Annotated in this window: 207 protein-coding genes, 3 tRNA genes and 15 pseudogenes (2 of these 225 cut by a window edge); 126 read left to right on the top strand and 99 right to left on the bottom strand. The window is 58.0% G+C overall.

Features of this window, described 5'->3' with window-relative positions:
• The 4 genes from PVA48_RS02120 to PVA48_RS02105 form a co-directional block, all read left to right on the top strand.
• Window positions 1–208, top strand: the 3' portion of a protein-coding gene (locus tag PVA48_RS02120; protein WP_102722367.1) for a hypothetical protein. Its footprint begins 710 nt before the window's first position; only the last 208 of its 918 coding nucleotides appear in the window; its start codon lies off the left edge, out of view; its stop codon occupies window positions 206–208.
• A gap of 102 nt (window positions 209–310) precedes the next feature.
• On the top strand, window positions 311–1,177 hold the full coding sequence (locus PVA48_RS02115) for a hypothetical protein (RefSeq protein ID WP_102728912.1): 867 nt from the start codon (window positions 311–313) through the stop codon (window positions 1,175–1,177).
• Between the two features lies 1 nt (window position 1,178).
• Window positions 1,179–1,919 carry a hypothetical protein gene (locus PVA48_RS02110; RefSeq protein ID WP_423232171.1) on the top strand — a complete coding sequence of 247 codons (741 nt, stop codon included), beginning with the start codon at window positions 1,179–1,181 and terminating at the stop codon, window positions 1,917–1,919.
• The gene (locus tag PVA48_RS02105) at window positions 1,916–2,083 is read left to right on the top strand and encodes a hypothetical protein (RefSeq protein WP_423232170.1); all 168 of its coding nucleotides are present in this window, start codon (window positions 1,916–1,918) and stop codon (window positions 2,081–2,083) included. The genes PVA48_RS02110 and PVA48_RS02105 overlap by 4 nt, the downstream gene beginning before the upstream one ends.
• Window positions 2,084–2,165: 82 nt before the next feature.
• On the opposite strand, the gene PVA48_RS02100 is transcribed toward PVA48_RS02105, so the two are convergent.
• From PVA48_RS02100 to PVA48_RS02085, 4 genes and pseudogenes are all read right to left on the bottom strand, one after another.
• Window positions 2,166–2,915: an amino acid ABC transporter ATP-binding protein gene (locus tag PVA48_RS02100; RefSeq protein WP_022396195.1), complete on the bottom strand. Its 750-nt coding sequence runs from the start codon at window positions 2,913–2,915 to the stop codon at window positions 2,166–2,168.
• On the bottom strand, window positions 2,908–3,597 hold the full coding sequence (locus PVA48_RS02095; RefSeq protein WP_343123150.1) for an amino acid ABC transporter permease: 690 nt from the start codon (window positions 3,595–3,597) through the stop codon (window positions 2,908–2,910). Before PVA48_RS02095 ends, PVA48_RS02100 begins: the two co-directional genes overlap by 8 nt.
• Window positions 3,598–3,678: 81 nt before the next feature.
• Window positions 3,679–4,293, bottom strand: a pseudogene (locus PVA48_RS02090) (transporter substrate-binding domain-containing protein); the annotation flags it as partial.
• A gap of 259 nt (window positions 4,294–4,552) precedes the next feature.
• Window positions 4,553–5,623, bottom strand: a complete 1,071-nt coding sequence (locus PVA48_RS02085) for a glycosyltransferase family 2 protein (RefSeq protein ID WP_146021175.1) — start codon at window positions 5,621–5,623, stop codon at window positions 4,553–4,555.
• 461 nt (window positions 5,624–6,084) lie between these two features.
• Between PVA48_RS02085 and PVA48_RS02080 the strand changes: the two genes are divergently transcribed.
• From PVA48_RS02080 to PVA48_RS01960, 25 genes and pseudogenes are all read left to right on the top strand, one after another.
• Window positions 6,085–7,176 (top strand): EpsG family protein, encoded by a 1,092-nt coding sequence (locus PVA48_RS02080; protein ID WP_180975248.1) that lies wholly within the window; start codon window positions 6,085–6,087, stop codon window positions 7,174–7,176.
• A complete protein-coding gene (locus PVA48_RS02075; protein ID WP_423232169.1) occupies window positions 7,173–7,376 on the top strand; it encodes a hypothetical protein in 204 nt (67 codons plus the stop codon). Before PVA48_RS02080 ends, PVA48_RS02075 begins: the two co-directional genes overlap by 4 nt.
• Window positions 7,343–8,290 carry a glycosyltransferase family 4 protein gene (locus PVA48_RS02070; RefSeq protein ID WP_423232168.1) on the top strand — a complete coding sequence of 316 codons (948 nt, stop codon included), beginning with the start codon at window positions 7,343–7,345 and terminating at the stop codon, window positions 8,288–8,290. Before PVA48_RS02075 ends, PVA48_RS02070 begins: the two co-directional genes overlap by 34 nt.
• The gene (locus tag PVA48_RS02065; RefSeq protein ID WP_102728947.1) at window positions 8,290–8,898 is read left to right on the top strand and encodes a sugar transferase; all 609 of its coding nucleotides are present in this window, start codon (window positions 8,290–8,292) and stop codon (window positions 8,896–8,898) included. Before PVA48_RS02070 ends, PVA48_RS02065 begins: the two co-directional genes overlap by 1 nt.
• Window positions 8,895–9,125: pseudogene (locus tag PVA48_RS02060) on the top strand (serine acetyltransferase); the annotation flags it as partial. The gene PVA48_RS02065 and the pseudogene PVA48_RS02060, both read left to right, overlap by 4 nt.
• Window positions 9,126–9,524: 399 nt before the next feature.
• Window positions 9,525–10,682, top strand: a complete 1,158-nt coding sequence (locus PVA48_RS02055) for a DegT/DnrJ/EryC1/StrS family aminotransferase (RefSeq protein ID WP_343132764.1) — start codon at window positions 9,525–9,527, stop codon at window positions 10,680–10,682.
• A gap of 11 nt (window positions 10,683–10,693) precedes the next feature.
• On the top strand, window positions 10,694–12,676 hold the full coding sequence (locus PVA48_RS02050; RefSeq protein ID WP_423232167.1) for a UDP-N-acetylglucosamine 4,6-dehydratase family protein: 1,983 nt from the start codon (window positions 10,694–10,696) through the stop codon (window positions 12,674–12,676).
• A gap of 18 nt (window positions 12,677–12,694) precedes the next feature.
• Window positions 12,695–13,480, top strand: a complete 786-nt coding sequence (locus PVA48_RS02045) for a polysaccharide biosynthesis/export family protein (protein WP_022396187.1) — start codon at window positions 12,695–12,697, stop codon at window positions 13,478–13,480.
• A gap of 4 nt (window positions 13,481–13,484) precedes the next feature.
• Window positions 13,485–15,866: a GumC family protein gene (locus PVA48_RS02040; RefSeq protein ID WP_102728908.1), complete on the top strand. Its 2,382-nt coding sequence runs from the start codon at window positions 13,485–13,487 to the stop codon at window positions 15,864–15,866.
• Window positions 15,867–15,887: 21 nt separating this feature from the next.
• Window positions 15,888–16,550, top strand: coding sequence for a glycosyltransferase (locus PVA48_RS02035; RefSeq protein ID WP_423232166.1), 663 nt, complete (start codon window positions 15,888–15,890; stop codon window positions 16,548–16,550).
• Window positions 16,511–17,020, top strand: a complete 510-nt coding sequence (locus tag PVA48_RS02030) for a glycosyltransferase (protein ID WP_423232165.1) — start codon at window positions 16,511–16,513, stop codon at window positions 17,018–17,020. The genes PVA48_RS02035 and PVA48_RS02030 overlap by 40 nt, the downstream gene beginning before the upstream one ends.
• Before the next feature lie 52 nt (window positions 17,021–17,072).
• Window positions 17,073–18,128 carry a glycosyltransferase gene (locus tag PVA48_RS02025; protein ID WP_423232164.1) on the top strand — a complete coding sequence of 352 codons (1,056 nt, stop codon included), beginning with the start codon at window positions 17,073–17,075 and terminating at the stop codon, window positions 18,126–18,128.
• A gap of 41 nt (window positions 18,129–18,169) precedes the next feature.
• Window positions 18,170–19,195 (top strand): glycosyltransferase family 2 protein, encoded by a 1,026-nt coding sequence (locus PVA48_RS02020; RefSeq protein WP_022396183.1) that lies wholly within the window; start codon window positions 18,170–18,172, stop codon window positions 19,193–19,195.
• Window positions 19,188–20,351 carry a polysaccharide pyruvyl transferase family protein gene (locus tag PVA48_RS02015; protein ID WP_180975246.1) on the top strand — a complete coding sequence of 388 codons (1,164 nt, stop codon included), beginning with the start codon at window positions 19,188–19,190 and terminating at the stop codon, window positions 20,349–20,351. Before PVA48_RS02020 ends, PVA48_RS02015 begins: the two co-directional genes overlap by 8 nt.
• Window positions 20,348–21,538: a glycoside hydrolase family 88 protein gene (locus PVA48_RS02010; RefSeq protein WP_102728904.1), complete on the top strand. Its 1,191-nt coding sequence runs from the start codon at window positions 20,348–20,350 to the stop codon at window positions 21,536–21,538. The genes PVA48_RS02015 and PVA48_RS02010 overlap by 4 nt, the downstream gene beginning before the upstream one ends.
• Complete coding sequence (locus PVA48_RS02005; protein ID WP_423232163.1) at window positions 21,535–22,956, top strand: lipopolysaccharide biosynthesis protein; 1,422 nt, start codon at window positions 21,535–21,537, stop codon at window positions 22,954–22,956. Before PVA48_RS02010 ends, PVA48_RS02005 begins: the two co-directional genes overlap by 4 nt.
• An 88-nt stretch (window positions 22,957–23,044) precedes the next feature.
• Window positions 23,045–24,232 (top strand): glycosyltransferase, encoded by a 1,188-nt coding sequence (locus PVA48_RS02000; RefSeq protein WP_215451197.1) that lies wholly within the window; start codon window positions 23,045–23,047, stop codon window positions 24,230–24,232.
• A gap of 1 nt (window position 24,233) precedes the next feature.
• Window positions 24,234–24,932 (top strand): glycosyltransferase, encoded by a 699-nt coding sequence (locus tag PVA48_RS01995; protein WP_423232162.1) that lies wholly within the window; start codon window positions 24,234–24,236, stop codon window positions 24,930–24,932.
• Window positions 24,848–25,348 (top strand): glycosyltransferase, encoded by a 501-nt coding sequence (locus tag PVA48_RS01990; RefSeq protein WP_423232482.1) that lies wholly within the window; start codon window positions 24,848–24,850, stop codon window positions 25,346–25,348. The genes PVA48_RS01995 and PVA48_RS01990 overlap by 85 nt, the downstream gene beginning before the upstream one ends.
• Complete coding sequence (locus PVA48_RS01985; RefSeq protein ID WP_423232161.1) at window positions 25,345–26,313, top strand: glycosyltransferase family 2 protein; 969 nt, start codon at window positions 25,345–25,347, stop codon at window positions 26,311–26,313. Before PVA48_RS01990 ends, PVA48_RS01985 begins: the two co-directional genes overlap by 4 nt.
• 66 nt (window positions 26,314–26,379) lie before the next feature.
• Complete coding sequence (locus tag PVA48_RS01980; RefSeq protein ID WP_102728899.1) at window positions 26,380–27,498, top strand: glycosyltransferase; 1,119 nt, start codon at window positions 26,380–26,382, stop codon at window positions 27,496–27,498.
• Complete coding sequence (locus PVA48_RS01975; RefSeq protein WP_102728898.1) at window positions 27,495–28,385, top strand: glycosyltransferase family 2 protein; 891 nt, start codon at window positions 27,495–27,497, stop codon at window positions 28,383–28,385. The genes PVA48_RS01980 and PVA48_RS01975 overlap by 4 nt, the downstream gene beginning before the upstream one ends.
• Window positions 28,386–28,390: 5 nt before the next feature.
• Entirely contained in the window at window positions 28,391–28,834 is a 444-nt protein-coding gene (locus tag PVA48_RS01970; protein WP_423232160.1) for a hypothetical protein, read from the top strand.
• The gene (locus PVA48_RS01965; protein WP_423232159.1) at window positions 28,834–29,529 is read left to right on the top strand and encodes a glycosyltransferase; all 696 of its coding nucleotides are present in this window, start codon (window positions 28,834–28,836) and stop codon (window positions 29,527–29,529) included. The genes PVA48_RS01970 and PVA48_RS01965 overlap by 1 nt, the downstream gene beginning before the upstream one ends.
• A gap of 39 nt (window positions 29,530–29,568) precedes the next feature.
• Window positions 29,569–30,636, top strand: coding sequence for a glycosyltransferase family 2 protein (locus tag PVA48_RS01960; RefSeq protein ID WP_102728896.1), 1,068 nt, complete (start codon window positions 29,569–29,571; stop codon window positions 30,634–30,636).
• Between the two features lie 23 nt (window positions 30,637–30,659).
• Here PVA48_RS01960 and PVA48_RS01955 read toward each other — a convergent pair whose 3' ends face one another.
• The 3 genes from PVA48_RS01955 to PVA48_RS01945 all read right to left on the bottom strand — a co-directional run bounded on the left by PVA48_RS01955 (window position 30,660) and on the right by PVA48_RS01945 (window position 33,078).
• Entirely contained in the window at window positions 30,660–31,613 is a 954-nt protein-coding gene (locus PVA48_RS01955) for a retropepsin-like aspartic protease (protein WP_102728895.1), read from the bottom strand.
• 260 nt (window positions 31,614–31,873) lie between these two features.
• The gene (locus PVA48_RS01950; RefSeq protein WP_102728894.1) at window positions 31,874–32,644 is read right to left on the bottom strand and encodes a phage tail protein; all 771 of its coding nucleotides are present in this window, start codon (window positions 32,642–32,644) and stop codon (window positions 31,874–31,876) included.
• Between the two features lie 357 nt (window positions 32,645–33,001).
• A tRNA-Pro gene (locus tag PVA48_RS01945) sits at window positions 33,002–33,078 on the bottom strand.
• Between the two features lie 102 nt (window positions 33,079–33,180).
• Here PVA48_RS01945 and argC point away from each other — a divergent pair.
• From argC to PVA48_RS01930, 3 genes are all read left to right on the top strand, one after another.
• Window positions 33,181–34,224, top strand: a complete 1,044-nt coding sequence (gene argC / locus PVA48_RS01940; RefSeq protein ID WP_102728893.1) for an N-acetyl-gamma-glutamyl-phosphate reductase — start codon at window positions 33,181–33,183, stop codon at window positions 34,222–34,224.
• Between the two features lie 32 nt (window positions 34,225–34,256).
• On the top strand, window positions 34,257–35,510 hold the full coding sequence (gene argJ / locus PVA48_RS01935) for a bifunctional glutamate N-acetyltransferase/amino-acid acetyltransferase ArgJ (protein ID WP_022396168.1): 1,254 nt from the start codon (window positions 34,257–34,259) through the stop codon (window positions 35,508–35,510).
• Between the two features lie 67 nt (window positions 35,511–35,577).
• On the top strand, window positions 35,578–36,024 hold the full coding sequence (locus PVA48_RS01930) for a YkgJ family cysteine cluster protein (protein WP_418386117.1): 447 nt from the start codon (window positions 35,578–35,580) through the stop codon (window positions 36,022–36,024).
• 159 nt (window positions 36,025–36,183) lie between these two features.
• Here the strand turns inward: PVA48_RS01930 and PVA48_RS01925 are convergent, their stop codons facing one another.
• The 5 genes from PVA48_RS01925 to PVA48_RS01905 all read right to left on the bottom strand — a co-directional run bounded on the left by PVA48_RS01925 (window position 36,184) and on the right by PVA48_RS01905 (window position 42,335).
• Window positions 36,184–37,326: a tetratricopeptide repeat protein gene (locus PVA48_RS01925; RefSeq protein ID WP_180971835.1), complete on the bottom strand. Its 1,143-nt coding sequence runs from the start codon at window positions 37,324–37,326 to the stop codon at window positions 36,184–36,186.
• A 129-nt stretch (window positions 37,327–37,455) separates the two neighbouring features.
• On the bottom strand, window positions 37,456–38,451 hold the full coding sequence (locus PVA48_RS01920; RefSeq protein ID WP_102722591.1) for an IdeS/Mac family cysteine endopeptidase: 996 nt from the start codon (window positions 38,449–38,451) through the stop codon (window positions 37,456–37,458).
• A 76-nt stretch (window positions 38,452–38,527) separates the two neighbouring features.
• Window positions 38,528–40,147 (bottom strand): hypothetical protein, encoded by a 1,620-nt coding sequence (locus tag PVA48_RS01915; protein WP_423232158.1) that lies wholly within the window; start codon window positions 40,145–40,147, stop codon window positions 38,528–38,530.
• Between the two features lie 19 nt (window positions 40,148–40,166).
• On the bottom strand, window positions 40,167–41,666 hold the full coding sequence (locus PVA48_RS01910; RefSeq protein ID WP_423232157.1) for a polymer-forming cytoskeletal protein: 1,500 nt from the start codon (window positions 41,664–41,666) through the stop codon (window positions 40,167–40,169).
• A gap of 72 nt (window positions 41,667–41,738) precedes the next feature.
• Window positions 41,739–42,335, bottom strand: a complete 597-nt coding sequence (locus PVA48_RS01905) for a bactofilin family protein (RefSeq protein WP_022396162.1) — start codon at window positions 42,333–42,335, stop codon at window positions 41,739–41,741.
• A 211-nt stretch (window positions 42,336–42,546) separates the two neighbouring features.
• On the opposite strand from PVA48_RS01905, the gene PVA48_RS01900 reads away from it, so the two are divergent.
• Window positions 42,547–43,563, top strand: a complete 1,017-nt coding sequence (locus PVA48_RS01900; RefSeq protein WP_102722588.1) for a hypothetical protein — start codon at window positions 42,547–42,549, stop codon at window positions 43,561–43,563.
• A gap of 56 nt (window positions 43,564–43,619) precedes the next feature.
• On the opposite strand, the gene PVA48_RS01895 is transcribed toward PVA48_RS01900, so the two are convergent.
• From PVA48_RS01895 to PVA48_RS01870, 6 genes are all read right to left on the bottom strand, one after another.
• The gene (locus tag PVA48_RS01895) at window positions 43,620–44,015 is read right to left on the bottom strand and encodes a hypothetical protein (protein WP_146020139.1); all 396 of its coding nucleotides are present in this window, start codon (window positions 44,013–44,015) and stop codon (window positions 43,620–43,622) included.
• The gene (locus PVA48_RS01890) at window positions 44,005–44,199 is read right to left on the bottom strand and encodes a hypothetical protein (protein WP_423232156.1); all 195 of its coding nucleotides are present in this window, start codon (window positions 44,197–44,199) and stop codon (window positions 44,005–44,007) included. The genes PVA48_RS01895 and PVA48_RS01890 overlap by 11 nt, the downstream gene beginning before the upstream one ends.
• 23 nt (window positions 44,200–44,222) lie before the next feature.
• Entirely contained in the window at window positions 44,223–46,439 is a 2,217-nt protein-coding gene (locus PVA48_RS01885; RefSeq protein WP_423232155.1) for a ligand-binding sensor domain-containing protein, read from the bottom strand.
• Between the two features lie 50 nt (window positions 46,440–46,489).
• Window positions 46,490–47,866, bottom strand: coding sequence for a hypothetical protein (locus PVA48_RS01880; RefSeq protein ID WP_146021174.1), 1,377 nt, complete (start codon window positions 47,864–47,866; stop codon window positions 46,490–46,492).
• A 183-nt stretch (window positions 47,867–48,049) separates the two neighbouring features.
• A complete protein-coding gene (locus PVA48_RS01875) occupies window positions 48,050–48,286 on the bottom strand; it encodes a hypothetical protein (RefSeq protein ID WP_146021173.1) in 237 nt (78 codons plus the stop codon).
• 205 nt (window positions 48,287–48,491) lie between these two features.
• The gene (locus PVA48_RS01870; RefSeq protein ID WP_102722585.1) at window positions 48,492–48,944 is read right to left on the bottom strand and encodes a hypothetical protein; all 453 of its coding nucleotides are present in this window, start codon (window positions 48,942–48,944) and stop codon (window positions 48,492–48,494) included.
• Window positions 48,945–49,091: 147 nt separating this feature from the next.
• On the opposite strand from PVA48_RS01870, the gene hisA reads away from it, so the two are divergent.
• The 7 genes from hisA (at window position 49,092) to PVA48_RS01835 (ending at window position 53,815) form a co-directional block, all read left to right on the top strand.
• Complete coding sequence (gene hisA / locus PVA48_RS01865) at window positions 49,092–49,883, top strand: phosphoribosylformimino-5-aminoimidazole carboxamide ribotide isomerase (RefSeq protein ID WP_102728890.1); 792 nt, start codon at window positions 49,092–49,094, stop codon at window positions 49,881–49,883.
• The gene (locus PVA48_RS01860) at window positions 49,880–50,170 is read left to right on the top strand and encodes a DUF167 domain-containing protein (protein WP_102722583.1); all 291 of its coding nucleotides are present in this window, start codon (window positions 49,880–49,882) and stop codon (window positions 50,168–50,170) included. Before hisA ends, PVA48_RS01860 begins: the two co-directional genes overlap by 4 nt.
• Window positions 50,171–50,305: 135 nt before the next feature.
• On the top strand, window positions 50,306–50,860 hold the full coding sequence (locus tag PVA48_RS01855; RefSeq protein ID WP_022396157.1) for a nucleotide exchange factor GrpE: 555 nt from the start codon (window positions 50,306–50,308) through the stop codon (window positions 50,858–50,860).
• Between the two features lie 24 nt (window positions 50,861–50,884).
• Window positions 50,885–52,042 carry a molecular chaperone DnaJ gene (dnaJ, locus tag PVA48_RS01850; RefSeq protein ID WP_102728889.1) on the top strand — a complete coding sequence of 386 codons (1,158 nt, stop codon included), beginning with the start codon at window positions 50,885–50,887 and terminating at the stop codon, window positions 52,040–52,042.
• A gap of 51 nt (window positions 52,043–52,093) precedes the next feature.
• A complete protein-coding gene (locus PVA48_RS01845) occupies window positions 52,094–52,297 on the top strand; it encodes an RNA methyltransferase PUA domain-containing protein (RefSeq protein ID WP_423232154.1) in 204 nt (67 codons plus the stop codon).
• Window positions 52,298–52,329: 32 nt separating this feature from the next.
• Window positions 52,330–52,800, top strand: a complete 471-nt coding sequence (locus PVA48_RS01840; RefSeq protein WP_423232153.1) for an RsmE family RNA methyltransferase — start codon at window positions 52,330–52,332, stop codon at window positions 52,798–52,800.
• A gap of 22 nt (window positions 52,801–52,822) precedes the next feature.
• Window positions 52,823–53,815 carry an HAD hydrolase-like protein gene (locus tag PVA48_RS01835; RefSeq protein WP_102728887.1) on the top strand — a complete coding sequence of 331 codons (993 nt, stop codon included), beginning with the start codon at window positions 52,823–52,825 and terminating at the stop codon, window positions 53,813–53,815.
• Window positions 53,816–53,828: 13 nt separating this feature from the next.
• On the opposite strand, the gene PVA48_RS01830 is transcribed toward PVA48_RS01835, so the two are convergent.
• The gene (locus PVA48_RS01830) at window positions 53,829–54,410 is read right to left on the bottom strand and encodes an alpha-1,3-galactosidase-related protein (protein ID WP_423232152.1); all 582 of its coding nucleotides are present in this window, start codon (window positions 54,408–54,410) and stop codon (window positions 53,829–53,831) included.
• A complete protein-coding gene (locus PVA48_RS01825; RefSeq protein ID WP_423232151.1) occupies window positions 54,314–55,309 on the bottom strand; it encodes a hypothetical protein in 996 nt (331 codons plus the stop codon). The genes PVA48_RS01830 and PVA48_RS01825 overlap by 97 nt, the downstream gene beginning before the upstream one ends.
• Before the next feature lie 39 nt (window positions 55,310–55,348).
• Between PVA48_RS01825 and PVA48_RS01820 the strand changes: the two genes are divergently transcribed.
• Window positions 55,349–55,549 carry a hypothetical protein gene (locus tag PVA48_RS01820; protein ID WP_423232150.1) on the top strand — a complete coding sequence of 67 codons (201 nt, stop codon included), beginning with the start codon at window positions 55,349–55,351 and terminating at the stop codon, window positions 55,547–55,549.
• 170 nt (window positions 55,550–55,719) lie between these two features.
• Here the strand turns inward: PVA48_RS01820 and PVA48_RS01815 are convergent.
• The 4 genes and pseudogenes from PVA48_RS01815 to PVA48_RS01800 form a co-directional block, all read right to left on the bottom strand.
• A pseudogene (locus PVA48_RS01815) lies at window positions 55,720–56,552 on the bottom strand (phytoene/squalene synthase family protein).
• 126 nt (window positions 56,553–56,678) lie between these two features.
• A complete protein-coding gene (gene lepB, locus PVA48_RS01810; protein ID WP_102728885.1) occupies window positions 56,679–58,001 on the bottom strand; it encodes a signal peptidase I in 1,323 nt (440 codons plus the stop codon).
• Between the two features lie 42 nt (window positions 58,002–58,043).
• Window positions 58,044–59,393, bottom strand: coding sequence for an FAD-binding oxidoreductase (locus PVA48_RS01805; protein WP_423232149.1), 1,350 nt, complete (start codon window positions 59,391–59,393; stop codon window positions 58,044–58,046).
• 3 nt (window positions 59,394–59,396) lie between these two features.
• The gene (locus PVA48_RS01800) at window positions 59,397–59,981 is read right to left on the bottom strand and encodes a DOMON-like domain-containing protein (RefSeq protein WP_022396149.1); all 585 of its coding nucleotides are present in this window, start codon (window positions 59,979–59,981) and stop codon (window positions 59,397–59,399) included.
• A 92-nt stretch (window positions 59,982–60,073) separates the two neighbouring features.
• Here PVA48_RS01800 and PVA48_RS01795 point away from each other — a divergent pair, with 92 nt between their 5' ends.
• Window positions 60,074–60,727 carry an alpha/beta hydrolase gene (locus PVA48_RS01795; RefSeq protein ID WP_146021172.1) on the top strand — a complete coding sequence of 218 codons (654 nt, stop codon included), beginning with the start codon at window positions 60,074–60,076 and terminating at the stop codon, window positions 60,725–60,727.
• Between the two features lie 20 nt (window positions 60,728–60,747).
• Here PVA48_RS01795 and PVA48_RS01790 read toward each other — a convergent pair whose 3' ends face one another.
• From PVA48_RS01790 to PVA48_RS01780, 3 genes are read right to left on the bottom strand one after another with little or no spacing between them, the layout of a single operon-like run.
• Complete coding sequence (locus PVA48_RS01790) at window positions 60,748–61,470, bottom strand: EpsI family protein (protein WP_102728882.1); 723 nt, start codon at window positions 61,468–61,470, stop codon at window positions 60,748–60,750.
• A gap of 14 nt (window positions 61,471–61,484) precedes the next feature.
• Window positions 61,485–61,814: an exosortase/archaeosortase family protein gene (locus PVA48_RS01785; RefSeq protein ID WP_423232148.1), complete on the bottom strand. Its 330-nt coding sequence runs from the start codon at window positions 61,812–61,814 to the stop codon at window positions 61,485–61,487.
• Window positions 61,802–62,383, bottom strand: a complete 582-nt coding sequence (locus PVA48_RS01780) for an exosortase/archaeosortase family protein (RefSeq protein WP_423232147.1) — start codon at window positions 62,381–62,383, stop codon at window positions 61,802–61,804. Before PVA48_RS01780 ends, PVA48_RS01785 begins: the two co-directional genes overlap by 13 nt.
• Before the next feature lie 133 nt (window positions 62,384–62,516).
• Here PVA48_RS01780 and PVA48_RS01775 point away from each other — a divergent pair.
• The 6 genes and pseudogenes from PVA48_RS01775 to PVA48_RS01750 all read left to right on the top strand — a co-directional run bounded on the left by PVA48_RS01775 (window position 62,517) and on the right by PVA48_RS01750 (window position 68,840).
• Window positions 62,517–63,445, top strand: a pseudogene (locus tag PVA48_RS01775) (ribose-phosphate diphosphokinase).
• Between the two features lie 133 nt (window positions 63,446–63,578).
• Window positions 63,579–64,184 carry a 50S ribosomal protein L25 gene (locus tag PVA48_RS01770; protein WP_102727434.1) on the top strand — a complete coding sequence of 202 codons (606 nt, stop codon included), beginning with the start codon at window positions 63,579–63,581 and terminating at the stop codon, window positions 64,182–64,184.
• Window positions 64,185–64,326: 142 nt separating this feature from the next.
• Window positions 64,327–65,553, top strand: coding sequence for a hypothetical protein (locus tag PVA48_RS01765; protein WP_022396142.1), 1,227 nt, complete (start codon window positions 64,327–64,329; stop codon window positions 65,551–65,553).
• A gap of 290 nt (window positions 65,554–65,843) precedes the next feature.
• Window positions 65,844–66,434, top strand: a complete 591-nt coding sequence (gene hisB, locus PVA48_RS01760; RefSeq protein ID WP_102722573.1) for an imidazoleglycerol-phosphate dehydratase HisB — start codon at window positions 65,844–65,846, stop codon at window positions 66,432–66,434.
• 4 nt (window positions 66,435–66,438) lie between these two features.
• Window positions 66,439–67,047, top strand: a complete 609-nt coding sequence (gene hisH / locus PVA48_RS01755; protein ID WP_022396140.1) for an imidazole glycerol phosphate synthase subunit HisH — start codon at window positions 66,439–66,441, stop codon at window positions 67,045–67,047.
• Between the two features lie 246 nt (window positions 67,048–67,293).
• Window positions 67,294–68,840: pseudogene (locus PVA48_RS01750) on the top strand (serine hydrolase).
• A gap of 122 nt (window positions 68,841–68,962) precedes the next feature.
• On the opposite strand, the gene rpsF reads toward PVA48_RS01750, so the two are convergent.
• The gene (rpsF, locus tag PVA48_RS01745) at window positions 68,963–69,247 is read right to left on the bottom strand and encodes a 30S ribosomal protein S6 (RefSeq protein ID WP_022396138.1); all 285 of its coding nucleotides are present in this window, start codon (window positions 69,245–69,247) and stop codon (window positions 68,963–68,965) included.
• A 154-nt stretch (window positions 69,248–69,401) separates the two neighbouring features.
• Between rpsF and PVA48_RS01740 the strand changes: the two genes are divergently transcribed.
• A complete protein-coding gene (locus PVA48_RS01740) occupies window positions 69,402–70,424 on the top strand; it encodes a hypothetical protein (protein ID WP_146021171.1) in 1,023 nt (340 codons plus the stop codon).
• On the opposite strand, the gene PVA48_RS01735 is transcribed toward PVA48_RS01740, so the two are convergent.
• Both PVA48_RS01735 and PVA48_RS01730 read right to left on the bottom strand, forming a co-directional pair.
• Window positions 70,421–71,578 (bottom strand): PdxA family dehydrogenase, encoded by a 1,158-nt coding sequence (locus tag PVA48_RS01735; RefSeq protein ID WP_423232146.1) that lies wholly within the window; start codon window positions 71,576–71,578, stop codon window positions 70,421–70,423. The two genes, PVA48_RS01740 and PVA48_RS01735, sit on opposite strands and share 4 nt — an antisense overlap.
• Window positions 71,579–71,822: 244 nt before the next feature.
• Window positions 71,823–72,233 (bottom strand): hypothetical protein, encoded by a 411-nt coding sequence (locus tag PVA48_RS01730; RefSeq protein ID WP_102728878.1) that lies wholly within the window; start codon window positions 72,231–72,233, stop codon window positions 71,823–71,825.
• Between the two features lie 174 nt (window positions 72,234–72,407).
• On the opposite strand from PVA48_RS01730, the gene PVA48_RS01725 reads away from it, so the two are divergent.
• From PVA48_RS01725 to PVA48_RS01715, 3 genes are read left to right on the top strand one after another with little or no spacing between them, the layout of a single operon-like run.
• Complete coding sequence (locus tag PVA48_RS01725; RefSeq protein WP_102722569.1) at window positions 72,408–73,379, top strand: D-alanyl-D-alanine carboxypeptidase family protein; 972 nt, start codon at window positions 72,408–72,410, stop codon at window positions 73,377–73,379.
• Between the two features lie 44 nt (window positions 73,380–73,423).
• Window positions 73,424–74,212 (top strand): ATP-dependent 6-phosphofructokinase, encoded by a 789-nt coding sequence (locus PVA48_RS01720; protein ID WP_423232145.1) that lies wholly within the window; start codon window positions 73,424–73,426, stop codon window positions 74,210–74,212.
• The gene (locus PVA48_RS01715) at window positions 74,155–74,502 is read left to right on the top strand and encodes a 6-phosphofructokinase (protein WP_423232144.1); all 348 of its coding nucleotides are present in this window, start codon (window positions 74,155–74,157) and stop codon (window positions 74,500–74,502) included. The genes PVA48_RS01720 and PVA48_RS01715 overlap by 58 nt, the downstream gene beginning before the upstream one ends.
• 70 nt (window positions 74,503–74,572) lie before the next feature.
• On the opposite strand, the gene PVA48_RS01710 is transcribed toward PVA48_RS01715, so the two are convergent.
• The 6 genes from PVA48_RS01710 to PVA48_RS01685 all read right to left on the bottom strand — a co-directional run bounded on the left by PVA48_RS01710 (window position 74,573) and on the right by PVA48_RS01685 (window position 79,226).
• A complete protein-coding gene (locus PVA48_RS01710) occupies window positions 74,573–75,625 on the bottom strand; it encodes a DUF805 domain-containing protein (RefSeq protein ID WP_423232481.1) in 1,053 nt (350 codons plus the stop codon).
• 219 nt (window positions 75,626–75,844) lie between these two features.
• A complete protein-coding gene (gene zupT / locus PVA48_RS01705) occupies window positions 75,845–76,657 on the bottom strand; it encodes a zinc transporter ZupT (protein WP_102722568.1) in 813 nt (270 codons plus the stop codon).
• Between the two features lie 51 nt (window positions 76,658–76,708).
• Entirely contained in the window at window positions 76,709–78,115 is a 1,407-nt protein-coding gene (locus PVA48_RS01700; protein ID WP_423232143.1) for a thioredoxin family protein, read from the bottom strand.
• Between the two features lie 2 nt (window positions 78,116–78,117).
• Window positions 78,118–78,360 (bottom strand): hypothetical protein, encoded by a 243-nt coding sequence (locus tag PVA48_RS01695; protein WP_423232142.1) that lies wholly within the window; start codon window positions 78,358–78,360, stop codon window positions 78,118–78,120.
• A 17-nt stretch (window positions 78,361–78,377) separates the two neighbouring features.
• Window positions 78,378–78,746 (bottom strand): hypothetical protein, encoded by a 369-nt coding sequence (locus PVA48_RS01690; RefSeq protein ID WP_423232141.1) that lies wholly within the window; start codon window positions 78,744–78,746, stop codon window positions 78,378–78,380.
• An 18-nt stretch (window positions 78,747–78,764) separates the two neighbouring features.
• Entirely contained in the window at window positions 78,765–79,226 is a 462-nt protein-coding gene (locus PVA48_RS01685; RefSeq protein WP_146018153.1) for a hypothetical protein, read from the bottom strand.
• Window positions 79,227–79,333: 107 nt separating this feature from the next.
• On the opposite strand from PVA48_RS01685, the gene PVA48_RS01680 reads away from it, so the two are divergent.
• The 6 genes and pseudogenes from PVA48_RS01680 (at window position 79,334) to PVA48_RS01655 (ending at window position 84,703) form a co-directional block, all read left to right on the top strand.
• Window positions 79,334–80,584 carry a valine--pyruvate transaminase gene (locus PVA48_RS01680; protein WP_423232140.1) on the top strand — a complete coding sequence of 417 codons (1,251 nt, stop codon included), beginning with the start codon at window positions 79,334–79,336 and terminating at the stop codon, window positions 80,582–80,584.
• A 43-nt stretch (window positions 80,585–80,627) separates the two neighbouring features.
• Complete coding sequence (locus PVA48_RS01675) at window positions 80,628–81,503, top strand: YicC/YloC family endoribonuclease (RefSeq protein WP_022397289.1); 876 nt, start codon at window positions 80,628–80,630, stop codon at window positions 81,501–81,503.
• Between the two features lie 5 nt (window positions 81,504–81,508).
• A pseudogene (gmk, locus tag PVA48_RS01670) lies at window positions 81,509–82,104 on the top strand (guanylate kinase).
• A 103-nt stretch (window positions 82,105–82,207) separates the two neighbouring features.
• Window positions 82,208–82,687, top strand: a complete 480-nt coding sequence (locus PVA48_RS01665; RefSeq protein ID WP_423232139.1) for a hypothetical protein — start codon at window positions 82,208–82,210, stop codon at window positions 82,685–82,687.
• Window positions 82,688–82,716: 29 nt separating this feature from the next.
• Complete coding sequence (locus PVA48_RS01660) at window positions 82,717–83,622, top strand: hypothetical protein (RefSeq protein ID WP_423232138.1); 906 nt, start codon at window positions 82,717–82,719, stop codon at window positions 83,620–83,622.
• Window positions 83,615–84,703 carry a hypothetical protein gene (locus tag PVA48_RS01655; RefSeq protein WP_423232137.1) on the top strand — a complete coding sequence of 363 codons (1,089 nt, stop codon included), beginning with the start codon at window positions 83,615–83,617 and terminating at the stop codon, window positions 84,701–84,703. Before PVA48_RS01660 ends, PVA48_RS01655 begins: the two co-directional genes overlap by 8 nt.
• Window positions 84,704–84,762: 59 nt before the next feature.
• On the opposite strand, the gene PVA48_RS01650 is transcribed toward PVA48_RS01655, so the two are convergent.
• Window positions 84,763–86,637, bottom strand: a complete 1,875-nt coding sequence (locus tag PVA48_RS01650) for an SLC13 family permease (RefSeq protein WP_022397285.1) — start codon at window positions 86,635–86,637, stop codon at window positions 84,763–84,765.
• Window positions 86,638–86,768: 131 nt separating this feature from the next.
• Here PVA48_RS01650 and gluQRS point away from each other — a divergent pair, with 131 nt between their 5' ends.
• Window positions 86,769–87,614 (top strand): tRNA glutamyl-Q(34) synthetase GluQRS, encoded by an 846-nt coding sequence (gluQRS, locus tag PVA48_RS01645; protein ID WP_102728872.1) that lies wholly within the window; start codon window positions 86,769–86,771, stop codon window positions 87,612–87,614.
• Between the two features lie 56 nt (window positions 87,615–87,670).
• Here the strand turns inward: gluQRS and PVA48_RS01640 are convergent, their stop codons facing one another.
• The 4 genes from PVA48_RS01640 to PVA48_RS01625 all read right to left on the bottom strand — a co-directional run bounded on the left by PVA48_RS01640 (window position 87,671) and on the right by PVA48_RS01625 (window position 90,301).
• Window positions 87,671–87,997, bottom strand: coding sequence for a hypothetical protein (locus PVA48_RS01640; RefSeq protein WP_423232136.1), 327 nt, complete (start codon window positions 87,995–87,997; stop codon window positions 87,671–87,673).
• Window positions 87,998–88,168: 171 nt separating this feature from the next.
• Entirely contained in the window at window positions 88,169–88,600 is a 432-nt protein-coding gene (locus tag PVA48_RS01635) for a hypothetical protein (RefSeq protein WP_022397282.1), read from the bottom strand.
• A gap of 40 nt (window positions 88,601–88,640) precedes the next feature.
• On the bottom strand, window positions 88,641–89,567 hold the full coding sequence (gene menA / locus PVA48_RS01630) for a 1,4-dihydroxy-2-naphthoate octaprenyltransferase (RefSeq protein ID WP_022397281.1): 927 nt from the start codon (window positions 89,565–89,567) through the stop codon (window positions 88,641–88,643).
• Window positions 89,564–90,301 (bottom strand): type I 3-dehydroquinate dehydratase, encoded by a 738-nt coding sequence (locus PVA48_RS01625; RefSeq protein WP_423232135.1) that lies wholly within the window; start codon window positions 90,299–90,301, stop codon window positions 89,564–89,566. Before PVA48_RS01625 ends, menA begins: the two co-directional genes overlap by 4 nt.
• 399 nt (window positions 90,302–90,700) lie before the next feature.
• Here PVA48_RS01625 and PVA48_RS01620 point away from each other — a divergent pair, with 399 nt between their 5' ends.
• Complete coding sequence (locus PVA48_RS01620; protein ID WP_146021170.1) at window positions 90,701–91,459, top strand: hypothetical protein; 759 nt, start codon at window positions 90,701–90,703, stop codon at window positions 91,457–91,459.
• Window positions 91,460–91,627: 168 nt separating this feature from the next.
• Here the strand turns inward: PVA48_RS01620 and PVA48_RS01615 are convergent, their stop codons facing one another.
• Together PVA48_RS01615 and PVA48_RS01610 are read right to left on the bottom strand one after the other, a co-directional pair.
• Window positions 91,628–92,548, bottom strand: a complete 921-nt coding sequence (locus PVA48_RS01615; protein ID WP_102722555.1) for a phage capsid protein — start codon at window positions 92,546–92,548, stop codon at window positions 91,628–91,630.
• Between the two features lie 225 nt (window positions 92,549–92,773).
• Window positions 92,774–93,462: pseudogene (locus PVA48_RS01610) on the bottom strand (polyphenol oxidase family protein).
• Between the two features lie 146 nt (window positions 93,463–93,608).
• On the opposite strand from PVA48_RS01610, the gene PVA48_RS01605 reads away from it, so the two are divergent.
• The 6 genes from PVA48_RS01605 (at window position 93,609) to PVA48_RS01580 (ending at window position 98,419) form a co-directional block, all read left to right on the top strand.
• Complete coding sequence (locus PVA48_RS01605) at window positions 93,609–94,337, top strand: outer membrane lipoprotein-sorting protein (RefSeq protein WP_102728867.1); 729 nt, start codon at window positions 93,609–93,611, stop codon at window positions 94,335–94,337.
• A gap of 129 nt (window positions 94,338–94,466) precedes the next feature.
• The gene (locus PVA48_RS01600; RefSeq protein ID WP_423232134.1) at window positions 94,467–94,619 is read left to right on the top strand and encodes a hypothetical protein; all 153 of its coding nucleotides are present in this window, start codon (window positions 94,467–94,469) and stop codon (window positions 94,617–94,619) included.
• Complete coding sequence (locus PVA48_RS01595; protein ID WP_423232133.1) at window positions 94,616–95,428, top strand: polysaccharide deacetylase family protein; 813 nt, start codon at window positions 94,616–94,618, stop codon at window positions 95,426–95,428. The genes PVA48_RS01600 and PVA48_RS01595 overlap by 4 nt, the downstream gene beginning before the upstream one ends.
• 204 nt (window positions 95,429–95,632) lie before the next feature.
• Window positions 95,633–96,301, top strand: a complete 669-nt coding sequence (locus tag PVA48_RS01590; RefSeq protein WP_423232132.1) for a hypothetical protein — start codon at window positions 95,633–95,635, stop codon at window positions 96,299–96,301.
• Entirely contained in the window at window positions 96,187–98,064 is a 1,878-nt protein-coding gene (gene secF / locus PVA48_RS01585; protein ID WP_423232131.1) for a protein translocase subunit SecF, read from the top strand. The genes PVA48_RS01590 and secF overlap by 115 nt, the downstream gene beginning before the upstream one ends.
• A 109-nt stretch (window positions 98,065–98,173) precedes the next feature.
• Entirely contained in the window at window positions 98,174–98,419 is a 246-nt protein-coding gene (locus PVA48_RS01580) for a hypothetical protein (protein WP_423232130.1), read from the top strand.
• A 108-nt stretch (window positions 98,420–98,527) separates the two neighbouring features.
• On the opposite strand, the gene PVA48_RS01575 is transcribed toward PVA48_RS01580, so the two are convergent.
• From PVA48_RS01575 to PVA48_RS01560, 4 genes are all read right to left on the bottom strand, one after another.
• Window positions 98,528–99,709, bottom strand: a complete 1,182-nt coding sequence (locus PVA48_RS01575; RefSeq protein WP_423232129.1) for an EF-hand domain-containing protein — start codon at window positions 99,707–99,709, stop codon at window positions 98,528–98,530.
• Window positions 99,710–99,992: 283 nt separating this feature from the next.
• The gene (locus tag PVA48_RS01570) at window positions 99,993–100,271 is read right to left on the bottom strand and encodes a prepilin peptidase (RefSeq protein ID WP_423232128.1); all 279 of its coding nucleotides are present in this window, start codon (window positions 100,269–100,271) and stop codon (window positions 99,993–99,995) included.
• Between the two features lie 44 nt (window positions 100,272–100,315).
• Complete coding sequence (locus PVA48_RS01565) at window positions 100,316–101,107, bottom strand: prepilin peptidase (protein ID WP_423232127.1); 792 nt, start codon at window positions 101,105–101,107, stop codon at window positions 100,316–100,318.
• Between the two features lie 57 nt (window positions 101,108–101,164).
• A complete protein-coding gene (locus PVA48_RS01560) occupies window positions 101,165–102,223 on the bottom strand; it encodes a TIGR00730 family Rossman fold protein (RefSeq protein ID WP_423232126.1) in 1,059 nt (352 codons plus the stop codon).
• A gap of 208 nt (window positions 102,224–102,431) precedes the next feature.
• Here PVA48_RS01560 and PVA48_RS01555 point away from each other — a divergent pair, with 208 nt between their 5' ends.
• The 4 genes from PVA48_RS01555 (at window position 102,432) to PVA48_RS01540 (ending at window position 105,092) form a co-directional block, all read left to right on the top strand.
• Window positions 102,432–103,556 carry a DNA-directed RNA polymerase subunit alpha gene (locus tag PVA48_RS01555; protein ID WP_022397270.1) on the top strand — a complete coding sequence of 375 codons (1,125 nt, stop codon included), beginning with the start codon at window positions 102,432–102,434 and terminating at the stop codon, window positions 103,554–103,556.
• A 36-nt stretch (window positions 103,557–103,592) separates the two neighbouring features.
• Complete coding sequence (gene rplQ / locus PVA48_RS01550) at window positions 103,593–104,003, top strand: 50S ribosomal protein L17 (protein WP_102726858.1); 411 nt, start codon at window positions 103,593–103,595, stop codon at window positions 104,001–104,003.
• A 211-nt stretch (window positions 104,004–104,214) separates the two neighbouring features.
• A complete protein-coding gene (locus tag PVA48_RS01545) occupies window positions 104,215–104,766 on the top strand; it encodes an ACP S-malonyltransferase (protein WP_423232125.1) in 552 nt (183 codons plus the stop codon).
• Window positions 104,766–105,092 carry an ACP S-malonyltransferase gene (locus tag PVA48_RS01540; RefSeq protein ID WP_423232124.1) on the top strand — a complete coding sequence of 109 codons (327 nt, stop codon included), beginning with the start codon at window positions 104,766–104,768 and terminating at the stop codon, window positions 105,090–105,092. Before PVA48_RS01545 ends, PVA48_RS01540 begins: the two co-directional genes overlap by 1 nt.
• Before the next feature lie 127 nt (window positions 105,093–105,219).
• Here PVA48_RS01540 and PVA48_RS01535 read toward each other — a convergent pair whose 3' ends face one another.
• The 5 genes from PVA48_RS01535 to PVA48_RS01515 form a co-directional block, all read right to left on the bottom strand.
• Complete coding sequence (locus PVA48_RS01535; RefSeq protein WP_022397267.1) at window positions 105,220–105,645, bottom strand: DUF4339 domain-containing protein; 426 nt, start codon at window positions 105,643–105,645, stop codon at window positions 105,220–105,222.
• 46 nt (window positions 105,646–105,691) lie between these two features.
• Entirely contained in the window at window positions 105,692–106,123 is a 432-nt protein-coding gene (locus PVA48_RS01530) for a DUF4339 domain-containing protein (protein WP_102726859.1), read from the bottom strand.
• A 76-nt stretch (window positions 106,124–106,199) separates the two neighbouring features.
• The gene (locus PVA48_RS01525) at window positions 106,200–106,895 is read right to left on the bottom strand and encodes an HAD family hydrolase (RefSeq protein ID WP_102728863.1); all 696 of its coding nucleotides are present in this window, start codon (window positions 106,893–106,895) and stop codon (window positions 106,200–106,202) included.
• Window positions 106,882–107,880 carry an LptF/LptG family permease gene (locus tag PVA48_RS01520; protein ID WP_423232123.1) on the bottom strand — a complete coding sequence of 333 codons (999 nt, stop codon included), beginning with the start codon at window positions 107,878–107,880 and terminating at the stop codon, window positions 106,882–106,884. Before PVA48_RS01520 ends, PVA48_RS01525 begins: the two co-directional genes overlap by 14 nt.
• Window positions 107,881–107,891: 11 nt before the next feature.
• Complete coding sequence (locus PVA48_RS01515) at window positions 107,892–108,275, bottom strand: hypothetical protein (protein ID WP_423232122.1); 384 nt, start codon at window positions 108,273–108,275, stop codon at window positions 107,892–107,894.
• A 329-nt stretch (window positions 108,276–108,604) separates the two neighbouring features.
• On the opposite strand from PVA48_RS01515, the gene PVA48_RS01510 reads away from it, so the two are divergent.
• The 7 genes and pseudogenes from PVA48_RS01510 to PVA48_RS01480 all read left to right on the top strand — a co-directional run bounded on the left by PVA48_RS01510 (window position 108,605) and on the right by PVA48_RS01480 (window position 115,390).
• On the top strand, window positions 108,605–109,645 hold the full coding sequence (locus PVA48_RS01510; RefSeq protein WP_423232121.1) for an alpha/beta hydrolase family protein: 1,041 nt from the start codon (window positions 108,605–108,607) through the stop codon (window positions 109,643–109,645).
• A gap of 29 nt (window positions 109,646–109,674) precedes the next feature.
• Window positions 109,675–110,124 (top strand): hypothetical protein, encoded by a 450-nt coding sequence (locus tag PVA48_RS01505; protein ID WP_423232120.1) that lies wholly within the window; start codon window positions 109,675–109,677, stop codon window positions 110,122–110,124.
• Entirely contained in the window at window positions 110,106–111,092 is a 987-nt protein-coding gene (locus tag PVA48_RS01500; protein WP_423232119.1) for an OmpA family protein, read from the top strand. The genes PVA48_RS01505 and PVA48_RS01500 overlap by 19 nt, the downstream gene beginning before the upstream one ends.
• A gap of 139 nt (window positions 111,093–111,231) precedes the next feature.
• Complete coding sequence (locus PVA48_RS01495; RefSeq protein ID WP_180975242.1) at window positions 111,232–111,969, top strand: HAD family hydrolase; 738 nt, start codon at window positions 111,232–111,234, stop codon at window positions 111,967–111,969.
• Between the two features lie 142 nt (window positions 111,970–112,111).
• Window positions 112,112–113,002, top strand: coding sequence for a hypothetical protein (locus tag PVA48_RS01490; RefSeq protein ID WP_423232118.1), 891 nt, complete (start codon window positions 112,112–112,114; stop codon window positions 113,000–113,002).
• Window positions 112,993–114,056: pseudogene (locus PVA48_RS01485) on the top strand (M60 family metallopeptidase). Before PVA48_RS01490 ends, PVA48_RS01485 begins: the two are co-directional and overlap by 10 nt.
• Before the next feature lie 83 nt (window positions 114,057–114,139).
• Entirely contained in the window at window positions 114,140–115,390 is a 1,251-nt protein-coding gene (locus tag PVA48_RS01480) for an MFS transporter (protein ID WP_180973118.1), read from the top strand.
• Between the two features lie 438 nt (window positions 115,391–115,828).
• Here PVA48_RS01480 and PVA48_RS01475 read toward each other — a convergent pair whose 3' ends face one another.
• Complete coding sequence (locus PVA48_RS01475) at window positions 115,829–117,466, bottom strand: SpoIIE family protein phosphatase (RefSeq protein ID WP_022397258.1); 1,638 nt, start codon at window positions 117,464–117,466, stop codon at window positions 115,829–115,831.
• Between the two features lie 129 nt (window positions 117,467–117,595).
• Complete coding sequence (locus PVA48_RS01470) at window positions 117,596–118,282, bottom strand: RNA polymerase sigma factor (protein WP_022397257.1); 687 nt, start codon at window positions 118,280–118,282, stop codon at window positions 117,596–117,598.
• 123 nt (window positions 118,283–118,405) lie between these two features.
• Between PVA48_RS01470 and PVA48_RS01465 the strand changes: the two genes are divergently transcribed.
• Both PVA48_RS01465 and PVA48_RS01460 read left to right on the top strand, forming a co-directional pair.
• Window positions 118,406–119,419 carry an endonuclease/exonuclease/phosphatase family protein gene (locus tag PVA48_RS01465; protein WP_102728859.1) on the top strand — a complete coding sequence of 338 codons (1,014 nt, stop codon included), beginning with the start codon at window positions 118,406–118,408 and terminating at the stop codon, window positions 119,417–119,419.
• Between the two features lie 205 nt (window positions 119,420–119,624).
• On the top strand, window positions 119,625–120,896 hold the full coding sequence (locus tag PVA48_RS01460; protein ID WP_102728857.1) for a hydoxy methyltransferase: 1,272 nt from the start codon (window positions 119,625–119,627) through the stop codon (window positions 120,894–120,896).
• On the opposite strand, the gene PVA48_RS01455 is transcribed toward PVA48_RS01460, so the two are convergent.
• Both PVA48_RS01455 and PVA48_RS01450 read right to left on the bottom strand, forming a co-directional pair.
• Entirely contained in the window at window positions 120,882–123,029 is a 2,148-nt protein-coding gene (locus tag PVA48_RS01455; RefSeq protein ID WP_423232117.1) for an AAA family ATPase, read from the bottom strand. The two genes, PVA48_RS01460 and PVA48_RS01455, sit on opposite strands and share 15 nt — an antisense overlap.
• Before the next feature lie 290 nt (window positions 123,030–123,319).
• Window positions 123,320–124,288 (bottom strand): tyrosine-type recombinase/integrase, encoded by a 969-nt coding sequence (locus PVA48_RS01450; RefSeq protein ID WP_102728856.1) that lies wholly within the window; start codon window positions 124,286–124,288, stop codon window positions 123,320–123,322.
• A 640-nt stretch (window positions 124,289–124,928) separates the two neighbouring features.
• Here PVA48_RS01450 and PVA48_RS01445 point away from each other — a divergent pair.
• The 13 genes and pseudogenes from PVA48_RS01445 to trpA all read left to right on the top strand — a co-directional run bounded on the left by PVA48_RS01445 (window position 124,929) and on the right by trpA (window position 138,754).
• The gene (locus PVA48_RS01445) at window positions 124,929–125,636 is read left to right on the top strand and encodes a prepilin-type N-terminal cleavage/methylation domain-containing protein (protein WP_180970953.1); all 708 of its coding nucleotides are present in this window, start codon (window positions 124,929–124,931) and stop codon (window positions 125,634–125,636) included.
• Between the two features lie 42 nt (window positions 125,637–125,678).
• Window positions 125,679–126,092 carry a type IV pilus modification PilV family protein gene (locus tag PVA48_RS01440; RefSeq protein WP_423232116.1) on the top strand — a complete coding sequence of 138 codons (414 nt, stop codon included), beginning with the start codon at window positions 125,679–125,681 and terminating at the stop codon, window positions 126,090–126,092.
• Window positions 126,086–126,463 carry a hypothetical protein gene (locus PVA48_RS01435; RefSeq protein WP_423232115.1) on the top strand — a complete coding sequence of 126 codons (378 nt, stop codon included), beginning with the start codon at window positions 126,086–126,088 and terminating at the stop codon, window positions 126,461–126,463. The genes PVA48_RS01440 and PVA48_RS01435 overlap by 7 nt, the downstream gene beginning before the upstream one ends.
• A gap of 30 nt (window positions 126,464–126,493) precedes the next feature.
• A complete protein-coding gene (locus PVA48_RS01430; RefSeq protein ID WP_022397253.1) occupies window positions 126,494–127,564 on the top strand; it encodes a PulJ/GspJ family protein in 1,071 nt (356 codons plus the stop codon).
• A gap of 90 nt (window positions 127,565–127,654) precedes the next feature.
• Window positions 127,655–128,395, top strand: coding sequence for a lipoyl protein ligase domain-containing protein (locus tag PVA48_RS01425; protein WP_022397252.1), 741 nt, complete (start codon window positions 127,655–127,657; stop codon window positions 128,393–128,395).
• Between the two features lie 21 nt (window positions 128,396–128,416).
• Window positions 128,417–129,405 (top strand): annotated as a pseudogene (locus tag PVA48_RS01420) (aldo/keto reductase).
• A gap of 396 nt (window positions 129,406–129,801) precedes the next feature.
• Window positions 129,802–132,030 carry a sodium-translocating pyrophosphatase gene (locus PVA48_RS01415; RefSeq protein WP_022397250.1) on the top strand — a complete coding sequence of 743 codons (2,229 nt, stop codon included), beginning with the start codon at window positions 129,802–129,804 and terminating at the stop codon, window positions 132,028–132,030.
• A 351-nt stretch (window positions 132,031–132,381) separates the two neighbouring features.
• A complete protein-coding gene (locus PVA48_RS01410) occupies window positions 132,382–133,788 on the top strand; it encodes an anthranilate synthase component I family protein (RefSeq protein WP_180975240.1) in 1,407 nt (468 codons plus the stop codon).
• Entirely contained in the window at window positions 133,772–135,364 is a 1,593-nt protein-coding gene (trpD, locus tag PVA48_RS01405; RefSeq protein ID WP_102726867.1) for an anthranilate phosphoribosyltransferase, read from the top strand. Before PVA48_RS01410 ends, trpD begins: the two co-directional genes overlap by 17 nt.
• Complete coding sequence (locus PVA48_RS01400) at window positions 135,354–136,139, top strand: indole-3-glycerol phosphate synthase TrpC (protein ID WP_102728853.1); 786 nt, start codon at window positions 135,354–135,356, stop codon at window positions 136,137–136,139. Before trpD ends, PVA48_RS01400 begins: the two co-directional genes overlap by 11 nt.
• Window positions 136,136–136,783, top strand: coding sequence for a phosphoribosylanthranilate isomerase (locus PVA48_RS01395; protein ID WP_102728852.1), 648 nt, complete (start codon window positions 136,136–136,138; stop codon window positions 136,781–136,783). The genes PVA48_RS01400 and PVA48_RS01395 overlap by 4 nt, the downstream gene beginning before the upstream one ends.
• Window positions 136,780–137,952, top strand: coding sequence for a tryptophan synthase subunit beta (gene trpB, locus PVA48_RS01390; RefSeq protein WP_102728851.1), 1,173 nt, complete (start codon window positions 136,780–136,782; stop codon window positions 137,950–137,952). Before PVA48_RS01395 ends, trpB begins: the two co-directional genes overlap by 4 nt.
• 22 nt (window positions 137,953–137,974) lie before the next feature.
• On the top strand, window positions 137,975–138,754 hold the full coding sequence (gene trpA, locus PVA48_RS01385) for a tryptophan synthase subunit alpha (protein ID WP_180975239.1): 780 nt from the start codon (window positions 137,975–137,977) through the stop codon (window positions 138,752–138,754).
• Window positions 138,755–138,879: 125 nt separating this feature from the next.
• On the opposite strand, the gene PVA48_RS01380 is transcribed toward trpA, so the two are convergent.
• Window positions 138,880–142,008, bottom strand: coding sequence for an autotransporter domain-containing protein (locus tag PVA48_RS01380; RefSeq protein ID WP_215451252.1), 3,129 nt, complete (start codon window positions 142,006–142,008; stop codon window positions 138,880–138,882).
• Between the two features lie 1,051 nt (window positions 142,009–143,059).
• Between PVA48_RS01380 and PVA48_RS01375 the strand changes: the two genes are divergently transcribed.
• Genes PVA48_RS01375 through PVA48_RS01365 form a run of 3 tightly spaced genes read left to right on the top strand, consistent with a single transcriptional unit; the run spans window position 143,060 to window position 152,507 of the window.
• Window positions 143,060–146,440 carry a beta strand repeat-containing protein gene (locus tag PVA48_RS01375; RefSeq protein ID WP_423232114.1) on the top strand — a complete coding sequence of 1,127 codons (3,381 nt, stop codon included), beginning with the start codon at window positions 143,060–143,062 and terminating at the stop codon, window positions 146,438–146,440.
• Entirely contained in the window at window positions 146,389–148,464 is a 2,076-nt protein-coding gene (locus PVA48_RS01370; protein ID WP_423232113.1) for a beta strand repeat-containing protein, read from the top strand. The genes PVA48_RS01375 and PVA48_RS01370 overlap by 52 nt, the downstream gene beginning before the upstream one ends.
• Complete coding sequence (locus tag PVA48_RS01365; RefSeq protein WP_423232112.1) at window positions 148,461–152,507, top strand: autotransporter domain-containing protein; 4,047 nt, start codon at window positions 148,461–148,463, stop codon at window positions 152,505–152,507. The genes PVA48_RS01370 and PVA48_RS01365 overlap by 4 nt, the downstream gene beginning before the upstream one ends.
• 124 nt (window positions 152,508–152,631) lie before the next feature.
• Here the strand turns inward: PVA48_RS01365 and PVA48_RS01360 are convergent, their stop codons facing one another.
• From PVA48_RS01360 to ykgO, 4 genes are all read right to left on the bottom strand, one after another.
• The gene (locus PVA48_RS01360) at window positions 152,632–153,042 is read right to left on the bottom strand and encodes an OsmC family protein (protein WP_022397240.1); all 411 of its coding nucleotides are present in this window, start codon (window positions 153,040–153,042) and stop codon (window positions 152,632–152,634) included.
• 180 nt (window positions 153,043–153,222) lie between these two features.
• Entirely contained in the window at window positions 153,223–153,534 is a 312-nt protein-coding gene (locus PVA48_RS01355; RefSeq protein WP_102722751.1) for a DUF1330 domain-containing protein, read from the bottom strand.
• Between the two features lie 279 nt (window positions 153,535–153,813).
• Complete coding sequence (locus PVA48_RS01350) at window positions 153,814–154,977, bottom strand: homoserine O-acetyltransferase family protein (RefSeq protein ID WP_102729200.1); 1,164 nt, start codon at window positions 154,975–154,977, stop codon at window positions 153,814–153,816.
• An 86-nt stretch (window positions 154,978–155,063) separates the two neighbouring features.
• Window positions 155,064–155,228 carry a type B 50S ribosomal protein L36 gene (ykgO, locus tag PVA48_RS01345; protein WP_065529996.1) on the bottom strand — a complete coding sequence of 55 codons (165 nt, stop codon included), beginning with the start codon at window positions 155,226–155,228 and terminating at the stop codon, window positions 155,064–155,066.
• Between the two features lie 554 nt (window positions 155,229–155,782).
• Here ykgO and PVA48_RS01340 point away from each other — a divergent pair.
• The 5 genes from PVA48_RS01340 (at window position 155,783) to PVA48_RS01320 (ending at window position 159,248) form a co-directional block, all read left to right on the top strand.
• On the top strand, window positions 155,783–156,505 hold the full coding sequence (locus PVA48_RS01340; RefSeq protein WP_102729199.1) for a LamG-like jellyroll fold domain-containing protein: 723 nt from the start codon (window positions 155,783–155,785) through the stop codon (window positions 156,503–156,505).
• A gap of 590 nt (window positions 156,506–157,095) precedes the next feature.
• Complete coding sequence (locus PVA48_RS01335) at window positions 157,096–158,052, top strand: lysophospholipid acyltransferase family protein (protein WP_423232111.1); 957 nt, start codon at window positions 157,096–157,098, stop codon at window positions 158,050–158,052.
• Window positions 157,989–158,534 carry a hypothetical protein gene (locus PVA48_RS01330; protein ID WP_423232110.1) on the top strand — a complete coding sequence of 182 codons (546 nt, stop codon included), beginning with the start codon at window positions 157,989–157,991 and terminating at the stop codon, window positions 158,532–158,534. The genes PVA48_RS01335 and PVA48_RS01330 overlap by 64 nt, the downstream gene beginning before the upstream one ends.
• Window positions 158,518–158,955 (top strand): glycosyltransferase family 9 protein, encoded by a 438-nt coding sequence (locus PVA48_RS01325; protein WP_423232109.1) that lies wholly within the window; start codon window positions 158,518–158,520, stop codon window positions 158,953–158,955. The genes PVA48_RS01330 and PVA48_RS01325 overlap by 17 nt, the downstream gene beginning before the upstream one ends.
• Window positions 158,956–159,029: 74 nt before the next feature.
• The gene (locus tag PVA48_RS01320; protein ID WP_102729196.1) at window positions 159,030–159,248 is read left to right on the top strand and encodes a helix-turn-helix domain-containing protein; all 219 of its coding nucleotides are present in this window, start codon (window positions 159,030–159,032) and stop codon (window positions 159,246–159,248) included.
• A 95-nt stretch (window positions 159,249–159,343) separates the two neighbouring features.
• On the opposite strand, the pseudogene pflA reads toward PVA48_RS01320, so the two are convergent.
• Window positions 159,344–160,125 (bottom strand): annotated as a pseudogene (pflA, locus tag PVA48_RS01315) (pyruvate formate-lyase-activating protein).
• Window positions 160,126–160,141: 16 nt separating this feature from the next.
• A pseudogene (gene pflB / locus PVA48_RS01310) lies at window positions 160,142–162,408 on the bottom strand (formate C-acetyltransferase).
• A 376-nt stretch (window positions 162,409–162,784) separates the two neighbouring features.
• Between pflB and PVA48_RS01305 the strand changes: the two are divergent.
• From PVA48_RS01305 to PVA48_RS01290, 4 genes are all read left to right on the top strand, one after another.
• Window positions 162,785–163,462 carry a GDSL-type esterase/lipase family protein gene (locus tag PVA48_RS01305; protein ID WP_249852992.1) on the top strand — a complete coding sequence of 226 codons (678 nt, stop codon included), beginning with the start codon at window positions 162,785–162,787 and terminating at the stop codon, window positions 163,460–163,462.
• A 155-nt stretch (window positions 163,463–163,617) separates the two neighbouring features.
• Window positions 163,618–164,283: a GDSL-type esterase/lipase family protein gene (locus PVA48_RS01300; protein ID WP_423232108.1), complete on the top strand. Its 666-nt coding sequence runs from the start codon at window positions 163,618–163,620 to the stop codon at window positions 164,281–164,283.
• On the top strand, window positions 164,283–164,405 hold the full coding sequence (locus PVA48_RS01295) for a hypothetical protein (RefSeq protein WP_423232107.1): 123 nt from the start codon (window positions 164,283–164,285) through the stop codon (window positions 164,403–164,405). Before PVA48_RS01300 ends, PVA48_RS01295 begins: the two co-directional genes overlap by 1 nt.
• An 85-nt stretch (window positions 164,406–164,490) precedes the next feature.
• A complete protein-coding gene (locus PVA48_RS01290; RefSeq protein ID WP_102722748.1) occupies window positions 164,491–166,278 on the top strand; it encodes a sialidase family protein in 1,788 nt (595 codons plus the stop codon).
• 32 nt (window positions 166,279–166,310) lie between these two features.
• On the opposite strand, the gene PVA48_RS01285 is transcribed toward PVA48_RS01290, so the two are convergent.
• Together PVA48_RS01285 and PVA48_RS01280 are read right to left on the bottom strand one after the other, a co-directional pair.
• A complete protein-coding gene (locus PVA48_RS01285) occupies window positions 166,311–167,414 on the bottom strand; it encodes an ankyrin repeat domain-containing protein (RefSeq protein ID WP_423232106.1) in 1,104 nt (367 codons plus the stop codon).
• 417 nt (window positions 167,415–167,831) lie between these two features.
• Complete coding sequence (locus tag PVA48_RS01280) at window positions 167,832–168,179, bottom strand: hypothetical protein (protein ID WP_215451264.1); 348 nt, start codon at window positions 168,177–168,179, stop codon at window positions 167,832–167,834.
• Between the two features lie 18 nt (window positions 168,180–168,197).
• Between PVA48_RS01280 and PVA48_RS01275 the strand changes: the two genes are divergently transcribed.
• Window positions 168,198–169,022: a Cof-type HAD-IIB family hydrolase gene (locus tag PVA48_RS01275; RefSeq protein ID WP_102722938.1), complete on the top strand. Its 825-nt coding sequence runs from the start codon at window positions 168,198–168,200 to the stop codon at window positions 169,020–169,022.
• Between the two features lie 150 nt (window positions 169,023–169,172).
• On the opposite strand, the gene PVA48_RS01270 is transcribed toward PVA48_RS01275, so the two are convergent.
• On the bottom strand, window positions 169,173–170,264 hold the full coding sequence (locus PVA48_RS01270; protein ID WP_102722936.1) for an MBL fold metallo-hydrolase: 1,092 nt from the start codon (window positions 170,262–170,264) through the stop codon (window positions 169,173–169,175).
• A 127-nt stretch (window positions 170,265–170,391) separates the two neighbouring features.
• On the opposite strand from PVA48_RS01270, the gene PVA48_RS01265 reads away from it, so the two are divergent.
• Both PVA48_RS01265 and PVA48_RS01260 read left to right on the top strand, forming a co-directional pair.
• Window positions 170,392–170,772, top strand: a complete 381-nt coding sequence (locus PVA48_RS01265; protein ID WP_022397226.1) for an NADH-quinone oxidoreductase subunit A — start codon at window positions 170,392–170,394, stop codon at window positions 170,770–170,772.
• Between the two features lie 230 nt (window positions 170,773–171,002).
• Complete coding sequence (locus PVA48_RS01260; protein WP_102722937.1) at window positions 171,003–172,163, top strand: MFS transporter; 1,161 nt, start codon at window positions 171,003–171,005, stop codon at window positions 172,161–172,163.
• Window positions 172,164–172,205: 42 nt separating this feature from the next.
• Here PVA48_RS01260 and PVA48_RS01255 read toward each other — a convergent pair whose 3' ends face one another.
• Both PVA48_RS01255 and PVA48_RS01250 read right to left on the bottom strand, forming a co-directional pair.
• On the bottom strand, window positions 172,206–172,577 hold the full coding sequence (locus tag PVA48_RS01255) for a hypothetical protein (RefSeq protein WP_146021218.1): 372 nt from the start codon (window positions 172,575–172,577) through the stop codon (window positions 172,206–172,208).
• A gap of 575 nt (window positions 172,578–173,152) precedes the next feature.
• A tRNA-Leu gene (locus PVA48_RS01250) sits at window positions 173,153–173,237 on the bottom strand.
• A gap of 106 nt (window positions 173,238–173,343) precedes the next feature.
• On the opposite strand from PVA48_RS01250, the gene PVA48_RS01245 reads away from it, so the two are divergent.
• Window positions 173,344–173,796 (top strand): hypothetical protein, encoded by a 453-nt coding sequence (locus PVA48_RS01245; RefSeq protein ID WP_102726952.1) that lies wholly within the window; start codon window positions 173,344–173,346, stop codon window positions 173,794–173,796.
• A gap of 39 nt (window positions 173,797–173,835) precedes the next feature.
• On the opposite strand, the gene PVA48_RS01240 is transcribed toward PVA48_RS01245, so the two are convergent.
• Window positions 173,836–174,216, bottom strand: a complete 381-nt coding sequence (locus tag PVA48_RS01240; protein WP_022396598.1) for a hypothetical protein — start codon at window positions 174,214–174,216, stop codon at window positions 173,836–173,838.
• Between the two features lie 86 nt (window positions 174,217–174,302).
• Between PVA48_RS01240 and PVA48_RS01235 the strand changes: the two are divergent.
• The 4 genes and pseudogenes from PVA48_RS01235 (at window position 174,303) to rplT (ending at window position 179,466) form a co-directional block, all read left to right on the top strand.
• Window positions 174,303–176,455: pseudogene (locus tag PVA48_RS01235) on the top strand (excinuclease ABC subunit UvrB).
• 583 nt (window positions 176,456–177,038) lie between these two features.
• Entirely contained in the window at window positions 177,039–178,601 is a 1,563-nt protein-coding gene (locus PVA48_RS01230) for a hypothetical protein (RefSeq protein ID WP_146021217.1), read from the top strand.
• Window positions 178,602–178,725: 124 nt separating this feature from the next.
• Window positions 178,726–178,935 carry a 50S ribosomal protein L35 gene (gene rpmI, locus PVA48_RS01225; protein ID WP_012420592.1) on the top strand — a complete coding sequence of 70 codons (210 nt, stop codon included), beginning with the start codon at window positions 178,726–178,728 and terminating at the stop codon, window positions 178,933–178,935.
• Between the two features lie 147 nt (window positions 178,936–179,082).
• Window positions 179,083–179,466, top strand: a complete 384-nt coding sequence (gene rplT, locus PVA48_RS01220; protein WP_022396602.1) for a 50S ribosomal protein L20 — start codon at window positions 179,083–179,085, stop codon at window positions 179,464–179,466.
• Between the two features lie 129 nt (window positions 179,467–179,595).
• Here rplT and PVA48_RS01215 read toward each other — a convergent pair whose 3' ends face one another.
• Window positions 179,596–180,393, bottom strand: coding sequence for a thioredoxin-like domain-containing protein (locus PVA48_RS01215; RefSeq protein ID WP_022396603.1), 798 nt, complete (start codon window positions 180,391–180,393; stop codon window positions 179,596–179,598).
• Between the two features lie 123 nt (window positions 180,394–180,516).
• Between PVA48_RS01215 and rseP the strand changes: the two genes are divergently transcribed.
• From rseP to PVA48_RS01200, 3 genes are all read left to right on the top strand, one after another.
• A complete protein-coding gene (gene rseP / locus PVA48_RS01210) occupies window positions 180,517–181,962 on the top strand; it encodes an RIP metalloprotease RseP (protein WP_102729189.1) in 1,446 nt (481 codons plus the stop codon).
• A 34-nt stretch (window positions 181,963–181,996) separates the two neighbouring features.
• A complete protein-coding gene (locus PVA48_RS01205) occupies window positions 181,997–183,382 on the top strand; it encodes a DUF6056 family protein (RefSeq protein WP_146021216.1) in 1,386 nt (461 codons plus the stop codon).
• Between the two features lie 333 nt (window positions 183,383–183,715).
• On the top strand, window positions 183,716–184,507 hold the full coding sequence (locus PVA48_RS01200) for a PEP-CTERM sorting domain-containing protein (RefSeq protein ID WP_102728251.1): 792 nt from the start codon (window positions 183,716–183,718) through the stop codon (window positions 184,505–184,507).
• Window positions 184,508–184,735: 228 nt separating this feature from the next.
• Here the strand turns inward: PVA48_RS01200 and PVA48_RS01195 are convergent, their stop codons facing one another.
• From PVA48_RS01195 to PVA48_RS01150, 10 genes and pseudogenes are all read right to left on the bottom strand, one after another.
• Window positions 184,736–186,085: a PD-(D/E)XK nuclease family protein gene (locus PVA48_RS01195; protein ID WP_423232105.1), complete on the bottom strand. Its 1,350-nt coding sequence runs from the start codon at window positions 186,083–186,085 to the stop codon at window positions 184,736–184,738.
• Window positions 186,009–187,145 (bottom strand): UvrD-helicase domain-containing protein, encoded by a 1,137-nt coding sequence (locus PVA48_RS01190; protein ID WP_423232104.1) that lies wholly within the window; start codon window positions 187,143–187,145, stop codon window positions 186,009–186,011. Before PVA48_RS01190 ends, PVA48_RS01195 begins: the two co-directional genes overlap by 77 nt.
• Window positions 187,064–187,894, bottom strand: a complete 831-nt coding sequence (locus PVA48_RS01185; RefSeq protein ID WP_309557019.1) for a UvrD-helicase domain-containing protein — start codon at window positions 187,892–187,894, stop codon at window positions 187,064–187,066. The genes PVA48_RS01190 and PVA48_RS01185 overlap by 82 nt, the downstream gene beginning before the upstream one ends.
• A gap of 1 nt (window position 187,895) precedes the next feature.
• Complete coding sequence (locus PVA48_RS01180) at window positions 187,896–190,769, bottom strand: PD-(D/E)XK nuclease family protein (protein ID WP_102728253.1); 2,874 nt, start codon at window positions 190,767–190,769, stop codon at window positions 187,896–187,898.
• A 418-nt stretch (window positions 190,770–191,187) separates the two neighbouring features.
• Complete coding sequence (locus PVA48_RS01175) at window positions 191,188–192,105, bottom strand: DMT family transporter (protein WP_102728431.1); 918 nt, start codon at window positions 192,103–192,105, stop codon at window positions 191,188–191,190.
• Between the two features lie 410 nt (window positions 192,106–192,515).
• Window positions 192,516–195,812 (bottom strand): alpha-2-macroglobulin family protein, encoded by a 3,297-nt coding sequence (locus PVA48_RS01170; protein WP_423232103.1) that lies wholly within the window; start codon window positions 195,810–195,812, stop codon window positions 192,516–192,518.
• Window positions 195,813–196,582: 770 nt separating this feature from the next.
• Window positions 196,583–196,870: pseudogene (locus tag PVA48_RS01165) on the bottom strand (MG2 domain-containing protein); the annotation flags it as partial.
• A gap of 1,157 nt (window positions 196,871–198,027) precedes the next feature.
• Window positions 198,028–198,960 carry a hypothetical protein gene (locus PVA48_RS01160; protein WP_423232102.1) on the bottom strand — a complete coding sequence of 311 codons (933 nt, stop codon included), beginning with the start codon at window positions 198,958–198,960 and terminating at the stop codon, window positions 198,028–198,030.
• 430 nt (window positions 198,961–199,390) lie between these two features.
• Window positions 199,391–200,578: an iron-containing alcohol dehydrogenase gene (locus PVA48_RS01155; RefSeq protein ID WP_102722505.1), complete on the bottom strand. Its 1,188-nt coding sequence runs from the start codon at window positions 200,576–200,578 to the stop codon at window positions 199,391–199,393.
• 95 nt (window positions 200,579–200,673) lie between these two features.
• Window positions 200,674–202,182, bottom strand: a complete 1,509-nt coding sequence (locus tag PVA48_RS01150) for a hypothetical protein (protein ID WP_146021103.1) — start codon at window positions 202,180–202,182, stop codon at window positions 200,674–200,676.
• Window positions 202,183–202,404: 222 nt separating this feature from the next.
• Between PVA48_RS01150 and PVA48_RS01145 the strand changes: the two genes are divergently transcribed.
• Window positions 202,405–202,479: transfer RNA gene (locus PVA48_RS01145), tRNA-Arg, on the top strand.
• Window positions 202,480–202,852: 373 nt separating this feature from the next.
• Here the strand turns inward: PVA48_RS01145 and PVA48_RS01140 are convergent.
• The 3 genes from PVA48_RS01140 to PVA48_RS01130 all read right to left on the bottom strand — a co-directional run bounded on the left by PVA48_RS01140 (window position 202,853) and on the right by PVA48_RS01130 (window position 204,426).
• Window positions 202,853–203,095, bottom strand: a complete 243-nt coding sequence (locus PVA48_RS01140; RefSeq protein WP_423232101.1) for a hypothetical protein — start codon at window positions 203,093–203,095, stop codon at window positions 202,853–202,855.
• A gap of 17 nt (window positions 203,096–203,112) precedes the next feature.
• Entirely contained in the window at window positions 203,113–203,565 is a 453-nt protein-coding gene (locus PVA48_RS01135; protein ID WP_423232100.1) for a hypothetical protein, read from the bottom strand.
• A 207-nt stretch (window positions 203,566–203,772) separates the two neighbouring features.
• A complete protein-coding gene (locus PVA48_RS01130) occupies window positions 203,773–204,426 on the bottom strand; it encodes a hypothetical protein (protein ID WP_146018136.1) in 654 nt (217 codons plus the stop codon).
• 740 nt (window positions 204,427–205,166) lie between these two features.
• Here PVA48_RS01130 and PVA48_RS01125 point away from each other — a divergent pair.
• Together PVA48_RS01125 and PVA48_RS01120 are read left to right on the top strand one after the other, a co-directional pair.
• Entirely contained in the window at window positions 205,167–205,826 is a 660-nt protein-coding gene (locus PVA48_RS01125) for a hypothetical protein (RefSeq protein WP_146018135.1), read from the top strand.
• 13 nt (window positions 205,827–205,839) lie between these two features.
• Complete coding sequence (locus PVA48_RS01120; RefSeq protein WP_022396616.1) at window positions 205,840–206,766, top strand: hypothetical protein; 927 nt, start codon at window positions 205,840–205,842, stop codon at window positions 206,764–206,766.
• A gap of 26 nt (window positions 206,767–206,792) precedes the next feature.
• On the opposite strand, the gene PVA48_RS01115 is transcribed toward PVA48_RS01120, so the two are convergent.
• The 3 genes from PVA48_RS01115 to PVA48_RS01105 all read right to left on the bottom strand — a co-directional run bounded on the left by PVA48_RS01115 (window position 206,793) and on the right by PVA48_RS01105 (window position 208,867).
• Window positions 206,793–207,245: a hypothetical protein gene (locus PVA48_RS01115; protein ID WP_102726967.1), complete on the bottom strand. Its 453-nt coding sequence runs from the start codon at window positions 207,243–207,245 to the stop codon at window positions 206,793–206,795.
• 111 nt (window positions 207,246–207,356) lie between these two features.
• The gene (locus PVA48_RS01110; RefSeq protein ID WP_022396618.1) at window positions 207,357–207,878 is read right to left on the bottom strand and encodes a hypothetical protein; all 522 of its coding nucleotides are present in this window, start codon (window positions 207,876–207,878) and stop codon (window positions 207,357–207,359) included.
• 80 nt (window positions 207,879–207,958) lie between these two features.
• A complete protein-coding gene (locus PVA48_RS01105) occupies window positions 207,959–208,867 on the bottom strand; it encodes a hypothetical protein (protein ID WP_102736324.1) in 909 nt (302 codons plus the stop codon).
• A gap of 124 nt (window positions 208,868–208,991) precedes the next feature.
• Here PVA48_RS01105 and tsaB point away from each other — a divergent pair, with 124 nt between their 5' ends.
• The 3 genes and pseudogenes from tsaB to PVA48_RS01090 all read left to right on the top strand — a co-directional run bounded on the left by tsaB (window position 208,992) and on the right by PVA48_RS01090 (window position 211,580).
• Entirely contained in the window at window positions 208,992–209,660 is a 669-nt protein-coding gene (gene tsaB, locus PVA48_RS01100) for a tRNA (adenosine(37)-N6)-threonylcarbamoyltransferase complex dimerization subunit type 1 TsaB (RefSeq protein ID WP_022396620.1), read from the top strand.
• Between the two features lie 74 nt (window positions 209,661–209,734).
• Window positions 209,735–210,876, top strand: a pseudogene (locus PVA48_RS01095) (citrate/2-methylcitrate synthase).
• A gap of 89 nt (window positions 210,877–210,965) precedes the next feature.
• Window positions 210,966–211,580 (top strand): DUF2238 domain-containing protein, encoded by a 615-nt coding sequence (locus PVA48_RS01090; protein ID WP_102728256.1) that lies wholly within the window; start codon window positions 210,966–210,968, stop codon window positions 211,578–211,580.
• Window positions 211,581–211,687: 107 nt separating this feature from the next.
• On the opposite strand, the gene PVA48_RS01085 is transcribed toward PVA48_RS01090, so the two are convergent.
• A complete protein-coding gene (locus PVA48_RS01085; protein WP_102728257.1) occupies window positions 211,688–212,152 on the bottom strand; it encodes a tRNA (cytidine(34)-2'-O)-methyltransferase in 465 nt (154 codons plus the stop codon).
• A gap of 79 nt (window positions 212,153–212,231) precedes the next feature.
• Between PVA48_RS01085 and PVA48_RS01080 the strand changes: the two genes are divergently transcribed.
• Window positions 212,232–212,795 (top strand): ribonuclease H-like domain-containing protein, encoded by a 564-nt coding sequence (locus tag PVA48_RS01080; protein ID WP_022396624.1) that lies wholly within the window; start codon window positions 212,232–212,234, stop codon window positions 212,793–212,795.
• Window positions 212,796–212,910: 115 nt separating this feature from the next.
• Here PVA48_RS01080 and smpB read toward each other — a convergent pair whose 3' ends face one another.
• From smpB to PVA48_RS01065, 3 genes are all read right to left on the bottom strand, one after another.
• Window positions 212,911–213,369 (bottom strand): SsrA-binding protein SmpB, encoded by a 459-nt coding sequence (gene smpB / locus PVA48_RS01075; protein WP_022396625.1) that lies wholly within the window; start codon window positions 213,367–213,369, stop codon window positions 212,911–212,913.
• Between the two features lie 114 nt (window positions 213,370–213,483).
• A complete protein-coding gene (locus PVA48_RS01070; RefSeq protein ID WP_022396626.1) occupies window positions 213,484–213,705 on the bottom strand; it encodes a DNA-directed RNA polymerase subunit omega in 222 nt (73 codons plus the stop codon).
• A 75-nt stretch (window positions 213,706–213,780) separates the two neighbouring features.
• Window positions 213,781–214,347: a pseudouridine synthase gene (locus PVA48_RS01065; RefSeq protein WP_102728258.1), complete on the bottom strand. Its 567-nt coding sequence runs from the start codon at window positions 214,345–214,347 to the stop codon at window positions 213,781–213,783.
• A gap of 215 nt (window positions 214,348–214,562) precedes the next feature.
• On the opposite strand from PVA48_RS01065, the gene PVA48_RS01060 reads away from it, so the two are divergent.
• Window positions 214,563–215,228: a hypothetical protein gene (locus PVA48_RS01060; protein WP_423232099.1), complete on the top strand. Its 666-nt coding sequence runs from the start codon at window positions 214,563–214,565 to the stop codon at window positions 215,226–215,228.
• 103 nt (window positions 215,229–215,331) lie between these two features.
• On the top strand, window positions 215,332–215,787 hold the full coding sequence (locus PVA48_RS01055) for a nucleoside-diphosphate kinase (protein WP_022396629.1): 456 nt from the start codon (window positions 215,332–215,334) through the stop codon (window positions 215,785–215,787).
• A gap of 162 nt (window positions 215,788–215,949) precedes the next feature.
• Here PVA48_RS01055 and PVA48_RS01050 read toward each other — a convergent pair whose 3' ends face one another.
• The 9 genes and pseudogenes from PVA48_RS01050 to PVA48_RS01010 all read right to left on the bottom strand — a co-directional run bounded on the left by PVA48_RS01050 (window position 215,950) and on the right by PVA48_RS01010 (window position 225,335).
• A complete protein-coding gene (locus PVA48_RS01050; protein ID WP_022396630.1) occupies window positions 215,950–216,771 on the bottom strand; it encodes a glycosyltransferase family 2 protein in 822 nt (273 codons plus the stop codon).
• A gap of 8 nt (window positions 216,772–216,779) precedes the next feature.
• Window positions 216,780–217,723: pseudogene (locus PVA48_RS01045) on the bottom strand (glycosyltransferase family 2 protein).
• Between the two features lie 135 nt (window positions 217,724–217,858).
• Complete coding sequence (locus PVA48_RS01040) at window positions 217,859–218,527, bottom strand: prepilin-type N-terminal cleavage/methylation domain-containing protein (protein ID WP_022396632.1); 669 nt, start codon at window positions 218,525–218,527, stop codon at window positions 217,859–217,861.
• A 19-nt stretch (window positions 218,528–218,546) separates the two neighbouring features.
• On the bottom strand, window positions 218,547–219,815 hold the full coding sequence (locus tag PVA48_RS01035) for a type II secretion system F family protein (protein ID WP_022396633.1): 1,269 nt from the start codon (window positions 219,813–219,815) through the stop codon (window positions 218,547–218,549).
• A 66-nt stretch (window positions 219,816–219,881) separates the two neighbouring features.
• The gene (locus PVA48_RS01030) at window positions 219,882–220,613 is read right to left on the bottom strand and encodes a GspE/PulE family protein (RefSeq protein ID WP_423232480.1); all 732 of its coding nucleotides are present in this window, start codon (window positions 220,611–220,613) and stop codon (window positions 219,882–219,884) included.
• Window positions 220,526–221,539: a GspE/PulE family protein gene (locus PVA48_RS01025; RefSeq protein WP_423232098.1), complete on the bottom strand. Its 1,014-nt coding sequence runs from the start codon at window positions 221,537–221,539 to the stop codon at window positions 220,526–220,528. Before PVA48_RS01025 ends, PVA48_RS01030 begins: the two co-directional genes overlap by 88 nt.
• A gap of 28 nt (window positions 221,540–221,567) precedes the next feature.
• The gene (locus tag PVA48_RS01020) at window positions 221,568–223,214 is read right to left on the bottom strand and encodes a GspE/PulE family protein (RefSeq protein WP_022396635.1); all 1,647 of its coding nucleotides are present in this window, start codon (window positions 223,212–223,214) and stop codon (window positions 221,568–221,570) included.
• A gap of 211 nt (window positions 223,215–223,425) precedes the next feature.
• Window positions 223,426–224,436 carry a tRNA dihydrouridine synthase DusB gene (gene dusB, locus PVA48_RS01015; protein ID WP_102726974.1) on the bottom strand — a complete coding sequence of 337 codons (1,011 nt, stop codon included), beginning with the start codon at window positions 224,434–224,436 and terminating at the stop codon, window positions 223,426–223,428.
• Window positions 224,437–224,819: 383 nt separating this feature from the next.
• Window positions 224,820–225,335, bottom strand: a complete 516-nt coding sequence (locus PVA48_RS01010) for a YlbF family regulator (RefSeq protein WP_022396637.1) — start codon at window positions 225,333–225,335, stop codon at window positions 224,820–224,822.
• A 318-nt stretch (window positions 225,336–225,653) separates the two neighbouring features.
• Between PVA48_RS01010 and PVA48_RS01005 the strand changes: the two genes are divergently transcribed.
• Both PVA48_RS01005 and PVA48_RS01000 read left to right on the top strand, forming a co-directional pair.
• Entirely contained in the window at window positions 225,654–227,135 is a 1,482-nt protein-coding gene (locus PVA48_RS01005; protein WP_215709548.1) for a glycosyltransferase family 39 protein, read from the top strand.
• A gap of 984 nt (window positions 227,136–228,119) precedes the next feature.
• Window positions 228,120–228,445, top strand: partial view of a hypothetical protein gene (locus tag PVA48_RS01000; protein ID WP_423232097.1) — the 5' portion only. 898 nt of this gene lie beyond the right edge of the window; 326 of the gene's 1,224 nt are visible here — the first part of the coding sequence; its start codon is at window positions 228,120–228,122; its stop codon lies beyond the right edge, outside the window.

Here is a 228,445-nt window from a genome sequence, read left to right as displayed (position 1 = left end):
CAATTCGGAGATTGATGATGAGTCAACAACCTGGACGGCCGATTTTACGTTTTCCCCTCCGGAAAAAATGAATGCAGACAAATGCAGGGTCCGGCTGGTTTATAAAACTGCCCTGAAGTATGTTTCCGTTCCTGTAGATGCCAGGTTCGGCATAGGCGGGGAAATACGGGAGGAGGCGGAAAAGCGGGGAGGAAAGAAAGCAGGCTAGCGTTTTGCCGGAACCGGCGCTTCTTCCTTGGCGGCGGTCTCTTTTCATCTTGTGCCGTTCTGCGAACGTGTTATGCTGAAAAAGTACCCTTACCCCCTGCCTATGCTTCACTATTGCCTGCCCTGGCTGGCCGCGTTCTGCTGCGCGGCTGTTTCCGGCCCCGCTGCCGGAAAGGAAAGCCCTGAAGAACCTGCCGTAACCGTTTCCCTGGATGGTTGGAGAACGAACCTCCAGGAGGCCGGGCCGTTTTCAAAAGCCAGCCGGTCGTTTTCCATGGATTTGAAGGTCAGGGAAACGTCTTCTTCATGGAAGGTGGCTTATGGCGGGGAGTCCGGTTCCGAGCTGGCCCTGACGGATTCCGAAGGAAGTTCTCCTGCCAAAACGAATTGCCGTTACAGTGATTCCCGTTCCTACCAGCAGAGCAACATAGCCGGAACAATTTTTTTAAGTACGCCGTCCTGGCTGCCTTCGGAAAAAGCCAGGTGGGTGGAAGTCAAAGGGGAGGTTCCCTTGGTGATATATAGCAGCCCCGCCGTTTCGGAGAGCGTGACGCTCAAGATGACGGTCAAGGATTTCTCCGTTCCTCTGGTGCTCAAGAACGCCGGACTGGACGGCGGGGACGTGAAGGTCAAACTGAAAGGCCATTATGATGAGGGCGGAGACGACACGAAGGGGTATATGCTGAGGGTGGAAGTCCATTCTTCCACTCCGCTTGGCTTTCTGGATTTTGAACTGCATTCCCCGGATGGCGCTCCGCTGGTGACGGAAAATTACGGTTCCAGCTCCGGACGCTCCCTGAAGAGTTATGACTGGGGCCGGTACTTCCGGATGCAGGGGAAGAAGCAGGAGGAACTGAAGGTGGCCGTTCAATATGCGGAGGGATTAAGGAAAATCATGGTGCCCGTCCGTATCCGGTGCGGCCTGTCCGGCGCCGTGGAACAACAGGATACCCCGAACAAGGAGAACTAGGATGAACAGGCAGAGCATTATTGTTGCCCGGTTTTTGCTGTGCGCCGCTGCGGCTTTGGGAGCGGCGGCGTGGGGCGGCGGCAAGCCGGAGGAAAAAAATCCGGTGAAGGTCGTTTTTGTTTCCGTCGGCATGGAAAAAAACAGCATGTGGATTAACGGAGCGCCCCAGGAATCCCCTCTGCAGCTGAAGTTCGGAGTAAATTTCAGCGTCAAGTCCCCCTTGGGCTTTGGATCGCGATACAATGACGGTATCCAGTATCTGGAGGCGACCGATTCCACCGGCAGGAAGCTGGCCCCGGCAGAGTTTAGGATGGGCAGCATGTACCCGCGGAGTGAAGGCGGAATAGTACAGGCAACCGTCAATGGAGTTGCCGGAGAACTGCCTTCTCCGGACGCTTCCTGGGTACGGCTGAAAGGGGTGTTCCGCGTTCCCGTCTCCCGTTCCGTGGAGAGCCCTGTTTACGAATTTCCCCTGGCAGAAGAGGCGGAAGAGCATGTGCCGCTGCCGGGAGCCAATGACCGGGAGGAAGCGGGCGGCGGAGACATCGTCCTGTCTGAAAGCGTGCCTACAGGCAGGCTTTTCCTGAAAGAGTGCAGTACGTTTGAAAGGAACGGAAAAAAGATGAGGAAAATGATTCTGGGGCTGGGGGTGGAAAGCTCCTTCGACCTGGACCGTTTTGAAATTCTCAATGAGAAGGACGAAGTTCTGGAAACCGAATCCCGGGGCGGGGGAGCAGAATGAACTCCTCCTACCGTGAATGGACAAGGCGCCTGCAGTTTGAAGAGCCGGAGAATATGCAAAAACTCAGGTTCCGGATGATTTACAAGGTTCCTGTGGAGCCGGTCTCCGTCCCCGTGGACGTCAAGCTGGGCATGAGGGGGGAGATCAGGGAAAAGAAGAAGTAAGGCGGTCTTCGCTGCTTCCTGCTTCGGCGGCAGGAGGGCGCGGGGCAGGTCTCCTGCGGAGAATTTTCCGGGACTGGCCGCGTCAGAGCACCTTGGAGAAGAATTCCTTCAGCCTGGGGTTGGCGGGGTGGTCGATCACCTGGGCGGGAGGCCCTTCTTCCACAATTTTTCCCTTGTCCATGAACAGGACGCGGGAGGCCACCTCCCGCGCAAACCCTATTTCATGGGTGACCACCACCATGGTCAGCCCACCCTGCGCCAGGTCCTTCATCAGGGAGAGCACTTCCCCCACCATTTCCGGATCCAGGGCGGATGTGGGTTCGTCAAACAGGATCACGTCCGGATTCATGACCAGCGCGCGCACGATGGCGATGCGCTGCTTCTGTCCCCCGGAAAGCTGGAGGGGATAGGAGTTCCTCTTGTCGTACAGCCCGATGCGCCGGAGCAGGGTTTCCGCCTGGGCCACGGCCTCCTTCCTGGTGGAGCGTCCCGTTTTGACCGGGGCGATCGTGATGTTTTCCAGGATGGTCAGGTGCGGGAAAAGGTTGAAGTGCTGGAAGACCATGCCCACGTGCCGGCGGAACTGGTTGACGTCCGTGCGGGGGGAGGTGACCAGCTCCCCCTTGAAGAGGATTTCCCCGGAGGTGGGTTCCTCCAGCAGGTTCAGGCAGCGCAGGAAGGTGCTTTTCCCGGAGCCGGACGGCCCTACGATGAAGACCACTTCCCCCCGGTCAATCTGCGTGGTGACGTCATTGACCGCAGGCACGGAGTTGAATTCCTTCACCAGGCGGCTGATCTGGAACATGGGGGTGTTTCCGGGCTGTTCATTCATTGTTTTTCAGTCTCCTTTCCAGTTTGCCGAGCAGCCAGCTGAACAGCATGACCACGGAGAGGTAAATCAGGGCTACGGCCGTCAGGGGCATGAAGGCGGTGTAAGTCTGGCTCCGGATGATGTCGCCGCCCTTGGTCAGGTCCTGAAGGGCAATGTAGCCGGAGACGCTGGTCTCCTTCAGCAGCACGATGAATTCGTTCCCCAGCGCGGGCAGCACGTTTTTAAAGGCCTGGGGCAGGATGATGAAAATCATGGTCTGGGCGTATCCCAGGCCCAGGCTGCGGCCGGCTTCAAACTGCCCCTTGTCAATGGCCATGATGCCGCCGCGGATGATTTCCGCCACGTAGGCGCCGGAGTTGAAGCCGAAGGCCACCACGGCCACCAGCACCTTGCTGACGTCCACGGTACCGAAGATCACAAAGTAGATAATGAGCAGTTGCACGACCACGGGCGTGCCGCGGATCACCGTCAGGTACAGTTTGCAGAGGGCGTTCAGGAAGCGGAAATTGCCCGTCTTGTCATGCGTGGCGCGGATGACGGCTACCACAAAGCCCATCAGGATGCCCAGCAGGACGGAGAAAAAGGAGACCTCCACCGTGACCAGGAAGCCGTTGGCCAGGTATTTCCAGCGGCCTTCCTGCATGAAGTTGACGTCAAAGGAGTCCTTCAGGTCCAGCCACATGTTTTCCAGCCAGTTCCCCCCGGCGGCGTGTTTTCCGGCTCCCGCGGCGGACTTGACCTGCATGGCCGCGTACGCGGTCCTTATTTCCTCCAGCCTGCCGGAGGCTTTCAGGTCCGCAATGGCGCTGTTGATGTCCTGGAGAAGTTCCGGATTTCCCTTGCGGACGGCAATGGCATAGGATTCTGAAGTGAGGGGTTCCGGCAGGATTTCCAGCCGGTCATTGCCTGCCACGTACATTCTGGCCGGGTCCTGGTCAATTACGGCCGCATCCACCTTGCCCGCCGCCACGGCGGCTACGGCCAGCGCCCCGTTGGGGAAGCGTTCCGGCTGCTGGATGTTCCGGGTGACGTAGATGTCTCCCGTGGCTCCGTGCTGCACGCCGATTCTCCTGCCGCGGATGTCTTCCCGGCCCCGGATGGGGGAGCCTTTGGGGACGATGATGACCTGCGCGGCTTCCACGTAGGGGATGGAAAAGTCCACTTTTCCCCTGCGTTCCGGAGTGACCGTGATGCCGGAGGCGGCCACGTCCGCCTTTCCGGAGACCACCGCCGTAATCACGGAGTCAAAGCTCATGTCTTCAATGACCAGCTCCCTGCCGGTGCGCCGGGCCACCTCCCGCATGATTTCCGGGTCAATGCCCATGATGGCGTTCCCCTCCCGGAATTCGTAGGGCGGGAAGGTCGCTTCCGTCACCATCAGGATTCTGCCGTTTTCCGCCGCTCCCGCGCCGCAGCATAAGAGGAGCCAGCCCGTCAGCAGGACTCCGAGGTTTTTCAGGAAGGAAATGGAGGGCATGGAAGGTAGGAAAAAAACGGTGGAGGCTGAACCGCTGGGATATATGATTTACCCGCCCGGAACGCAATAAAAAACTGTTTCTTCCCGGCTCCGGCTTTTTCCGGCCCTGCGGCGGCTGTGCCGGGGAGCGTGGGGACGTTCCCACGGTGCGGGAATGGATTCAGCGGACCAGCCGCAGAAGGATCCGGCGCAGCCTGTAGGCGATTTTTTTCAGGAAGGTATGGCGGCTGAGTTCCGCGTAGGCCGCCGCGGCGTCATTCCGGCGCATGGCGGAAAGGAAGGCGTCGTCACGGGCGGGATGGGCTTCCAGCGCGTGGCGCCAGATGGAGCTGGCGTTCAATTTTTCAAGCGCCTGCGGCATGCCGTCCGCCTTCAGTTTTCCGGAGACGGCCAGGGTTGCCAGAAAGCTGCGCACGTTGTTCAGGAAGGCCCCCAGTTCGCTTTTTTTCCAGTCTTCCCGGTCCGTCAAGGTCAGCTTGAGGGAATGAAGGCGGAGCATGTCGTCAAAGAGGGAGAGGGACAGGTTCCCGGTCACCCCTCCGAATTTATAGATATACACCTCCTTTGCCAGCACGGCGATTCGTTCCGCCCTGGGGAATACCTGAAGGTTGAACAGCTGGTCTTCCGCGTACCTGAGCCCGCTGGGGGCGGGACGGCTGGACAGAAGGAATTCCCTTCTGTAAAGCTTGATGCACATTTTCCCGTAGGTGTAGAACAGGCCGTGCCTGTCCATGCCGAAGAAGCCGGAATGGTAGGAGGACAGGAATTCCTCCCTTTCCACCACCCGGCTGTGCGGGATATGGCCGTCCTTCCTGCGGAAGAGGCCGAAGCGGTCCAGATGGCGGACGTAGTCTCCGATGACGACGTCCGCCCGTTCCCGGACGGCCATTTGAGCCATGGCTTCCACGCTGTCCGGAAAAATGGCGTCGTCCCCGTCCACGAACATCACATACTCTCCCGCGGCCATGTCCATGCCGGCGTAGCGCGCGGCGTCCACCCCCGCGTTCTCCCGGGTGATGACCCGGATGTTCTGATGCCGCGCCGCATAGGCGTTCAGAATGTGCGCCGTGCGGTCCGTGGAACCGTCATTGACCAGGATGATTTCCAGCGGTGACCAGGTCTGGCGCAGCAGGCTGTCCAGGCAGGAGGAAACGCACGTTTCCAGGTTGTACACGGGAACGATGATGCTGACGAGGGGAGCCTCCGGAATGGTTTGAACAGGGTGGTGCATGGGCGCGGTCGTAAAGGCTCCGCCGCCATGAACAGGATGCCTGCCGGAACGGAAGCAGGGGACATGGCCCGGACCGGAGGAAACGATAGGGCATCCGGGCGCGTCAAACAATGCCGAAAAGCTGTTTTCTACATTATCGTATAGTTAGAGTCATTTGCTATTTTCTTCATATTCAATATATAATGATAAAGGGAAAGAAAAATCGTTTTTTGAGGGCCAAATATTAAACCGGATTACCAGTCCGCTGTCAATCGAAGATTCTGACAATATAAACTTTAAGGAGTTTCTGGATTTTTATCCCAACGGAAAAGCCGTTTTTCCTCCCCTGCCTAAGAGGCTGAATTTGCCAGCTTTTCCGGGCCTCTATTTTCAAACGGACTGGTAATCCGCTAATGTCCGGCCGCGCCCGTTTTTGCCTTGGCATGTGTTTCGATTTTATTCCCATTTCCTCATACACTGCATTGTTTAACTGGACCATTCTTTTTTTAATCCTTGGTGCGGTTTATCAGGCGGGAACGGGAGGAATCTTTTCCGCTTCCACCGCCAGGCTGGACAGCCTGGCCGGCTTTTTATTCGTCGTCGCCCTGATCATGTACATGGGCGCGCGTCCCGTCAGCGCAGAGTTTGGAGATACCATCAATTACGCCGCGGAATTCCAGACGCTTCAGCAGGGAGAGGCGGGCAACTGGAAAGCCCAGTTGACGGGCATGAAGGGGGAATGGCTGTTTGCCGTCATTCTGCATGCGTGGGCGCAGCACGGCAATGTGCACGATTATTTCCTGACCTGTTCCGCGGTATACGTGGGAGCGCTGGCCCTGGCCAGCTACAGGATTTTCGGAGCCCGGTGGTTCATTCCCTTCCTGATTACGTGCGCCATGTTCACCTTCTGGGTATACGGGGTCAACGGCGTCCGCAACGGCATGGCCGCCTCCGTGATGATTCTGGGCCTCACCTTCCGCAGCAACCTTAAAATGCTTCTCCTTTGCACCGTGCTCGCCGTCAGCCTGCACAAGTCCATGATGCTGCTGGCCGCCGCGGGAGCCTGCGCCTGGTTTATCACGGATACGCGGTATTACGTGGCGGCGTGGGTAGGGAGCATCCTGGCCGTCATTCTGGCCGGTCCCGCCATCGGGGAGATGATCGCCTCCTCCGGCTTTTTCGATGATCCGCGCCTGACCCTTTACATCAACCAGGCGGATGAATTGAAGGCTTCCTCCGCATTGTTCAGCAGCGTGGGTTTCCGCTGGGATTTCCTGATTTACAGCGCGCTCCCCATTGTGACGAGCTGTTACTTCCTGTTCCGGGAGGAATACCGGGACGTGATGTATACGTGGCTGCTGAACATCTACATTGCGGCCAATGCGTTCTGGATTCTCTGCATGTACGCGGCGTTCAGCAACAGGTTCGCCCAGCTTTCCTGGTTCCTGATGGGCTTTGTCTTCATCTATCCCTTTTTCAAGCAGAGGTTCTGGGCGGACCAGGAAAAGAAACTGGCCTGCTTTATCCCGGTGGTTTACGCCTTCACCTTTTACATGAATATTTACAACGCATGAAAAGGAAGCTCATCCGGGTTGCGGCGTCCCCTATCTCGCTGGACCTGCTGCTCAAGGGCCAGTTGAATTACCTGAACGGGTTTTTTGACGTTCTTGCCGTGGCTTCCCCGGAGCGGAGCATGCGCGCATCCGCCGCCGCGAAGGCGTGGAAACCGTGGAGCTGGAGATGGAACGGACCATTTCCCTGTGGAAGGATTTGAAAAGCCTGTGGCGCCTGTTCCTGCTGTTCCGCAGGGAACGCCCGTGGGGAGTGCATTCCGTGACCCCCAAGGCCGGACTGCTGAGCATGGCGGCGGCGGCTCTTGCCCGCGTTCCGGTCCGCGTCCATACCTTCACCGGCCTGATTTTTCCCTACCGGAAGGGGGCCTTCAAGTTCCTGCTCAAGCAGATGGACCGCCTGACCTGCCTGTTTGCCACCCACGTTATTCCGGAGGGGGAGGGCGTCCGGCAGCTCTTGATGGCGGAGAAGGTGACGGGCAAGCCTCTGGAAATCCTGGCCCACGGGAACGTCAACGGCGTTGATCCTGATTATTTCCGCCGTTCCGGCTGCCGGGAGGAAGTGAGGAAGCGTCTGGAACTGCCGGAAGATGCCGTGCTGTTTGTTTTTGTGGGGCGCATTACGGAAGACAAGGGCATCCGTGAGCTGCTTGCCGCGTTTTCCGCCCTGCGCGCAGAGACCGGGCGTCCTCCCGTTTTTCTGGCTCTGGTGGGATGGACGGAGGATTACGCCGGAGACAAGCTGGACGTGCCCGGCGTGTTCCGCCCCGGTTTTCAGGAGGATATCCGGTCCTGGCTGGAAGCCGCGGACGCGTTCGTGCTGCCCAGCTACCGGGAGGGATTTCCCAATTCGCTGCTGCAGGCGGGTGCCATGGAACTGCCCTCCATTGCCACGGATATATGCGGGTGCAATGAGATCGTGAAAGACGGCGTGAACGGCCTGCTGGTTCCGGCACGGGATGAAGAGGCTCTCCGGCAGGCCATGGCGGCCATGCGGGACGACCCGGAACGGCGCGGGAGGATGGGCGCGGAAGCGGCGGAACAGGTGAAAAGCCGTTTCAGCTGCCGGATGGTGTGGGAAGCATTGCTCCATTTTTACGGGAGGGCGTCGGCATGATTTACGGTAATTGCGTCAAGAGGGTGCTGGATTTTTCCGCCGCCCTGATTGTGCTGGCGGTGCTGCTGGTTCCGTTCCTGGCGCTGGCGGCGCTTCTGGCCGCCGCCAACCGCGGAACGCCGTTTTTCCGCCAGACGCGGCCCGGCCGCCACGGCAAGTTGTTCCGCATCGTCAAATTCAAGACGATGACGGATGAAAAGGATGACCGGGGAGAACTGCTGCCGGACGAACGGCGGCTGACGCGCGCGGGGCGGCTGGTGCGCTCCCTGTCCCTGGATGAACTGCCCCAGCTGTTCAATGTGCTGGCGGGGCAGATGAGCTTTATCGGTCCGCGCCCGCTGCTGCCGGAATACCTGCCCCTGTACAGTGCGGAGCAGGCGCGCCGCCATGACGTGAGGCCCGGCATTACGGGCTGGGCCCAGGTCAACGGGCGCAACTCCATCGGCTGGGACCGCAAATTTGAACTGGACGTCTGGTATGTGGACCATCTGAGCTTGTTGCTGGATGCGCGCATCATTCTGTTAACGCTGGCGAAGGTGGTCCAGCGCCAGGGCATCAGCGGTGAAGGCTGCGCCACCATGGAAAAATTCACGGGTTCCGGAAAATGAAGAAAAATATAGCAATCATCGGCGCCGGGGGATTCGGCAGGGAAACGGCCTGCTGCCTCCGCGCAATCAACGGGGAGTCCCCCTCCTGGAATTTGATAGGTTTCTTTGATGACGGGGTGGCCGCCGGAACGGAAAACGAGTACGGCCGCGTGCTGGGCACGGTGGAAGACCTGAATGCCTGGAAGGAGCCTCTTTCCGTTGTGATTGCGATTGCTTCGCCACGGGCTTTGGAACGCATTTCCGGCCTGTTGGATAATCCCCTGCTGGATTTTCCCAATATCATCGCCCCTGATGTGAAGTTTTATGACCGCGGCCGGGTGGCCATGGGGAAGGGGAATGTCATCAGCTTCGGCCACATCTTCAGCTGCCATGTGGACATGGGAGATTTCAACCTGTTCAGCTGCGGTTCCCTGATCGGCCATGACGTGACGCTGGGAAACTGGAACGTCGTGGCCAACGGCTGCAAGGTGTCCGGAGGCGTGACGCTGGGTAATGCCAATTTCCTGGGGGCCGCGTCCGTGGTGCTCCCGTGCCGCACGGTGAAGGAAAACGTCGTCCTGGGCGCCAATTCCACCCTGGTCCGGGATGCGCTGGTGGGAGGCACTTATGCGGGCTGTCCCGCCGTGCTGAAAAAGAAGCCGTCCCCTGCGCCGGAGAAGAAATCCACCGTCTGGCTGTCCCTGGCCTGCACGGGGGAGGCGGAGGAAAGGTTCGTGCATGAAGCCTTTGAATCAAAGTGGGTGACGACGGTGGGGCCGAACGTGGACGCTTTTGAACGGGAACTGGAGGAATACCTGGGGGAAACGCATGTGGTGGCCCTGGCGTCCGGCACTTCCGCCCTTCATTTGGGGCTGGTGATGCTGGGAGTGGGGCCGGGGGATGAAGTCCTCTGCCAGTCCATGACCTTTGCCGCTTCCGCCAATCCCATCATTTACCAGGGGGCTTCCCCGGTGTTTGTGGACAGTGAGGAAAAGACGTGGAACATGTCTCCGGAGATGCTGGAGGAAGCCATCCGGGACCGCATCAGGCAGACGGGCCGCACCCCCAAAGCCATCATTCCGGTGGACCTCTACGGCATGCCCGCCAGCATGGGGGAGATCATGGAGATTGCCGGGAAATACGGCATTCCCGTGCTGGAGGACGCCGCGGAAGCGCTGGGTTCCGAATACCGGGGGCGGAAGTGCGGGGTGTTCGGCACGTACGGGGCCTTTTCCTTTAACGGAAACAAGATCATCACCACCTCCGGCGGAGGCGCCCTGTGCTGCCCGGATGAGGAATCCCGGAACAGGGTCAAGTTTTACGCCACCCAGGCCAGGGACCAGGCGCCGCATTATGAACACACGCGCATAGGCTACAATTACCGCCTCAGCAACGTGTGCGCGGGCATAGGCCGCGGGCAGATGCTTTCCCTCCCCTCCTTCCTGGAAAAAAGGCGCGGCATCCATGAAGAATACCGCCGCCGGCTTTCCGGCGTGCCGGGGCTGTCCCTGCTGGAAAATCCGGATTCCCGCTACCATTCCAACCACTGGCTGACCTGCGTTCAGGTCAATCCGGAGGAGGCCCGGTTTGACCGGGAAACGCTGCGGCTGGCGCTCCAGAAGGCCGGGGTGGAAAGCCGCCCTCTCTGGAAGCCCATGCATTTGCAGCCCGTGTTCCGCTCCTGCCCGTTTTATGGCTCCGGCGTATCGGACCGCCTGTTTGAAGAGGGCCTGTGCCTGCCTTCGGGCGCTTCCCTGGCCGGGGAGGACATGGACCGCATCATTGACGTCTTGTTGAATCTTTAATGTTCGCTCTTATGACCGAGACTCATAGCCAGATTTCAAAATTCCTCTATTACGCCCGGCATTATCTGCTGAATGCCAGCGGGAAATTCATCTTCCTGCTGGATTTGGGGCTTTCCTCCCTGGTCACGCTGCTGGCCTGCTATTACGGGGAATGGATTTACAAGGGTGACTGGGTGGACAAGCACATGGGGGTAGCCCTCCTCTTCAATCTCGCTGTCACGGGCACCATGCTCTGGCGGTCCGGCGTTTACAAGACCCTGGTCCGGTTCACGACCATGAAGGACTTGCAGAAGCTGATGGCGGCCATCCTGCTGGCCAGCATGCTGCTGTGCCTCTTTAACATTCTTCTCTGGCCCGCGTATTACAAGGGGCATGTCGTTTGCGCCATTTTCAATTTCGTCATCACCTTCCTGGTCCTGATCGGGTGCCGCATGGCGTGCATCGGCGGAAGAAGATGGCTGGAACACCTCAATTCCAGCGAATCCGTTTCCTCTCTCACGACGACCGGGCGCAAGAGGATTGCGCTGGTGGGCAAGCTGGACGCCTGCCTCCTGAAAGCCTCCCTTATCAGAAGCCTGAAAAGTGAGGAATATGAAGTGGTGGGCATCCTGACTTCCGCTCCGGAGGCGGACGGCAAGGAAATCAAGGAGATTCCGATACGGTTGATCAAGGAGGCCGCGGAGGTGGAGACGGCCTTGAATGTGTTCCAGGCGTCGGGAGTCGTTTTTGTGGGGAAGGACGATTTGCTGGGAGATAAGAAGCTGGCGGACGTCTGCCTGGAAAAGGGGATTGAACTGATGATTTCCCACGACCTGTTCCAGTCGTTTCACGAATATTCCGGCGTGGCCGTGGATGAAGTGCAGATTGAAGACCTGATGGAGCGGGAGGAAATCAGCATCGACATGGAAAAAATCTCTGGCGGCATCAAGGGCAAGGTGGTGATGGTGACGGGCGCGGCCGGCTCCATAGGAAGCGAACTGGTCAGGCAGCTGTGCCGGTTTTCCCCGCGCCGGATCGTTCTGCTGGACCACGCGGAAACGCCGCTGTGGCTGGTGCGCCAGGAGGTGGAAAAATCATATCCCCACGTTCCCGTTGCCACTTCCATCACCAATGTCTGCCACCGCCGCCAGCTGGAGGAAAGCATGAAGCTGTACCGGCCGGATGTGATTTTCCATGCGGCCGCCTACAAGCATGTTCCGCTGATGGAGGAGAACCCGTGCACGGCCGTGGTCAATAACGTGAAGGGGGCCATGCATCTGGCCTCCCTGGCCGTCAAGTACGGGGTGCAGCGTTTCGTCATGGTCTCCACGGACAAGGCGGTGAACCCCACCAGCGTCATGGGCGCCACCAAGCGGCTGGCTGAAATGTACGTGCAGAGCCTGGGGGAAGCCCTGCTGAAAAAGAGCGGAAAAGGCGCCACCGTATTCATTACCACGAGGTTCGGCAATGTGCTGGGAAGCGCGGGCTCCGTTATTCCCCTGTTCAAGGAGCAGATCAGGAAGGGAGGGCCCGTTACGGTCACCCATCCTGAAATGATCCGCTATTTCATGACCATCCCGGAAGCCTGCCGCCTGATTCTGCAAGCGAACGCCATGGGGCAGGGCGGGGAGATTTTCGTCTTCGACATGGGGGAACAGGTCAGAATCGTGGAGCTGGCTAAAAAAATGATTCGCCTGGCAGGGCTCTCTCCGCTGAAGGATATCCGCATCGTCTTCACCGGACTGCGCCCCGGCGAAAAACTTTATGAAGAACTTCTGGCGGACTATGAACATACGCTGGAAACCTCCCACCAGCGCATCCGCATTTTCCAGACCCGGAAATATGACATGTCCGAGCTGAAGGAAGCCTTTGAAGAGCTGGTGCGGCATGCGGAAGCCCACCATCTGGAGGATACCATCCGCGCCATGAAGCAATTGATACCCGAATACAAGAGCAACAACTCTCCCTACGCTAAGTACGACTACCTGGACTTGAAGAAACCCCTTACCATCTAACCTCTGCTTAATCATCCAATGAAATACCTACATCTGTTCCGCCATCCCTCCCTGTGGAGCCGCCTGCTGGTGGCCGCCGCCCTGGCGTGCGCGCTTCCCGCCTGCGTCAAGCCTGAAGAAGTCAATTACGTCCAGAACCTGGTGCTGGACCAGAAAGCGTCCATCGGGAAGGAATATAAGATAGTCATCAAAAAGGATGACCGCCTGTTCATTTCCGTCAGCAGCAAGAATCCCACGCTCGCGCAGATGTTCAACAAGGACAGCGGCAGCGTTTCCAGCCCCAGGGATGACGAGCGCGGGTACTTCGTGAACACGGACGGCGACATCGTGTTCCCCGTTCTGGGGAGAATCAAGGCCGTGGGCAAAACCTGCACCCAGCTGGCGAACGACATTGAAAGTGAAATCATCAGGGAAGGGTACATCAAGGACCCCGCCGTCAGCGTGCGCCTGATGAACTTCAAATTCTCCGTGCTCGGGGAAGTGTCCAAGCCGGGCAATTATGAAATCAAGGGGGAACGCCTGACGCTGCTGGAAGCGCTGAGCAAGGCCGGAGACCTGAACATGGACGGCAACCGTGACATTTACGTTATCCGGGAATCACAGGGAGAGCGCATTGCGTCCAAGGTGGACCTGCGGAACAGCGACCTGTTCCATTCCCCCTACTACTACATCCAGCAGAATGACGTCATTTACGTCACTCCGTCGGACAGGAAGGTGAACACGCGTAGCGAACAGCTCCAGATTTATCCCTACCTGATTTCCGGCACCTCCATTGCCATGGTCATTCTGGCCTTCTGCATTTAATCCCATGAAAGACCTCTCCCCCAAGAAGGAATCCCTGGATGCCGGCGGCGCCGCGCCGGTATCCCTGCTTCCCAGCCCCAGGGCCATCATGGGCCGGATTGTCCGGAAATGGTACTGGTGCGTGCTTTCCCTTTGCATTTGCCTGCCCCTGGCCTATCTGTACGCGGCGCGGCAGCCCCAGGTGTACGGAAAGGCCACCACCATCCTCATCAAGGATGATTACCCCAGGGAATCCGTGGCCGCCACGGTGCTGGCCTCCACCAACGGAATAGTCAACACGGGCGCCACCAATCTGGACAATGAAATTTTCCTGCTTTCCTCCCATTCCCTGCTGAAAACGGTAGTCCGGAATTTGAAGCTGGACGTCACCTACTGGAAGAAGAACGGGTTCCGGAAGGTGGAAATTTATCAGGACTCCCCTATTGCGGCGCAGTTCACGCAGGAGGGAAAAACGGCTGACGCCCGGTTCCTGGTGATTCCCGTTTCCGGAACGGAATTCCGCCTGGAAAAGGATGAGAAGGATCATCACGGGCATGAGACGGGCGTCTTCGGCAAGGAAATCCGGTTTGACTCCCAGGCCTTCATCGTGGAGAAAACTCCCAAGTTTGACGAAAGCAGCCTGAACGTTCCCGTGATTGTCAGGAGAACTTCCGTGAAGAATGCGGCGATGGGGCTGGGAAGCGGCCTGACCGTCAGAAAGGCGAGCGGAAAGAATGATTTGATCAACATTTCCATGCGCTGCAATAATCCGGTGAAGGCGGAGGATATTCTGTACAGCATCGTCCATTTTTACAATGAGGCGTCCCTGGAGGAAAAGAACAAGCGCGGCACAAAGACGAACGAGTTCATCGGAGATCGCCTGGACGTCATCAGTGAGGAGATGAAGAAAAATGACCTCGCCATTGAAGATCTGAAAAAGGAGACGGACGTTCTGACGGACCTGTCCACGGCCCTCACGGAGGAATATGAGAACAGCCTCAATGACAAGAAGGATTTGAGAGAGCTGGAGCTTGAAATCAAGTCCATAGAATACCTGAAAGATTACCTGGAGCAGGAGGCCGAGCATGACGCCAGGCTGGTCCCCATCAATTCAAAGATAGCGGACATGGGCATCCGGGACCAGATCAGCGTTTTTAATGACACCCTGCTGAAAAGGACGAGCCTGAAGGTGAATGCCGGGGACAATAATCCGATTATCCGCGAATTGGAGGCCAATTTGAACTCCCTGAAGGATGCGTTGAAGCGTTCCGTGAATAACTACTATACGTCCCTGCTGGTCAAGAAGAAGAACGTGCAGGACCAGCATGAGCAGACGCGGGAGCATATCAGGAATGTTTCCAGCAGGGAAAGGGCCGTCAACCACATTGAACGCGAGCAGCGCGTCCGGGAATCCCTGTACGTTCTCCTGCTGAACAAGAGGGAGGAAAATTCCCTGGCCCTGGCCGCCACGGAAGACAACGCGCGGATGGTGGACGGCGTGCGGGGCGGCAACGGTCCGCTGGAGCCGAACGTTCCCAAGATTCTGATGGTGGGATTTCTGGCCGGGATGGCTATTCCCGTGTTCCTGTGCGTGGTCGCGGCCATGCTGGATTCCAGCGTGAAGCGCCGGAAGGAAATAGAAACCCTGACCTCCATTCCCGTGTACGGGGAACTGCCGCGCAAGCCGCGGAAGCTGAAGAACCAGGAAATCGTGGTGAATCTGGAAGAACCTTCCGAGCTGTCCGAATGCTTCCCCCTGCTGGCGGAACGCATGGTGGCCCTTTCCGACGGGAACGAGGGGAACCCCCTCAGCGTCCTGATTACGTCCACCTGTTCCGGGGAGGGGAAAACCTATCTTTCCGTGAACCTGGCCCTTTCCCTGGCCGTGGCCGGAAAGAAGGTGCTGCTGATGGATATGGATTTAAGAAAAGGGGCGCTCAGCGCCCTGCTGGGCGGAGCCGGAAAGCCGGGCCTGGGGGATCTGGAGCAGGCCGGGGAGGGCGGCTGGCGTTCCCTGGTGGAACAATCCCCCGTTTCCGACCACCTGGATTACCTGTTTGCGGGAACCGTGCCGGACCATCCCTCCCGGCTTTTGCTGCATGACCGCATCAGGAAGCTGATGGAGGAAGTAAAGGAGCAGTATGATTTCATCTTCATGGACTGCGTTCCCTACTCCTCCCTGGCGGATGCGCGCATCGTCGCCCGGCTGGCCGACGTTACGCTGTACGTCATGCGGGCCGGCTGCGTGAAGAAGCGTGATTTGGCCGGATTGCAGAAGATCTGGAAAAACGGAGAGCTGAAGCGCATGGGCATCGTCCTGTGCGACGTGGAGCCCCATGGCCGCTCTTCCCGCGGGTATGCCGTGTACAGAAGCCTGGACACCTCCTCCCCGTGCGCGGGAAAATAATTCGTTTCAGAAGCCCGTCTTATGCCGCGTTCCCGTCTGAAAGTCCTGTTCCTGGTGGAATCCCTGTCCGGGGGAGGGGCGGAGAAAGTTCTCTCCGGGCTGGTGCGCGGCCTGGACCGGGAGCGTTTTGACGTGACGGTGTGCACGGTGGTGGACTGCGGTCCGTACCGGGAGGAAGTAGGAAAATACGCGCATTACCGCACCATCGTGGGCGGCCGGGGCTGGCTCTACCGGCTCAAGTACGCTCTGGTGTACCGTTTTCTGCCTGCGGGCTGGATTTACAAGTGGTGCATTGCCGGGGATTACGATGTGGAGGCGGCTTTTACGGAAGGGTTTCCCACGCGCCTTCTTGCAGCCGCTCCGGAAGGGAAGGCCCGGAGGCTGGCGTGGGTCCATGTGGACCTGGAGGCCCGGCCCTGGACGCAGGGGCCGGTGTTCCGGTCGCTGGAGGAGGAAAGGAAGGCTTACGCCCGTTTTCAAACCGTGGCGCATGTGTCGCAAACCGTCAGGGAAGCGTTTGAACGGCGCTTTGGAGCGCATGCCGGGTCCGTCGTCCTGCACAATCCGGTGGACCGGGATGCCGTGCGTTCCGGAGCCTCCGCTGCGGAGGAAGTGCCAGAAAAAAGTGTTTCCGCTTTGTTTCCGTGGGGCGTCTGGAAGAACAGAAGGGCTTTGACCGGCTGATTGCCGCGCTGGCCCGCTTGAAGGAGCGCGGATGGCAGGCGGAACTGGTGATTCTGGGGGAAGGAAGCCGGAGGCGGGAGCTGGAAAGCCAGGCCGCCGCTCTGGGAGTGGCGGACTCCGTGCTGATGCCCGGCTTCCGGGAGAATCCCTACCCGTGGATGGCCACTGCCGATGTATTCGTATGCAGCTCCCGCAGCGAGGGAATGAGCACCGTGGTCACGGAGGCGCTGGCGCTGGGCCTGCCTGTTCTGGCCGTGGAGTGTTCCGGCGTGCGGGAACAGCTTGGCATGGGAAGGTTCGGGCGCATTGTGGAAAATCATGATGGGGCGCTGGCCGGCGGCATGGAGGATTTCCTTTCCGGCAGGGAATCCTGTGAAGATTGGAGGGAAAGGGCGGCCCGGGGCGGGGATGAGGTTGCTTATGAAAGCGCCGTGCGGAAGGTGGAGCATTTGCTGGAGGAAATGAAATGAAGAAGGTGGCGTTTTTTGTCAACAGCCTGTCCGGCGGCGGTGCGGAAAAAATTTGCAAACCCTGCTGAACCGCTGGAACGGAAACCGGTGGCAGGTGGTCGTTTATTCCATCAGGAAGGAGGACATCCCGTCCGGCTACCCCCGGAATGTGTCCGTCCGTTTCCTGTTTGACGCCCTCCGGGAGGAGGACGGCCCCTGGGCGCGCCTGCTCGTCAAAATCCGGAACGGTCTGAAATTGCTGGTTTACAGGCATTTCCCTTCTTCCGTTTTCTACCGCTTGTTCATTCGCGGAACCTATGACGTGGAGGCCGCCTTCATTGAAGGCTACGCCACGCGGATAGCCGCCGGCTCCCCCCATGCCGGAAGCCGGAAACTGGCCTGGGTCCACATTGACCTGGCCGCCAACCACTGGACGCTGCCGGCCTACCGGAACGCGGAAGAGGAAAAGGCCGTTTACCGCCGTTTTGACACGGTGGCCTGCGTCTCCCGGAATGTCCGGGACTCCCTGCTGGCCCTGGCTGGTCCGTTGCAGGATGCGCGGGTGGTTTACAACCCCGTGGACGTTCCGCGCGTCCGGGAAAAGGCGGGGAAATCCGTTCCGGAACGTCCGGAAGGGGCCGTCCTGTTCTGCGCTTCCGGCCGTCTCGTGCGCCAGAAGGGATTTGACCGGCTGGTGACGGCGTGCCGCTATCTGGCTCAGGAGGGCTTCTCCTTCCATCTCTGGATTCTGGGGGAGGGGCCTGAAAGGAAGACGCTGGAACGCATGATTGCGGAGGGGAACTTGCAGGGCAGGATATCCCTGCTGGGGCAACTGGAAAATCCGTATCCCTACGTGAAGGCGGCGGACTGGCTGGTCTGTTCCTCCCGCAGCGAGGGGTATTCCACCGTGATTTCCGAGAGCCTGATTCTCGGCACGCCCGTGGCGGCCACGTTGTGTTCCGGAGTCCGGGAGCAGCTTGGGGACGGGGAATTCGGGTTGATTGCGGAAAACCACCTGTTGGGGCTTTACCGCGCCCTGGAAGATATTCTGACGGGAAAGGCGGACCGCCGGGACTATTGCGGGCGGGCGCTCCGCGGGGGAGCCGGTTTGACCTGGATGGGCAGATGAATGCCGTGAAAGAACTTTTTGAAGAAACGCGCTGAACCGCCATGCCCTCCGTATCCGTCATTATTCCCGTGTTCAACGCCGCGCGTTTCCTTGAAAAATGCGTGGGGTCCGTGCTGGACCAGACCTTCACGGATTTTGACGTCTGCCTGGTGGATGACGGCTCCACGGACGGGAGCGGCCCGCTGTGCGACAGGCTGGCTTCCGGGGACGAGCGCGTCCGGGTCATCCATCTGGACAGGAACATGGGGGTTTCCGCCGCCAGGAACCGCGGCATGAAGGAAACGGACGGCCGCTGGCTGTGTTTCATTGACGGGGATGACTGGGTGACCCCCTCCTACCTTCAGGAACTGGTCTCCGCCGTGGAGGACGGCGCCTGCGACCTGGTGGTGGAAGGGCTGTGCTCCGTCCGCGCCGGGAAAAAGGATGAAGTGACGGTGCCGCAGCCCATGGAGCTGGACGCCAGGCCCGGAGAGGAGGAAGCCTGGGTACGGCTGTTCCGTTCCTTCCTGCTTTTTGGCCCGGTGGTGAAATTGTACCGCCGCACCCTGCTGTCCCGGCATTCCATACGCTTTCCGGAGGACGTTTCCTATGGAGAGGACCTGATGTTCAACATGGCGTACCTGAAATACATCAGGCGTTTGAGAACGGTGGACAAGGCCGGATACTTCTATCGCCGGGCGGAGGAAGGCACCCTGTCCACGCGTTTTGTCCCGGAAAAATTCATCTGGATTGTCAGGCAGTTCCGCCTGGAGCGGAAGTACTTCCATACCAGGGGGCTGGAAGGGGCGTCAATCGAGGAATACCTGGCCTTCCGCTGGTGGGGGCTGGTGTACAACGCCCTGTTTGAAATCTACCGTTTCAGGGACCGGTACGGCCTGGCGGAGCGCATGAAGGCGGTGAGAACCATTGTGGGAACGCCGGAAAACAACCTGCTGCGCGCTTATCCCGGGGTGTTCCACTGTCCCGGGTGGATGAGCATGTGTTTATTCAACCGCTGGCCCTTCTGCCTGTTCCTGCTGATGGAAGGCGCGCGCGCCGGAAAAAATAAATCGAATGGGCATGCATAAGATTCTTTTATATCCCCATGGAGGCAGCGGCAATCACGGCTGCGAGGCGATTGTCAGGTCCACGATGCTGCTGCTCCGTCCCGGACAGGGTGTTCTATTCTCCTCCGCGTGCGGGGAAGACAGGCGTTATGGGCTGGAACAAGTGGTGAGGGTGCTGCCGGAACAGCGGCCCATCCGGAGGTGCTCCTCCGGGTATGCGGGCGCGTGGCTGCGGCGGCGCGTGCTGGGCGTCCGTGACGCCTTTGACCGGCTCGCGTTCGGCGGCATCGTGAAGGAGGGTGCGGACCTGGCCCTGTGCAGCGGCGGGGACAATTACTGCTACGGGGAGCCCGTGCATATTTATTTGCAGAACGACCTGCTGCGCCGCGCCGGCGTGCCCGCCGTCCTGTGGGGGTGTTCCCTGGAACGGAAGGATATGAAGGGGCGGATGCTGGAGGACCTCCGGGCCTTTGACCTGATTGTGGCGAGGGAATCCCTGACCTGCGACGCCCTGTTGGAATGCGGGTGCCTCCGCACGGTGCTGTACCCGGACCCGGCGTTTGCCCTTCCGGTGAAGGAGGGGCCTTTGCCGGAGGGCTGGAAGGAAGGGAACATGGTCGGCATCAACGTCAGCCCCCTGATTATCGGCCATGAGGGAAGGGCCGGGGCCGTGATGGAAAACTATGTGCGGCTGGTGGAATACCTGCTGGAAGCTACGGATATGAATGTGGCCCTCATTCCCCATGTGGTGTGGCCCGGCAACGATGACCGGAAGCCGCTGGGCGCGTTGCGGGAGCGTTTCCGGCACACGGGGCGCGTCGTTATGGTTGGGGACGCCCCCTGTGAGGAATTGAAGGGCTGCATTTCCCGGTGCCGTTTCCTGGTGGCCGCCCGTACCCACGCCTCCATTGCCGCCTATTCCACGGGCGTTCCCACGCTGGTGGCGGGATATTCCGTGAAGGCCAGGGGGATTGCCCGCGATTTGTTCGGGACGGAAGACGGCCACGTGCTGCCCGTGCAGGCGATGGATGACCCTGGCGAGTTGAGGAAGGCGTTTATCCGGATGATGGAAAGGGAGGACGGCCTGAAGGCCGCCTATGCGGAAAAAATCCCCGCGTATCGGGAACGCCTGGCGCGTTTGCCGGAAGAACTTTCAACCCTGTTGAAGCGGTCATGATTGCGTACGTTTCCATCTTGTCCGTCCTGCTCCTGCTGGTTCTGGCCGTGGTTTGCGTGGATGCCTGGCGATTCCTGGGGACTCTGGCGGGGCGTTTCCATATCGGGCGCTGGCAGGACCGGCGCGCGTGGCAGGAGGCCCTGGCCCGGACGGCCGCGGCATGGACGCGGCGCATGCCGGCCGTTCCCAAAAGGGACCAGGGCAGGCGCATCCTGTGGGAGATGGCGCGGGGAACCTACGCGGACGCCGCCATTCAGGGGTGGCAGGCGGCTGGGTTGTTCCTGGGTCTGCACGTCTATGCCGCGGACAGGAAGGATGAGGCGTTGAAGGAAAGGCTGCGCCACAGTCTGGAGGAACATGAACTGGTTAGGAATTGCCTGGCCGTTCCGGAGCCGGAACGGTGGGAGGCGGACCGGCTGCTGCTGGATTATGCCGTGCTGGAGGCCGGATGCCGCGGGGCGGACCAGGTGGCGGAGGCTTCCGCCGCATTGCTGGAATCCCTGCGGACGGGGGCGGGAACGCTGGCCTACAGGCGCAGGCAGCCCGGCGTGCGTTACGTGGATGCGATCGGGCTGGCCTGCCCGCTGGCGGCCGCCTGCGCGGCACGTACGGGAAAAGGGGAATACTGGAACCTGGCGGTGAAGCAGGTGGAGGAATATGATATGGCCCTGCTGCCGGGTTCTTCCTTCCCCGCCCATGGCTTTGAAATGGAGCGCGGCTACCCGCTGGGGCTGTATGACTGGTCCCGGGGCCTGGGCTGGTACGCGCTGGGATTGTGTGAGCTTTACCGCCTGATGGCTCGGCACGGGAGGCCGGAGGCGGCTGGAATGGCCCGGCGCATTCTGGCGCTGGCGGAGGAACTGCTGCCCCTGCAAAAGAAAAACGGCGGCTTCGGCTGGATGGTCGCCAGGCCGGAATCCGTGTTTGAATCTTCCGGAACGGCCCTGCTGGGCCTTCTGCTGCTGGCCGCCTACCGTATTTCCGGAGAGGAGCGTTTTCTGAAAGCCGCCTTCCGTGCGGAAAAGGCGCTGATGGGGGTGACGCGCCGCAACGGCGTGCTGGACATGTGCCAGGGGGATACCAAGGGCATCGGCATGTATTCCGACGTGTGGAGCCTGATGCCGTTCGCCCAGGGAATGGCCCTGCGGCTGAGCGTGGAACTCAACGGGGAGGAGGGTAAGGCGTGAGAACGCTGAACTCCGGCAAGAACTTTCTGGTGACCATCAGCCTGATGGTCACGATGACCCTGCTGGGCTTTGTGACGCGCAAGCTGTTCGTCAATGAGATAGGGGTGGAGTACCTGGGCCTCAACGGCCTGCTGACCAACATCCTGGCCGCTGTCACGCTGCTGGAGTCCGGCTTTGGAACCAGCGTGGTTTTTCACCTCTACAAGCCTCTGGCGGAGAACGACCGGCCGCGGATTCTGGCCCTGCTGCAATTTTACCGCAAGGTGTACCGCATCATTGCCGCCGCCGTGCTCATCCTGTGCCTGTGCCTGTATCCGTTCCTTGGCTGTTTCATCAAGGACGAGGGGCATCTGGACTACCTGGCGCTGGTTTATTTCATCTTTGTCTTCAACTCCATCCTGCCGTACCTGACGGCGTACAAGAATTCCCTCATCAACGCGGACCAGAAAAATTACAGGCTGGGCGCCATTAACTTCATCTATCAGGTGGGGCTGAACCTGTCCAAGCTGGCCATCCTGTACTGGACGGGCAACTACGTCCTGTACCTGGTGGTGGAATCCCTGTTCCTGGCGGGGTTCAACGTGGCGATGGTGCGCAAGGTGGATGCCCTGTACCCCTACGTCAGGAGCAGGGTCTCCCATGCCCTGGACGCCGTGACGAAAAGCCAGATCGTCGTCAACGTCAAGGCCCTGTTCCTGCACAGCGTGGGCGGCTACTTCATGCATTCCACCAGCAACATCGTCATTTCCAGCTTCGTGGGGCTGGCGGCGGTGGGCTTCTATTCCAACTACATGCTGGTGGTGGGAACCATTTCCACCTTCATCATGCAGGTGATCAACAGCATGGCGGAAAGCGTGGGCAACCTGATCGCCAGTGAGGACAGAGGGCATGTGTACGAGATTTTCAAGAGGGTTTTCCTGATTAACTTTCTGATTTCAGGGGTGTCCTCCATCGTTCTGCTGAACACGCTGAATCCCTTCATCGTCTGGTGGCTGGGGCCTGAATACATGCTCTCCGGGGCCTGCTCGTTCGTCATCATCCTGAACTTCTTCGTGGTGGGCATGAGGCGTTCCGCCATGGTGTTCAAGACCAAGGCGGGCATCTTTCACCAGGACCGGTACTCCCCGCTTCTCCAGGGCGTGCTCAACGTCGCGCTTTCCGTCACGCTGGTGCAGTGGTGGGGGATTACGGGCGTGCTGCTGGCCGCGACGCTCAGCCTTCTTTCCATCGGCGTCTGGCAATTCCCCCGGCTGGTGTACAGGCATGTATTCCACCAGCCCCTGAGGCGGTACTTCATCACGTACGGATGGTACCTGCTGCTGGCGGCGGCGGGATATGCGCTGACGTATCCCCTCTGCGCCCGTTCCTATTTTTCCTCCCCCTGGCGGACCTGTTCATGTGGGGCATTATTTCCGTAGTCATTCCGCTGGGGCTGGACGTACTCGTGCTGTTCAGGACGTCCCCCTTCCGCGGGCTGATGGGCCACATGCGCACGCTGGCATGCAGATGAAACGTATATTCATAGCCATTCAATACATGGAGCTGGGGGGCGCGGAACGCGCTCTGCTGGGGCTGCTGGATGCGCTGGACGCCTCCCGCTTCCGCGTGGACCTGTTCGTTTACCGCCATTCCGGAGAGCTGATGCCGCTGATTCCGGATAAAGTGAACCTTCTGCCGGAACTTCCCTCCTACCGTGCGCTGTCCCGTCCGGTAAAGGACATCCTGAAGGAAGGGAGGCTGGGCATTGCCGCCGCGCGCCTGTGGGCCAAGCGGCGTTCCGCCCGTTTTGGAAAACGGCTGGAAGGCCGTGAAAACTACGCCGTCTTTGACGATGCCGCCGCCGCCGTCTCCCCGTTTCTTCCTTCCCTGAAAAAGCTGGGCGTGTATGACTTGGCCATCAGCTTCCTGACGCCCCACCGCATCGTCCGGGACAAGGTGCTGGCCCGCAGGAAAATAGCCTGGATTCATACGGACTACTCCTCCATCGGAATCAATGTGGAGCGTGAATTGCCGGTGTGGCGCAGCTATGACCGCATCATCTCCATTTCCCCGCAGGCAGGGAGGGGCTTCCTGTCCCGCTTTCCGGAACTGGAGGATAAGCTGGTGGAGATGCAGAACATCGTTTCCCCGGAAGCGGTGAGGGAACAGGCCGCTCTGGAAGACGTTTCCGCCGTGATGGAGGGGGCCCCGTCCCTGTGCACCGTGGGAAGGTTCTCCCATGCCAAAGGGATGGACCGCGCCGTCAGGCTGGCCGCGCGCCTGGTGGCAATGGGGATGGAAAAACTGCGCTGGTACCTCATCGGCTACGGGGATGAAATGTCCCTGCGCCGTGAAATTGCCGCCTGCGGCATGCGGGAACACGTGGTCATTCTGGGTAAAAAGGCCAATCCCTACCCGTACATGGCCGCCTGCGGGCTGTATGTGCAGCCGTCCCGGTATGAGGGAAGGGCCGTGGCGGTGAGGGAGGCGCAGATATTGGGACGGCCCGTAGCCATTACAAACTTTCCGACCTCCGCCGGGCATCTGGAAGACGGCGTGGACGGAATCATCATCCCGAATGACGAGGAAGGTGCCGCGCTGGCCCTGTTCCGGCTGCTGAAGGATGACGCGCGCCTGGAAAGCCTGTCTGCGGAATGCCGGAGGCGTGACTACGGCAACCGTAATGAAATCCTGAAACTGGAGGCATTGATCTGACATGGGAAGACGGCTTTTGTATATCACCAACGGCATCGCCGGAGCGGGAGGGCTGGAACGGGTGCTCTCCGTCCGGACGCGCCTGCTGGCGGAACGGTACGGGGATGAAATCCATATCCTGACGCTGAATGAAGAAGGAAAGGAGCCTTTTTATGACTTCTGGCCCGGCATTCACGTCCATGACGTGCGCATGCAGGGAAATCCCGCCGCGAGGCTGAAGGCCTGGGCAAGCGGCGTTCGGAAGGCGGTGCGCGCCGCCAAGCCTGCTGTCGTTTCCGTTTGCGACGACGGCTTCAAGGGGTTCTGGATTCCCTTCCTGCTGACGGGCTGCGGCTGCCCCGTGGTCTATGAACGCCACGTTTCCCGGCTGATTCAGGCGGACGGCCTGAAATCTTCCGCTCTCATGAAACTGGAATTCGCCCTGATGCGGTTCCTGGGAAAACGCTTCTCCCGTTTTGTGGTGCTGACGCCCGGCAACCGGGAGGAATGGCCCATGGCGAATGTGGAGGTGATTCCCAATCCCCTGCCGTTTTATCCGGAGGCACCCTCTTCCGGAAAAGAAAAAAGGGTGATTGCCGTCGGCAAGGTTTCCCCCAGAAAAACTACGGAGCGCTTCTGGCCGCCTGGAAAAAGGCGCACGGTAAATTTCCGGAATGGAAGGTGGAGCTGTTCGGAGCGGAAAAGGACGGAGGGATGCTGAGGAAAGAGATACGGGCCGCAGGGCTGGAGGAAAGCTTCCTGCTGCATCCCCCCACGCGGGAGATCATGCGGGAGTATCTGGCCTCTTCCATCTGTGCGATGTCTTCCCGCTATGAAGGATTCGGCATGATGCTGGCGGAGGCGATGGCGTGCGGCGTGCCGTGCGTGGCCTTTGACTGTCCCTGCGGTCCCGGCGACATCATCCGCCATGGGGAGGACGGCCTTCTGGCGCGGCCGGGAAAGGTGGCGGAACTGGCTTCCGCCCTGGAACTTCTGATGGGGAATGAAAAACTGCGCTCCTCCATGGCCGCGAAAGCGCGGGAAAATGTGAAGCGGTACGCGGCTGAAACGGTGGCGGCCCAATGGGACGGCCTGTTCCGCCGCATCCTTCAGGAAAGGAAAGGAGGCAAGCCGTGATTTCCGTCATCGTTCCCGTCTATAACGCGGAGGCTTATCTTTCCCGCTGCATGGAAAGCATTCTGAACCAGACGTACCGGGATATTCAGGTCATCTGCGTGAATGACGGTTCCACGGACTCCAGTGGGGACATGCTGGAAGAACTGCGCCGCCGGGATGGCCGGGTGCAGGTGGCTTGCCGGGAAAACTCCGGCTTGTCCGCCTCCCGGAATGCCGGGCTGGAGCTGGCGGAAGGGGAATGCGTGATGTTTGTGGACGCGGACGACTGGCTGGACGAACACGCCTGCGCGGACGCGATGAAAGCCATGCTGGGAAGGGACGCGGACATCGTGTTCTGGAGCTATGCCAGGGAATATGGAACGGCGTCCGCCCCGGTGCTGTTCTGGCGCGAGGAGCGGGTGTTTGAAGGGGAATCCATGGAATGGCTGAGGAACCGGCTCCTGGGGCCGTCCGGGGCTGAACTGGGGCGTCCGGAACGGCTGGACTCCTACGGTACGGCCTGGGGCAAGCTCTACAGGCGTTCCCTGTTCCGGGAAGGGGAAGCCTCCTTCGTGGACACGGCCCTGATCGGCTCCGCGGAAGACGTGCTCTGCAATCTTTCCCTGTTCCGGGCGGCCCGCAGGGCGGTGTACATCCCCACCACCTTCTACCATTACCGGAAGACGGCGGCGGGAGCCCTGACCAAGCGGTACAAGCCGGAGCTGGCGGACCAGTGGGAGGAACTCTTCCGCCGGATGGAGCGGCAGGTGCGGGAAAGCGGAGCTTATCCGGAAGCGGAGCAGGCCCTGCGGAACCGCATGGCGCTCTCCGTCATTTTCCTGGGCTTGAACGTCTGCGACGCTCCGGCCTCCTCCTTCCGGAAATGCCGTATTCTCCATGAACTGCTGAAACGGGACTGGTGCCGGACGGCGGTCAGGGAGCTGCCTCTGGCGCCTCTCCCCCGCATTGGAAAGCGTTTTTCCTGACCGTGAAACTGGGATGCGTGCCCGGTTTGTACCTGTTCCTTCTGACCATTAAAAGAATCTGGCAAAATGACCCCTCAACGAGTGCTCATGGTATTCACCATCATGAACCGCGGCGGAGCGGAAACGATGGTGATGAATTATTACCGCCACATGGACCGCAGCAGGCTCCAGTTTGACTTTCTGGTGCACCGGGAGACGCCCGGCATTTATGAAGAGGAAATCCGGAGGCTGGGAGGGCGGATTTACAGGCTGCCGCCCATCACCCTGCGCGGTCTGGCGGCGTATCAGGAAAAAATAGCGGCTTTTTTTGACGGACATCCGGAATACAGGATGGTTCACGGCCACTGTTCCGAGCTGGGCTACTGGGTATATCGTGAGGCGGCGGCGCGGAACATTCCTTTCATTGCGGCGCATGCCCACAGCTCTCCGGTAGGAATTGATAAAAACTCCCTGTTCCGCTTCGTGCTCAAGCACCTGATGCGTCCCTGCCTGACCCACCGGTTCACGTGCAACGAACTGTGCGGGCGCTGGCTTTTCGGCCGCAGGGGCGCGCGTGACGCCATCGTCGTCCGGAACGCCATTGACGCGGGGCGGTTCACCTATTCCCCGGAGGTCCGGGAGCGGGTGCGGAAGGAAATGGGCTGGGAAGGCAGGCTGGTAGTGGGCCACATCGGCAATTTTTCCTGGCCCAAAAACCACGAATTCCTGCTGCGCGTCTTCCGCGCCCTGCTGGCGGTAAGGCCGGACGCCCTGCTGGCGCTGGTGGGAAGCGGCGGGGAAGGAGAGGGCAGGATCCGGCAGGAGGCGGAGCGGCCTGAATGGGACGGAAGCATCCGCCTGCTGGGCGGCAGGGATGACGTTGCCGCCCTGGTGCAGGGGATGGATGTCTTTGTCTTCCCCTCCCGGTTTGAAGGCTTCGGCATTGCGATGCTGGAAGCGCAGGCGGCGGGGCTGCCCGTGGTGGCGTCCGACCGGGTGCCGGGGGATGGAGCGGTGGTCCCGGGCCATGTGAATTTTATGTCCCTGAAAAAATCCCCCGCCGCCTGGGCGCGGAAAATAGCGGAACTGGCGGACGGCTGGCAACGGACGGATGCGTCCGCCTTCATCCGTGAAGCGGGGCTGGACATCGTCCGCAATGCGGAAAAGCTTCAGGAACTCTATCTGTCACAGGGAGGTGAAGCATGAACCCCCTGCTCACCGTCTTCACGCCCTCCTTCAACAGGGCGGACTGCCTGCGCCACTGCTATGAAAGCCTGCGGCGGCAGACCTGCCGTGATTTTATCTGGCTGGTGGTGGACGACGGCTCCACCGACGGCACGAAGGAACTGGTGAAGGAATGGATGCGGGAAGGCGCGCTGGACATACGCTGCCACCATCAGGAAAACGGAGGCATGCATGCCGCCCACAATGCCGCGTATGAATTGATGGACACGGAACTCAATGTCTGCCTGGATTCCGACGACCTGATGCCGGAAGACGCCGTGGCCTCCATTCTGGAATTCTGGGAACGTCACGGAAGTGACCGTGTGGCCGGACTGGCAGGGCTGGATGCGGACGTGAAGACGGGGGAACTCATCGGCACGGCCTTTGCAGGGGATGTGCAGGAAACCACATTGACCGGGTTTTATGCGGCGGGAGGCCGCGGAGACAAGAAGCTGGTGTACCGCACCGCGCTGATGAAGCAATTGCCGCCGTATCCCGTCTTTCCCGGTGAAAAATACGTGGGGCTGGGCTACAAGTACATGCTGGCGGACCGCGTCGCCCCGCTGCTTACGATGAACAAGGTGCTTTGCCTGGTGGAATACCGGGAGGACGGCTCCTCCAGGAACATGTTCCGCCAATACGTGCTCAACCCGCGGGGATTCGCCTTTCTGCGGAAGGAGGGAATGAAATACCAGCCCTCCCGGCGTCGGCGGTTCATGGAGGCGGTTCATTACGTCTCCGCCTCCCTGCTGGCCCGCAATCCGGGTTTTTTGCGGGAATCACCGCGACCGTTGCTGACTCTGGCGGCCCTGCCGTTCGGAGTGGTCCTGACGGGCCTTATTCTGGCCAAAAACGGAAGAAAGGAATAACGGAAATGAAAATAGCCTATGTACTGGATGATCTGGACGCGGCGGGCGGCATTCAGGCCGTGACCCGCGCCAAGGCTGCCGCCCTGGCTGCCATCCCCGGCAATGAAATAATGCTGGTGACGGCCAATGATTCCCGGCGGACCGCTTCCTCCCTCCCTCCGGGCGTGAAGGTGGTTCACCTGGGTGTGAACTACTATGAGGACGACTGGAAGGGATTCCTGTATGTGCTGAAGGGCATTCTGGTCCGGCGCAGGAGGCATGCGAAAGCTCTGCGGAAGGCGCTGGATGAACTCCGTCCGGATATAGTCGTCTCCGTCGGGCAGTCGGAAAAATTCATGATACCGCGCCTGTCGCGCGACAAGCCGTGGAAAACCGTGCGCGAATTCCACTACTCCGGAACGTACCGGAAGGACTATGCGCGGCTTCAGGGGGAATCCGTGCGCGCGTAATGGCTGCTCTTTCCGACTTCTATGAATTCGGCCTCCGCAGGGGAACCTATGACGCTACCGTCGTTCTCACCCGGCAGGACCGGGAAGAAAACTGGAAGGGCAGGCGGGGAGTGCATGTCATCCCCAATCCGTGCGTATGGCGGCCGGAGCGGGTTGCTCCCCTGGAACGTCCGCGGGCTGTGGCCGTTGGGCGGCTGGTTCCGGTGAAGGGATTCGGCCTGCTGGTACGCGCGTGGGAAAAAGTGGCCGCCGTTCATCCGGACTGGAAACTGGAAATTTGGGGGGACGGTCCGGAGCGCGGTTCTCTTGAACGCCTGGTCCGGGGAAAAGGGCTGGAAAAAAACGTGCTGCTGCGCGGAGCCACAGGGGAGGTGCGGGAAAAACTGCTTCAATCCTCCATGCTGGTATTCCCCTCCCTCTTTGAAGGCTTCGGCATGGTGCTGGTGGAAGCCATGGCGTGCGGCGTGCCGTGCGTGGCTTTTGAATGCCCGTGCGGTCCGCGGGACGTCATTTCCCCGGAAGAAGACGGCCTGCTGGTTCCTCCCGGGGATACGGACGCCCTGGCCCGCGCCATCATCCGGCTGATGGAACAGCCGGAGCTAAGGAGCCGCATGGGGAAGCCGCCCGGAACAAGGCGGCCCGTTATGCGATGGATGCCGTCTGCGCCGCGTGGATGGACCTCTTCCGTCAATTAAACTCTTCTTCATCATGCTAACCTTTATTTTCATAAAAACATGCCGCTCGTTTCCATCATCATTCCCTGCTACAACGTAGCCCCCTTCATGAAAAAATGCCTGGATACCGTCTGTGCCCAGACGCTCCGGGACATTCAAATCATCTGCATCAACGACGGCTCCGGGGATGGAACCCTGGACATCCTGAGGGAATATGAAGCCGCGGATGAACGGTTCGTCGTCATCGACCAGCCGAATGCGGGCGTGGCGGCGGCGCGGAACGCCGGGCTGGATGCGGCTTCCGGGGAATACATCGGCTTTGTGGACCCGGACGACTACATTTCCCCCGTCATGTTCCAGCGCCTGTATCTGGCGGCGGAGGAATACCGGGCGGACGTGGCGTGCATGGGGGCGACGATTGCGGGGGACATGCCCCTCTCCGTCCGCTGGAGCATGCTCAACGGCCTGCAATGCCCGGAATGGCATTGCGGTAACTATGACTTCACGACGATGGGGCCGTTCAGCGAACTGTGCTGGGACAAGCTGTACCGGGCGGAATTCCTGAAAAAGACGGGTCTTCGCTTCCGGTCCGGAATGAAGCAGGGCAGTGACGCCCTCTTCAACAACCTGCTCCAGCCCTATGTGAAAAGAATCGTGAAAATACCGGACTGCCTGTACATCTACCGTCCTACCCGCCCGGACTCCCTGGTGAACGTGTACAAGGCCCCGGACAAAAAGGGTTCCGGCTTTTATCCGGCTCTGGAACGCATCGACCTGATTGCGGCGGCCTACCGGGAACAGGGCGTGCTGGAAAGAGCCGGGATTACGGTGCTGAACTGGCTGAACGGCAGTATCCAGCTCTTTTCCTCCAACCTGTTGAACCAGACGGCGGCAGAAAAAAAGGAGGCCCTGGACGCCGTCCGGGCGCTGCTGGACAAATATGAATGGCGTGAGTTCGTCAAATCCCCGGAATCCCCCTTCCGCCTGCTGAGACACATTGCCAAGGGGAACGATCTCCGCGTGCGGTGCGCCCTCTTCGGCATCTACCGGGTCCTGCATTCCCGCATGGGGAACAGGCTGGTGGACCTCTGCACCCGCATCATCAACCTGCGCGGAAGCGCCCGGTAGGGTAGGGGTGGTGCCGGAATGCCTTACTTTCTGGAAGAAAAGGCCGCGTCCGGCTGCGGGCGGAGCAGGCAATCATAAAACGGAGTGTAAAGCAGATTGTTGGGAATCAGGTAAATATACCCTTCCCGGGAATCATAGACCATGTTGAACCGTTTCAGCAGGTTGTTGCCCATGACGCCGTCCATTTCCGCGATGCTCTGAATACCGCTGGTGACGGTGGAGAAGGCGCCGGGGATGAGCGGAAGCTTGCAGCCGCCCAGTTGGATGCTGTCGAACATGACGTTTTCCAGAACCCCGGTATGGGAGTCCGAACTGGAAATGCGGGAAGTGGAAAAGGGCTTTTGGCTGCCCAGCAAATGATGTTTTTTGATGAAAGGCGTATTGAGGTCCAGAACGCGGTCGGAGCCGGTATCCACGGATAAACGGAGCTGGTGGGTTTTTCCGTTGACCGTCACTTGTGCGGGGACAATCGGAACGCCCATCACGTACTCAATCTTCAGGCGGATGGCATTCGCCGGCGGCGTATAGGAACCGTGCGGGTACAGGTAAATCTTCCGGTCCGTGTAATTCACTTCCGTTACCTGCCGTTGGATGAACCAGAGGCCCAGCACGCCGTCCCACTGGTCCGGTGAATAGGGAATGGCAATAAAGGGAACGTGCTCCAGGCTTCGTCCCCCGATGGTGAATTTGTTCTCCGTGCTTCCGCGTACTTCATCGGACCCCGTGGCGCCATGGTTGACGACGGTCTCGTTGAATTCCATTGGAACGCCTTTCAGGGAATTGGTGCTGATGACCATGGATGTGGCTCCGGTATCAAAAAGAAAACGCAGGGGACGGCTGCCATTGACGCTCCCCTTCACGTAAATACGGCTGGCAGTGCCCAGCTCAAAGGGAATGCTGCCGCTGGGGGTATTCGCTCCCTGGGCGGAGAGAAGGGAAACCAGTGAAATGGTGAGAAACGACAGGATTTTTTTCATATGAGTTACTCCCTGTGTCAATGAAGTTGTTTTTCCGGAACAGGCGGCTGGAGCATTTGGTGGTACTGGCTGGCCAACGGATGCCCGTTTCTATAGCAAAGGCTTCAAGAGCTAACAATATAAAAGAAGAATCCTTTATTTGGAGAATGGTTTTTATCGCATGGAGAGGCGGCCAGGATTTTCTTTGAAAAAGAAAAACCGCTGCAGGTTGGTACCTGCAGCGGTTGAAACGGTCCGTAGGACTGTCCTTGAAATTTGTCTTAGTATTTGATGACTGGCATGAAGGCTATATTGACGGGACGGTTTTCTTCAGCAGTGGGTACAGATTTGGATGCATCAAAAGTCCATTGTTTAGTAGTATTGTTTAACGTGCCAGTACTTGACATAGAAACTGTGTTTCGATTTGTCGTGTCTTGGATATACCCGAAGGCGCCTTCTAAATTAGTCGCCCAGCCTTGAGATTTACCAGTTCCCAAAAATCCAAAGGCTCCTTTAATGTTTCTGATGGCATCCCCTTGCACGCTGCCTACAGTTCTCTCTGTAGAAGTGGAACGGATGAACAACCCGCTGTCTCTTGTCAAGTCGGGAAGGGCGAAGGTAGTTACGCCATCGCCGCCATAGGTGGTGCTGATTGCCGCGTACAATTCCGGATACTGACTGATTTGGAGAGTCGTGCCATTGCATTCCAGCCAGCCGTTCGGGGCTGTGCTGCCGCAGAACCACATGAAGCAGCCAGGAGGCACGCTGGAACCTTGCGGACCTTCGGGACCTGCATCCCCTTTATCTCCCTTGTCCCCTTTGGGGCCCTGTGGACCGGCAGGGCCCTGGATGCCGGGTTCACCCTTGGGGCCTTGGGGGCCTTCCGGTCCCGGGGCTCCCGGATCGCCCTTGTCTCCTTTAGGTCCTTGACCGCCTGAGTTCCATTTTTCCTTTTCCTGTGCCGTGACGTGAATGCTTGCGTTTCCTGCATGAGCGGAAAATTCATTCTGCGTGGTCATCAGGATTCCGTTAATCGTGATAATCTCATTCATGATTGTTGTCTAATTGGTTCGGGATAACCCCGGCTGGTGAACATCCTGTTTTTCCTGGGATACATATCTCCTGATTATTCGGGAACCTGTTTCAGGACAGACACCTTGCGAAAGGAATTTGCATGTATTTCAAAAAGAAGTCATCCCGCATGCAACGTCAGGCGGAAACGCCAAATGGGCAGAATACAACGATTCCACGTGCTTTTCTCCTTTTCCTAATTTTTCCGCATTGACGCGGGCTCATGGATAGAAAGACCCACATCCCCATGATGTTGAGAGGCAGGTGGACGGCAATTATTTCAATATGCCTGAAAATGAAAAACCGCCGTAAGCTTTTCAACTTACAGCGGTTAAAAGTGGTCGGGTTGACAGGATTCGAACCTGCGACCCCCTGCACCCCATGCAGGTGCGCTACCAGACTGCGCTACAACCCGATAAAATCGGACCGACCGGGGCCGTGTCTTGCGACGGCGAGGTGTATATAGGAAAACTTTAGTGTTGGCAAGAGTCTTTTTTCATAGCATATCTTTTTTGTCATGAAGCAAGTTCAAGTTGCAGTCGTCGGGGCCAGTGGCTACACCGGACAGGAGTTGTTGCGCATCCTGTTGAATCACCGCGGAGTGAAGCTGGTGTGCGCTACCTCCCGCCAGTATGCCGGACAGCCGTTGTGGGAGGTGTTTCCCCGTTTCCGGCAGGTTCCGGGTTCCGACCTGAAGTTTACGGATTCCGATGTGGACGCGATTGCCGCCACGGGCGCGGAGGTGGCTTTCCTGGCGCTGCCGCATGGCGTGGCCGCTTCCTATGCCCGCGGCCTGGTGGACCGCGGCGTGCGCGTGATTGACCTGAGCGCGGATTTCCGCCTGGACAGCCCGGAAGTGTACGAGGAGTATTACGGCAACGCCCATCCGGATACGGCCCTGATGCAGGAGGCCGTGTATGGCCTTCCGGAGTGGCGCAGGGAGGAGATTGCCCGGGCGCGCATCGTAGCTTCCCCCGGCTGCTATCCCACCAGCATCCTTCTTCCCCTGATTCCCCTGTTCAAGGCCGGCATTCTGGAGCCGGAGGACGTCGTGGTCTGCTCCGGCAGCGGCGTGAGCGGCGCAGGGCGCAAGGCGTCCATTCCCCTGCTGTTCTGCGAGTGCAATGAGAGTTTCCATGCTTACGGCGTGCCGAAGCACCGCCATTTGAGCGAGATTGAGCAGGAGCTTTCCCATGCCGCCGGGAAGACGGTGGTGATGTCCTTTACCCCCCATTTGATTCCCGTGAATACGGGCATTTGCTCCACCATTACGGCCAGGGTGAAGAAGGGAGCGGATCCCGAGTCCGTCGGCCGCCTGTTGGAAGAAGCTTATGCGGCGGCTCCGTTCGTGCGCCTTCTGGGCCGCAACCAGCCTGCGGATACCAAGAATGTGACGCGGACGAATTGCGTGGACATCGGCTGGGCCCATGATCCCCGGACGAACCGCGTGATTCTGATGAGCGCGGAGGATAATGTGGTGAAAGGCGCGGGCGGCCAGGCCGTCCAGTCCTTCAATATCATGTGCGGGTTCGATGAAACGGAAGGCTTGTGGGTCCTGTAGTTTTTTGATACGCTGGAAGGCACTTCAAGACGATGAATGATTCATCCTATATTCCGGTTGACGGGGGCGTTTGCGCGCCTCAGGGCTTTGTGGGGAGCGCCGTAAGCTGCGGCATCAAGAAGCCTACGGCCACGCGCCTGGACCTGGCCCTGATTTATTCCACGGAACCCTGCGTTTCCGCAGGCACGTTCACGACCAACCGAGTGCAGGCCGCCTGCGTGAAGGTGAGCCGGGAGCACCTCCGGAAGGGGAATATCCGCGCCATCGTGGCGAACAGCGGGAATGCGAACGCGTGTACCGGAGCCCAGGGTGTGGAAGACGCCAGGGGCGAGTGCAGGAGCGTTGCGGAACTTCTTGGGCTGAAGCCTGCGGAAGTGGCCGTGTGCTCCACCGGCGTGATCGGCCTGCCGATGCCCATGATGCGCATTTACCCGAAGTTCCCGGAATTGGCGGAAGGCCTTTCCCGCGACAAGGGGCACGAGGTGGCCCAGGCCGTGATGACCAGCGATACGAAGGAGAAGATCATTGCCATTGAGTTCATGGTGCAGGGCAGGCCCGTGCGCATCGGCGCGTGCTGCAAGGGCGCGGGCATGATCAATCCCTGCATGGCTACCATGCTGTGCTTTATTACGACGGACGCGGGCATTTCCCGCGACGTGCTGGAGCTGTGCGTGCAGTCCGGCGTGAAAAGTTCCTTCAATTGCATCACCATCGACGGCGACATGAGCACGAACGACACGGTGCTGGTGATGGCGAACGGCGCTTCCGGCGTGAAGCTGGAATCCCCGGAAGATATTTACGCGTTCCAGCAGGCTCTGGCCCATGTGATGCTGGAGCTGGCCAAGCATATCGTGCAGGACGGCGAACGCGTGACCAAGTTTGTGACCGTGCATGTGACCGGAGGCCGTACGGAGGATGAAGCGAAGAAGGCGGCGGAAGCCGTCGCCAAGTCATCCCTGGTGAAGAGTTCCTGGAACGGGAACGATCCCAACTGGGGACGCATTATCCATGCCGTGGGCTATTGCGGTGCGAAGGTGGATGAAGAGAAGATCGACATCGACATCGCCGGATTGGCCGCCTGCCGCGGCGGCATGCAGGCGGATACTCCGTCGGACGATTTGCGGCAGGCCGTGCAGGTTTCCGCATTCCAGGTGGATATCAATTTGAACCGGGGCGAGTTTTCCCATACGGTGTACACCACGGATTTGTCTCCGGAGTATGTGGACTTCAACCGTTCCGAGTACGCGTATTGGAACCAGGCGAAGGCCGATGGCCTGACGCATTAACCGCCGCAGTCATGGCACCGGGAAAGTGCCGTCATGGAAGAGCGGAGGAGCTGTTCCCTCCGCTGAAATGCTGATGGAAGTGCGGCGCCTTCTGGATGAAGGCGCTCTCCGGGCTTCCCGGGCGCAGCGTTCCTGCACGGGCGTGGCGGACTGTTGCCGGTTCCGGCTGACAGGAGAGACGCCGCATGTGACGCTGGGGGAGGCGTGGATGGCCTGGAAGGCGTGGCGCGCCGCCGGACGCACGCGCGTGGAGCTGCCGCCGGACGGAAGCTGCCCATTTCTGAACGGGCAGGGGAAGTGCATGATTTACCAGGGAAGGCCGCTGGCGTGCCGCACTCATTTCTGCATGTCTGCGGGTGGGGCCTTGCCCCGGCGGGAAGTGATTGATCTGATTCGCGCTCTTGAGGATATTGACGTCGTGCTGGGCGGCGATGGCGCAACACGGCTACCGGAGGCGGTGGAAAGGTTGTCCCGGAAAGGCCCGGCGGACGGTGGGAGGAAGAGGCGGCGGTGATGGAATGCAACGGCTTCTTGATGAAGGCCGGGGGCCTTCAATCCCAGGCGGACGTTTTTTCTTTAAGCCATGGGGATATGTTTTTTCCCTGCGTTTTTTGATGGCTGCTGCGCTGCGAAAAGGGATTCTCCGATTCTTGTAAAAAGAAGAAGCGTTTTTTCAGGCCTCCGCATCCGGTTTTTTCTCTTTTTCCTGCTTGGAGGCCAGGTGGCGCAGGGCGCTGGCGGCCTTTTTGTTGCCGTGCCTGACGGCTTTCTGGTACCATTCCGCCGCCTGTTCGTCATCCTGCGGAATGCCGTAGCCGTGGGCGTAGCAGTTGCCCACATTGAACATGGCTGTGGCGTTGCCCTGTTCCGCCGCCTTGAGATACCATTTCAAGGCTTCCTCCCGGTTGACGGGCGTTCCCTTGCCGTTCAGGTGGCACCACCCCAGGTTGAGCTGGGCCGTTGTATGGCCCTGTTCGGCGGCCTTGGTGTACCAGTGGACGGCTTTGGCCATGTCCACTTCCATGCCCCGGCCGTTGCCGTAGCACCAGCCCAGCGTGTATTGGGCCGTGATCTGGCCCTGGAGGGCTGATTTGTGGTACCATACCAGCGCCTTGTCGATATTCGGCTGCACGCCGAAACCGTTTTCATAACACCAGCCCAGGTTATACTGGGCCGTAGCGTGGTTCTGCATGGCGGCCTCCTCATACCAGTAGGCGGCTTTTTGCGGATTCCGGGGAGTGCCGCTTCCATTGCCGTAGCACCAGGCCAGGTTGTACTGGGCACGGGGATCCCCCTGTTCCGCGGCCTGCTTGTACCAGTACACGGCCTGTTCCCAGTTTTTCTGGCTGGCGCTGTTGGCGTAAATCCAGCCGAGGTTGAGCTGGGCTACCGCGTGACCCTGTTCCGCCGCTTTTTTGTACCAGGTGATGGCCTGGTTTTCGTCTTTTTCCACGCCCAGCCCGTTGATATAGCAGAATCCGAGGTCGAATTGCGCGGTGGGATGGCCTTGCTCGGCGGCTTTCCGGTACCAGTAAAAGGCTTTGTCATTGTCCTGCGGGGCGCCTATGCCGTTGGAGTAGGCCCAGCCAAGGTTGAGCTGGGCTGTCACGTGGCCCAGTTCCGCCGCCTGCTGGTAGCAGTAGAAGGCTTCCTGCTGGTTTTCTGCTACCCCGCGCCCCTGTTCATAACTGATCGCCAGTTGAAACAGTGCCTGGGCGTCTCCTTTCAGGGCTATCTGCTGAAGGGTTTCTATGTCGACGGAATAGGTCGAGACGGTGCTTTCCAGCTCGCCGTGGTTGTTGGAAGCGTCATTCATTTCACAGGTAACCGCACTGGAGAACATTGGAACAATTCATGCTCTTCTGAACTTATGCGTTTCCCGATTCTGCACATTTCCCCGGCAAGAATCAAGACCCGTTTTTGAGAGAAAGGAGTTCGGATGGCCTTACCGCAGGATGCGCCTGCGGCGGGACACGGCAAGGAATACGCCGCAGAGGGAGAGAATTCCAGTGCCGGGTTCCGGAATCCTGAGGTCTCCCAGCGGGGCGGTGAAGCTTTGAAGTTCGCCCAGCCGCGTGCCGGTCAGGCCTGCTTCACCGTAATTATAGCCGTACACGTTGTTTTCACCGTCCACGCTGGTCAGATAGATGTGTTTCTCATCGTCCACGATAACTTTCTGCCGGAACATTCCCAATGCATAGTCATCGGAATCCGTCAGGTAGATAATCAGGTTCCCGTCCGCGTCCATATCATAGCCCCACATGGTGATGGCGTGGCCGGTTCCGTACTCGCCGATGCTGAGCGTGGTTCCCCAGTTGTTGTTGATGCTGTTTTTCAAAACGCTGTAGATTCCGTCCCTGGTATCGCCCTCCCAGAAGGTGTAGGAATTGAATAGCGGGGTGTTGTCCGGCGTTCCCCACTTGTCGTAGGTCACGGTCAGGTTCAGCTCTTTCCAGTAGCCTCCTTCGGAGGAGGGGTTGTCCCTGATTGTGGAGTCGGTCCCATAAAAGGCGGAGGGAAGCATTCCTCCGTTGAACCACCAGTTGTAAGCCTGTTCCACGGACCCTCCCTTGTCAGTCCAGCTCGTCGCCAGGGTTTGGTAAATGCGCAGCTGGCAGGCTTCCGGCATGTTGCCGTAAGTGGAGGATTTTCCGTTGGGGGTCGTAGGTGAGAGGTCGCTTCTGGTATTCTGCCACCATTGAAGAACGTTGGAGGCCGCCGCTGCCCAGCAGAGCTGGCTGTCTACGGGATTGTCCGGGCTGTAGTAGCCGGAAGGACGGTCTGTCATGGAACCGCTGCCCCACTTCCATTTGGTTTTCTTGTTGCAGTCATACCATCCGCCGGATTCGGAGACGTTTTCAAGGAATACGGGCGTGGCATGGAGTGTTTCAGGAAGAAGAAACAGCGCCAGCAGCGCTAGGGAAAAGGAACGGGGATTCATCGGAAAAGCAGAGAGGAATTCCCATATTGCTAGATAAAAGCCTGAAAAACGTCAAGATAATAATAATTATTCTTCCTTAACGGGCGAGAAGCCACGGCGCCGTGGGGGCTTCCGGCATGGCTGCTACGGCGGCGGGCGTTCCTTCCGCCACGATGTTTCCGCCATGTCTTCCGGCTCCGGGGCCCATGTCAACCAGGTAGTCCGCGGCGTTCAGCAGGTCCTTGTGGTGTTCCACGCAGAGGATGGTGTGCCCGGCGTCCCTCAGACGGAAAAGAGCCGTCAGAAGAAGGGCCACTTCATTGAAGTGGAGGCCGCTGGTAGGTTCGTCAAGAATGAAGAGGGCGCGCTTGCCGTCCTCCGCCAGTTTCCAGGCCGGGGCCTTGGCCAGCTCCGCGGCTATTTTGATGCGCTGGGATTCCCCGCCGGAGAGGGTGTCTGCCCGGCGGTTGAGGCTGAGGTATCCCAGGCCTACGTCCTGCATGCTTTTCAGGATAGCGGCGGCCCGGGGCAGGGAGGAGAAGAATTCCGCCGCTTCATCCACCGTCAGCGCCAGCGCCTGGGCGATGGATTTTCCCTTCCAGGTGACTTCCAGCGTTTCCCGGTTGTAGCACTGGCCCTGGCAGGCGTCGCAGGGCATCGTGACGTTGCCCAGAAAGTTCATGTCCACTTCAATCATGCCCGTGCCCAGGCACCGTTCGCAGCGCCCCCCGCGGATGTTGGGGGAAAAGCGCGCCGCCGTGTATCCCCTTTGCTTGGAAAGAGGGAGCTGGGCGTAAAGGGGGCGCAGAACCTGGAGCAGTCCGGTGGCTGTGGCCGGCGTGGAGCGCGGCGTCCTGCCGATGGGCGACTGGTCGATGACGACGAGGCGGTTGAAGTGTTCCGAGCCCTGCACGCGGCGCGGAACGCCCTTTTTCCCGGGGATGTCCTGCCTGACCGCGGGAATGAGGCAGTCCCGGACAAGAGTGGATTTTCCGGAACCGGAGGGCCCGGAGATGCAGGTCAGCGTGCCTACCGGGATGTTCAGGGTGACGTTGTTGAGGTTGTGCTTGTCCGCCCCGGCCAGGACCAGATGCCCGGTGGGAACCGTCCTGTGTCCGGAGGCGGGCATGCTCCGTTTGCCGGAGAGCCATGCTCCGGTAGGGCTCTCGGCGTTTTCCAGAATTTCCGGAAGGGGACCTTGCGCCAGAATACGGCCGCCGTGGGTGCCGGAGCCGGGGCCCATGTCCACCAGATGGTCCGCCGCGTTCAGAATTTGTTCGTCGTGCTCCACTACCAGGACCGTGTTGCCCTGGTCCCGGAGCGTCCGGAGCGCGCGGAGCAGGCGGTCCGTATCGGCGGGGTGAAGTCCGGCAGTAGGTTCGTCCAGGATGTAAAGGACCCCGGAAAGACCGCCGCCCAGCTGGGAGGCCAGGCGCGCCCTTTGCAGTTCCCCGCCGGAAAGAGTGTTTGCCTGCCGGTCCAGGGAGAGGTAGGAAAGGCCCAGTTCGTTCAGGAAGCGCACGCGCTTGTTGATCTCCTTCATGAGCGGGTCCAGCGCCGCCGCCAGGGAGGCGGGCGTCTTCAGCCGTTCCAGCTCTCCGGCCATGTCTTCCAGCGGTAGAGCCGTCAGTTCCGCCAGGTTATAGGCGCGGTCCGGCGTGTGCATGGTGACGGCCAGCGCCAGGGGGAGAGCCGCAGGCCGCCGCAGGCGGAGCATGGGCCTTTTTCCCGCTCATTCAGGCCGGAGCCCTGGCAGGAAGGGCACGCGCCCAGTGGAGAGTTGAAGGAGAAATGGCGGGGCGTAAGCTGGGGAAGCAGGAAGCCCGTTTCCGGGTTGCGGTAGCGGGTATGGAAGGCCTGGACGGTAGTTTCTTCCCCGGCCTGGTGATGATGGCCCGCACCTCGTCCGGATTGATCCGGAGGGCCGTTTGGAGGGAGTCCGCCAGGCGGGAGGCCGTGTTTTCCCCGCGGACGATGATGCGGTCGATGACCAGGGCGGCATCCGGCGGGGGAGGAGCCGGGGAGCCTATTTCCTCAATATCCTGCATTTCCCCGTTCCAATAGACCCGCAGAAAGCCCTGGCGCTGGAAGTCGCCCAGAGTCGCCGCAGGATCCTGGGCCAGCAGGGCTTCCGCCGGAGCGGCCAGGACCAGGCGCGTCTGTTCCGGCAGGGAGACGAGTTCCTCCGTAATCTGGTCCGGGCTTTTGCGCACCAGTTCCTTGCCCGTTTCCGGGTCATGGGGAGTGCCGGCAGCCGCATACAGGATGCGCAGGTAGTCCAGAATTTCCGTGATGCTCCCCAGCAGGGTGCGAGAACTCTGCTGCCTGGCGGATTGTTCCAGGCACAGGGCCGGGGGCAGTCCGGTGATGCTGTCCACCTCCGGCTTTTCCGGCTGTTCCATGCCCTGCCTGGCCCGTGCCGAAAGACAATCCAGGAAACGCCTGCGGGATTCGGAGAAAAGCGTGTCGAACGCCAGGGAGGATTTTCCGGAGCCGGAAGGGCCGCTGAACACGATCAGCTTGTTGGATGGAAGGTCCAGATCCAGGTTCCGGAGGTTGTGCTGGCGTGCGCCGCGGATGGAGATGGGAAGGTTCATGTCACGTAAGCCGGGTAAAGGAGCCCTGGTGCGCCCCCCTTCCTCAATGATGAGGCGGCGCGCCGTGATGTCCCCCAGGAATTTGGCATGCCGGTGGATGGTAACGGTTTCATCCGCCGTGAGCGTTCCTTCCAGGGAACCCTGTATCCAGATGTTTTCCACCTGGATGGCTCCTGTGACCAGCACCGTCGTCTTTTTTTCCACCACCAGCCTGCGGGCGGAGATGGAGCCGGAGATGTGCTGGTCCGTTTTGATCTTGCAGACGCCCCGGCACAGAAAATCGCCGGACGCCCTGCCGTATAAGACCAGGTCCCGGCATTCGATGTTCAGTCCCTTCAGGTCTGCATTGGCCTGCACGGTGACGCTTCCGCAGGTCTGCACCTTCGTTCTGTGCGTCCTGCTGTGCAGGATAACGTCGTCCAGCTTGATGTAGGCGGAGCAGTGCCCGCATCTGGCGGAAACGGCCGTGACGGGAACGGAAGTGTTTTTGCGGCAGGAAAAGCATTCCACCTCCCGGGTGGGCGCAGGCCTCCTTTCCGCGGCTGCCGGGAGCGTCCAGGGCGGGGCCGGAGCGGGACGCCTGATTTTCCCGGAAGGCGCGCTGCTGGTCCGTGGAACGGGATGGAAGGAGGGAGTCATGGAACAAAGAGGGCGGCAAAAGAACGATCCGTTCCTTTGACGCCCCTGAAAATGGCTGGTGGAAGGTTTTTCTTATTCCGCGTCAATGTCCAGCGTGCTCTGGCTGGTCGGGGCGGGGGCTTCCGGTTCCGGAGTGAAGGTATGAACGGGGGCCGCTTTCTTCGCGGCGGAGGCTCCGGCGGTGCCTACCGTGGGGGCGCCTACGGTGGAATGGCCGATGAAGATCGCGCCGCCTTCAATAGCCAGGGAGGCGGCCTGGATGTCGCCTACGAGTTCCGCGGTGCTTTTCAGTTCCACGCGGTCCGTAACCGTTACATTGCCGATGACCTTGCCGTGGATGATGACGGACTTGGTGTTGATTTCCGCGCGGATGACGGCATTCTGGCCTACGGAGAGCACCCCTTCGGAAGAAATGTCGCCTTCAACGGTGCCGTCAATCAGCAGGTCGTCGGAAAAACGCAGGGAGCCGACAACCTCCACGTCGGAGTTCAGCACGTTGCGGGTCAGTTGCTGGACGCGCGTAGTGGGGGCGTAGGAAGCGGGGGAGGGTACGGCTTCCGCAACCGGTTCGGGGGTGTCCTGGCTCTTGGCTACGTCCATCCAGCTGGGGGTGGATTCAGGATTCTTGTTGCCCTTGGGGGCGGGAACGGTGGTGAATGATCCAAACATGGCGTTAAAAAGAGGGAGGGGTGAAAGGTAAGGTGGGAGTTCTTGAAACTCGTCCGGTTTAATGTACATCACCCGCTTGTGGATGTGAAACAATTTTCTCCGGAAGGGATAAAAAAATGTGTCTGTTTTTTATCGTTGCGTTACCCTTGGCGTTCCGGTAGTGTTTGACCATCCTTCCGCAGTTGTTTTCTGTGGGTATTTCCGGTTTAAAATGAGTGATTTATCTGACAATAAACCGCCCCTTTCCCCTGCCGCGCGCAGGAGCGGCGGAAAAGCGGGCGGCGCGCTGGGGCGCATTCTTTCCGTCATCTTCTTCATGATGGCGCTGGGGCTGTTTTTCGGCGGCCTTTTTTTCTGGCTCCAGAAGCGCCAGGCATCTCGGGATTCAGGGGCCGCCGCGCGGATTTGCGCCACGCCGGAGATGCTGTCCGGGGAATTGCAGGCCACGCTGAAGGACAAGGTGGACTACAGTTTCTGGCCTCCCTGCCACATCCCCCCGATGGAGCGGCAGGACCTGCTGCGCAATTGCCTGGTGGAGGCGCAGAAATATTTGAGCGCTCCGGACGTGGTCCAGAAATCCTCCTTCGTGTGGAATTCCCTGCAATCGCTTCCTTTGATGGTCAGGCATTACGCCGTATCTCCGCCTGAGGTGATTGCCAGCAAGCCCGTGGGGCCTAAAAGTTTCGCCGTGCTTGAGGTGGAGGGGCATCCCTGCGCCCAGCTGCTGATAGGCTTTGAAAAGACGCCCGACATGGAATTCTGCTTTTTCAAGGATGGACAGGATGGCGCCTGGAAGCTGGACTGGCAGCAGTTCGCCCGCTACCAGCCGGTGAACTGGGAGGATTTTGTCCGTGGAAAAGGGGAGGACATCGCGGAATTCCGCGTGTGGATGATCCGGGACCGCATGTCGGAGAATAAGGACAACTACGCGTTCAAGCTGATCGCTCCCGGAATGAACGGGTCGGAGGAGCGCAGCATTGCGCGGCCCATGGTTTATGTTCCCAGAAAATCGGAAACGGGCAAGCGACTGTTTATGCTGTTTAAAATCAATGAGGAAATGGAGCATTCCCCATACCGGGTGCTGAACGCTAATGACGAACTTGACATGCTCCGCGTGCGCGTCCTGCTTTCCCGCAGCAAGGAGCCCAACCGCAAGGGGGAATATTCCTTCACCTTGGTGAAGCTGCTCGGGGAAGGGTGGTATGGCCTTTCCGTTGCAAATAAATAGTAACTTGCTTAGAATAGGGGACTGCCATAGGAATACGGCAAGTCCCCTGATATTATTTACCTTAGTTGTTGTGGAGATATTGTTACATCTATTCGGTTAGATGTTTTGACTTCTTGTACTGGTCTTCGCGACCAAATAGCTTTGCCATTACATGCTGCTGAGGCTTTGGGCCATTTTTTAGGATCGGGAGAAAATGCCTCAACTTTGGGGGTGCGCACTTTAGCTATTGGAGTCTTTTCATCTGCCTTCTCTGGAATAAATCCTGGAAGAAACCACTCATATTTTAGCTCTTTCAAATTCCCTTTTTTCTTATCGTCATTTTCGCGCTTCATGATAGCTTCATAAGGATATATTGTATCTTGTTTACAGATATTTGGCCCTGATAACCGCATTTCATATGCCATTACAGTTGGGATTGACAAGAATATGATACATAATAATTTAGTCTTCATTTTCTTTTGTATTTCTATTTTTGTATGATTTCGAGATTTCTTCTATAAGTTTTTTCTGGTATTGATTTTTTAATTTATCTAGTTCAGCTTGGCTCATAGAAGAAATTTTCTCTTGCAGTTCTACCAGTTCAATTTTTGGTTTAACTTTACTGTTTGGTAGATAACTTTTCCAATCGAGACCCATGTATTCAATTACTTCGCATTCATCTACAGTGAGAGGTAATGTTCTAGGACTAAATGGAAAGAATTCTTGTGACCTGTATATAGCATATTCATCTTGTTTGTGATACCACTCTTCCAGAATTTTTTTTGCACTGCTTCATGATCTTCCGATGTCCATATATTCAATATTTTTTTAAATTCTGTTTCTTTTTCTATTGCATTCAAGTGGCGGTATAAAGATAAGAGAAAACTTCTTTCTTGAGAAATTCCCTTTGGTGTAATCGGGATTTTTTTATTAAGAAGAAAAACATCTTTATTATTAAATATACTATTCATTTTTTCTTTTAAAAGATCCATGCGGCTAATGAAAAGCCCGTTTAGTATAGCATCGCTTGAATAATTATTAAGAATTCGTATGCTGTAAGTTTCGGGACCGGACAGAATGAATGTTTTGTAGACACCACTACCATGGAAATCCTTCACTCGGCTACGTGCAAGAATTGGAGCCATTTGAATTTTTTCTCCTTCATCAAGTTTTCCGGATCTAACTTCAATAATAAAATCCCTCCAAGTTCCTATATTATGATCTTTACCTTGATAATTATAAAAATACAGTGAACAAGAATGGTATCCTTCTGGTACTTGTATACTTGTCCAAATATCGGGCCCATCAAATTTAGATGCGTATTCTTCTCCATTATCGGACCATTCTGTTGCTATACGCGTACCTGTTTTCGGATTAAATAGTACATTAGGATTTAATGACGCATTATCATTATGGGGACGTACAGACAAAGAATCTTCTTTCTGCTTATGAAATCCTAATATTTGATTGCTATCAATTTTAACATCCAAATTGGCTATAATATCATTTCCCATATTGCAGGTCCCGCACAGGAGAGCATAATCTTTGCCGTAATATCCATACCAATCTCCTTTTGTCGCCCAGTCCTCTTTCCATGCGACAGCATAGGGGATTTTTTTTACCTTATGGTTGTTTTCCTCATCAACAACTTGGTTAAGTTTAACTGCTTCTTGATTCAGTTCATCACGAGTTTTAATAGAAGGAATAGGCGGGAAAGATGGAAAATCCTCTCTCTCAGCGACTTTTAATTGATTTCTTTTCTTCTCTTCGTGTATTTTGATAATGCCATGTCCATACGTTGCTGCATATACGCTTCCGTTTGGTAAAGTAAGCAACGATTTCACAAAGGGATTCTTAATATTTTTTGGGAATATACCTAATTTATTTTTTTTCAGATTGAGCGGATTAATTAAAACAGCTCCCTTTTGGCGGAATCCAATCCACCATCCTTCCTTGGTTTCCGCTAAACAAGTAACATAGTCCTCCGGTAGGAGCGACACTCCTGCTTTGGAAGAAATATCCCGGTCCACTTTGACATTCCATAATCCCTGGTTTTTGTCACGACAATCTTCTCCCCTTAGGTATTTCCAACTACTTGTACCTTTTTTGAAGGCCAAGCCACTGTTAGTTCCTAAAAGGATATCGCCCTTTTTTGTTGGCAATATTGTATTACATAAATTCGAAGGAAGACCTGAACCAAAACTTTCTATAGGTTGGCGTACCCGGTTCTCTTTGTCCCAGTACCACTTTGCCTGTTCAGTATTGATAATCTTATAATTCTGTTGTTCAGATAATTGAGAAACACCTCCACATGCATAACCCAGCCAAAGGTTTCCTTTATCATCATAGGCAAGAGTTTCTACTTGATCTTCCACCAAACCCTCTGCACGCGTTAGATTGAGCCATTGATTCGTTTGTGGTTTAAAGACATTCACTCCACCGGAGGTAGCAATAGCAACGTCTCCAGTTACAGGAGATACGGCTATGTCAAAAATACGTTCACCGAGCAAAGCATTTTCACGATTGTAGGTTTTCCATTTCTCTCCATTAAATACTGATACCCCTTCATTATCCGTGCCAACCCAGATGCGACCTTGTTTATCTTCAGCAATGGAATAATAATTGGTTTCTTTTTTAAGACCATGATAATAGGATATGTCCAACCAGCTTTCTTTTCCCGCTTGCGCTTTTTCCAAAGGTTTCAGACAGTAGATTCCCTGTCCTTCGCTCGTTATCCAGATTGAACCATCAGAAGCTAATAGGCAATCAGTAAGATATTCTGCGGGACACGGCGGCAGTTGGTCAGAAAATTCTATAGTCCGATCTTTTCCATAGACTGATGATAAAGAAATCAGACACGCGATTAAAATTCTTTGTATTCTCTGATGTAATTTCATAATTATCTAATTAAAAAGTTAATATTAATTGGCATGGCTATTTCTAATATTTATTTTTGCAGGGAATGGTAATATTCCAGATCATGTTTATTTTTTGAAAGAGTAGCTATATCAATTCCAACTTTGATCAATTCATTTCTTATCCCTGTGATATTATCGGTTTCCTCCTTGAGAAGTCTTTTTAAGAAGATATTTCCGAGTTCAATCAATCGTGGATCATTCCACAGTTTTTGACATTCAGCATAGAATTTGAGATGTTTGATTGACTCGGAGCTGTTGGGTAATAATCCTTCAATAGCTTGTTCCAAGATAATTAAGGTTTTCTTTTTGGTTGAAAATTTTATTTTATTGGTTTTGTAGTATAAAAGCCAGTCACTATAAAATATACGCCTTTTATGCACATTATATATTACTTTACCTTTTATTTCAGGAATATCATTTGCCAAACATTTTGAAAATGATTGCATGTACAACTGAATGGCGGAGTCTTCTACTCGTTCTTTTTGTATAATTTGAGAAATTATTTTATATTTATCTTGTTTTTTAAGATTCAATGGTATGAATTGATCAAGAAGATATTGTGCTGCTATAGGATCCTTACGGAATGAGTATACAATTTTTTGAGCTAACTGATATTTCTTTTCAGTGGATATCTGTCTGGATTGCATAGAAATAAAATCCTGCCATGCAGCAATATTTTTACCATATGCTTTTTCGATAGCTTTACGGGATAAAATATTTTTATTAATATTGTTTTTGCTTAAGCTGGAGTAAGCCCGGCATAATTCCGAATCTCTTGCTTCATTTAATTGCTCAAATCTCACAAAGGAAGAAATTATTGCCGGAGGTCCTTCCCATGGAGACATATTTGAACTCCCAGGAAGTTTCCAACCGGAGTGGCCCCCGGACCAAACCCAGCCATAAATATTATTTCCGATGACCCATTCACCAGATAGATTTTTGTATACAAAAGCACAGTGTCCTGGTTGTCCGATCGGATAAGCTGGAACGCCGCGGGACGCTAAAAAACCTGCAGCTCCTTTAGAAACTGCTCCACAAACACCTCCATATTCATTTAAAATAGCTAGTGTCGTTGGTTTGTAATCATAAAATGGAGCTCCGGCATGTATACTGACTCCGTTTTTATTTTTTTCTCTGTAGGGAATGAACTGAGTTGCGCTGCCTGCACTTTCTGATTTGAATTTATTTCTAGTTTTACTAAATCTCTGTCCCCATTCCAAATCTTCAACGTTATGATGGTGGTGGTAGAGAATTGCCATTTCCCAAGCGTTTAGATGATCATATTGCTTAAATAAATCTCCATTATTTCTTGATTTTTTATAAAATTCATATCTCTCCAGACTTTGTTCAAGTCCTTCTTTTAATTCTGGATGTGCTTCAAGTCCGCATCCTAAAGCAGAGACCAAATCAATTCCCTCAAGCTTTTTGTTTTCTCTTAGCCAAATTTCTCTAATGACATTAAGAGTACCGCTATTACCCCGGTTGGCTTTTGCGAGTTGCTGAAAGATAACTGGATTTTTTAATAAAAAATTACAAAATTCATTATCTTGAAGAGCTTCAATAAAACAATTGTTTTTCTTGGTTATATTTTAAAAAAATCTATTGATATAACAAACATGCTCAATATCTTTGTTTTCTAAAAGGGAGTTAAGAGATTCTTCATTTAGTGTTTTCGCATCAATTGTCTGAATAATTACCCGTTCTGTTACATTACTCACTAATCGCGCACTACCACTATGCAATGCACTTTTTACTTCTGCAGGAACTTCTGCAGATGAAATCTGTAGAGAAATAGAAAGTAAAATGTAGAGGAAGTTTTTTACCATATTTTTGATAAAATTTGGTATGAAAGATAGCGTTTAGATTAGTATCTGACTTTTTTAAAGCATCTATTTTTGTAATATGGGTGCCAACACACATCCTTATCCAAAGACTATCAATGAAAAAGAGAAATTGTCAAACATTTTTTTCTGATTGACAATCAATTTTTTTGTTTCAAAAGTGCAGAAGAGAATCAAGAAATAGATGGAATCATCGGCGGCGGAAATGGGACGGAAGTCCGCCGTAAGGGGGCCTGGGGCGGTAGGGACGGCAATGCGGACGGGGAGACGGGTACGCCATTCCATGCTGCGGATGCGCGGAGCGGCGTCCGCGGCAGACGCCCGCAGGCCAGAAGGGGCCGTGATAATGCGGCCTGGGATTCCAGGCGGGAACGTAGCAGCCGCGGTAGATGCCCCTGATGACGTAGATGGGCATGCCTGCGGGGGAATAGGCGTAAATGGGCCGGCCGCATGCGGAATAGCCCCAGATAGGGAATCCGGAGGAGTCATACAGGAGGCTGACTTGTCCTCCCGGGGCCATGCGGATTTCACCGTGCAGATGGATTCCGGCTTCCGCAACGGAAGGTGGGAAGGCCAGGAGGGCAAACAGGGCGCTCCCGGCGCAGTAGGAAAGGAGGTTGTTTTTGACGAGGTTGTTTTTCATCGGCTTCTTGAATGATGTTCAGGGGCGGTTATCCGGTAAAGCGGAGGCCCGGGACTGTTTTGTGTAATTTTCCGCGCCCGTTTTCCGGACGGCGCCGGAGGGTAATCCCTTCTTGACCTGCGGGGATAGGGCGGGCAAAGTGGCCGCGTGACGAGATTCAGACCATGCATTGATTTACATGACGGGCGCGTGAAGCAGATCGTGGGCGGTTCCCTGACGCAGGACGGCGCTTCCCTGCGCACCAATTTCGTCTCCGACCGCGGCGCGGCATGGTATGCGGATTTGTACCGCAGGGACGGCCTGCACGGCGGCCACGTGATCAAGCTGGGACCCGGCAACGACCTTGCGGCGCGGGAAGCCCTGGCGGCGTGGCCGGGCGGCCTCCAGGTAGGCGGCGGCATAACGCCGGGGAACGCGAAGGAATGGATTTCAGCCGGAGCCAGCCATGTGATCGTCACCTCCTGCCTGTTTGATGCGGAGGGGAAATTTCTGGAGGGGAAGCTTAAGGACCTTGTTTCCGCCGTGGGCGCGGAACGCCTGGTGCTGGATTTGAGCTGCCGCAGGGTTCCGGGCGGCTGGGCCGTGGCCATGAACCGGTGGCAGACCTTGACGGAGCTCCGGGTGACGGCGGAGACGCTGGACATGCTGGCGGAGCACTGCGCGGAGTTTCTTATCCATGCGGCGGACGTGGAAGGCCTCTGCACGGGCATTGACCGGGAACTGGTGGAGATGCTGGGAAGCTGGCGCCGCCTGCCCATGACCTATGCCGGCGGAATCAGCCGTATTCAGGATTTTGACGAGATAGACGCCCTGAGCGGCGGCGCGATGGACGCCACGGCGGGGAGCGCCCTGGACCTGTTCGGGGGCGGCCTTATCAGGTACGCGGACCTGGTGGCGAGGCAAAGCGGGAAATCCGGGACGGAAAGGCGCAAGGCATGAAGCTGGCCCTGAAAGTCATTCCCAACGCGAAGAAGAGCGAAGCCGCGGGCTGGGAGGACGATCCCCGTGCCGGACGCGTGCTGAAGCTGCGCATTGCCGCGCCTCCCGTGGAGGGGAAGGCGAACAGGGCCGTCATCCTGTTCCTGTCCGCCTGGCTGGACGTTCCCCGGTCCGCCGTCAGCCTGCTGCGCGGAGAGTCAGCCCGGCTGAAAGTGGTGGAGCTGCCGGACGGCTGCGCGGAAAAGCTTGCCCGGCTGCTGCCTGAGGCAGGCGTTCCGGAAGCTTAGGGAGGCTGGCCGGAAAGCCGCCATTCCCTTTTCTGCGTAGATGAGTTGCATCATGTTCCGGTCATCACGCGTCAAACGTCATCCATGTCTTAGCAGGCCGTTGACGCATTCGGTAAAAGTATCTACATTGTCCGCATGAGCAACGAAGAGAAAGAGAAGAACGCGGAAGCGGAAGAGCAGGAAGTTCTGGAACAGGCCCAGGACGCCCCCGCAGAGGAAAAAGGAGCGGAAGCTTCCCTGGAAGAGGAATTGCTTAAATGGAGGGATACCGCCATGCGCACTGCCGCGGAATATGACAATTACCGCAAGCGCATGGTGAAGGAAAAGGAAGAATGCGCCAAGTTTGCCAACCAGCGCCTGCTGGAAGAATTGCTGCCGGTGATTGACAATTTTGAAATGGGCATGGCGGCGGCCAGCGCGGACACCGCCTCCATGATTTACATCGGCATGAGCATGGTGAAGAAGCAGTTGGACGAATTTCTTTCCAGCAATGGCGTGAGCGCCATTGAACCGGTAGTGGGCAGCATGTTTGACCACGCCACGGAGGAAGCCCTCCAGCGCGAACCCTCCGACCAGCCTGAAGGCACCGTGCTCCGCGTCATCCGCAAGGGATACAAGCTGAAGGACAGGCTTCTGCGCCCGGCAAACGTCGTGGTGGCCGAGACTCCGGAACCCGAACCGCAAGTTTGACCGTTTTTTTAACATTCACGCCACATGGCTAAGAAAGATTATTACGAGATCCTGGGCGTTTCCAAGGACGCCACTGATGATGAGATCAAGAAGGCCTACCGCAAGCTGGCCTTGAAGTACCACCCGGACCGCAATCCGGACGATCCTTCCGCGGAAGAGAAGTTCAAGGAGCTGGGAGAGGCCTACGAGGTGCTTTCCGATGCGGACAAAAAGGCCGCTTACGACCGCTTCGGCCATGCCGCCTTTGAACAGGGCGGTCCCGCCGCGGGCGGCGGCTATGGCGGAGGCGGGTTCCAGGACCCGATGGATATTTTTGCCCAGATGTTTTCCGGAATGGGCGGTTTTGCGGACATGTTCGGCGGCGGTGGCCACGGCGGCCAGAAGAGATCCTCCAAGAGGCCCGGTTCCGATCTGCGCTATGACCTGGACATTACGCTGGAAGAAGCCGCGAAGGGCTGCACCAAGAAGCTGGAGATTGAGCGCCTGGTGACCTGCAAGGCCTGCCACGGCACCGGAGCCCGGGATGGAAAGGAAGCGTTCAAGACGTGTCCCTCCTGCCAGGGGCGCGGCATCATCACCCAGCAGAGCGGCTTTTTCGTCCAGCAGTCCACCTGCCCCACCTGCCACGGCACCGGGGAAATCATCTCGGACCCGTGCCCCGCCTGCCGCGGGGAAGGGCGCGTGAGGGAGGATTCCCACATCACCATCCGCATTCCCGCAGGCGTGGCCACGGGCAGCCAGCTCCGCATCGCCGGGGAAGGGGATGCCGGGGTGCACGGCGGCCCCACCGGGGACCTGCACGTGTTTATTGACGTAAAACCTCACGATATTTTCCAGAGGGAAGGCAACGACCTGAGCTGCACGGTTCCGGTTCCGCTTTCCCTGGCCGTCTCCGGCGGCAGGTTGAAGGTTCCCACGCTGGAAGGCGCGGCCACCATCAAGCTGCCGGAAGGCACGCAGAACGGCATGATCTTCCGCCTGCGCGGCAAGGGCATGAAAGCCCTCCGCAGTTCGGACGTAGGGGACATGCTGGTGGAAGTGGAGGTGGAAATCCCCACCCAGCTCACCAAGGACCAGATGGACAAGCTGAACGCCTTTGCCTCCACGGTGGATGAGAAGCGCAACCAGCCGGCCTGCGTGGCGTTTGCCGACAAGGCGGCGCGCTACCTGAAGAACAAGTAAGGTCCGTTTTTCCCTTTCACGCATGGCTCGCTTTTACCTCCCGGCTTCGGAATGGGCCGCTCCTCCTGGGAGCTGCGCGGGGATGAGGCGCACCATGCCGCCAAGGTTCTGCGCCTGAAACAGGGTGATTCCTGCGTCGTCTTTGACGGCCGCGGCCGCGCCGCCCATGCCGTGGTGGCGGAACCTCCGCGCAGCTCCGGGGTGCTGCTGGCTCCGGGGAGGAATGTCCTCCCGCTCCGGAATTGGCCCATCTGACGCTGTGCCAGGCGGTCCCCAAAGGAGCCAACATGGACCTCATCATTCAGAAATCCGTGGAACTGGGCGTTTCCGCCATCGTTCCGCTCCTGACGGACCGCACGATCGTGCGCCTGAACGCGCGGGAGGCGGAGGCCAAGAGGCAGAAGTGGCAGCGCATCGCCCTGGAGGCCTGCAAGCAGTGCGGCCAGAACACGCTTCCCGAGGTTGCGTCTCCCGTTCCCTTTGCGGAATGGCTGCGCCGCGGAGCGCCGGAAGGGCTGAACGTGATCGCCTCCCTGGTGCCCGGCGTGCGCCCGGTCAGGGACGTGCTGGAAGAAGCCCGCTCCCGCTCCGTGCGGAGTGCTGCCCTGCTGGTGGGGCCGGAGGGCGACTTTACGGACCAGGAGACGGCCATGGCGCTGGAGGCCGGATTCTCTCCCGTTACGCTTGGCCCCATCGTCCTCCGGGTGGAGACGGCCGCCTTCTTCGGGCTGGCCGCCATGCGGTACGCCCTGGACTGAGTTTTTCCCGATACGCATTCCCATGTTCAAGAATCTCATTTTCGACTGGTCCGGCACCCTGGTGGATGACCTGGCCCTGACGCTGGACGCGTCCAATTACGTTTTTTCCCAGTACGGAAAACCCTGCATGGACAGGGATGAATTCCGCGCGGAATTCCAGCTTCCCTATCCGGACTATTATGCCCGCGTGCTGCCCCAGGCGGATTTGAATGAACTGGAAGACCATTTCCGGTACGCCTTCCGCGTTTCCAACGCGCCGGTGGAGGTGCTGCCGAACGCGCGGGAATTCCTGGAGTTCTGCCGCGCGCGCGGCGTGCGCTGCTTTATCCTCACCAGCGTGGACGCCAAGGAGTTCGACATCCAGTGCCAGGAGCTGGGCATGATGGAATATTTTGAAGCCATTCACGCGGGCATCCGCCATAAGGACGCCCATATCCACACCCTGCTGGCCCAGCACGGGCTGCATGCCCATGAAACCGCGTTCATCGGGGACATGCAGCATGACATAGAGACGGCCCACCATGCGGGCATCACGTCCATCGCCGTGCTGACCGGCTATAATGACGCTGCCCAGCTTTCCAAGGCCAGGCCGGACATCATCGTTCCGGACCTGCTTGTCCTGCGCACGCTGATGCGCCGCTATGCCCTGCCTTCAGATACGCAGGATTCCATCAACATCAACGGCCTGGAGCTGGATACCTTCATCGGCGTGCCGGAGGAGGAACGCGCCTCTATGCAGACCCTGAAGGCGGATATCACTTTTTATCCGGATGAAGCCCTCTCTGGCCTGAACGACGATTTTTCCAGGACCGTCTGTTATGATTCCATCGCCCGCGCCCTGAGGGCGGAAGCCATGGCGCGACCCCGCAAGCTGGTGGAAACGCTGGCGGAGGACATGGGAAAGGTTTGCCTGAAGGAGTTCGGCGCGCGTCACGTGATCGTCACCCTGCGCAAGTTCATCCTGCCGCGGACGGACAGCGTCTCCGTGACGGTGCATGTTTCACGGCACCGGTAAAAGGGGAGGCTCCCTACCGGATATCCACCGCCTTCTCCGCGGGAATGTTTTTCCCGTCTTTGGTGAAGGTGTTTTTCTCCGCCTTTACGTTGCCGGTATGGCGGGTGCGGATGGCGGTGCCATTCCTGAGGTCAAACGTATTGCCGGTGATGGTGATGTTCTCGTGAACGTTTCCTTCCGGCTGGGGGGCGTGCGGAACGATCTGGATGACGGCCTCCCCGCATTGAATGAAGGTGTTGCGGGAGATGGCCATGTCCTTGACCACACCGGATTCATACCAGCCGGAGGCGTCATCCTCCACCAGAATGGCAGGCATGCCCGTCTTCTCAAACCGGCACCGTTCAATCAGCACCGGCTTCCTGGTGGTAAGCAGGAAGCCCCTGGTGGGAATGTGGCGGCAAACCGTGTTGCTGACGTGGACGGAGGGCGTCCAGGTGGTGTTCTCCACGGCGTCGTTGGGCTGGATGTTCCCGGGGTTGGGCTGCCGCAGCGTGAGTTCTATTTCCTTCTCATTGAGCTTTTTGATGCCGGAAACGGTATTGGAGGCGTAAGGAACCAGCGTCTTGCAGGAAACGTAGTCAATCCGGTCCCCCACCGCGAAGGCGTCAAAACCGAAGGTCTGGGGGTGCATGAACCGGACGGTGATTTTATTGGGTGCCGGCTGGTCCACAATGCGCAGGTGGGTGCCGTGCACGTTGATGGCGTCGTCATGGGAGGCTCCCAGCACGCAGTCCCTGACGATGATTTTCCCCTGCATCCGGAAAAATGCAGGTTGTCCGCCCAGGAGGAATTGGTGCGCAGGGAGCCGGGGCGCGGCGCTATCTTCAAGTTATTGAATATGATATTCTCGCTGAACTGGGAAACCACGCCCATGCCGTGCATGTAGTAGATATGGCAGTTGTTCCAGACGATGTTCCTGCTCCTGTGCTGGAAAAATCCGCAGCAGTCCCGCCGCGTGTTGCGGTTCTGGTAGGATTGTCCCGCCCGCATGGTCGGGGCGCCTTCCTTGAACGTGATGCTGATTTTTCCGGGGGACAGTTCTTTAATGACTGTTTTTCCCGGGTCAAAGCGGCCCTGGAAGGTGCCGGAGGCGGCATCGAAGACCTTGGAATATCCTCCCATCCGGAATTCCCAGCCGGGGCCGCGCCAGGTCAGGGAGCCGTCCTTCACCGTATACAGGGTACCGTCCGGAATGGTCGCCTTCATAGTGTTTCCTTCAACTTCCGTCACCAGGAATTCCCCCATGGTAGGGTGCACGTAGTCAAAGCCCAGGCCGTTCAGGGAAACGTTTTCCGCGTGCTCCATGCAGACGAAAATGGCTTTTCCCTCCAGCAGGATGTCGGTGGCTCCCGGCTTGCCCTCCAGTCGTACGTTTTTGGCCTCCACCAGGCGGATGGCCATAGCCTTGGCCTCGTTGGGAGCGTCATTGGTGTTGGAAATCTGCGGCTTTCCGGTGACCAGGGCGCCGTGCTTGAAAACGTGCCTGCCGGGCATGAACCGGATAGTGACCGGGGCCTGTCTGGAGCCTTCCCCATGAGCGCCAGAGAGGCCGCATGCTCTCCGGGCTGGATGACGAGCGTGTCCCCGCGCGACATGATGAGGCGGTTGGCCGGGGACATGCTCTTCCAGGCCGTGGAGGGGGAAGTTCCGGGGTTGCCGTCGTTTCCCTGGTCCGGGTCTATGTACCAGGTATGGTTCCCGGCGGATTGTGTGCGCTGCGCCCGTTCCGGGTAGTCCGCTGCCGCGCACAGCCCGGTTAGTGTTGTGAGAACAAGAAGCAGGGTGGCTGCGGGAGTTTGCATGCTGCACTCCTACAGGAACACGGCTTTCAGGACAAGCATAATGCCCGCAGGGCCGGAAGGAAAGGCCGTGGTTTTCTGCCCTGCGCGCCGGGAGAGCGGCCCTTACTTTTCATCCTTCCTGCCGGGGCGGGAAAGGAAGCCGACCAGCTTGTCATAGTACGCCTTGGACTTGTCGTAGTAGGACTGGGGGTCGATGTCCAGCTTGGTGCGGAACAGAAGCCAGAGCTTGTGGAAGGTGTTGACGCGGTAGCGGATGTCGAAGATGCGGAAGCCGCCCGCCTTCATTTTGTCCAGAATGGTGTGGTAGATGAGCGCCATGGCCTGGGCGGGAACGAGCGCCGCCCTATCCTCCGGGCTGAGGCGGTTGTATTCCTCCTCCGCCTCCGCGAAGAACTTTTCCGCCAGGTCCGCTTCATATTGCAGCAGTTCCTGAAGCTGGGGGAATAGACTCTGCCGCGCAGGTCTTCCAGGGTGTAGCCGAAGCGGTCCATGTCCTCTCTGGGCAGGTAGATGCGGTTGGATTTGCCGCAGTCTTCCGCCACGTCACGGATGATGTTCACCATTTGCAGCGCGTGCCCCAGGGCGATGGCGTACGGGTAGGCGGCTTCCCCGGCGCCCATGATGCGGGCGGAGGTGAGGCCCACGCAGCAGGCCACGCAGTAAGTGTAATCCAGCAGTTCGTCACGGTTCAGGGGCTGTTGCTGGCAGATGTCCGAACGGCAGCCTTCAATCAGGTGCAGCATGGGGGTGGTGTCCAGCTCCAGGTCCTGGATGAGGGCGATGATGTCTTCTTCCAGCTCCGTCAGCTCCAGAACGTCTCCGCCGTTGATGACTTCTATCCAGCGGTTCAGGGCGTCGTGGCGTTCTCGGGGCGTCATTCCCGGTTCGTCCACGATGTCGTCCACCGTACGGCAGAAGGCGTAAAATTCCGCCATGTGGCGGCGTTCTTCTTCAGGAAGGTCAATGAGGGCGAAGGCCAGGTTGGACTTGGCCTTGCTTGTAATAGTCTGAGCTTGAGTCATGTCTTGACGGGGAAAGCGTGCCTGCGGAATGGCCGGGAATCAGGGGATAAGCCCCCAGTGGGAAGTGAAGGGCCACAGGCAGAAGCTGGCGGGGCCTACGATGTTGTATTGGTGAACGGGCCCCCAGTACCGGGAGTCAAAGGAATTTTCACGGGTGGAATTGTCGCCCAGGGCCACGTACTCACGCAGGTAGGGGCGTTTTTTATCATTGGAGAGGTGCACGGTTCCCCCTTCCGTGATGTAGGCCCTGCCGTCCAGCAGGCTGAGGGGGGCGGGAAGGGCCACATAGCCGCAGGGCTGGTAGGGGGGCTTGCCGGAAGCTACCCTCTGGATGGTCCATTCCGTGGCCGGTTTTCCGTTGACGATCAATTGGGAATCCCGGATGGACAGGGAATCTCCCGGTACGCCGGAGAGGCGTTTGACGTAGTGCGTTCCGCCTTCCTGCCCAGTGCTGCTTCCCTTGTTGGCGATGCCTTCAATGCCGCGCGTGTCAAAGACGAAGACTTCCCCGCGCTCCGGCTTGCGGAAGTGGTAGGCCATCTTGTTCACCACGATCAGGTCACCGGCGTCAAAGCGGGCGTTCACGATCGTATCCCCCGGCAGGTAGCTTCTGAACGGCGTGTGCCGTTCGGACTCGAAGCGCGGTTCCTGGTTGAGGAAGTAGCGGCGCGTCTCCGCCTCCGCCGCCGGAATTTCCAGCTTGGAGCCGTCGTCGAAAATCACGTTGGTTACCGTGAGCAGGAGGTATTTGGTAGCGGGCTCGAAGCGGACGATTTTCTTTTCCTTGGAGGCCGTTTCATGCACATAGGAGCCGCCGTACAGGATCATGTCCCCGATTTTCTTCATCAGGGTGGGGTCTCCCTCCTGGGGGACGGCGCGGATGCCGTTCAGGGAGGGCTGCATGGAGCCGGTCGGGATGCGGAAGGGCTGGACTACATAACAGCGCAGGCCCAGGAAAATGGCCAGAATCACGAACAGCACCTCCACGTTTTCCGCCAGTCCGGAGGGCAGCGCGCCGGGAATGGATTCCAGCGTGGATTCCAGTTTGGCAGTGATGGTTTCCACCTGCTGCCTGTCACCCCGGCGGAGGGCCGTTTTCAGCAGGTTGCGGTTTTCTTCAAACTCCGCCAGGCGCTCGGGCGGCAAAAGGTCGCGGTTGTAATTGACGTAGCGGCGCACCGCCTTCAGGGCCATGCGGCCTTTCCTGCGCCATTTGGGCGTAAACCAGGCCAGGGGATGGTCCAGAATAAACACCAGGATGGCATCTGCGACCGGGAAATGGTCGTAAAGGGCAGCTAGGATGGACTTGTGCGGGCTGTTCATGAAGTGCGGTTGCCATGATGCCCCGTCCGGGGGCATCATGGAAGTCTATTTTACGTTACGGGAGTCCCATTTTGCCCGGATTCAGCAAATTCCGGGGTCCAGGGCGGATTTGACCAGTTCGTGCAGGTGGAAGGCTCCTTCTCCCACGGCTTCCCGGAACCATTTGGCCTTCGCCAGGCCGATGCCGTGTTCCCCGGTGATGGTGCCCCCGTGTTCCAGCACCCAGCGGAACAGCCTGTCCACGCAGGCGTCCGCCAGGGCTTTCTTCTCCGGGTCCGCGTAATCGTCCACCATGATGTTGGTGTGAATGTTGCCGTCTCCGGAATGGCCGAAGCATGCGATGTCCAGCCCCGTTTCCCGGTTCATGGCCTCGCAGAATTCCACCAGGTCCACCAGGCGGGACCTGGGGATGACGATGTCTTCATTCAGCTTGGTCATGCCGGTGGCTTTCAGGCTGTAGGAAAATTCACGCCGCAGCTGCCAAATGGCTTCCGCCTTCTCTTCCGTGTCCGCGCGCAGGATGTCGGTTGCGCCGCATTCTTCCAGCAAGGCGCAGAGGGAATCCAGTTCTTCCCGCACGGCGGCCTGCCTGCCGTCCACTTCCACAATCAGGTGGCCGCGGCTGCCGGAGGGCAGGGCGCTGTCCCCCAGGTAGGCCCGCGCGGCGCGAAGGGTGAAGCTGTCCGTTATTTCCAGGGCGGAGGGAAGGTGCCCGCTGTTCAGGATGCGCTGCACGGCGGCGGCGGCCAGCGGGAACTGAGGGAAGCTGGCGCTGAGCGCGCCGAAGGCTTCCGGATGGGGGATGATCCGCAGAATGGCCCGGGTGACGATGCCCAGCATCCCTTCCGAACCGATGAAGAGGTCCCCGAGGTCGAAGCCCGTTTTGTTCTTGTGGGTGCGCCCTCCGCATTCCACCACTTCCCCGCTAGCAAGCACTACGGTCAGGCCCAGCACGTAGGCCTTGGTGACTCCGTATTTCAGGCACCTGGGGCCTCCTGCGTTCGTGGCGATGTTGCCTCCGATGCTGCATTCCTTCCTGGACGCCGGGTCCGGTGGGTAGAACCACCCCAGGGCGCGTACTTCCCGCTGGAGGTCCGCCGTGATGACGCCGGGTTCCACCACGGCCACGCCGTCTTCCGGGGAGATTTCCAGAATGCGGTTCATCCGTTCCAGGGAAAGGCTGATGCCTCCGCGCACGGGAACGCAGCCCCCTACGTATCCCACGCCGCCGCCGCGGGCCGTGACGGGAATGTTCATGGAGGAGGCGTAGCGCAGGAGCAGGGAGACGTCCTCCGTGCTCTCCGGGAAAACGACCGCCTCCGGGAGCACGGACGCGTACCATTTGTCCCCGGCGTGCGCGGCCAGCACATCCGGAGCCCCGGAGACCTTTTCAGGCCCCAGGATGCGGGAAATGTCTTCTTCCAAAGACATGGATTACTTGAGAATGGGGGTGCAGAAGCAGTCCGGGCGGTGGAAGTCCGGGTTGCCGGAAAGGTCGTCCGCCGTAGTCAGGAAAATCTGGTCCGGGGTGTCCAGGATGAACGTGGCGGCCAGCTTGCAGTCGCGTACGTCCACGCCGCGCAGTTCGTTCAGCGGAATGCGGGCCATGGCGCACCAGCCCTCGTCCGTCAGGATGCATTTGGTATCCACGGCCAGCGGGGCGGGAATGTCTTCATTGGCCCGGCGGGTGTCGGAAAAGGCGCAGGCCCACCACGCGCCGTTGGGCGCAAGGTTGAATTCCCAGTAATTGGTGCCGTCCCCGGCGGCCATGAACCATTCCGCCAGGTCGTACCGCCACAGCTCCGGCAGGAACTGGCCGGGCCGGGCGTCCGGATGGACGGTGGCTTCCTTGCTGCGGGAGGCCAGGAACCAGAGGTACTCGCCGTCCGTGGCGAAGGCGAACTCCGCGCTTGGCTCCACGTCGTAGCCGAACCAGTCGTTGACGAGTTCCTGGCGGGGCAGGGAGGCAAGCTGGTCAAAGCTTCCGTTGAAGGCCCATTGGTGAATGATTACTTGCATACCATCACATTTGGACAGTTTGCAGGTTTTATCAAGCCAGAACGTCTTATGGACTTGGATATTGACGTGATTTCTCCATCATGGGCTCCGTCATGCATTTTCAAAGGACGCTGAACCTGCTTTCCCGCGGAAGCGCTCCCGGTTACCTGGCCGTGTTCATCGGCGGCTTCGGGGACGTGGTGGCGGGTTGCCTGAGCCGGGTGGAAAAGAGGTTTCCCGGTTTTTTGCCGGGAGTGGCGCATGCCACGGCCTATTACCACTGGGACGGGGGCGGCTGCGGCGTGTTCCTGGACAGGTGCGGAAAAATTGCGGCGGAGCTGGAAGAGCTGCGCCGGGAATGCCCCGGGCTGCCCATCGTGTTGATAGGGCACAGCTACGGAGGCTCCTGCGCGGTGGAAGTAGCCAGGCGCCAGTCTGTTCAGGCCGCTCCGCTCTGCCTCCTGACCATAGACGCCGTGGCGCGCCGGCAGAAAAACGCGCGCCCGGCCTGCGTGGAATGGTGGGGGAACGCCTACTTGCGGGACGGGGGCGGCTTCATGGACGTGGTGCCCAGGATCGGCGGCCGCTGGGGGCACTGCGCCGGGGCGGACGCCAACCTGGCTTTTTCCGGCTACCGGCGCGACCGGGAGGGCCGCCTTTATTCCCACCGGAGGCCCGCTCCCATGCTGTATGAAGCCCCCGCGGAAGAAACGTGCAGCCTTTTTCAGGCGGCCTCCGCATGGCTGGAAGGCCGTCTTCCGGGCTGACCGCCGCGGGGCGGGGAGCGCTACCGGTCCAGTTCGTCCCACTTCACCAGTTGGGAAAGAAGCTGGCTGATGAGGCGCTCCGTCTGTTTCCGGGCTTCCTCCTCCGGCACCTTGATCTTGTCCCCGTACGCGGTGGAAATCTGGAAGTAGCACCAGCGCTGGTCCACGCCGTACAGCACCCTGTCCTTCATATCCGTCAGGGTACGGGCCAGGTGGTCCTCCGTCATGTGGCGGTGGCCGATGAACACGTAATAGTGCATGCTGTCCAGAATGATGGGCTGCGGCTGGTCCGGAGTGATGTTCTGCTGGGATTTCAGCTTGGTCATCCTGATAATTCCGTGGCCTTCCACGGGCACCTCCACCTTGGTTCCCGTCAGGTTGAAATGACCCTGGGCCGGAAGGCAGCGTTCCGGGCGGTGGATGGAGTTGTTCAGGTCATGGCCGGATTTGACGATGGAGACGCGGCACAGCACGGGAGCGGTTTCCGGCGCGTCCAGGCTGATGGGGACTTCCTGCACGTAATCCGCCTTGGAGAATTCCGTGTCCGGAGCCAGGATGCCGCGCTCCTGTTCAGACTCCTGCCGGCGCGTGCCGTGCCAGCCGTCCGGATTCATGCCGGTGGGGAGGGCCATGCTGATGGACGAATCCTGCACCTCTCCCTTGCGCGGCATCAGGTAAATGCCGCCGAGCGTGACGGCCAGCAGGAGGGGAAGGGCGAAAATCTTGAGCGTTTTAATGTTCATGGCGGCGGAAACGCTTAGTGGGACTTGTTCATTTTAACGACCAGCTTTTTGCGCCGGGACGGCTTCCAGATCAGCTCCCCGGCCAGCAGGGAGTGGACGGCCGCCAGGCCGAGAAGGCAGATGGGGAAGAAGAACAGCAGGCCGGACCAGTCGTGCCAGGTTTTCGCGGCAAACTCGGGGTCCCCGTATTCCGCCAGCACCACAATGCTGGTGATGCGGACGCCGTTGCCGATGACGGCCAGGGGAATGGCGCTGAGGAAGAGCACGCATTTTTTCCAAAACTTCAGGTCGGACAGGTAGGCCCAGGCGGCGGACAGCATGAGCAGGGCCATCAGGGAGCGCATGCCGCTGCACCCCCCGAGATGTTGAAGGCGTCCCAGTGGCCGCCGGTGGAGCGGATGTTGGTGCCTTGCAGGTAGGTATCCACGCCGAAAAGGGCCGCACCCAGGTGCCCCAGCTCCGTGGCGACGATTTGCAGCTCCACCGTGGCCTGCTGGAAAGAGGGAAGGGGAATGCACAGCCAGAAGAAGAGCAGGGGGAAGGCGCACAGCCTGGCGATCTGCGGTCCGGCCAGGTACCAGGCTCCGCCCAGCAGGATCAGGGGAAGCGCGCCCACGGCCACGCGGGGCTGTCCCACGCGGAAGGAGAGCGCCAGAAGCAGGGCCGCCGGGATGAAAAGGATCAGCCCGCGCCAGTCCATGCGCCTGGGCGCCTGGGCAATCTTCTTTCTGGCGTGGTACAGCATGAAGGCGATGATGGGGACCACCAGCCAGCCGTGTTCGTAATCCGTCTGCTTGTTCCAGGAGGAAACGAGCCACTGGATGCTGCTTTCATTCCCGGTAGAGCCGAATTCGGGAAACGCCAGGTAGGGCACCGCCAGCAGGATGGCGCACACGGCCAGGGCAGCAATCATGGGGACGGTTAAAAATCTCTCTTTGGCATCTGGAACGGGGGAACCCATCATGGAGAAAAATCAAATTGTGAGAATTAAGTATTGCGATTATGTGGACCTGTGTTCAGAATGCGTCCGCTTTTCAGTTTCCGGTATGAAGATTATCAGCGGTACAGCACACAGAGAACTTGCGGAGCGCATTGCGCAAAGCGTAGGCATTCAGTTGACGGACGTCACGGTGAACACTTTCCCGATGGGGAAAGTTTTGTAAAGATAAATGAAAACATCCGCGGCAAGGATGTTTTCCTCATTCAGCCCACCTGCCCCCCCACCAACCATAACATCATGGAATTGTGCGTGATGGTGGACGCCGCCCGCCGTGCCAGCGCCGGACGCATCACCGCGGTGGTTCCCTTCTTCGGGTACGCCCGCCAGGACCGCAAGGACCAGCCCCGCGTTCCCATTACCGCCAAGCTGGTGGCCAACCTGCTGACCGCCGCCGGCGTGGACCGCGTGCTGACCATGGACCTGCACGCCGCCCAGATCCAGGGCTTCTTCGATATTCCGGTGGACCACCTGTACGCCGCTCCCGTTTTAATCCGCCACTTGCGCGAGCACTATGTAAAAGACCTCCAGAACCTGGTCGTCGTCTCCCCGGACGTGGGCGGCGTGAAAATGGCCCGCGCCTATTCCGACGCCCTGGGTGCGGAGCTGGCCATCGTCGCCAAGCACCGCGTCAACGCCACGCATGTGGAAGCCATGAACGTCATCGGTGATGTGGAAGGCCGTGACGCCGTCCTGATTGACGACATGACGGAGACCGCCGGCACCCTGTGCGCCGCCGCCAACATCCTGAAGGAGCGCGGCGCCCAGCGCGTGTTTGCCTGCGTGTCCCACGGCGTGCTGGGGGACATGGCCCGCGAACGCATTGCCGGCTCCTGCATTGAACGCGTTCTTACCTCCGACACCGTTCCCATGGCCTATGGCCCCAAGGTGGACTGCATCAGCGTGGGCGACCTGCTGGGCCATGCCGTGCAGCGCATACATGACGGAGAATCCGTATCATCATTATTTGACATTTAGCCAATTTTAGTGCAGAGTCCTGCGCCCTGACCTGAGTACTGGTTTACGCGGGTTCAGAAATCCCGGCGGGGCCTCTGCCTGAACCCGATTAGGAAACATTATCAATCAACACTCAATATTGCCTCTATAAAACATGGCTACATCCCATTCCCTCAAGGCCGAAACGAGAGCCTGCGGCTCCGGTAATCTGAAGCAACTCCGCAGCCAGGGCCTGGTCCCCGGCGTGGTTTACGGTCCCGGTTTTGACAACGTCAATATCCAGGTTGACGCCCGCGAATTCGCTCGCATGCTGGCTTCCGCCGTTTCCGAACATATCCTGGTGGCCCTGGACATTAACGGCAAGATCGTGAAGGCCCTCCTCAAGGAAGTGCAGCACAACCCCATCACCAACGCCTGCCTGCATGTGGACTTCCAGGCCGTGACCGACACCACGGTCATTCACTCCATCGTTCCCGTTATTCTGGAAGGCGAAGCCGCCGGCGTAGCCCTGGGCGGCGTGCTGGACCAGACCATTCATGAACTGGCTATCGTCTGCCAGGTGAAGAACCTGCCGGAAGCCATTACTGCCGACATCTCCGGCCTGAAGCTGGGTGAAACCCTGCGCATTGCCGATCTCAAGCTGCCCTCCGGCGTGAACACGGAACTGGCCGGCGACGTGATCGTGGCCATCGTGGAAGCCCCCCGCGTTTCCAGTGAGGAAGCCGCTCCGGCCGCTGAAGAAGCCGCTGCCGAGAAGTAAGCCTGAAACAGCCTGTTTTTTATCTCTCCGGGCCCGGAACCGTTTTTACGGCTCCGGGCTTTTTTTGTCGCCAAGAGGGCGTCTTCTGGTAAAGTGCAAGATACGTATTCGTCAGATTACTCTGGAAAAAAGCCTTAGATTTATGAACAAGTCCCTCATATTGGCGTTGACCGCACTCGTTCCGCTTGCCGCGGCGGATGAAGTAAAACTCAAGGATGGAACCGTTTACAAGGATTGCACCGTGGAGGTGGAAACGCCGGAAAGCGTCAGCCTCCTGGTCCCCGTAGCCGGCGGGATCAAGGATTCCGTGACCGTTAAAAGGGAACTGATTGAATCCATCAAGAAGGCGACTCCGGATGAACTGGAGGCCGCCAAGATCAACAAGACGTACGCCAAGCCGGAAACCATGAACGCCAAGGACCTGGAAAGCGCCCTGGCGGACCTGGACAAGACCATCAAGAAGAATCCCCAGGGGCTTGCCCATGACGCCGCCGTCAAGGCCAGGGCCAGGGTGGTGGTTCTGCTGGAGGAGAAGAAGCTGGTGGAAGGAGCCCAGGCCGCCCAGGAAGCCAAGGAGGAAGCGGAAGTGACCGTGCGCACCAAATATGACCATGAGGCCAATAAGCTGTTGAAGCGCTTCAAGGCGCTTGCCGTGCGCAATCCCTACCAGGCCATGGCTGTGTACGACCGCCTGCGTGACGGCTACCCCGGCTCCGCCGCTTTGGCGGACGCCTATCCGGATGCCTCCAGAATCGCCGGCCAGCTCAACCGCAAGCTGGAGGTCATGATAGCCGCCAAGGAAAAAGCCCTGGAAAAGGAACGTGAAACCTTGAGAAAGGAAGAGGAAAAGCGCCGCGGAGACCCCAAGCTGACGAAAGAGCAGCGCCAGCTCCTGATGGACGCTTTCCAGAAAAGGCAGACCGCCATCCGGGAGCGTGAAAACCAGCTCACGGAAGTGCACCGGGCCTTGCGCAAGAAGGTCAAGGAGCGCGGGGACCGGTGGTTTGAACCTGCGGCCGGCTCCCTGGAAGCCATGAGGGACGTCAAGCTGGTGGCCGCTACGGATGCGGAACGCCTGAAAAACCAGGACCCGGAAAACGGGGCTGGCTCCGCCGCACTGGAAAAGGCCTGGAACCTGTGTGACGAGAAGAAATTTGACGAGGCCATGGAGGCCCTGACGGAAGTCCGCACCGCCCAGGTTCCCAGGGAATACTATGAGGAACTGACGGAGACGGTGCGCGCGGGCCTGCAGGAACAGCGTGCCCGCGAACGCGCGGAACGTGCGGAAGCGGCGCGCAAGGCCCGTGAAGACCGGGATAAGAAGCGCCAGGAGGAACGGGCTGCCGCTGCCAAGGCCAGGAAAAAATAATCCGGCTGTTTCCCGGAGAAAAGACCCTCCGGGGAGCGCCGCAGAAATGGCCTTCATGGACAGGATGGATCAAGTAAAGCTGGACCCATTCTGTTTGTCGGGCCTGTTTAGTCCATTTACCCCGTGTTGTTTAATATAAAAGCCTCCTGGAATTCTTCTGATGGAGGGGGCTCCGGTGGCATGGCCCTATTACTGGGCCATGCGGTTTTTTGCGCGGAAAAGCGGGCAAATCTTACCCCATGCGGTATTTCCTGCTTTCTTCCGCCGCGGCTTCGGTATAGAAGAGTCACATGAGGAACGCTTCTTGCAAACGGGTCACCGGTGAAACGGACATCAGCATGGAACTGAACCTGGACGGCACCGGGTGCGCCGCCGTCGCCACGGGCCATGCGTTTTTTGACCACATGCTGGATTTGCTGGCTCGCCATTCCCTGATGGACCTGACCCTCCAGGCCCGCGGCGACCTGGAGGTGGACGCCCACCACACGGTGGAGGACGTAGGAATAGTTCTGGGGGAATGCATCAAGAACGCCCTGGGGGACAAGAAGGGAATTGCGCGCTACGGCTGTTCCTACCTGCCCATGGATGAAACCCTTACGCGCGTGGTGATGGACCTGAGCAACCGCCCGTATGTGGTCTTCCGCATTCCGGAAGGGGGCCTTCCGGACGCGCCCAACTTTCCGCTGACCCTGTGCGAGGAATTCTGCCGCGCCCTGGCCAACAACCTGCGCTGCAACCTGCATGTGGAAGTGCTCTACGGCAGGGACGGCCACCATATTGCGGAATCCGTCTTCAAGGGCATCGCCCATGCGCTGCGGCAGGCCGCGGCCATTGACCCGCGTGCCGCCGGGACGCTGCCTTCAACCAAGGGAATGCTGTAAGTCCATGAAGCTCGGCGTGATTGATTACGGCGCGGGCAACCTCCGCAGCGTGCTGAACACCTTTGAGGCTGCCGGCGTGACTGGCCATCTGGTCCGCACGCCGGAGGATGCGGCAGGCGTGACCCATCTGGTTCTTCCCGGTGTGGGCGCCTTCGGCGACTGCGCGGAAAAGCTGCGCAGCCAGGAGCTGGTGCCGCTGATCCGGACGTGGATAGGGCAGGACAAGCCTTTTCTGGGCATCTGCGTGGGCTACCAGGTTCTCTTTGAAACCGGGGAGGAAGACGAACAGGTGCCCGGACTGGGCATCTTCAAGGGCCGCGTGGTCCGTTTTGCGGAATCGGAACTCAAGGTGCCCCACATGGGATGGAACAGCCTGACTCTTTCCAATCCCGCCGATCCCATCTGGAAAGGCATGGGGCCGGAGCCGTACTTCTACTTTGTGCACTCCTATTATCCGCAGCCGGAGGATGAATCCCTAGCGGCCGCCTTCTGCACCTACGGCGTGCGTTTTGCCGCCGCCATCAGGCGCGGCAACCTGGTCGCCACGCAGTTCCACCCGGAAAAAAGCCAGAAACTGGGCGTGAAGCTGCTGGAAAACTTCGTTTCCCTGTAGCCCGCAAATCACGGAACCGGGACGGGAGGACCCTTTTCCTGGAGGACGGGGCAGGGGAGGATTGCATTCTCCCGCCTTTGCGTTATTTTGGGGATAGTGATGACAAATTGAATGAACCGTATGCGCGGAATGCGGTCTTATAAAAAGACACCCATGAATAAATCATTCAGGTTAACAGGAGGGATTCTCGCATGCGCGTGCATGCTGGGCGGCCTTCCCGCACATGCAAATAACATCCCCACCAAAATGTCCGCTCAAGAATCTGCAACCATCCAGCTCCCGGCTCAGGGCCGCGGAAATTCCAGGGTAGAGTACCTTGGGCAGTCCATGGACCAGTTGATTTACGACTTCATGCAGGAGGAAAAAATTCCCGGCATGACCCTTGCGATTGTCCAGGCCCCCTACATTCCCCGCGTGGTAGGATACGGCTTGTCCAATGCGGAAACGGGCCTGCTGTCTTCCACCAATACCTTGTGGCCTGCGGCGGAAATCTCCCAGGGATATGCCGCCATTGCCGCCTTCCAGCTCGTGGAAAAGGGCAAAATGGACATCCATGACAAGGTGTCCCGCTATGTGGCCGGCCTGCCGGAAGCCTGGCAGAATGTCTCCGTGCTCCAGCTTCTTCAGCATTCCTCCGGCATTCCGGACTACAGGAAATCCCCCCAGTTCGATATAGGCCGGGATTATGATCCGGCGGAACTCCTTTCCCTGGTCAGGCTGAACGATTTGGAATTCCCCTCCGGAACGGACGTGCGCCAGAGCGCCACGAACTTCCTGCTTCTGTCCATGGTCATTGATGCGGTGGCGGGCATGCCTTATGAGGAATTCGTCCGGGAAAACCAGTTCCAGCCGCTGGGCCTCCAGCACACCATGTTCGGGAAGGATCTGGGAGCCGTGCAGCAGGACAACGTGCGCGAACACGGCAACAGGCATTCCCTGTTCAAATCCCGTGTGGAATATGTGGACCCGGCGGAAACGGCGGCGGGCTATGCGGTAAAGGACGGCGCCGTTAAATCCGTTCCGCCGCCCGCGCGCTCCTCCCTGCGCGGTTTTTCGGACATCTGGTCCACGCCGCAGGAAATCAGCTTCTGGGACATTTGCCTGGCGGGCTCCATCCTGGTGAAGGATGAAAAGCACCGGGACATGATTTACAAGCCCATCCGGCTGGACAACGGGAAAATCGTTCCGGCCATGGCCGGCTGGCAGTTCCCTCACCACAAGGGCCTGATGGATATTAAAGGCGGCGTTCCCGGCTTCTCCTCCTACATCTGCCGGTTCACGGATCCGTCCGAACTCGTGTGCGTGACGCTGACGGCGAACAAGGAGGGCGTGGACCTGACCAATCTGGCGCGCCGCATCGCCGGGGCGCTGGATCCCAAGCTGGGCTCCGGCCATCTGGACGACGATTCCCTGTATCTTTATGAAAGCGTCTTCGGCGTGGACGAAACCATGGAGCGCATTGAAAAATTCTGGCGGAAAAATCCATTCCCGTCTTTGCCAGGATTGACCACGGTAAGAACGCCCGTGAAGCCGGACTGGAAATGCCCCCCTCCAAGGTCGTCATCTTCGGCTCTCCCAAGGTAGGCACCAACCTGATGCTGGAAAACCCGGGCATTGCCACGGAACTGCCCCTGCGCATTGCCGTATGGGAGGATAAGGAGGGCAGCACCTGGATCAGCTTTCCCCACATGGAAAAAATTGCCAGGGCATACGGCGTGGAAAATCTGCCTCCTGTTGCCCCCATCCGCCAGCTGCTGAGGAACATTGTCTCCAGGGCGGCAAACGTTTACTGAACAAGGCTTCCCTGCTTCCGTGCACGGAAGGAACTGGCCATAAGAAAAGAACCGCCTCTTTAGGGAGGCGGTTCTTTTTGATAAAAGGCAAGGAGCGGATGCTTCGTCCGCATGGGCCGGCTTTAGCCGAGCACCTTGTAGTACTGAAGGTGAATCTGGGGATTCAGGCGAAGGCGTTCGCGGATGGTCTTGATGGCGGAAGGTTCCGCAGAGAACGTGTAGGTCACGTACTGGCCGGCGGAAAGGTGGTTGGATTCGTAAGCGAATTCGCGGCGGCCGGTGTTTTCCGTGGCGGTGATGTCGGCGCCTTCTTCCTTCATCGTGGCGGCTACGGTATTGATCAACTCCTCAACGGGGGTTTCCGTACCCTTCATGTTGAATACGATAAGAGCTTCGTAATTTCTCATGGTCTTGTGATAATTAGAAATGTGTCGTGCGAACGGTGCGCACCTTGCGGGCAAGTAAGGTGCAATGATTGTCTTCAGAAAGCAAGCCTATTTTTTACCTTGTTTCCGGGAAGATGCCGTTTCCTGCATTTTATTCCCGCCGGGGAAGGAAAGAATGGGGAACGCCGCAACGGAAGAGATTGACTTTTCCCGTACGGTTGCCAATCATCCGTTCATGGTGAAATTGTTCTGCATGGCGCTTCTTGCCGGATTCCTCTGCTGCGGGAGCGCCCGTTCCGGCGTCCGGATGGTGGATGTGGTGGGGGATGAAACGTTTACCAGGGCTCTGGAGACGATTGGCAGCCAGGTGAAGGATTCCTCCTCCTGCAAAAAAGTGGTCAAGGAATTGAACCGGGAGGCTGACCGGATGGAAAAGGCGTGGCGGGAGGCGTTCATGTCCGGACCCCCTACCACGCAGGAGTGGTGCCGTGTGGCTGACGTGGATGTGCAGTTGTTCAGAAAAATGGCGGAAAGCAGGAAACGGGAAAAAAAGGAGGAGATAGTTTCCTTATCGGAATTGGAGGATGACGGCGTCATTACCCATGAGGAGGCGGAAGAGGGATTTTCTGCGCTGCGCAGGATGATGTGGGCGTCCAAGACGGCGATAGACTCCCTGGATAATTTCATCGCGCAGGCGGAACTGCCTTTGCCGTCATCCCCGGAGGGAGACTCCTATGAAAAGCTGCTGGCCTGGAAGTTGAATCCTGAATCTTCCCTGTCTTATAAGATAGATCACGACCCGCTGGTCAACGGCAGTCTGGAAGAAACGCTGCAACGGTGCTGGAGTGGCGAAGTTCTGGGGTTGTTGACGGATACGGTTCCCCGGATTTCCCGTGAGAGGCGTTTTTTGTTAATCCGGTGTTATGCAGACCGGCAGGTGGAGATGGCGGAAAGGTTTTCCAGGCTTCCGGCCCTGACGCCTGAACAATGGTGCTGGTTCCAAAAGAGGGAGCATGACAGGGAAGCCTTGGAACGTTCCGCCGCAGATCTGTTAACGATTGCTCTGCTTTTGTGGAATAAAGGAGAAAGGGAGGAAAGTGATCCCCTGATGGAAGAAACCTTCCGGTATTGGGTTTCAGCCTCGGAACGGGTGGCAGAGGTGTGGCGGAAAAAACTCCGGAAAGAAGAGGGGCGTTAACGCGTCTGCGCCATCCTTACGGCCAGCTGGAAGGCGTGGATGGTGCTGGACGGATTGGCCTTTCCGGCGCCCGCCAGGTTGAAGGCGGTTCCGTGGTCCGGGCTCAGCCGGGGGCGGGGAAGGCCCAGCGTGACATTCACGGCGGTATGGAAGTCCACCAGTTTTAGCGGAATCAGCCCCTGGTCATGGTATGGGGCCAGCACGGCGTCATAGTTCCCTTCCACGGCGTCCCGGTACACGCAGTCCGGAACGGACGGACCGTCAAATTCCGCGTCCGGATGAATGGCCCCCAGCCGTTCTACGGCCGGGGCAATAATAGTTCCGTCCTCGTCGCCGAAGGCGCCGTGTTCCCCGGCATGGGGGTTCAGGGCCGCCAGGGCGATGCGCGGGCGGAGGATTCCCTTGCGGAGGCAGAAATTTTTCAACAGGGTTCCGATGCGGACCAGTTCCTCCGTGTTCAGCAGGGACGGCACGCTTTGAAGGGACGTGTGGATGGTGGCCAGGCCCACCGTCAGCCGTTTTCCGGTCAGGCACATGGCGTAATTGCCCGTATCCAGGCGTTCCGCGAAGAATTCCGTCTGTCCCGGCCAGCGGAAGCCTGCCTCGTGCAGGGTTTCCTTGCAGACGGGCGCGGTGACGACGGCGTCAACCGTTCCTTCCCGCAGGGCATGGGCCGCCTGTTCCAGATGGTCAAAGGCGTGCTTGGCGGATTCCGCATTCGGCCTGCCGAGGCGGACCTGCACCCTCTTGCCGATGAGGCGGTATTCCGCCCCTTCCGGGAGCTCTCCGGAGGCAAGAGCTGCGGAGATGACTTCCGGGCCTATGCCTGACTGGTCGCCCAGCGTGTATCCGATAACCGGTTTCATGGTGTGGAAAGTGGCGCCCTTACAATTCCGTGGCTTCCGGTATCCCCGTGGCGGGAGCCGGAACTTCTTCCGCAGGGGGGCAGCGGGAGCAGGGGCTTCTGCCGCCGGGCCCGCCTGGAGGGCGGCAGCCCGCTTCTCCATGTTGATGACCTGCGTGGTTTTTTCCGGTTCGTCAGGGTTGCGGAGTTCGAACTCCAGGTGGGAGTTGGTGGACCAGTGGTAGTAAATGGTGGCGCCAAGGGCGGCCAGCACCAGAATGAGGAGAATGGAACCGAAGAAGGAGCGCATGCCGTTACTGTGTCCTGACGGAAAGGGGAATTCAAGAAATTATCAAGACCGCCTGCATGGGCTGGAAACGCCGTAAACGGCCACGTAAAACTCCGCCGCTGCGCACGCCCATTTCCGGAAGGGGCGGCGGCGCAGAAAGAAGGCGCCCAGAAGCAGAGCGGCGACTGCGCCGGCGCATGCCGGCCCAATCCCGGCGCGTGGGGCAGCTGTAAAAGGAGGGAAGACGAAGGCGGCGTGGAAAGATTCAGGACAGTATTTTAACCGCAAGGAACAGAATAATGAGCAGGATCACGAAGCCGATAATCCTGCCCGCCACGCTGCCGCCTTCCCCGTGCTGGCCGCACATGGGGCAATGCTCCGTGCCGTTCACGCCGCCGCACTCCATGCCGCACGCGCCGCAGGCGGAATCTTCCTCCCCTTCCTGCGCGTGGTCTTCAAAGAGGATTTCCAGCTCGCGCACGGAGGGCTCCACGCCGGAAACGACGATCTCCCCGTCAATGGCGAGGGCGGGAAGCAGAGCGCCGACCTGCTCCGGCGCGGCTTCCGTTTCCCGCATCTCCGGTTTCATGCCCAGACGGTCCAGCGCCTGGCGGGCGTTGGAGCGCAGGGCGTTTCCCGGAAAGTCCCGGTTGTAAAAAAATTGAATGCTGGTCATGGCGTTGGGGATGTCCGGACTGCTTCCGTTTGCGGGAAACGGCTTCCTCCAACAAATAGGATAGGAGCCGAAAGGTCAATGCGTTTTTCCGTGTCATGACATATAAGTGTTGTACGGAAAATATTTTAGACTTTTCAAACGTGGGGGAACGGGCACTATCCCGCCGGTCCCGCCATGAAAAAGCTATCTCTATTCCTCTTGACCCTGGCCTGTGTATTCCAGTTCTCCGCCCAGGCGCAGGAACGGCCCAGTTACATCGCCATTGAGGCCAATTCCGGCAAACTTCTTTTCAGTTCCAACGCGGAAGCAAAACGGCCCGTAGCCAGCCTCTCCCAGGTAGCTACCGCCATGGTGACGCTGGACTGGGTGGCCCGCACGCGCCTGCCGCTGGACACCTTCATCGCCGTGCCGCAGGAAGCCTTCGGCCTCCGCGCCGGAAATCCCATGGACCTCCAGCCGGGAGACCGCCTGACGCTCCGGGACGCGCTGTATTCCACCCTGCTGGGCTCGGACAACGTGTCCGCCCTGACCATCGCCTCCTTTGTGGGCCGTGACCTGGTGTCCCGCCGGGGCGGCGGCTCACCCATTGCCGCCTTCGTGACGGAAATGAACAACCTGGCTCGTTCCCTGAGGATGGCCAAGACGCGCTTCACCGCTCCCCACGGCCTGGACGCGGGCAACTCCGTTTCCACCTCCTGCGCGCTGGACATGGCCCTGCTGGGTGTTTACAGCATGCAGAACCCGGCTTTCTGCTACATCGTTTCCCAGGCGAGCCGCCGCATTGAGGTGCAGTCCCAGACCAAGGGCAGGACGATGTATGATATTTCCAACAACAACAAGCTCATGAGCTCTCCCGGCGTGGACGGCATCAAGGCGGGAACCTCCCGCGCCGCCGGCCCCTGCCTGCTGCTCAGCGTGACGCGCAACGCCATCTCCCGCCGCAGCCCCCAGACGGGGACGGAGGTGATTTACCCGCAGCGCATGATTATTGTGGTGCTCGGCTCTGCGAACCGCTATCCCCTGGCCAAGCAGATGATGACCACCGGCTGGCGGGTGTGGGAAAACTGGCAGGCTTCCGGCATGGACATGAAGGATCCCAAGGAGTTTGTCCAGCTTCCCGTGAAATCTGGTACAGAAAAGAGATAGGAAGTAGACGGCCCCGGAATTTTCTGCTATAAGAGGCACCGAATATGAACATCGGTGTTTTGAATAGCGGGGGTGACTCTCCCGGGTTGAATGCAGTCATTGAAGGTGTGGTAGGCGCGGCTTCCCGCCGCGGCTGGAACGTTGTCGGTTTTTACGACGGTTTTGAAGGGCTTCTGTCCGAGGAAGGCAATGAACGGTTTGAATGGCTGACTCCTGTCTGCTGCCGCGGCTTGCGCGCCAAGGGCGGCACCATCCTGGGAACCGTGAACAAGGGGAACTTCGCCATCAAGGTAGGCGTGGACCAGAAGGGGGCGATTGAACCCGCCGTGCTGGAAAAGACCAAGGCCACCATCCGGCGGCTGGGCCTGGACGCCCTGATCGTCGTGGGCGGAGACGGCTCCCAGTCCACAGCTCTGCTGCTTTCTGAAATAGGCCTTCCCGTGGTAGGGGTGCCCAAGACCATTGACAACGACCTGGGCGCGACCGATGTCACCTTCGGCTTCTACAGCGCCGTTTCCATCGTCTCCGAATCCCTGGACCGCCTGGAAACCACCGCAAACGCGCACCAGCGCATGATGGTGGTGGAAGTGATGGGGCGGCATGCGGGGTGGATTGCCCTGGAAGGCGGCATCGCCGGAAGCGCGGATGTGATCCTGCTGCCGGAAATTCCCTTCTCCATTGAAAATGTGGTGAAATGCATCAAGGACCGCAAGGCGGCCGGGCAGCGGGAAATCCTGGTAGTGGTCTCTGAAGGCGCCGCCTGGCGGACGAACTGGTGCTGCTGGATGAAAAGACCCAGGGGGAAGTGCGCCTGGGAGGCATCGGCAAGGTGATCTCCAAGAAACTGGAGGAAGCCACGGGAATTGAAACGCGTTCCTGCGTGCTGGGCCATATCCAGCGCGGCGGTTCCCCCTGCGCCTATGACCGTATTCTGGGCGTGCGGTTCGGCAGTTACGCCGTGGAGCTGGTGGAAAAGCGCAAGTTCAGCTGCATGGTTGCCCTCCGGGGAACGCAGATGACTGCCGTGCCCATTGAGGAAGCCGTGAAAACCCTGAAGCTGGTGGACCCCGACTGCCAGCTGGTGCGCACGGCGCGCGACCTGGGCGTATGCTTCGGGGACTGACGTTCCTCCATTTGCAGGCGAACAATGCGGCCTCCTGCGGCGTTGACTGTTTTTCAACCGTATCCTGGAATCAGGATACGGTTATTTTTTGCGGAAGCACGCCATATTCATTGGGGCCGGGAGAGCTTTTAAGCAGCATCATGGACAGGAAGAGGATGGAAAACAGGTCCATCAGGCTGGAGGCCATCCCCAGATAGCCCAGGTAGGGCGTCATGTCCTCCGGAATCAGGCGCAGCAGGAAAATCAGCAGGAAGGTAACGATGAAAATGAGGATGGGAATCAGGATGAATTTTCCGCTCAGGCTGCTGTCATGCAGGCGGCGCACGGCCACCGGCAGGTTGAACAGGATGTTGAGCCCCGCCACAGCCGCCAGAAGCTCCAGGGAAAGCATGCTCAGCTCTCCGGCCTGGTAGAAAAAGTAAAAGGTGGGGTTAAAGCAGGCGTGCGCCAGCAGGATCAGGGTATCCTGCGGGTGGGCGGCGTACAGCAGGATTTGGCGGGATGGGGAGACGTAAAAGCCCAGCGGGTTGCTGTCCACGTCTATCATGCTGTAGCCCAGCGGCAGGAACAGGAGGACGGAAAGGAGGAAGAAGGACCAGAATTCCGCCCGTGAGGCGCGCCCGGCCACCGTGGTCAGCTTCCGCAGGCTGATGAGCCAGTAAAGGTAAAACGGCGTGAAAGGCGGCTTTTTCCGTTCTCCGGGAGTAACGGAGGCGTTTGCCGGCTGTGCGCCCGCGCGGCGGCAGTACTTGTTGCCGTCCGTCTTGCTTTCTCCCAGCGTCAGGTAGAAAAAGATCAGGTGCCCCAGGCCGAAGGGAAGCAGCACGGAAAGAATCCAGAGGCCGCTCCTGCCCGTATCATGCAGGCGTCTGAATGCCGCCGCCGCGCAGGGAACTATCAGGGCTGCCCACAGGAGGATGGTCAGGGCGTCCCCGTAAACGCTCAGCCTTGTATCCGGAATGTGCAGCCAGTCCGTCAGGATGTAGCCTGCCAGGGCCGGAATCAGGGCCAGGAGGGGAAGAGCCATGAACCACCAGAATTCCGCCCGGGAAGTGCAGCCCCGGAAATCCGCATAACGGCGGAAGCCTTTTTTCCAGCAGGAAAGGGGGAAGGGGAGGAAGATGACTGTGGAGCGGCGGAAACGGCAGGGGTAGCAGGGGTAGCAGGGGTAGCAGGGGTAGCAGGGGTAGCAGGGGTAGCAGGGGTAGCAGGGGTAGCAGGGGTAGCAGGGGAGTCCGGCATGGATGAGAAGGGGGTTTCCGTTTAGACCCCCTGACGCCGGGAAATGCTCAATACGCCCGCGTCCAGGACACGGAAAATTTCTTTCCCGCAGCAGAGCCGGTCAGATCAGGACAACCGCCATCAGCAGCATCCCGGCAATGATGCCCATGATGGAAATGTGGTGGTGCCCCCAGCGTTCCGCCATGGGCAGCAGCTCGTCAAAGGATATGAAGACCATGATGCCCGCCACGGAAGCGAAGAGGATGGCCAGCACGGTGGGGGTGAGGAAGTGGAACAGGAAGAGCATGGCGATGGCCGCGCCCACCGGTTCCGCCAGGCCGGAGAGGAAGGAATAGAAGAGGGCCTTTTTACGGCTGCCTGTGCCGTAGTAAAGAGGCACCGCCACGGCAATCCCTTCCGGAATGTTGTGGACGGCTACGGCCAGGGCGATGGACGTGCCCAGCGTCAGGGAGTCCAGCCCGGCGGCGAAGGTGGCGACCCCTTCCGGAAAGTTGTGGATGCCGATGGCCAGCGCGAACAGGATGCCGGACCTTTTGATTTTGGAGGAGGAAAATTCCCCGCTGCCCTGCCCGTGGATGTCTTCCGGGCCGCGCGCTTCGTGCGGGTTTTCGTCTTCCGGCACCAGGTAGTCAATCAGGGCCGCCACGGCAATGCCTCCGAAGAAGGAGGCAATGGCAATCCATGCGCCTGCCGTGTGGCCTTCAAATTCCATCAGCCGGTGCTGCGCCTCTCCCAGCAGTTCCACCAGGGAAATGTACACCATCACCCCGCCGGAAAACCCCAGGGAAAAGGTAAGCGTCTTTGTATCCGTCCTCTTCATGAAGAAGGCGATGAAGCCCCCTATGCCGGTGGCGAGACCGGCCAGCGTAGTGAGCAGGAAGACGACGAGGATGTGGTTGGCGGAAAGGTCCATGTGCGGACCTGCCGGGCAGGGAGAACCCGGTACCCGGCAGGAAAAAATAGGTTATTTTTTCGCGGGCGCCGGAGGAACGATCATTTTAGTGGCCCGGATGGCTCCGGGGGGAAGCGGGGGCTCTTCCCCCGGCTTCAGCTGGCCCCGTTCCTTCTTGATTTCGGGCAGTTTTTCCAGAAGCCTGCTGCACATTTTTCCTTCAAAGCTGTCCGGAAGAAGCGCAATGGCTTCTTTAAGAGGCCGTTCCAGTTCATTCACCCTGTTTTGCTGCATAAGCAGGTTCACCTCTTGCATGAGGACAGCCTGTTTGACTTCCGGAAGCAGCCCGTCCTTCTTCAGGTAGCTGTCCATGATGGAAAGGGCTTCGTCAGGCTTTTGCTCCGCCAGGATGTGGACGTTTTTCTGCCGGAACGTATCGGCCAATTCCTCTCTCTGGGTATTGAGCAGCTCTTTCCTGTTCAGTTTGGCGCGGATGCCGGAAGCATCCTGCGGATCCAGTTTCGCCAGTTCTTCCAGAGCCGGCTTATAGAAGGTGCGGATGCTGGACTGGGGAACCGTGTTCAGCAGCTGGACCAGGGCGTCCCGGCGCTCTTGCTCTGTAAGCTGTCCCGCCAGTTTGGCCGTCAGGGCCTGCTGCGTTTTGAGGGCTTCCGCCGCCTTTTCCGTATCCTGCATGACCTGGTCCGGATTGGAGTAGCCTACGACGGTATGGACGGGGCGCCCCTGGGCGTCCGCAAACACCAGCGTGGGGAATCCGGTGATGCCGTAGGATTTCTTGTAGGTTTCCAGAGAAGCTTTTGTCTGTTCGTCCTGCTGCTTTTTACGCGGGTAGTCCAGTTCCACGGGAATGAAGGAGCGGGCGATGTCTTCCTGCACCTTGGGGAGGGAAAGGGCCTGCTTTTTCTGCATGATGCAGGCTCCGCACCAGTCGGAACCGGTGAATTCCAGCATCACGCCCTTTTTCCGGGCGGCGGCCTGCTGCATGGCCTCTGCGGGGTTGGTGCTCCAGGCTTCGGAAGCTCCGGCGACTCCGGCAAGGAGCGCGGCCACGAGGGGTAATATGAGTGTTTTCATAATATGGAGATGATTGTTACATGGGGGGCAGCGGAGAATGGGCGGGAGGAACCCACATGTTCCCGGAAGAGGATCCGTCCGAATCTCCCGTGTGTGTGGGCGTTTCAATTTGCGGCTTCCCGGCGGGCGGGTCCAGGTCCTCCACCACCACTTTCTTTTTGGGGGGCTGTGGAGCGGGGAGGGAGCCGGAGCCGGAGAAGGCGCCCGGCGGATCACGGGGGCCTGAAGGGAGGCGTCCGTCTGGTTCATGGCCGTGATGTTCAGGGGGTCGCCGTAGGCCAGCATTTCCCGGATGTCGTCCGGGAGGTCTCCGGCCGGAATGGAGGTGCTCCCCTGTTCGTGCATGATGCGCACGAATTCATTTTCCACGCGGGTGATTTCCACGTTCAGGTAGGTTTTGCCGGAATGGGATGTTCTGAGGATGTCGAACTTGCGGCCGCGGGCCTTGGCCCTGGCGTCCTGGCGGTAGCGTTCAAAGTAGGAGCGGATTTCCCCCGGATGCCGGCCACGCGCATTTTCTCCTTCTCAATGGACTTCTGCGTCTCTTCCAGATCGGATGCCGTATGTTCAAAAATGTCCAGCAGGCCGAGGAGCTGTTCCTTGGGGGCGGTCCTGTTCCGTATTTCCATGAGCTGTACCTGCTTTTTCAGGAGCTGGGAGTGATTGGCCTCCAGCGCCTCCCGCGCGTCTTTGACCGGGTCCGGAAGCTGGGAGAATTTTCATAAACGATGTAGCCGGCCCCGATGACGATGAGGGCGAACAGCCCAAGGCACAGATTCCAGAAAAGGGCGTCTCCCCTGGCTTTCCGTTCGGCGTCTTCCTGCCGGGTCGATTCTTCTTCCGCGGCGTGTTCGGACACAACGTCCAGGGAGGTTTTCAGGCGTTTTTTAGCCGCAGGGGCGGAGGTTCCGTCCTTGTGTTCTTCGCCGTTCTCCCTGGGGGCGAAGCGGGTTTCGTCTTCGGAAGGAGGGAGGGCCTCGTCGGACGGCTGCTTGGGGGAAGGTGAGTCAGTCATGGGTTGCGTGGGGTGGGGTTAATCTACCGGGTGGGACTGCTTGAATTCGGCCAGTTTGGCGGCATACGCGTTATACTGGTATTGCAGGGCGTGGAACTCCTGCTTGCGCTGAGCCAGCGTCTTGCGCATGTCTTCAATGTCAAAGCACAGGTGCTCGAAGTCGCGGCGCTTGGAGGGCAGAATGTCAATATCCTTCACCGTGAAAGGCGTGGTGACTTTTCCCGGGGTGGAAAGCCGTTTTTGAAGATTGTAGTTCACGCGGGCGTCGTGGGATTCCGCGCGGCTGATTTCCTGGTCTATCTGGGCCAGGGCGTCCTTCGCCTGCTGGAGCTGGGCCTGGAGCTGCTGGTGTTCCGAGGAGGAATTTCCCGTAATAAAGGAGGTAAGGGCTTCATTCGTACCGCTGTCGCACGAGGTGAGGGCCAGCGCAAGGGCCAGCGCCGGACAGGTACGCCTGGTGAATCGCACGATATTGAACATGCCGGGGATTATGAACATTAACGGGGGGAAAGTCAAACTGTTCATGCGCCCTGCGGAACAATGATTTTTCTCGCATAAAACGCGCATGCGGCTACAATGCCCGCGGCATGATGCAATTATCGGAGATTGGAGGCCACCTGACGGCCAGAACGGGTATTGATGATTTGATGGAGGATTTGTTCAAGGCCCTCCATTCGGAGGAAACAGGCCTGTGCCAGTTGAACGGTGGGAGCCCCGCCGTCATTCCTGAGGTGACGGAACTCTGGCGCCGCAGCATGGCGGAGCTGGTGCGGAATGGAAAGTTTGACGTGCTGGTGGGCCATTACGCCCATCCGGGCGGTGACCCCGCCTTCATTCGCGCGCTGGTCCGTTTTCTCAATGAACGCTGCGGCTGGAACCTGGCGCCGGAGAACGTGGCGATCACCCAGGGCGGCCAGATGGCCTGCTTCACGCTGTTCAACATGCTCGCGGGGCCTTGCCCGGGCGGAGGCATGCGTGAAATCCTTTTTCCGCTGTGCCCGGATTATGTGGGCTACCAGTCCCAGTCCCTGTGCGGGGGCGTGATGTTCCGGGGCATCCGGCCCGGCATCCGCATGCTGGACGGCCATACGTTCAAGTACGTGATTGACTTTGACCGCCTGGACATACGCCCGGAAACGGCCGCCGTCTGCATGTCCCGCCCTACGAACCCCACCGGCAACGTGGTGACGGATGAGGAGCTGGACCGCCTGCGGGAGATGGCGTCCCGCGCCGGGGTGCCCCTGATGATTGACAACGCCTACGGACCGCCGCTGCCCAACATCTGCTTTGTGCCCGTGAAGCCGGCCTGGGATGAAAACATGATCCTGACCATGAGCCTTTCCAAAATCGGTCTGCCCGGCACGCGCACCGGCATCGTGATTGCGCGCCCGGACGTCATCCGGGCCGTGGTCAGCATGGTGACCACCTCCTCCCTGTGCCCGAACAACCTGGGCCAGGCGCTGGTAACGCCCTATCTGGAAGACGGCACGCTGGAGCGCGTCTGCCGTGAAACCCTCACGCCGTTTTACCGCGGACAGGCGGAATTCGCCCTGTCCCTGCTGCCGGAACTCTTCGGAGAATCCATCCCGTGGCGCGTCCACAAGAGTGAAGGCGCCATGTTCCTGTGGCTGTGGTTCGAGGGGCTTCCCATCACGTGCCAGGAACTCTACGAACGGTGCAAGGCCCGGGGATGTTTTGTGAATCCCGGCCACCACTTCTTCTTCGCCCTTCCGGAGGAGGGGAACCCTGGCCGCACCGGCATGAATGCATCCGCATCAGCTTCACCCAGACGGAGGAACTCCTGCGCAAGGGGCTTTCCATCGTGGCGGACGAGGTGAAGAAGGCCTACTCCCATTCTTAACCTAAATCTGACCCGTAACCATGAACAGCATGACCGGCTTCGGCAGAGCCGTTGCCCAGACAGACCGTTACAACATCCTTGTTGAAATATCAGGCGTAAACCGCAAACAGACGGAAATTGCCGTCAACGTGCCGCGCAGCTATGCGGAATGGGACGCCCCCGTGCGCTCCATCGTCCAGGGGGCCGTATCACGCGGCCGCGTGGGCGTCTCCGTCTCCGTGGAACGGCTGGCGGAAGCGGACGGCTCCCTCCAGCTTGATGAAAACAAGCTGGCCTCCCTCGCGGGGCTGCTGAACCGCGCGGCTGACCTGGCCGGGCAGCCCATGCCCCTCCAGGCGTCCGACTTGCTGCGGCTGGAAATCATCGCTTCCACGGCGGAAGCCGCCCTTTCTCCGGAGGAGGCTTGGCCGGTGGTGGAAGAGGCGCTCAAGGCCGCCCTGAAAGATTTTACCGCCATGCGCGCGGCGGAAGGAGCCAATCTGAAAGCGGACGTGCTGGGCAAGCTGGATACGCTGGAACAATTCCGCCTCAGCATCGCGGAGCACGCCCCTTCCGTGCCCGTCAGGCTGCGGGAAGCCATGCTCAAGCGTCTGGCGGAGGCCGACCTGTCCGTTTCTGCGGACGATGAACGCATCATCCGGGAAGTGGCCCTGTTTGCGGACAAGTGCGACATTTCCGAGGAAATCACCCGCCTTTCCTCCCATTTTGACCAGTTCCGCACCTTGTGCGGTTCGTCCGCGCCCGCGGGCAGGCCCCTGGACTTCCTCTGCCAGGAAATCTTCCGGGAATTCAACACCATCGGCGCCAAGGCGAACGACTCCACGCTGGCCCATCTGGTGGTGGCGGCCAAGACGGAGCTGGAAAAAATCAGGGAACAGGTTCAGAACATCGAATAACAGCCATGAAACAGCCATTGGGAACTTTGCTGGTGGTGTCCGGGCCTTCCGGTTCCGGGAAAACGACCTTGTGCCGCCGCGCGACGGAAAACGGGCTGTGCGTGTACAGCATCTCCTGCACGACGCGCCGTCCCAGGTCCGGGGAAGTTGACGGGGTGGACTACCACTTCCTGACTGCCGCCGAATTCGCCGCCAGGGTGGAGCGGGGGACTTTCTGGAATATGCGGAGGTGCACGGCAACCGTTACGGCACGCTGAAGGCGGACATCCTGAATCTTCTGGAACAGGGGAAAAACGTGGTGATGGACATAGACGTGCAGGGGGCGGAGCAGATCCGCGCCTGCGTGGACGGCATTCTTCCCAAATGCTATACGGACGTCTACATCTACGTGCCTCAGGAAGAGCTGAGAAACCGCCTTTGCGGCCGCCAGACGGATGAAGACGAGGTGATCTCCCTGCGCCTGCGCAATGCCGCGCGGGAGGACGCCTGCCTGCCCCGGTACCAGTATTGCCTGGTTTCCTCAGACCGGGAAACGGACTACGCCGCCTTTGCCGCCCTGCTCAAGTGCCAGTCCATGCGCGTGGCGCTGATGAGGGAGTAGGACTCCCGGGTGCTGGATTTTTAAGGGGCTGTCTTTCTTTTTACAGGAGAGACAGCCCCAAATAATGAAATGGGTCCACATCTGAATCACCACGGAAGGTAAAATGTACCGTGGGATCAGGCTCCGGATTCCGGATTTGCCGGACCAGCTCAACATTGATAGATACTTCTCACTGAGAATGTTCAAGAGTGGGATTGTATTGGAAGGCCATGTCAAAAAACCTAACTCAACCATTGTTGATGATCCTCGAAAACCTCACAAGGAGAATTATTCCGTCTCCTTCACTTTTAAGGAGGCTCCCAATTCCCGTAAACGCCCTGAATATGACGACGACAAAAACAACGATTTTTCTGGTCAGCCTTGCGGTATCGGTTTCGTGACTCTGGTATCAGATGACGGTTGCACTATTTCCATTACGGACGATAAGGGAAAAAAACAGGAATGGCTGAAAGAAAGCGGCAAAGGTCATGATATTTCCAAGGGAAGAAGGGATTATCCCCACATTTTGATGCCCGGCACCCATACGTTTGACATTGAATATTCCCAGACCTATTACAATCCGGCTCCGGGAAAAAAGATCTAGACGGAATTACCCTTTTCGTCACTCCTGTTGTGGTGGACATTTCCGTGCGGAAGCAAAATGCGCCTACGGAGAACAGTAGAGTATTGCTGATTAAGGGAGAATGCATAGAAATGGCGTTGAATAAGGATATGCTGGGACAAAAAAGCAAATTTAAAGATATTATCACATGGGAAATATGCCGGCTTCGAGCATCAAAGACACTTAATTTTGAAACCCAATGGGTTGAAGTTGGAAATGGAACAACATGTACCTACCAGTGCAATACTCCGGGAATTTACCGTGTGCGTTCTAAAATCAATGGTAAAATTTTTACATATACTCGGCGGGAAGATGCGTATGGTGGAAAAAAATCTCCTTTTTTGTGTAGGGGAGACCCGGATTGCGTAGGGGTAGTCAACAGTCAGCATGAGAAAAACCTTATTAATAGTGCCATCGCAGATTTGATGAAAAAGACTTATGCCAAATTGACCCCGTGGTATGATTTTGACAAATTGGAAGATGTTTTCCGTAACGCTTCTCCTCCATTGGATACCGCAACAAAACAGCTTTATACGGAAGCGGCTCTTCTTAAAAAAGAAGTAAAGAATTACGGGCATAATGCCTTTGGAATGAATAATTTTTATAATCAGAGCAAATGTAATATATTTGTATTTTACCACTGCCATTCCTGTGGTATTGATATTCCTACCTTCACCATCAACCTCGTCCAATCACGGGCCCCCATAGTTGCAGAATGGATATCACCAAATACAACAATAAAAGGGTGGAAATGGTTCAAGGCTTCCACTGTTTTACCTGAGCCTGGATGGCTTTGTTTCGATGATGCCCACTGTGCTATTATAGACTATGACGGTGCAGGAATTAGTGGCGGAGTTTCTGATAACAATAAAATTCTATATTTAATATTCCCGAATTATTTTAGAAAACATGAATAAACTATTATCTTATTTCTTGCTGAGCCTGCTTTCCTTTCCGGCTTTTTCCAATAATCAGGAGAGTCCGGATTATTGGAAAAAAATAAAAATTGTTCAGCAACAGAAAAGTCAATGCATCAAGGAGAAGCAATGGAAGGCCGCGGCAAAGGCGGATGCCGAATGCCGTCAGCTTATTCTTAAGAATATTCCCTTTATCTTCAATGATTTTTCCCGGTTTTCCAGGGTGGAGCTTACACAGATGGCTGACTACATCAGAAAATTTCCGGATGAAGACTATTTGCAGGCAGTTCAAGAACTGGCCAGGCGTGCAAAAGCCACGGATCCGCTTCATCAAGGTTTTCTTGAAAAAATCATTTTTGATCCTTTTGAAGGTCCCAGGGACAATTTTTTCGCCCTGAATTGGAGAGACCGGCAAATCAGAGATATTTGTAAGGAGCTGGACTCCAAACTATCTCCGAACAGCCCCTCCCGGAAACAGATCGCGGACATTCTCAACGGCCAGCAGTTCCAGGCGATGATTGCCGAGGGATTGGAAGGCGCAACCCTCCGCATGCCCTCCCGATTATCCAGAGAGGGTTATGATCCCCTATTCCGTGACAAACACGCGGGCGCTTCTGAAAAACAGCAACGTCAAGTCATCCTGGACCTTCAAAAGGCATGGAATGCCGCGTGCGCCCTTACGCTGGCCATGGATGGGGAAAAAGATATGTCCAAGACAGTTGACGCCTGGAAAGCCGCTATTAACGCCGGTCAGAACGTGATGTCCCTTCAGCCACCCGCCTCAGAGAAGGAACAGCAGGCTTTGGGCCAATTCTTTTATAAATCAGTATTTCTTCAGTACAGTAACTTGTCACCTGTGATTCACCAGCCTGATTCCCTGTATGTGCGGGTAAGTGAAAAGCTTGCTTCGTTAACAGAAAAGAAGGAATTCACGCCCCTGATTGAGACCATTCTTTCTTTTTTCCATACGATGGCCCAGCCGGATTCCTACTTGAATGAGGAGGCACTTTATCTTCATTCAGAACCCATGCGTCAGAAGATACGGAAAGAACGCCTTTCCTGTGATCCGGATGAATCCTGACTTTTTACACGGAAGAGCGGATTGCCCGCCGGGAAGCCTTTTCCGCAGAATCGTCTTTTCTACTTGAGCGGGTACAGCCAGCCGACGGTGCAGGTGAAGATGATCCACAGAAGAATGTTGAGGGGCAGCCCTACTTTCACGAAGTCCTTGAATTTGTAGCCGCCTGCGTTGTACACGTAGGTGTTGGTCTGGTAGCCGATGGGGGTGGAGAAGCTGGCGCTGGCGCCGAACATGACGGCCAGGATGAAGGGGATGGGGTTGGCGTCGAATTGCAGGGCCATTTCATAGGCCAGCGGTCCCATGACGGCGGCTACGGCATTGTTGGAAATCATTTCCGTCAGGATGGAGCAGATCAGGTAGAGGCCGGAGATGGCGACCAGGCAGCCCATGGGGCCTATGTTGTCCACCACGCCGAAGGCGATGGCCTTGGCTAATCCGGTCTTGCTCATGGCTTCCCCCACGCACAGCATGCCCAGAATCAGGAAGATGATGCCCCAGTCCACCGCCTGGTAGGCTTCCTTCGGCTTGACGCAGCCGGAGATGACGACGATCAGGGCGCCGATGAACGCGAGGTAGAAGGGGTTGAAGCGCGCGAAGAACTTGAAGAATTCCCCGTACTGCTCAAAGGAGCCCAGCAGCCCGATGAAGATGAACAGCCCCATGGCCAGGATGGCCCAGCCCTGCTTGCTGCGGTTGTGCGCGTCCGCGGGGCGCTGGCTCAGGGGAATGATGCGCTGCTTGGTCAGGATGCGGTTCATCCCTTCCTGCGGGCCTTCCAGCAGCAGGGTGTCCCCGGCGGCCAGCTTGGTATCCGGCCCCATGTCCGTGATGTTCTTGCCCTGCCTGTGGATGGCGAGCACAAAAATGTTGAACCGCTGGCGCAGCTTGAGTTCGGACAGGGACAGTCCGGCGAATTCGGAATTGTTGGCAATCATGCCTTCCACGATTTGCACGTCGCGCTGTTCCAGCGTTTCCAGTCCGCGGCTGTCGTCCCAGCCCAGGTCCACGCCCCTGGCCTCCCGGACCTGGTTGACTTTTCTGGCATTGCACAGGAAGAGGATGCGGTCGCCCTCCTCCAGGTTGATGTGTTGCAGTTCCTCCTGCATGGAGAAGCCCTTGCGGCGCACTTCCACGATTTTGGTGCCCAGCAGTTCGGACTGCATGAGGCTGACGGGAGTGGCGCCGATGTGCGGGGAGTCCGCGGGGATTCTGACCTGGAGCAGGAAGTCGCGCTGGATGCCGCCGGGGAGCATGGTGGACAGGGTGGGGCGGGACGGGAGCCATTTGCGGCCAAAGGTCCAGAGATAGAGCAGCCCCGCCGCCGCGTAAATGAGCCCCATGGGCGTTACCGTGAACATCTGGATGCCTTCATAGCCCAGTTTCTGCACCTGGCCCAGCACGACCACGTTGGTGGAGGTGCCCACCACGGAGCAGGTGCCGCCCAGGATGGTGGCGTAGGAGAGGGGAATGAGGAGTTTGGAGGCCGCGATGTTGTGGTCCCGGCAGAAGGCCAGCACAATGGGCATCAGGATGACGACCACCGGGGTGTTGTTGACGAAGGGGGAGACCATGAACGCCCCCAGCGTGATGACCAGCAGCGCGGTCAGCTCCCGGCCTTTGGCTACCTTGTTGAAAAGCTTGGAGAGGTCCCCGATCAGCCCCGTCCTTTCCAGGGAGGCGCTCAGGATGAACATGCAGACCACCGTCAGCGGGCCGCTGTTGGCAAAGCTGGACAGCACGTCCCGCGTGCTCAGTATCCCCGTGAGCATGAGTACGGCGGTTCCTGCCAGGGCCGTGATTTCCACGGGCATCCATTCCTTGATGAAGCAGATGAACAGGAGTAGCAGCAGGATGCCCACAATCCATTGCTGGGTGGCCGCTGATTCCAGCCAGCCCATGACGGAGGCGGAGTTGATGTTGAGAAGAGAAAGCATGTACTGAAAGTTGAAGGTGCAGGGAAAGGGACCAACTCTCCTACTTTCCCGGCCTCTTTCTGTCAAGCCGCAATAATTTTCCGGAAAGGGTTTGAAAAGGCGGCTGCGCTTTTTTATGGTGGCGGCGCCGCATGGATTCCCCCATAGTAACAAGGTTCGCCCCCAGCCCTACGGGCCGTCTCCATCTGGGGCATGCCCTGGCCGCGTGGGAGGCCCGTTCCCTGGCGGACCGTTTTTCCGGAAGGTGCGTGCTGAGGATGGAAGACATCGACCGGACGCGGTGCCGTCCGGAGTTTGTAGGGGGCATCCTGGAAGACCTGGACTGGCTGGGCATTCGCTTTGACGGGCCGATGATGGTCCAGTCTTCACGCTTCAGCGCTTATGAACATGCCCTCCAGGCGTTGAAGGACCGCGGGGTGCTGTACCCCTGTTTCTGCACGCGCCGGGAGATTGCGGAGGAGGTGGCCGCCATGGGCGGCGCGCCGCAGGGCGGCCGCGTGGACGTTTATCCGGGAACCTGCCGCCTGCTTGACAAGGGGCGCCGGAAGGAGCTTCTCAAATCCGGCAAGCCCTTTTCGTGGCGGCTGGACTGCCACGCCGCGGCGCGGATTACGGGCCCCCTGCTGTGGCGGGACATGCGGTCCGGAGACCAGGTCTGCCGCCCGGAGGAACTGGGGGACGTGATTCTGGGCCGCAAGGATTGTGCGGCCAGCTACCATATTGCCGTGGTGGTGGATGATGCGGCCCAGGGCGTCACCCATGTGAGCCGTGGTGAGGATTTGTTCCCTGTGACCGGCATTCACCGGACGCTCCAGGCCCTGCTGGGGCTTCCAGTGCCGCAGTGGTACCATCACCGGCTGGTGAAGGACGCCTCCGGCAAGCGGCTTGCCAAGAGGGACCGGAGCCTGAGCCTTCAGGAGATGCGTGCCGCGGGGATGCGTCCGGAAGACGTGTTCCGCCTGATGCGGGAGAGTTAGGGGATGTTCATTCCCGTATTTCCGGAGTATCTTCTTGGCGTCTTCGGCGGCTTCCGTCAGGAAGGCCGGGTTCGGGAGTCCGGTTGCGTTTTTTCCGCGGTGGGGCGGCTTCCGCGTTTTCCGATGCAGAGAAGGCATGCCCAGGCCGCCGCCATGGTTAGCAGAAGAAGGGCACAGAAGGTCACCAGCAGATTCAGGTGACCCAGCGGGATAATCCATGCGGGCGGCATGATTGCCGTTCCCGCCAGTACCTGGGGAAGCCAGTTGAGGGCAGCCTGGGAAAGCTGGGTGATAAGCGTGAAGGCCAGCCCAGCGGCCAGCGTGAGACGCACCGCCGGAAGAACCGGGCGGAAGGTTTCACGGACGTTTTTTTCATGGCCCATGCCGTTCCGGCGAACAGGACCGCAAGGAGCAGGGGGGCCAGCAGCGCTGCGGAAGGAATGCTGTTCCAGTAGTTCCACGCACAGAGGGGGAGACGGCCACCAGGAGGCCGGCGATTTTAATCAGGAGGCCCCGGTGTGGCGGGGCGGGTGCCGCAGCGTGGTTCATTTCCGTTAATCGGGCCAGACGTTGCCGGGCGTGCTGCCCTGGGTGATGACGACTTCCTGGCCTATTTTCAGGGTGAAGTTGGGCGTTACTTCCTGCTGGACTTCCACGAGTTCGTTCGTGTCCTTGAGCTTGACGCGCACGCGGATCATTTTGGTGGCCTCCACCCTGCCGTCCACGATGGAGCCGGTGGCGGAAGCCAGTTTGGAGGTGCCCATGCCGATGATGCCGGGCGTCATCGCTTCCGCCGCCGTGCCCGCCATGTTGGCGAAGGTGCCGTCATCCGCGGAGGTCAGCACGTTGATTTCCTTGATGCGGACCACGTTGCCCAGCTTGATGGTCGTCACCTTCCCGGTGGCGATTTCCAGAGTGCTTTTTTGAGTGCAGGAGAAGAAGGTGGGGAGAATGAGAAAAACGGGAATGAATTTAAGCAGATTCATGATACACGTATGTTACTACGTTGGGAAAAGGAGGCGTTTTTCAGTGTGCGGGCAGAATTGTGTACGTGGCCAGGTACAGCAGCAGATGGAGGGAGGCGAGGGCCAGCACCTTGTTCATGCGTTTGTCCGCAGGCGTTTTGCGGATCAGGAGCATCAGGTAGCCGCCGAAGAGGATGGCGGGAATCCACATCCACCACGTATGGGAGAGGTTCAGGTGCAGGGCCCGGCTGGACGTGGGCAGCGTGATGTAGGCCGCCAGGATGAAGGCCTGGGCCATGGCGCGCGCTTTTCCCTCCCCCAGCCGCACGGCCAGCGTGCGCTTGCCCGTGGTGAGGTCTTCCTTTCTGTCGCGGATGTTGTTGACGGCTATCATGACGGCGCACAGAAGGCCGCACTGAATGCCCACCACGATGCCGGCGTTGTACACCGCCAGGGATTCCACCAGCGTGCCGGGGACGACCGGAGCCGTGCCTATCTGCACCAGGATGGTTCCCAGGACGGCCACCAGGCCGAAGAAGAGGATGACGAATATTTCCCCCAGACCCTTGTAGGCCAGCGGCCATGGTCCCCCCGTGTAGCCGTAGGTGAAGTAGAGGGACGGAATGCCGATGGCGATGATGGGCCAGCCGCGCAGCTCAATGAGGGGGAGCGCCAGCAGGCACGCGCCCAGCAGGAAGGCGAGGCCGATGATCATGACCGTTCCGTGGGAGAGCGCTCCGCTGGCCGTCATGCGCACGGGGCCGGTGCGCCGTTCCGTATCGGCGTGCTTGGCGTGGTCAATGGCGTCATTGAAAAAATTGCAGGCAATCTGGAGGCAGAGGCAGGAGGCAAGCGTCAGGAGGGCCAGGGCCGCGTTCCAGTTTCCGGTCAGTTTCTGCACCACCATGCAGCCTGCCCATACCGGAATGAGGGAGGCGGTGAGTGTTTTGGGGCGTGCCGCCAGAAAGGCGGAAGTAATGATGTTCATGAGAGAGCGGAAAGAAAGGCTCCGGAATCAGCGGAGAATAGGGCCGAGGTGGCGGAGGGTTTCCTTGATGAGGGAGACGTGCCACTGGCCGGGCGCCGTCTCTTTTTCCCCAGGTAGCCGTACACCAGGCAGGAGCCGAGCTGGGAGTAAAGCAGGCGGGAGACGGGCCCCATGGGTCCCATGCCCATGACGGCAATCGGCCCCTTGGGTTTGGTGAAAAGCTGCACGCCCGTCTGGATGTCCGAGGCGAGGCACGGGGTGAACGCGAATTTGACGATGTCCGCCTTGTGGGCGCGCGCCCGTTTTTCCAGTTCGCGCAGGTAGTCCACGCCCGGCGTGATTTGGAAGTCATGGGTGGAGCCGATGACGATGACATCCCGTGCTCCCGCTTCCATGATTAGTTCCCTGGCATGCCGCATGGCCTTGATTTCAATGTCCATGGCGGTGGCGTACGGCATGTAGGCACGGATCAGGGCAAAGCGCTCCTCTTCCGGAATGCGGCGCAGGCCGCCTTCTTCATGGCAGCGTACAGTGACCAGCAGGGGCATCTCCGGCCTGAACTCCATGACCTGCTCCGTCGTGAGTTCCGGGGGAAGGGCATCCACGCGCAGTTCCACCCAGTCGCACTGGTCTGTTAAATCTTTTCCTTTCAGCGTTTTCCACAACTCCCATGAGGTGACGGACGCAACGATTTTCGGCGGATAGGTCTGATGTTCACGTACAATCTGCTGCATACATCCTACTATTCCAGTAAAGAAAGGAAGGTCAATCTTCTATTGAGGTGTTCCTCCTCATTTTGCGTCCGTATTATGTCAGTTCCCCAGCCTTGTTCCTTCCGGAGCTGTTTGCCTTAATCCTGTGCCAATCCTATTGTGCGGCTCCCCTGCGAATGGCTTGCGGGGCGCCAACGCCGGCAGCCATTCAGCTATCCGGACAAGATTGTTTCATAAGGTTCCGTTTTCTTTTCCGGCGGAGGGCGTTATTTTTCAATCTCCAGATGTTAAGAACATATTGAGAAGGGAGGGCAGGCTTGAAAAAGGCGGCCTGACGGCGTTACGTAAAAATCTGTGAATATGTTTTGGTCAGCGTTACTGCGAATGGGGCGGAATCCTTTCTGGGCGGCTTTGGATGTCGTGCTGGTGGTAAAGACGGAGGAAGGGGCGTCCGGCCATCCGGAATGGTCCTGGAAAGCGTATGTTCCGCATGGCGTTCCGGTTCATGAACTGGTTCCCGTAGACGTTCCTTCTCCGGGAGGGGACCGGGATGGGGCCTCTCTCCGGGCGGAGAGGCGGAAAGCGGCCCGGGTGCTGGGGCACCAGGCGGCTTTGGCTCTTGCTTCTTCCCGTAATTTCACCCGTTTCATGGTCGTGGAGGAAAATTGCCGTTTCAGGCTCCCGGTAACGGGCACCATGGCGCGGATGCTTGGGCAGTTGCTGAATGGATGCCGGGAAAGAACAGCCTTGTTTTTAAGTGAACCGCATCTTTCTCCCCATATTGCCTGCTCCGTGGCGAATGGGGAAAAGTCCGCTCTATTGCGCGTATCGGATATGGCTGCCTCCGGAGCGTATGTGATGAACCTTTCTTTATGTGACCGTGTTCTTCCGGCGCTTCCATCTGGTCAGCGGGTCTGGCCATGGCTGAGGTATTATGGTTCCCTGGAAGAATGGTTTGCCCGGTATTTGGGCCGCTACGGGGATTTATATGCCCTTTCCCCGGCGCCTGTTTCCTGCGGGGTGGGAGCGCCCATGCCCGCCCTCTGCAAATCCATGGGACACTTCAATAACGCACGTACCAAATATACGGATCTGTCCTATCTGGTAAATCCGGCGATCAACTCATGGCGCTGGCTGAAAAGCCTGAACCTTTTTGCCGGAAAGAAGGGGCTTCCGTGAAACCGCTGGAAAGCGCCTTGTGCCGGCAACGCCATGTTTCCGGTTGCGGAGCGGAACGCTTTCGTCATTGGGACCGTCGTTTTCCGGAAAACAAGAGCCCCGGACCGCAGAACGGCCCGGGGCGTCTCCCTTCATGGATGAAGAGAGGGTGTTAATGGTGCATGCGGCCTAGTTGGCCCCTTCGTCGCACAGGATTTTGACGAAGCCTTCTTCCTGGAGACGGGTGGCGCCGCAGGCGAACTTGGCGCGGATCTGGAGGGCTTCCTCCATGTCGTCGCGTACGGAAAGCTTCACCTTGAAGTCGTTCCAGATGCCGAACTGCGCCTTGCTCTTCACCCAGGCCAGGCAGGAACGGGTGCCGTCCTCCGCCTTCGGAAGCCGCTGGGTACGGATGAACTTGAAGCCCATGAAGGTGTCTATCTTGCCTTCCACCAGGGCTTTCACGTTGTTGAAGTCATAACTGCTGACCTCCGTTTCCCGCAGCAGGCTCATGATCTGGGAGCTGGTCACCGCAATGACGAGCTGGTCGCCGAACTGGGGGGCATCCTGGTTCCATGCCTCGTTTTCCTCAAAGAGCTGGAGGGCCGCGCGCAGCTTGGCTACCGTGAGGTTGCTTGCGCCCTTGGTCCCGCTGTCCACGTGGTCCACGGCAATCTGCTGGCTTTCCTTGAACGGAACGGCGGTCATGCCGTCTTCCCCCACGTAATTCGTGTCCAGGAAGGCGGAGATCATCACGTCGTCCATGCGGCGCCCTGCGGCGGCCTGGAGTCCTTCAATCGTCTTGCTGACGGGAAGGTCCATGTCGCCCAGGCGGGTAGCGTCGAATTCGTCGTAGCCGATGGCCTTGGTGAAGGTGCGCGGACGCATGGAACGGCGCGTGGTGGGCGCCTCGTTCAGAACGGTCTGGCCCACGCGGGTGGTTTTTTCCGTGAAATCCAGAACGCCGAATTGGTCCAGAAAGACCACCTTGCCGCTCAAGTCGCGCATGACGCTGACGTACTTGTCCAGGCGGGAAGCGTGCTGCTGGAGCAGGGTGCCCCATTTCCTGGTGTATTTTACCTGATAATTGTCGCTGATTGTTACTGCCATGATTGCAAATGTAATGATGTTTGAATGCGGGAACGGCAACTTGGATTATCGGGTCCGGAATAACCGGAACGGTCCTGCCGCGGTGGGATGCGGCCATGTCCCTTGCGGGATTGCGGGCCGGTCCCGTCCAGCGCCAACGGGTATGGGCCACCTGCAAAAAAAACGCACCACGGCGAAACCGTGATGCGCTGGGTAAAAGGAATGAAAGGCGCTGCCTTTCCGCTGTTAAAGAATGATCGGGTGCGGGCGGGTGGCGTGGTCCGGGCCGAAGAGGGCCAGCATGCGGCCCGTCTGCCCCTTCTCCACGCGGTAGGAGTAGAAGCGCTTGGTATCCGCCGCCGTGTCCAGTCCTGAATCGTGAATCTGGTCTTCCGGCACCCCTTCCTCAACGAGCTGGGCCTTGATGGCCGTGGGGATGTCTTCCTCATAATGGGGGGACGGATGCAGGGGGAGATGACGGCAATCAGGTTGGCAGGGTCCACCCCCAGGTATTTCTTCATGGACTTGATGGTGTTGGAAACGATGTTGCCGGCGGTTCCAGCCTTGCCTGAGTGAATCAGGGAGCGGTGGCAGTTTTCCTTGTCGTACAGCCAGACGGCGGCGCAGTCCGCCACGTAAATGGCAAGCACGCAGTCGGAAACTCCGGAGCAGATCAGGCTGTCCACGCCTTCCACGGGATAGTTGGAGCCGATGTCCCCCACCAGGGCCACCCTGGTGCCGTGCACCTGTTCGGCGCGGCGCAGGTCCTTCCACCGCCAGCCCAGGGCCTCCACTTCCGCCTTGTGGTACGGTTCCAGCCGTTCCAGCACGGTTTCGCGGTCTCCGGTTACGTCCACCCCCGGGATTCTTTCAATAAACTGGACGATTTCCCCAGGATAGGACTGGATGGGCTTCAAGAATGCAGGCGTTTCCATAATTGATGGATCAATAGATGTCGTTGGGCACATCTTGTCGTTTTGTATTACCTAGTCGAGCAAAATCTAGCGCAAAATGTCACGGACGCCGCCCGGTGACTGAGAAAAGGTTTTTTTCCGCGTTTCCGGAGTGATATGAGCAATTCATGCTGCGCAGATATTCTTTGCTTTCCACTTTTTTCGCGGGGATGGCCGCCATGGTCCTTTCCCTGGCTCCTTCATTTTCCCAGGCCGTACCGGATGCCGGGCAACTGCTGAAAAGGGTTCGCCAGGGGGCGACCCTCCAGGAGAACAAGGACATCAAGGGGCAAATACGCAAACGCAGCGTGAAAGTTCCCTTTTCCATGAGCTTGCGCGGCAACCTCATTGCCTTCCAGTACCAGTTGAATAACGTCTGGAACAGGTTTGACCTGAAATTCAAGGACCGCGGCCAGGAAATCCTTTCCTGGAAGGACGGGAAAGCAGGCGTTCTGCCGGTCGCCCAGTACGCGGTGCCCATCGCGGGGACGGACGTGACGTATGAGGACCTCTCCATGCGCTACCTGTACTGGCCCCAGGCCAAAATCGTCCGGGACGACGCGGCGAGCACGGTGAAGGGCCGGGACTGCTGGATTGTCCAGATTCCGAACCCGAACCCCAAGGTCGGGCAATATGCCTGGGTGCGCGTCTGGATTGACAAGGAAAACGGAGCCATGTGGCAGGTGGACGGCATTGACGGCCGCGGGGAACTGGCTAAAAGGTTCATGATTGATTCCGTGATGAAGCTGAAGGACGGCTCCTGGTTTTTCAAACGGATGAAGGTGGAGGTTCGGGACCCCTCCAATCCCCGCAGAACGGTATCTGTCAGCTATATCGACATGGACAGTCCGGAATAATCCCCCGCCTCGTTCCCGCGGGCGCCCTTCCCAGGGAGGGGAAGCCTCCTTCTTTTTCATGCCGCACGGATGGATGATTTAGGACGTGACAAGAAGGCGGGATGGGCGTACATCCTCCAAAAACCTGTTATGAAGAAACGTTTATTCCTTGCATGTGCCCTGGCGCTCGGGCTGTCCGCCTGTTCCCAGCATCAGGAGCAGCCGGTGGAGTCCGGCGCTCCGGTGAAGACCTCCCTTTCTCCCGTGACCGCTCCGGGAAGAAGCCGGACCGCCCCGCCGTGAAGCTGCCCCCCAAGTCCGTGCAGGTGCCGTCCGTGAGCCCGTCCTACAACAACACCCCACTTTCCCCCCGCATTCCGGGAGTGACGGTCAGCCGCGTGGCCGTGCCGGACAAAGTGGTGGCCCTCACCTTTGACGACGGTCCCCACGGGACGCTGACCCCCAGGGTGCTGGACATCCTGCGGGACAACAATGTCAAGGGAACCTTCTTCATGCAGGGCTGCAACGTGAAAGCCCATCCCCAGGTAGTGCGCCGCATGGTCAGTGAAGGCCATGAAGTGGGCAACCATACGTGGAACCACGCCTACCTGAGCAAGGTATCCCGCGAAAAGGCGGAATCCCAGCTCCAGAGCACCAATGAAGCCATCCGCAACGCCTGCGGCATTGTTCCCGTGGTCATGCGCCCCCCCGGAGGCTACACGAACGCCGGCGTAGCTTCCTGGGCCCGCCAGCGCTTCGGCTTCACCACCATCATGTGGGACGTGGACACGAATGACTGGCGCAAGCCCGGCTCCTCCGTGGTGGCCGCCCGCGCCGTAAACGGCGCCAAGCCCGGCTCCATCATCCTGGTGCATGACATCCACGCCTCCACGGTGGCGGCTGTAGACGCCATTGTGAAAGGGCTGAAAAACCGCGGTTATGAGCTGGTGACCGTTTCCGAGCTCATCCGGCGCGGACGCGCCGCCGCCGGCCATGCTCCTTCCATGCCCGCTTCTCCCGCCGTTCCGGATTCCTCCCCCCTTTCCGCGCCCGTGATCGTCACTCCCGTGGCGCCCGCCCCCGTTCCCGTTGAAACGGTGGCAGGCATGTAATCTCCGGCGTTTCCCCTTTTCCATTCTTCTTTCAACCCGGTTTCCGCAGGGAAACCGGGTTTTTCATGCCCGCGGCGGAGCTCGTTTTCCGGAGGTCCGCAGGGGGTGGCTTCCTCTTAACGGGTACACGCACAGAAGGCTTGACCTGCTGGCGAATTTCTCCACAATCCCTTGCCGTATTACTCACACCCAATCCGGATTGAAATGTCTATGAATCTCCTGGCATCTGCCGACACTCTCCCCGCGGCTGGCGGAATGTCCGCTCCTCTCGCGTTTATTTACGATCTCTTCAACAACCCTCTCTTCATTTTCATTGGCGGTCTGGTATTGCTGGGTGTGTTTTTCTGGTACCTGGGTTCCGACCAGGACAAGGTCAAGCGCAACGCCGGCACGATCTTCATCATCGGCATTGCGTCCTTTTCCCTGTTCTCCCTTTTCCAGCAGGGCTTGAAATACGGCATTGACATTGCCGGGGGCGTCTCCTTCACGCTGAGCGTAGAACCGAACATCGGGGATGACGGCAAGCCCATTCCGCTGACGGACCAGGCCATGGAGCAGGCGTGCGTGATCCTGACGGAACGGCTCAACAGCACCGGAGCCAATGACGTCATCATCCGCCCGAAGAAAAAGGACAACCTGAACCTCATTGAAGTGCAGATTCCCGCCGCGGACCCTGCCAAGCGCGAGGAAACCAAGGCCATCCTGACCAAGGTGGCCAAGCTGCACATTCTCCCGTCCATCCGCGCAACAATGAACTGGTGGCGGAAGGCCGCATCCGCGTTCCCGGCTACAGGATGTATGAATACACCTTCAAGAACGGCAAAAACGAGGACGTCACGGAAAAAATCTTCCTGGAAAAACGTGAATCCCTGACGGGCAAGGACATCGTGCGCGCCGGGGTGGACCTGGCCCGTCCCGGCCATGTCAACGTCACCCTGAGCAACGAGGGGGCGGACAAGATGTACAACCTGACTTCCCGCATGCAGCTGGGCCACGACCGCATGGCCATTGTTCTGGATGACGTGGTCAAGAGCGCGCCTACGGTTCAGGCCATTCTTTCAAAAAGCTTTGAAATCAGCGGACTGGATGCGCCCGGCGAGGCGGAGGCCCTGACGAAGGTGCTTTCCAACCCCCTCACCAACAAGCTCAACTTTGAATCCGCCAGCGAAATCTCCGCCTCCCTGGGTCATACGGCTCTCCTTCAGGGGGAATACGCGGGCATCACGGGGCTGATTCTCTGCTTCATCATGATGATCATCTACTACCGCTTTGCCGGTCTGGTGGCTATCATGGGCCTGACGATCAATGCCCTGCTTCTTCTGGGGGCCATGTCCATCTTCGGGTTTGAGCTGACGCTGCCGGGTATTGCCGGTATCGTGCTGACCCTGGGCGTGGCGGTGGACGCGAACGTGCTGATTTACGAACGCCTGAGGGAAGAAAAGGAAATGGGGCGCCCCTTCCGCGTGGCTATCCGCAACTCCTTTGACAAGGCTTTCTCCGCCATCTTTGACTTCAACATCACCTCCCTCATTACCGCCGTCATCCTGTACTGGATGGCCACCGGCACCATCAAGGGCTTTGCCGTTACGCTGACGGTGGGCGTCATCACCTCCATGATCGGGGCGATTCTCGTCACCCGCGTCCTGTTCTACTGGGCGGATACCATCGGCATGATGAAGGACCTTAAATTCCTGAATCTCTTCAAGAAGAAGAGCAACATCAACTTCATGGGCCAGAAGGTCTGGTCCTGCTCCCTGTCCGCCATTCTGCTGCTTATCTGCATCGTGGTGGGGGCCATGAAGGGCAAGGACTGCCTGGGCATGGACTTTACGGGCGGTTCCTCCATCTCCTACCTGGTCAACAAGGGAGACATCTCCTTCCGGGAAGTGGAAGGTGTCGTGAACAAGCTGGCCCTGACCCAGAAAGCCACTGTGCAGGAAGTGGCGGAATCCACGGACAGCAGCAAGGTGAACATCCTGATCAACTTCTCCGACAACGCCCTGGACAAGGCGGCCATCACCACGGCCCTGGACAAGGCGTTCCCCGTGCTGGACAACGCACCATTCAGCGAGGAAACCATCGGGCAGTCCATGGGATACGATACGCTCATCACTTCCGCCTGGGCACTCTTCTTCGGCATTCTGGGCATCATGGTTTACCTGACGGTGCGGTTTGAATGGACCTTCGCCATCGGCGCGGTCATCGCCCTGACGCATGACGTCCTGCTGGTGCTGGGGCTGGTGATCATCAGCGGCACTGAGCTGAACGTCATCCACATCGGCGCGCTGCTGACGGTGGCCGGCTATTCCATCAATGACAAAATCATCGTGTTTGACCGCATTCGCGAATTCCTCCGCTTCTCGGACCCGAATGAAAGCGCGTCCCAAATCATGAATGAAGCCATCAACCAGACGCTTTCCCGCACCATTCTGACCTCCCTTTCCACACTGGCCGTGCTGGTGTGCCTGTACTTCTTCGGCGGCCCTTCCATGGAGGACTTCGCCTGGACGATTTCCGCAGGTATTCTGATCGGCACGTACTCCTCCATTTTCATCGCCTCTCCGGCGGCCCTCCTCTTCTCCCGGAAGCACGGTCTGCATGAGGAAGTCAAGCAGGCCATGAAGGCCGGAGCCTGAGGCGCGGCAGGAAATTGATTCGTTAACTCTGACCGGGGGAGGCCGCATGCCTCCCCCGGTCTGTTTCTTGGTGGAAGGAAGGGGAAGGGTTAAGTAAGTCCGAGAGAGTTTGCTAGGTAAGAGGGGTAAGAGGGGTAAGAGGGGTAAGAGGGGTAAGAGGGGTAAGAGGGGTAAGAGGGGTAAGAGGGGTAAGAGGGGTAAGAGGGGTAAGAGGGGTAAGAGGGGTAAGAGGGGTAAGAGGGGTAAGAGGGGTAAGAGGGGTAAGAGGGGTAAGAGGGGTAAGAGGGGTAAGAGGGGTAAGAGGGGTAAGAGGGGTAAGAGGGGTAAGAGGGGTAATGATGGGAATTCCCTATAATCCCTAAAGTTCCCTATGATTCCTATAACCCCTAATTCCTTTTCCCTTTTCCCTGATAAGAAAAACCCCGCCTGCCGTAAGGCAGACGGGGCCGTCTCTCTGTTTCTGCTATGCGTTTCTGCGGGTGAACTTATTCATCATCCCCTTCTTCCTGGACCGGAGCGGGGGGAGGGGCATGTCGTTATTGCCGCGGGCTGCCTTCCTGGCTTCCCTGCGTGCGGAACGGCGCGCTTCCAGAGCCTTGGAGGCGTCAGCGTTGAGCTGTGCCATTTCAGCTTCATTCAGCTTGCCGTCCTTGTCGGCGTCATACTTTTCCTCAATCAGGATCCAGCCGGCCGCCATGATGGGGGCGCGGTTGGGATCAAGCTGGGGGCGGGGGCCGTCCGGGCGGTTGCCGCGGGGACCGCGGTCACCGTCTCCGCGGCGTCCTTCACTGCCTCTGCGACCTTCCGGTCCCCTGGGCGCGCGGGGTCCTTCAGCCCTGGGGCCTCCGGGACGGCGCGGGCCATCCATCTTGGGCGCACCCGGTCCCTTGGGACCGCCGGGCGCGGCATGATGCGGGCCGGGCTGGCCGTGATGGGGAGGGATAGCCTGCAATTCTTCCGGGGAAAGCTTGCCGTCGCCGTCCTTGTCAAACTTCTTGATCATGTTGGCAGCGTGGGCTTCCTGGCGGGCTTTCATTTCCTCCATGCGCTTGGCGGCTTCCGGATGGTCCTTGGCCCAGTCCTCCCGCATGGCTTTCTTTTCCTCGTCGGAAAGCTTGCCGTCGCCGTCCTTGTCATACTTCTTAAGCATTTCGGCCTTGCGGGCTTCCTGGCGGGCCTTCATTTCTTCCATGCGCTTGGCGGCTTCCGGATGGTCCTTGAGCCATTCTTCCTGCATGGCCTTTCTTTCCTCCTTGGAAAGCTTGCCGTCGCCGTCCTTGTCGAACTTCTTCAGGATGGCTGCCTTCCTGGCTTCCTGGGCTTTCTTGACGTCCGCCTGGAGAACGGCTATTTCCTCGTCGGAAAGCTTGCCGTCCTTGTCGGTGTCATACTTGGCCATGACCAGTTCTTCCCCGATGATCATGATGCCGGGATCAATTCTCCTCATTTGGAGATTGGCCCGTTCCGGACCTGGGCCCTGGCGGTCCCTGCCTCCGGCGCGGTGGCGGGGGCCTTCCCTTCTTTCAGGAGGGGGCTGCATTTCCGGAGCGTCGGAAGGTGCGTCCGGGGCGGGGGGCGGCGGCGCGTCCTGAGCGAACGCGGAGCATGCGGCAAAGGCCGCGGCGATAATCATTTGCTTGGTCATAACTTTGAGTGGTGAGGTTTGATGCGTTTCGGAAAGGGGCGTCGCGCTGTGATATCTCAAACAGGTGGAAACGCCTCCCTTTGCTAGGATGAACCCCCGGAATTCGTCCTGGTTGCAAAATAAAAACGTGCGTGCTCCGGAAAGGGGCGGCCGGAGCCTTTGCGGGGCTTCCCTTTTTTCTGCCGGGGTGCAGAATGGTAAAGCTGTTGAATATGAAATAAATCTGTAAAAAAAGACCGCAGCCCGGAAGGGTTGCGGTCCAGCCGTGTCATGGAGGGAAAAATTATTCTCCGGAAATGAAGCGGAGATAGGCCAGCCACCACTGGTCGCCACCCAGCAGCCAGATCAGAGCAGCGCTGAGCAGAGCGGGGCCGAAGGGAAGATTCCTGCCGAACCCCATGCGTGAAACGACTGCCTGCACAATCCCCAGCAGGGAGCCGAGGAAAAGGCAGAACACCGCGCCCTGCCATCCGCCCACGCATCCGGCCATCATCAGAATCCAGGCATCACCGGAGCCCATGGCTTCCCGCTGCGCGCGAATATCCGTCATGGTTCCTTCCACGCTTTCCAGGTCTTCCAGCGGGAAAACGTCTCCGTTCTCCAGCTCTATCCTGTCCTGGCGCAGGATGACGGAGCAGGGAGGAGCGTTTCCCCGTCAATGGTGACGGAGCCCCCGGAAATGACGGCCTTGTCCGTGGCCCGGTGGAAAAGCATGGACCAGTCGTGAGGCTGTCCGTTGATAATGAGCTGGAGCTCGTCCCGGTCGGATTCCGGCTCCTTCAGGCTCCACGGAGCGGGAGCGTCAAAGTGCTGCTTCCAGGTGCCGAACAGGAGCTTGCCCATTTCAATCACCAGCCTGATGGCGGCATACCCGGCGATTCCCCCCAGCACGGAGGCCGTGAAGGCGTCCGTCCAGGTCATGACGTCATTGTCCGGCAGGAGAAACGGGTAAAGGGCACAGGCTCCCACTCCGGCTGCGGCGCCGATGAGCGCCTGGGTACGGAATACGATCAGATGCTCCGCGTCAATGAACATGATGACGATGGCCATGGCAGTCCACAGGCAGAGCAGTATGGCGGCTCCCGCGGAGGCGTCCGCGTACTTCCACCCCAGGGCGGCGAAAAGCAGGGCCGTAAGCAGCTCCACGAAGCAATAGCGGAAGCTGATGCGCGTTCCGCAGCAGGCGGATTTTCCCCGGAGCGTCAGCCAGCTTAGCACCGGAATATTCAGGTACCACGGAATGGGTTCCTCGCATTCCGGGCAGAAGGAGCGCGCCGGATCATTGACGGAGATGCCCAGCGGCGTCCGGTAAATGACCACGTTCAGGAAGGAGCCGATGCAGGCTCCCATCAGGCCGAAAATCAGCGGAATCAGCCACGCGGGAAGGGCGTCAGACATGGGAGGGTGGGGAATAAGTCCGGCTGGGCGTCTGGTTGATGCGGTCAATCAGCAGCCTCAGCCTGCCGTAATTGCCGCGTTTGATGGGGAAAATGAGGCGTGGCAGCCGGTCCAGGTGGGGTTCGTCCGCCTCATCCGGGAGCGGTCCGCTCTGGACCATTCTTCCCCGGGCAGGATCAGGTCTGAAAAATCCCGTTCCAGGTGCTCCACCCACTGGGCGGGCAGGTGCGTGTTCAGGCGGATGACGATGGCGTCCCTGACAAAACGGTAGGAGTGGAAAATGCGGTAGAAGCGGTCGATGTGCTCCATGGCCTCCGCCGGATTCTTGGTGACGTGGATGAGGTGCAGGTCATCCGCGGAAATCAGGCCGGAATCCACCAGTTCCACGCGGATGAAGGCCAGCCAGTTCAGCCAGAAAGTCTTGCCGGGGGAATCGAGAAGGACGATCGGGTAAATGGTGGCCTTCCCCGTCTGGATCAGGGTGAGGGTTTCAAACACCTCGTCCATGGTGCCGAAGCCGCCGGGGAACGCCACCATGGCATCGCTTTCCGCTACGAAATTCAGCTTTCTGACAAAGAAATAATAGAAATTGATCAGCTTGTCGCTGTGGGCTACCACGTGGTTGGAAGTCTGTTCATACGGTAGGGTGATGTTCAGGCCGAAGGAGCGTTGCTCGCCGGCTCCTTCATTGGCCGCCTGCATGATGCCCGGTCCGCCACCCGTAATGACCATGTAACCGTGTTCGCTGGCTTCCCTGGCGAACTCCCGCGCCGTTTCATACGCCGGCTCATCATTCCTGATGCGCGCGGAGCCGAACACGGAAATCTTGCGGATGTGGCGGTACGGGGCGAAAACGCAGTTGGCCCGGTACATCTCCCGCCCGGAACGGATCAGGACGGTAAAATCGTGGTCGGAGGCTTCGGACTGCGCCATGTTGATGCCCGTCTTGATATACTCCTGGAGGTAACGGGGATCGTGCCTGGTGGAGGCTATTTCGGAAAGTTTTTTGACGACTCCTTCCAGAGCCTGGTAGCTGGTGTCCATGGACATGGTGGAGGGGCGCTTCTTGTCTTCCCCCGTAAAATCCCTGTTGTCCAAAAAATCAGGATGCTTCATGAGTTGGTATATAGGTTTGCCCCACTATGCCAGATGACGCACGTTAAGTCACAGAAAATTTGCCGGCGGACATGAAAAGAGTTGATTGTTGAAAACAGATTGTTAAATTGCTCCCCGCACGGGCGTTTCCAAAACATGCCGTAGGTCCTTCAGGCGGATTGCCCGCCATGCCCGTGCTGAGGGGAAACCCGGTACATTACATACGATTATGTCGGAAAACGAAACCACTACTGCAGAAGAAACCGCCGTTACCACGCTGGCCCGCTTTGAAGTTCCCAGCCGTCTGGAAAAAATTGAAGACCCGAATGATGCGAATCATCTGACCTTCGTGGCGGAACCGTTTGAAAACGGTTACGGCCATACGCTTGGCAACTCCCTGCGCCGCGTTCTTCTGGGTTCACTTGAAGGCGCCGCCATCACCTCCGTCCGCATCGCCGGCGCACAGCATGAATTCTCCTCCCTGCCCGGCGTGGTGGAAGACGTGACGGAAATCGTGCTGAACCTGAAAAAGGTCAAGTTCAAGCACAACGGCAAGGAACCGCGCCTGCTCTCCCTGCGCGTGCACAAGCAGGGCGTCGTGACCGCCGCCGACATCACTGACGACACCACCTACCAGGTGGTCAATCCCGATCAAATCATCTGCACCCTGGACCAGGACACCATGTTCGAATGCGAATTCCAGGTGCGCGTGGGCCGCGGCTTTGCCACCGGCGACGAAAACAAGGTGCCGGACATGCCCATTGGCGTGATCCCGATTGACTCCATTTTCTCCCCGGTCACCCGCGTGAAGTACTCCGTGCAGAATACCCGTGTGGGCCAGATGACCGACTACGACAAGCTGATCCTTGAAGTATGGACGGACGGGCGCATCTCCCCCGCAGACGCCATGCTCCAGGCCTCCGCCATTCTGCGCCACCACCTGGACGTCTTCGTCAACTATGACGACAAGCAGGTCAACTTTGAAGAAGCTCCTTCCGCCGTCCAGGACGAGGAAACGGCCCGCCTGCGCAAGCTGCTCAACATGAGCGTCAACGAAATCGAGCTTTCCGTGCGCGCCGCCAACTGCCTCAACAACGCCAACATCACCACCGTTGGCCAGCTCGCCATGAAGAGCGAAAGCGAAATGCTCAAGTACCGCAACTTCGGCAAGAAGTCCCTCAACGAAATCAAAGACAAGCTGCTGGAACTGGGCCTTTCCCTGGGTGTTCAGGTGGATCCCTCCCTGCTTACCGGTCCCGTGCCGCAGGCCAAGCCGCGCCTGGGTCTGGAAGAGGAAAGCCCCGTGGGCCTGGCAGACCTGATTGCCGCCAACATCGAAGACGACGACGACTAAATCTCACAAAACCAACACACATAGAAAAATATCATCATGAGACACGGTGTAAAAACCTCCAAGCTTCAGCGCAACGCTTCTCACCGCAGGGCTTTGCTCGCCAACCAGGCATGCAGCCTCATCCTCAACGGACGCATCACCACCACCCTGGCCAAGGCCAAGGCTCTCCGTCCCTATGTGGAAAAGCTGATCACGCTCGCCAAGCGCGGCGACGTGCATTCCCGCCGCCTGGCTACCGCCACCATTCACAACACGGCCGCCGTCAAGCGCCTGTTTGATGAAATCGCTCCCCTCTGCGCGGAACGCAAGGGCGGCTATACCCGCATCGTCAAGCTGGGCCAGCGTCTGACGGACTCCGCCCTCGTGGCCATGATCGAAATCATCGATCTGCCCCGCGAAACGGCTGAAAAGGAAGAAGCTCCCGCAACCACGGAAGCAACCGCCTAAGGCCGTTCCCTGACACATCAGGTTTAACCATCCGCCCCGGCCTCTCGCAGAGACCGGGGCGGATTTTCTATTCATATTGGCGGTAAAGAGATTACGGAGGAAGTGCGGTGGCAAGATCGCTCTTGCTTCTTTCCTGCCGGAACGGTATAATTCAGCCTCAACTATGGACGCAGTATTATTGTTTTCCGGACAAGGTGCCCAAAAAGTAGGCATGGGCAAAGATTTGTATGACCAGTATCCCGCAGCCAGGGCCCTGATTGAGCAGGCGGACAAGGCGCTTGGGGAATCCCTCTCCTCCATCATGTTTGAAGGCCCCGGCGAAGAACTGACCCGCACCTGCAACTGCCAGCCTGCTCTCTACGTGCATGGCCTGGCCTGCCTGGCCGTCTTGAAGGAGCTGGCGCCTTCCCTGAATCCCGTGGCTGCCGCCGGCCTTTCCCTGGGTGAATTCACGGCTCATGCGGCTGCCGGAACCTATACCTTTGAAGAAGGCCTTCGCCTGGTCCAGAAGCGCGGCGCGTTCATGGAGGAAGCCTGCAACGCCACGAAGGGCACCATGGCGGCGATGATCGGCGGGACGGATGAAAACGTCATCAAGCTGGCGCAGGAATGCGACGTGGACGTTGCCAACTTCAACTGCCCCGGCCAGACGGTCGTTTCCGGCACGGAAGAAGGCGTGGACAAGGCCATTGCCGGAGCCAAGGCTGCCGGCTGCAAGATTGCCAAGAAGCTCAATGTGGCGGAGCCTACCATTCCCGCCTGATGCACAGCGCCATGGTGAAGCTGGCGGAGGAACTCAAGAATGTCTCCTTCGGCACGCCTTCCATGCCCGTCTACTGCAACTATGAAGCCCGCGTGGTGGAAGGGCCGGACGACATCCGCAATGTGCTGGAGCACCAGGTGTGCGGCTCCGTGCGCTGGACGGCCTCCATGCAGAAGCTGGTGGACCAGGGCCACCGCCTTTTCATTGAACTGGGACCGGGCAAGACGCTGGCCGGCATGATGGGCCGCATCTGCAAGGATGCCACCGTCATCTCCATCGAAGACGTGCCCAGCCTGGAAGCCGCCGTTGCGGAATTAAATAAATAATTCTCCGTAACAGTAATTTTCAAACCGCCGGATCTTCAACGGTCCCGGCGGTTCTTTATTTCAAGTTATCCGACGGCACGGCGTCCCGGCCCGGGTGCAACACGGTGGCGGACATTCCGCCGCGCTCTTATTCCCTGCCGGGAGCAGCGGTAATGCCGCACTTTTCCACAAGCGTGTGGACGTAGCATAAAAGCTTGCCCATGAAAACGAGGATGCAGGGAATCAGGATGATTACTTCCAGTTCGGCATGGTTCGTCAGGAAAAATATCACGATGCCAAAGCAGAAAAAGAGGGTTGCCGCTGCGTAAAACAGGATGCGGATGGAAGGCTGCTCCTTCTTTGAAGGCTGGAGCGCCTTGAATTTAATCCGCCTCTGCAGAATGGCGGAAAGGGGGACCCAGTTCCGGGAATCTTCTTTCCTGACCATGGTGGTGGAAAACGGAAGCTTGCCGGCTGCCGCCAGCGTGTCGATCACTTCCTTGCTGACGGGACCGGCGGTTTTCTCATCGGTGCGGTAATGGTAGAGCGTTGCTCTGGCGGGTATCGGGCTCATAGGCTGCAGGGGAGAGAGCGGAGAGGAGGAAAATGTTTGCGTCTGGTCAGCGTTCCGGTTCCTGGGCGGGCATTTTCCTCATGCCTCCGGTAAGAAGGTGCATGTACATCAGCATCTTTCCCATGAAAAACGCTATGGCAGGCACGAACAGCACTTCCATGTAAAGAATGGTGTGGAGCATGATGGAATGCGCCACGCCGCAGGCCAGAAGGAGAAGGGCAATGATGTAAAACAGGAGGCAGCTTTTAGGAGGGCGGCAGGAAAGCATGAAGGCGGATGCCCTGAGGCGCGCCAGGCGCTCCTGGCGGCGCAGCTCCGTTGCGAGCGGCATCCAGCACTGGGAATGTTCCTCCCGGATCATGGTGTCCGGAAGAATTTTCTTGGAGACAAGCAGGGCGTGGAGGTCTGTCAGGCAGATAGGGCCCACAATCTTGTCTTTGACGCGGTAGTGATATAATGGGGTACGTTGGGAAGCCATTCTCCTTACATAAGGCATGAAAGGAATTCCGTCAAGAAACAAGCGTAACGGAATGGAAGGCGGAATTCCCGAATTCCTAAAGAAGTTCCGCCAGGGAACGGATTTTACTGGTTGCCAGGGAAAAATCCGCCTGCTCCGTCACCCGGTTCGGGATGGAGATGACGGGCATTCCTGCGCGGTGTGCGGCGGTGGTGCCGTTCTGGGAATCTTCCAGCACCAGGCATTCAGCCGGCTGCATGCCCAGGTTTTCCGCAGCCTTCAGGAACAGGGCCGGGTCCGGTTTGACGGGAAGGCCGTCGTCACGGCAGATGACGGTCTGGAAATAGGGCATGATGTCCAGCCTGTTCAGCCAGCCGTCCACCCAGCGGTGGGAAGAGCTGGAGGCCACGCCCATGGGCGTTCCGGCTTCCGCCAGGCTCCGGATGAGTTCGCAGGCTCCTGGCAGAAGGCCGGCGTGCTCCAGGTCGCGGACGATTTCCTCCTGGCGGCGGCCGTTGACGGCTTCCCAGTCGAAGGTGCGGCCCGTCAGTTGTTCCAGATGCTCCCCGGGGTTCCAGTGGGTGTAGCCGCTCCCCAGGCACTGGTTGAACAAATCCAGGGGGAGGGCGTGGCCGCAGGATGCGAACACGCGTTCCCAGGAAGAATAAATGGCGTATTCCGTATCCACCAGCAGCCCGTCAAAGTCAAAAATCACGGCGCGTGCCCGGTGGAGCAGTTCGCGGGCTTTCCGGACGGCTGCCAGGGAGTCGTCAAGGTGGTCAGGGTTGGTCATGGACGGGTGTCTTTTTCAAGCCTCTCAGCATCTCCATGAAGCTTCTGTGGGCCAGCTTGGTCTGGAACAGGCGGATGGCGATGATGGTGTAAATGATGTTGGGCATCCACGCCCCCAGCCAGGTGGGGAGGTAGCCTGCGGAGGCCAGCGTGGGGAAAAACTCATACAGGAACAGCATGGCCGCCGCCAGGAACAGCGCAATGCCGATGCCGGACATGGCGGAGCGCCGCTGGAACGTGATGGCGGAAGGAATGGCGATGAATGTCAGGATAATGCAGGAAAACATGCGGGCTATCCTGACGTGCCATTCCGTTTGCAGGCTTCTGAGGTACTTGGCGTTTGTCGTGCCGGACCTGATGATTTCCTGGAGGGCCGGAGTGCCCTGGGTATCCACGCGGACGTTGGGGGAAATCAACTGCCAGGGAGTCTCTGGATAATGCTCTTTCAACGTTTGGTATTCCTGCCCGGCGAACACGGGCACGTCGTTCAGCTGGCGGGGTTCCTCCTGGGAATAATTCCTTTTGATGGCTTGCCGGAATGTCCATGTTCTGGAAGCCGGGTCCCACATGGCTTCATCCGCAAACAGCTCGTACTCCATCTTTCCGGGCGCGCTGAACTGTTCCACGCGCACCTGCCTGAACGGCTCGCCGGGGGAGTCTATTCCGGGAGGGTCGCCGAGGTACCAGATGCGGGATTCCGCGTCGTTCTTGTAGATGGTGCTCCGGGAGGCGTCGTCATTTTTATTCTGGCTCAGGGAGGAAAACATCAATTTCCTGTACAGAGTGGAATTGGGAGCCCAGTGAAACCCGAAGATGCCGAAGTAGATGGCCGCAAAGACGGCACCGATGATGACCGGGGCGTTGATCCGGAGCAGGGATCTCCCGGATTGCAGCATGCCGGTGATTTCCGAGGATGAGGAAAGCTTGGTAAGCGCCCAGAGCGTTCCCAGCAGAAGGGTGTAGGGAAGGATCAGGTTCAGAATCATGGGCAGCTGGCTCAGGTAGAAGCGGAAGGTGCCCGCCAGGGGGAATCCAGGTTCATCAGGTCCCCCACATTGTCCGCAAAGTCGCCGATGATGTAAATCAGCGTGAGGATGGCCGTGCACATGATGAAAGCCGTGAACCAGGTACGCGCCACATACCTGTCCAGGATGCCCGAGCGGTTGTACAGCAGCATCCCCAGCGCCGGAAGGAAACAGCCCAGGAGAATGAGCCAGGGCCGCAGAAGCTGGGCAAGGGGATATTCGGACGGCGTGCCGGGAATTTCCCATTGCATCTGGGACCATTCCCGGGGCATCAGGAACCAGGCCGCCGTTCCTCCCAGCGCAAGCAGGAGGAGGAATGCGAACCATTGGCGGAAATGTCGGGCCTGGATTGCCATGAAAAAGTAAGGTGGGACAAGGATGCCAGATCGGGGGCGGGAAATAAAGCGTTATTTGGCCGCCGGGCAGGGACGGAGGCTTGCCGGAACCGCATGTCCGTGCGCCCGCGCCTGTCCAGCGGAGGGCGGTGCGGCACGGCTCCATGCGGGCCGGAATGGCGTGCGGAAGATATTCTCCTGATAGAAGTTGAGTGTTGTCAACGTAGACAGGATGGGATAAAATCTTCCTGACAACCGCTTTCCGGGTACAGCTTTTCCATGTTCAAACGTCTTGTTCAACTGTTTCTTCTGCTCCTTCTGGCAGCAGTGGGCGTCCTGGTGTGGTTTGCGTGGTATGTGTCCACTCCGTTGCTCGTTCCCGTGGGGGGGATGAACCCTCCGCTTCTCCCGTTGCGGATTCCCTGGTGATGGAGCCGGTGGAAGCCGTCTCCGCCGACGGTACCGCCATTGAAGGCTATCTGGTGCGTCCGGGGCGTCCGGAGGCCTTGTCCCCGCGCCAGAGCCGCGTGCGGGATACCTTGAAACTGCGCGGAAGAATGCCGCATCTGGAGGCGAAGCCGGAGCTGGTGGTGATAGCCACCTCCTGGGACCAGGGGGTGAAAGGCTCCCTGCCGCTGGCGGAAGGACTGACCGGAGCCGGTTACACGTGCCTGGTATGGAATCCGCGCGGGAAAAACGACGCCCGGAAATTCTGCACGTACGGATTGAAGGAATATGCGGACGTAACGGCTCTGCTGGACGCCGTATCCCGGAAACAGGGGGGATTGCCGCCCGTGGCCGCCGTAGGGCAGGGGTTTGGGGCAGCGGTGCTGCTGAAAGCCGCGTCTGAAGATCCCCGCATCCGCTGCATGGTCAGCATGGACTGCTTTCCTTCCCTGAAAACCGTGGCCGTCCGGGAAATGGAGCAGGACTGGGGCAAGCCCCTGTGTTATGCCGCGTACTGGCTGCTGGATGCCGGCGTTGACTGGCGTGCGGATTTCAGTACGTTTGACGTGGCTCCCGTAGACGATGCCCTGAAACTGGATTATCCCGTCATGGTGGTCTGCACGAACCAGTACTTCTTCTCCACCCTGGAGGATTGCCTGAGCATTTACGACTCCCTGAGAAACGAGAAAAAACAACTTTATGAATCCATCCGGGAAGGCGAGCCCTACGGCACCCGGGAGCGGACCTTCCTCCATTCCATTGAAGGAAAAAAGGGGGAGAAATTTGAGAAAACCTACAAGGTCAACGTCTATGCCGGGGATGACGAGTTGCAGGCTGGCATTGCGGAATGGATTCATGAGAATACGCGCATGCCCATGCCCAGGGTGTTGTCCCATGAAACCTACAGTGCACCTGCTACGGGCACCGCTCCTTCCGGTTCATGAACCGTGCCTCTCCTTTTGCTGATGATCCCGTGAGTGCCAATCAGGAAAACACCCGTGAACTCCGCGAGAACCGCCGCAGGCGCAGCCGTTTCATCCTGCCTGCGCCGCGCCATCTTGCCGCCGTGGCGGTGGGGGCCCTTCTTGCCGCCGTGCTGGTGCACTACCTGGGCTTCATCGTTCTGAGCTGGTTTGACCTGGGCATTCATGTGCACAAGGCACCCGCGGTTCAGGAGGACCGGAAGCCGCTGCCTGAGAAAATCGTGCTGAAAGCGGACGACCGTCCCGCACCGGATGTGGCGGAAGTGGTTGAAAAACCGGATATCGAGCAGCTTGAGGAAGTGCCGCCGGAATTGCCGGACCTGGAGGACATGCTGCCGGAACAGGTGGTGATCGCTCCGGGGAAACCAGCTTTTCCGCCGATCCGGTTACTCCGTCCCCGCCGGAATCCCTCGCCCCCAGAATGCCGCAGGTGGACATGAATGCCGTCGCGAAGGGACTGCCTGAACCTTCTCCGCCCGAGATGCTGAAAACTTCCGCCAGCCCGGCGACTATCAAGACGGCGGAGCCGGACATGGTCAACCCGGACGAATGGTACAACAACAAGCTCAAGGGGGCTGGCGGCCAGGATGATTCCCATCTGCCGGACGGCAGTAAATCACTTTCCCAGTTGATGGCCCAGTCCTCCCTGGGCAAGGACAGCGGTTACAGCAGGCTGGGCGCGGACCTTCTGTTTGAATACAACAAGGCGGTGATGAAAAATTCCGCGCGCCTCAGCATGCTTCAGCTCGCCGGGCTGATGATGAAAAACCCGGACACGATTTTCATTGTAGAGGGGCATACGGACAGCTTCGGTTCCGGAGAATATAATGCCGTGCTCTCCCTGATGCGGGCCAATGCCGTGCGCCAGTGGCTGAAGGACAACGGCATTGCCCTGACGCGCCCGAACGGGGAATGCAGGCTCTACATACGCGCCTGCGGGGCCTCCCGCCCGGTAGTCTCCACGAAGGGGGACCGGAATGCCCAGGCTGCCAACCGCAGGGTGGAAATCCACATGCGCAAGCCGGGAGAGGAAATTCCCGCCGGAAGCCTGCCCGTCACGTATGCGGTGGATATGAATACCCCCATTGCCCGCCAGGTGCGGGCCGGCGTGGGCGCCGAGGCCAGAATCCCCGCTTCCGCAGGAGAAAGGAAAACGGCCCCTGCGGCGCGTCCGCCGTCTGCCGTCCCGGCAGCCCGTCCCGCTCCCGCTGCGCCGGGACGCCGGGAGAAGCCTGCGCCGCGGCAGGAAGTCATCCCTGAGGCGGAACCCGTTCCGGAAACCATTCCTTCCGCCGAACCCGTGGAAGAACACATTCCCTCGGCGGAGCCGGTGGAGGAGGATATTCCGCTGGCGGAACCCGTCGTGCATGCGGAGAGGCGCGCCGCGGTGAAGGGAGGACTGGCCTGAAATGGAACTGATGCGTTTTCTGCCGGTCCGTGCCTTGCCCAGGCCCGGACTGCCCCGGTATCTCTTCTCCTTTGACTTTGACGATACCCTGTTCACGTTGGGGGGCCCTGCGGAGGAAAGACGCGTTTTTTTCAGAACCATGCGTGGACTCCGGGCGCGGTACGGCGTGCTCTGGGGCATCAATACGGGGAGGGACCCCGTTTACCTGCGGGAAGGGTTGATGGACATGTTCCAGGGTAATCCGGAAGCGTTTGCCCCGGATTTTACGGTCACGATGGAACGGAACGTTCATCTGGCGGATGCGGAAGGGCGTCTGATGCCCGGCGTTCCGTGGAACGATGCCTGCTCCGTGGCCCATGACGACCTGTTCACCCGTCACGGCGGAATGCTGGAATCATTGATGGACCATCTGGAACACCGGTTCTCCGGGCTGGAACTCCGCAGGCAGGCCAATGACGCTTTTTCCCTGGTGGTGAACGATGCCTGCGGGCTGGATGACGTCTCCTGCGTCATTCAGGACACGGTTGGACCGTATGATGAAATCGTCACGCAGAGGGCGGGGCCTTACCTGCGTTTCAGCCACCGCGACTACAACAAGGGGACTTCCCTGGCTTTTGTAGCCTCACGGTTCGGTGTGCTTCCCGTCCATGCGGCCATCTTCGGAGACGGGCACAACGACCTGGACGCCATGCGCCATTTGCCGGAAGCGTTCCGGTGCTGTCCCTCCAATGCGGCGGAGGAAGTGAAAGCCATGGTAGCCTGCGGCCATGGATACATCAGCCCGGAACCGCGCACCCGCGGCGTGCTGGACGGCCTGATGCATGGCGCGTTCCCCCATTTCGGGATGAAGGCGGAGGTTCCGGAAGCGGACGCTTGAAAAACGGGGGACGCCGGATGCGGGGAAAATCGGTTTCCGGAATGTTCTTTCCATGAAAGCTCCCGCGGAAAAGGAAGAATCGTATTGACAAGAAATGTCTGCGATGCAGAAATAATGACGATTTATTCCGAATTCCGATCACATGAATATTCCTTCTTTTACCCGAAGCGTCTCCAGAGGTTCCGCCGTAGGCTGGTTTTTAGTGCTTCTGCTGGTTTGCGGAGCGGGAGCCGGATATTATCTGTACCAGGATAACCTGGCAAAAAGGAAAGCTGCCCAGGAATTGACTACCGAGCGTAAAATGAAGGAAAAGAAGGCCAGGGAAGCCGCTGAAAAACAGAGAATGCAGCGTGAGCGGGAAATCAGGGAGAAGAAGGAAAAGGAGAGGCAGGCAGAGCAGAAGGCGCGTGAGGAAGCCAGGGAAAAGAAGGAACGGCAGGCTGCGGAAGCGGCTCAAAAGCTCCGGGAGCAGGCTCAACGCGAAGAGAAGGAAAAGAAGAGGAGGGAGGAGCTGGAACGGCGCGAACGTGAGGAACAGGCCCGCAGGCAGGAGGAAAACATCCCTGTGGAAGAAGATGAGCCTGAACCGGAAGGGCGTTTTCCCCTGCCTGTGAAGAACCGGATGCCGGAGCTTTCCGTCTACTCAATCCCCTCCAGGGATGAAATTCAAACGGATAAGGACAAGCCGCTGGAAACATGGTCCTGGGGCAAGGCGGAAAAAATGGCGGGAATAGAGGAATTCCCTGCGGGAGCCGCCCCGTGGAAAAGAGGTGATGATACCCGCCGCATGCAGGAGCTTCTGGAAAAATGCCGGGAATGGAAGGACGCCAAGCTTTCCACCCTGAAGGCGTGCCCGGCGGCGAAGGATTTTCCCGGCGTTCCGGAGGACGGGGCCCAGACGGTAAGAAGGACGGTGGAAATAGATTCCAACATCGGCGGCTGGCACAGTACGGGACTGTATGCTCCCCCGGAGGGGAAATCTCCTTTTCCCTGTCCGGCGCGCCCAAGGACAGCACGGTCAGCGTGCGCATAGGGTGCCATACGGACAGCCTGCACAAGCTGGATGAATGGAAAAGGGTTCCGGAAATAACCATGCAGGTTCCGGCGGACCGGGGCCGCGTGAAAATGGTGAACCCGATGGGCGGCCTGGTTTACGTGAATGTGGGCCAGCGTTCCAAACGGGGAAAAGTATTCAAGGTTCAGATTTCCGGAGCCGTGCCGGCCCCTCTGTTCGTCATGGGGAAGACCACTCCGGAACAATGGGCCGAACAACTGGAAAATACCAAGGCGCCGTGGGGGAAATCTGTATGCCCCGCCTCATTGTCACGATGCCCGTGGAGCAGTTGAAGCGGTGTCCGGATGTTCAGAAAACGGCTGAATTCCTGCAAAAAAACATGGCCCTCCAGGACTGGATCATGGGATGGGACACCAAGCCGGACCGCCTGCATCACCCGATGCGTTTTGTCGTGGACAGGCAGATTTCCGCCGGGGCCGGGCATTCCGGTTATCCCGCCATGGCTACGAAGGACTGGACGGACTCCATTGCCAGCGGCTCCATCATCCATTCCGGAAGCTGGGGGCTGTGGCATGAACTGGGGCATAACCACCAGTCGCCTCCGTTTACGATGGAGGGCCAGACGGAAGTATCCGTCAACATCTTCTCCATGGTCTGCGAGGTAATGGGCACCGGGAAAAACTTTGAATCCTGCTGGGGCGGCGGCATGGGGCCGTACGGCATGAGCGCTGAGATGAAAAAGTACTTCTCCGGCGACCAGACCTACAATGAAGCGCCCAACAAGGTGCAGCTCTTCTTCTGGGTGGAGCTGATGTACTATCTGGGATTTGACGCTTTCCGGCAGGTGGCCCTTCAATTCCATGACAAGCCGTACGACAACGGCAAGCTGAGTGATGAAAAGAAATGGGAATGGGTCATGAACGCCTTCTCCAAGGTCACGGGAAAAAACATGGGGCCTTTCTTTAAAATCTGGCGCATGCCGGTTTCCGAACGCGCCGCGGACAGGATGAAAGACCTTCCCGTCTGGCTGCCTTCCAAGGACTACCCGGCCTGCTATACCGCGGAGGAATAAAAAGGTTCCGGGATTATGAGGGCTTCCGTTGCCGCACTCGCGTCTGGACGGTTCCGGCGGCGGGGGCTAGGATGGCGGAGCTGATGAAATGGCTGAATGACTGGCTGGGCTTTTTCAAGCCCCTTCAGGTGAGGAACCTGCAAATCTTCTGGTCCGGGCAGGCCGCCGCCCTGATCGGGATGTGGCTGCAGGTGACGGCCATGGGCATTCTTGTGTACGACATTTCCGGCGGCTCCGCCACGGCGGTGGGCTTCCTGGCCGCCCTGAACGCGCTCCCTTTCTTTCTGGGCGGCATGCTGCTGGCCGGGCTGGGAGACCGTTTTGACAGGAGAAAACTGCTCATAGCCGTGCAATGCGTCCAATGGCTGGTGGCCGTAGCCCTGTTTCTGCTGACGATGCTGGACATGCTCCAGCTATGGCACTTGTATGCCGCCGGGCTGGTCATGGGCGTCAACCAGACGGTGGGCTTTCCCACGCAGCAGGCTTTTGTGGGCGATCTGATCCCGCGCAGGCAGTTGCAGGAGGCCGTGGGCATGTACTCCCTGGTATTCAACACGTGCCGCGCCGTAGGTCCGGCGCTGGCCGGCTACATCATTGCGGAATGGGGGGCCGGAACCGCCTTTGGCGGCAATGTCGTGGCAAGCCTGCCGTTGGTAGGCTGCCTGGTAGCTCTGAAAGGACGCGTTGCGGATACCTCCGCCCCTAAAAAGCAGCGCGGGGCCGGAAGAAAGGCCTCCGGGCTCAAGGCGGTGCTTTCTACGCGCAGCCTGCTCTTCATCATGATCAGCGCGCTCATTCAGAACATCTGCGGGCAATCCCTTTACCAGATTGTTCCGGCATTGATGCACGGGAACCCAAGGAATACCGGCCTCATTCTGGGAGCGGTCGGAGCCGGTGCCATGGTGAGCATCCTCTTTGTCCTGCCGTTTGCGCGCAAAAGCGACAGGGTGGGGGCCAAGCTCTCCTCGGGCACGCTGTGGATGGGGAGCGCATTATGCGTGGCCGGCATCATTCCCGTGGTGGAAATACAGGCCCTCTGCTTCTTCTTTGCCGGTCTGGCTACTTCTTCCCTCTTTGTCACCTCTTCATCCGCCGTGCAGCTTCTGGCGCCGCCGGAACGCAAATCTGCCATTCTGGGGCTGTTCAGCATCGTTACGATTGGAGTGCAGCCTTTGGCGGCCATGGGCTGGGGAGCCGTGGTGGATGTTTGGGGAGTCCAGGCGACGATCATCATGGCGGGAGGGCTGGAAGCCTTGTTCTCCATCTGGATGCTAAGCGTTCCGTTCTGGCGCAACTTCAAATTCTCTCCGGATGATTGTCCTGAGGCAACCTGACGGATCCTTGTCATTTGGCGGCATGGGAAAATTGCCGTCCCGTATTCCGCTGGCTTTTAAGAATTGGTCAGGAAGATGCGATTCGGGAAGTTCCTGGCGGCGGGAATTCCGGAATGCGGCTTGGAAGAGGCTGGAAAGGCAGTTCTTGAACCTGTTTTACTGAAAAGAGAGCAGGCGTATTCCGGTCCTGCGGGAAAATTGAAAGCCGCTTCTGCCGTTTTTCTCCTGGCGGGAATCATCTGCGGCCTTGCAGGGAGAATGTGCCTCCCTGCCGGCAGGACTCTTCAGGGAAAAAGGAAAACTTGGCAGACCGTCCTTCCGGGAAATAGCCTTCCTGCTTGAATGATTCCTGTTTTTCAGGCGGACGGAATGTGGATTTTTCCCCAGCAAAAAAGGAGGAAGGAGGTAAATATCCGGAAAAGGGAAGAACCGGGTTTGTTAATGCCCCGGCTTTGCCTCGTGTTCGGAATAGCTGATGCCCAGCATGCAGATATCGTCGGCCTGGTTGGTGCAGCCGGTGAATTTTGCTACGCAGGTAAGGGCCTGATGGACAAAATCCTTGGTGCTCTTGGGGGATGAATTATTGAAATAATCGATCAGCCTCTCCACGCCCAGCTCTTCCCCTTCCGAATTGGCGGCTTCCGTCAGTCCGTCCGTATACATCAGGACGCGGGAACCTGCCAGGAGGGGGAACTGGGCGTTCTGGTACGTGGCGTCATCCAGCAGCCCCAGGGCAATGCCCCTGGGCAGCGGCATCTTGCGGGCAACTCCGTCCGGCCCCAGGATAATGGGATGCGGGTGCCCGGCCGTGGAGGCGGTCATGACGCCGGTTTCCAAATCCAGGTAAATATAAACGGCGGAGGCGAACATCGTGGTATTCGCCCGTTGCAGAATTTTGGCAAGCTGGTGGTTGAGGGAAGACAAAAAGGCCGCCGGATTGTCCGCCAGATGGGACAACTGCTCCATCAGGCCGCGGAGCATGGAAGCGATCAGGGCGGCGCGGATGCCGTGGCCCATCACGTCGCAGACGATGGCGCCTACGCCGGAATTGCCCACGGGAAAGGCATCGAACCAATCGCCCGCCACCCCCTCTGAAGGAGTGAAAATGTGGTGGAAATCCACATGGCGCGTCAGGCCGTGTTCCGTATGGGAGCGGGAGGGAATCTCATAGGGAAGCAGGGCGAACTGGATTTCCCGGGCCAAATCTATCTCCTTCTCCAGGGACTTGTTGCGCTCTTCCAGAATACGGGCTGTTTCCGTGGCCTTGATCTCCGTCTTCACCAGCTTGGTGACGTCGCTGGAAATGCCCACGATGCCCTTCAGGTCCCCGTTGCGGCCATACCAAGGAAACTTGCTGATCTGGCTCCAGGAATCATCCTTGTGAAGCCATGTCTCATGATGGAGGCGGGCGCGGATGGGGCGTCCGGTAGCCATGATGTCCAGCTCCTCCTTGCGGGAAACATCGGACATCGTTTGATCGAAAAAGTAATCGTCCGTCCGTCCAGTCAGGTCAGCCGGCGTGGGCACGCCCAGCTTATTGGCCGTGGCGGTATTCGCCAGGACGAAGCGCGATTCCCGGTTCTTGAAATAAATGCTGTCCGGAATGTGCTCAATCAGGGTGTGGAACAGGTCCCTGTCTTCCGCGGCGCGCAGTTCCGCCGTCTTCCGCCGGGTGATGTTGACCCATACCCCTACCAGCATGACGGGGCGGCGCTGCTTGTCCCTGCGAGCGAGACCGTTGATGCGGACCCAGCTCCAGCTCTTGGAATTCAGCTTCTTCATGCGTATTTCAATGCGCATGGGCATGTGGGAATGGCCGTCCAGGTAACGGCGCACCTCCTGGGAAAAAAAGGCCTGGTCCTCCTCGTGGATGGTAAGCTCCGGCTGGGTGAAAATATTGGGGGCCTTCTCCTTGCGGCTGGCCCCCATCATGGTCAGGCAGCGGTCCGTGTAATGGATGACGCCCGTTTTGATATTCCAGATATAAAACCCTTCTTCCGCCGCCGCCAGGGCCATCTTGATCTTGTCCCAGGTAAAAACTCTCTGGGCGGAATGTCTGTTGCGTGAGGGCGGCATTGCAGTTGCCGTTATCTAACGACAAAACATCTGCCTTGGCAAGAGGCAAAATAAAGGAATCATTCCTGAAAAGCGGAACGGCAGGAGAAAAGCGGGAAACGGGCCCGGTTGCACCGGGGCGGCATCCGCCTATCTCTCCTTCTCCTCTTCCTGGGAATGAAGGAATTGCAGCTCTTTCTTCAAGGCGCTTCCTACGCGGTGCTTCGCCAGATAAACCTGGGCAATCGTGACGCCGAGCTGTCTGCGGACCTTCGCCGCATCCCACTCCCGTAGCACGTAATAATCAAAAATTTGAAACTGCTTGGGAGACACCTTCGCTTTGACGCGTTCCAGGGCCGCCTGGAGCAGGTTATTCTGCCACTCCCTCTCCCACACCTGGTCAAAATTATTCTTCCCTTCGTCCGGAATCTTGTCGATGGGATGTTCCTGGCTCTCCGTGGCGTCCGGGCTCATCAGCATGGCCGTATCCTTCTTCCGCTTGCGGAACTGGTCGTTGATGCGCCAGCGGGTCATATTCCAGAGCCAGAGCTTGAAGGAACCCTGTTCCGGCTTGTAAATATTCTTCTTGCTCTGCTTGGCGATGGAAAGAATGGTCTCCTGCACCACGTCCCAGGCTTCGTCCTCCCTCAATCCGGCCTTGAGGGCGACGGAATAAATAAGACGCCAGTACGTCCGGTAAAACTCATCCCACGTGCGCTGGTCCTCCCAATTCTCCAGGCGCGCAATCAGGCTTTTCCTGGTATGTTCGGCATATTGGGAAAGTGTCTGCTCGTCAGGCTGGGACTCGTTCTGGGGTTGCAATGAAGGCACATTCATGGTTTATCATGAATTACGGATGAAAGTGAAGTGAAAGCCGAGTAATAAGCCGGAAAATTTTGTGCGGCTCGGCCTGTTCATTCACTACGTCCTTCATGGAGAAAATCTTTCAAGGGAACGGACATGATCAGGAAAACGTCAAAACGCAGGGGAACCTCCGTCATCGCGGCCCTGGTTGTGCTGTGCGCGGTGCTGGGGTACGGCTTGATGGAATGGAAGCCGCTGACGGATACGCCGCAGGCGGTGCCTGCCTCCCGGGAGGCGCCCGGGAAGGGAAGGGTTCCGGAGAAAATCTCTATACCGGAAAAGGGAGAACCTGTCAGGTTATTCACAATAAATGCTGGCAACTACTTTGTACCGGAAGATCCGCGCAGGAGCAACTTCCAGGTAAAATACAAGCCCGTCGAAGCACGGGAGGCCGTGGCCGAACTCATCCGTCAATCCGGTGCAGAAATAGTAGGATTGTCAGAAATGGGTGGGGAAGCCGCCGTGCGCGACCTGCAAATGCGGTTGAAAAGAAAAGGAGTTCAGTTACCGCATAAGGTCCTGGTCATGCGGAACGGAGAAGACCGGGGATTGGCCCTTCTCTCCAAATATCCCATTGTGGACAACCGTTCCGTGACGGACATGCCTGTATCCGGAGAAACGAAGAGGAAAAAAATGATGCTGCGGGGCATTCTGGACGCCACGGTGAAAACGCCGGATGGCCGCCTCTTCCGCCTGATGGGCATTCATTTGAAGTCCCGCCTCAGCCGTGACGGCTCCGCGGAAGACACGCGGCGAAGGGAAGCGTATGCCCTGCGGGACTACCTGAATGAAGCCATCGCCTCCCAGGACGGCATGCCGTTGCTTTTGTACGGAGACTTCAATGACGGTCCGGCGGACAGCGCCTTGCAGGTCATCCAGGGGCCGGCTAAAACGGAATACCGCCTGAACCGCCTGAAACCCAGGGATTCCCGCGGGGAAACCTGGACCATCTACTACGAAGACGGAGACACCTACCACTCCTTTGACCATCTTTTCCTGAACAATACTCTGAAAAAGCGCCTCGGCCGCAAGCCTCCCATGGGAATCCTTGACTCTCCCCTCTCCCGCCAGGCCAGCGACCATCGTGGCATTTGGGTGGAATTGAGGTAGGTAAAAATGATTTATTATAAAAAAGATATGCAATAAATATTTGTTAGTTTTTTCATTTTATGAAATGGATATTTTTGCAATATGAAAATATCTTTGCAAAAATCTAAAAAAATAATATCCTAATAAGGATGAAATTTGTAGTGCTGATTCTTAGCATTGCAACTCTAATAACTGATAACTATTTATTATCGAAAGAACATAACAAATGAATGGTCACTTAGAAGAGTTTCAGGAAATTTGTCAGGAACTACAGTATGAAGAAAAGCGCCTTCTACCTTTGTGTGCAGCGGAAAACGCCATATCGCCGTTCGGAAAAATTCCGTTAGATTCCTTTATTCAGGAGAAATACATTATGGGAGGAATTATCAGTCTGGAGACCAAACATAATTTCATGGAAGCGGAACATTTATTTAAGTTCTACAGTCTCCTCAATCGACAATGTTTTGAATTATTCCAAAGTAATTATTCAGATGCAAGGACATTATCAGGTGTCAATGCCGTTATGATCCTCCTGATGAGTCTCTTTCAACCGGGTAGCACTTTGCTTATATCATCGGAAGATAGTGGAGGTCATGGTTCCATGCCTCTTATATGCCACCGGCTCGGTATAAAATTTATATATGCGCCGTTTGATTATGAGATAATGGACTTTGACTATGAAAAAATTAAAGCATTACGTCAAAAGGTAAAAATTGACGGTATGCTTATATGTCCATCTGACATCTTGTTTCAACCATCTTTGCAAAATCTGGAAGTATCAGAAGATTTTATAATTATTTACGATGCAACTCAAACTTTAGGTTTAATAGCTAGCAAATCCAATTCCAATCCTTTCCATTTTTTCAGCAATGAAGTTCCATTTGTTTTAATGGGCGCAACTCACAAAACGCTTCCCGGGCCGACTAGCGGATTAATCATGACGAATAATCAGAAACTGATGAATCTCATTGATACAAAGATTAATCCTGATTATCTACGAAATGTGCAATTTCATCAAATTCTTAGTCTCATTCTTGTTCTTATCGAGATGGAAATGTTTGGTGAACAATATAGTAAGCAAATTATAGACAATGCCAACAAACTAGGGCGTTATCTTGAGAAACGGGGAGTGCAAGTAATTCGAGCTCGCAATGATTTGTATACAGACACTCATCAAATATTTATATCCATGAAAGAAAATGAGATAATGAGATTTCTTCACAGAAGCCAATCACATGGGATAAGTTTAAACGGAAGGTATAAAAAGCTCTATCGCGATTCAGGAATACGAATAGGAGTTCAGCAAATTACACGTCATGGTTGGGAGGAAAATGAATTTGAGCAACTTGCTGATGTTTTTTATCAGCTCACGCAGGATACATACAACTATGACGAAGTAGAGAAAAAACTTAATATCTTGCGTTCAAAGAAAGATGTCCATTATACTTTTTCAGAGCAAACGTATCATGATGTTTTCAACTGCTTACATGACGGTTAATTTAACTGGTCCGCCATGTTGAGCGGCGTGCGCCAAGTCGGCATATTGCATTTTTTCCCAATATCTAGTTTGATTTTGATCAATTTCCCCGCCTCGAAGCAGATTCTCGACATAACATGCACAAGCATAGTTTATTGATAGTACGTGGTTGTGAGCTTCATCGGATAAATCAGTCATTATTTTTTGTACTTCATTTAATTGTTCACTCTGGATGATGTCATGGAACTGGTGTAATGTTAAAATTTTACCTAGCTGGGACATTGTTCGCAGGTTGAGATCACCGTTTTCATCAGCAAATGCAATAGCCTGATTATAAAGGGAAAGAATTTCATTTTTTACTTTTCGATTCTGGTTTTCTGCGGCATAAGTTTTTATTCGTAAAAGTTCAGCTTTTTCAAAGTAGAAATCATAAATAATTCTGTACTGAGTTTTTTCCAGACTGCGCAAAGCATTATCTACAATAGTAAGAGCAGATTCTATGTCTTGAAGTTTCTTCAGTGTGTAAATTGCCCGATGCCGTTGCGCATGCATTATGACGGGAGATTCTCCAATCTCTTTGGCAAGCGTGTCTATCCTGTTAAATGATGCCTCGTAATCGAATGACGTATCCCAGAATAGATAGATAGCGATACGCGAGTAGAGAATTTTCATTTGCAACTCAAGGTTTTGTATATTAGTGTTCTTATCCAAGCCTCTAAGAATATTATCAGCCAAAAGCAAGTCGCTTCCCTGATGCTTTAATATGTGAGCCTTTAAATATAAAAGCTTGGCCTCTTGTATTTGGTTCTTGAAAACCTTGGGGAGATGTTGCAGAAAAGCGTCGATTTCGCTTATGGCAAAAGAAAACCGATTGCTTAGATGATGCAAATCGATAATGAGAAATAGCATATCAAAATCTTCTGCATTCATATTTTCTGTGGGTCTCAAAGTTGGCAGAGCAGAATCTATTTCCTCCAAACGAGCTAATTCCGAGTATGCCCTTCGGTATTGTCCCAGTTGCAACAAGGAGTTTAAATAACAGTAATTAAAATATTGATTATTCGAATGGCTTTCTTTAAGTGACGAATTGAGATAACCGATTTGCTCATATTGCCACAGACGTTCGAGAAATAAATACTGTTTGCCGTCCAAAAGATTTTTTAGAATTTCGCGACCAGTTTCTTCTGAAAAATGAGTGTCGCTTAACATCAATAAAGAAACATTCAATGTGCCATCAAAAATATTTTCCAGATGTTCATGCGAATTTTTAATCATTTCCACAGCTTGATTTTTGTTGCAGCATTTACGACAGGATTCTGCTACCAAATCATTCATCCGTATATTTCCATCTCTTGTATCATTTTCTCGATATATCAATGAAGAATCGAGGACTGCACATACATGGTGAGGTGTGCTATCAGGGATTATATCGTATATTTTCCGTTCAGGAAGCGAGTCAACTCCCATAAGCTTTAAGTAAGCCATTAACATCACAATCTTTTTTGACTCATTACTGAAAAAAGAGTATTGCTGCCATATTATTTCATCAATAGTTTCAATATTAGAAAGATTTAGAGCCCTATTTTGATGTTCCAAATCTATTAATATGCGTACATAGGTTGGAATGCCGCTTGACAAACGAAGAATCTTTTCAGGATCAGTTATTGAAATGTTGTAAACTTTTTCCAACTCATGCAAATGGAGGCACCCAAATATATCTGGTTTCAAATTTCCATATAACGTGATAGTTTGGCTGTATACTAGTGATTCTATTGTAATTCCAATAATGATAGAGATGTTTTTGGATGAATTTGTCAGTATTTCAGCAAACTTGTCAGCATCTCTTTTCCTGTTTCTATCAATACCATCTAGGATAAATACGATTTTGGGGTAACGAGATGCTTGATTAAGAAATGCAGCCAGGGATTCTGCTGTTCCTATTTTTTCGTCGGATGGAATCCCTATCATTTCAAGACACTTATGTAATATAGAAGAATCTTTGCCTTCTATTTCCACGTAGTACACTGTTGTGCATATTTTTTTCTCTGCCAAGTCATTGACAAGGCGAAGAAGTAATAGTGTTTTTCCTATTCCTTTCCTGCCGGTAACATAAAAAATTCTGCGTCGTTCGCTGCTATCGTTGATGAATTGCATAAGCGTACAGCGTTCATCTTCACGGTCGACAAAAAAATTATCACAGTAACATTTTGTTGAAGACAAAACAACGGGATATTTAATTATTTTCAGAATCAAACCCGATATGGCCAGCCCCGCGACGAATAGTCTCCAAAAATCGAATTTTATAGTTTCTAATATTAAGAGTATGATACCGGTGGGAATCACGCCGCATATGTAAAACCAGGCCAATCTGTGCAGCCAGAGGGCGAGAGTCTTTTTTGTTTGGTTACGCATATCTATAATCGATAATAAATAGTTATCACTCTTTATTGTAGAATTATCTGCACATTTTTTCTTGGGTGAAAATTCTGAAGGATGACTCTTTGTTTGGTGGTGCTGACGTGGGTGTATATCTGAGTAGTGGCGAGGGAGCTGTGGCCGAGGATGGTTTGGATGTATTTTATGTCTACGCCTTCTTCCAGAAGGAGGGTGGCGAAGGTGTGGCGGAATGTGTGAGGGGTGACGGGTTTGTGGATGCCGGATCTCAGGGCCAGTTTTTTGATCATGATTCTTACTGACTGGGAAGAGAGGTTGCGACCTAGGTGGTTGATGAAGAAGAACGTGTTCTGACGGGAAGAAGGCAGACAGAAGCGCTGGTATTCGTGCAGGGCTTCCAGAATGGCGTCCTGGCATATTTGGATGACGCGTTCCTTTCTCCCTTTGCCATAGACTTTGATGAAGCCGTTATGGAGGTTTACGGACGCAAGGCGCAGAGCGCATAGTTCGGATACCCTGATGCCCGTGCCGAACAGGAGTTCCACCACGGCAATGTTGCGGACGATTTCCTGATAACGATACCCTGTTTTGCTTGAACAGGCGTTTTTCTCCCGGTACAGGGTGGTTAGGATGGAGGCCACTTCCATGGAGTCCATGACGGGAGGGAGCAGGAAGGGAACCTTGATGTTGATTTTAAGCTTCCGCATGGGGTTGATGAAGTCATCGTCTTCCATTTCAATGAAGTTCAGCATGGCTTTGAGCGTAGCCATTTTTCTTTTCATGGTTCTGGGCTGAAATCCCGACAATGATTTAACGTATTGCTTCAAATCTTCTGCGGAAATAGCGGGCAAATGGCAGATGCTCCTTTGATTTATCATGAAGTCGGCAAATTGCCCCAAGTCGGTTGCATAGGCTTTCAAGGTCTTTTCACTAAGGTTTTTTTCATATTGGGAATGAAACAGGAATCGTTCGATGGTTTTTTCCAATAGGGATGAGTGTAATGTTGATGTATTTGGCATGGCGGAACGGAATAATAAGAGTGTCCCATGGGTGCAAGGTCCTTTTTGTGCCTCTGTCACTAGGAATGCCGGGAGCATGGAATCTTCTGTGGTGCAGGAGTATCGTCCGGCATGGAGGGAACGGGGCCCGGGATGAAGGGGAAGAGTGACGGTCCTCTATTCTTATTATAAGAATGAAGTTCCTTTTCCGGAGAATGATGGAATGCTAGTTCCATTCCATGCGCTTTCGGAATTGTTCCTTTGTACATTAACCGGAAATTTCGTTCTCCAACGAGTAAAGGGGTCGATAGGCTTTCAGGCCCGGAGAAAGGATGAACCGTTTAAACTGCTTGGATCATTATGGGGCATTGCATGCCCTCGGATGCAGGAGGAGTGGTCGGGAACTCTGGAAAAGTGGCATTCCAGAGGCGTTTCAAGAGCTTTTTCCTCCCTATGCTTCTTGAAATGTGTGGATTGAATCAGTCGGAAGTTCCGTTCTTCCGGATGGTTCATGGCGCCGGGGATGATCCGGGTGAAACCCCGCCGGATTTTTATTCGGACCGGAACATATCAGGCATTCCCGTTTCTCAAAAAATGATTGCCGTGCCCGTGTGAAACGGGTAGCATGCCAAAAATCGTTGTTCAATCCTGCATCATCTGTATGAGATATTTTTCCAAGCATTCCGGAACGGCTTCGCACTGTTCCTCGTCAGGGAGCAAGGGGTTTACCCTGGTGGAACTGATTGTCGTCATCACCATTATGGTTGCCATGATGGCCTTGGCCGCCAGCATGTTAAGAGGCGGGGGCAGGGGGCAGGGCCTCCAGTCCGCCGTGGAGATGGTGGACGGCATGGTGCAGGAAGCCCGCCTGGACGCCATGGGCAAGGGAACGTGGAGCCGCCTGATTATCGTGAGCACTCCTGAGGACGAAGCCCGCAACATGCGCACGCTGGGCGTGATGTCCAAAAATACGCGCACCGGAAAGTGGCATCTGGTCAACCGTTTGCAGACTCTTCCCGCCGGGTTTTACATCAGCCCCACCTACAGCACCCTGCTGGAAGGCTCCAAGAAGACCAAGGGCAAGTCCGCAGCCCGTAGCTTTGCCAGCCGTGACGGGCAGGATACCGTCAATCTTCCGGGCAACCGGATGACGGATATTTATTTCATTGAGTTTGACGAGGAAGGCCGCATGTCCCAGCCGAACGCCCCCACCCGCCTGGTGGTGGTTTCCGGTTCCGCCGGAAACGGCAAGGAGGAGAAACCGACTCCGATGGTGGACGGCAAGCCGGGCCTGGCAGGCGGCATCGTGATTTATCCCAAAGGCAATATCAGCCGGCTGAGGACGACGGAGCAGGTGATTCCCAACTAATTCATATTTTACCGGATTTCCCATTTTATGTTGACCAAGTGTATGAAACAGTCTCGTGCCAAGGGGTTCACCCTGACGGAAGTGGTGCTTGCGATCGGCGTGGTTGCCGTGCTGATCGTGGTGTTCATGGCCATGTTCATTCCAGCCAGAAGGACGGTTCAGTCCGCTCTGACCATCCGCGAAGCGGACCGCATCGTCCACGCCCTGACGGCGGAACTTGGAGAGCTTCGCAATTCCGAGCGTGCCGCTCCCAATGCCAGAAAGTCTTCCACCACCAGATATATTTCCGCTTTTGACAAGGCGTTTTACTGGATGCAGTTTACGTCCAAACCCGCTACGACCATTCTTGTTTACAATTACAGGGCGGATCTGACCAAGGGCGCCCGCAAGGACGGCACACCTCAGCCCTGGCTGGAGGAAGGTGGAGCATCCCCGGGCAGAATACGGCGGTGGTGACGGGAGTTTGCCTAGCGAACAACAAGGACCGCTGGGATGATTTCAAGGCGCTTGTCGGCCCCGTCTTCGCCGTGCGCATGACCCAGCTGGTGGTGGAGCGCATGGATTCCAACGCTTACGGGTACAAGCTGGCTCCCAAGTACGGGACGATTTACAATCCCTACAACCGCGGCAAGGTGATTACGGAGCCTTCCCTGTACGTTTATACGCCGGAGAAGGGCGGCGGCCTGAATTTGCCGTGGGGGGCGGAAGTCCTGTACCAGGCGGAGTTTTTCCAGCTGTTGAATACGGACCCTGAACGTTTGCAGCACCTGACGTGGGAGAATTTGAAGACTCCCATCTTTACGCGCAATCTCGCTTTCCGCCGCTAACGGGCATTATCTGAAGACCTCTGAAAAATCATGAAGACATTTGCCAAAATCAAATCCGGCGCGTTCACCCTGATTGAGCTCCTGGCAGCCATGACCATCACCACCGTGCTGGTGCTGGTGATTGTGGCCCTGACCTCCCGCGGGGTGGATATCTGGAGATGGGTGCTGCAGGATGTGCGGACCACCACGCTTGCCCGCACGGCCATGGATACCATGACCAAGGATTTTGAGAGCATGCAGTTCCGTGCCGGTAATCCCTTTGAATGGATGCTGGTGCAGCGGGACAGCGATCTGGTTTCCCGCGCGACCAAGACCACGGCGTCCAGGAAGAAGGGCGGTTCTTCCGCTCTGAATGAAGCCCGCGTGAACCTGATGACCATGGGGCCGGAAGGCGCCAAGATCACGAATGCCTCCCAGTTGATTTTCTTTACCACGGCTACGGACCGCAATCCTGCCAAGTCCAGCATGGACATGCGGAACGACCGCATCATCGGTGACGTGAATTGCGTGGGGTACAAGCTGCTTTACCGTGACCAGATTCTGGACCAGGACGCTACGGCGGAGTCTGACGGCTTTCCGGTTTATTCCCTGTACCGCAATTTGATCAGCGCGGAGGATACCGTGCAGAATCTCCTGGGCCAGCAGGACCTTTGGTCCGCTTATACCCGCTACCAGCAGGATGAGACCATTCCCGCCAATTTCCTGGTGGAAAACGTGGTGGAAATGACGCTGATTTTTGAAGTGGACTACCAGAAGAAGATCGGCAATTCCGGCAGCAACAAGTCGGACAAGGATGCCACGCAGCGGGCGTCCGTGCTGGTGCCCGTCATGACGACGGGGGCCAACCGGCTCGGTTCCTGCACCCAGATGGATGTGTACGGCAACCGTCTGGACATCATCGGCAGCAGCGTGAATATTGACGATTTGAAGTCCGGACGCGTCACTGCCGTGACGATTTCCATGACGGTGGTGACGGATGAAGGCATGGCCCTGGTGGACCAGATCCGGCAGAAGAAGCGTCCCGCCCCCTCTCCGGAGGAATTCTTTGAGCGCTATACCCGGTCCTTCACCCAGCGCGTAGCATTGCCCATGAACCGTTAGGCCTGTAGTATGGGGGCTGATGGAAGCGGGTTTTTCCGCTGCCGTTTCCCGCCCGGAGCGTCCTGCCGTTATTTACACTGTAGTTGCAAAATGTCTGGTTTCGCAAATGTCGTCGGCAATTTGTCCCCTCTGCCGGAGCTGGTGCTGTGGCGCGACCCGGTCGCTAGAAGCGGGGAGGAAGCCATGGCCGTGGATGAAGCCCTGCTGGAATGGGGAGAGAAGCCCGTGCTGCGTGCATACCGCTGGGCGGAGCCGACCGTGACCTACGGTTATTTTGACGAGGAAGCCACGGCACGCGCCATTTTTCCGGGAGAGGAACTCCATTTTGTCCGCCGCTGGACGGGCGGGGGAATTGTGGACCACCGGCAGGACATTCCCTTTACCCTGGCCATGCACCGCCGGGGAGAGAAGGAACGGCCTTCCAGCGCCACCCTGTACCGATGGATTCACGGGGCTTTGGCCCGTGTTTTGAGAGATTGCGGCGTGGAGTGCGTGATGCTGGACGGAGACGCCCCGGACGGTGGCCGCGCCTGTTTTGCCAGCCCCGTGACGAGTGATTTAGTACTTCCCGGCGGGGAAAAGCTGGCCGGTGGCGGCCAGAGAAGAGTCCGCGGCGGCGTTCTCCATCAGGGGAGCATCCAGAATTGCCTTCTTCCCGCCGGATGGGATGAAATGCTGGCCGCCCGTCTGGCGGACGGACATTCCCTGTGCGTGGAAGCGGAGCTGTTTCCCGGCATGAACGCTAGGGTGGCGGAGCTGCTGGCATCCAAATACCGCACGGAGGCATGGCGCTCCGGCGTGCGGCATGAGCGTACTTCCCATGCCCGGTGAACCTTCCCGTTTTTCCTTCCGATGAGTTACCTCCCCGATCCCGGCCGTTACAGTCATCTGGACTATCGCCGTTGCGGGCGCAGCGGGCTGCTGCTTCCTCCCGTTTCCCTGGGGCTTTGGCACAATTTCGGCGCTGCCGACGATTTCGAGAATGCGCGGCAGCTTATCCATGGCGCGTTTGACGCCGGCATCACGTATTTTGACCTGGCGAACAATTACGGGCCGCCTCCCGGCGCGGCGGAAGAATGCTTTGGCCGCATTTTCATGCAGGATTTGTCCCGTTTCCGTGACGAGCTTGTCATCGCTACCAAGGCAGGGCACCTGATGTGGGCCGGACCGTACGGGGACTGGGGTTCCCGCAAGCATATGCTTTCCAGCCTGGACCAGTCCCTTTCCCGCATGAAGCTGGATTACGTGGATATTTTTTATGCGCACCGGCATGACCCGGAGACTCCGCTGGAAGAGACGGCGGGGGCCCTCGTCACGGCGGTCCGGTCCGGAAAGGCCTTGTATGCCGGTATTTCCAAATTCCCGGCAGAGCAAACCAGGCAGATATGCGCCATGCTCAGGGAGGCCGGCGTGCCGTGCCTGGTCCACCAGCTCCGTTACAACATGTTCAACCGGGAGCCGGAAGAGTCCGTTTTTCAGGCCATCCGTGAAACGGGCACCGGGTGCGTCGCCTTTTCCCCCTGGCCCAGGGGATGCTGACGGACCGTTATCTGGAGGGAATTCCCGCGGATTCCCGTGCGGCAGGTTCCTCCGTCTTTTTAACGGAAGAACGGGTCCGGGAGCATGGGGAGAAAATTCGCAGCCTGGCTGCCCTGGCCCGGAGCCGCGGCCAGAGCCTCGCCCAGATGGCGCTGGCCTGGGTGTTGAGAGACCCCGTGGTGACCACGGCCCTGATAGGCGCCAGCCGCCCCCAGCAAGTCATGGATTGCCTGAAAGCCCTGGAAAATACGCGGTTCACCGCGGAGGAGCTTTCCATCATTGACGGAATGGCGGACAGGTAGGCGCTGTTTTTTCCAATGGGAGCGTTTGCTTTTTCTTTTTATCCAGTTTTCCCGGAATCAGGGCAGCTTCAAGAATTGCCGGAGATAGCTGGCCAAGGAGAGCACATTGCGCGGAATACCACGGTTTTTTGCCGTTTTCCAGGGTTTCCGGCAGCAGAAAACCGTAACAAGAAGTAGGCAGGGGGAAAGAGGTGCGGCCCAGCCGCTTCCGGAACCTCCGGAGTCAATTTGGATTAATCGGTGCGGTACTTGCTTCTTCCGTGAATCCGCCGGATTTTCCTGCGGTGCTGGTCTTTCCGCAGGAAGGTGAATTTTCCGTTCCGAACGGAGGTTTTTCTTGGAGTAAAGTGGACCAGGTGTTATGTTCCTACCACTTTAATTTAAAGTGTACTGACAATGATAACCATCCAGGATTTATTTTGGCTCATCCCATCGGCTTCCGTGCTGGCCCTCATTTTTGCGGCCGTCTTTTTTTACCGCATGAAAGCCCAGGATGAGGGGAACGAGGTCATGAAAATGATCGCCAAGCACGTTCGCAGCGGCGCCATGGCCTATCTGCGGCAGCAATACAAGATCGTCACGATCTTCTTTGTGCTGATTACCGTCGTATTCGCTTTTCTGGCGTACTGCCTCCATATCCAGAATCCCTGGGTGCCGTTCGCGTTCATTTCCGGCGGCTTTTTCTCCGGCCTGGCCGGCTACATCGGCATGAAGACGGCCACATACGCTTCCGGCCGCGTGGCGAACGCCTGCCGCCACTCCCTGGACGCCGGCCTGCAGATCGCCTTCCGTTCGGGCGCCGTGCTCGGCCTGACCGTCGTGGGCCTTGCCATGCTTGACATTGGCGTCTGGTACTGGGTGCTGGACTGGTTTTATGAAGACATGGAGCTTTCCATGCGCCTGGTCGTCATCACCACCACCATGCTGACCTTCGGCATGGGGGCCTCCCTCCAGGCCCTGTTCGCCCGCGTGGGCGGCGGCATTTTCACGAAGGCCGCGGACGTAGGGGCCGACCTGGTGGGGAAGGTGGAAGCCGGCATTCCGGAGGACGACCCCCGCAATCCCGCCACCATCGCGGATAACGTGGGCGACAACGTGGGGGACGTGGCCGGCATGGGCGCGGACCTTTACGAGTCCTACTGCGGTTCCATTCTGGCATCCGCGGCTCTTGGCGCCGCGGCTTACATGGCCGTGCCGGAAATGGCGATCAAGGCCGTTCTCACACCCATGCTGATCGCCGCCCTCGGCACCATTCTCTCCCTGCTGGGCGTGTATGCGGTGCGCGTAAAGCGCGGCGCTTCCCAGACGGAGCTGATGGCCGCCCTGAACCGCGGCATCAACCTGAGCTCCTTCCTGATCGCCATCGCCTCCGCCTTCCTGCTCCAGCTCATCGGCCTGGACAACTGGGCGGGCATCTGGGGCGCCATCGTCACCGGCCTGGCGGTGGGCATCATCATCGGGAAGAGCACGGAGCATTACACCTCCCATGACTCCTATCCCTGCCGCAAGATCGCCCACAGCGCGAAGACGGGGCCCGCCACCGTCATCATCTCCGGCATCGGCATCGGCATGATTTCCACCTGCATTCCCGTGATCACCATCGTCGTGGGCACCGTGCTGGCCTACGGCATGGCCTCCGGGGACTGGCATTTCACCGGCGCTGAAATGAGCAAGGGCCTGTACGGCATCGGCATTGCCGCCGTCGGCATGCTTTCCACCCTGGGCCTGACCCTGGCGACGGACGCCTACGGCCCCATTTCCGACAACGCCGGGGGCAATGCGGAGATGAGCAAGCTGGACCCGGAAGTGCGCCGCCGCACGGACGCCCTGGACGCCCTGGGCAACACGACCGCCGCCACGGGCAAGGGCTTCGCCATCGGTTCCGCCGCGCTGACCGCGCTGGCCCTGCTGGCCTCCTACATTGAAGAGCTGAAGATTTCCATCCAGCATTGGGGGGACGCCACCGGAAACACCATGTACAAGATCAATGACGCGGTGAGCGTGGAAGTGTCCAAGATAGCTTCTTGCACGTTGCCTGAATTCATGAATTACTTCCAGGTGACCCTGATGAACCCGAAAGTGCTCATGGGCCTCTTCGTGGGCGCCATGATGTCCTTCCTGTTCTGCGGCCTGACCATGAACGCCGTGGGCCGCGCCGCGGAGAAGATGGTGAAGGAAGTGCGCCGCCAGTTCAAGGAAATCAAGGGCATCCTGACCGGGGAAGCGGAACCGGATTACGTGCGCTGTGTGGAAATCTCCACGGCGGGCGCGCAGCATGAAATGATCTGGCCGTCCGTGCTGGCGGTCATCACCCCCATCTGCATGGGCCTCGTGTTCGGCGTTCCCGGCGTGTTCGGGCTGCTGGCCGGCGGCCTGGCCTCCGGCTTCGTACTGGCCGTGTTCATGGCGAACTCCGGCGGCGCATGGGACAATGCCAAGAAGTACATTGAGCAGGGCCACGTGGGCGGCAAGGGATCGGAAAGCCATAAGGCCGCCGTCATCGGCGACACCGTGGGCGACCCCTTCAAGGATACGTCCGGCCCCTCCCTGAACATCCTGATCAAGCTCATGAGCATGGTGGCCATCGTCACCGCCGGCGTCAACATCGCCGTGACGCTGTTCTAAAGGTTGACAGTCATTATATTCAAGGCCCGTGGATTCAGTGGAATCCACGGGCTTTTTTTCCGGCGGCAGGAAGGACGCCGTGGATTTTTTTCGCCATTGACGGAAAGTTTTTTTGACAACGCCGGGCGGGAGGAGTAATAAACGCGCAGATGCAATTCAGCACTGGACAGCCCTTTTTTAGCACGACCCGTTATTATGGCAACGGCTATTGGTGGCGTATACCCATGTCCGGACGGGGGAATCCCGATGTGCAGTAGTAGCATCCAGCTATGACCGTTTTTCAAGAACTGCTTTGATTCCTCCGAGAGTCAAAGCAGTTTTTTTATTTTCAACTTACACCATCATCCATCCATGCAACCACCATCCATCATCACCCTCCAACAGCGCAGCCGGCGGCTGAGCGCCGATTTGGAGACGCCCATCAGCCTGTTCCTGAGCCTGACCCAGAACCAAACTCCCGGCCTTCTGCTGGAGAGCGCGGAGGTGGATGGTAGATGGGGCCGCTACAGCGTCATCGCCTGCGATTACCTGATGACCGTTTCCTGCGTGGACGCCAGGCTTTCCCTTTCCATCAGCGACGACCGCCTGGCTTCCCTGAAGGAGCTGGAAGGCATGCTTTACCTGGACGGCCTGCGCTCCCTGATGCAGCGTCTGGAACTGGTGGGGGACGACATGAGGCAGGCTCCCATCACGCGGGCTCTGTACGGCTACTTCGGGTATGAAACCGCCGCCCTGTTCCAGCCCAAGCTGGCGCAGACCATCAGTCCCTCTTCCGCGGAATCCTGCCTGGTATTGGCGGGCACAGTGATCGTGTTTGACCATTTGTACAACCGCCTCACCCAGATCAGCCTGGGCGAACACCGGGACCTGTCCCACGCGCCCCTTCAGGAGACGGAAGAACCTTCCGTCGGGGAGGTTTCCCGCACGCCGGACCAGGCGGGCTACATGAAGGGCGTGGAGCATATCAAGGAACTGCTCCATGACGGAGAAGCCATCCAGGTGGTGCTTTCCTCCCAGGCCTCCGCGGAGTTCCACGGTGACGCCTTCACGCTGTACCGCCGCATGCGCAGCATCAATCCCTCCCCGTACATGTTCTTCATGCGGCTGCCGGAAGTGACGCTGTTCGGCTCCTCCCCGGAACTGATGGTGCGGTGCACGGACGGCAAGCTCCAGCTCTCCCCCATTGCCGGGACGCGCAAGCGCGGCAGGGACGATGAGGAAGACTCCGCACTGGCCGCCGACCTGCTGAAGGACCCGAAGGAGTGCTCTGAACACGTGATGCTGGTGGACCTGGGCCGCAACGACCTGGGCCGCGTCGCCAAGCCCGGCTCCGTGAAGCTGGAACGCCTGATGGAGATTGAACGTTTTTCCCATGTGATGCACATGACTTCCCGCGTGACCGCCCAGGTGAACGACGGATTGGACGCCCTGGACATCCTCGGCGCGGCCTTCCCCGCCGGAACGGTCAGCGGCGCTCCCAAGGTGCGGGCCATGGAAATCCTGGCGGAGGAGGAACCCCTGCCGCGCGGGCCGTACGCCGGCTGCATCGGCTGGCTGGGGCTGGACAGGAACGGCGTCCACATGGATTCCGGCATTACCATCCGCAGCATGTGGGTGAAGGACGGCCGCATCCACTGGCAGGCGGGCGCCGGCATCGTGTACGATTCAGATCCGGCCGCCGAATGGCAGGAGTGCATGAACAAAGGCAAGATTATTGACGTTATTTTGAAAGGAGAAGACCATGTTTCTGTTCATTGATAATTACGATTCCTTCTCGTGGAATCTGGTGCAGGCGTTTTACGCCCTGGGCCGCAAGCCCGTGGTGTACGCGAATGACGATCCGCGCATTCTGGACCTGGCGGCCAGCCCGGAGCTGGAGGCCGTGTGCATTTCCCCCGGCCCCAGCCATCCGCGCAACGCCGGGCTGTGCCTGGAGTTCCTGAAACGCCTCCCCGCCGCCGTTCCCGTGCTGGGCGTATGCCTGGGGCACCAGCTCCTGGGCTACTTCGCCGGAGCGGAGGTTTCCCGCGCTCCGTACGTGATGCACGGGAAGAGCTCGGACATCATCCATGACGGTTCGGGGCTGTTCACCGGCCTTCCCAATCCCATGACCGTGGGCCGCTACCATTCCCTGGTGGTCCAGTCCAAGGAGGACGAGCCGAACTCCCGTTTTACCGTCACCTCCCGCGGGCCGGAAGGGGAAGTCATGGCCCTGCGCTATAATGACCGCCCCTGGGTGGGCATCCAGTTCCATCCGGAATCCATCCTGACGCCGGACGGCCTCCAGCTCCTGGGCAACTTCCCGGACAACATCGTTCCGGCAGGGCAGAAGGAAAAGCGCATCAACCGCATTCTGGACACGCTGGCCGCCGGGCAGGACCTGACGGCGGACATGGCCGCCGCGGGCTTTGCGGACATCATGGACGGCCGCATGACCCCGGCCCAGGCGGGCTGCTTCCTGATGGGCCTGCGCATGAAGGGAGAGACCCCGCTGGAGATGGCCCATGCCGTCGGCATCGCCCTGGGGCGCGCCAACCGTGTGGAAGGGCTGGAAGGGGACTGCATAGACGTGGTTGGCACGGGTGGCGACGGCCGCAGTTCTTTCAACTGCTCCACCGCCACGTCCCTGACGCTGGCCGGAATGGGGTACAAGGTAGTGAAGCACGGCAACCGCGCCGTGTCTTCCTCCTGCGGCTCCGCGGACGCCCTGGAAGGCCTGGGCTTCCCGCTGGACGTGGCTCCGGAGGACGTGCAGCGCCTGCTGGACGAGCGGAACTTCGCCTTCCTGTTCGCGCCCAATTTCCATCCCGCCTTCCGCAATGTGGGCCCCATCCGCAGGGAGCTGGGCATACGTACCCTGTTCAACCTGCTGGGGCCCCTCATTAATCCGGCGCGTCCCACGCACATCCTGCTGGGCGTGGCCCGTCCGGAGCTGGTGGAACTGCTGGCGGAGACGCTCAGCCAGTCCCATATCCGCAGGGCCGCCGTGGTGTACGGCGCAGGAGGGTATGACGAGGTGACGCCGCTGGGACCCACCAAGATGATGATCGTCCATAACGGCAGGCTGACGCCCATGACCCTGGACCCCGCGGACTACGGCATCCAGCCCTGCGAACCGGAGGACCTGGCCGTTCGGTCCAAATCGGAAGCCGTGGCTGTGCTGAAGGACATTCTGGCGGGGAAAGGCCCGCGCGCCATGATGGACATGGTGATTCTCAATGTGGGGGTGGCCATGTTCCTGCTGGAGGACCACATGGACCTGGCCGTCTGCATGGCGAAGGCCCGCGAGGCCGTCTGCGCCGGGGTAGGAAGGAGAACGCTCCATGCTGCTTGACCGGTTCAGGGAAGCCAAGGCGGAGGAAATAGCCCTGCTCACGGACATGGCCTCCCGCCGGGAGCTGCCCCGTCCCTGGAAGGGGCGCAGGCCGGACTTCCTGAAAGCCATTGCGGAGCCGCCCGCCGGGCAGCCCGTGGCCGTGATTGCGGAGTTCAAGCAGTCCTCCCCGTCGCGCGGCGTCATCGCCACCGGGCTGAAACCGGAGGAAGTGGCGGAACAGTATGCCGCGGCGGGCGCTTCCTGCATCTCCGTGCTGACGGAGGAGCGGTATTTCGGCGGCCGCATCGGGTATCTGGAGCGCATGAGCCGCGCCGGGCTTCCGCTGCTGCGCAAGGATTTCATTTTCCACCAGCTCCAGGTGATGGAGACGGCGTCCACGCCGGCCTCCGCCCTGCTGCTCATCGTGCGCCTGACGCCGGACGCGCGGACGCTCCGCATCCTGAGGGAACAGGCGGAAGCCTACGGCATGCACGCCGTGGTGGAGGTTTTTGACGAGTCGGACCTGGCAATTGCCCGGGAATCCGGCGCTCGCATCATCCAGGTGAATGCCCGTGACCTGGATACGCTTGAAACGGACAGGGCTGCCTGCCTGGACATGGGGAAACTCCGCCGTGAGGGGGAGGTGTGGATCGCCGCCAGCGCCATGAGCGCCGGGGCTCATCTCAGGGAAGCCGCGGAAGCGGGCTTCCAGGCCGTACTGATGGGGACTGCCCTGATGGACGGCGGAAAGCCGGGTGAAAAACTGGCTGCAATTTTAGAAGAAACAACATGAAGAAGCATTCATTCGCAATCAAGGTGTGCGGGATTACCCGCCAGAGCGATTTGTCAACCGCCATGGGGATGGGAGCCCATTTCTGCGGATTCATCTTTCATCCCAAAAGCCCGCGTTATATTGCTCCGTCACGCGCCGCGGCCCTGGACTCCGCGCTGATCCGCCGCGTGGGAGTCTTCGTGAACCAGAACGCGGAGGAAATCATGGACATCATGAAAACGGCCCGGCTGGAATTCGCCCAGCTTCACGGCGCACAATCCCTGGACTGCGCGCGCCGCATCGGTCCGGAAAAGGTGATCCGCGTACTGTGGCCGGACCGTTATGAATCCCTGGACGCCCTTCAGAAGGAAATGGAACTCTGGGCGGACAGCTGCGCCTGGTTCCTGCTGGATGCGGGCAGCCAGAGCGGCGGCCACGGCGTCTCCCTGGACTGGAACGCCCTGGCTTCCCTGAAATCCCCCCGGCCCTGGTTCCTGGCGGGCGGCCTTTCCTCCGCTTCCCTGAATAAGGCGCTGGAACAGTGCACCCCGAACGGCATTGACCTGAACTCCGGCGTGGAAGCCATCCCCGGCCAGAAAAGCCCGCAAAAGCTGCTGGCGGCCCTTAAATCACTCATCTCCTACACCCCTTACCATATCGCATGAACAAAGAAGGATATTTCGGCAACTTCGGCGGCCGCTTCGTACCGGAAGCGCTGCGCCCCCCGCTCATGGAGCTGGAGGAAGCCATGGCCACCATCATGCCGTCCCGCGAGTACCGGGACGCGCTCCAGGACCTGCTGGTCAACTACGCGGGTCGTGAAACGCCCCTCACGTTCTGCCCCCATCTCTCGGAAAAGCTGGGCTTCCGCCTGTGGCTGAAGCGGGAGGACCTGCTGCACACCGGAGCCCACAAGATCAACAACGCCCTCGGGCAGGCCCTTCTTGCCAAGATGATGGGGAAAACGCACCTCATTGCGGAAACCGGGGCGGGGCAGCACGGCGTGGCTACGGCCACGGCGGCGGCCCGGCTCAAGATGGACTGCACCATCTTCATGGGGGCGGAGGACGTGGAGCGCCAGTCCATGAACGTGATGCGCATGAAGCTGCTGGGCGCCCGCGTGTTTCCGATTGAAAACGGTTCCCGCACCCTGAAGGACGCCATTAACGAGGCCCTGCGCTACTGGATTTCCCATCAGGAGGACACCCTGTACTGCTTCGGCACGGCGGCGGGGCCCCACCCGTTCCCCACGCTGGTCAGGCAGCTCCAGTCCGTCATCGGCACGGAGGCCCGGGCCCAGATGCTGGAACGCGCCGGAAGGCTTCCGGACGTGGTAGTGGCGTGCGTGGGCGGCGGTTCCAACGCCATCGGCATGCTCCACCCCTTTGTGGAAGATGAAGGCGTTCGCCTGGTGGGCGTGGAGGCCGGAGGCACCGGGGAGCCCGGATGCTACAACTCCGCACCCATCAACCTGGGCAGCCCCGGCGTGCTGCACGGCCACGTGACCATGCTTTTACAGGATCAAGACGGGCAGATACAGCCGTCCCACTCCATCTCCGCCGGGCTGGACTACCCCGGCGTGGGGCCAGAGCACTCCCACCTGGCGGAAATCGGCCGGGTGCATTACGGCGTCATCTGTGACGCCTCCGCGCTGAACGCCTTCCAGACCCTGACGCAGGAGGAAGGCATTATCCCCGCTCTGGAATCCTCCCATGCCGTCGCGTGGGTGCTGGACCATGCGGACGAGCTGCCCGCGGGGGGTGACGTGCTGGTGAACCTCTCCGGCCGCGGAGACAAGGACCTGGGAATCGTTAAAAAATATCTGAACCTTTAAGCCGCATCTTTCCATGAACAACATGCAGAAATCACCGTTGCAGGAAGCCGTGGAGCGCGCCCATGCCCTCGGCAGGCGCGCCGTCATCCCCTTCATCACCGCCGGATTTCCTGACAAGGAATCCTTCTGGACCCATCTGGAGCGGATTGACGGAGCAGGGGCGGACATCATTGAAATAGGCGTTCCCTTCTCGGACCCCGTTGCGGACGGTCCTCTCATTGAACAGGCCTCACGGGACGCGCTGGCCCGCGGCGTAAGCCTGAAATGGATTCTAGACGGTCTGAAAGCCCGCAAGGGCCGCTTTTTCGCCAAACTGGCGCTGATGGGGTATGTGAACCCCTTTTACCAGTACGGGCTGGAACGGCTTGCCCTGGATGCGGCGGAAGCCGGAGTCAGCGGCTTCATCGTTCCGGACATGCCGCTGGAAGAATCCGGCATCTTCAGGGATGCCTTTGACCCCCACGGACTGACGCTCGTCACGCTGGTGGCTCCCAACACCTCCGTGGAACGAATGCGGGAATACAAGCCCCATACCTCCGGCTTCGTTTACGTGGTTTCCGTGCTGGGGACCACGGGAGGAAAGGTGGACCTGACGCAGAGCGTCACGGAAACCATGCGCCGCGCCCGGGCCGTATTTGACGTGCCGCTGGCGCTGGGCTTCGGACTCCAGACGCCGGACCAGCTGGATGCCCTGCCGGAAGACGCCCGTCCGGACGCCGCCGTTCTCGGCAGCGCCCTGCTCAGGCACATTGCGGAAGGGAAGGATGCGGCGGAATTCCTGGGCAAATGGACCGGAAAGTAAAATAACATTCCCCGTTAACGTTAAAAAGAGGCTGTGCAGTTGTTCTGCACAGCCTCTTTGCTGCTGGCCGCCCGTCAAAGATAAAGTAATTTTGACGGTTTTCCGGCGCCTGCAATCAGGCTCTGTCAATAGGCATAACTGACGCCGGCGTTAAACCGGTGCGCCGTGGCCTTGCTCCTTCCCTCAAACTCGTACCCTGCATACATCCTCCAGCGCGCGTTCAACTGCAGGGCGCTGTTCACGTTCACTCTCACCCCGTTCCGGTCAGGAGACGTTCCTTCCGCTTCCCAGCGGTACCCGTTGAGCAGCCGCTCCGCCTGCGCACTTGGGTTCCTGCGGTACACGTCCGGCACGTAGCTCACCATCGCGCTGTTGATCCATTCCCGGTCTTTCAGCTCACTGCGGTGCGTCAAGCCCACTCCCACCGGTACGCTCAGGTTCTTCAGGCGCCCCTTTTCAAAGCGCCTCGCGTCCCAGCCCGTTTCCGTAAACGCCTCCTGCGTCACGTCCGTATACTCCAGCCCCAGCATGACCTCCATTGCAACGGTCTCGTTTACCCGGCGGCTCCACTTCCCGGTGAATGTTCCAAACAGGGTTTCATTGGTCCACTTGCCGTGGGACCGGCCGCCCGTGTGGAAGGAATTCATCTTGTTGTCCGTCCAGCCATAGCCTGCCGTTCCCGTCACCAGCAACGTATTCTTCCTGTTGAGAACCTTGTGCCAGCCGCCGTAGAGCATGCCGATGCGCGTCTGCTGGTCAATATCTCCCGCAAAGCTGCGCCCGCGCATCTTGCCGTACAGGTCTCCGAAGCCCAGGCCCAGGATAGCGTGGGAAGTGATTCTCCTGTCCGCTCCCACGGAATAGCCGCCGCCGTGGTAGTCAAATCCGTCCCGTACTCCCTCGGAGGCGTGGTTGAGGAAATCCCCCATGCCCTTGACCCAGTAGTTGTTTTCCGGCCCGGTGATGAAGCGCTGGGCATCCAGGTTGCCCAGGGCGGCCCGGGACATCCCAAGCGCGTTGGCGGCGCTGGACCACATGGAGTTCATAGCCAGGGTACCTGCCAGTTCCGGAAGGATGTCCCGGATGGCGGAGTCCTCGGCGGGAGTCCAGACCAGTTGGAGTTGTTCCGGGAAGCCGTCACCATCCGCATCTACCCACTGGTGGCTCCAGGAGCCCATGTAGGCATAGGGGCTGTCCACCCGGTCGGACCCGGCAGCCAGAGAATGGGCGCCGGAGAAGTCATCCGTGTGGGTCTGGTTGGAGTCCGTCAGGACGATGAAGGTACGCTGCTGCTTCCAGGAATTGTCCGCATAGAAATAATCGGCGGATATCCCCGTGTCCATAATCCCTATAGAGCCGCCCAGGGTGAAGGAATCAGAGGCGGAGATGGAGAGGCCGGTGGTGTTTGCCTGCGTGGCGGTTTCCTGAGCCTGCTTTTGCATGTCAAAGACGAAGCCGCGGGAAAGATCCACGTTTTTGGCATTGATGAAGGCGGTGGTTCCGGGGCGCAGGACGGCGTCCCCATTCGTGATGGAGAAGGAGGCGGCATTGATGACGCTGCCCCCGGTGATTTCCAGAGTGCCGTGTTCCAGAGTCATGGAGGTATCGTCCCGCAGGCCGGCATTGCCGAAGACGACATTGTGTTCCAGGATGAGGGAGCCGCCGTAGAGGGTGGTTTGTCCCTTGAAATCGCTGTAGCGGCTGGCCACGAGGTGGGCGTTGTCCCCCTGGTAGAGTTCCCCGCTGAAGATGACAGTGCCATCCGTAGCGTGGGAGATGCCGTCGTCATCCGTGTACTGGTTGAGAGAGAGGGTGACGTTTTCCGTAGAACTAAAATAAGCCGCACTGGTGATCGGATCATTAAAGCGAACCTCCTTTTCTTGGGCGGCGGCCAGCTGGAGATGGTTGGTTCCGTCTACATGAATGGCGTTGGCAACGCCGTTTACCACGGAGAAGGAGCCGTCATTGTGTTGAGTGAACGTCCCCCCGGTCATGTTGCCGCTGAAGAGCACGTCATGCGTGAATGCCAGAAAGCGGCTGGAATTGTCGGTAGTGATCCCTTGCAGGTAAATGGCTCCACCGTAGGTAGAGGAATAGTTATTGGTGAAGATGGCGCCGTTACGGATCGTGAGGAAAGAGTTAACTCCCTGCATATAAATCGCTCCGCCAGAGGAGGTGGAGATGGAGTAGGAGTCTGAGGAAGCATAATTCCCGGAGAAGGTAACATTGTTTCCCAGAGTCAGCGTTGCATGGTCTCCCTCCATATGAATCGCTCCGCCAGAGGAGTTGGAGTAGTTGGAGGAGTAGTTGGAGGAGGAGTCTGAGTAAGCATAATTCCCGGAGAAGGTAGCGTTGTCCTCCAGCGTCAGCATTGCATGGTCTCCACGCATATAAATCGCTCCGCCAGAGGAGGTGGAGGTGGAGGCGGTGGAGTAGGTGCCGGACTTGGAGAAAGTATAATTCCCGGAGAAGGTAGCGTTGCTCCCCAGGGTCAGCGTTGCATGGTCTCCCTCCATGTAAATTGCTCCGCCAAAGGAGGTGGAGGGGTAGTTGGATAAGTGGGAGGTGGAGTCGGAGAAAGTATAATTCCCGGAGAAGGTAGCGTTGTCCTCCAGAGTCACCGTTGTATCATCTCCACTCATAGCAATCGCTCCGCCAGAGGAGGAGGAAGAGGAGTAGTTGGAGGAGGAGAAAGCATAATTCCTGGAGAAGGTAGCGTTGTTCCCCAAGGTCAGCGTTGCATGGCCTCCCTCCATATCAATAGCTCCTCCGTAAGCACTATTGTTTGAATTATCAACATGGTTATTGAGAAATTGAACCTTTCCGGTGATTTCCAGAGATACGTTATCATCTGCTGTGCGTATCACTCCTGCGGTGCCATTGCTCCAGATGACGGAGTCCATCTCCAGCGTGTACTCTCCCGCTCCCAGGTCGTACAAGGGATTCTTACCCAGGCCGGATAAGTCTACGGCACAGAGTGCAGCCGGATCAGCGGAGCGGAAGTTGACAGGAACGGTTAGACCGGTAGTCAGGGAGGCGTCATCGTTGTTCAGAATCACCGTATCCCCGGCAACTAGGGCGACGGAGGAGACCAGTTCCTCCAGGGTGGAGTATATGTTATTGTCTGGATCGGAATATTGAGATGCGTCTACCATGAAGTCCGCCGCGGAGGCGGAGAAGGACAGGGAAATAATGGGAACCAGCAGAGAGGCCAGGAGGCTGCGGCGCAGCAACAAAGGAAGGATGGGTTTCATGATCAATAATAAGAATAAATATAGCCTTATGGCAAAGAGCAGAACTAAATAGCGGATTTCTAATCCGTATTTTTCTTCAGCCGCAGGAAGAAACTCAAGCAGGTACCATTTGAGAAATATCGGGTAACAGGATTGATTGTTGGAAAACTATGTATTTCTATGTGATTAAGTATTTTGGGGCATTAAGAAATTTACCGCGGCAAAAAAGAAAAGAATGAAGCATGGGGTTCTGAAAGATGAAGGGGTTTCGCTCAGCGCTTTATTTCAGAAGAGGAATTTGTCTTAAAATAATTCCCTATCATTGTAGTAGGATTGACATCGGATTAGAAATCCGTCACATGCCGGAAAAGGAGAAAATAATCATAGGACCCCGGAAGGAATAAACAGCTGGAATTCCTCTGTTGTGCTTGGAGGAGATTGATTGATAAAAGGCGGGAAAACGCGTTCAAGCCATGGAGTCCTCCAAGCTATCTGATGGCCGTTTTCCCGGGAACAAGGGGTCCCGGCCTTGGAAGTCCGTTTCTCTTCCGGATCCGTTCACTCTTCATGTGTTTCAAACGGATGCCGGTTCCATTGCCCGACCATGCGGAGACGTGCCCCGGAGTCCTGTGCAAACGCTTCACCATGCTGCGGGAGTGGAAAATTTTGGGAAAATGGACCAGAGGCATATTTAGTCATTCTTCCTCAATCTCCAAAGTGCGATTTTCATAACTTGTTGTGAGGCATATTTTTATTTTGTCCTGTCATGAAAAGAGCAAATGCGAATTCGCAATCCGCCGTCTCTTTATTTACATATCATTCAAAATTTCATCATTGAATAATATTTAACAATCAAGGGATTATCTGTTTCAAAGATAATCCCTTCATAGAAAACCGGGAAAATCTGTTTAACGGGGATAATTCCTTTCTGTTAGAAAACCGTTGCAGGTGATTCTTTTCCTTTGACAGCGGATTGCGAATTCCTTATTTATATTCACAATCATATTTCCCTTGCCGTGTTGTGGGAAAGGTTCTTTTATGATTGAATAACCCATTAATTGTCAAACGTTACATGAAATTGCACCTTCCCTTGAATCTGCTGGCCGCCCTGATAACCTCCTTCTCCGGGGTAACGCTTGGAACTGCCACCTTTGCAGGAGTTTCTGGTCTTTTAATAACAGTATCACAGGCTTATGCTGCGGATGTCGCTTTTAACGGGACACAGGTTAACGTAGCGGCGGGAGGCAGCTCCACTTATGACGTGGGCACCGTTACGGCTTCCACCACCTTGAATTTTGCCGGGGCGGGCAACGCTACGATCACGAACCTGAACGGAGACGCCCCGGAAGCCGTGCTGACAGTGAATCGCGTCGCCAACGGAGGAACGGCCCTCTCCACCCTCACCCTGAACGGGGCGGGCACCTTCAACGGCATTATTTCCCTCTATTCCAACACGACAGGGGGAACGCAGAACAACATCCTGAACCTCAATCACGCGCTGGCGGCCCAGAACGCCACCATCAAGCTGGGCGGCTATGGTTATGCGACCGGGGCCTCCGTCCTGAAAGCGGGCGTGAATACCTCCATCAGCAAACTGGTGCACAACAACACCGCGGCCCTGATTACCGGGGAGGGAACCACACTGACCATCACGGGGGACTCTTCTTCCTACGGCGGCAGCTTCGGCGGCACCGTGACAGTTGATTACACGGGGGGCGGCACGTTCACCCTGGGCAATTCCGACAAGAGCGCGGCGCTGACCCCCGCCGCCTCCGCGGATGCCACTCTTAAAATCAGCAGCGGAACGCTTTCCCTGTTTTCCGGCAATGTCAACTGGTCCCAGAAGCTGGTCATGGGGGACGGCACAACGCTCACCGTGCAGGACGGCCCCGCCGTTTCCGGATATTATAACTATGACGCCACTTCCATCAATGGGGACGGCTTTACCTTCTCCGGGGCAGCCACGTTCGGCACCGGAGTGAACCTCACTACCCAGTACGGCAAGAACATCAAATTCACGGGCGTGCTTACGGCCGCCTCCGGCTTTTCCATCAGCGGGACCGATAGCGAGTACACTTATTACACCCTGACCGGCACGGAAAACCAGATTGGCGGGACCATCGCCATCACCCGCAACTCCACTTCCCTGGGCATCAACGCTTCCGGTTCCCTCGGCACCGCCGCCGTAACTACTTCCTCCGGCAGCCAGTACCTCACTTATTACGGTACGGCGGGAGAAGCGGCGGACGTCATTGACAACTCCATCACCGGGGCAGGCAACTTTGTAGCCCAGTCAGGCTGGGTGCATCTGTCCGAGAACGTAGCGCTTACAGGCACCTACACCGTCAATTCCGGCGCCGTACTCTCCAAGGCGGGCTCCATCAGCGCCGCGCTTGCGGGAGGCAGGCTGGATGCAGGCAATGGAACCATGAATGTGACGGGACTGACGGGGAATGGAACCATCTCCGCCTCCGCGGGCACCATGAATTTCCAGGACGCCTTCACAGTGGGGGAAACGATGGGCATCCTCGCCAACGGTTCCGGAACCATTACGGGCAATGTAACGGTGGACGGCGGACGCCTGTACTACACCTCCATGGACAATGTGGGCAGCGTGCTTCAGAACGTGACGCTGACTTCTGGCCTGATTGATTTTTCCGGTTTCCAGGAATTCCAGGACCTGTTCGGTTCCGAAGCCCTGGTGAATACCTCCTACAACCTGGGCGTTGACCTGGGGACGGGGTTCACGCTGGCGGATATTGACGAGTCCCTGTACACCATCACCACCGTTGACGGGAAAACGGTTATTACCTTCACGGGATCCGGCGCGTATGATACCGCATGGGATTCCGCCTGGGGGCTGGAAAACGCCCCCACCTCCGGCGCCGGAACACTGGCGGACCAGCAGACGCTGGCCCTGTACAACATTCGCGCCGCGTCCATGCAGGAGGGCTTCGGCTCCGTGAACGTCGTGACCGGAACGGGTGACCTGACGGGAGTGACCCTGGCAGGCGGCTATTACAACACTGCAACCAATGCAACGGCCACGGAGATCACTACCGGCATCTGGACGGATGTGCTGGGGGGCAATTACGGCCTGATCATCGGCGGCAGTTATGCCAACAACTGGAGCGGCACCGGCAAGTGGAACATCACGGGTGACGTCCATACCCAGATTCAGGGGGATACCTCCGTCAACTGGGTGGTGGGCGGCAACTACAAGGACGGCCAAGCTGCCGGCATTACGGGGAACGTTTACGTGTCCGTGGACGGAAATGCCGTGGTCAAGGGGAGCGTGATAGGCGGTGGCACCGCGGCCCACAACTCCACCAACAACATTGACGGCAGCACCTTTGTCGTGGTGCGCAGCATGCAGAGCGTGACGGATGAAACCGTCTCGCTCAATTCCGTAGCCAGGGGCTTCATCATCGGCGGCAGCGCCTATGAAGCCAACTCCACTTCCAGCGCCGCCATCACCGGAAGCACCAATGTGACGATTGACCTGGGGACTGCCTCCGGCACCTTCGTCAAGAGCATCGTGGGCGGTTCCTACTCGGGCAGCTCCGGAACATATACAATCAACGGGGACTCCAACGTCAGCATCACTGCCGCCAGTGACGCCGTCTTTACCGGGGCCATTTACGGCGGCGGCTACGGCACTGCCGGAACTTCCACGGTCAGAGGCAATTCCAACCTGACGCTGGATGGCGGCGCCTATACGGGAGCCCTTTATGCGGGCGGCGGCGGAGCAAGGTCCGCCGTGAACGGGAACGCCACCCTCACCGTTAAAAAAGCCGTGTTCCGAGCGGGCAGCACGCTGAATGTGTCGGAAGGCACGGTAGGGGGCACCTCCTCCCTGCTTCTGGGCGGTTACGGCAATACGGCGGACCAGGCCATCTCCTTCTCCAATACGGTCATTACCGGCTTCGACATTGTGACCATGTTCCAGAACTCCTTCTTTACGGGGAACCTGAAGGTGGACGGCTCCAGCACGCTGGCCCTGGCGGGAGACGCCGGAACGGGAATCAACGTGAATGGCACGTTCGCCCTTTCCGCGGAAGGGGAATTGAATCTGGACCTTACCGGGTTTGGCGCCTTGACGGACGGCATGTCCGTGCTCTCCACCACCGGACTGACCAACATCTCTTCCATCAAGGCCGTCTTTGCGGACGGCGTGGCGGGAACCATCACCCTTTCCAACAATGGCAGGGACCTGGTTTACACGGCGGAAACCCTCCTGCTGTGGGCGGGCGGTGAAAACGGGGTCTGGAGCGCGGAAAACATCTGGACGGACGGCGGCACGCCCGCCACGTATGCGGACGGCCTGGCGGTTTCCTTTGCAGACCAGGCCGGAGTCGCCACCTCCGCGGTGCAGCTTGATTCCGAGGTTTCCCCGGCTCCATGCTGGTCCGCAACACCACCACCCGCTATGAGCTGGCGGGAACCGGAGTAATTGCCAATACCGCCGTTACCAAGGAAGGCACGGGAACCCTGGTGCTGGGCTCCGCTTCCATCCTCGGTACGGGAACCACCGTAGCCGTGAACCAGGGCGTTCTGGCGTTCGGGTATGATACGGACCTGCCGGCCACGGGCATCACCTGGGGCGCGGGTTCCTCCCTGGGAGCGGCCAACGGCGCGACGGTCACGGTGAATTTGGGAACCGTGACCAACCCGGCGTTCTCCCTTGCCGCGGATACCAACTCATTCATTAATCTGGTAACGCCTTCAGACCTTACCTTCGGCAATAACATCACGGGAGCCGGCTCCGTCCGGAAAACCGGTACGGGGCTGCTGAAATTGACGGGGGCCAACTCCGGCCACCTGATCGTGCAGGAAGGCAACGTCCAGATAGGGGGCGGCTCCACTGCCATCAATTGGGGCAGCGCCGGTTCCTCCGTCACCCTGCAGAACGGCACGTCCCTGATCATTGCGGGCAACAGCGCCCACCACACCATCGGTTCCGATCTGATTCTGGGCACGGCCGCATCTGACGCGGTCTCCCTGAAATGGGTGGACGCCTCCCAGGCAAACGCCACCAATTACCAGCATAACTTTACGGGAACCGTTACCGTCAACGGGGCGGCCACCCTGGTGGGCCGGGACAACTGGGCCAAGGAAATGGGCTTCACCGGAACGCTTACAGGCGCAGGCTCCCTGACCTACAGCCGCGGAGGGGGCGATGGCAGGTACAACTCCAACGGCAAGCTCATCATCGGCGGTGACGCCTCCGGATTTACCGGCATGATCACCATGAACGCCGCCAACGGGTACAGCACGGGGCTTGACATGCGCACCTCCATGGCGCAGGGCGGGGTCACCCTCACGTCCGGCACGGATACCACGGGATTCGCCTTCATGCGCGTGCTGGGGGATATTGAAATCGCCTCCCTGGACGGCACGGCCAACTCCCAGGTGGGCGCCGTGGGGGGAGCGCGTACGCTGACGGTGGGTTCCGGCACGTATAACGGCACCATCACGGACCACGGCGTTGCCATCGCCTACGGAGCCACCACCATCTCCTATGACACCACCGGAGTCCTCTCCCTGACCAAGGTCAGCGATGAAACCCTGACGCTGGGCGGAACGGTCAGCTACACGGGGCTGACGAACATCCAGGGTGGAACCGTTGCCCTTACTGCCGCAGGGGCCACGTCCCTGGGGAACATCACCATGGCGGCCAATACGCGGATGACGACCGCCGGGGCCCTGAATCTGGCGGCCAGTTCCACGCTGACCCTGGATATAAGCTCTTCCATCGGCGTGGGTGGGGCCTTCGGGGCCGGTACGTTCAACCTCACCCTGAATGGCCTTGAAGGCATTACGGAAGCCGGGGAATACACCCTGATTTCTGCTGCCAGCGGACTTGATGCCGCCAGCGCCATCTTCAACTGGGCCGGCTATACCGGAGACGAAACGCTGATTTACACGCTCGAACAGACGGGCGCCACCCTCAAGTTGGTGGTGACTTCCGCCGGGGACGTTTGGATCTGGCAGGGAACGGAAGGCATGACCTGGAGCGACACGAACACGGGAGCCCAGTGGGGCATTGACGGCTCTGCGGATACGGCCGCCGGCCAGAACCTGGTCTTCAACAGCTCCGGAGCGGGAACCGTCACCCTGTCCGGCGCGGTGAATCCGGCCTCCATCACGGTGAACAACGCCGCGGGCAGCGACTATGTATTCGCCTCAGACGGCACCGGAAAAATTGCGCAGGGCACGCTGACCAAGCGCGGCGAAGGCAAGCTTACCCTGAACCTGGACAATACGGGCTGGGCGGGAGCCATCTCCCTCCAGCAGGGCGAGCTGGTGGCCCAGGTGGCCAACTCCCTCGGTTCCGGGGCTGTCACCATTACGGGTGGCACGCTCACGCTGGCTACGGCTGACGTCCAGCCGGGCATGGGCATGATCAACCTTCAGGGCGGAGCCTCAATCTGGCGTCCGGCGCCTTTGCCACGGCGTTCACCGCAGACAACATGACGTGGACGGACGGCTCCCTGATCCTGGGTGAAAATGTGACGGCTACCGCCGCCAAGGCCCTGGCCAACGGAAAAACCGTGGAACTGGCCGCCGGCTCCATGCTGACGGTCAGCGGCGCCAATGACAACACGGCGCTGAACCTGGATGCCTCCGGCACCGGCACCATTTCCGTGGGCCTGGGAACCAGCTACGGAGCCAATGTCCTGAACATGAGCACGGCATTCCAGGGAACCCTGTCCGTGACATCCGGTTACTTCCAATTGAACAACGTGACCATGGGAGCAGACGGCACCGTGAACCTGGCGGACTCCAATGTCCGTGCGGAATGGAACGGCACGGCCGGGGGCGCCTTTGCCAATGACATCATCTTTACGGGCAACCAGATATTCGCCACCAAGGACTTCACCCTCAGCGGCGATCTGAGCGGAACGGCGTTCTCCACCCAGGGCGGGGGCAACATCACCCTCACGGGCGGCGTCAATCTGGACGGACAGCTCAAGGTGCACCGCGGCACAGTTACGGTGAACTCCGCCAATGTGACCAAGCTGGGGGACAGCATTGACATCCAGAACAACTCCACGCTGGCCTTTGCCCGCGACTTCTCCTACGGCGGCGTCATCAGCGGCACGGCCGGCAGCACGGTATCCGTAAACGCCGGAACGCTGGAGCTCACCGGAGCGAACACCTTCCTGGGCACCCTCTCCATTGCGGGCGGCGCTACGGCGCGGCTGGGTGACGGGAGCGCCTGGGCCGGGGCCCTCTCCGGAGCCGGTTCCCTGGTCGTCGACACCACGGGGAATATAACGCTGGCGGCCGGCAACACCGGGTTCACCGGTTCCACTACGCTCTCCGGAACGGGCACCGTCACCCTCGCGGGGGCCGACTCCCTGGGGTCCGGGCGGGTCACCGTCAACAACGGGATTCTTGACCTGGCCTCCCAGAATGCGGCCAACGCCATCCTGATCACGAAGGGAAGCCTGGCAAACGCGGGAGCTAAAACCACCGGAAACGTGGAAGTGGCCGCTTCCGCCGGAACGCAGGGCGCCCTGAACACCATCAATCTGGGCGGTCTGTCCGGCTCCATGGTCGGCTCCATCGTCATGGAAGACTACTCCCGGCTCACCGGCATCTCCGGCGGCCTGGACATGACGGGAAAGACGGTGACGCTGAAACTGGATTCCGGCAGCCTTACCGCGGGCGGAACAACCGGGCAGGGCGTCATTGATGCGGACAGCCTGACGCTCTCCGCCGCCAACACGACCATCAACCTCAGCAACCAGGGCGTCCTGGACCTGCTCTCCGCCAACCGGGATTCCGCCGACGGCGTAGGGCTGGTGCTGACGACGGGAACGCTGACCGTGGACAACTACAAGCAGATAGCCTTCTCCCCGCTTCTGGCCTCCCTCGGTTATGCCGTGACGGAAGTCCTGGGCGCGGACGGAACGCTGATGGTCAGCGGCAATACGGACCTCGTCTACCTCGTGGACACCACGCCCAACTCGGACAACCCCAACATCAGCGACTACGCCGCCCTGGATCCCTACAAGGCCGTGGGCATCAACGGAACCACGCTCAATGTAAGCCTGAACGGTGCTCCTGAAGCCTCCCGGAACGGAGACGGCCTGAAAGTCAGCAACCTGATCGGCAGCAATGGCGCTCTGGTGGTGACGAATACGGCGGCGGACGCTGCCGCCAACCATGCCGTGGTGGACCTGATCCAGAACGTGGACGCCGGAGGCAACAGCTACGGCGGCACCATCAGCGGGGACCATGTGGACTTTATCAAGAAAGGAGCGGAAACCCTCACCGTGGAAGGCAGCTTCACCGGAAATGACTCCATGCTGAGCTCCACGGAAGGGAACATTGTCCTGAACGGTACGGGCAACAGCCTCACTACGCTGGAGCTCGCCGGGGGAGACATCACGCTGGGCGGCAGGAATGACGGCGCCTCCCGCGTGACGACGGTGGAAAACCTGGCCTCCGGCACGGGTGGAGGAACCCTGGACCTGGGCCGCGGCGCCCAGCTGGTCCTCACCGGCCAGCAGGCCGGCAGCCATGTGACTGATGTGACCATCTCCGGTGACGGCACGCTGACCCTCGGAGGAATGGGAACGGACTCCTCCCTGACGCTGGGCAACGGCTCCTCCCTGGACGGCGTTCTGCTGGACATCCGGGAAGGTTCCGCGCTTTCCACCGCGGCCGGCTCCGTGAATACGGTCTCCGGCCTGACGGGCGGGGGCGCCCTGAAGCTGAGCGGCGCGGAAATGACGGTGGACTCCTCCGCCTCCCATACCTTCACCGGTACGCTGGACGGCGCATCCGGAACGCTCAACGTCAAATCCGGCAACGGCAGCGTGCAGACCATCAAGGGTGCGGGCAATGCCGGCTACAACCTGAACGTGAGCGACGGCGGCGCGCTGACCCTGGCCGGCGCGGCTGCGGAAGGCGGTAATCCCGCCCAGGCTGCCTACAAGGGCATTACAGTGAACGGAGGCACGCTCAACATCGGCAGTGCGGACGCTCCCAAGACCCAGTTGACTCTTGGCACGGACGGCTTGAGCGTGACGGGGAACAGCACGGTTACCATCACCACGTCCTCCACCACGGTGGATGGCCTGGGGAACCCCTTCGTCACCTCCAGCGGAAACATTACGCTGGGCGACGGAACGGGAGAAGTGACGCTGGTCATGACCAACCTGGACACCCTGGTGACGGGGAGCACGGAAACGCTGAACATGGAACTGTTCAAGACGACGGACGGCGCGCTGGTATCCCTGGGCGACAACGTCACCCTCCAGGACATGATCCTCAGCTCCCTGTATGAAAACCTGTCTCTGACCACGAATGACAGCATGACGGCCATCATCCTCACCGGCACGGCGCGCACGGAAAACATCTTCCGTGACTCCTCCCTGACGCGGAACGCGGCCACCGGGGCGGACCTGCTGTGGAACTCCCGCTACCATATGGAGGAAGGCACCACCCTGCGCGACTTCTACACCTCCGTTCTGCTCTCCCAGAACGCGGGCGACTACTCCGGCGCGGCCCGCAAGCTGGCCGCCGCCGCGGGCAGCACGGTCACCAGCCTGGGCATCGCCCAGCGTGACTCCCTGCGCGACCAGATGGGCTGGATCCGCAACCGCGTGGCGCAGATGGGCGTGAACCCCGCGTACGTCCATGAGGACATGCCGTACTTCCACATGTGGATGCAGGGCACCGGGTCTTATGCCAAGCTGGACACCAAGGGGGATGAAAGCGGCTATGAGCTCACCACCTGGGGCGGAACGGTAGGCATGGACGTGGACATCAACGACAACTTCACCGCTGGCGCGGCCTTCACGGCCAACTACGGAAGCCTCACGGCGAATGCGGCGGATACCGCGGACGGTGACCTGGACAGCTACTACGTCAACCTGTTCGCCCGGTACCAGTCCCGTAAATGGTCCCACCTGCTTATCCTGACGGGCGGCTGGAATGATGCCAAACTCACGCGCACGGTGGATTACGGCTCGGGCTCCTACCAGGCCCACGGCAGTACCACCGGGTCCGGCTTCGGCGCCATGTACGAGCTGGCGTACGACATCGCCCTCAATGAAGACAAGAGCGTGATTCTCCAGCCCCTGTTCAACGCCTCCATCGTGACGACGCGCATGGACGGCTACAGTGAAAGCGGCTCCGCCGGAAATGCCGGGCTGAGGGTGGAGGACCAGGAACTGACCACGGCCGCAGTCGCCGTGGGCGCCAGACTCTCCGGCCTCATGGGCTCCAACGTCTTCGGGCGTGAAGCGCTGGGTGAAATCCGGGTGAACGTCTCCCAGGACATGGGCGACCGCCGCGGGCAGGCCAATGTGGGCTTCCTGGCGGACCCCTCCTACACGCGTCCGGTGTACGGCGCCAAGGTGGGAAGCACGGCCTTCCAGGCCGGTGTGGGGTTGAGCGTCCCCGTAGGCACCCAGGGCGTCATCTTCGTGGACGGCAATGCGGACATCCGCAGCGGTTCCAGCTCCATCAACGGAAGCATCGGCTACCGCTACAACTTCTAAAGGAAGAAAACGTCAGTTAATCAGAAGGCCGCTGCGGAATAATCCGCAGCGGCCTTCTTCGTGAATGGGCGGGATTTCTTTATAGGATAACGTGAAGAGTGATTTCCGCCCTCTCATGGGCGGCTTACTTCCATTCCCATTCAACGGGCGTTTCCATGTCCGGCCTCAGCGCCTGGCGGACCGGGCAGCTCATGGCCGTTTTTTCCAGCATGGAACGGAGGGGATGGCTGCTTTCCAGGGGCATTACGGCCTTCAGCTCAATCTTTTCAATCCCCTTGGAGGATTCCACCGCGCGCGCCAGAACGCGCATGCCTTTCAGGTCCACGCCCTTTCTGGCCGCGACCACGGAAACCAGGCTCATCATGCAGGAGGCGAGCGTGGAACCGAGCATCACGCCGGGGGAGGGAAACTCCGCGCGGCCTTCAAAAGAGGCGGGCAGGTCCGTGGCAAAAGTGATGTTGGAGGGAATGTAGGTGGTTTCACAGCGGAATTGCCCGACGTTCTCCGTCTCGGAGGTGTAATGAGTATCAGTCATAGGAGTGTGACAGCGGAACCCTGGATCGAGTTCACCTGAATTTGGTTATTTTTTTAGTTGGGCCGTCGCGGAAATCCGATTTGCAGGGGTGCCGGTCCATTCCGGCATGCGCGGCAAAGCCCCCCTTATCCCCGTTCTCCTGTGCTTGCCAGGAAATCAATCCTGATCTGATGCAGCCCTTCACCGAGCTTCATCACCATCCGTTCCTTTCACGATGATGGCGTGGCTGTCAACGGAATCTTCACGCAGTGACTTGATCTGCCGGTATTCTTCCGAAGAAAAGCAGCGTTCCAGGCTTTCCCTGGAGGGAAAACGGATGACGATCACGCGGTCCGGCTTCCACCCGGAGCTCAGCGGAATGACCTCATTGGTCCTGACCAGGTATTCGCCGCCGTGTTTTTCAACAATGGGCTTCACTTCCCGGATGTAGGAATCGTATGGAGTGTCTGCATCGGAGCTTAAAGAAACCGTTACGATAAAATAATAGCTCATATCCTTCCTTTCCCTGGTGGCCGGCCCCTGTGCGGCTGCCATGAAATGCTCCGTGGGGAATTCGCAGTTTTCATGATTCGCCGGAAGCGTCCGGTGCCTTGACAGGGAGACTAAAGCCGGAGGGCTTTGCTGTCAATCCGTCTTCCGGGCTTGCCCGGACCCGTGGCGCCTCCTTGTTTGTGGGAATCGCTTTACAAGGGCAGGGGCCCTTGTTTCCGGGGATGCGGTTATCAGGAGAACGGATGGGGAGGGAGGTTTCCCCGGCTTGAACGGAAAAGCTTACGGAGTGTGTTCCGGGTGCCCTTCCGCCAGAATGCGCCGGATGGGTTCCGCGTAAAGCTCCGGCTCCAGCAGGAAGGAATCGTGCCCTTTTGTGGAAACGATGGTATGGAACTCCACGGGAATGCGCGCGGATTCCAGCTGCGCCACAAAATCCTGCTGTTCCGCCGGGCGGAAGCAGCAATCCGTATCAATGGAAAAGACGAGCGAGGGAATTCCTGCGCGGCGGAAGCCTTCCAGAGCGGTTTTAAACGTTCCGTCCGGAGCGTGGTCGCGGATGTCGAACTCCGCCCACATGTCCGCAATGCGGATGTAGGCGTTCGCGTCAAAGCGTTCCGCAAACTTGGTCCCCTGGTGCAGCATGTAGCTCTGTGTGCTGCGGGTGGGCGTCATCCATGTGAGCAGTCCGGACTTGCCCCCCACTTCCTTTCTGGCGCGCTGTTCCAGGCCTTCCTGGTATACGAACGACTTGTGGCCGATGATGCGCGCGAACGCCAGCCCCTTTTTGGGGGCCGGTCCCTGGTAATAGTCGCCCCCGCGGAAATCCGGATCAAGCTCGATGGCCAGGATTTGTTCAAACAGGGACAAACGGTGTTCAATGGAAGCCCGGTAGCCGGAGCCGATGGAAATGAAGCTCCGGACCCGTTCCGGGAACTGGCACGCGAAGCTGAGGGCAATCAGGCCGCCTACGGACGGTCCTGCCAGATGGATGCGTTCTATTCCCAGGCTGTCCAGCAGAAGAGCCTGGAGGCGCGCCTGGTCCGCCGCCTCCACATGCGGGAAACGGGAGCCGTAGGGCAGGCCGTCCGTAGGGGATGGGCTGGCCGGTCCGGTGGTGCCGTAGCAGCCCCCCAGGTAATTGGCGCAGATGATGCAGAAGCGGTCCGTATCCAGCGGCTTGCCGGGGCCGATGATGCTGTTCCACCAGCCCTCGTGGTTTTCCGGCTTCCAGAGGGACCCGGTGCCCGGAACTTCCGGATTGTAACCGTAGGCGTGCTGGCTGCCGGAAAGAGCGTGGAACAGCAGGATTACGTTGTCCTTCTCCGGCGTCAGGGCGCCGTACTGCTCGTAGGCCACGCGCACCTTGTCCAGCACGGCGCCGTTCCGCAGGGAAAAGGAGCCGGGCAGGTCCAGAAATCTGGTTTGGACGGTGGGAAGCTGCATGGATGTGCGGGAAGGGGCTTTGTCAGCAAAAAAAGACCGGCACCCGGCGGGCGGCGGTCTTCTTGAAATCTGTGTTGGGCCAGGGTTTACTTGACGCCCTTCTTGGAAAGACGCGTACCTGCCGTGGCGCCCTGGCGGGCTTTAAACTTGGGATTGCTCTTGCAAATCACATACAGCGTGCCCTTGCGCTTCACGATTTGGCAGTCTGCGTGGCGGCGCTTCATAGAGGCTAAGGAAGAAAGAACTTTCATGGTGTGTAACTCCGGTTTGGTGTTCGGTTCGGGAGACGGAATATACCGTTTGGTTAAGAATTGTAAAGTCATTTCTTTACCAAAAGTAAAATTGCAGTTCCGGACGAACTGCTTCTGCGGCTTGCGGAAGAGAAGATAGTACGCATGGACGGATTTGTAATCCGGTAGTTGATTCTACAAAGTCGAAGGAAAAGCTGTCCTTCGCGAAACTCCGGCATCGTGGGTACGAACCTTAATTGATATTGCCCAGCTCCTTTCCCCAGCCAGGCGGTATGCGGCAACGCGTTATCGTGAACGGAAGCCGTTCCGCTAGCGCTAGCAGAACGGGTTTCAACCACGATAAGGCGGAGCCGCATACCGCCTGCCCAGGCGAACGGAGCCGGGCAAAATCAACCAAGGTTCGCACCGGCAATGCCGAAATTTCGCCAAGGACCTTTTTTCTTTCAATTTTGTAGGCTTGACTATCGGATTACAAATCCGGTATTGGTTTTGCATGGAAGGGAAGGTTCTGGATATTCCCTTCAACCAACTGACGATCAACTCTGTTTAAGATAATGAAAAAGACATTCTTAACCATCATGCTGGCTGCCGGCATTGGTTCCGCCTGCGCCGCAACTGCCGCCGCCTGGGAATTTTCTTCCGGCACTCCCTCGGAACAATTCATGACGGGAAGCGGCATCAATCTGGAAGGATGGAGCATTTCCTCCCCGGTCAATTCAGCGGCTTCCTATACGGACTGGGCGACGGTGACGGGCGGGGACCGCAACATTTCTACGCAGACGGTGGGCATGTGGCTGGATTTGTCCTCCCTGGGGTCTGCCGCCACTATTTACAGCTTTGGAGAGACGGGTTCTCTCCGCGGCCTCCAGCTTGTTTACAACGGGGACGGCACGTTTACTTCCAGGAGAACGGGAGAAGCGGGCCAGACCTTCACCATTGGGCAGGACGTCATTGACGGAGGATGGTTCAACCTCTCCATGTCCCTCAGTACGGATACCACCACCCGGAAAACGGATTTCCAGATTTTCCTGAACGGGGAAAACATCGTGGATACCCCCCAGTTGTTCGCGGGGCTCAACGGCGGCCAGAACGGAACCGTGACCGTCGGCGGAGGCACGACGGATGAACATTCCTTCAGCATCGCGGATTTCAAGGCTTATGGTACCGCATTGACGGGACAGGAAATCAAGGAGGCGTGGAACATGGTTCCCGAACCAGCGGCCGCCTCCTTGAGCGTTCTGGGACTGATGGCGCTGCTGGTGCGCCGCCGGAAGTGAGAGAGGCGGAAAAAATACATTTCAAACGGCAGGCAGCAGGGCGGACATTTCCGGTGGGAATGTCCGCTTTTTTATTGTTTCACGGAACTGTTGCAGAAAGACGGCTCTTCTTTTTCCAATGGCGGCTCTGGGCCGCCATGTACTGGTGAGTTTCTGTTTTTCCCGGCCCTTCCTTCGGACGTGCGGATGTCATGTAAACGGTATCCGCTGTCCGGACGGGATACATCTTTTCCATGATCTGCTGCGGTCCGGGTCCCTGTATGGCCCCGGGCTGCAGCTTGCGGCAGTTGCAGCCTTCCGGAAACTTTTTCCTGCATTTGGAGGAGTAACAGTTCATGGTGAAATCCGGAACGGGACGGGAGGGCGGTGCAGTTTCCGTTCCGGCAGCGGTTCTTTTCCGCCGTGGGAAGGAAGCATGGAACGGGGCTTCCCGGGACGGCAGGCCGCCGGAACGCGGGAAGGAAGCCGCATGCGGGAGAATAAAGGGTTTGTGGACCGGAAGGGATTCGTATAAAATGTTCTCCGGTTTTCTTATGACGAGCTCCCCTTCATCCTCTCCTTCCCGCCCTGCATTTGCCCATCAGCTGGGAATGAAAGGATTCCTGATCATGGAAGGGCTGCTGAAGCTCGTGGGCATGAAAACGCTTTACCGCCTGGGGCGCGTGGCGGGCGGCGTGGCGTGGTACTTGCTGCCGCAACGCCGGAAAATTGTGGAAAGAAACCTGCGCATTGTGCTGGATCCGGCCCTGCGCGGCAGGGAACTGCAAAAATTGAGCAGGGAAAATTTCAAAAGGACGATAGCCAATTTCCTGTGCTCCGCGAAGACGGCCACCCTGACGGATGAGCAGTTGAAAAAATGCGTCACCATCGCGGGGCATGAAGAATTTGCCGCTCCTGCGGCGGAAAGGCGCGGGCAGGTATGCGCCATAGCCCATTCCGGCAACTGGGAGGCGCTGGCGAGGATACGCGTGTTCTTTCCAGAAGTGGAACGTTACGGGTCCATGTACCGCCAGTTTGACAACCCGCTGATGGAGGAATACGTATACAAGCGGCGCACGGAGCGGGGCACGCGGATGTTTTCCAAGGAAGGCGGCATCAAGGCTCCCATGAAGATGGTCAAGGAGGGCGGCGCCCTGGGTGTGCTGAGCGACCAGTTCGTCTGGGAGGGGGTGTATGTCCCCTTCTTCGGCAAGGTGACCGGCACGACGCCGTTGCCCGCTTTGCTGCGGAAGAGGACGGGAGCGGATATGGTAGCCATCGCAGTACGCACGGATTCTCCCGGACACTGGATAGCGGACATGGGGAACGTGGTGGATTTTTCCAACTCGGACGGTTCCCTGGCGGGGGACACCATTGAAGTGAACCGGAGCCTGGAAACGTTGATCCGCAAGTCCGTTCTGGACGTGTTCTGGATGCACCACCGCTGGAAGTCCATCGACCGCTTTGCTCCGCAGGATAAAAAACGGACGGCCTTCTGGAAAACATGGAGCTGCAGCCGTACCGCATTCTGGTGGCTGTTCCCAAGGCGCTGGATGAAGCCCTGGTGACCGTTCCCCTGGTCCGTGCGCTGAAAGCCGTCCGGCGCGACATGCAGGTGAACGTCATCTGCCCGTCCGCGCAGGCGGGGGTATGGAAGGCGGTGCCGGAAGTCACCCATGTTCTGCCGCACGATTCCCTGAATCAGCTCCGGGAGGCGCTGGCCGCGGATGAATTTTACAATGACGGTCCGCTGGACCTGGGCGTCATGCTGGACCAGGACATGGAAACGCTCAAGGCGCTGGAACCGTACGGGCCCATGATGTTCTCCGGGCTGGACACGCATCCCGGCGCACGGAAATACAAATTCCGGGTGAAGGCTCCCGTCCTGCGCGCCGCTCCCCCATGCACCGGGTTCAGCTTTATCTGCAACTGGGGGGCTGCACGGGCTGGATGCCTGGAATCCGTCCCTGTTCCCGGTGAAAAAGGCGGCTGCGGCGGAAAACGCCCCCATCCTGCTGGCTCCGTTCTCCAGCTTGGGCAGCGCCAGTGAATGGAGTGAGGAACAATGGGCGGAGCTGGTTTCCCTTCTGCCGGGCAGGCCCGTACTGGCCGCTCTGGAAGAAGACCGGGAACGCGCGTCCGCTCTGGCGGAACGCCTGAATGTGGAGCTGGCGGTGGGAACTCCGGAAGCCTTGTTCCCCGTGATGGATGCCGCCGTGGCGGCCGTGGCTGTGGATGGTGACATTCCGTCCCTCTGCTCCTTCCGCGGTCTTCCGGTGGTGACCCTGTTTTCCACCCGCCTCCCGGACGTTTGCCGGCCCATGGGCCCCTTCAACCGCTCCCTGTACAGCCACCAGTGCTGTTCCCCCTGCTTCCTGAAGGAGTGCGACCGTGATGTTCCCTGCAACCGCCATATTGCCGTGCAGGAGGTATTGGATGCTCTGAGGGAAATAACAACCTCTGAAATTTAACGGGTTTCTCTACCAAGAAAAGAGCTTAGTCCTTTTTCTTATGATGAAGAAACGCCTGTGTTAAACAGGAAGTCATGTCTAAAGGCATTAATTTTAAAAAGTTGAGAAATGATGCCGGTTTAACGCTGGCTCATCTTGCTGAATTGTCTGGATATGACGTGACCGATATAGTTCGTTTGGAACAGGGAGAAAAATTCCTCCCTGCATACGGGAATGTATTCTTGCGTTGCTGTTACAAGCACGGGAGGAGGGTCTGGCTTTGGATGTCAGAATATGGCGTGAACGTGCTTTAAAAGCTGAATATAAGGTAGAGATTTTACTTGGAATGGTAAAAGGAGGAATGGATGTTTTATAAACGCCTCATGGTTGAAAAGAATTTTTCCTGCCTTCAATGCACGGAACTTTTTAAATTTTCTTCCTGGCGGAAGATGTCGCGGACCTGTTCCGTCAGTTCCTCGGAAGGTTCCGGAACGTCCTTCAAGGTGTAGTCCAGCTTCAGTTCATCCCACTTGAAGCGCCCCATCTGGTGGAAAGGGAGCACGTCCACGCGCTCCACGTTGCCCAGGCGCGCCGCATGGCGGGAGAGCTCTGTGATGTCTTCCATGTTGTCCGTGAGGCCCGGAACCAGGACGTAGCGCAGCCAGACGGGTTTGCGGAGGGCGGCCAGGCGTTCCGCGAATTCCAGGGTGGGGCGCAATTCCCCGCCTGCCAGGGCCCGGTACCGTTCCGGGTTCCACGCCTTGATGTCCAGCAGGACGAGGTCCGTATTCGCCAGCAGTTCTTCATCCGCGTTCGCGCCCAGATGGCCGGAGGTGTCCAGGCAGGTGTGCAGCCCCAGTTTCTTGCATCCTTTCAGTACGGTTCTCGCAAAATCCGGCTGGAAAAGGGGATCTCCCCGGAAAGGGTGACGCCTCCGCCCGCCGCCAGCAGGAAATCCCGGTAGCGGGCTATTTCTTCAAGGACGTCGGCCACGCTTCTGCAGCGTCCCCTCCGCACGTAGGAGGTGTCCGGATTGTGGCAGTAGCGGCAGCGCAGGCTGCACCCGGACAGGAAGAGGACAAAGCGGATGCCTGGACCGTCCACGGTGCCGCAGGATTCCACGGAATGGACCAGTCCGGTGACGGCAGTTTCACCGTCCGGGGCCGGATTCTGGGAGAAAGCCTGCGGCATCCGCTTCCTGGCTGGGTTAACGGGTATGGAAGGTGCGGTTGATGACCTCCTGCTGCTGTTCCCGGGTCAGCTTGATGAAGTTCACGGCATAGCCGGAAACGCGGATGGTGAGCTGGGGGTATTTTTCCGGGTGGTCCATCGCGTCAAGGAGGGTTTCCCGCTCCAGCACGTTCACGTTGATGTGGTGCCCGGTGGCGGCAAAGTAGGCGTCCAGCAGGGAGACGAGCTTCGTGCGGCGTTCCCCTTCTTCCTTGCCCAGGGCCTGCGGCACGATGGAGAAGGTGTAGGAGATGCCGTCCAGGGAGTCGCCATAGGACAGTTTGGCTACGGAGAGCATGGAGGCCACGGCTCCGTTCCTGTCCCTTCCGTGCATGGGGTTGGCGCCGGGCGCGAACGGTTCCCCGGCGCGGCGGCCGTCCGGCGTGTTGCCCGTCTTCTTGCCGTACACCACGTTGGAGGTGATGGTCAGGATGGACTGGGTGGGCAGGGAGTTGCGGTAGGTGTGAAGCTTGCGCAGCTTTTCCATGAAGTTGCTGACCAGGCTGCATGCGATTTCGTCCACGCGCGGGTCGTTGTTCCCGTAGCACGGGAATTCCCCTTCCGTCTTGAAATCCACAATCAGGCCCTCTTCATTGCGGACGGCCTTCACGGTGGCGTACTTGATGGCGGACAGGGAGTCCGCGGCCACGGAGAGCCCGGCGATGCCCGTGGCCATGGTGCGCAGGATTTCCGGATCATGCAGCGCCATTTCAATGCGTTCATAGCAGTACTTGTCGTGCATGTAGTGGATGATGTTCAGCGCGTCAACGTAGGTTTTGGCAAGCCAGTCCTGCATCTTGTCGTACAGGGCCATCACTTCGTCGTACTTGAGCACTTCCTCCGTATAGCGCGGGGAGGGCGGGGCCACCTGTTTCCCCTTGAGTTCGTCCACGCCGCCGTTCAGGGCGTACAGCAGGCACTTGGCGAGGTTGGCGCGCGCACCGAAGAATTGCATCTGCTTGCCGATGCGCATGGCGGACACGCAGCAGGCGATGCCGTAGTCGTCACCCCAGTGCGGGCGCATCAGGTCGTCGTTCTCGTACTGGACGGAGGACGTTTCAATGGAAACCTTGGCGCAGAAATTCTTGAAGGCTTCCGGCAGGTTCCCGGACCACAGCACCGTCAGGTTCGGCTCCGGAGCCGGACCCAGGTTGTACAGCGTCTGGAGCATGCGGAAGGAGCTGCGGGTGACGAGGGTGCGCCCGTCTTCCCCCATGCCGCCGATGGATTCCGTCACCCAGGTGGGGTCCCCGGAGAACAGGTTGTTGTAGTCCGGCGTGCGGATGAAGCGGACGATGCGCAGCTTCATCACGAACTGGTCAATGATTTCCTGCACTCCCTCTTCCGTGATGAGGCCCTGTTCCAGGTCGCGGGTAAAGTAAATGTCAAAGAAGGTGGAGACGCGGCCCAGGGACATGGCCGCGCCGTTCTGTTCCTTCACGGCGGCCAGGTAGCCCAGGTAGGTCCATTGCACGGCTTCGCGGGCGTTCCCGGCGGGGCGGCTGAGGTCGCAGCCGTAGGAGGCGCCCATCCGGGCGAGTTCCTCCAGGGCGCGGATTTGTTCGCTCATTTCCTCGCGCAGGCGGATCAGCTCATCCGTAAGGGGGAATTTTCACGGTTTTTGAGATCCTTGCGGCGTTCGGCAATCAGCTTGTCCGTGCCGTACAGGGCCACGCGGCGGTAGTCCCCGATGATGCGGCCGCGGCCGTAGGCGTCCGGAAGTCCGGTGATGATGCCGGCGGAGCGGGCGGCGCGGATGTCGGAGGTGTAGGCGTCGAAAACGCCCTCGTTATGCGTCTTGCGTATCTTGTTGAAAATATCCGCCGTTTTTTCGCACATCTTGAACCCGTAGGATTCAAGGGCCTGCTGGGCCATGCGCAGGCCGCCGAAGGGCATCAGGGCGCGTTTCAGGGGAGCGTCCGTCTGGAGGCCCACCACCACTTCCAGCTCCTTGTCAATGTAGCCGGGCTTGTGGGAGACGATGGAGGAGACCACTTCCTGGTCCGCATCCAGCACGCCGCCGTTGTCTATTTCCCGTTTCAGCAGGACTTTCAGTTCCTCCCAGAGCCGGAGCGTGCGTTGGGAAGGGCCGGAAAGAAACTCTTCATTGCCGGAATAGGGCGTGTAGTTGTTCTGGATGAAATCCCGTACGTCAATGGACTCCGTCCATGCTCCCGGCTTGAATCCCTGCCATTCCTGCGGAAGGGCGGGGGATTCCTTCAAGTCTTTTACTATGCTGATCATAAATAGGATGTAGTGAAGAAGACCGGAGAAAGACGCTCCGCGCCCGCTGAAAGCCCGGAAGCGGCGAAACTCCGCACCACCTGATTATACCGGGAATGTTAGCGGTCAACAAGGCCAATTCTTCCAGGCGGGGGAACTGGAACGGTTGCGCTGGTCTGTTTCAGGCATCTGGCTGTTCCGGAATAAAAAATGAGGGAAATTTACGGTTATGGGGGATAGTTTTTTCTTTACTCTCCAAATTGCCGCCAACAATATTTTAACTATCATTTTGATGAAATCCCATTCATTCCTCTGTTTGTTGCTGGCGGGAGTTTCTTGCGCAGCCTTTTTCTCCGGCGCGTGCGCCAATGAGCTGCCGTCTACGCTAAAGCCTCAGGTGAACGAGCGCGCCGTTTATGACTGGAATGGCCGTCATAAGGCCGTGATGGAGAGGAACCGGAGCGTTAATCCGGAATATGCCGTCTTTAGCGACAGCATTACCCACCGCTGGGGAGGGGAGCCTTCCGGAGACAACAGGGGCCTGGGGACGGGAAAGGAGGCATGGAAAAATCTTTTCTCCCCTCATACGGTGACCAATATGGGGTTTGGCTCAGATTACGTGGACAATGCCTACTACCGTGTGCAGCTTGGGGAACTGGACGGAATCTCTCCGCGCGTGATCATCGTGCTTTTGGGAACCAATAATCTTGGCGGCAGGAAGGATACCCCCCAGTCATGCGCGGACAACCTCAAGGCTTTTGTGAGCCTGGTGGGGCGGAAGTGCCCGGCCTCTAAAATCCTGCTCCTGGGCATTCTGCCCAGGAAGGAAAAGGCGGTGGCGCCCCTGATTGTGGAAACCAATAAAATGATATCCGTTCTTGCTGATGGAAAGAGGGTGTTTTTTGCCAATCCGGGCACGGCGTTCCTGGCAGAAGATGGCGTGTCGCCAAAGAGCGGCCTGCTGGTGGATGGCTTGCATCCCAGTGCTGCGGGATATGACGTGCTGGGGAAGGAATTGAGTTCGCTTCTGGAGAAAATAGACGGCAGATACAAGGGAGGTTCCGTAGTTCGGTAAGACAGGAATGGGAGGATGCGCGTCCTGATGTTCCGGCGCGGCATGGCCGGCTGTCGGGGCAGTGGTCTTTTTCTTCCGGGAAAGGCCGCTTCAGCATGTGGTCTTGATGCGTGGAAGTATTTCCTTAAACTGCTTTTCAATTCCGTTTTTCCGTCATGAATTCCCTGCTGTATACGTTCACTGCGCTGCTGGGCGCCGCCTGCCTGGCGCTCCCCGCATTTTCCGCTCCTGCGGCCGCGCTGCCCGCCACCCTGAAGCCGGAACCCCACCAGCGGGATCCGTATGACTGGAATGCGCGGCATGAAGCCGTCAAGAAGCGGAACCGGGCCGTGAAGCCGGAATACGTGATGATAGGGGACAGCATCACCCATCATTGGGGAGGGGAACCCTCCGGAGACAGCAGGAAGGCGGGGGAGGCCTCCTGGGAGAAATTGTTCGGTCCCCATGCGGTGACCAACATGGGCTTTGGCTTTGATTACGTGGACAATGCCTATTACCGCGTGCAGAACGGGGAGCTGGCCGGCATCTCCCCGCGGGTCATCATTATTCTGCTGGGAACCAACAATCTGGGCCACCGGAAGGATGCTCCGCAGGCCTGTGCGGACAATATCAAGGCATTTGTCCGCCTGGTGCATCAGAAATGCCCCTCTTCCAAAATCCTGCTGCTGGGCATTCTGCCCAGGAGGGAGAAAAACCTGGCGGAGCCGGTGAAGCAGACGAACAAGCTGCTCGCAAAGCTGCAGAATGGAAAAAACGTCTTTTTTGCCGATCCGGGAAGGCTCTCCTTTCCGCGGACGGCGTTTCTCCGCGCAATGAATTGATGAAGGATGTAGTGCATCCCAACGCCAAAGGGTATGAGGTGCTGGAGAAGGAACTGTCCGTACTTCTGAAAAAGCTGGATGCGAAATACCGCGGCGGGAAATCCGCGGGCAAGCATTCCTGACGGTGGTCTTTTTGAGGAAGGAGGGAATTGTGCTTGAAGGGGAAGTCCTGTTTGAGGAAAATGTACCGCCTTTAGTATTTGATTTATGAAAAACCTGTTGTTTGCGTTGTTTGCCGGTTCCGTCTGCTGCTGTTATGCCCAGCAGAACGCCGCTCCCGCTCCGGAGCCTGAAATTGTCGCTACGCCGCCGTCCGATGCCGGGCGCGGCCTCATCCGCGTGAACTCCCGTGAAATCCGCCATTACTCCGGCACCCGCAAGGAACCGGACTACCTGGTCAGCAAGGACAACGGAAAGACCTGGGAAATGAAGGCGGCTCCGAGCGGTTACCCGCCCAACTACGGTGGCATTCCCAAGGAATCCCCGGCGATTGCGCGCAACCCCGTGACCAGGGAATTCATCCGCGTGCAGCCCATCGGAGGGTTCATCTTCCTCTCCAAGGGAGGCCTGGACGGCAAGTGGTTTGCGGTCACGAACGACGGCAAGCTGGAGGAAGACTGGAAAAATCCGGAGAAGCAGAAAAATCTGAAAAAACTGGGCGGCATCATGCGCACGCCCACCTTTGTCAACAAGGGCAGGAGGGTGATCGTGCCGTTCCATAACATGGGCGGCGGCACCAAGTTCCATATTTCCGACGACGGAGGCCTGACCTGGCGCGTGTCCAAAAATGGCGTTACCTCTCCCAAGCATGAAGCCAGGCCGCCCCACCAGGGCGTCAGGTGGTTCAACAATGCCGTGGAAGCCACAGTGCTGGAAATGAAGGACGGCACCCTGTGGGCGCTGGCCCGCACCTCCCAGGACCAGGCGTGGCAGGCTTTCTCCAAGGATTTCGGTGAAACATGGAGCAAGCCGGAGCCGTCCCGTTTCTTCGGAACCCTGACCATGAATACGCTGGGCCGCCTGGATGACGGAACCATCGTCTCCCTGTGGACGAACACGATGGCCCTGCCTGAAAACGCCACGGCAGGCAACGGCACGTGGGAGGACGTGTTCACCAACCGTGATTCCCACCACATTGCCCTTTCCAATGACGAGGGCAAGACCTGGTACGGATTCCGGGAAATCATTCTGGACGAACACCGCAACCATCCCGGCTATGCCACCCTGGACGGTCCGGAGGACCGCGGCAAGCACCAGAGTGAAATGGTGCAGCTTGACAAGAACCGCATCCTGATTTCCCTGGGGCAGCACAAAAACCACCGCCGCCTGGTCATTGTGGACCGCCGCTGGGTGGCTGCCAAAACGCGTTCCACGCAGACGGGCAGGGACCTGGACGGCCAGTGGACCATCCATACCTATATCCCCCAGAAAAAAGGCCATTGCAGCTATAACCGCAAACCCTCCGCTGAACTGGTGCCCGACCCCTCTGGAGGTGGAAAAAAAGTGCTGCAAATCAAACGCCTGAATGATCCAGAACTGGTTAATGAGAAATCCAATGTGGATTACCAGAACGGGGGCGCCACCTGGAACTTCCCGAACGGGACCACGGGGCTGGTCAAGTTCCGCTTCCGTGTGGCGGACGGGGACCAGGCGGACGATTCCGGCCTTCAGGTTTCCCTGACGGACCGCCTGTTCAATGCCTGTGATACCACCACGAAGGATTACGCCCTGTTCACCTTCCCCATCAAGCTGAAGCCCGCGCCCCATCTGCTGCTGGGCATGAAAAAAGTTCCTTTTGCGCCCGGCGCGTGGCATGAAATTTCCATTCTGTGGCAGGGGCCGCAGGCTGTGGTCTCCCTGGACGGGAAGAAGGCCGGAACGCTGAAAATGGCCAATCAATCTCCCAACGGAGCCAGTTACATCCATTTCATCAGCACCGGTTCCAAACCGGATGCCGGCATCCTGCTGGATACGGTGAACGCCCGGGTGAAATAAAAGGCGTCCTGCCGCAGGGGGGCGGCAGGAACTCAGCGGCCTCTCTTTTTCGGAAGCGGTGAAGCGTTTAACTCCGGCAGGTTCTTCAGGACCATGTGCAGATGGTCGTTTGACCGGTTGCCTATCTGCTGGAGGACCGTGCGCCCGTACTTGTCACGCAGGGAAGGGTCTGCCTGGTGGTCCAGCAGCAGGCGTGCAATGCCCAGTTTCAGGCGGTCAAGGGAATCGTCCCCCAGCAGCATGTCACGGCAGCACAGCATGAGGGCCGTTTCCCCGGCTGCGTTTTGATGGTTGACGTCCGCCCCCTCGCTGATGAAAAGATTGACCAGTTCCCTGATTTGGGGGAGATGGGATATATCAATGAAAGCCAATTGGCGGCACAGGTTCAGCAGGGCCGTGTCTCCCCCGGAATCCGGCGGAGCCGTGTTCATGGGCATGGCCGCGTTGACGTCCGCCCCGTACTCCAGCAGGGTATGCGCGATTTGCAGCGCGGTTTTCGGGGTGTTCAGGTTCAGGGAAAGAAGGGGAGGGGTCATCTCTCCGCGGAAATTGGGATCATACCCGGCTTCGCAAAGCTTGCGGACCAGAAGAGGGTATCCGGCAGCGGCGGCCCAGGTCAGCAGACTGGTTTTTTTACCCCTCAATTCCGGCTGGAGGGAAATATCCGCCCCGCATTTCAGAAGAAACAGAGCCGTTTCCTCATAGGGCGCCCCTCCGATGCCGGCTACGCAGGTCATGACGAGGGGAGGCCAGCCCATCGGGCCCGGTTTATCCACATCCGCGCCGTTCTGGATCAGCAGGTTAAGGCAGGAAAGCCTGTTGTGCACCGGCAGGGGTCTGGTATCGTCCATTCCGGGCTGGCAGGCATAAGTCAGGGGTGTATCCCCCTGTTCGGACCCCGGGATGGAGGGAAGGGCCTGGTGCGGCAGGATGATCTGGAGGTTCGGGTCCGCGTTGCGCTGCAGAAGGCGGCCCAGCAATTGCACCTCTCCGAGCCCCGCAGCCAGGTGCAGCAGGGTTTCGTGGGACGAGGTGCTGCAGCGGCCGTCCGCGCTCTCCGCCGTATTCCGGATCATCTGGAGCCTTTCCCTGATTTCGTCCTGCATGTACTGGCGCATGGAAACCTCGGAAAACATGTGCCAGTCAATATGGCGGGAATTGGGGAAAGCCCGCGGAAAATGAAACGCTCCGGGCTGCGGTGCGCCGTGAAATCCGCTGCGGTAAGAATTTGCTCCCTTTCCGCTTTTGTCCAGATAGGGTTGAATTTCCATTCCGCGGGGGAAGGGTCATTCCTGAGGAACCAGAAAATGGTGGAGCCTGCGACAAGAGCCGCAAAAACGCTCAAAGCTCCAAGAAACCAGAGGGTTTTCTTTCTTAAGGTCGTGTGTATCATAAGCAGGGGAACTGCAAAAAGCCATGATGCAGGAATCCGTAACTTCGGGCAATGAAAAAATGGTACGCGCAAGGAATGCCCGGAGCGAATTATATGGAAATTTAAACGGCGGATTGTGAATCCGGACATAATTCAAATAATTGGAATTAAATGAACCACATCATAAGACCCATGTCCAATATGACGTCCGGGGCATGACACCATATTTTCCGCCACCCTCGCAAATGACTTTATCCACGGGCTTCTTTTCCATGTCAGGCAGGAAAAAATCTCCCTCCGGATTCACAATCCGGTATGATGCGTTAGGCGTTGCGGTTGTGACGTCTGTCTTAAAATTTCTTTCATTTGCTGTTGTTGCCATTGAAGTTAAAAAATGCAGGGAGCACCAGTTTTCCGTAAAAACAGCCGGAAAAAAGGCGGCATTTCCGTTACTGTGTGCTGAAACGTCTCTTCCGCCGCCTGGCCCGTGCTGTCTGAAGCCGCTCTTGCCTTGGAAGAAACGGCGCATGATGATTCAGGCAACGTTATGGACTCCGTCAAACTTATTGCGTCCGATATGGATGGAACGCTGCTCAATGGAAAGGGAGAACTGGACCCTGCGTTTTTCTCCCTCTTTAAAAAACTTGAACACCGGGGCATCCGCTTTGCGGCGGCCAGCGGGCGCCAGTATGACGGACTGCGCCGGACCTTTGCCCCCGTGGCGGACCGGATGCTGTTCATTGCCGAAAACGGCGCCTATGTGGCGTCTGGTTCCAGAGAATGGCTGGTGCTGGACATGGACCGTGAAACGGTGGCCGGGCTGATTGCCATGATCAGGCGCATTGAAGGGACGTGCATTGTCCTTGCGGGCCTGGACTCCGCATATATTGAAGATAAACAGCCGGAATTCGTCCGGGAGGCCCGCCGGTATTACACCCGCTGCAAGGAGGTGGATGACCTGCTGGACGTGCAGGGGGACAAGCTGCTGAAAATAGCCGTATATGACTTCAAGGGAGCGAAGGAAAACAGTTATCCCCGCCTGAAGCATTTGGAGCATGGCTTCCAGGTGGCCGTCTCCGGAGAAAAATGGATGGACATCAGCCGGAAGGGGGCCGATAAGGGCGCCGCCCTGGAGCTGATTCAGCGGAAACTGGGCATTTCTCCGGAGGAAACGATGGTCTTTGGGGACCAGATGAATGATGCGGAAATGATGCGGCAGGCCCGGTTCAGCTATGCCGTGGCGAACGCCGTGCCGGAAATCCGTGCCATGGCCGCGTTTGAGGCCCCGTCCAATCAGGAAAACGGAGTCATGCAGGTGCTCGGAAAGTTGCTGGAGGTCCATGCTCCGCAGGGTGGGGCCGGGGACTGCTGAGCCGTCCGGTCCATATTGCCGGGAGCAGGGAAACTGGTAAAACAAGGGCATGGGGCATCCTGGCGTGGCTGGCAGGCTTATGTTCCATGCCGGTGATGGCCGTGTTCGCCTGCGTGGGCGGCGTTTTGCCGGGAACTGGCTTTCTGCTGTTCAAGCTGGAGGATCCCCTTCTTGGGATTCTGGCGGGGTGTCTGGTTCTGATGGAAGCGGCTGGGGACTGGGTTCTCCATTTGATGGGAGCGTAAACCCGTTGTCCGCGGCAATGAAGGATGCTTCCTCCACGCCTTCCCGGCGAAGGGCTTCCCGGAAATCGTCCAGCGTTTCCTGGTAGCCGTCGTCCGCCAGTTGCCAGGTGCCGAAGTGGAAGGCCATGCCCTGCCTGGCGCGCAGCGTTTTAAAGGCCCGGACTGCGTCGCGCGGCGACAGATGGACGCCTGCCATGAGTTCTTCCGGAAGATAGGACCCGATGGAAAGAAGGGCCAGGTCCGGAGAGCCGAGGCGGTCCCGTATTTCCGCGAAAAAGCGTGTCCGGGCCGTATCTCCGGCAAAATAAATGCCCGGACCGTCCGCCGCGCGCAGGAAAAAGCCTCCCCACAGGGACCGGTTGGCGTCTCCGTGGAATGGACTGCGGCCGCTGTAATGCCGTGCGGGGGTGAAGGTGACGGTGGTTTCCCCATCCCCGGACGGCAGGGCGGCGGACTGCCACCAGTCCAGCTCGCGGATCTGCGCCTGTGCGCCGCAAGGGCGCAGAAGCAGGCGGCGCAGCCCCAGAGGAACAAGAAAGACGGGGTGGAAGCGTTCCTCCAGCCTTTTCAGGGTGGGCGCGTCAAAATGGTCGTAATGGTCGTGTGAAACCAGTACGGCGTCCACCTGCGGCAGATCCTCCCATGCGATACCCGCGGGCCGCTTCCGTTTGGGGCCCATCCATGCCACGGGGCTCACGCGGCCGGACCAGACGGGGTCCGTCAGCACGTTCAGGCCGTGCAGCCGGATCAGGATGGTGGCATGATTGACCATGACGGCCTCCCATTGCCCCCGTTCCACGGGAACATGAAAGGAGGGAATACGGGCGTTTTCCGCCACGGACGGATAGGGGCGCGGACGGCGCGTGAGCATCCATTTGACGATGCTCCAGTGGCTGCGGTGCGGTATCGGTTCCGGAGAGTGGAACCGTTGCGCCGCCCGTTTTTCTAAGGAAAATGTGCGGCAGAGCCGTGACTGGAGGAAGGAATGCAGGGACATGGGGAACGCGGTCCATCATAACGGTTCCGGTTCCGGGAGGAAACGGGCGCCCCCGTCAGCATGAAAGCCGCCGCCCTTTTTAGTTTTGCTTTTCCGGGGCGTATATGGTACATCCGTGCCAGACGTCATGAATCAGGAATTCTTTTCAGTGCTTGTGCAAGTGGTGGCAGCCCTGGGGCTGGCCGGCATTATCTTGTTGCTCAGTATCTTGATGGGCAAGCGCTCCTCCGTGCGCAAGCCTGCGGACATTCCCTACGAATGCGGGATGATTCCCATGGGGGAAGGCGCTCCCATGTTCTCCGTGAAATTCTACATGGTGGCCATGCTCTTCGTCATTTTTGACCTGGAAGTGGTATTCCTCTATCCCTGGGCCGTCAACTTCCGGGACTATGTGATGATGAATCCGGAATCCTTCACGGCCATGTGCATCTTCATCGGCATTCTGCTGGTGGCCTACCTGTACGCGCTGGGCAAGGGGGCCCTGAACTGGCACCACGATCCCCGCTGACCCTTCCTTATTCCATTTCATCAAACGCCGTGCTCCGTCGGGAACGCGGCGTTTTTCATGGGGAAGAGAGGGGACAACCCTGGGAAATCCTATGGCGGGGAAAAATCCCCTTAAGGCTTATTCCTTGCCTCTATGTCTCTTTTGCGGATAAATTCTTATTGTATGAAAGATGATTTCTCTTGCCAGGGAAAGGGAATGGGGATAGCGTCTGCGTGACCAGGAAATCCAGCATGAATCTGCCTCTTCCCAAAACGACGCAGGGAGTCTACCGCCTGTCGGTCAGCACCTTCTATTTTCTCCAGGGCCTGGTATTCGCCAGTTGGGCGTGCCGTATTCCGGACATCAAGAATGCGCTGGGACTGAATGACGCCGACCTTGGCTCCGTGCTCTTTGCCGTTCCGGTGGGGCAAATGTCCGCCATGGCGCTGTCCGGCTATCTGGTGGGCCGTTGCGGCAGCCGGAGGATACTGATAGCGGCTTCCATCTTTTATCCCGCCGTGCTTGTGTATCTGGGCATGGCGTCCTCCTTCTGGGAACTGGCGGCGGGGCTGTTTTTCTTCGGGGTGGCCGCTAATTTGACGAATATCTCCGTCAACACGCAGGGCGTGGGAGTGGAGCGGCTGTACCAGTGCAGCATCATGGCCCGGTTCCATGGCTTGTGGAGCCTGGCGGGATTCTTCGGCGCCCTGCTGGGGGCGGTGATGGTGGACTGGAAGGTATCCACGGAAATGCACTTCATCGCCATTTTCCTGATGTGCATGGTCATTCTGGCCGTCTTTTCCCCCTCCCTCCTGCCGCGGGATGCACGCCGCTCCTCCACCCAGGGCGGAGGCATGTTCCGGAGCATGGATGCCTATGTCTTGGTGATCGGACTGATCGCCTTCGGAAGCATGGTGAGCGAGGGAACCATGTTTGACTGGAGCGGCGTGTACTTTGAAAGCGTGGTGCAGCCCGGTCCCGGACTGGTGCAGATGGGCTACGTGGCGTTCATGAGCACCATGGCCCTGGGACGCTTTACGGCGGACCGCATGGTGATGCGCTTCGGCCCCGTGCGCGTGCTGCGCGCCAGCGGCATTCTCATTGCCTCCGGGCTGCTGGTCTCCGTCCTGTTCCCCATGCTGTGGTCCGCCACGCTGGGCTTCCTGCTGGTGGGCTTCGGAACCTCCTCCATCGTTCCCCTTTGCTACAGCATGGCCGGAAAATCCAAAAAAATGATACCAAGCGTAGCCCTGGCCTCCGTCTCCACCATCGGCTTTCTGGGCTTCCTGCTGGGGCCTCCGGTCATCGGCCACATTGCCCATGCTTTCTCCCTCCGGTGGTCCTTCTCCCTCATTGCCCTGGTGGGGCTGGGCACGGCGTTCATCGCCCCCTTCCTGAAAAAGTTCAGGTAAACTTCCGGAAAAGGGAATGAGCGCGGGCATGCGGGTACGTCATTAAGAGCAACCTATGCAGCCCTTATTATCTATTCCAAAGTTATCTACAGGCAATTCTTCTATTTCTATGATGTTGTTTATGAGAATATCGCATTCCGGCAATTTTTTGATTTCCACTTCATATAGATTGTTGCTGCCGAGGTGGGCATAGACTACATAGATTTTACGGGGATCGGGTGAATAGTCTGGATTATCCGGGTAAAGAGACTGGATAGCTTGATAAATATCAGTTGGTGTGAGGGTTCCGCAATTGGCGTGATGAACATGGGCGCATGCTTGAGCGTGTATGTCTGTCGATGTGTAGATGACCGAAACGCACGATCTCAGGCCGACGGAGGACAATACTGCCGGATTGGCGTCAAATGTTAACAAGCCTTTATAATTGGTAATCAGCGGTTTGGTTTTTACTCTCCGCCTTCTGGGAATAAATGGAGCCGGGCCCTGATAGCGGCCGGGAGACAGTTGTGACCGTATTGTTGGGGGTGTGGTATGAAATTTCCGATATTAACGGGTTCTATTTTTTCTTGGGTATGGTATTCATGATTATTTTTTTGTGTTGATAATAAGGATTTTAAATTAATTTTTAAGCAGGATTTTTTGAATATTCTCTTTGCCGGGTGCACGAATTGACTTCCAAATGTACGGACAGGGCAGGCGAGTGCGAAGGGCGGCCGCCGGCTTTTCTGTTGGGAGCCGTCAGCCGGGTACTTCTTGTCATTACTGCGGAGTAATTCATCCAATCGCCTTACCTGATGGTGACAAGCGTAGATAATGATGAATAAGGCACTGGATTGTTGTTTTACATGGCGGCCAAATACCCGTGCATGATGTAGTTGGCATGGCGGAAATACCTTGTCAAATAGGGGCGAAAGCGGCTTGAAAGGGTCCAATTTTTCATCATAAACAAAAACCCCCCTTCAAGTTGTTTACTTAAGGAGGGGCATAAATGGTGCGCCTGGCAGGACTCGAACCTGTACGCCTTTCGGCACCAGATCCTAAGTCTGGCGCGTCTACCAATTTCGCCACAGGCGCGACGAATGCGTGGGCGCACTCTGCCATACCGCGCCCTGGCGTTCAAGATTAAACGGGGGAGCTTTGTCTTTGACATGCCCCAGGGCAGCCCGTATGGTGGCGGCCTATGAAAATGTTAATTACCCTGTTGAGTGTCTGTCTTCTGGCCGCGTCCCCCCATTCACGGGCGGATGTCAGGCTGCCCAAAAGCACTTTCACCACGGACCGAATGGAAGAGGCTCTGAAAACAGCGAAAGAGCAAAAGAAGCCCGTGGCCTATCTTTATACGAACACGGCCACGACCTGCCCGCTGGCCGCCGGCGTGACGGAGGGATTTCTTGAAGCCGTGGGAAAACGGTGCGTGCTGGTTTATCTCCCGGTGAAGGGAGGCAAGTCCACGGTGGCCGCTCCCGTGAAGGAGGCCCTGGAAAAGGGCAAGTTTTATCCCAAGCTGGTGCTGACTGCCAGCGACGGCTCCGGGGCGCAGTGCTTTACGTATGAGGCCTACCAGGCGGATTCCAAAAAAGCGGCGCGCGAGATCAAGAGGCAGATTATTGCCCTGGCTAAAAAGCAGTCCTGAACCGGAGGACGGAACATTCCGGGCGTTCCGCAGGGCAGTTCAGCCCATGATTTGCGCCGGAAAGGGGAATATTTTCACAAACAGGAAATCCAGCATTCCCACGCACAGGGCGATGCAGATGGCCTTTTTGGGCGACAGGCGGGGAGCCGTCTTCAGCCAGATGACGATTCCCGCGTGGACCGCCAGGGAGATGCCCACGGACCACCAGAAGAACGGAATGCCCGTCATGGCAAAGAGCGCCGCCAGCGGATAGGTGAACGCCAGGAAGATTTTCATGATGGCTTCCCATTCATGTCCGCGCACCATCATCAGTTGCTTGGATAGAAGGGAGACGTACAGGCAGGAGGGGACCACGACGCACAGGATGAGGGAGACGAACCCTTTTTTTGCATACCGTTCTTCCTGCGTGGGAATGTACATGCCGCATATACTGGGTCAGCAGGGGGGAATTGTCAAACATTGTCCTAGCCCGGCGGGGCGGGGGGATTATACTGGCTTCCTCGCGTATGTCGTCTTTTGAATTAAATTCCTCCTTCAAGCCCTCCGGGGACCAGGAGCAGGCCATCGGCAAGCTGCTCAAGTCTCTGGAGGCGGGCAACAAGCACCAGGGCCTGCTGGGGGTGACCGGGAGCGGCAAGACGTTCACGATGGCGAATCTGATCGCCCGGATGAACAGGCCCACGCTGGTGATTTCCCACAACAAGACGCTCGCCGCGCAGCTTCACTCGGAGCTGAAAAGCTTTTTCCCGAATAACGCGGTGGATTACTACGTTTCCTATTTCGACTATTACCAGCCGGAGGCGTACATCGCCAGTTCCGACACTTATATCGAGAAGGATTCCGCCATCAATGACGAGCTGGACCGCCTGAGCCTGAACGCCATGAATTCCCTGATGACGCGCCGGGACGTGATTGTGGTGGCGTCCGTCTCCTGCATTTACGGCCTGTCCACCCCGGAAGATTACCGTAACCTGACCCTGCGCATTCGTGAGGGAGACATCATGGACCGGGACGTGTTCCTCCGGCAGCTGGTGGAACGCCTGTTTGAGCGGCAGGATTTTGATTTTACCCGCGGCACGTTCCGCGTGCGCGGGGAGGTGGTGGAGGTGTTTCCCGCCTATTCGGAAGGGGAGGCGATCCGCGTGGAGTTTTTCGGAGACGAGGTGGAACGGGTTTCCCTGATTGATTCCACCTCCGGCCGCGTGCGGGAACGGCTGGGGAGTTACACCTTTTCCCGGCCAAGCAGTACGTGGCCGCTCCGGAAAAACGGGCCGCGGCGCTTAAGGCCATCCGGGCGGAGCTGGAGGACCGCGTGGGATGGTTTGAGAAGCATGGGCGTCTTTTGGAAGCGCAGCGCCTGAAACTGCGTACGGATTACGATCTGGAGCTGATTGAAGAACTGGGCTTCTGCAAGGGGATTGAGAATTATTCCCGCCATCTTTCCGGCCGCCTGCCGGGCAGTTCCCCCTCCACGCTGCTGGATTTCTTCCCCAAGGATTCCCTGACCCTGATTGATGAAAGCCATGTGGCCGTGCCCCAGCTGGGCGGCATGTACGAGGGGGACCGCAGCCGCAAGAATATTCTGGTGGAGCATGGCTTCCGCCTGCCCAGCGCGCTGGACAACAGGCCGTTGAAATTCCATGAGTTCATGGAGAGGCAGAACCAGATCGTGTACGCCTCCGCTACGCCGGGGCCGTTTGAGCTGGTGAACTGCCGTGCGGACAACAAGACTTATATTCCCGTGCGCCGTGCCGCCAGGTCCGGGGAAAAGGCGCCGGAAGGCTTCAAGGGGATTCTGTTCACTTCCCCCAAGGATATCCGCGTCACTCCCAGCCCGTCTACGGAACCGGTGGAGAAGTTTGATCCCACGAAGCGTTCCACACCCCTGATTGTGGAGCAGATTATCCGTCCCACCGGCCTGCTGGAGCCGAAGATCACCATCCGTCCCCTGAAAGGGCAGATTGACGAGACGATTGCCCTGTGCAACGAGCGCGTTGCCAAGAATGAACGCGTGCTGGTCACGACGCTGACCAAGAAGACGGCGGAAGACCTGACGGAGTACCTGAAGGGGGTGGGGCTGAAGGTTTCCTACATTCATGCGGATGTGGACGCGATTGAGCGCGTGGAGATTCTGCGCGCCCTGCGTGCCCGGAGGATAGACGTTCTGGTGGGCATCAACCTGCTCAGGGAGGGGCTGGATTTGCCGGAAGTCTCCCTGGTGTGCATTCTGGATGCGGACAAGGAAGGTTTCCTGCGCAATGAAACGTCCCTGGTGCAGACGGCGGGCCGCGCCGCGCGCCATTTGAACGGGGAGTGCGTCCTGTTTGCGGATGTAATGACGGATTCCATCAAGCGGCTGATTGAGCTGACGGATTACCGCCGGGGCATTCAGGAGAAGTACAACCTGGAGCACGGCATTGTTCCCCAGACGGTGAGCCGGTCCGAACAGGGGCAGTTGAAACTGTATGCGGAAGAGGATGAAGAGTCCTTCCGCGTGACGGAGGACGAGGCCGGGTACGGGCTGGAAGAGCGCATTGCCAGGTTGGAGGCGGAAATGAAGGAGGCGGCCTCCCATCTGGAATTTGAACGCGCCGCCCTGATCCGGGATGAAATCAGGCAAATGCGCGAAGGCGGTAAAAAAGAGCAGGGCATTCCTTGAAGAATGCCTCTTTTCCCCTCCGGAACGGGAAAGCCCGGATGTTCCAGACCGGGACGGAGGCAATGACGCCATTTTTCCGGGATCATCGTGCCGATGATTGATTTTCAAGCGTTTTTCCCGGGAGAAATGTTCCGCGGCAATCGCTGCCAAAAACGGGGAACCCTTTTACGGAGAAGGCATGGGAGGTTGCCGCATTTCAAAAAACGAATTGCTAATCCGGGGTCAAGGCCTGTTTTTTATAACAAGGGACTTATGCTGAATAGCCATGTCCTTATTGAGAAACGTTCCCTTGTGGTGAAACCTTCCGGAATTGCATGACCGGCCTTTGGAGCGGCGCAAGCCTTTGCAGCCGTTGAAAAGCAGGTGTCTCGCTACGATTCCCTGACTTTCAGGGAAAAAAGTTTTCTGCCGTTCCTGTTGATGTCCGGATGCCGCAAGGCTTGCGGCGCTCCCTGTGGCATGGAGTCCATTCCGTGCTAATCCGTAACGGATTAGCAATCCGTTAGTTTATCCGTCCAGGCGCCGGAGCGGCACTGGGTTCATTGACTGTGACGGAATGATGTTTGGCGTATTCTTTTTCTTCGTGATTCTAGCTTCTCTGCTTGTTTTATGGCGCTGGCGTGCGGATGACTGCATGCTGCCGTGGAAGAAGGTGGTGGCTGCCTGCGGAATTTGCAGTGTCATTCTTTTCCCCCTGGGTCTCGTGTTCCGTGCGGATGGCCTGTGTTTCGGAACCTGGGAGGGCGCCGCATCCTCTATTGTCCAGTATGGAATTTTTTTAATGGCTTTATGCCTGTCCGTACAGGCGTTGAATGGCGTGGTATGGTATGGCGCGCGCCATGAAACGGAGTGGAGCCCCTGGGGGAAATGGGGCGTCATGGCCGTTATTTCCATCGCCGTGCTGGCGTGGTGGTGGCATGCGGGTTCACAGTGTTCCTTTGATTTCCAATATCGCCAGTATCCCCAGATCGTCAGCGGACAGTATAATTTGATGCATACGCTGGCCCACACCCTGCTGTGCAAGGGTGTTTTAAGCGTCTGGCCGGAATTTCAGGCCATCGTTCTGGTTCAACTGGGGCTGCTGTTGTCCGTTTGCTTCATGATCGTTTCCTGGGCGGCGCGTGAACGGATGCGGGCGCTGATCGTGCTGGGAGCCGTCTTGCTGTGCCTGTTCCAGTTTGAGATGGTGACGACGGTGATCAAGGACGTTCCCTATTCCATTTTCCTGATGGCGCTTACGGTGGGATTATGCTCCTGGTTATTGGAAAAACGCACCTCCGCCCTGTGGCTGATCGGTCTTGGGCTGGCCGGAACCGGGAGCCTGCGCTATGACGGAGCCGTTCCGTTTTTTCTTACTGTCGCGGCCCTGTCCGTCCATATGTTCCATCACCGTGAGGAATTCCGCCGCCTGGCGATTCCCGTGATAGGGGGAATTTGCTGCTGGCTGTTCGCTTTTCTCGTCCTTCCCTTTCTGATGGATGCGGAAAGCGGCGCGTCCGGCACCAAGTATGCCAAGATGGCTCATGTGGTCTGTGATATTGTTGCAGAGGGCGGGAAGGTGAGTGACGGAGACATGGAGCTGATTGAACGGGAAATCATGCCTAGGGACGTCATCATGAGGCAGTACCGCCTTTATGAAGATTCCCTGCATCCCGCAGTGTCAGCCGGGTACGGGCAGAAGTATCTCCACACGGGCCTGTTTGAGTCCTGGGAGACGGGAATGAAGTATGGGTTTGCGTGGACCTTGTCCGGCAAAGGGGAACTTGTCAGGAATCTGTTTTTCTCCGTTTCTGCGGACAATCCCCTGCTGGCGGGGAAGATTCTTCTTCTGAACAGCCAGATGGTTTGGAACCTGCCTGCGGGCAATGTCAGGGATATGCCGCAGCTTTCCCTGTTTTACGGCTGCGTGCTCAGCTTCCTCGTTTACGGAATGATGAAGAAAAAGGCGTATCTGATCCCTTTTGTGCCATTTTACGGAGTGGTTCTGGCCATTGGCGCGGCGGCGACTACGTATGAAGTCCGCTATATGCTGCCTCTGGAATTGCTGTTCCCCGTCCTGCTGCTTTATTCCATCTCCTGCGCCAAAAGAGCGGATGTCCCGAAGGAGGGAGAGAAAAAGGAAGGCCGCCTTTCCTCCGGAATTTGAGCGTGCCGCACTGGTCCGGGAGGGGGACCGGGCAGGTGGGGAAGCGTGCCATTTTAACCGGAAAAATGTTTCGGGGTCATTTTCCACTTGCCAAGAGCGGATTGGCGCCTATACTCCTTCCACCATGACCCGCAAAGGTGGTATCAATAAAACTCGCAAGGCAGTCGCCAAGCGTTTCAAGGTTACCGGCACGGGCAAGGTACTGCGCCGTAAACAGGGTAAGCGCCACATCCTCCAGAAGAAATCCAGCAAGCGCAAGCGTCAGCTTGGCAAGGTGGCTCTGGTGGACGAAACGCAAGTCTGGGCAGTCAAGCAGAACCTGCCTTTCGCCTAAACCGCGGAAACGCTCGACCAACGCCGAGCTTTCCCCGCTGAACGGGGGGCCTTCATGCAGCCTTCTTCCAATGAGAAGATAAGAACAGGCGAGACTGCAGGGAGGTGAGGAAGAACAGTCTGTTCAAGATAGAAATAGAAATAAGCTATGCCACGTGCCACTAATGGACCGGCCTCTCGCAAGCGCCGTAAGCGCATTCTCTTGCGTGCCAAGGGTTTCCGCGGTTTCCGCAGCAAACTCTTCCGCTACGCCAAGGATGCTGTTTACAAGGCTTGGCAGTATGAATACCGCGACCGCAAGAGACGCAAGGGACAATTCCGCCGTCTCTGGATCGCCCGTATTTCCGCTGCCGTCCGCGACCGCGGTCTGACCTATTCCCGCTTTATGGAAGGCCTGAAAGCCGCCAACGTTGATCTGGACCGCAAGGTTCTTGCCGACCTGGCCGTCTCCGACGAAAAGGCTTTTGACGCCATCTTCGCCCAAGCGAAGAAAGCCATTGAAGCCAAGGATGGTGCCGCTCTCCGCGCCTAAGACGCAGCAGAGTCCATCTGTTCAGTAAACATTAACAAACAGCCCCGGAGGTTAGCCTTCCGGGGCTGTTTTGCGTCTTCATGTCCGGGTGCGGAAAAAAACGTGAAATCCCGCCAGGGGAGGATTCGTTTATTCGGATTCGGCCGTTGCCTCCTTTTCCTTTTCCGCGCTGGCCAGCTCCTCCACCTTCCGCACCAGTCCATCCATGCTGCCGGAAGCGATTTTGTTCCCGTTGGCGTCCACCAGCACCAGGGAGGGGATGGGACCGGGATAATTCTTGCGGATCAGAGGGCTTTCCTTGGAAAGGTTGTCCAGGTAGCCGAACAGGAAGACCGGCCACGGCATCTTATTGGAAACGGCCCATTTCTGGGCGCCTTCCAGCGCATGGTCCATGCTGCACAGGACTACTTCCAGATCCTTGCGGGGAGCGATTTTATCCCGGTACACCTCCAGGTTGCGCGGAAGGGAGGCCCTGCACGGGCCGCACCAGCTCGCGGAATAATACAGGATAAAATACCTGGCGTTCCATTTGCCGTCCATTTTGACGAACTTGCCGTCCTTTTCCCGGTAGGTCAGCCCTTTCAGCTGTTTGCCCAGGACTCCTTTCGGGATGACCATTTTAGCCAGCTCTGCATCCGTCTTGCCGACCAGCTCCTTGTGGAAGTCAATCCAGTCCAGGTCCTCCCTGGAAAGTTTTTTGAGGGGAAAGGGGATTTTCTTTTTCGTGAAGACGTTCTGCATGATTGCGTTGACGCTGTTCAAGCCGGCCAGCCTAGCCTGGAAGGTGGCGCCCGTTTCCTTGTTCGTCCAGGTCCGGGTCATGGAGGGGATGTCCGCTTCTTCCTGAGGCGCGGCGTGAAGAAAGGGCGTACAGGCTATCAATGCGGCTGCCGGAATGCCCGTCATGAGAAACTTGGAGACAATCATCTTTCGTTGTTATGGTGTTTTCTGCCGCATGTCCAGAATTTAAATGTTCCCTCTGTCATTAGGACATCCTTGAAGCTTGTCCGCCGGGAGGCGTCATGATAACCTGACCCACAAAGCACTACCATGGATAGCATTCTTTCCGTTCTTACCACCATTGCCATTATCTTCGGTGTGGTGATGTTGTTTAACTTCATGATTTTCATTCATGAACTGGGTCACTTTTTCGCCGCCCGCTGGCGCGGCCTGTACGTGGACAGGTTCCAAATCTGGTTTGGACGCCCCATCTGGAAAAAGACCGTCAACGGCGTGCAATGGGGGGTGGGCTGGATTCCGGCCGGCGGCTTCGTTTCCCTGCCGCAGATGGCTCCGATGGAGGCTATTGAAGGGAGAGCAGAGCTTCCCAAGGATTTGAAGCCCGTTACCCCCTTGGACAAGATCATCGTGGCCGCCGCCGGCCCCATCGCCTCTTTCCTGCTGGCCGTGTTTTTTGCCGTGGCCGTCTGGATGGTGGGCAAGCCTGATGTGGAGATGGGGGTGACTACGGTCGGCTTTGTTGCTCCGGACAGCCCTGCGGCCCAGTCCGGCATTCTGCCCGGCGACAGGATTGTGAAGGTGGACGGCCGCCCGGTGGACAAGTGGGCGGGCAATATGGAAGGCGTCCGGGAACTGATTATGCTGGGTGAGCATGACCAGGTAGTTTTTACGGTGCAGAGGCCTGGGCATGAAGGAGAGATGGAAATTTCCTGCGGGTTCCGGATTCCGGAAACGTCCTGGTGGCAGCGCTCCGGCATGCGCCAGGTAGGGCTGATGCAGGCGATGCCCTGCGTCATCGGGGAAGTGCTTCCCAATTCTCCTGCCGACCAGGCCGGATTGAAGCCGGGCGACGTGGTGACGGCTGCCAACGGGGAACGCATCTGGAGCCCTGCGGCGCTGGATGGGCTGTTGAAGAAGAATGAACCGCTTCTGCTGGACGTGACGGGCAAGGATGGCGCCGCGAGGCAGGTGAACATCCAGGGCAGGCTTCCGGAGAACTGGCACAACGGCGCGAACGGCTCCCTGCTCAAGGGCGCCCAGCCCATTCTGGGCGTAACCTGGGACCTCAGCTCCGTGGGCCGTGACGTAACTGTGCATCCTACTCCGTGGGCGCAGATCAAGCAGAGTTTGAAATGGATGGGAGATACCCTGGCGAAGGTGGTGGCCCCCGGCAGCAGCGTGGGCGTGGAGCACCTCTCCGGCCCCGTGGGAATTGCCAACCAGTTTTACAAGATGTTCTCCCTGGAGGAAGGCTGGAAGCTGGCCCTGTGGTTCTCCGTGGTGCTGAACGTGAACTTGGCTATCCTGAACATCCTGCCTCTTCCTGTGGTGGACGGCGGCCACGTGGTGATGAACTCCATTGAGCTGGTTTTCCGCCGCCCCCTGAACGTGAAAGTGCTGGAATTCGTGCAGTTCGGCTTCGTCTTCCTGCTGATGGGCTTCTTCCTGTTCGTGACATTCAAGGACGTGGGGGATTTCTTTGGCAAGAAGCCGGACAAGCTGCCCACCCCGGTATTCAAGGCCGTGACGGATTAAACGCGGGCGGCGACCCTTGATACGGCTTGATTCCATGAAGCAGTCACTGGCGGCGCGTTTCCTGTTCCGGGCGGTGGTGCTGGCGCTTCTCGTGTACGCCATGCTGCTCACCTGGTGGACCCCCTTCACCGGGGACAGCTTCATGCATTCCGTATTCGGGGCTGGCCACCGTCTTGCCTTCCAGCCCGTGCTGGAACGGTGCTGGTGGTCGTACATGAACTGGAATCCCCGCCTGGGGGAATTCCTGGCTGTCTTTACGGCCACGGCGGGGAAGTGGCTTTTCCTGGCCGTCAATCCCTTCGTGATTCTTTCCCTGGCCCTGATGATGTTTTACCTGGCGCGGGGAAGGAGGGTGAATTCCGGGCACTGGCGGGATGTTCTGCTGTTTTCTGTGGGCGCCCTTCTTCTGCTCACGTCTTCATCCAGGCCGGGCATCACGATGTTCTGGCTGTCCGGAGGGACAAACTATGCGTGGTCAGCCGCCGTCTGGCTGGGCTTCCTGTGCCTGTACCGCGGCTTATGGGCCGGGACCTCCCGGATTAAGGACAGGCCCTTTTCCTGGCTTTGGATAGGCGTGGCGGCTTTTGCCGCCGGGATGACCAACGAGAACCAGATTCCCGCTTCCCTGGGCATGCTGTTCCTGTACTGGCTGTATGCGCGTTGGAAGAGCCTGGCTCTTCCCCGCTGGTTCTTCGTCGGCTGGGGTTTTCATGCCCTGGGTGGCGCCTGCCTTCTGCTGGCTCCGGGAAACGGCGTGCGTCTTCATTCGGAGACGGCGGGTGGCGCCGCCGTCCTTCACTCCTGGGCGGAGCGTTTCGGCGCCATTCCGGAACTGATGAATGCTTTTTACGAGTTCATGCCGCTTCCTAAAATCCTGCTGGCAGCCGTCGCCGTGGCCCTGACCCTGCTGACGTGGAGAAGAGGTTGGAAGACTTGGAAGGGGGCTTCTCTCCGCCGCATGTGCGTTTCCCTTCTGTTCATTCTGGTGGCCCATGCCATGGCAATCAGCTTTTTTGTGCGCGTGATTCCCGCTTGGCATGCCATGTTTTCCGCTACGGTGCTGATGATGACGGGCATCCTGGGACTGTACGGGGTATGGATGGACGCCGCGCAGAGGCGTTGGATTCCTTCCTGCGTGCTGCTTGCGGCGGCCGGGCTGGCCCTGTGGGTATGCTCCGGGTATCTGGATGCCTTCCCGCGCATCCACCGCCAGTGCGAGGAACGGAAAATGTTCATCCGCCATGAACTGGAAAAGGGAGAGAGAAACATTGCGGTCCCTCCTTATGAGCCCGTGCCTCTGGCTCCCTATGTTTCCGTGATGTGGCGCATGAGCAGCGGAGACCCGGATGAATTTATCAACCGTTCCATTGCCCGTTATCTGGGAATTGAAAGCATCCGGGTGGCTGTGCCTGAACATTGACCGTCTTTTTTGGCGAATAGCTGTTTTCCCGGCGCGGCCGTATTCCGGTGGAAACGGCGGCGCGGTAAAAGTCCGGCTGTTTTTATAAACCGCCCTCCGGCCATCTTTTCTTTACTCGAATGCCGGTGGAACAGGAATGCTCTTGCGGATCAATAATCCGATGATTGCATAAAATCTTTAATTAATATTAAATCTATTTATATTAAATACATTATATATATTTATATCTTGATATGAATCCCTCAATACATGGAAAACAAAAAAGATATATTATTTAATTTTTAGTGTTTTCCATTGACATCGGATTATTGATCCGGTTTACTTTGTGTCACCATGAAGAAGTCCTTGTTTTCTCTGGCTCTGATTTCAAGTTCCCTGCTGGCAGTGCAGGCGGCGACTGTGCAAATTGACTTCGGGCGCGATGACGCCGCGACAGACGGAGCCCTCAATATGAATTACGGCCATTCCTCCGCAGCCCTGGGCACGATGCCGGGCGACGTCACTTTGGGATGGAGCACGGCCGGATACCCTGTGGGGGATGACGGCCATACCACGACCAAGACGCCCGGCGAAGAAAACGGGTGGAAGAACGCTTTTGGCGGCAGCATGCCTTTCTCCCTGGGAGACAGCTTCCGGGACGGCCTTTTAACGCAGACGGCGACCGGTTCCGGTTCTTTTACCGTGACTTTCAGCGGTCTTGCCGCCGGGGAATATACCTTGTCCCTTTTCGGCGGTTTCACGGGTAAGGACGTCTTTGCCGGACAGACGTGGACGATTGGAGGCGCCGACGCTTCCAACGCGACCTGGACAAACTTTGGCACAAACGCCAGCGGTGATTGGAACGAGCTTTCCACGACGACGGGCGACAGTTCCGGCGTTCTGGCTCCCGGGAATGCCGCAGACGGCTCCAATCCTTCCGCCAACAAGGGCCTTTATTCCACGGTGGAGCACATCGTGGTGGGGGAAGACGGGACGCTTACTCTCACGATTCAGGGGGACGGTTCCAGCAATTTTGGCCGTACGGCCCTCAATTACCTTTCCCTGACCCAGGTTCCGGAACCTGCTACGGCTACTTTGAGCCTGCTGGGCCTGGCCGCTCTGTGCCTGCGCCGCCGCCGCGCCTGACCAGGAAGGTTCCAACCGTTTTTATTCAAAGCTGTTCCGCGTCCGCGCGGGACGGCTTTTTTATTTAACGGCCTTTCCCTTTCCGCGCCTTCGGGGCGGCATGTTTTCCAGCCGCGGCAACGGTTTTTTCCATAGGGGATTATCCGTCGTTAACATAGGAACGCAGGGAGGAACGGCAAGGAAAATGCGGGGAAAGACAACTGCCGGTCCTTCAGGAAAAAAATTCCTTTAAATGCGGATGGTTTCCTTCAAATGGGTGGAAACAATGATGCACGCGATTCGTTCCGGCGGTATTCCCGTGATTCTGGACACGATGCGGGCGTAGGCGTTCAACTGGTTGGAGTGGCGTTCCCGCAATTGCTCCGGAGAGTTCGCATGGTCCGTCTTGAAGTCCACGATGCAGGCGCTTCCGTCATGAAGGAGCAGCCTGTCAATCACGCCGGAGATCCAACTGTTCCCGTCAATGGCTTCAATGCGCTGTTCCTTCATGATGCGTGCCGTTCCGGGAGGGGTGAAGAGTTCGCGGATGGAGGGAATCTCCATGCAGGCGGCCACCGTGCGTTCCGCCTCCGTGGCGGGATGAAGAGCCCATTCCGGCTTGTCCGATTCATCCCAGCGGGTAATCCGTTCAAAGACGGCGTGAACGGCTGAACCGAATGCGGCGGATTCCGCATCGTCGGCATATCTTCCTTCGTGGGCCGCGTCTTCTGCCGCCGGCAGGCCGGAGGGGGAAAGCCGCTCCCTGACCATCGGCCGTTGGAGGGGCCATTCCGGCGTGTCTTCCTCCGCCCGTTCCCGTACGGATTCCGTGAATTCTCCGTACCACCCGCCATGGCCGCAGGAATACAGGCATTCCGCCCCGGATTCCGGAAGCGTGTCTTCCGTTCCTTTTTCACAGGACCGGGCTGCGGAACGGACGACCTTCCACATGGAATCCGCGGTCATTTCACCTTTTTCTTCCCGGTAGGGGAGAATGACGTACGTGGCCCGCTTGGCGCGGGTGAGCGCCACGTACAGCTTGCAGAAGCCGTCAAACTGCTGCTGGGCGCGCCATTCCCGGTAAAGCTCCTGGAGCTGTGGAACGTTCGTGTAAACGTGCCTGGAAGGGACCAGCACGATTCCTTCTATGCTGCCCTCCCGGTTCTTTTTGACAAAGTGGGTCAGGTGCCTTCCGTCTGCAAAGGGGGCGTCCCTGCCGATCTGGGGCAGGATGACGATGTCGAATCCCAGGCCCTTGGATTTGTGGATGGTCATGATCCGGACGATGCCCCCGGCAGGATCCTCCCGGCGGGTCACGTCTTCCATGTGCCTGATCCATTCATCCAGGGAAACGCCCTTCTCGTCCACCTGTTCCGCCTCATTCTTCCAGACGGCCAGGCGGTCCCGGTGGAATTCGGTCAGTTCCGTTCCCGTCCGGGCCAGCCTCCGCTCCAGTTCCTCCATGACGGCGGCGTAGCCGTCCCGTTCCAGCAGGAGGCGCCAGGCCTTCCAGTCCATGCCTTCAGGCCGTTCCGGAGTGACGAGGGGCCGGAGGGGGGAATGGGTGAGCAGGCCTGCGGCAAAGGGGTCTCCCGGCATGAGCAGCCAGCGGAAGAAGTACAGCAGGTTTTTTCCCGGGGGAATCCACGCCCACCGGAACGTCGTCGCATACCTCCGCGGGAACGCCGTGGTCCGTCAGCCAGGTCTTGATGGCTAGCGCCTGGTTTTTCGTGCTGACCAGAATGGCGGTTTCCAGGCCGCGGCGCAGGGCTCCGGTACGTTCCAGGATGTCGGCTGCCGCCTGGCACACCAGGTCGTTGGCGGTGGAGGATTCCGCCTTGGGCGTCTGCCAGATTTGGGAGACGCCGGACCGGCCTTCCAGATGGGGGGCGCACCGGTGCTCCGGATATTCCCCCCATTGTTCCAGGGCGGCGGGTTCGCAGTCCGGCGCCGTCCGGGCGTAGTCGCAGATGTCGTTCACCAGGTCCAGCACGGGCTGGACGGAACGGTAGGAGGTGGACATGCCGCGTTCTTCCAGTTGAAGCTGGGTGGAAACGGAGCGGAAAAGCTCCGGATCCCCGCCGCGCCACTGGTACACGCTCTGCTTGATGTCCCCCACCACGAAGATGCTGCCTTCGCTCCCGGCCTTGGATTCCGTCAGGTCGTCCAGAAAAGGCTTGATGACGCGCCACTGGGACTGGGACGTGTCCTGGAATTCATCCAGCATCCAATGGTCATAGCGGCAGTACATGCGGTATTGCAGGTCTCTCTTGAGCTCCGGCGTGACGGCTCCCCCGCCCAGCATGCGCGTGACGTCGTGAAACAGGAACCTTCCCTTGTTGCGGACCAGGGAGGAGTATTTGCCTTCAAAAAGGAGCATCAGTCCGTGCGTGGCGCGGGTGCGGCGCAGCGCCTGCAGGACCTCCATGCGCAGCCAGCTCTGGATGAGTTCTTCCAGCGGAGGGGACCAGAAGTCCTTGAATTTTTCCCGCGCCTCTTCCACGGTGATGTTCCAGGAAGAACCTCCGTCCGTGCGGAAGCGCACGCGGCCCAGCCTGGCGTATTGGGAGAAACCGTTCAGGAAGCGCAGGAACAGTTCTTTGTTTTTGGAGCCGTTTTTCCCTTCCGGAGCGGGCGCCTGCTGTGCCTGGAAAGCCACGGCATGCAGGACGGCGTCAAATTGTTCCAGGGGAACGGGGGGGCCAGTTCTTCCGGCGTGAAGCCCAGCGCGACGGGGTTTCCCCATGTTCCGGCGTCCGGTTCGTCCAGGAAAAGTTCGTGGTAGGTGTTGAGACGCCGCATCATGGAATCCTCCGCATCCGCGGCTTCCGCATCGGAGTCCGCTCCGGAGAGGAAGGCGTCTTCAAAATTCCGCCTCCGCTCCCTGTTCACGGAGCATTCCCGGTACAGGGAAAGCAGGGCTTCGCGGCGCGCCAGCTTCTCCGCCGTGGTGTCAATCATGCTGAAGCCGCTGACGCCCAGCTCAAAGGTGCTGGTGGAGGCAATCTGGGCAAAAAGGCTGTCAATGGTGCAGAGGTTGAGGCGCGCCAGGTTCTGCACCAGGATGTGCAGCAGATGCCGGAAACGCTCCCGGTGCAGGTTTTCCGCCTTCCATGCCTCCGTTGCTCCGGGCCAGATGCCGGGTTCCCCCGGTGTTCCCTTGATGACCGTCCAGAGCTGTTCTTTCAGGCGTTGCGCCCCCTCCTCGTCCGTAGCCCCCGCAGCCAGGTCCGTCAGGATGCGGTCCTTGAATTCCCCTGCCGCCTTCCGGGTGAAGGTGATGGCGATGAGCCGTTCGGGGTGGCTGCCGTGGTTCAGAGCCAGCAGCCCCAGGAAGCGCAGGGAAAGCTGGTAGGTTTTTCCCGTTCCGGCGGATGCGGAGATCAGCATGTTGGTCAGGGAGAACATCTCAGAAAGGCAGGTGGGGGGTGAGGTTGAGGCCCAGCAGGTCCTGCAGGCTTTCACGCCGGGAGGCCATCAGGTCCTTGAACACGTCGTAGGAGGGAGGGTTCCAGCCCAGTTCCTCCGCGGTGATGAGCCCGCGGCCCTCATGAAGGAGCTTCATCAGCTCCACCGTCCAGGCGCGCGCGCTGTCCAGCGCGCATTCCTCATAGCCGGGCATGGGGTCGTGAAGCGTGTCCCAGGCAGAGATGCCGATGTCCAGCGGATTGGCGGGAAGGGCGTAATACGCCGCCGAAGGGTGGCCGCCATAGGCTTCCGCGGCCCACAGCACGTAAACGGGCAGTTGCAGGTCTTTCCAGCGCGCGTGCGCCAGCCTTCCGTTTTTCTGGCGTTTGGTGTAGGGCCGCAGGGCCGGGGAAAGCAGGGACAGGGCGTCCGGGCGCCCGATCGGTTCCAGATGCTTTCTTTCACAGGATGCGGCTGCTCCCGTTTTGTAGTCAATGACCCGTATGCGGCCGTCCGCGTGGCGGTCGATGCGGTCAATGCGGAATTTCATGGGGAAGCCGCCCAGGGACCAGTCTTCCACCTGGTGCTCAAAGGCGATGCAGGACCAGCCTTCCTGAAGGTCCTGCAAATGCTGGACGGCGTAAACGGAAAGCCTCTGCTCCATGGAGCGTTTTTGCAGCAGCAGGGGCATGAGGGGCGTGGGGCCGTATTGTTTCCGGAAGGTTTGTTCCAGTATTTCCGTGATGGCGTCCTGAAGGGCGGCGGCTTCCATGCCGTCTTTCAGGGCGGCGTGTTCCCGGCAGAAGCATTCCAGCACATCGTGCAGCATGGTGCCCAGTTCGTTGACGGCCATGTCCTCCTTGTCCGGCAGGAACTCCTCCTCATTCATGTGCAGGGCCTCCCGCATCCAGAAGCGCATGGGGCACGCCAGGAACCTTTTGAGGACGGAAGGGGAGAAGGCCAGCCCTTTTTCCTTCCACGGGTTTTTGTAGCCGGGCGCCATCGCGCCGATGTCCGTGGCGGCCTTCCAGCCTTCTGCGGGCTGAAGGTACCAGCTTCCGCGCTGGTAGGGGAGGGGTGCGGGCGGATCGCTGATTTCCCGGAAAAGCTGTTCCACGCGGTGCGGCAGTTCCGCGTCCGGGCAGCGCATGAGCAGGGAGGAAGGCGTCAGCGGATCGTTTTTGCTGCTGGTCCGGGAGAGAATGATGGTGAGGCTGCCCTCCCGTTCCCGTGAATGGAGCAGGGCGGTCAGCAGGAAGCTGTCCCGGGCTTTTTTCCGGTTGAAGGAATCGATGCCTAGGGCTTCCCTCAGTTCCTCCGGCATGAACTGGTCGGAAACGCCGCCTTCCGGTACGGTCCCCTCGTTCAATCCCGTCAGAATAAGGTGTTTCTCCGGGCGGAAGTGGACTTCCATCCAGCCCAGGGAATCCAGTACCGCGTGGGCCTTCCTTCTGTTTTTGACGCGCAGCGGCTGAAGGCATTTCATCAGGAGCTGGAGGGCCGTCTCCGGTCTGGAGAAGGCGGTGGAGCGTTGCTGAAGGCGTATGAGGCCGGAAAGGCAGGAATGGAGCATTTCCATGGCTTCCGTTTCCGGACCGTAGGCGTTCGCCAGAGCCGGGAACCATTCCATCAGCCTTTCCCCCAGCGTGCCGGGTTCCGCCATCCGGTTCCGCCAGGCCAGAATGGCCTGGATGGAAGGGAGGGCGGCCGGATAAAATTCCTTCAGCCTGGAAATCAGGTAATCTTCCGATTCCGGAAGGAACTTCTGCTGGATTTTATCCAGCGCGGCGCAGCAGTACTGCTGGTTGCCTATTCCCAGGGAGGCGCAGAGCAGGGAGGAACGCGCCAGGCAGAAGACGGGCCGCGCCGCGCCCTTTTCTTCCAGCGCCTGCCGCAGGTGGCGGAGCAGGTCCATGACGCCGGTTCCGGCAAAGGGTTTCCCTTCCGGATTGTGGAGGCCCCAGCCGTATTCCCGCAGGGCGGCATCCAGGGCTACGTTCATGTCCGGATCACAAACGCCCAGGGCGACGTCCGGCGTTGTTCCCTCCGCTGTGCGGGCGACCATGCGGCACGTTTCCCCGGCCAGCCGGGCAGGGTTGGCCGTGATCCTGATCTGGGCGTCGCTGATATGGATGGGGCACTGGGTCCAGACTTCCGGAAGGGGGCATCCCCAGGAGTCAAAGGAACCGGCTTCCTCTTCCGGCGCGTGTATCCATATCTGGACGGGCACGCCGCTGCGTTCCGCATGCTGGAGGGCCTGGCGCAGGGGACGCGGAACGTCCGCTACGCAGGCCAGGATGACGTGCCCTCCTGTTTCCCGCAGGGAATGGAGCAGATGCGGCGGTGCTTCCGCCTCCATGGCGGTTCTGTCCGCAAGCTGCCAGCCTTTCAACTGTTGCGTGCAGTACTCCGACAACCTGTCCATGTCCGTCCAGCGTTCGTCACGGCCCGCGCAGGAATCCTGGGCCATGCCGCAGGAAATGCCCTGGTTCGCCATGGCGTGTTTAAGGCTTTGCAGGCTGCCCGCCATTTCCAGCATGCTGGAAAAATCCTCCGGCATGTGCCGGGGGAACAGGCGCGGATAAAGACGGTGGGGAGAGGTTCCCAGCGCCTGGAGCCAGCCGGCCAGCTCTTCCAGGACGGAAGCCGTTTCCTCCTTTTCCTCCAGCCGGGGGAACTGGTCCGCCGGAATAACCTGGGGGGCGAAGATGGCCTGTGCGCTGGAAATGGAGGCAAGGTATTCCCTCAATTGCCTGCCGGATTCCCGTGTGGGGACCAGCACCAGATTCCGGTGGAAGTCGTTTCCCAGGGAAAGCAGCCGCTCCGCTACAGCCCGGCAGGCCGGTTTGTCCCAGGATAGAAAGAGTCGGTTCATGGCAGGGAAGCAGGACTCCCCGGAAAGGGGAAAAGGCGGAGACTACGGGCGTATTATACCTTGCCGGGGCGTATTTTCCCATCTATTTTTTCAGGGCTGCCGGGAGGGGGATGGGAGATCACGGAGTGTCAGGGGCTTTAGTGGCGTTTTAGCTTTGAGGGAGGGATGCCTTTTTTTGTATCCGCGGATTTTTGCCTGGGAAGGAAGGCTTCCGGTTTTTGGACGGGAGCTTTTCCGCCCCTTCGTGGAGGGGAATTTTCTCTTGCTGTGTTCCGCCCGGCGTCCGTAGGGACCGGGAGGACCTTCTTCCCAGAAGGGAGTTCACCAAGTGGCTTTTTCGGGAATGCCCCGCCTCCCTAAACAAGTGTGTTCATTCCTGCGTGGCTGTAGAAGGCCGTTTTCTGAAGTTCCCGATTATTTACGGCTCCTGAACGGCGGTCTTTTTTCCGGTTCTGGTGACCAGAAGCACGCCCGTGAAAACCAGCAGGACGGAAAGGGTTTTCATCCAGCCGAAGTGGTCCATCCCCCACAGCACCGCTACGGAAGAGGCAATCACCGGCTGGCAGTAGTTGTACATGCTGACCGCGGTGGGTTTCAGCCGCTGCTGTGCGAAGGACAGGCAGATGTAGCTTACAAAGGTAGCGAATGCCACCACGTAGGCAATGCCCAGCCACGTTTGCATGGGAAGTGCGGAATAACGGATGGAAACCACGTCCCGGAAGGTGAAGGGCAGGCAGGCGATGGCGGCGTAGGTGAACATCCATTTCATCAGGGTGACGGGCGAGTATCTGCCGATCAGGTTTTTAAAGAAGACGAAGTAAACGGCTACGCTGCACTGGGAGGCCAGGCAAAGGATGTCCCCCAGCAGGTTGTTGTCTCCCGGCAGGGCCGCCGCACGCCCTCCGCTGCCGGAAACCAGCAGAATGGCTCCGATGGCGCTGGCGCAGACCCCGATGATTTTTTTTCCCGTGATCATTTCCCGGAGGACGAAGGCCGCCAGAATCATGGTCAGTACCGGCGTAATGGTGGTGATGATGGCCGCATCCGCCGGAGAGGTGAATCCCACGCCCACCGTGAAGGCCATCTGGTTGAAAATGATGCCGAACAGGGAGGCGTAAAACAGGGTCAGCCGGTCCTTCCTTGCAATGGTTTCCCCGGGCACGAAGGCGGAGGCCAGCCAGAACAGGATGGCCGCTCCCAGCAGGCGGAAGGTAGCCAGGGAAGCGGAGCTGACTTCCCCCGGCTGCATGACCAGTTTGCTGACCGGAGACATGAGGCCCCAGATAATGGCCGCCGCTCCCATCGCGATATGTCCCTTCAGGGTTCCGGATTCCATGGTACGGCCCGCTGCGCAGCGGGCAACGCATTCTCCGCTTCCGCGGACGGATTGCAAGAGTTTTTAGCGCGGAACCGCAGCCCCGGAGAGAACGGCCAGGCGGGGAGAGGGGCATGCTCATCCGGGGAATTGGGAAGGTATGGCTCTCCGGTTTTTTCCCCCTGACGCCGGGCAGGTCCGGTTTCCGTCTTCATTTGATTTTAACGGGAAAATGATTGACCCGCCGTTCGTCCAAAATTGCATCGGCTCCTATGGGGCGGGAGTGGCGGTATTGCCCGCTTTCCGCCTCAACTCCATGCGGCAGGATTTGAGGCGGAACAGGAATAAGAAGACCCTGGCTGAAGTCCTGTTCCTTTACGGGGACGCTGATGCAGGCGTTTTTATCGGGGTCCCTGCGGGTGGCCGGGCTTCTATTCGGCAGGCATGGAGATGCCGATTTTGTGTTCCTTGCTGTTGCCGCGGAGTTCCGGCGCGTACATGGCCTCAATGACGGCCGGCAGGGCGCTGAAGCGTCCCGGGCGTTCCGCGCGCAGGCGGTGGCTGATCTGGTATTGTCCCATGGGCAGGGAGGAAAGGAAGACGCGTATTTCTTCATCCCCTATTTCCTTGTAGCCGGATACGGTCCCCATCCAGGCGTAGCCGCTGGTGGTTTCCTGTGATTCGCATCCCGCGGGCTTGGGGTCCAGGAGCATGAGGTATTCCACGTCGTTCTTCGTTTTCACGGTCATCACCACTTCAATGATGTCGCCGCTGGCGATGACGTCTCCGTCTTTCAACAGCGTGCGGCGGGTCAGGTCCTTGCCCTGGGAGACGAGCTCTCCGGCATCCGTCTGGGTGTCCTTCACGGAGTCGTCCTTCACCGTTTCCTTCCGGATGCAGTAGTAGGAGCGTTCCACGGTGACGGCATTCCCCGCGGCGGGAATGGGGTCTTCCAGGGAGAAGTAGCTGAGGGTGGAATTGGCATAAATGTTTCCGCTGCCCTTCTTCCTGCGGATGGTGATGACGTGGCTGCCGTCCGCCAGGTCTTTCCCGCTCATGCGGAAGGCGTTGTCAAAGGTGAACAGGGTCTCCTTCGTACTGGCGACCGTTTTGACCGGAACGCCGTCGTAAAGGATTTCCGCTTCCATGTCCTCCATGCCTTCCCTGGTCTGGAGAAGGTAGGCGGACAGGGCTTCCAGACAATCCGCCGTATCCTTGGTGGAGTCCCAGTAGGAACCGTTGGCGCGGTTGTTGAGCAGCCATTTGGCCAGGCGCGCCGTGACGGGATTGCCGGGGTCGCTCTTGGCCATCAGTTTCAGGTAGGCGGCCTGCGTGGCTACGCCGCTGCCGTACCACCGCCACCAGTAGCCTTCATTGGGAAGGCGCAGCCATGCGGTTTGCAGGGAGTCGTCCTGCTGGAGGAACTGGGAAATGATGGGCATTACCTTCTTGAAGTCGTCCATGCGGTGGGCGTCCAGCAGGATTTCCGCCAGTTGAACCTGGCTGATGACGGGAAGTTCCAGCCTGTCGCGGAACAGGTAGCGTTCCATGGGCAGGTTTTTGACGCCGCATTCCGCCAGAACGGAATAAACGAGGGTGTCCGTGGCGGAGACCGTCAGGCGGTAATCCCCCAGCTTGCGGATGGCTTCCTTCTTCTTCGGGCCGTCCGGCAGTTTTTCCAGTTTCCGGTATTCGTCTCCTTTCTCAAGAAGAGCGGCCTGGCTTTCCTGATAGTTTTTCAGCCAGCGGACGGCTCCGGAAAGCATCCCATCCGGGACATTGACCGTGTTTGAAGCAATCTTCAAGCCGTGCGCCACATGGGCCGTCATGACGGGGTCTCCCTCGCTGGCTCCTCCGAACCATCCCCAGGAACCGTTGGAGAGCTGCTTCTCCCGGAGGGAGGAGATTCCCTTGGCGGCCATCTTCTTCAGCGCGGCTTCATCATAAACGGGGTTGCGTTCCAGCTTCTTCATGATGCTGTCATGGAAGGCCTTGTTCTTGATGGCCTGGGGATTCAGATTACGGTGGCTTTCCAGCGCCGCGCCAGGATTCAGACCGAGCTGCTTGAGCGCGTCCGTCACGACGAGAGCGGGCAGGAAGCGGTTGAGCGTCTGTTCCACGCAGCCATAGGGGTATTCCGCCAGGTAGGGCAGGGCTTCCACCATGCTGAGGGCGATGCTGGGGGAAACCTTGACGACCAGCTCGCTTTCCTCCCTGCGCCGCTGCTGCGGCAGGGAAATGGAGAGTTTCTGCTCCTGTTCTCCGGGAAGCACCACGGCGCTCCCCGCATGGAGCTGCTTCATGCCGTGCACCAGCACGGGGAAGTTCATCTGCATGGCGTCTCCGGTGGAGCCGGACGCCGCCTCCATGGCGACGGCGGCGGTTCCCTCCCTGATGGCGGCGGTCCACCAGTTGACGACTGCCTGCCCCTGGGCGGGAACGTCCACTTCCCGCACGGCGGAATTGTCCGTATCTGCGGCGAGCCCCTTTACGGCCGGAGCGTCAGCCGGGAGAAGTTCCAGGCAACCGTCTTTCAGGGAAATGGAAACGCGGGCGCGGACGGCCTTGTCCGTCCGGTTGCGGACCAGGGCGCTGAGCATCACTACGTCTTTTTCCACAAAGAAGCGCGGGGCCTGCATGCTGACCATGAAGTCCTTCGTGGTCAGGAATTCCGCGGAAGCCTGCCCTACCTGCAATCCGGGGGTGATGGCCCAGGCGGCGGCTTTCCAGGTGGTCAGGTTGTCCGGCATCTCCACAGGAACGGTAACGTTCCCTTCCTCATCCGTCCTGAGCGTGCCGCACCACTTGATGCAGTCCGCAAAATTGGTGCGCAGTTGAATGTGCGGGGAACTGTTCTCCTGCACGTCTGCGTCTCCCTGTCCGGCTGCAAAGGAATCACTTTCTGCGCTTTCTTCATCCGAAGCCATCTGCTGCATGGCCGGAACCGGTGCGGCGGCGGGGACTGCCGCTCCTTCAGCCAATACGCGGCTTGCGGCTTTTCCGCTGATAGCATAATTACCGGATCTGACTCCTGCGGTAGCAAAGCCGTTGACGGCTCCTTTTTCCCTCCGCAACAGATAGCCGTAGTCACTGTAGAGCAGGGATTGGAAGTAGGGCTGGTCCGGGCCGCGGTCCTGTTGCGTTCCGGCGGCCGTCATTTTTTTCAGGCTGAGAAAGCCGGTTTCGTTCAGGCTCCCCCAGACGGTCTTGGCGATGTCCGTAATATTGGGGCGTGCGATATATTCCAGAGCCTTGTCATAGACGGCCAGGGTAACGATGCCGTTCCTGACGGGTTTGCCGTCCGGCCCTTTGACCTGAACCGTTACTCGCCCTTCTTCACCGGGCTGGTATTGGGATTTGCCCGGTGTTACGGAAGGAGCCAGAATCTGGCTGGCTGGCGGAATCAGCAGTTCGGCGGAAGCCGTGTGAAGTTCCCCGTTTCTGACGGTGAAGGCGTTCACGCCCATGTTGGGCATGTCTTCCCGGGTCAGGGGGCATTCCACCAGGGCGGTTTGCCGGTCCAGAGGGACCAGGCTGCGGGACTCGTCTTTCCAGGAATTGCGCAGGAAGGTCCAGACGCGGGCGTCCGGATAATCAGAGGCGAGGAGCAGTTTGGCCGTATCTCCCGGTGCGTATTCCTTCTTGTCCGGAGTGATGGAAAGGGGATTGATTTTAAAAGGATTCTGTTTGCCCTTGCCGTAGGAAAGGAACTGGAAAGACTCTTCCACCCTGTTGCCGTGTTCGTCCTTAGGGTAGAGGAAAGGGCATACAGGCCGGATTCCCTGGTCTGGAAGGACAGGGTGGCTTCCCCTTCCTTTCCGGTGGTGATATTCCAGGTTTCCAGAGCCTCCCGGCTGCCGTCCGCGCGGATATGCTGCAAAACGGAGGTTCCCTTGGCGTGAGCAATCTTGGCGCCGTCCGCCGTGGCCGCGGTGATGGAGGCCTGCACCGGCGTTCCGGTGGGGGCGTAGCCGCGGTTCAGGGCGGTGAAGATGTTGAACGGGCGGAAGGTGGCGATGACCTGCCCGGAAGCGGAAACTTCCCGCAGGGAGGCATCCGTCACGCTGGCGGAGACGCGGTAGGTGATATTCTGGGATGCGAAATCCCGGGCGTCCTGCGCCGTGGAAAGCTCCACGGACGCTTTTCCGTCCTTATCCAGCGGCACCGTCTTTTCCAGGACGGTCAGGGGTGCATCCGGAGAAAAGGGAATGTAGTACGGGCTGAAAGACCTGTCGTACAGCCAGCTCCATTTCCAGTAGGGCGTCCAGACATCCGCTCCCAGTGTCCGGGTGATCGTAATGGTGGCCTTCCCCTCGCTTACGGGACCGCCCGCGTAATAGTCCGCCTGAATGGAGACGGGAATGGGCCGGCCCAGGCGGATGGGTCTGGAGGGGGCGTCCATCCTGACGGAGAATTCCGGCTTCTTGTACTCTTCCATACGGAAGAGAGGGGCATACAGCCGGAAATCCGGGTCCGCGGAATCATGCAGCTTCAGCTTGGCTCCATACTGGCCCAGCGGAGCTTCCGCAGGAATGAGCAGTTCCAGTTCAAAACAGCCGGTAGAATCCGTCGTGACGGTTTTTGGCGGAAAAACGCTCTCATCCCCGGTTGGGGAAGTAATGGTCAGCGTCAGCTTTTTTCCGGCGCAGTCCTTCGTTCCGGGATTTGCGATGTCCGGACGGAAGAGGACGCCCTTGAACCGCGCCGTCTGTCCGGGGCGGTATACGGGCTGGCTTTCCAGGAAGAAGCAGGAATAGGGGTCGGAGGCCTTGTTTGCCGTATCCATGAGATAATTGCCGGATTCCCAGCCGTAATCCGATACTCCCGCCAGCACATAGCTGTCCCCTTTGGAAGCGATGCCCAGGAACATGTTGTAAGAAGGAGTGCGGGAACCGCGGGGAGGGATTGTTTCTATCATGGCTCCGTCCTTGTCCGTGGTTCCCTTCACCTGGTGTTTTTGGAGCGTTTTATCCTCCTGGTAGCGAAGGAGGCGCAGGCTGCCCCCTTCCACGGGCATTCCCGTTCCGGCATCCGCCAGGAACCATAGGTTGCCTTCCGGCACGGAACGGCGCACCAATACCATGTCTGACAGAGTGAGGAAGCGGTGGAACCGGTAGCCGTTATCCAGCGTGACGGTAAGCAGGTACCAGCCGGGCTTGCGGGTGGGCACGGGAATCTGGGCGATGCGGTTCAGGTGCCGTTCCCCGGGAGCCAGAGCTACCTTTTCCCCTTTGATTTCTTCACCCAGATAGCGGGCGTAGGACGGCTCATGCAGCAGATTGAAAAGGAGGGTCCCCAGGCTGGAATACTTTTTCCTGTACGCGTTGCCCAGCGTGCTGGAGGTCTGCACCTTGTCCATGCGTTCCTCCTGCCACCGCTTCATATCCACGGAGCGGGCCGTCACGCTGGCCTGGGCGGCGTTGCGGTAGGAGAAGGCGACCGTCACCGGTTCCCCCGCCAGCAGCGTTCTTTTATCCGCATCAAACATTCCGTTGGGTTCCGTGATGGAGGCAATGCGCTTCTTCAGGTTGTCCGCAACGTGCAGGAAATCCTCCTTGTCCGTTTGATTCCAGGATTGTGCGTTCCAGGTCTGAAGGATTTTGCCTAAAAGCTCCGCGGCAGCGGGCCTCTGGTTGCGGGCCAGGAACTCATTGGCTGCCAGATTGCCGGCGTTAACGTAATAATCCGGCTCCGGAGTTACTCGGACCGCAGCGGCGATCCGGATGAAATCGTAATCCGGAGGAAGGGTGGTGAGCAGGAATTTTCCGTTGCCCGTCCGGTCGGTTTTAACGACGGTCTGGTTCGTTTTCAATTCCTCCGGGTTGATGCCCGCCACCATGCCCGCGTTGCCGGGGCCGTACACGAACTCCTGGTCCGGAGCCGTATTGGAATAGGAGAACAGCCGGTGGCACCAGGAGGCGGTGAAATAGTTGACCTGGTTGGCTAGTTCCGGGTTCGCCTGAATGGCGGCGTCCAGCAGCCAGCGCATGCGTTCCCCGTCGTTTTTAGCCGTCTCCCAGGAGGAAGAGGCATGGTAAAAGACGACTTCCGGCTTCCCCGTTTTGGCATTGACCGTGACGGGCACGGTGGCGACGTTCCGGAACGGGGGGCTTCCTCCCTGGCGACGTACCCCGGCAGTTCCTTCAGGCTGGTGAGGTTCCCCAGGGCGGCGTAAGCCTGGAAGGGGGAAAGGGAACTGTAGCGGCTGCCTTTCACCAGCAACGCCTGAGCCGTCATGAAGCGCAGTTGTCCCAGAAGCTTCATGTTCTTTTCCTTCTCCGCCAGTTGCATGGCCTTGGAAAGGCACCGCAGGGCTTCCACCCGGTCCCTCGCTTCCCCGGAATATTCCCCGTCCCATGGCTCGGCGCTGCGGATGTAGGCGCCGTCCACCAGTTTGAACGTATGGCTGGCGTTCTGGTACAGATGGGCAGCGTCCATCAGGAAATAGGGATTGCCGCCGTGGCGTTTCATCTGCTCTTGCAGGATGGTATCCAGATTCGTGGAATCGTCCAGGGCATTGAGACGGGTCAAAGCCTGGTAATAAAGAAGAAGGTCCGCTCCGCTGTACTGGTCGTCGTATTCGTCAAGCTGTTTTAAAGCCTGTTTGGCCGCATTCTTGAACAACCTCTTTTCCAAAAGCTTTTCAATAGCCTCAACGGACTGCTTCCTCTGCTGGGAGATGGAAGTTGCCTTGTCCGCATCCTTGGCGCCTTTTTGGGATGAAGAAGTGGAATCTTCCGGAAGTCCTCCCTTGTCATCGGCATGGGCGGACGGGCCGTCCTGACGCTGTGGTGGAGTGGAAGCGGCTGCCGGGCACGGCATTCCGGAAGCCAGCAAGCCTCCCGCCAGAAAAAGCAGGGAAAAGATTCTGTTCATTCAACCAGACTACTTCCATGTAAAATATTTGGCAAGTTACAAGTAGGTTACAACATGCGGGAGATTGTCTTAATGCCGTTCAATGGCCAGAAGCGTTGGAAGGATTGACTTTCAACGAGCAAACCGGACTTCTTTTACGTTCCGGCCTGTATTCCGGTGCGGATCGTCTGCCGCGGCGTCCTTTTTGAGCTTTCAGGGCGGCTTCCTCAGGTTCCCCTCCGGAGGATATGCAACCGCCGTCTTCTCTTCTTCCCAGGGAAAGGGACTGCCTGGGTATATTTATATTCCACTGCCGTCCCCTCGTCCCGAATCAGCTCTGCCGGATGAGGGAGCCGAACCGCATGCATGTTCATGTCTCTGCGGGAGGGAAAGACGGCCTGCATGGCTGGCCGTCCCGGAATGCAGGATGAAGGAAGAAACGGGGATGCCGTCAATCGGGCAGCGGGCCTTCGCATGCCAGGCGGTAAATGGCCTGGACGTCCCGGGCGTCCAGTTTTTCCAGCCCCCCGATGGGGCCGCGCACGCTGATGGCCTGTTCCGCCATCAGTGGAAAATCCCCGGACTTGATGTTCAACTCTTCCATGGTCGTCGGAAGCCCCAATTCCCGGTAAAAACGTTCCAGACGGGAAATGCCTTCCCGGATGAGGGCATCCGGCTCCCGGAAGGAACCCTCCACACCCATCACCTTCACGGCGAACTGCGCGAACATTCCTTGGTGTTTGGGGGAAACATACTTCATCCATGCCGGGGTGACGACGGCCAGGCCCGCGCCGTGGTCCACGTGATACAGGGCGCTCAGTTCGTGCTCCATGGCGTGGCAGCCCCAGTCCTGTTCACGGCCCACGCCCAGCAGGTTGTTATGGGCGAGGTTGCCGGAAAACGCAATCTCCGCCCAGGCGTCGTAATCGTGCAGGTTCCCGTTCAGGATGCGGGCGTTTCTCATGATGGTGCGCAGGGTGGTTTCGCAAAGGCCGTCGGAAAGGTCCGTATGCAGGGTTCTGGTGAAATAGCGCTCAAAAATGTGGCTCATCATGTCGCTGACGCCGTTGGCCATCTGGTGGTGCGGGAGCGTGAAAAACAATTCCGGGTTGATGATGCTGAACACGGGGCGCAATTTGGGAGAACCGTACCTCAGCTTCCGCCTGGTTTCTTCATTGGTGATGACCGTGTTCGGGCTGCTCTCGCTGCCTGCGGCGGGAATGGTCAGCACGGTGGCGACGGGCAGCGGGTCCGCCTGCGGCTGTTGTTTGGAAAGATACAGGTCCCATACGTCCCCTTCATGGGGAACGCCCAGCGCAATCGCCTTGGCGGAATCAATCACGCTGCCGCCTCCCACAGCCAGCACGAGGCCCAGGCCGTGTTCCCGGCAGAGGCGGATGCCTTCATATACCAGGGGAAGCGTGGGGTTCGGCTGGACGCCGCCCAATTCCTCATACTCCACGCCGGCGGCTTTCAGGGAAGCCGTGACGGCGTCGTAAAGGCCGGAACGCCTGATGCTGCCGCCTCCGTAGTGGAGGAGGACTTTTTTGCCGAACGGCTTGAGAAGGGCGCCCGCTTCATGCTGGGTTCCTTTTCCGAAAATGAGCGTGGTCTTGTTATCGTAAACGAAATTGAGCATGGCGGGGATGCGGTGACGGTACCTTTAACGCTACGGCTCTTCCATCCCCGGCTCAAGGCTTTTGTGCGCCCCGTTCCGCTTCCGGAAGGGCGGATTTATTGTTCCGGAGGATGTTTTTTCATATACCGTTCCAATTCCTCCCTGTTTTTCCGGAGCTGATTCAATTGGCCGGAGCCTTCCTGAAGATAATTGACGTCTCCCGAAGTCCAGAACGAATAAACGTGGTCCAGCACGGATGACTGAATAGGGGGGCAGGAATCCTCATCTTCCATGAATTCTTCTTTCAGAGCTTGCAGAATCAGGTCTTTGCAGCCCAGGTCCGTACTGAACAGCATGCCAGAGAAGGCTCCGTGATGATTCTTGCCGCCCCGGAAGCGGGAAAGCAAATGGAGATAGGTCTTCAATTCCTGTTCCGCAGCAGGTTCCAGTTTCAAAAAGGAACGCCGGACTCTCATTTCTTCCCCGTTCCACCACAAATCATAGGGCGTCATGGCGGGCGGATGGTCCATCCGGCTGAAATCGTACAGAAAGCGGGAATGCCGTCCCAGATACGTGGTGGCTGTGTGGAGAAATCCCTGGTGGATATAGGCGCCCCCGCACTGGCCGTCCGAATAAATTTTCATCCAGGCCGTGGCGTGTTCCGGAGCATTGGGGAACAGATCCTTCCAGACCGGATTTGTTGAAAGAGGCAGCGTCATACACTCTTTCCGAAGGAATGCTTCAGCAGACTTGCCCTGGCGCAAAGAGGGCTTTTTCCCTTCCCAAAAGTTATTTGCCGAGTCAGGACAGGAAGAATAAAATTTTGCGTCCAACTCTCGCCAGTAAAAACCGCGCGGGGGAACTTTCTTCATTTCCCCGGCAATTCTGCGGGTGTCGGCGCATAACTCATGAATCATGAGCTGGGTCTCAGGCGTAAAATTATCCATGCTCGCCGCGTCAACAAGAAGATGGAAAATGTGGAACATCTGGCGTTTCAGGGGTAAACGGCCGCGGTAAGAATGCAGTTCCGTGGCAATCAGTCCGGGAGCCGCGGAGTAAAAGGAATATCCTTGGTCACAGCACCCGAACATCTCCGCAGGAATGTCCAGCACGGCGGTTTCCATGCACTTCTTCCAGGTGGTTTTGAGTTCCTGCGCCAGAGCATGCGGCAGGATGGCAACGCCGCGGCGAACGTAATTCCTGCTGTACTCCTGCCAATGCAGACGGCGGATTTTTTGATCCTTCCATGCATTCAGCAGAGCGGCAGAGGGGTGTAGCCATGCAGGGAATGTTTCTTCCGGAAAATAATCCGGAAGATATTTTTCAAGAAGGGAGGCCCACCAGCTCTTCCACAGGGGAGCGCTGTTGATAAAATAATCTGTTTTGTTGCCTTCTGCCGCTACCGCCCAGTGGAGTTCGTTTCCTATGAGGGCGACTGCGCGTTCCGGCTCCCAGGAGGGACAATCCACAGCGGCCATTTCATAATTCCGGGCCGCTTCCGGCAAAAGCAGAGACAGGACCCGGGGAGTATACCGTTCCCATTCCCAGTAAAGGCGGAGAGGGTAATACTTTACCTCCTCCGGGCCCAATCCTGTTTGATCCGGGGTTGGGGCGGGCCGGTACATGGCGCGTATGGCCGGCCTTGCGTCCGGCAGGCTGTCATGACAATGGCCGTATCCGGTCAGGGAAACGCAGAGAACAGAGAGAAAACAAGCAGTTGGGAAAAAACTCACGAAAACGGTTCTAGGAAAAAAATGCTTCAAAATCAAGGTTCATGGAGTAATTGCCCTGCTTTTTGCTTGAGCGGGGAAACCTTCCCGTTTATTGTCCTGCACGGACAATGTCCGGTCCCCGTAGTTCAATGGATAGAACGGGTCTCTCCTAAAGACTAGATGCAGGTTCGATTCCTGCCGGGGACGCCACCTAAATCCTTCTAATACCTTGCGTAAGTATTGAAAATGCAAGGATTTTTATTTATTGCATTCCCCTAATGCATCTCTGATCTTCTGGGTCGAGCTACATTCAAGGGTACATTTTGTACTTTTCACAAGACATGCCCGCAATTTCTCCATCATGATGGCTGAGTGGAAGAAGAGAAACCATGCTTGGCTTGTTGCGTTGTGCGTTGCAGGGAACAGCAGGTAAAAACGGAGAGAATACCCGCCATTCTCAATGGTGGCCCATCCGAAAAAACGAAAGCTTTTGTAATGAATTGATTAAGGCAAGTAATTTGACACTAACTCCGGATTGATTTTAGTTTCGAGTGCCAAGTGTTCTATCAAGCAATTTGGCCTTTCAATCTTTTTTCAAGGTGCGATTGATAAATTGATGAATCTCTTGGTCGGAATATCCTGCCATCTTGATATATTTACGAATCTCTGTTTTTTTGCCGGGAAATAAATTAGTAAGAAGAATCATGAAATTCTTCTCCGAGCGTTCAATAATGTTCTTTAGCAGAAGGTTTCGGGAAGTTTGCGTGTTGCTTACAACGGTGTAATCCTTGAATTGCTGGTCGTTGTCATGAATCCGTTTGTTCATGTCTTTAGAGACGTCATTTATCTTTTTTTCTGTTTCCGGTCCTGTTCCTTTTTTTGGATTTGAGCAATTTTAGAAAATGCGTTTTCCATGATTTCAATGTTTTTCTTCAGCGTGGCTTTTGCTTCTTTATCAGAAACGAATACCGGTTCGTCCGAGTAGGATTTTGATTTAGTGCCGTTGAGGAAGTCACGCATAATGGCAGCCCCGTAGGATGCCATCGATTCTCTTGATGCTTTATCATCGGGAAAAAGGTCGCGATAAGTGGAAATGGCGAGCATTTCCAGGGCTTCCTCCTTAAGATAAAGATCTGCGTCGCGGCTGTTTATAGTGCGCCTTGCCTGATCGGCTGAATCTATGGTAAGAAGAGGTGTATTGGCGATAAAATAAAGAATCCAAGGGATATTGTTACGAATTTCTTCACTTGGAAATTCATTTTCTCCTGTAGACTTCCTGATGCGTTCGAGCTCCATGGCTGCTTCCTTGAAAATTCTTCTGATTGACCTTTATCAAGAAGTTTTTTTAATGTTGATGCTGATGTCTGAGCGTTTTTTAAAACCTCAAGAGAATCAGGTTTGACGAGGCTGGCATCAAATAATTGTATTTTTGCCATAGTAGGATAGATGGAAAAAATGAAAATTCCAATTGATATTAATATATTTATCATTTTATATAAAAATTTATAATATTTGTTCTATAGCCTTTACCGAAAAAGGGACTTTGAATTTTGTAATGGTTCCGGAACAGTTTTTCTGTTTCGGGAATTCAGGATCATTTGTCCGTGTGACGGTAAATGTCTGTTGGATTTGTTCAATACGCTTCTTAATTTGAGTTGCTTCATAATTGGATAACCATGTCCATTTGCACGTTCCGTTTAATTTGGCAATGGTGTTAAATAACATAACCAAAGTTACGTGGTCATCTAATTCATTGCGCAAATTAGGAGGATCTCCCTTATTGCCGGGATCATGGTCGTTAAGTTTAAATGGCGGAGGTTCTTTTGGGTCAAGGACGGTACCCCCATCTTTCTCTATAATACCACAGTTGGAAAAGCTAACGGACGTTGGATGTACAGTAATGATAATGTACCCAGTAATGCCGAACCCAATATTTGATTGATTGCTGTATTCTTCTCCTTTTTTTCCTGTTAAACGAGTAGGTTTTTTAAGGTTAAAAGTAATTTCTGCCGGAGGAAAATCCTCAGCTTCTGCTTTGACGGTAACATTATTATTTTCCATGATCAAGTCAGCCATCAAGGTTGCAGTGGTTCCGCGTCCATTTAACGTTGCTCCTTTTCCCTTCTTAGTCCAGGTAACCTTCGTATTCTTATTCAATGGCTTGCCTCCTTTGCGTGTTAGTGTCAGTGTTACAATTTCTCCTATGCCTATTTCTTTTCGCCCCTTATCCTTTTTTTATTCAATTTTTTAATGATACAATCAGCTGATGGGTTTTCTGTTTGGGATGTGATTTCCAGCATCCTGTTTTCTGCATGAACGTCTATGACGTTCATAAGGGCACAGGCGAAGGCAATCATAAAATATTTCTCTGTTCTCATGGCGTTGGATTAAAAGATCTTAAAGGTTAGAATGGATAAAATGACTTATAGAGCTGGAACGCGCGAAGTCAACTTGACAAGGTTGGACTCTATCCGGGATTTACACTCTCTTGAAATGGGGAGGGCTTTCAGCACTTATATGATGTGAATATATAGCAATTCTGGATTTGGCTATATTTTTTAAAGTAATTTTATTTCCTTGTTATTTGAGCAGATTTCCATTTTACCATGTTTTTTTATGAATAGTGGATGGAGGAAAGGAAAACCACGGAGAGCGGCGGGAAAGCAGGAATACTGAGTGGTCGCTATGTCCAGCTTGTTTTCAAAGCGTTCCTTTTTCCTTGCGCAGACGTTAGTGTTTGTTAGATTGCCCCCGTCGCTACCTCCATGAAGTGTTTTTCCGCGTGTCTCTTTCTCGTGTGTTCAGCTATCCATCCCGCTGTTGCTTCAACGAATGTTCCGTTGCTCCGGGATGCGGCGCTGCATTTGTCCTTCCTGAGAATTCTGGTGGAAGATCCTGTGACCAAAATTATTCCCCAGTTGCTGCTGGGGATGTCATGCGTTTATGAAGATCAGCTTGGGGGCCCCGTTTTTTATGAAGAGGCCCCGGAAGAGCTTGTCTGCACGGATTCAACGGGAAGAAGCCTGAAGATTTACAGGGTTTCCGCCGATGCAACCAAGGCGTCCGGCGTGGGACACGGTGATCCCGTCTGGTTTGCCGTCGCTATCCAGCGCCCTGATCCCGGTGCGGAGTGGGTGCGCCTCCGGGGATTTCTTTTGTGCGCTTTTGCTGATGACCTGGTGGAGCTGCCCGCTGTAGTCCTGCCTCTGCTGGAGGAAGGAACCAGGGTGGAATTGCCTCTTGAAAAGCCGCGGAAGGACAAGGTGGCCCTTACGCTGGAAAAAAACTTTAACCGCTGGAATCTGAAGGTGGAGGGAAGGAGTGATTTTTATTTCAATTCCATGAGTGTCAGGGAGGAAAACGGGCTTCCCCTGAAAGGCCGCGGCGATTTGAACAGCCGGGGCAGGAAGATGCGCATGTGGGGGAAGGATTACCGTGTTTCCGCCCGCTGCCGCTCCTTGCGCGTGGTGGTTTCCTATTGGAATAAGCGCATGTTCCGCAAGGTGCCCGTAGATATGAAGATCGGCCTGGGAGGGGCTGCCATTCCCGGCTGTTAGTCCGAATAAGCAGATGAAATGGTTTGTCACAATCGCCTGCTGGTGTGCGGGAACGCTGATGGCGGCGGATGTTCCCATCAAGAGCGCTTCTTATTCCGGCACCAGCTTGAAGGGCCCCGTCATCGGGCTGTCTTCCATGGGACTGGTGAGGGGGGAGCCTTTTAATTTCACCAAGACAGGCATCGTGCTGTATTGCGTGTTTCCCGGTTCTGAAATGCTGGCTCCGGAACAGCCGGAACAGGAATTGACGGCTGTCGATTCCAATGGCGTGCGTCTGAGGGTGCGCTCCGTCCGTCTATGGGAAGGGGTTATTGAGGACAAGAGCTTGAGGCGGGTAAACGTGAGCCTTAATTTAAAGGATGTTCCTTCTCCGGGAGCCCGCTGGATTCAGGTGAGCGGCACTCTTTTTCTCCCTTTGTGCCAGGGGCTGGAGTCTCTGGATTTCGGGATGGTGGAATTGAAGGAGAGCGGAGTTTCCATTCCGGTGCCGGACCCTATTGCCGTGCGGAGAGCCCTGGAGAATAACCGGGTGGAGGTAGCCGACATGTCCAAGCTGGAGACGGTGACGCTGAAAGTGACCAGGCAGACGGGGCGCAGCCGTCATGCGCCGGCGAACGAACCGGGGGAGGAATGGAAGTTCATGGTGTATTCCGAGGTGTATTCGGAGAAGATGTTCCGGGCGGAGGATTTTGTGTTTCACGATGTGAAAGGCGCAAGATTGAAGCCTGTCCCTACCTGCGACCATTCTTATAATGAATACAGGGGGAAGTCCTTCCTGTTCAGGAAATCGCCCCGGTTTGTAGAAGTGGCCGCCCTGTACCAGGGGGCCTCCCGCATCAGGCCGGTTCCCGTGAATATCAAAATAGGGATAGGCGGCGTGGTGCCGGAAGTCCTTCCGGCGCCTGCGGAGGTTCCTCAGGCAGATTCCGGTTCCCGCTGATTGGTCTCCAGCTATCGCCGATTGCCTCACCATTTGAGAAGGGCGTTGCCTCCCTGGGCGAATCCGGAGAGCAGGGTGCCTGCCGCGGCGGTTTTCTGGGCTCTTGCATTGGCGCGGCCCATGTACTGTTCCATGTTCGCCCGGTTGTACAGGGACTGGGCATTCCTCATGGCTGCCGCCGCTTCATCCTGAATCCGGGTTTGCAGGCGCGTCGCCAGGGCCTGTTCCCTGACCGGCACGGAACCATCCCGGAGCAGGGAGGACTGGGCGGCGTCCAGGCGGGCGTCGCCCATTTGCCGTGTGGCGTCCTGCTGCATGCGTTTGGCATTTTCCACGCCCGTCTGTTTCTGGAGGTCCGCCTCGTTCCTGAGGGTGGCGGCGTTTGCATCCGCCGCCTGCCTGGTGGCTTCTGCACTTTTTTTCTGGGCGGACGCGGAGGCCGCGCCCGCTGCCGCCGAAGTGGCGGCCAGTGTTATCATTCCCAAAGATGCTGGATCAAATCCCATGCGCGCATCCTGATACGAAAAACGGTTCAGGCGCAAGACGCCCGAACCGTTTGACATGAATCAGGGTTTGGCACAGAAGGGTTGCTATTCAATCACGATGCTTTCAATGTTCAGCACCGGATTTTCAGGAGTGGAATGAGGATCAATGGTTCCGGTAATGATGACGGCGTCACGTTCCTTCAGCCCGTTCACACCTTTGGCGGAGTGTTTGATGGGCTGGCCCTGGTCATCCACAAATTGAACGGTCATCGTGTTGTTTTTCCGTATTTCCACCGGCACCGTTCCGGTGGACCACACTCCGCGCTCCTTCATGTTGGCCAGGAGCTGGGCCGGATCCCCGATGGTGAAGGAGGCAATATTTTTTGAGAAAACGGGTTCATCCCCCAGTACGGCTCCCTTGACGGTGACTTTATCGCCTGGCGCCGCTTTTCTGGCATCCGAGACGACGAGTGCCCGCGGGAGGCCTACCATGTTTTCCGCGAATCTCACGGCCATCTGCTGGGTGACGTTTTGATCGGAGGTGAGGGCATTCACGGTTTCCTTGGGGTTGCAGCCCATCAGGGAAACGGCGGCCATGGTCAGGGTAATGAAGTGTGTGGCTTGCATGGAATCTCCTTTTTGCTGAAAGGTTGGATTCCTTTTCACCTTCTGCCGTTCATCCTTGCCGGTAAGGAAAAGAATATTTTTCACAGGAACAAGCCGGCCGCCAGCATGAGGAGGTCCCTGAGGGCGTCCCACAGCCTTTCCGCATTGTGGACGCAGTCCGTCAAAAAGCGGTGCAGGCTTACGGCGTTGAACAGGCGCAGCAGCACCAGGAAGAGAAGCAGGTTGGCAAAGTAAACAAGGATTAGGGAGAAGAAGGTTCCGTTGTCCGCCAGGTCCGGCTGGTCCTTGGGGATGATCCATGCCGTCCAGAACAGGTGGAAGCACCACCAGAAGCCCAGGCCGGAGTAAAGAAGGGCCTGGCAGGTGACCGTGGGCCAGAAGAGGTACGCCATCCCCCAGACCAGCCCCCACAGCATGGCCCAAAGAGGCAGAAAATAGGGAGAAAGGGAGATGAAGAGGTTGTTTTTATCCGTCTGGATGTATCCCCCGTCCAGATCCGCCTTGAAGGCATGGATGGAGCCGCGGCTGCAAAAGACCGCCAGCACGTGAGTCAGTTCATGGCCCAGCACGTACAGGTACAGCAGGGATGAGGTGAACAGCCTGCTGCTGCCCAGCACCACCCACACGGCCGCCCCCATCAGGGCGTACCATACGGGGATGGAGAAGAGGATGTTGAGACTGCCGGAAGCGTGGGCGAGCTGGTCGCACAGGGACATGGCCGTAATCAGGGCCAGCGGGAGCAGAAGAAGGGTGGCTACGGCGTGCCTGACGAACCGGGTTTTGCGCGGAAGGTCCATGAAGGTGAATTCCTGGCATTCGTCCTCCCAGCATTCGGAGGTGACCTGGGCGCGGTAGGTCTTGTCCCAGGCGTCACGGTTGCATTGCCTCATCATGTCGCCAAGGCTTGCCGTGGAGCGCGGCTTCCGGGCGGTTTCTGCATACCGGCGCCAGTCCTGGCGCGGCGGTGTGTGTCTGGGTGCCTTGGGCATGCGGTGGTGAAGTGCAAGGCCAGCATAAGGGGACTTCCGCATAAATGCGAACCAAATTTGCTGCTTCCGGAAAGCGGGGAAAAAATGTTTTATGCGCGCCGGAACTTCCTGTATAATCCACCGCATGCAAGATGCTCTGCTGGTTCTGGAAACTTCCTGCGCGCAGTCTTCCGCCGCGGCATGGGGCGGAAAGGAACTGCTGTGCCGGGTGGAATGGAGAGCTGAACGCAACCATTCCTCCGCCATCTTTGAGGCGGTGCGCCAGGCGCTGGATGCCCTGGAAGGACGGTGTTTAAAGGAAATTGTGGTCGGTTCCGGGCCCGGCGCCTACGGGGGAATCCGCGTGGCTCTTGCCGTGGCGGACGGCCTTTCCCTGGTGCACGGTTCCCGCGTGGCGGCGTTTTCCTCCTGGAACGGACTGGGCATTCACGACGGGAAGGCCTGCGTGATGTCCGACGCCCGGCGCGGCGGCTGGACCTGGGGAAGGCTGGAAAACGGCATTCTGGCGGCCGCTCCGGAAGTGCTGCCCGCAGAGCAGGCCCGCGCCCGCATGGCGGAATGCCTGGAAAATGGCGTGCCCGTTTATTCCACGGAAACGGCGGAAACTCTGGCAGCCCGGGAAATGACGGGGGGCGTTCCCGTGTACCCGCATGCAGAGGCTCTGGGAGTCGCATGGCAGTCCCTGGCCGCGGGCCGCAGGGAGGAACTTTTGGAAGGTCCGGCGGAACCGCTGTATGTAAGGGCGCCCCACATCACCTGCGCCAAACGCCCCGCGTGGGCCGTGAAGGCGTAATTAAGGTTTGACTTTCTGGAAGATTGTTAGACTTTTAATCGGTAATCTTCATCACTAGTAGCATTTTTTAAAACATGAGCAATGACACTTTTTCCGCACGACACACATATCCCAAAGGTTTAAAAGGAATCATAGCTAATGAATCTGCCTTGAGTGATGTGCGCGGTGAGGAAGGGCGTCTGCTGTATCTGGGCTACGATATTGATGACCTGGTGGAGATGTGCTGTTTTGAAGAAGTGATTTACCTGCTTCTCAACAAGCGGCTGCCCAACCGGGATGAGCTGGAGGGCATCAAGAAGCGCCTCCGTTCCGACCGCGACCTTCCCCAGCCCATTCTGGATTTCTTTAAAACGGCCACCAAGTCCGCCCGGCCCATGTCCGCCCTCCGGACAGCGGTTTCCATGCTCGGCATGTATGACGACCGGACGAAGGATTCCGGCCAGTTGAAAGAGATAGGCCTCAGCCTCATCGCCAAGGTGCCCGTGATGGTGGCGTACTATTACCGTCTGTGCCAGGGGCTGGATCTTCCCCCGTGCGGGAGGATCTGAATGAGGCGGAACATTTCCTGTGGCTGCTGAAAGGGGAGGAGCCGAACCGGGATGAAGCCCACATTCTGGACGTGGCCTACATCCTGCATGCCGACCACGGCATGAATGCCTCCACCTTTGCGGCGCGCGTCTGCATCGCCACTCTTTCAGACATGTATTCCGCCATCACGGCGGCCATCGGCACGTTGAAAGGGCCGCTTCACGGGGGCGCCAATGAAGGCGTGATTGAAATGCTCAAGGAAATAGGTACGGAGGACAAGGTGGATTCCTACATTGAGGACAAACTGGCGCGGAAGGAAAAGATCATGGGCATGGGCCACCGCGTGTACCGTGTGCTGGATCCCCGCGCTCCGCATCTGCGCCGCATGGCCATCCGCCTTTCCTCCCGGATCGGGGAACCCAAGTGGATCCGCATGTCGGAACGCATCGCCAAACTTGTCCGGGAACGCAAGGGGCTGAATGCCAATGTGGATTTTTATTCCGCCACGGTTTATTACAGCATCGGCATTCCCACTAGGCTGTTCACCGCCATTTTCTCCATTGCCCGCTGCTGCGGCTGGGTGGCCCAGGTGCTGGAACAGATGGAGGACAATACGCTGTACAGGCCCCTGACCCTTTATACGGGCCCCAAGGACCGCATTCCGGTGCCTACCATTGACATGCGGTAAAAGTTTTTTAACGGAAAAGGCGCCGGAGATTATCTCCGGCGCCTTTCCTGTGTCGGCTCCCGCGCTTTTCTGCTTCTCCTTTCTCCCTCATGAAAAATTATCCCTTCTACCTGCTGGCGGTATTCGCCGTGCTGTTCATTGCCCTTGGCATTTCCCCTTCTTCCCGTTCCGTCTGGGTGGCGGAGGTGATTCCCGTGGCGCTGGCGGTCGTCCTCCTGGCGACCGGGTTCCGGAGATTCCGTTTCAGCAACTGGTCCTACACGCTGATGTTTTTCTGGCTGGCCTGCCATACGGTGGGGGCGCATTACACGTTTGCGGAAGTGCCTTTCGAGTGGTTCCGGGAGCTGGTGGGAGCCCACCGGAACCCGTTTGACCGGGTGGCCCATTTTACGGTGGGGTTTTATGCGTTTCCCGTAGCGGAGTATCTGGTGCGCAAGCAATATGCGGGGAAAGTGCTGGCGGGGATTTTCGGCCTCTTTTTCGTGATGGCTGTAGCCGCGGCGTATGAAATCATTGAATGGCAGTATGCGGTCATTGTGGGCGGGAATGACGCGAATGATTTTCTCGGCTCCCAGGGCGATATATGGGACGCCCAGAAAGACATGTTCTGCGATACCTGCGGCGCTGTCGCCTCCCTGATTCTCTTTTATCTGGTGCGCCCCTGGCGGCGGAAGGGCGCGGAGACCGCTTCTTCTCCTGGCTAGGGAGCGCCTTCCATTTCTGATTGGACCGCTGCCGTTGCCGGGAAGTCCATTCATGCCCGTGGCCTGTCGTGACCGGGGCGGCAAGAAGGATTGCTCCGGTCTCCGTGTCAGATGCCGAGCTGGCGCAATCCTTCATAGAGGACAATCGCCACGGCGGTGGAGAGGTTCAGGCTGCGGGAGCCTTCTCCGGGCATGGGAATGGTCAGGGCGGTGCCCGCGTGTTCCTTCAGCATGCTTTCCGGCAGTCCGCGGGATTCCGGGCCGAAGACCAGGTAATCCCCCTCCCGGAAATCCGCCTCCCAGTGGGAGCGGTGCGCCTTGGTGCTCAGGTACCAGAACCGCGCGGAGGGATCTGCCGCCTGTTTTAACTCCTCCAGGCTGTCCCAGACATGCAGGTCCACTTTGGCCCAGTAGTCCAGTCCCGTGCGCCGCACGTGCTTTTCATCCAGGCTGAACCCCAGTGGCCGGCTCAGGTGGAGCCTGGATCCCGTTGCCAGAGCCAGCCGCCCCGCAGCCCCCGTGTTATGCGGAATTTCCGGATGGAACATGACGATGTGGAAACGGGGCTGCATGAGCCTATTTTCACCACAAACGCGCCTTCCGTTCAAGTGGGACTTGTCCAAAAGTGGCAAATAATGTACGTTTCCTCCGATGAGAGACATCGTGTATTTTGACTTGGAAACCCGTCATTCCGCAGCGGAGGTGGGCGGCTGGCACAATACGGCCGACATGCGCGTTTCCGTGGGCGTGACTTATTCCACAGCTTCCGGCAAATACACGATTTATTCCGAGGAGATGGTGGACGACCTTATCCTGCAGCTTCGCCAGGCCGACCTGGTGGTAGGGTACAACCACGAGCATTTCGACTACGGCGTGCTCCAGCGCTATACGATGTGGAATATGATCGACATCACGAACAACCTCGATTTGTGCAAGGACATCGAACAGCGCGGCGGCGTGCGCGTCAAGCTGGATTCCGTGGCCGCCGCTTCCATCGGCTCTTCAAAAACGGCCGTGGGCACCCAGGCCCTCAAGTGGTGGGCGGAATACGTGCAGACGGGAAATACGGACCTGCTGATGGATATTGCCCGCTATTGCTGTTTTGACGTGAAGGTGACGCGGGATGTCCACTGGTACGGGGCGGAGCACGGTTTCATCCGTTATGACGACAAGAAGGGCGGCCAGGTGGAGTTGCCCGTGGATTGGAAGTTATAGTCCCTTTCCCGCGGCGGCTTTTCTATAGGGCGTTCCCGCTCACTCCGGCAGAATATAGAGCGGAGAGCAGGGAAACGGGAACGGCCTCCGGAAAGGAAGAAGCGGACGGCGTTGATTAACGGCGGTTGATGCGGGCCACTTCCCGCTGGGCTTCCCGCATTTCCACGCGGGCCTTCAGGTCATAGCGCTGGTCGCGGTGGGTCTTGCCTTTGCCAAGGCCCAGCGCCAGTTTTACCTTGCCGTTTTTCCAGTACAGCTTGAGGGCGACCAGGGAACAGCCTTTTTGGGAGGTCTGCTGTTCCAGTTTGAAAATTTCCCGTTTGTGGAGCAGCAGGCGGCGCGGGCGGCGCGACTGGTGCTGAAAGAACTCTCCGGCAGTTTCCCACGGCTGGATGTCGCAGCCGTACAGGAGCATCTGGCCGTTTTCCACCCTGGCGAAGGAATCGGCGATGTTCACCTTGCCGGCGCGGATGGATTTGACCTCCGTTCCCTTGAGTTCCATGCCGCATTCGTAGGTGTCCAGGATTTCGTAATCCCGGCGGGCTTTCTTGTTGGTGGAGATGTCGGAGCTCATGACTGGAGGGGAGGGATGAAAAGGCCCCGGGCTGGAAGAGCCGGGGGCCTGGTTGAAGAGGGGATGTTCCGTGCGGAAATCCGGGCCGGAACGGCAATAAGGGGGACGTGCTTTTTACTGGCTGTCTTCCTGGAGACTGTCGGATTCCGCATGATAGACGAGCTTGCCTTCAACAATCTCCGTCAGGGCAATGTTCGCGTTGCCCATGTGGGGGGTGGTGGGGACCAAGGGAGCGCGGCCATTGTTGAGCTGGGCAACGCGGCGGGAAACCACGTTGATCAGCATCTGGGGCTCGGGAATGATTTTGGCGGCTTGTTCGACGAGTTCGGCTTTCATGTAAAAAGGTCTAGGTAGGATCTCCTGATGCGGAAAGACATATACAGGCTGTGCCTCCCCCTAATCAAGCCTATATTACGGCATGAGCTCCCTTCGTTCACGGGAGTCCAGCTCCTTCCACGCGCCGGGTTCCAGGCCGGACAGGGTGAACCTCCCGATCCGGACGCGCAGGAGCCGGAGCGTGGGAAACCCGATGGCGGCGGTCATGCGCCGCACCTGGCGGTTTTTTCCTTCCACGAGCGTCAATTCCAGCCATGAGGTGGGAATGGCTGCGCGGTAGCGGACAGGAGGATTGCGGGGCGGTACGTCCGGCTCTCCGTGCATGGGGCGCACCCGGCAGGGCAGCGTGCGGTACCCCTGGATGGAGAGGCCGCCGCGTTCCAGAGGAAGCAGGTCCGTGGCGGACGGAACGCCTTCCACCTGGCTCCAGTAGGTTCTGGGATGCCGGTTGGAGGGGTTCAGGAGGCGGTCCACCAGGGCTTTCTCATCGGATAAAAGCAGCAGCCCTTCCGAATCCGCGTCCAGCCTGCCGACGGGATACACGCCGGCAGGAAAGCCGAATTCGGCCAGTGTCCGGTGGTGGGGAGCCTCCTGCGTGAATTGGGAAAGGACCCCGTAAGGTTTGTTAAACGCCAGAATCATGCCGTGCGCGGCAAGCGTAGCATGGGGCGCCGTCTTTGGCACGAGAAATTGAAGCGGCTTGACTTGCCCGCGCCGGGGAAGGAAAGTAACCCCATGCATGGAAAAATGGCAGGTTTTATCCTGATGCTGGCGTGCGGCGCGCCCGGCTGGGTTCAGGCGGCTCCGGATGCAGGAGAAGTGAAGGCGAAGATCGCGCGGAAAATCTGGCAGAATGAATGCGCCGGAACAGTAAAGGGGCTGGTTTCCTGGAACCGGGGGAGGCGTTCCCCTCCCTGGGCATTGGGCATTTCATCTGGTTCCCCGCCGGGATTACGGAAATGTTTGAGGAAAGCTTTCCCTCCTTTGTCCAGTTTTGCCGTAAGAGGGGAGCACGCGTTCCGGAATGGTTTTCCGGCGCGGCCCCGTGGCGCACCAGGGCGGAATTTGAAGCGGCGGACGTACGGGGCGGCCTTCCTGAACGGATGCGCCAGTGGCTGTCCAGCCCGGCGGCTCTGCAAATGCAGGCGGATTTCATTATTGCCAGGTCCGTGGCTGCCCTGGGGCGCATCAAGAGCCAGTCCCGCCGTCCGGCGGAAATGGCTGCCCGCTACAATGCCGTGGCGACGGCGCCCAACGGCATGTATGCCCTGATTGACTACGTGAATTTCAAGGGGGAGGGAACCAACCCCGCGGAACAATACCGGGGGCAGGGTTGGGGGCTCAGGCAGGTGCTGGAGGAGATGCGCCCGGCCTCTCCCGGACAGCCTGCGGCGGTTGAGTTTGCGGAGGCGGCCAAAAGGGTGCTCCAGCGTCGCGTGGACAACAGCCCGCCGGCCCGCGGAGAGGCGCGCTGGCTTGCCGGATGGCGGAACCGGTGTGATTCCTATAAGAGAAGCCTGTGACGAATTCCTTTCCCGGCGGAAAAGACCAGTTGCGCAATTATCCTTGACCTGCCGGGGATTAGGGTGTAATTCCCTCACTTCATCCTGAAACTTCGCTAATTTTATGCCAAACACTCAAGAAGAAACAACGCTGATTTTGCTGAAACCCGATTGCGTGCGGAAAAACCTTTCCGGCACCATTTTGAAACGTTTTTTGTCCGAAGGGTTTCGCCTGCGCGGCATAAAGATGATTCAGCTTGACGAGCCGGTGCTCCGGGAACATTACGCCCATATTCTGGACCTTGTCGTCAATGGGGAACCGCTTTTCCCGAAACTGCTTGATTTCATGACCAGCTCTCCGGTCATCGCCATCGCCCTGAAGGGGCCCGGCGTCATTGTACGCGTGCGCGAACTGCTGGGGCCCACCAATTCCCAGAAGGCGCAGAAAGGCACCATCCGCGGCGATTACGGAACGGACAGCATGATGAACATCTGCCATGCTTCCGACAGCCGGGAATCCGCCGCCGTGGAACTGGTGAGATTCTTCCGGGAAGAAGAGCTGTTTGACAGCCTTAACTAAGGTTTTATCCTTTTTCCATCCGGTTTGTGACGGGCCGCGGCTGTAAAACGGCTGCGGCCTTTGCCGTACCGGGAAGCGCCTTTGTGGAAAGGAAGGGAGTGCCGGAGATTGGGAGGACGGGCCGGAGGCTCCGGGGAGGAGGGAAGGAGAGGGAGCAGCGGATTACTTTTCCCAGGGAGTGGTCAGGTAAAGGAAGGCCTTTTTCATGCGGTAGGCCTCCCGCATGAAGCCGTCCAGGATGTTGTTGCAGCTCTGCTTGGAAAAGGAATAGCCGTAAACGCGCTTGATGGCGGCGTCTTCGCTGTGCTGTTTCTGGCGTTTTAATTCGGCGTCCATGTCCCGGCGTTCCACATTGGGGGCGCTCAGGTTGTCGCCGTGCCAGCGGAAATCCGCCAGCAGCCTGTTGTAATGGACAAACTTTTTTCCGGCACGGCCCAGGCGTGCGTAATATTCCCCGTCCATATCGTAGCGGAACCGTTCGTCCAGCAGAAACCCTTCTTCAATCGTGGTGCTCCGGCGCAGGAACAGTGCGGTGGAGGCCAGGTAAGTTCCGTACCAGATGTGCATGTTCAGGCTGTAGGGAAGGGCTTTCATGGGCCGCTGGAGGGCTCCGTCCGGGCCGATGAAGTTCCAGGCGCCGTGCACGATGTCCGCATCCGGCCGGGAATCCGCAAAAGCCTTGACCGCAGCCAGAGCGCCCGGCAGCAGCCGGTCGTCCGTATTCAGCCACATGACCCACTTGCCGCGTGCCTTGCGGAATCCGCGGTTGATGCCTTCCGACATGCCGGAATCCTTTTCCACATGGAGTTTCAGGTGCGGATAGGAATTCAGGATGTCCAGCGTTCCGTCCGTGGAGCCCGCATCCTGGATGATGTGTTCAAAGGTGGCTCCTTCCTGATTCTTGACGCTTTCAATGCACTCCCGCACGTACCTGGCGTAGTTATAGCTGGGCGTGACGATGCTGAAATCCGGTTCGGTATCCATGGGGAGGGCTAGTTGGAAGGAGCGATGGAGCGTTCCCTGGCAATGTAAATGGGGCGCTTTTTAACTTCCGTATAGGTCTTGGCCAGGTACTGGCCCAGGATGCCCAGGCACAGCAGAACGATGCCTCCCATCAGGCAGAAGACGCACACCATGGAAGTCCAGCCGTAGGCGGAATGGGGCCAGATCAATTCACGGATCGTCAGGACAATGATGGAAAGGAAGGAAATGAAGGAGAGGAGCACCCCCATGATGGAAGCCAGCGCCAGGGGAGCGGTGGAAAAGGCCACGATGCCTTCAATGGAATACAGGAACAGTTTGAAGAAAGACCACTTGGTTTCTCCGGCTACCCGTTCCACGTTCTCGTATTCAAACCATTTGGTGCGGAAGCCCACCCATTCGTACAGCCCCTTGGAAAAGCGGTTGTATTCCTTCAGGGAAAGCAGGGCTTCCAGCACGGGGCGCGTCATCAGCTTGTAATCCCGGGCCCCGTCCACGATGTGCGTGTCCGATATCCGGTGAATCGTCTTGTAAAAGGCGCGCGCGAAGAAGGACCGCAGCGGCGGTTCCCCCTGCCTGGTGACGCGGCGCGTGCCTGCGCAGTCGTATCCTTCCTTCTCGATGGCTTTCACCATCTCCGGAAGCAGGGAGGAGGATCCTGAAGGTCCACGTCCATGACGGCCGCGTAATCTCCCGTAGCAGCTTCCAGCCCCGCATAGATGGCAGCTTCCTTCCCGAAGTTGCGGGAAAAGGAGATGAATTTCACCTCCGGGGAATGCTCTGCCAGTTTCTTGACCATTTCCAAGGTATGGTCCGTGGAACCGTCATCCACGAAGATGAGTTCCAGGGCATAGGCCGCCAGGTGTTCCTTGAAAACCCGGTCTACTTCTTGCTTGAACGCCGGAATGGCCTGTTCTTCATTCAGGCAGGGAACAATCAGGGAAATGCGTTTCATGGCAATGCCCGGATCATACGCCAGAACCTGTCCGGATGCCAGCAAATAGTGCCCTGTACGCAGAGCAGCCTTCCTCCGCCGGAGAGGGAGGAAGGCTGCCGGAAAAAAGGGCCGTTCGCGGAGAAAAAGGAAGGATCAGAACTTCGGCAGGTTGCCGATGTCGTCCTCGTTTTCAGGGGCATGCGGGTCTTTGAGATCGCTGTCCCCGTCCTTGCCGAAGGACCAGAAATCATAATCCGGATTCAGGCCGTTGCCCATTTTCAGGTTCTTGGCATTGGCGGATTTGGTGGGGATGGCCTGCTCGCTGCCTAGGCGGTAGCGGTAGGGGGAGCCCCACGGGTCCGCCAGAATGTAGAGGGTGACCGGCCTCCCGTCCTTGCTTTTCACGTGGACTTCCCGGACGGTCGGGTTGCTCTTGGGCTGGGTGGCGGGGTTCAGTTCGTCATTGTAAATGGTGGTATCCCTGCCGGGCACGCCTTCATTCTTGTGGTCCCCGAACAGGGCCATGTAAACGACGTTGGAGCTGTATTCCTCACCGTTTGCCACGGCCACGCCGTGATTGTTGAAAGGGGCTTCCGTACCGTAGGGGTAGCGGTCATGGTCGCTGTGGTAGCTTTCCAGCCCCATTTCAATCTTGCGGACGATGGATTCCGTGGCCTGCTCGTTCTTTCTGGTTTCAAGCCAGGTGTAGATGGAGATGGTCAGCGTGGCCAGCACCACGATGATGACCATCACCACCAGGATTTCCATGAGGGTGAAGCCCTTTGCCGCCCGGAGGCGGCTGTATGCGGATCGAATCTTCATCTGGTTCTGCGTAGGGAGGTTAACCCATTTTTTCAATGACCTGCAGTAGGGGCAGGAACATGGCGAACACGATGCCGCCCACGACCACGGCCAGGAATACGATCATGATGGGTTCCAGCATGGAGGTCATGGCTCCCACGGCATTGTCCACTTCATCATCGTACACGTCCGCGATCTTGAGGAGCATGTCCGGAAGCTGGCCGGTTTCTTCACCCACGTCCACCATGGAGATCACCATGGGCGGGAAGAGCTTGGAGGAAGACATGGGCGTTACCACGGATTCACCTTCCTTCACGGAATCATGGATGAGGCCGATGGCGTCTCCCACGATCATGTTGCCGGCGGTATCCTTGGTGATGGTAAGCGCCTGGAGGATGGGAACGCCGGAGGTCACCAGCGTGCCGAAGGTACGGGCGAAGCGGGCGATGGCGCTCTTGCTCTGCACGTTGCCGATGACCGGCATGGTCAGCAGGGCGGAGTCAATCTTGCGGCGGCCGTTGGGCGTCTTGCTCATGGCCGTGAAGATAGCATACAGGATGGCGACGACGGCGGCCAGAATGACGGCGTTGGGCACGAATAAGGGCGCGGCCATGAACCAGTCACTGATGCCGAACACGAATTCGGAAATGGCGGGAAGCTCCTGGTTCTGTTCCGCGAACATCGCCTTGAATTTGGGGACGATGACCAGCATCAGGAAGATCACGATGCCCACCGCAATGAACAGCACGATGGAGGGGTACACCATGGCGGAGATCACCTTGCTCTTCAGTTTCTGCGCCTTTTCCTGGTATTCCGCCAGGCGGTTCAGCACGACTTCCAGCACACCGCCGAGTTCACCGGCCTTCACCATGTTCACGAACAGGCGGTCAAAGATTTTGGGATGCTGGGCCAGGGCTTCGGAGAAGGTGGAGCCGCCCTGCACGGAATCGCCCAGGGCTTCAATGGTCACGCGCAGGTTGGGGTTCGCCTCCTGCTTGGCCAGCACGTTCAAGCTCTGGAGCAGGGGAAGCCCTGCGTCAATCAGGGTGGCGAGCTGGCGGGTGAAAATCATCAGGGCCTTGGCCTTGATTCTGCCGCCCAGCCTGCCTTTTTGCTTCTTGCCTCCCTTGGCCTTCTTCTTGGCGGCGGGCGTTTGCTGAATCTTGCCTTTTCCCGCTTCTACGATCTGGGTGGGGTACAGGCCATGCGCCCGGATGGATTCCATGGCCTCCGCTTCGGAATTGGCCTCCAGGGTACCCGTTTTCTGGTCGCCTTTATGGTCAAGTGCTGTATATTGATATTTAGGCATATATGTGGTGTTTTAAGTGTTTTCTGCTTGGTGGTTGAAATGGTGGGTGCGGTATCCGGCTGTCCATTAAGTATACTTCAGCACTTCTTCAATGGTGGTATTGCCGTCGTAAATATTTCTCAGACCGTCTTCACGCAGGGTGGACATGCCCATTTCAATGGCCTTCTGCTTCAGCACCACGGAGGGCGCGCGGTCCGTAATCATGTCCCGCAGGGTATCGTTGATATCCAGAAGCTCGTAGATCCCCTTGCGGCCCTTGTAGCCGGAGTTGGAGCATTTGTCGCAACCGCGGCCCGTGAAGAAATGCTTGTCTCCCAGTTCATAGGGAGACACGCCAAGCTGGGAGAGGATGGTGGAGGAGGGTTCATACGGCGTGCGGCAGTCCGGGCAGATGGTGCGCACCAGGCGCTGGGCCAGCACCCCTTCCAGGGAGGCTGCCACCAGGAAAGGTTCGCAGCCCATGTCCACCAGTCGCGTAATGGCGCCGGCGGAGTCGTTCGTGTGCAGGGTGGAGAGCACCAGGTGGCCCGTCAGGGATGCCTGGATGGCGATCTGGGCGGTCGCCATGTCTCGCATTTCCCCCACCAGAATGCGGTCCGGGTCCTGTCGCAGGAAGGCGCGGAGCACCATCGGGAAATCCAGGCCAATAGCTTCATTGATCGGGATCTGGATAATGCCGTCGATGTCGTATTCCACGGGGTCCTCCGCCGTCAGCACCTTGGAATCAATGGTATTGATTTCCCGCAGGGCGGCATACAGCGTGGTGGTCTTGCCGGCGCCGGTGGGACCGGTGACGATGAAAATGCCGTTGGGTTTGTGGACCGTATCCAGAATATATTCATGAATATGCGGGGGAGCCCCAGGTTGTCCAGGTTCAGGTTGACGGAAGAGCGGTCCAGCACGCGGAGCACCACGGATTCACCGTACTGGGTGGGCAGGGAGGAAACACGCATGTCCACCGCCCGGTTCCCTATCTGCTTGACGATTCGGCCGTCCTGCGGAACGCGGCGTTCCGCGATGTTCATGTTCGCCATGACCTTGACGCGGGAAATAACCGGGACGGACAGGTGAACGGGCGGCGGCTGCATTTCATAAAGGGAGCCGTCCACGCGGTAGCGGATTTTGAATTCCTTTTCAAAGGGTTCAAAGTGAATGTCGGATGCTTTTTCCTTAATGGCCTGCGTGATGACCAGGTCCACAAAGCGAATGACGGGCGCGGCGGCGGAATCTTCCGTTTCATTGTTGACCTGCATGTTGTTGAGCTCCTGCATCAGGTCCGTCATGGCGGCGGATTCCCCGCCGTACAGTTCGTTGATGCGTTCGGAAATCTGGTAATCCGGAGCGATGAGGACGTGGATGTCTTGGCCGAGGGCGAAGCGCAGGTCCTCCACCGTCTGCGGATTCAGGGGGTCCACCAGGCAGACGTACAGGCCTTCCGGGCCGTGCCGCACGGGCAGGGCGCCGTGCAGGCGCACGAGCGTGGCCGGCATCATGTTCTGCACGTTCGGGTCCGGCTGGAAGTTGTCCAGCGTAATGAATTCCGTCCCCAGGTCGCTGGCGATCATCTGCCAGATATCGTCCTTGCTGCCGATGATGCCGAAGTCTGCCAGCACTTCCGGCAGCTCCTTGCCGGAGACGGTCATTTCCTCCTTGATGTCCTTCGCCAGGGATTTGTCGATCATTCCCCGGCCGATAAAAAGTTCCAGTGTAAGATTGGTGTCCATAATAATCAGAATGAATTGCGGGGGAAAATCAGTTGGCGTCTCCCATGGTGACGTTCAGCACTTCTTCCGGAGAGGTGAGGCCGGCCAGCACCTTGCGCACGCCGTCCTCTCTCAGGGTTCTCATGCCCAGTTCCCGGGCGCGCTGGCGCAGCTGGGGGGAGGTCAGGTTCTCGTTGATCATGCGTCGCACTTCGTCGTCGATCTCGAAAATTTCAAACAGGCCCATCCGTCCCTTGAACCCGCCGCCGCGGCAGAAGTCGCAGCCGTGGGGGGCCTTGATCTGGCCCGGAGTGAGACGGGACATGTCAATGTTCAGCGTATGCGCCTGCTTTTCCGTCAGCACGCCGTCCACCTTGCAGCGGTCACACAGCTTGCGGACAAGACGCTGGGCCATGATGGCCCGGACAGAAGAGGCGATCAGGAAGCGTTTGATGCCGATGTCCGCCAGACGGGCCACGGCGCTGGGGGCGTCATTGGTGTGGAGGGTGGAAAATACCAGGTGACCCGTCAGGGAGGCGTTGATGGCGATGCTGGCCGTCTCCATGTCTCGAATTTCCCCGATCATGATGATGTTGGGGGCCTGGCGGAGCATGGCGCGCAGGGCGGCGGCAAAGGTCATGCCGATGTCCGCCTTTACCATCACCTGGTTGATGCCGGAAAGTTCGTATTCCACGGGGTCTTCCACCGTGATGATCTTTTTATCCGGGCGGTTGATGTGGTTCAAGCACGCGTAAAGGGTAGTGGTCTTACCGGAACCGGTGGGGCCCGTTACCAGGATGATGCCGTCCGGAAGAGTGATGAGGCGGTCGAACACGGCTTCATCATCCGAGAAGAACCCGAGCTGGGGGAGACCCAGCACCAGGGCTGACTTGTCCAGAATACGCATGACGATGCTTTCCCCATGGTTGCTGGGCACGGAAGACACGCGGAGGTCAATCTGCTTGCCGCCGATGTTCATCTGGATTCGGCCGTCCTGGGGCATGCGCTTTTCCGCGATGCTCATGGTGGTGCTCATCACTTTGAGGCGCGCGATGATGGGGCTGAGCAGCTTCTTGGGATGAGTGGCCACCTCCACCAGCTTGCCGTCCACGCGGTAGCGGATGCGGAGCCGGTTTTCCATGGGCTCAATGTGAATGTCGGACGCCCGCATCTTGAAGGCGTCCGTCAGCATCTGCTGCACCAGGCGGATGATGGGCGCGTCTCCGTCGTCCCCATCCAGGCCGGCGGCGTCTGCCGGAACGGTCAGGTCACGGTAAAATTCTTTCAGGCGGCTTTCCACCGCGCTGTGGGTGGCGACGCTGAAAATCACGTCGCGCCCCATCAGTTGGGGCAGGCTGTCCATGGTTTCCAGATTCAGCGGGTCGTCAATGGCGATGTTGACGGAAAAGCCGTCGTCGGAAATGGGGATGGCCCGGAAGCGCCTGGCGAGCTCCGGCGTGATGAGTTCGCGCACCTCCTGGGGAATGTGCATGGAGCCCAGGTCCACGACGGGCAGCAGGGATGTGGAAGCCGCCACCTGCGCGATGACGTCTTCTGTAAGATAATTGGCCTGGATCAGGAAATCGACCAGGTCCTGGGTGGGAGATTTTTGACTGCGCGCGTATTGAAGAATCTCTTCATTCAGATAGCCGGCCTGCGTAAGAAGTTCGATGAGATATGATTCGTTGGAGTACACGTCGATCTCTGGAGTCTATGGTTGGAAGTCTGCCGAAACGGGACGGCAGGATACTCCCCTATTTCTGACAGGTTCGAGGCGTAAAGTCAACTTAGCTTCCCTCAAAAGGGCATTTTTTTTCAGGTGCGGAGGGGGAAGGGGAAGACGGCCTTCCTCCCATGCCGCTTGCCGGGCCTGCGGAATCTCCCGGAGGGCGGGATTTTTCCCGCTCTCAGGAGCGCCGGCGGGGAAGGGTGGAAAGCAGGTCTTCCAGCTCCGCCATGCTGGAGACGCGAGCCAGGCGGGAGCGCATTTCCTTGGCTCCCGGAAACCCCTTCGTGTAAGCCAGAATGCGGGACCTCATGTGGCGCATGGTGTGGAGTTCGTCCCCGTAATGGCGGGACTCCAGGGCCATCCGGGCATGACGCAGGATCAGGTCCGTCTTTTCCTGCGGATCCCTGGCCGGAGGCATGGCGCCGTGCAGCAGATAATATTTGGCGTCTCCGAAAATCCATGGATTCTCCATGGCCGCCCGGCCAATCATGACGCCGCTGACGGCTGTGTTTTCCTTCACGTACGCTACCGCCTGCGGGGTGGAAATATCCCCGTTCCCGATGACCGGCACGGACATGGCCCGTGCGCATTCGTCAATGATGTCCCAGTTGGCCGTGCCGGAATACTGCTGGGAACGGGTGCGCCCGTGAATGGTAATCATGGAAATTCCTTCATCCTCCAGCAGGCGGCACGCGTCCATGGCGCACAGGCTCTGGAAATCCCAGCCAATGCGTATTTTGGCCGTGACGGGGATGCGGTCGCCCACGGCTTTCACCACGCCTCCGGCCACGGAGGCCAGCAGGGGAAGGTCTTTCAGCAGGGAGGACCCTCCATTTTTGCCCACCACTTTGGGGACCGGACAGCCGAAGTTGATATCGATGAAATCCGGTTTCTCATGGTCCAGGATTATTCTGGCGGCCTCTCCCATGTGGTTCCCGTCCGCGCCGAAAAGCTGAATGCCTATGGGGCGGTGCGCGTCTTCTATCTTCGTGTACCTCCGGTTTCTCTCCCATGCCTGGAGAATGCCTTCCGCAGAGACGAACTCCGTCACCATGACGTCAACCCCCAGTTCCTTGCAGATGGTGCGGAAAATGGGGTCCGTTACTCCGGCCATCGGAGCCAGGAACAACGGGAAATCCGTTTTGATAAACGGCAGGGAAGCGGAAGCTGGGCGGTTGGAAAAAGTCATGATTCCTTAGAATGAGGCTAACATGGGCCCATCTCCCGTTCAAGCGTCTTGCCCGTCCTGATGAAGAAAGCGGGGTGGGGAAAATGCAGGCGGCGTGCAAATGCGGCCCTCTTTTGAAAAAGCCTTTATGGAACGCCGCAGGCTTCTGCGGCATCTGAGAGAATATGCGGTCATGGGCCGCAATTTTTGATATTGGTTCGCTGGCGCTCAGTTTTTCCGGTTGCCGCAAAGGCTTGTGAAGCCCCTGACGGTTTTCAGGCCAGGGCGTGTGCCGGACTGGATACGTACATGTCCTGGAAGGGCGGCGTTGACGCATGCCGTCAATGAAAAACGGCTTCACCTGGGAGTGAAGCCGTTTGACGAAAGGTTGAAAGATCGCTTTTTTAGTGGTTGCCGCAGCCGCAGCCCCCGTCCTTGTGATCGTGGTCGTGGTCGCAATTGCCGTCGCAATCGCAGCTTTCCTTGTCGCAGCTGCCGCCACAGGAGCAGGAAGTCTGGGCGCTCATGGCGCGCTGCCGGGCTTCCTCGATTTCTTCCGGAGTGGGCGCACGGCCAAGGTCGATGGACATGCCCAGATAATGATTGATGGTGTTCAGGAGTTCATCGATGGTCTGGCGGGCTTCCAGGAAGCCGCGGGCGGCATCGTTCTTGACAACGTTTTCACGCAGGGTATCGAACTTGGAGATTTCCTCTTCCGTGGGGGGCATGCCGGCCAAGTGCTTGTTGCGCAGTTCTTCTCCGTAGGCGTTTACTTCTTCAAAAAGCTTGGTTGCCTCCGGATTCTGGAAAAAGAGGCCGATTTTTGCCTTGGAGGCCACAACCTGGTCTTCCTTGGCAAGCAGGTTGCAAAGGGCTTCCGTGGCGGCGCGCAGGTTGTCATTGAGAACGGGGGTATTCATATAAGATTCATTTAATCATGCCTTTCCGGACAGGGCAACCCGGTTGCGAGGCATGGCGTACATTTCCGTGTCACGGCCTGTTGCGGATTACAAATCCGAAGTCAATACTACTTTTTCATATCAAATGCATTTCTCCAACTCTACCCATTATTTCCCCGGATATTCTTAACAAGAAGAATATTTGTTAGAAATTGTCATATATGCTTGAATATGATGAATATTCTTCTTACATTCGCATTGTTGCCTATCTAGTTCGGATTTGTAATCCGCACAATCCCACTTGTTGCTACCCAACCTATGACAGGGAAAAATGATTCCATGGCTATGCTGGGGTGGAAAATCCCGCTGACGCTTCTTATCTGGTCCGTTATCGTGATTGGAGCGTGTTCGGATACCTCTCCCTTGTACTCCTTTTATCCATCTCCGGACCCTTCCATTTTTTTCATGTTCGGGCGGGGGCTGCTTCACGGGCTTCTCCCCTATGTGGAAATGGCGGACAGCAAGGGGCCCCTGCTGGTTTGGATTTATTATGCCGCCGCGTGGATTGACGGGCATTCATTTGCCGGAATATTCCTCATTCAGTGCGTAACCCTTTTTACGACGCTTCTGCTGGCTTGCGGGACGGCGCGTTTTTATCTGTCACAACGCGGCAGCCTGCTGGCTTCCATGCTGTTGTGCCTGTTTCTGTTTGATTCGTTTCCCTTCCAGCGCGGGGGAGGGGTGGAGGAATTGTGCTGGCCGGGGATGGCGGCCGTGGTTTACGGGCTGGTCCGGTATTTCCGGATGCGGGACAGGCGCAGCCTGCTGTTTCTGTTCGGCACGGCCGGGGTATTTGCCGGGGCAGCCTCCATGATGAAGTTCTCCATAGCCTTTCCCGTGTGCGCTTTAGGCGGGGTTCTGTGCCTGTGGCTGTGGTGGAACGGGCGGAGAAAAGAAGCGGCGGTGGCTTTAGGGGTGGCGCTAGCCGGCTTCCTGGCCGTGGTTGTCCCCTGTTCGGCCTGGCTGGTATCCAACGGTGTTTGGAAAGAAGCGATGAATGAGTACCTGTTGTGCTCCGTGCGTTATGGAACGGTGTCCCAGGATACCACATGGTGGGCCAGGCTGCTCAGGCCGGCTCCGGTCCGCTGCCTGTCCGACGTACTGATGTGGGTGGCCGTCATCTGGGCTCTGGCGATAGCGGGCTGGCGTCAATTAAAAACGCAAAAGGCGCTCCTCTTTACGGCCCTGCTGTATATCTTCTTCAAGGTGGAGATGTTCAGCGTGTACAACTACTATTACAATTCCATCCTTTCACCCATGATGATCTGGGTGACTATCTTCTTTGTGGCCCGGGCGGAACGGCGCTTTTCCCTGTGCATGCCGCGGATGGCGGCCGCAACGCTGGCAATCGCCTGCCTCACGGGGACCGGAGTGGCTGCCGGGCTGACGGGCGCCGTCCGGAAAGGAGACTTTGTCTGGAATGGCAGGGAGTTTTATTCCCCCGCCGTCCGGGAACGGCTGGCCTCTTTTTCCGAAGCCTCCGTCCTGTATCTGGGCTGGCTGGACAGGGGCTTCGGCATTACCTGGGACTGGAAGCCGTGCGGAAGATACTGGTTCCTTCAAAACTTCCCGTCGGAGGAAATGGTCAGGGAGCAGTATGATTACATTGAGCAGGGTATACCGGACATCATCCACACCAGTTCACGGGATGATGATTCTTTTCTGCGGCAGCACGGCTATAAGCCTTTGATGCCGGAGCTGGACGGGGGATTCTGGTGCCGGGTGTCACAGGGGGACGGCGAGCCTTCCCCCGAAGAATAAAAGGACCGCTCCATGAATGAGGCGGTCCCTGGAAAGTGGGAAGTAGCTGAGTCGGCGATTAGTGCGCCTTGCAAATTCTTCGAAGCGGTCCAGCGCTTCCTTCAGCACGTCCGGCTTCTTTCCGTATCTTGTCTGCATTCTGGTAGAACGGGATAATTTGTCCTTCAATCCATCAGTTTTTTGAGCCGGGGAAGCTCCGGTTCTGCAAAGAACGGTCTGTCTGAATAGGCTGAATGGGGAATGACTTTTCTTCCCCTGCTTCAAAAGAAGTTCACATTGAGCAGCCGGATTCCAATGTTGCGAACCTTTCGGAGCTCCATAACCAGTTTGATGAGTTCTTCGTTGATTTTACGCTTAGGGCTATGGCGCGGCCGCCGGGTTTGCGCTGTAAGTCCTTCTTTCCCTTTTGCTTTCATTTTCATTGTTTCTTTCTGCCTCAGTGTTGAAGCGATTTCTATGAATCTCACAATCAATTATTTGTATCAAAATCGGATTTCCAATCCGGAGACAAGCTATAAATTTGAAAAAAAGCATTTAATACAAAATTATTTGGACCATAGACAGAAAATTTGAATGGACGGAAGACGTGCATTCGGGAAAGAAACAGATGGGAATTTTTCTATTCTTCCTGTTGCCATCAGGATTTTTCAAGGAACCAAAAAGCTTGTCGTCAAAATGTTATAGGTTAGTTGCATTGATATTATTTCCCGTTCCAGGGATGGAGCCTTCTTTCAAGCCGTTGGCGCATGGGCCCTGTCTCCGGATTGGAAATCCGCTAATTTGCATTCATTCCCTACTGGAAAACATGACATTTATATCCATGAACCATTCAGCGTCACGATTTTATCTCCTGCTAAACTTATCCTGTTTTGCTGCGCGCGCAGCTGCCGATTCCCCAGTCATAGCCTAATATAGCCTTTCAAGCGTATAACTTCTGAAAATTGCTCAAAATCGACTAATCCGTTTCCAAATCCATTCAATACCATGAGACTACATCTTCCTTCCTCTTTGCTCCGCTACGTGCTTGCGAGCCTGTTCATCTGCACCTTCCCGGCCGCATCCGGTGCGGACTACACGGTGAACAACACCCAGTCCGCCATGCCGGGCAGCAACCTGTACGGCACATTGGAAGAATTGAGGGCGTCCGGTTTGCTGCGTGCCAACGACACGGTTGTCCTGCATAACGACGACTCCACGCTGACAGGAGGCCTGAATCTTCTCATTAACGTTCAGTCCGACAACACGGCGGCAGCGCGCACGCTGGATCTGGCTGGGCTGGGAACAACTCCCATGTTTTTCCTGAAGAAAGG

The organism is Akkermansia sp. JRP_AM1 (assembly GCF_049262625.1).
GTDB classification, from domain to species: domain Bacteria; phylum Verrucomicrobiota; class Verrucomicrobiia; order Verrucomicrobiales; family Akkermansiaceae; genus Akkermansia; species Akkermansia massiliensis.
Note: the sequence above shows the minus strand (reverse complement) of the source record. Positions and strands in the feature narration are given on the sequence as shown.

Coding starts and splice junctions, on each gene's coding strand:
- PVA48_RS02115 (WP_102728912.1), top strand. CDS start 311: ATGCTTCACTATTGCCTGCCCTGGCTGGCCGCGTTCTGCTGCGCGGCT.
- PVA48_RS02110 (WP_423232171.1), top strand. CDS start 1,179: ATGAACAGGCAGAGCATTATTGTTGCCCGGTTTTTGCTGTGCGCCGCT.
- PVA48_RS02105 (WP_423232170.1), top strand. CDS start 1,916: ATGAACTCCTCCTACCGTGAATGGACAAGGCGCCTGCAGTTTGAAGAG.
- PVA48_RS02100 (WP_022396195.1), bottom strand. CDS start 2,915: ATGAATGAACAGCCCGGAAACACCCCCATGTTCCAGATCAGCCGCCTG.
- PVA48_RS02095 (WP_343123150.1), bottom strand. CDS start 3,597: ATGTGGCTGGACCTGAAGGACTCCTTTGACGTCAACTTCATGCAGGAA.
- PVA48_RS02085 (WP_146021175.1), bottom strand. CDS start 5,623: ATGCACCACCCTGTTCAAACCATTCCGGAGGCTCCCCTCGTCAGCATC.
- PVA48_RS02075 (WP_423232169.1), top strand. CDS start 7,173: ATGAAAAGGAAGCTCATCCGGGTTGCGGCGTCCCCTATCTCGCTGGAC.
- PVA48_RS02070 (WP_423232168.1), top strand. CDS start 7,343: ATGGAACGGACCATTTCCCTGTGGAAGGATTTGAAAAGCCTGTGGCGC.
- PVA48_RS02050 (WP_423232167.1), top strand. CDS start 10,694: ATGACCGAGACTCATAGCCAGATTTCAAAATTCCTCTATTACGCCCGG.
- PVA48_RS02045 (WP_022396187.1), top strand. CDS start 12,695: ATGAAATACCTACATCTGTTCCGCCATCCCTCCCTGTGGAGCCGCCTG.
- PVA48_RS02040 (WP_102728908.1), top strand. CDS start 13,485: ATGAAAGACCTCTCCCCCAAGAAGGAATCCCTGGATGCCGGCGGCGCC.
- PVA48_RS02035 (WP_423232166.1), top strand. CDS start 15,888: ATGCCGCGTTCCCGTCTGAAAGTCCTGTTCCTGGTGGAATCCCTGTCC.
- PVA48_RS02020 (WP_022396183.1), top strand. CDS start 18,170: ATGCCCTCCGTATCCGTCATTATTCCCGTGTTCAACGCCGCGCGTTTC.
- PVA48_RS02015 (WP_180975246.1), top strand. CDS start 19,188: ATGCATAAGATTCTTTTATATCCCCATGGAGGCAGCGGCAATCACGGC.
- PVA48_RS02010 (WP_102728904.1), top strand. CDS start 20,348: ATGATTGCGTACGTTTCCATCTTGTCCGTCCTGCTCCTGCTGGTTCTG.
- PVA48_RS02000 (WP_215451197.1), top strand. CDS start 23,045: ATGAAACGTATATTCATAGCCATTCAATACATGGAGCTGGGGGGCGCG.
- PVA48_RS01995 (WP_423232162.1), top strand. CDS start 24,234: ATGGGAAGACGGCTTTTGTATATCACCAACGGCATCGCCGGAGCGGGA.
- PVA48_RS01980 (WP_102728899.1), top strand. CDS start 26,380: ATGACCCCTCAACGAGTGCTCATGGTATTCACCATCATGAACCGCGGC.
- PVA48_RS01975 (WP_102728898.1), top strand. CDS start 27,495: ATGAACCCCCTGCTCACCGTCTTCACGCCCTCCTTCAACAGGGCGGAC.
- PVA48_RS01970 (WP_423232160.1), top strand. CDS start 28,391: ATGAAAATAGCCTATGTACTGGATGATCTGGACGCGGCGGGCGGCATT.
- PVA48_RS01965 (WP_423232159.1), top strand. CDS start 28,834: ATGGCTGCTCTTTCCGACTTCTATGAATTCGGCCTCCGCAGGGGAACC.
- PVA48_RS01960 (WP_102728896.1), top strand. CDS start 29,569: ATGCCGCTCGTTTCCATCATCATTCCCTGCTACAACGTAGCCCCCTTC.
- PVA48_RS01955 (WP_102728895.1), bottom strand. CDS start 31,613: ATGAAAAAAATCCTGTCGTTTCTCACCATTTCACTGGTTTCCCTTCTC.
- PVA48_RS01950 (WP_102728894.1), bottom strand. CDS start 32,644: ATGAATGAGATTATCACGATTAACGGAATCCTGATGACCACGCAGAAT.
- argC (WP_102728893.1), top strand. CDS start 33,181: ATGAAGCAAGTTCAAGTTGCAGTCGTCGGGGCCAGTGGCTACACCGGA.
- argJ (WP_022396168.1), top strand. CDS start 34,257: ATGAATGATTCATCCTATATTCCGGTTGACGGGGGCGTTTGCGCGCCT.
- PVA48_RS01930 (WP_418386117.1), top strand. CDS start 35,578: ATGCTGATGGAAGTGCGGCGCCTTCTGGATGAAGGCGCTCTCCGGGCT.
- PVA48_RS01925 (WP_180971835.1), bottom strand. CDS start 37,326: ATGAATGACGCTTCCAACAACCACGGCGAGCTGGAAAGCACCGTCTCG.
- PVA48_RS01920 (WP_102722591.1), bottom strand. CDS start 38,451: ATGAATCCCCGTTCCTTTTCCCTAGCGCTGCTGGCGCTGTTTCTTCTT.
- PVA48_RS01915 (WP_423232158.1), bottom strand. CDS start 40,147: ATGCTCCGCCTGCGGCGGCCTGCGGCTCTCCCCCTGGCGCTGGCCGTC.
- PVA48_RS01910 (WP_423232157.1), bottom strand. CDS start 41,666: ATGACTCCCTCCTTCCATCCCGTTCCACGGACCAGCAGCGCGCCTTCC.
- PVA48_RS01905 (WP_022396162.1), bottom strand. CDS start 42,335: ATGTTTGGATCATTCACCACCGTTCCCGCCCCCAAGGGCAACAAGAAT.
- PVA48_RS01900 (WP_102722588.1), top strand. CDS start 42,547: ATGAGTGATTTATCTGACAATAAACCGCCCCTTTCCCCTGCCGCGCGC.
- PVA48_RS01895 (WP_146020139.1), bottom strand. CDS start 44,015: ATGAAGACTAAATTATTATGTATCATATTCTTGTCAATCCCAACTGTA.
- PVA48_RS01890 (WP_423232156.1), bottom strand. CDS start 44,199: ATGGGTCTCGATTGGAAAAGTTATCTACCAAACAGTAAAGTTAAACCA.
- PVA48_RS01885 (WP_423232155.1), bottom strand. CDS start 46,439: ATGAAATTACATCAGAGAATACAAAGAATTTTAATCGCGTGTCTGATT.
- PVA48_RS01875 (WP_146021173.1), bottom strand. CDS start 48,286: ATGGTAAAAAACTTCCTCTACATTTTACTTTCTATTTCTCTACAGATT.
- PVA48_RS01870 (WP_102722585.1), bottom strand. CDS start 48,944: ATGAAAAACAACCTCGTCAAAAACAACCTCCTTTCCTACTGCGCCGGG.
- PVA48_RS01860 (WP_102722583.1), top strand. CDS start 49,880: ATGAAGCTGGCCCTGAAAGTCATTCCCAACGCGAAGAAGAGCGAAGCC.
- PVA48_RS01855 (WP_022396157.1), top strand. CDS start 50,306: ATGAGCAACGAAGAGAAAGAGAAGAACGCGGAAGCGGAAGAGCAGGAA.
- dnaJ (WP_102728889.1), top strand. CDS start 50,885: ATGGCTAAGAAAGATTATTACGAGATCCTGGGCGTTTCCAAGGACGCC.
- PVA48_RS01845 (WP_423232154.1), top strand. CDS start 52,094: ATGGGCCGCTCCTCCTGGGAGCTGCGCGGGGATGAGGCGCACCATGCC.
- PVA48_RS01840 (WP_423232153.1), top strand. CDS start 52,330: ATGGACCTCATCATTCAGAAATCCGTGGAACTGGGCGTTTCCGCCATC.
- PVA48_RS01835 (WP_102728887.1), top strand. CDS start 52,823: ATGTTCAAGAATCTCATTTTCGACTGGTCCGGCACCCTGGTGGATGAC.
- PVA48_RS01825 (WP_423232151.1), bottom strand. CDS start 55,309: ATGCCCGGCAGGCACGTTTTCAAGCACGGCGCCCTGGTCACCGGAAAG.
- PVA48_RS01820 (WP_423232150.1), top strand. CDS start 55,349: ATGAGCGCCAGAGAGGCCGCATGCTCTCCGGGCTGGATGACGAGCGTG.
- lepB (WP_102728885.1), bottom strand. CDS start 58,001: ATGATGCCCCCGGACGGGGCATCATGGCAACCGCACTTCATGAACAGC.
- PVA48_RS01805 (WP_423232149.1), bottom strand. CDS start 59,393: ATGTCTTTGGAAGAAGACATTTCCCGCATCCTGGGGCCTGAAAAGGTC.
- PVA48_RS01800 (WP_022396149.1), bottom strand. CDS start 59,981: ATGCAAGTAATCATTCACCAATGGGCCTTCAACGGAAGCTTTGACCAG.
- PVA48_RS01795 (WP_146021172.1), top strand. CDS start 60,074: ATGCATTTTCAAAGGACGCTGAACCTGCTTTCCCGCGGAAGCGCTCCC.
- PVA48_RS01790 (WP_102728882.1), bottom strand. CDS start 61,470: ATGAACATTAAAACGCTCAAGATTTTCGCCCTTCCCCTCCTGCTGGCC.
- PVA48_RS01785 (WP_423232148.1), bottom strand. CDS start 61,814: ATGCGCTCCCTGATGGCCCTGCTCATGCTGTCCGCCGCCTGGGCCTAC.
- PVA48_RS01780 (WP_423232147.1), bottom strand. CDS start 62,383: ATGATTGCTGCCCTGGCCGTGTGCGCCATCCTGCTGGCGGTGCCCTAC.
- PVA48_RS01770 (WP_102727434.1), top strand. CDS start 63,579: ATGGCTACATCCCATTCCCTCAAGGCCGAAACGAGAGCCTGCGGCTCC.
- PVA48_RS01765 (WP_022396142.1), top strand. CDS start 64,327: ATGAACAAGTCCCTCATATTGGCGTTGACCGCACTCGTTCCGCTTGCC.
- hisB (WP_102722573.1), top strand. CDS start 65,844: ATGAGGAACGCTTCTTGCAAACGGGTCACCGGTGAAACGGACATCAGC.
- hisH (WP_022396140.1), top strand. CDS start 66,439: ATGAAGCTCGGCGTGATTGATTACGGCGCGGGCAACCTCCGCAGCGTG.
- rpsF (WP_022396138.1), bottom strand. CDS start 69,247: ATGAGAAATTACGAAGCTCTTATCGTATTCAACATGAAGGGTACGGAA.
- PVA48_RS01740 (WP_146021171.1), top strand. CDS start 69,402: ATGGGGAACGCCGCAACGGAAGAGATTGACTTTTCCCGTACGGTTGCC.
- PVA48_RS01735 (WP_423232146.1), bottom strand. CDS start 71,578: ATGCGCTCCTTCTTCGGTTCCATTCTCCTCATTCTGGTGCTGGCCGCC.
- PVA48_RS01730 (WP_102728878.1), bottom strand. CDS start 72,233: ATGACCAGCATTCAATTTTTTTACAACCGGGACTTTCCGGGAAACGCC.
- PVA48_RS01725 (WP_102722569.1), top strand. CDS start 72,408: ATGAAAAAGCTATCTCTATTCCTCTTGACCCTGGCCTGTGTATTCCAG.
- PVA48_RS01720 (WP_423232145.1), top strand. CDS start 73,424: ATGAACATCGGTGTTTTGAATAGCGGGGGTGACTCTCCCGGGTTGAAT.
- zupT (WP_102722568.1), bottom strand. CDS start 76,657: ATGGACCTTTCCGCCAACCACATCCTCGTCGTCTTCCTGCTCACTACG.
- PVA48_RS01695 (WP_423232142.1), bottom strand. CDS start 78,360: ATGGAAATACGGAACAGGACCGCCCCCAAGGAACAGCTCCTCGGCCTG.
- PVA48_RS01690 (WP_423232141.1), bottom strand. CDS start 78,746: ATGACTGACTCACCTTCCCCCAAGCAGCCGTCCGACGAGGCCCTCCCT.
- PVA48_RS01685 (WP_146018153.1), bottom strand. CDS start 79,226: ATGTTCAATATCGTGCGATTCACCAGGCGTACCTGTCCGGCGCTGGCC.
- PVA48_RS01680 (WP_423232140.1), top strand. CDS start 79,334: ATGATGCAATTATCGGAGATTGGAGGCCACCTGACGGCCAGAACGGGT.
- PVA48_RS01675 (WP_022397289.1), top strand. CDS start 80,628: ATGAACAGCATGACCGGCTTCGGCAGAGCCGTTGCCCAGACAGACCGT.
- PVA48_RS01665 (WP_423232139.1), top strand. CDS start 82,208: ATGTACCGTGGGATCAGGCTCCGGATTCCGGATTTGCCGGACCAGCTC.
- PVA48_RS01655 (WP_423232137.1), top strand. CDS start 83,615: ATGAATAAACTATTATCTTATTTCTTGCTGAGCCTGCTTTCCTTTCCG.
- PVA48_RS01650 (WP_022397285.1), bottom strand. CDS start 86,637: ATGCTTTCTCTTCTCAACATCAACTCCGCCTCCGTCATGGGCTGGCTG.
- gluQRS (WP_102728872.1), top strand. CDS start 86,769: ATGGATTCCCCCATAGTAACAAGGTTCGCCCCCAGCCCTACGGGCCGT.
- PVA48_RS01640 (WP_423232136.1), bottom strand. CDS start 87,997: ATGGGCCATGAAAAAAACGTCCGTGAAACCTTCCGCCCGGTTCTTCCG.
- PVA48_RS01635 (WP_022397282.1), bottom strand. CDS start 88,600: ATGAATCTGCTTAAATTCATTCCCGTTTTTCTCATTCTCCCCACCTTC.
- menA (WP_022397281.1), bottom strand. CDS start 89,567: ATGAACATCATTACTTCCGCCTTTCTGGCGGCACGCCCCAAAACACTC.
- PVA48_RS01625 (WP_423232135.1), bottom strand. CDS start 90,301: ATGCAGCAGATTGTACGTGAACATCAGACCTATCCGCCGAAAATCGTT.
- PVA48_RS01615 (WP_102722555.1), bottom strand. CDS start 92,548: ATGGCAGTAACAATCAGCGACAATTATCAGGTAAAATACACCAGGAAA.
- PVA48_RS01605 (WP_102728867.1), top strand. CDS start 93,609: ATGCTGCGCAGATATTCTTTGCTTTCCACTTTTTTCGCGGGGATGGCC.
- PVA48_RS01600 (WP_423232134.1), top strand. CDS start 94,467: ATGAAGAAACGTTTATTCCTTGCATGTGCCCTGGCGCTCGGGCTGTCC.
- PVA48_RS01590 (WP_423232132.1), top strand. CDS start 95,633: ATGTCTATGAATCTCCTGGCATCTGCCGACACTCTCCCCGCGGCTGGC.
- PVA48_RS01575 (WP_423232129.1), bottom strand. CDS start 99,709: ATGACCAAGCAAATGATTATCGCCGCGGCCTTTGCCGCATGCTCCGCG.
- PVA48_RS01565 (WP_423232127.1), bottom strand. CDS start 101,107: ATGTCTGACGCCCTTCCCGCGTGGCTGATTCCGCTGATTTTCGGCCTG.
- PVA48_RS01560 (WP_423232126.1), bottom strand. CDS start 102,223: ATGAAGCATCCTGATTTTTTGGACAACAGGGATTTTACGGGGGAAGAC.
- PVA48_RS01555 (WP_022397270.1), top strand. CDS start 102,432: ATGTCGGAAAACGAAACCACTACTGCAGAAGAAACCGCCGTTACCACG.
- rplQ (WP_102726858.1), top strand. CDS start 103,593: ATGAGACACGGTGTAAAAACCTCCAAGCTTCAGCGCAACGCTTCTCAC.
- PVA48_RS01545 (WP_423232125.1), top strand. CDS start 104,215: ATGGGCAAAGATTTGTATGACCAGTATCCCGCAGCCAGGGCCCTGATT.
- PVA48_RS01540 (WP_423232124.1), top strand. CDS start 104,766: ATGCACAGCGCCATGGTGAAGCTGGCGGAGGAACTCAAGAATGTCTCC.
- PVA48_RS01535 (WP_022397267.1), bottom strand. CDS start 105,645: ATGAGCCCGATACCCGCCAGAGCAACGCTCTACCATTACCGCACCGAT.
- PVA48_RS01530 (WP_102726859.1), bottom strand. CDS start 106,123: ATGGCTTCCCAACGTACCCCATTATATCACTACCGCGTCAAAGACAAG.
- PVA48_RS01525 (WP_102728863.1), bottom strand. CDS start 106,895: ATGACCAACCCTGACCACCTTGACGACTCCCTGGCAGCCGTCCGGAAA.
- PVA48_RS01520 (WP_423232123.1), bottom strand. CDS start 107,880: ATGATTCTGAACCTGATCCTTCCCTACACCCTTCTGCTGGGAACGCTC.
- PVA48_RS01515 (WP_423232122.1), bottom strand. CDS start 108,275: ATGGCAATCCAGGCCCGACATTTCCGCCAATGGTTCGCATTCCTCCTC.
- PVA48_RS01500 (WP_423232119.1), top strand. CDS start 110,106: ATGCCGCAGGTGGACATGAATGCCGTCGCGAAGGGACTGCCTGAACCT.
- PVA48_RS01495 (WP_180975242.1), top strand. CDS start 111,232: ATGCGTGGACTCCGGGCGCGGTACGGCGTGCTCTGGGGCATCAATACG.
- PVA48_RS01490 (WP_423232118.1), top strand. CDS start 112,112: ATGAATATTCCTTCTTTTACCCGAAGCGTCTCCAGAGGTTCCGCCGTA.
- PVA48_RS01480 (WP_180973118.1), top strand. CDS start 114,140: ATGAAATGGCTGAATGACTGGCTGGGCTTTTTCAAGCCCCTTCAGGTG.
- PVA48_RS01475 (WP_022397258.1), bottom strand. CDS start 117,466: ATGCCGCCCTCACGCAACAGACATTCCGCCCAGAGAGTTTTTACCTGG.
- PVA48_RS01470 (WP_022397257.1), bottom strand. CDS start 118,282: ATGAATGTGCCTTCATTGCAACCCCAGAACGAGTCCCAGCCTGACGAG.
- PVA48_RS01465 (WP_102728859.1), top strand. CDS start 118,406: ATGATCAGGAAAACGTCAAAACGCAGGGGAACCTCCGTCATCGCGGCC.
- PVA48_RS01460 (WP_102728857.1), top strand. CDS start 119,625: ATGAATGGTCACTTAGAAGAGTTTCAGGAAATTTGTCAGGAACTACAG.
- PVA48_RS01455 (WP_423232117.1), bottom strand. CDS start 123,029: ATGCAATTCATCAACGATAGCAGCGAACGACGCAGAATTTTTTATGTT.
- PVA48_RS01450 (WP_102728856.1), bottom strand. CDS start 124,288: ATGCCAAATACATCAACATTACACTCATCCCTATTGGAAAAAACCATC.
- PVA48_RS01445 (WP_180970953.1), top strand. CDS start 124,929: ATGAGATATTTTTCCAAGCATTCCGGAACGGCTTCGCACTGTTCCTCG.
- PVA48_RS01440 (WP_423232116.1), top strand. CDS start 125,679: ATGAAACAGTCTCGTGCCAAGGGGTTCACCCTGACGGAAGTGGTGCTT.
- PVA48_RS01430 (WP_022397253.1), top strand. CDS start 126,494: ATGAAGACATTTGCCAAAATCAAATCCGGCGCGTTCACCCTGATTGAG.
- PVA48_RS01425 (WP_022397252.1), top strand. CDS start 127,655: ATGTCTGGTTTCGCAAATGTCGTCGGCAATTTGTCCCCTCTGCCGGAG.
- PVA48_RS01415 (WP_022397250.1), top strand. CDS start 129,802: ATGATAACCATCCAGGATTTATTTTGGCTCATCCCATCGGCTTCCGTG.
- PVA48_RS01410 (WP_180975240.1), top strand. CDS start 132,382: ATGCAACCACCATCCATCATCACCCTCCAACAGCGCAGCCGGCGGCTG.
- trpD (WP_102726867.1), top strand. CDS start 133,772: ATGTTTCTGTTCATTGATAATTACGATTCCTTCTCGTGGAATCTGGTG.
- PVA48_RS01400 (WP_102728853.1), top strand. CDS start 135,354: ATGCTGCTTGACCGGTTCAGGGAAGCCAAGGCGGAGGAAATAGCCCTG.
- PVA48_RS01395 (WP_102728852.1), top strand. CDS start 136,136: ATGAAGAAGCATTCATTCGCAATCAAGGTGTGCGGGATTACCCGCCAG.
- trpB (WP_102728851.1), top strand. CDS start 136,780: ATGAACAAAGAAGGATATTTCGGCAACTTCGGCGGCCGCTTCGTACCG.
- trpA (WP_180975239.1), top strand. CDS start 137,975: ATGCAGAAATCACCGTTGCAGGAAGCCGTGGAGCGCGCCCATGCCCTC.
- PVA48_RS01380 (WP_215451252.1), bottom strand. CDS start 142,008: ATGAAACCCATCCTTCCTTTGTTGCTGCGCCGCAGCCTCCTGGCCTCT.
- PVA48_RS01375 (WP_423232114.1), top strand. CDS start 143,060: ATGAAATTGCACCTTCCCTTGAATCTGCTGGCCGCCCTGATAACCTCC.
- PVA48_RS01370 (WP_423232113.1), top strand. CDS start 146,389: ATGCTGGTCCGCAACACCACCACCCGCTATGAGCTGGCGGGAACCGGA.
- PVA48_RS01365 (WP_423232112.1), top strand. CDS start 148,461: ATGACGTGGACGGACGGCTCCCTGATCCTGGGTGAAAATGTGACGGCT.
- PVA48_RS01360 (WP_022397240.1), bottom strand. CDS start 153,042: ATGACTGATACTCATTACACCTCCGAGACGGAGAACGTCGGGCAATTC.
- PVA48_RS01355 (WP_102722751.1), bottom strand. CDS start 153,534: ATGAGCTATTATTTTATCGTAACGGTTTCTTTAAGCTCCGATGCAGAC.
- PVA48_RS01350 (WP_102729200.1), bottom strand. CDS start 154,977: ATGCAGCTTCCCACCGTCCAAACCAGATTTCTGGACCTGCCCGGCTCC.
- ykgO (WP_065529996.1), bottom strand. CDS start 155,228: ATGAAAGTTCTTTCTTCCTTAGCCTCTATGAAGCGCCGCCACGCAGAC.
- PVA48_RS01340 (WP_102729199.1), top strand. CDS start 155,783: ATGAAAAAGACATTCTTAACCATCATGCTGGCTGCCGGCATTGGTTCC.
- PVA48_RS01335 (WP_423232111.1), top strand. CDS start 157,096: ATGAAAGGATTCCTGATCATGGAAGGGCTGCTGAAGCTCGTGGGCATG.
- PVA48_RS01330 (WP_423232110.1), top strand. CDS start 157,989: ATGGAGCTGCAGCCGTACCGCATTCTGGTGGCTGTTCCCAAGGCGCTG.
- PVA48_RS01320 (WP_102729196.1), top strand. CDS start 159,030: ATGTCTAAAGGCATTAATTTTAAAAAGTTGAGAAATGATGCCGGTTTA.
- PVA48_RS01300 (WP_423232108.1), top strand. CDS start 163,618: ATGAATTCCCTGCTGTATACGTTCACTGCGCTGCTGGGCGCCGCCTGC.
- PVA48_RS01295 (WP_423232107.1), top strand. CDS start 164,283: ATGAAGGATGTAGTGCATCCCAACGCCAAAGGGTATGAGGTGCTGGAG.
- PVA48_RS01290 (WP_102722748.1), top strand. CDS start 164,491: ATGAAAAACCTGTTGTTTGCGTTGTTTGCCGGTTCCGTCTGCTGCTGT.
- PVA48_RS01285 (WP_423232106.1), bottom strand. CDS start 167,414: ATGTTTTCCGAGGTTTCCATGCGCCAGTACATGCAGGACGAAATCAGG.
- PVA48_RS01280 (WP_215451264.1), bottom strand. CDS start 168,179: ATGCGCCGTTTCTTCCAAGGCAAGAGCGGCTTCAGACAGCACGGGCCA.
- PVA48_RS01275 (WP_102722938.1), top strand. CDS start 168,198: ATGGACTCCGTCAAACTTATTGCGTCCGATATGGATGGAACGCTGCTC.
- PVA48_RS01270 (WP_102722936.1), bottom strand. CDS start 170,264: ATGTCCCTGCATTCCTTCCTCCAGTCACGGCTCTGCCGCACATTTTCC.
- PVA48_RS01265 (WP_022397226.1), top strand. CDS start 170,392: ATGAATCAGGAATTCTTTTCAGTGCTTGTGCAAGTGGTGGCAGCCCTG.
- PVA48_RS01260 (WP_102722937.1), top strand. CDS start 171,003: ATGAATCTGCCTCTTCCCAAAACGACGCAGGGAGTCTACCGCCTGTCG.
- PVA48_RS01245 (WP_102726952.1), top strand. CDS start 173,344: ATGAAAATGTTAATTACCCTGTTGAGTGTCTGTCTTCTGGCCGCGTCC.
- PVA48_RS01240 (WP_022396598.1), bottom strand. CDS start 174,216: ATGTACATTCCCACGCAGGAAGAACGGTATGCAAAAAAAGGGTTCGTC.
- rpmI (WP_012420592.1), top strand. CDS start 178,726: ATGACCCGCAAAGGTGGTATCAATAAAACTCGCAAGGCAGTCGCCAAG.
- rplT (WP_022396602.1), top strand. CDS start 179,083: ATGCCACGTGCCACTAATGGACCGGCCTCTCGCAAGCGCCGTAAGCGC.
- PVA48_RS01215 (WP_022396603.1), bottom strand. CDS start 180,393: ATGATTGTCTCCAAGTTTCTCATGACGGGCATTCCGGCAGCCGCATTG.
- rseP (WP_102729189.1), top strand. CDS start 180,517: ATGGATAGCATTCTTTCCGTTCTTACCACCATTGCCATTATCTTCGGT.
- PVA48_RS01205 (WP_146021216.1), top strand. CDS start 181,997: ATGAAGCAGTCACTGGCGGCGCGTTTCCTGTTCCGGGCGGTGGTGCTG.
- PVA48_RS01200 (WP_102728251.1), top strand. CDS start 183,716: ATGAAGAAGTCCTTGTTTTCTCTGGCTCTGATTTCAAGTTCCCTGCTG.
- PVA48_RS01195 (WP_423232105.1), bottom strand. CDS start 186,085: ATGCCGGGAGACCCCTTTGCCGCAGGCCTGCTCACCCATTCCCCCCTC.
- PVA48_RS01185 (WP_309557019.1), bottom strand. CDS start 187,894: ATGTTCTCCCTGACCAACATGCTGATCTCCGCATCCGCCGGAACGGGA.
- PVA48_RS01180 (WP_102728253.1), bottom strand. CDS start 190,769: ATGAACCGACTCTTTCTATCCTGGGACAAACCGGCCTGCCGGGCTGTA.
- PVA48_RS01175 (WP_102728431.1), bottom strand. CDS start 192,105: ATGGAATCCGGAACCCTGAAGGGACATATCGCGATGGGAGCGGCGGCC.
- PVA48_RS01160 (WP_423232102.1), bottom strand. CDS start 198,960: ATGAACAGAATCTTTTCCCTGCTTTTTCTGGCGGGAGGCTTGCTGGCT.
- PVA48_RS01155 (WP_102722505.1), bottom strand. CDS start 200,578: ATGCTCAATTTCGTTTACGATAACAAGACCACGCTCATTTTCGGAAAA.
- PVA48_RS01150 (WP_146021103.1), bottom strand. CDS start 202,182: ATGTACCGGCCCGCCCCAACCCCGGATCAAACAGGATTGGGCCCGGAG.
- PVA48_RS01140 (WP_423232101.1), bottom strand. CDS start 203,095: ATGAACAAACGGATTCATGACAACGACCAGCAATTCAAGGATTACACC.
- PVA48_RS01135 (WP_423232100.1), bottom strand. CDS start 203,565: ATGGAGCTCGAACGCATCAGGAAGTCTACAGGAGAAAATGAATTTCCA.
- PVA48_RS01120 (WP_022396616.1), top strand. CDS start 205,840: ATGAAATGGTTTGTCACAATCGCCTGCTGGTGTGCGGGAACGCTGATG.
- PVA48_RS01115 (WP_102726967.1), bottom strand. CDS start 207,245: ATGATAACACTGGCCGCCACTTCGGCGGCAGCGGGCGCGGCCTCCGCG.
- PVA48_RS01110 (WP_022396618.1), bottom strand. CDS start 207,878: ATGCAAGCCACACACTTCATTACCCTGACCATGGCCGCCGTTTCCCTG.
- PVA48_RS01105 (WP_102736324.1), bottom strand. CDS start 208,867: ATGCCCAAGGCACCCAGACACACACCGCCGCGCCAGGACTGGCGCCGG.
- tsaB (WP_022396620.1), top strand. CDS start 208,992: ATGCAAGATGCTCTGCTGGTTCTGGAAACTTCCTGCGCGCAGTCTTCC.
- PVA48_RS01090 (WP_102728256.1), top strand. CDS start 210,966: ATGAAAAATTATCCCTTCTACCTGCTGGCGGTATTCGCCGTGCTGTTC.
- PVA48_RS01085 (WP_102728257.1), bottom strand. CDS start 212,152: ATGCAGCCCCGTTTCCACATCGTCATGTTCCATCCGGAAATTCCGCAT.
- PVA48_RS01080 (WP_022396624.1), top strand. CDS start 212,232: ATGAGAGACATCGTGTATTTTGACTTGGAAACCCGTCATTCCGCAGCG.
- smpB (WP_022396625.1), bottom strand. CDS start 213,369: ATGAGCTCCGACATCTCCACCAACAAGAAAGCCCGCCGGGATTACGAA.
- PVA48_RS01070 (WP_022396626.1), bottom strand. CDS start 213,705: ATGAAAGCCGAACTCGTCGAACAAGCCGCCAAAATCATTCCCGAGCCC.
- PVA48_RS01065 (WP_102728258.1), bottom strand. CDS start 214,347: ATGATTCTGGCGTTTAACAAACCTTACGGGGTCCTTTCCCAATTCACG.
- PVA48_RS01060 (WP_423232099.1), top strand. CDS start 214,563: ATGCGCCGGAACAGTAAAGGGGCTGGTTTCCTGGAACCGGGGGAGGCG.
- PVA48_RS01055 (WP_022396629.1), top strand. CDS start 215,332: ATGCCAAACACTCAAGAAGAAACAACGCTGATTTTGCTGAAACCCGAT.
- PVA48_RS01050 (WP_022396630.1), bottom strand. CDS start 216,771: ATGGATACCGAACCGGATTTCAGCATCGTCACGCCCAGCTATAACTAC.
- PVA48_RS01040 (WP_022396632.1), bottom strand. CDS start 218,527: ATGAAGATTCGATCCGCATACAGCCGCCTCCGGGCGGCAAAGGGCTTC.
- PVA48_RS01035 (WP_022396633.1), bottom strand. CDS start 219,815: ATGCCTAAATATCAATATACAGCACTTGACCATAAAGGCGACCAGAAA.
- PVA48_RS01025 (WP_423232098.1), bottom strand. CDS start 221,539: ATGGACACCAATCTTACACTGGAACTTTTTATCGGCCGGGGAATGATC.
- dusB (WP_102726974.1), bottom strand. CDS start 224,436: ATGACTTTTTCCAACCGCCCAGCTTCCGCTTCCCTGCCGTTTATCAAA.
- PVA48_RS01010 (WP_022396637.1), bottom strand. CDS start 225,335: ATGAATACCCCCGTTCTCAATGACAACCTGCGCGCCGCCACGGAAGCC.
- PVA48_RS01005 (WP_215709548.1), top strand. CDS start 225,654: ATGGCTATGCTGGGGTGGAAAATCCCGCTGACGCTTCTTATCTGGTCC.